The 170,303-nt window shown below is 68.8% G+C and carries 170 protein-coding genes, 1 tRNA gene and 1 rRNA gene; 102 read left to right on the top strand and 70 right to left on the bottom strand.

Annotation, left to right across the window (positions count from 1 at the left end):
- A 5S ribosomal RNA gene (gene rrf, locus ACPCHZ_RS27060) occupies positions 1–93 on the top strand; the annotation flags it as partial.
- A gap of 103 nt (positions 94–196) precedes the next feature.
- Here rrf and ACPCHZ_RS27055 read toward each other — a convergent pair.
- The 7 genes from ACPCHZ_RS27055 to ACPCHZ_RS27025 form a co-directional block, all read right to left on the bottom strand.
- A complete protein-coding gene (locus ACPCHZ_RS27055; RefSeq protein WP_423487559.1) occupies positions 197–691 on the bottom strand; it encodes a methylated-DNA--[protein]-cysteine S-methyltransferase in 495 nt (164 codons plus the stop codon).
- On the bottom strand, positions 688–2,178 hold the full coding sequence (locus ACPCHZ_RS27050; protein WP_423487558.1) for an AlkA N-terminal domain-containing protein: 1,491 nt from the start codon (positions 2,176–2,178) through the stop codon (positions 688–690). Before ACPCHZ_RS27050 ends, ACPCHZ_RS27055 begins: the two co-directional genes overlap by 4 nt.
- Before the next feature lie 91 nt (positions 2,179–2,269).
- Positions 2,270–2,578 carry a hypothetical protein gene (locus ACPCHZ_RS27045; protein WP_423487557.1) on the bottom strand — a complete coding sequence of 103 codons (309 nt, stop codon included), beginning with the start codon at positions 2,576–2,578 and terminating at the stop codon, positions 2,270–2,272.
- Positions 2,579–2,580: 2 nt separating this feature from the next.
- Positions 2,581–3,237: a DJ-1/PfpI family protein gene (locus tag ACPCHZ_RS27040; protein WP_364984248.1), complete on the bottom strand. Its 657-nt coding sequence runs from the start codon at positions 3,235–3,237 to the stop codon at positions 2,581–2,583.
- Positions 3,238–3,379: 142 nt separating this feature from the next.
- The gene (locus ACPCHZ_RS27035; RefSeq protein ID WP_423487556.1) at positions 3,380–4,441 is read right to left on the bottom strand and encodes a M48 family metallopeptidase; all 1,062 of its coding nucleotides are present in this window, start codon (positions 4,439–4,441) and stop codon (positions 3,380–3,382) included.
- A gap of 91 nt (positions 4,442–4,532) precedes the next feature.
- A complete protein-coding gene (locus ACPCHZ_RS27030) occupies positions 4,533–6,356 on the bottom strand; it encodes a fatty acyl-AMP ligase (RefSeq protein ID WP_423487555.1) in 1,824 nt (607 codons plus the stop codon).
- A gap of 60 nt (positions 6,357–6,416) precedes the next feature.
- Entirely contained in the window at positions 6,417–8,021 is a 1,605-nt protein-coding gene (locus ACPCHZ_RS27025) for an adenylate/guanylate cyclase domain-containing protein (RefSeq protein ID WP_423487554.1), read from the bottom strand.
- A 49-nt stretch (positions 8,022–8,070) separates the two neighbouring features.
- On the opposite strand from ACPCHZ_RS27025, the gene nucS reads away from it, so the two are divergent.
- The gene (nucS, locus tag ACPCHZ_RS27020; protein WP_264013357.1) at positions 8,071–8,742 is read left to right on the top strand and encodes an endonuclease NucS; all 672 of its coding nucleotides are present in this window, start codon (positions 8,071–8,073) and stop codon (positions 8,740–8,742) included.
- Positions 8,743–8,760: 18 nt separating this feature from the next.
- Positions 8,761–9,057, top strand: coding sequence for a hypothetical protein (locus ACPCHZ_RS27015; protein WP_423487553.1), 297 nt, complete (start codon positions 8,761–8,763; stop codon positions 9,055–9,057).
- Between the two features lie 6 nt (positions 9,058–9,063).
- Here ACPCHZ_RS27015 and mce read toward each other — a convergent pair whose 3' ends face one another.
- The gene (gene mce / locus ACPCHZ_RS27010) at positions 9,064–9,540 is read right to left on the bottom strand and encodes a methylmalonyl-CoA epimerase (RefSeq protein ID WP_423487552.1); all 477 of its coding nucleotides are present in this window, start codon (positions 9,538–9,540) and stop codon (positions 9,064–9,066) included.
- 92 nt (positions 9,541–9,632) lie between these two features.
- On the opposite strand from mce, the gene ACPCHZ_RS27005 reads away from it, so the two are divergent.
- From ACPCHZ_RS27005 to ACPCHZ_RS26995, 3 genes are all read left to right on the top strand, one after another.
- Positions 9,633–10,811, top strand: coding sequence for an acetyl-CoA C-acetyltransferase (locus ACPCHZ_RS27005; protein WP_364984267.1), 1,179 nt, complete (start codon positions 9,633–9,635; stop codon positions 10,809–10,811).
- A gap of 68 nt (positions 10,812–10,879) precedes the next feature.
- Positions 10,880–11,275: a DUF3817 domain-containing protein gene (locus ACPCHZ_RS27000; protein ID WP_423487551.1), complete on the top strand. Its 396-nt coding sequence runs from the start codon at positions 10,880–10,882 to the stop codon at positions 11,273–11,275.
- 13 nt (positions 11,276–11,288) lie between these two features.
- Positions 11,289–12,194 carry a tetratricopeptide repeat protein gene (locus tag ACPCHZ_RS26995; RefSeq protein WP_423487550.1) on the top strand — a complete coding sequence of 302 codons (906 nt, stop codon included), beginning with the start codon at positions 11,289–11,291 and terminating at the stop codon, positions 12,192–12,194.
- On the opposite strand, the gene glgB is transcribed toward ACPCHZ_RS26995, so the two are convergent.
- The gene (glgB, locus tag ACPCHZ_RS26990; RefSeq protein WP_423487549.1) at positions 12,188–14,437 is read right to left on the bottom strand and encodes a 1,4-alpha-glucan branching protein GlgB; all 2,250 of its coding nucleotides are present in this window, start codon (positions 14,435–14,437) and stop codon (positions 12,188–12,190) included. The genes ACPCHZ_RS26995 and glgB overlap by 7 nt on opposite strands.
- 8 nt (positions 14,438–14,445) lie before the next feature.
- A complete protein-coding gene (locus tag ACPCHZ_RS26985) occupies positions 14,446–16,533 on the bottom strand; it encodes an alpha-1,4-glucan--maltose-1-phosphate maltosyltransferase (RefSeq protein WP_423487548.1) in 2,088 nt (695 codons plus the stop codon).
- A gap of 215 nt (positions 16,534–16,748) precedes the next feature.
- Between ACPCHZ_RS26985 and ACPCHZ_RS26980 the strand changes: the two genes are divergently transcribed.
- The 4 genes from ACPCHZ_RS26980 (at position 16,749) to ACPCHZ_RS26965 (ending at position 21,789) form a co-directional block, all read left to right on the top strand.
- Entirely contained in the window at positions 16,749–19,358 is a 2,610-nt protein-coding gene (locus tag ACPCHZ_RS26980) for a glycosyltransferase family 1 protein (protein WP_423487547.1), read from the top strand.
- Positions 19,355–20,212, top strand: coding sequence for a virginiamycin B lyase family protein (locus ACPCHZ_RS26975; RefSeq protein WP_423487546.1), 858 nt, complete (start codon positions 19,355–19,357; stop codon positions 20,210–20,212). Before ACPCHZ_RS26980 ends, ACPCHZ_RS26975 begins: the two co-directional genes overlap by 4 nt.
- Before the next feature lie 120 nt (positions 20,213–20,332).
- A complete protein-coding gene (locus tag ACPCHZ_RS26970; protein WP_423487570.1) occupies positions 20,333–21,040 on the top strand; it encodes an MspA family porin in 708 nt (235 codons plus the stop codon).
- Positions 21,041–21,102: 62 nt separating this feature from the next.
- Positions 21,103–21,789, top strand: a complete 687-nt coding sequence (locus ACPCHZ_RS26965; RefSeq protein WP_423487545.1) for a class I SAM-dependent methyltransferase — start codon at positions 21,103–21,105, stop codon at positions 21,787–21,789.
- Here ACPCHZ_RS26965 and ACPCHZ_RS26960 read toward each other — a convergent pair.
- Both ACPCHZ_RS26960 and ACPCHZ_RS26955 read right to left on the bottom strand, forming a co-directional pair.
- Positions 21,780–23,798 (bottom strand): ATP-dependent DNA helicase, encoded by a 2,019-nt coding sequence (locus ACPCHZ_RS26960; protein ID WP_423487569.1) that lies wholly within the window; start codon positions 23,796–23,798, stop codon positions 21,780–21,782. The genes ACPCHZ_RS26965 and ACPCHZ_RS26960 overlap by 10 nt on opposite strands.
- Before the next feature lie 5 nt (positions 23,799–23,803).
- The gene (locus ACPCHZ_RS26955) at positions 23,804–25,090 is read right to left on the bottom strand and encodes a nicotinate phosphoribosyltransferase (protein WP_423487544.1); all 1,287 of its coding nucleotides are present in this window, start codon (positions 25,088–25,090) and stop codon (positions 23,804–23,806) included.
- A 56-nt stretch (positions 25,091–25,146) separates the two neighbouring features.
- Here ACPCHZ_RS26955 and clpS point away from each other — a divergent pair, with 56 nt between their 5' ends.
- From clpS to ACPCHZ_RS26885, 14 genes are all read left to right on the top strand, one after another.
- On the top strand, positions 25,147–25,449 hold the full coding sequence (clpS, locus tag ACPCHZ_RS26950; protein ID WP_364984285.1) for an ATP-dependent Clp protease adapter ClpS: 303 nt from the start codon (positions 25,147–25,149) through the stop codon (positions 25,447–25,449).
- A 6-nt stretch (positions 25,450–25,455) separates the two neighbouring features.
- Entirely contained in the window at positions 25,456–26,040 is a 585-nt protein-coding gene (locus ACPCHZ_RS26945; RefSeq protein WP_364984287.1) for a DUF2017 domain-containing protein, read from the top strand.
- Positions 26,037–27,059 (top strand): P1 family peptidase, encoded by a 1,023-nt coding sequence (locus ACPCHZ_RS26940; protein WP_423487543.1) that lies wholly within the window; start codon positions 26,037–26,039, stop codon positions 27,057–27,059. Before ACPCHZ_RS26945 ends, ACPCHZ_RS26940 begins: the two co-directional genes overlap by 4 nt.
- Positions 27,060–27,084: 25 nt before the next feature.
- On the top strand, positions 27,085–27,498 hold the full coding sequence (locus tag ACPCHZ_RS26935) for a Mov34/MPN/PAD-1 family protein (RefSeq protein WP_423487542.1): 414 nt from the start codon (positions 27,085–27,087) through the stop codon (positions 27,496–27,498).
- 15 nt (positions 27,499–27,513) lie between these two features.
- Entirely contained in the window at positions 27,514–27,795 is a 282-nt protein-coding gene (locus ACPCHZ_RS26930; RefSeq protein WP_364984292.1) for a MoaD/ThiS family protein, read from the top strand.
- Positions 27,792–28,760, top strand: a complete 969-nt coding sequence (locus ACPCHZ_RS26925) for a cysteine synthase (protein WP_423487541.1) — start codon at positions 27,792–27,794, stop codon at positions 28,758–28,760. The genes ACPCHZ_RS26930 and ACPCHZ_RS26925 overlap by 4 nt, the downstream gene beginning before the upstream one ends.
- Positions 28,751–29,449, top strand: a complete 699-nt coding sequence (locus ACPCHZ_RS26920; protein WP_423487540.1) for a rhomboid family intramembrane serine protease — start codon at positions 28,751–28,753, stop codon at positions 29,447–29,449. Before ACPCHZ_RS26925 ends, ACPCHZ_RS26920 begins: the two co-directional genes overlap by 10 nt.
- A complete protein-coding gene (gene murI / locus ACPCHZ_RS26915; protein ID WP_423487539.1) occupies positions 29,446–30,282 on the top strand; it encodes a glutamate racemase in 837 nt (278 codons plus the stop codon). Before ACPCHZ_RS26920 ends, murI begins: the two co-directional genes overlap by 4 nt.
- 68 nt (positions 30,283–30,350) lie before the next feature.
- Positions 30,351–31,124, top strand: coding sequence for a cyclic nucleotide-degrading phosphodiesterase (locus ACPCHZ_RS26910; RefSeq protein WP_364984300.1), 774 nt, complete (start codon positions 30,351–30,353; stop codon positions 31,122–31,124).
- A 30-nt stretch (positions 31,125–31,154) separates the two neighbouring features.
- Positions 31,155–31,937 carry a ribonuclease PH gene (gene rph / locus ACPCHZ_RS26905; protein ID WP_423487538.1) on the top strand — a complete coding sequence of 261 codons (783 nt, stop codon included), beginning with the start codon at positions 31,155–31,157 and terminating at the stop codon, positions 31,935–31,937.
- A 5-nt stretch (positions 31,938–31,942) separates the two neighbouring features.
- Positions 31,943–32,557 carry an RdgB/HAM1 family non-canonical purine NTP pyrophosphatase gene (gene rdgB, locus ACPCHZ_RS26900; RefSeq protein WP_423487537.1) on the top strand — a complete coding sequence of 205 codons (615 nt, stop codon included), beginning with the start codon at positions 31,943–31,945 and terminating at the stop codon, positions 32,555–32,557.
- A gap of 70 nt (positions 32,558–32,627) precedes the next feature.
- Entirely contained in the window at positions 32,628–34,676 is a 2,049-nt protein-coding gene (locus tag ACPCHZ_RS26895; RefSeq protein ID WP_423487536.1) for a TRAP transporter permease, read from the top strand.
- The gene (locus tag ACPCHZ_RS26890; protein ID WP_364984308.1) at positions 34,673–35,683 is read left to right on the top strand and encodes a TAXI family TRAP transporter solute-binding subunit; all 1,011 of its coding nucleotides are present in this window, start codon (positions 34,673–34,675) and stop codon (positions 35,681–35,683) included. Before ACPCHZ_RS26895 ends, ACPCHZ_RS26890 begins: the two co-directional genes overlap by 4 nt.
- A 52-nt stretch (positions 35,684–35,735) precedes the next feature.
- Entirely contained in the window at positions 35,736–37,169 is a 1,434-nt protein-coding gene (locus ACPCHZ_RS26885; RefSeq protein ID WP_423487535.1) for an MFS transporter, read from the top strand.
- Here ACPCHZ_RS26885 and ACPCHZ_RS26880 read toward each other — a convergent pair.
- Positions 37,147–37,503: a DUF3817 domain-containing protein gene (locus tag ACPCHZ_RS26880; RefSeq protein ID WP_423487534.1), complete on the bottom strand. Its 357-nt coding sequence runs from the start codon at positions 37,501–37,503 to the stop codon at positions 37,147–37,149. The genes ACPCHZ_RS26885 and ACPCHZ_RS26880 overlap by 23 nt on opposite strands.
- Complete coding sequence (locus tag ACPCHZ_RS26875) at positions 37,500–37,877, bottom strand: hypothetical protein (protein ID WP_423487533.1); 378 nt, start codon at positions 37,875–37,877, stop codon at positions 37,500–37,502. The genes ACPCHZ_RS26880 and ACPCHZ_RS26875 overlap by 4 nt, the downstream gene beginning before the upstream one ends.
- Positions 37,878–37,940: 63 nt before the next feature.
- On the opposite strand from ACPCHZ_RS26875, the gene ACPCHZ_RS26870 reads away from it, so the two are divergent.
- Positions 37,941–38,024, top strand: a tRNA-Leu gene (locus ACPCHZ_RS26870).
- A gap of 111 nt (positions 38,025–38,135) precedes the next feature.
- On the opposite strand, the gene ACPCHZ_RS26865 is transcribed toward ACPCHZ_RS26870, so the two are convergent.
- From ACPCHZ_RS26865 to ACPCHZ_RS26855, 3 genes are all read right to left on the bottom strand, one after another.
- A complete protein-coding gene (locus ACPCHZ_RS26865; RefSeq protein ID WP_423487532.1) occupies positions 38,136–39,725 on the bottom strand; it encodes a diflavin oxidoreductase in 1,590 nt (529 codons plus the stop codon).
- 96 nt (positions 39,726–39,821) lie between these two features.
- On the bottom strand, positions 39,822–40,958 hold the full coding sequence (locus tag ACPCHZ_RS26860) for a TDT family transporter (protein ID WP_423487531.1): 1,137 nt from the start codon (positions 40,956–40,958) through the stop codon (positions 39,822–39,824).
- Positions 40,955–42,124, bottom strand: a complete 1,170-nt coding sequence (locus ACPCHZ_RS26855) for a zinc-binding dehydrogenase (protein WP_423487530.1) — start codon at positions 42,122–42,124, stop codon at positions 40,955–40,957. The genes ACPCHZ_RS26860 and ACPCHZ_RS26855 overlap by 4 nt, the downstream gene beginning before the upstream one ends.
- Before the next feature lie 195 nt (positions 42,125–42,319).
- Here ACPCHZ_RS26855 and ACPCHZ_RS26850 point away from each other — a divergent pair, with 195 nt between their 5' ends.
- From ACPCHZ_RS26850 to ACPCHZ_RS26830, 5 genes are all read left to right on the top strand, one after another.
- The gene (locus ACPCHZ_RS26850; RefSeq protein WP_423487529.1) at positions 42,320–42,448 is read left to right on the top strand and encodes a hypothetical protein; all 129 of its coding nucleotides are present in this window, start codon (positions 42,320–42,322) and stop codon (positions 42,446–42,448) included.
- A gap of 69 nt (positions 42,449–42,517) precedes the next feature.
- The gene (locus ACPCHZ_RS26845) at positions 42,518–43,849 is read left to right on the top strand and encodes an MFS transporter (protein ID WP_423487528.1); all 1,332 of its coding nucleotides are present in this window, start codon (positions 42,518–42,520) and stop codon (positions 43,847–43,849) included.
- A 17-nt stretch (positions 43,850–43,866) separates the two neighbouring features.
- The gene (locus ACPCHZ_RS26840) at positions 43,867–44,856 is read left to right on the top strand and encodes a LacI family DNA-binding transcriptional regulator (RefSeq protein ID WP_423487527.1); all 990 of its coding nucleotides are present in this window, start codon (positions 43,867–43,869) and stop codon (positions 44,854–44,856) included.
- Between the two features lie 88 nt (positions 44,857–44,944).
- Entirely contained in the window at positions 44,945–46,147 is a 1,203-nt protein-coding gene (locus ACPCHZ_RS26835; protein ID WP_423487526.1) for a cytochrome P450, read from the top strand.
- Positions 46,144–47,214 (top strand): phosphotransferase, encoded by a 1,071-nt coding sequence (locus ACPCHZ_RS26830; RefSeq protein WP_423487525.1) that lies wholly within the window; start codon positions 46,144–46,146, stop codon positions 47,212–47,214. The genes ACPCHZ_RS26835 and ACPCHZ_RS26830 overlap by 4 nt, the downstream gene beginning before the upstream one ends.
- A 7-nt stretch (positions 47,215–47,221) precedes the next feature.
- On the opposite strand, the gene ACPCHZ_RS26825 is transcribed toward ACPCHZ_RS26830, so the two are convergent.
- From ACPCHZ_RS26825 to ACPCHZ_RS26800, 6 genes are all read right to left on the bottom strand, one after another.
- Positions 47,222–48,517 (bottom strand): MFS transporter, encoded by a 1,296-nt coding sequence (locus ACPCHZ_RS26825; RefSeq protein ID WP_423487524.1) that lies wholly within the window; start codon positions 48,515–48,517, stop codon positions 47,222–47,224.
- 36 nt (positions 48,518–48,553) lie between these two features.
- A complete protein-coding gene (locus tag ACPCHZ_RS26820) occupies positions 48,554–49,855 on the bottom strand; it encodes an MFS transporter (protein WP_364984334.1) in 1,302 nt (433 codons plus the stop codon).
- Positions 49,856–49,906: 51 nt separating this feature from the next.
- A complete protein-coding gene (locus ACPCHZ_RS26815; RefSeq protein ID WP_423487568.1) occupies positions 49,907–51,325 on the bottom strand; it encodes an adenylate/guanylate cyclase domain-containing protein in 1,419 nt (472 codons plus the stop codon).
- An 83-nt stretch (positions 51,326–51,408) separates the two neighbouring features.
- The gene (locus tag ACPCHZ_RS26810; protein ID WP_364984336.1) at positions 51,409–51,711 is read right to left on the bottom strand and encodes a hypothetical protein; all 303 of its coding nucleotides are present in this window, start codon (positions 51,709–51,711) and stop codon (positions 51,409–51,411) included.
- Entirely contained in the window at positions 51,708–53,210 is a 1,503-nt protein-coding gene (locus ACPCHZ_RS26805; protein WP_423487523.1) for a class I adenylate-forming enzyme family protein, read from the bottom strand. Before ACPCHZ_RS26805 ends, ACPCHZ_RS26810 begins: the two co-directional genes overlap by 4 nt.
- Positions 53,207–54,043 carry an SDR family oxidoreductase gene (locus ACPCHZ_RS26800; protein WP_364984340.1) on the bottom strand — a complete coding sequence of 279 codons (837 nt, stop codon included), beginning with the start codon at positions 54,041–54,043 and terminating at the stop codon, positions 53,207–53,209. Before ACPCHZ_RS26800 ends, ACPCHZ_RS26805 begins: the two co-directional genes overlap by 4 nt.
- A 212-nt stretch (positions 54,044–54,255) precedes the next feature.
- Between ACPCHZ_RS26800 and ACPCHZ_RS26795 the strand changes: the two genes are divergently transcribed.
- The 4 genes from ACPCHZ_RS26795 (at position 54,256) to ACPCHZ_RS26780 (ending at position 58,360) form a co-directional block, all read left to right on the top strand.
- Positions 54,256–55,833 (top strand): methylmalonyl-CoA mutase family protein, encoded by a 1,578-nt coding sequence (locus tag ACPCHZ_RS26795; protein ID WP_364984342.1) that lies wholly within the window; start codon positions 54,256–54,258, stop codon positions 55,831–55,833.
- Entirely contained in the window at positions 55,834–56,244 is a 411-nt protein-coding gene (locus ACPCHZ_RS26790; protein ID WP_423487522.1) for a cobalamin B12-binding domain-containing protein, read from the top strand.
- A gap of 75 nt (positions 56,245–56,319) precedes the next feature.
- Complete coding sequence (locus ACPCHZ_RS26785) at positions 56,320–57,276, top strand: LLM class F420-dependent oxidoreductase (protein ID WP_423487521.1); 957 nt, start codon at positions 56,320–56,322, stop codon at positions 57,274–57,276.
- 28 nt (positions 57,277–57,304) lie between these two features.
- Complete coding sequence (locus tag ACPCHZ_RS26780; protein WP_423487520.1) at positions 57,305–58,360, top strand: CaiB/BaiF CoA transferase family protein; 1,056 nt, start codon at positions 57,305–57,307, stop codon at positions 58,358–58,360.
- On the opposite strand, the gene ACPCHZ_RS26775 is transcribed toward ACPCHZ_RS26780, so the two are convergent.
- The gene (locus ACPCHZ_RS26775; RefSeq protein ID WP_423487519.1) at positions 58,345–58,659 is read right to left on the bottom strand and encodes a 2Fe-2S iron-sulfur cluster-binding protein; all 315 of its coding nucleotides are present in this window, start codon (positions 58,657–58,659) and stop codon (positions 58,345–58,347) included. The two genes, ACPCHZ_RS26780 and ACPCHZ_RS26775, sit on opposite strands and share 16 nt — an antisense overlap.
- A 141-nt stretch (positions 58,660–58,800) precedes the next feature.
- Between ACPCHZ_RS26775 and ACPCHZ_RS26770 the strand changes: the two genes are divergently transcribed.
- The 10 genes from ACPCHZ_RS26770 (at position 58,801) to ACPCHZ_RS26725 (ending at position 68,653) form a co-directional block, all read left to right on the top strand.
- Positions 58,801–60,204 carry a class I adenylate-forming enzyme family protein gene (locus ACPCHZ_RS26770; protein WP_423487518.1) on the top strand — a complete coding sequence of 468 codons (1,404 nt, stop codon included), beginning with the start codon at positions 58,801–58,803 and terminating at the stop codon, positions 60,202–60,204.
- Positions 60,182–60,997: an acyl-CoA dehydrogenase family protein gene (locus ACPCHZ_RS26765; RefSeq protein ID WP_423487517.1), complete on the top strand. Its 816-nt coding sequence runs from the start codon at positions 60,182–60,184 to the stop codon at positions 60,995–60,997. Before ACPCHZ_RS26770 ends, ACPCHZ_RS26765 begins: the two co-directional genes overlap by 23 nt.
- Positions 60,984–62,066, top strand: coding sequence for an acyl-CoA dehydrogenase family protein (locus ACPCHZ_RS26760; RefSeq protein ID WP_423487516.1), 1,083 nt, complete (start codon positions 60,984–60,986; stop codon positions 62,064–62,066). The genes ACPCHZ_RS26765 and ACPCHZ_RS26760 overlap by 14 nt, the downstream gene beginning before the upstream one ends.
- A 15-nt stretch (positions 62,067–62,081) precedes the next feature.
- Complete coding sequence (locus ACPCHZ_RS26755) at positions 62,082–62,849, top strand: enoyl-CoA hydratase/isomerase family protein (protein WP_423487515.1); 768 nt, start codon at positions 62,082–62,084, stop codon at positions 62,847–62,849.
- A 178-nt stretch (positions 62,850–63,027) separates the two neighbouring features.
- Complete coding sequence (locus ACPCHZ_RS26750; RefSeq protein WP_423487514.1) at positions 63,028–63,915, top strand: DUF559 domain-containing protein; 888 nt, start codon at positions 63,028–63,030, stop codon at positions 63,913–63,915.
- Between the two features lie 165 nt (positions 63,916–64,080).
- Complete coding sequence (locus ACPCHZ_RS26745; protein ID WP_423487513.1) at positions 64,081–65,019, top strand: TauD/TfdA dioxygenase family protein; 939 nt, start codon at positions 64,081–64,083, stop codon at positions 65,017–65,019.
- Entirely contained in the window at positions 64,997–65,881 is an 885-nt protein-coding gene (locus ACPCHZ_RS26740) for an ABC transporter permease (RefSeq protein ID WP_423487512.1), read from the top strand. Before ACPCHZ_RS26745 ends, ACPCHZ_RS26740 begins: the two co-directional genes overlap by 23 nt.
- Positions 65,882–65,885: 4 nt before the next feature.
- Positions 65,886–66,593: an ABC transporter ATP-binding protein gene (locus ACPCHZ_RS26735; protein ID WP_423487567.1), complete on the top strand. Its 708-nt coding sequence runs from the start codon at positions 65,886–65,888 to the stop codon at positions 66,591–66,593.
- Positions 66,594–66,621: 28 nt separating this feature from the next.
- Positions 66,622–67,683 carry a PhnD/SsuA/transferrin family substrate-binding protein gene (locus ACPCHZ_RS26730; RefSeq protein ID WP_423487511.1) on the top strand — a complete coding sequence of 354 codons (1,062 nt, stop codon included), beginning with the start codon at positions 66,622–66,624 and terminating at the stop codon, positions 67,681–67,683.
- Positions 67,684–67,735: 52 nt separating this feature from the next.
- A complete protein-coding gene (locus tag ACPCHZ_RS26725; RefSeq protein WP_423487510.1) occupies positions 67,736–68,653 on the top strand; it encodes a TauD/TfdA dioxygenase family protein in 918 nt (305 codons plus the stop codon).
- Between the two features lie 16 nt (positions 68,654–68,669).
- On the opposite strand, the gene ACPCHZ_RS26720 is transcribed toward ACPCHZ_RS26725, so the two are convergent.
- The gene (locus ACPCHZ_RS26720; protein ID WP_423487509.1) at positions 68,670–69,413 is read right to left on the bottom strand and encodes an SDR family NAD(P)-dependent oxidoreductase; all 744 of its coding nucleotides are present in this window, start codon (positions 69,411–69,413) and stop codon (positions 68,670–68,672) included.
- The gene (locus tag ACPCHZ_RS26715; RefSeq protein WP_364984369.1) at positions 69,410–70,174 is read right to left on the bottom strand and encodes an SDR family NAD(P)-dependent oxidoreductase; all 765 of its coding nucleotides are present in this window, start codon (positions 70,172–70,174) and stop codon (positions 69,410–69,412) included. Before ACPCHZ_RS26715 ends, ACPCHZ_RS26720 begins: the two co-directional genes overlap by 4 nt.
- 75 nt (positions 70,175–70,249) lie before the next feature.
- Between ACPCHZ_RS26715 and ACPCHZ_RS26710 the strand changes: the two genes are divergently transcribed.
- Both ACPCHZ_RS26710 and meaB read left to right on the top strand, forming a co-directional pair.
- Positions 70,250–71,401 carry a thiolase family protein gene (locus tag ACPCHZ_RS26710; RefSeq protein WP_423487508.1) on the top strand — a complete coding sequence of 384 codons (1,152 nt, stop codon included), beginning with the start codon at positions 70,250–70,252 and terminating at the stop codon, positions 71,399–71,401.
- A gap of 36 nt (positions 71,402–71,437) precedes the next feature.
- Positions 71,438–72,316 (top strand): methylmalonyl Co-A mutase-associated GTPase MeaB, encoded by an 879-nt coding sequence (gene meaB / locus ACPCHZ_RS26705; protein WP_423487566.1) that lies wholly within the window; start codon positions 71,438–71,440, stop codon positions 72,314–72,316.
- Here the strand turns inward: meaB and ACPCHZ_RS26700 are convergent.
- Genes ACPCHZ_RS26700 through ACPCHZ_RS26690 form a run of 3 tightly spaced genes read right to left on the bottom strand, consistent with a single transcriptional unit; the run spans position 72,305 to position 75,277 of the window.
- Positions 72,305–72,892: a TetR/AcrR family transcriptional regulator gene (locus ACPCHZ_RS26700; protein ID WP_423487507.1), complete on the bottom strand. Its 588-nt coding sequence runs from the start codon at positions 72,890–72,892 to the stop codon at positions 72,305–72,307. The genes meaB and ACPCHZ_RS26700 overlap by 12 nt on opposite strands.
- Positions 72,893–72,924: 32 nt before the next feature.
- Entirely contained in the window at positions 72,925–74,538 is a 1,614-nt protein-coding gene (locus tag ACPCHZ_RS26695; RefSeq protein ID WP_423487506.1) for an FAD-dependent oxidoreductase, read from the bottom strand.
- Between the two features lie 28 nt (positions 74,539–74,566).
- Positions 74,567–75,277 (bottom strand): IclR family transcriptional regulator, encoded by a 711-nt coding sequence (locus ACPCHZ_RS26690; RefSeq protein ID WP_423487505.1) that lies wholly within the window; start codon positions 75,275–75,277, stop codon positions 74,567–74,569.
- A gap of 119 nt (positions 75,278–75,396) precedes the next feature.
- Here ACPCHZ_RS26690 and ACPCHZ_RS26685 point away from each other — a divergent pair, with 119 nt between their 5' ends.
- The 20 genes from ACPCHZ_RS26685 to ACPCHZ_RS26590 all read left to right on the top strand — a co-directional run bounded on the left by ACPCHZ_RS26685 (position 75,397) and on the right by ACPCHZ_RS26590 (position 97,408).
- Positions 75,397–76,263 (top strand): alpha/beta fold hydrolase, encoded by an 867-nt coding sequence (locus tag ACPCHZ_RS26685; protein WP_423487504.1) that lies wholly within the window; start codon positions 75,397–75,399, stop codon positions 76,261–76,263.
- Positions 76,263–77,957: a bifunctional 3-(3-hydroxy-phenyl)propionate/3-hydroxycinnamic acid hydroxylase gene (locus tag ACPCHZ_RS26680; RefSeq protein WP_423487503.1), complete on the top strand. Its 1,695-nt coding sequence runs from the start codon at positions 76,263–76,265 to the stop codon at positions 77,955–77,957. The genes ACPCHZ_RS26685 and ACPCHZ_RS26680 overlap by 1 nt, the downstream gene beginning before the upstream one ends.
- Positions 77,905–78,825, top strand: coding sequence for a 3-carboxyethylcatechol 2,3-dioxygenase (locus ACPCHZ_RS26675; RefSeq protein ID WP_423487502.1), 921 nt, complete (start codon positions 77,905–77,907; stop codon positions 78,823–78,825). Before ACPCHZ_RS26680 ends, ACPCHZ_RS26675 begins: the two co-directional genes overlap by 53 nt.
- A complete protein-coding gene (locus tag ACPCHZ_RS26670; RefSeq protein ID WP_423487501.1) occupies positions 78,822–80,594 on the top strand; it encodes an FAD-binding protein in 1,773 nt (590 codons plus the stop codon). The genes ACPCHZ_RS26675 and ACPCHZ_RS26670 overlap by 4 nt, the downstream gene beginning before the upstream one ends.
- A gap of 2 nt (positions 80,595–80,596) precedes the next feature.
- On the top strand, positions 80,597–81,907 hold the full coding sequence (locus ACPCHZ_RS26665) for an LLM class flavin-dependent oxidoreductase (protein WP_364984387.1): 1,311 nt from the start codon (positions 80,597–80,599) through the stop codon (positions 81,905–81,907).
- Between the two features lie 5 nt (positions 81,908–81,912).
- A complete protein-coding gene (locus ACPCHZ_RS26660; RefSeq protein ID WP_423487500.1) occupies positions 81,913–82,752 on the top strand; it encodes a coniferyl-alcohol dehydrogenase in 840 nt (279 codons plus the stop codon).
- 4 nt (positions 82,753–82,756) lie between these two features.
- On the top strand, positions 82,757–83,746 hold the full coding sequence (locus ACPCHZ_RS26655) for a cyclase family protein (RefSeq protein ID WP_364984391.1): 990 nt from the start codon (positions 82,757–82,759) through the stop codon (positions 83,744–83,746).
- A 10-nt stretch (positions 83,747–83,756) separates the two neighbouring features.
- A complete protein-coding gene (locus ACPCHZ_RS26650) occupies positions 83,757–84,365 on the top strand; it encodes an NADPH-dependent FMN reductase (RefSeq protein WP_423487499.1) in 609 nt (202 codons plus the stop codon).
- Entirely contained in the window at positions 84,362–85,207 is an 846-nt protein-coding gene (locus ACPCHZ_RS26645) for an alpha/beta fold hydrolase (protein ID WP_423487498.1), read from the top strand. The genes ACPCHZ_RS26650 and ACPCHZ_RS26645 overlap by 4 nt, the downstream gene beginning before the upstream one ends.
- Positions 85,204–86,022, top strand: a complete 819-nt coding sequence (locus ACPCHZ_RS26640) for an SDR family NAD(P)-dependent oxidoreductase (protein WP_423487497.1) — start codon at positions 85,204–85,206, stop codon at positions 86,020–86,022. Before ACPCHZ_RS26645 ends, ACPCHZ_RS26640 begins: the two co-directional genes overlap by 4 nt.
- Before the next feature lie 54 nt (positions 86,023–86,076).
- Positions 86,077–86,736 carry a TetR/AcrR family transcriptional regulator gene (locus tag ACPCHZ_RS26635; protein WP_423487565.1) on the top strand — a complete coding sequence of 220 codons (660 nt, stop codon included), beginning with the start codon at positions 86,077–86,079 and terminating at the stop codon, positions 86,734–86,736.
- Positions 86,736–86,930, top strand: a complete 195-nt coding sequence (locus tag ACPCHZ_RS26630) for a ferredoxin (RefSeq protein WP_269893559.1) — start codon at positions 86,736–86,738, stop codon at positions 86,928–86,930. Before ACPCHZ_RS26635 ends, ACPCHZ_RS26630 begins: the two co-directional genes overlap by 1 nt.
- A gap of 10 nt (positions 86,931–86,940) precedes the next feature.
- On the top strand, positions 86,941–88,182 hold the full coding sequence (locus ACPCHZ_RS26625) for a cytochrome P450 (protein WP_423487496.1): 1,242 nt from the start codon (positions 86,941–86,943) through the stop codon (positions 88,180–88,182).
- A 43-nt stretch (positions 88,183–88,225) separates the two neighbouring features.
- Positions 88,226–89,404 (top strand): amidohydrolase family protein, encoded by a 1,179-nt coding sequence (locus ACPCHZ_RS26620; protein WP_364984402.1) that lies wholly within the window; start codon positions 88,226–88,228, stop codon positions 89,402–89,404.
- A complete protein-coding gene (locus tag ACPCHZ_RS26615) occupies positions 89,404–90,669 on the top strand; it encodes a M24 family metallopeptidase (protein WP_423487495.1) in 1,266 nt (421 codons plus the stop codon). Before ACPCHZ_RS26620 ends, ACPCHZ_RS26615 begins: the two co-directional genes overlap by 1 nt.
- Entirely contained in the window at positions 90,666–91,808 is a 1,143-nt protein-coding gene (locus ACPCHZ_RS26610; protein ID WP_423487494.1) for a M24 family metallopeptidase, read from the top strand. The genes ACPCHZ_RS26615 and ACPCHZ_RS26610 overlap by 4 nt, the downstream gene beginning before the upstream one ends.
- The gene (locus ACPCHZ_RS26605; protein WP_364984408.1) at positions 91,801–92,760 is read left to right on the top strand and encodes an enoyl-CoA hydratase/isomerase family protein; all 960 of its coding nucleotides are present in this window, start codon (positions 91,801–91,803) and stop codon (positions 92,758–92,760) included. The genes ACPCHZ_RS26610 and ACPCHZ_RS26605 overlap by 8 nt, the downstream gene beginning before the upstream one ends.
- Before the next feature lie 2 nt (positions 92,761–92,762).
- The gene (locus ACPCHZ_RS26600; RefSeq protein ID WP_423487493.1) at positions 92,763–95,210 is read left to right on the top strand and encodes a CoA transferase; all 2,448 of its coding nucleotides are present in this window, start codon (positions 92,763–92,765) and stop codon (positions 95,208–95,210) included.
- A 22-nt stretch (positions 95,211–95,232) separates the two neighbouring features.
- Positions 95,233–96,039 carry an SDR family NAD(P)-dependent oxidoreductase gene (locus tag ACPCHZ_RS26595; RefSeq protein WP_423487492.1) on the top strand — a complete coding sequence of 269 codons (807 nt, stop codon included), beginning with the start codon at positions 95,233–95,235 and terminating at the stop codon, positions 96,037–96,039.
- Positions 96,040–96,133: 94 nt separating this feature from the next.
- The gene (locus ACPCHZ_RS26590) at positions 96,134–97,408 is read left to right on the top strand and encodes an HNH endonuclease signature motif containing protein (RefSeq protein ID WP_423487491.1); all 1,275 of its coding nucleotides are present in this window, start codon (positions 96,134–96,136) and stop codon (positions 97,406–97,408) included.
- A gap of 27 nt (positions 97,409–97,435) precedes the next feature.
- On the opposite strand, the gene ACPCHZ_RS26585 is transcribed toward ACPCHZ_RS26590, so the two are convergent.
- Entirely contained in the window at positions 97,436–98,500 is a 1,065-nt protein-coding gene (locus tag ACPCHZ_RS26585; RefSeq protein WP_423487490.1) for an NAD-dependent epimerase/dehydratase family protein, read from the bottom strand.
- Positions 98,501–98,608: 108 nt separating this feature from the next.
- Between ACPCHZ_RS26585 and ACPCHZ_RS26580 the strand changes: the two genes are divergently transcribed.
- Positions 98,609–99,424: a lysophospholipid acyltransferase family protein gene (locus ACPCHZ_RS26580; RefSeq protein WP_423487489.1), complete on the top strand. Its 816-nt coding sequence runs from the start codon at positions 98,609–98,611 to the stop codon at positions 99,422–99,424.
- Positions 99,425–99,467: 43 nt separating this feature from the next.
- Positions 99,468–101,090, top strand: a complete 1,623-nt coding sequence (fadD12, locus tag ACPCHZ_RS26575; RefSeq protein ID WP_423487488.1) for an acyl-CoA ligase FadD12 — start codon at positions 99,468–99,470, stop codon at positions 101,088–101,090.
- On the opposite strand, the gene ACPCHZ_RS26570 is transcribed toward fadD12, so the two are convergent.
- The 3 genes from ACPCHZ_RS26570 to ACPCHZ_RS26560 all read right to left on the bottom strand — a co-directional run bounded on the left by ACPCHZ_RS26570 (position 101,087) and on the right by ACPCHZ_RS26560 (position 104,475).
- On the bottom strand, positions 101,087–102,544 hold the full coding sequence (locus ACPCHZ_RS26570) for a WS/DGAT/MGAT family O-acyltransferase (protein WP_423487487.1): 1,458 nt from the start codon (positions 102,542–102,544) through the stop codon (positions 101,087–101,089). The two genes, fadD12 and ACPCHZ_RS26570, sit on opposite strands and share 4 nt — an antisense overlap.
- 167 nt (positions 102,545–102,711) lie before the next feature.
- Positions 102,712–103,548 carry a mycofactocin-coupled SDR family oxidoreductase gene (locus ACPCHZ_RS26565; protein WP_264013272.1) on the bottom strand — a complete coding sequence of 279 codons (837 nt, stop codon included), beginning with the start codon at positions 103,546–103,548 and terminating at the stop codon, positions 102,712–102,714.
- A 273-nt stretch (positions 103,549–103,821) separates the two neighbouring features.
- Complete coding sequence (locus ACPCHZ_RS26560; RefSeq protein ID WP_364984423.1) at positions 103,822–104,475, bottom strand: TetR/AcrR family transcriptional regulator; 654 nt, start codon at positions 104,473–104,475, stop codon at positions 103,822–103,824.
- Between the two features lie 189 nt (positions 104,476–104,664).
- On the opposite strand from ACPCHZ_RS26560, the gene ACPCHZ_RS26555 reads away from it, so the two are divergent.
- Positions 104,665–105,852 carry an acyl-CoA dehydrogenase family protein gene (locus tag ACPCHZ_RS26555; protein WP_423487486.1) on the top strand — a complete coding sequence of 396 codons (1,188 nt, stop codon included), beginning with the start codon at positions 104,665–104,667 and terminating at the stop codon, positions 105,850–105,852.
- Positions 105,853–105,879: 27 nt separating this feature from the next.
- The gene (locus tag ACPCHZ_RS26550; protein ID WP_423487485.1) at positions 105,880–106,662 is read left to right on the top strand and encodes an enoyl-CoA hydratase; all 783 of its coding nucleotides are present in this window, start codon (positions 105,880–105,882) and stop codon (positions 106,660–106,662) included.
- 9 nt (positions 106,663–106,671) lie between these two features.
- Here the strand turns inward: ACPCHZ_RS26550 and ACPCHZ_RS26545 are convergent, their stop codons facing one another.
- The 7 genes from ACPCHZ_RS26545 to ACPCHZ_RS26515 are packed head-to-tail and all read right to left on the bottom strand — an operon-like array spanning position 106,672 to position 112,482.
- Positions 106,672–107,484: an acyl-CoA dehydrogenase family protein gene (locus tag ACPCHZ_RS26545; RefSeq protein WP_364984429.1), complete on the bottom strand. Its 813-nt coding sequence runs from the start codon at positions 107,482–107,484 to the stop codon at positions 106,672–106,674.
- Positions 107,485–107,486: 2 nt separating this feature from the next.
- Complete coding sequence (locus ACPCHZ_RS26540) at positions 107,487–108,623, bottom strand: acyl-CoA dehydrogenase family protein (RefSeq protein WP_423487484.1); 1,137 nt, start codon at positions 108,621–108,623, stop codon at positions 107,487–107,489.
- On the bottom strand, positions 108,620–109,060 hold the full coding sequence (locus ACPCHZ_RS26535; protein ID WP_364984433.1) for a nuclear transport factor 2 family protein: 441 nt from the start codon (positions 109,058–109,060) through the stop codon (positions 108,620–108,622). The genes ACPCHZ_RS26540 and ACPCHZ_RS26535 overlap by 4 nt, the downstream gene beginning before the upstream one ends.
- Positions 109,044–110,264, bottom strand: coding sequence for an amidohydrolase family protein (locus tag ACPCHZ_RS26530; RefSeq protein ID WP_423487483.1), 1,221 nt, complete (start codon positions 110,262–110,264; stop codon positions 109,044–109,046). Before ACPCHZ_RS26530 ends, ACPCHZ_RS26535 begins: the two co-directional genes overlap by 17 nt.
- A 2-nt stretch (positions 110,265–110,266) precedes the next feature.
- Positions 110,267–110,596 (bottom strand): hypothetical protein, encoded by a 330-nt coding sequence (locus ACPCHZ_RS26525; protein ID WP_364984437.1) that lies wholly within the window; start codon positions 110,594–110,596, stop codon positions 110,267–110,269.
- Positions 110,589–111,941, bottom strand: coding sequence for an aromatic ring-hydroxylating oxygenase subunit alpha (locus ACPCHZ_RS26520; RefSeq protein WP_264013263.1), 1,353 nt, complete (start codon positions 111,939–111,941; stop codon positions 110,589–110,591). The genes ACPCHZ_RS26525 and ACPCHZ_RS26520 overlap by 8 nt, the downstream gene beginning before the upstream one ends.
- Positions 111,942–111,948: 7 nt before the next feature.
- Positions 111,949–112,482, bottom strand: a complete 534-nt coding sequence (locus ACPCHZ_RS26515; RefSeq protein WP_423487482.1) for a carboxymuconolactone decarboxylase family protein — start codon at positions 112,480–112,482, stop codon at positions 111,949–111,951.
- Positions 112,483–112,740: 258 nt separating this feature from the next.
- Between ACPCHZ_RS26515 and ACPCHZ_RS26510 the strand changes: the two genes are divergently transcribed.
- The 6 genes from ACPCHZ_RS26510 (at position 112,741) to ACPCHZ_RS26485 (ending at position 119,611) form a co-directional block, all read left to right on the top strand.
- Positions 112,741–114,036: an amidohydrolase family protein gene (locus tag ACPCHZ_RS26510; protein WP_423487481.1), complete on the top strand. Its 1,296-nt coding sequence runs from the start codon at positions 112,741–112,743 to the stop codon at positions 114,034–114,036.
- A 93-nt stretch (positions 114,037–114,129) separates the two neighbouring features.
- Complete coding sequence (locus ACPCHZ_RS26505; protein WP_423487564.1) at positions 114,130–115,296, top strand: acyl-CoA dehydrogenase family protein; 1,167 nt, start codon at positions 114,130–114,132, stop codon at positions 115,294–115,296.
- Positions 115,296–116,054: an SDR family NAD(P)-dependent oxidoreductase gene (locus ACPCHZ_RS26500; RefSeq protein WP_423487480.1), complete on the top strand. Its 759-nt coding sequence runs from the start codon at positions 115,296–115,298 to the stop codon at positions 116,052–116,054. Before ACPCHZ_RS26505 ends, ACPCHZ_RS26500 begins: the two co-directional genes overlap by 1 nt.
- Positions 116,055–116,066: 12 nt before the next feature.
- On the top strand, positions 116,067–117,275 hold the full coding sequence (locus ACPCHZ_RS26495) for a CaiB/BaiF CoA transferase family protein (protein WP_423487479.1): 1,209 nt from the start codon (positions 116,067–116,069) through the stop codon (positions 117,273–117,275).
- Between the two features lie 25 nt (positions 117,276–117,300).
- Positions 117,301–118,449, top strand: a complete 1,149-nt coding sequence (locus ACPCHZ_RS26490) for a thiolase family protein (protein WP_423487478.1) — start codon at positions 117,301–117,303, stop codon at positions 118,447–118,449.
- Between the two features lie 13 nt (positions 118,450–118,462).
- The gene (locus ACPCHZ_RS26485) at positions 118,463–119,611 is read left to right on the top strand and encodes an acyl-CoA dehydrogenase family protein (protein ID WP_423487477.1); all 1,149 of its coding nucleotides are present in this window, start codon (positions 118,463–118,465) and stop codon (positions 119,609–119,611) included.
- Between the two features lie 11 nt (positions 119,612–119,622).
- Here the strand turns inward: ACPCHZ_RS26485 and ACPCHZ_RS26480 are convergent, their stop codons facing one another.
- Positions 119,623–120,450, bottom strand: coding sequence for a class I SAM-dependent methyltransferase (locus tag ACPCHZ_RS26480; protein ID WP_423487476.1), 828 nt, complete (start codon positions 120,448–120,450; stop codon positions 119,623–119,625).
- Positions 120,451–120,655: 205 nt separating this feature from the next.
- On the opposite strand from ACPCHZ_RS26480, the gene ACPCHZ_RS26475 reads away from it, so the two are divergent.
- Both ACPCHZ_RS26475 and ACPCHZ_RS26470 read left to right on the top strand, forming a co-directional pair.
- Positions 120,656–121,288 carry a TetR/AcrR family transcriptional regulator gene (locus ACPCHZ_RS26475; RefSeq protein WP_364984456.1) on the top strand — a complete coding sequence of 211 codons (633 nt, stop codon included), beginning with the start codon at positions 120,656–120,658 and terminating at the stop codon, positions 121,286–121,288.
- Positions 121,289–121,302: 14 nt separating this feature from the next.
- Positions 121,303–121,809, top strand: coding sequence for a hypothetical protein (locus tag ACPCHZ_RS26470; protein WP_423487563.1), 507 nt, complete (start codon positions 121,303–121,305; stop codon positions 121,807–121,809).
- Positions 121,810–121,815: 6 nt separating this feature from the next.
- Here ACPCHZ_RS26470 and ACPCHZ_RS26465 read toward each other — a convergent pair whose 3' ends face one another.
- From ACPCHZ_RS26465 to ACPCHZ_RS26450, 4 genes are read right to left on the bottom strand one after another with little or no spacing between them, the layout of a single operon-like run.
- The gene (locus ACPCHZ_RS26465) at positions 121,816–122,781 is read right to left on the bottom strand and encodes an NADPH:quinone oxidoreductase family protein (protein WP_423487562.1); all 966 of its coding nucleotides are present in this window, start codon (positions 122,779–122,781) and stop codon (positions 121,816–121,818) included.
- Between the two features lie 5 nt (positions 122,782–122,786).
- Positions 122,787–123,773 carry a phosphotransferase family protein gene (locus tag ACPCHZ_RS26460; RefSeq protein ID WP_423487561.1) on the bottom strand — a complete coding sequence of 329 codons (987 nt, stop codon included), beginning with the start codon at positions 123,771–123,773 and terminating at the stop codon, positions 122,787–122,789.
- Positions 123,774–123,817: 44 nt separating this feature from the next.
- The gene (locus ACPCHZ_RS26455) at positions 123,818–125,119 is read right to left on the bottom strand and encodes an acyl-CoA dehydrogenase family protein (protein WP_423487475.1); all 1,302 of its coding nucleotides are present in this window, start codon (positions 125,117–125,119) and stop codon (positions 123,818–123,820) included.
- 14 nt (positions 125,120–125,133) lie between these two features.
- Entirely contained in the window at positions 125,134–125,790 is a 657-nt protein-coding gene (locus ACPCHZ_RS26450) for a TetR/AcrR family transcriptional regulator (RefSeq protein WP_423487474.1), read from the bottom strand.
- A 75-nt stretch (positions 125,791–125,865) separates the two neighbouring features.
- Here ACPCHZ_RS26450 and ACPCHZ_RS26445 point away from each other — a divergent pair, with 75 nt between their 5' ends.
- Positions 125,866–126,390, top strand: coding sequence for a VOC family protein (locus ACPCHZ_RS26445; protein ID WP_423487473.1), 525 nt, complete (start codon positions 125,866–125,868; stop codon positions 126,388–126,390).
- A gap of 29 nt (positions 126,391–126,419) precedes the next feature.
- On the opposite strand, the gene ACPCHZ_RS26440 is transcribed toward ACPCHZ_RS26445, so the two are convergent.
- The 3 genes from ACPCHZ_RS26440 to ACPCHZ_RS26430 are packed head-to-tail and all read right to left on the bottom strand — an operon-like array spanning position 126,420 to position 129,061.
- Positions 126,420–127,379, bottom strand: a complete 960-nt coding sequence (locus ACPCHZ_RS26440; protein WP_423487472.1) for a TIGR03564 family F420-dependent LLM class oxidoreductase — start codon at positions 127,377–127,379, stop codon at positions 126,420–126,422.
- A gap of 9 nt (positions 127,380–127,388) precedes the next feature.
- Entirely contained in the window at positions 127,389–128,132 is a 744-nt protein-coding gene (locus ACPCHZ_RS26435) for a hypothetical protein (protein WP_423487471.1), read from the bottom strand.
- Positions 128,129–129,061, bottom strand: a complete 933-nt coding sequence (locus ACPCHZ_RS26430; protein ID WP_423487470.1) for an NAD-dependent epimerase/dehydratase family protein — start codon at positions 129,059–129,061, stop codon at positions 128,129–128,131. Before ACPCHZ_RS26430 ends, ACPCHZ_RS26435 begins: the two co-directional genes overlap by 4 nt.
- Before the next feature lie 100 nt (positions 129,062–129,161).
- Between ACPCHZ_RS26430 and ACPCHZ_RS26425 the strand changes: the two genes are divergently transcribed.
- Positions 129,162–129,911, top strand: coding sequence for an alpha/beta fold hydrolase (locus ACPCHZ_RS26425; protein ID WP_423487469.1), 750 nt, complete (start codon positions 129,162–129,164; stop codon positions 129,909–129,911).
- A gap of 17 nt (positions 129,912–129,928) precedes the next feature.
- On the opposite strand, the gene ACPCHZ_RS26420 is transcribed toward ACPCHZ_RS26425, so the two are convergent.
- From ACPCHZ_RS26420 to ACPCHZ_RS26410, 3 genes are read right to left on the bottom strand one after another with little or no spacing between them, the layout of a single operon-like run.
- Complete coding sequence (locus tag ACPCHZ_RS26420) at positions 129,929–131,641, bottom strand: nitric oxide reductase activation protein NorD (protein ID WP_423487468.1); 1,713 nt, start codon at positions 131,639–131,641, stop codon at positions 129,929–129,931.
- Complete coding sequence (locus tag ACPCHZ_RS26415) at positions 131,638–132,456, bottom strand: CbbQ/NirQ/NorQ/GpvN family protein (protein ID WP_423487467.1); 819 nt, start codon at positions 132,454–132,456, stop codon at positions 131,638–131,640. The genes ACPCHZ_RS26420 and ACPCHZ_RS26415 overlap by 4 nt, the downstream gene beginning before the upstream one ends.
- Positions 132,457–133,620: a spirocyclase AveC family protein gene (locus ACPCHZ_RS26410; RefSeq protein WP_423487466.1), complete on the bottom strand. Its 1,164-nt coding sequence runs from the start codon at positions 133,618–133,620 to the stop codon at positions 132,457–132,459.
- A 134-nt stretch (positions 133,621–133,754) separates the two neighbouring features.
- Here ACPCHZ_RS26410 and ACPCHZ_RS26405 point away from each other — a divergent pair, with 134 nt between their 5' ends.
- Positions 133,755–134,357: a TetR/AcrR family transcriptional regulator gene (locus tag ACPCHZ_RS26405; RefSeq protein ID WP_423487465.1), complete on the top strand. Its 603-nt coding sequence runs from the start codon at positions 133,755–133,757 to the stop codon at positions 134,355–134,357.
- Between the two features lie 4 nt (positions 134,358–134,361).
- Here ACPCHZ_RS26405 and ACPCHZ_RS26400 read toward each other — a convergent pair whose 3' ends face one another.
- Positions 134,362–135,528, bottom strand: coding sequence for a spirocyclase AveC family protein (locus ACPCHZ_RS26400; RefSeq protein ID WP_423487464.1), 1,167 nt, complete (start codon positions 135,526–135,528; stop codon positions 134,362–134,364).
- Positions 135,529–135,634: 106 nt separating this feature from the next.
- Between ACPCHZ_RS26400 and ACPCHZ_RS26395 the strand changes: the two genes are divergently transcribed.
- The gene (locus ACPCHZ_RS26395; protein ID WP_423487463.1) at positions 135,635–136,237 is read left to right on the top strand and encodes a TetR/AcrR family transcriptional regulator; all 603 of its coding nucleotides are present in this window, start codon (positions 135,635–135,637) and stop codon (positions 136,235–136,237) included.
- Positions 136,238–136,250: 13 nt separating this feature from the next.
- On the opposite strand, the gene ACPCHZ_RS26390 is transcribed toward ACPCHZ_RS26395, so the two are convergent.
- Positions 136,251–137,168, bottom strand: a complete 918-nt coding sequence (locus ACPCHZ_RS26390; RefSeq protein WP_423487462.1) for a LysR family transcriptional regulator — start codon at positions 137,166–137,168, stop codon at positions 136,251–136,253.
- Positions 137,169–137,306: 138 nt separating this feature from the next.
- On the opposite strand from ACPCHZ_RS26390, the gene ACPCHZ_RS26385 reads away from it, so the two are divergent.
- The 4 genes from ACPCHZ_RS26385 to ACPCHZ_RS26370 are packed head-to-tail and all read left to right on the top strand — an operon-like array spanning position 137,307 to position 140,636.
- Positions 137,307–138,593 carry an aromatic ring-hydroxylating oxygenase subunit alpha gene (locus ACPCHZ_RS26385; protein ID WP_423487461.1) on the top strand — a complete coding sequence of 429 codons (1,287 nt, stop codon included), beginning with the start codon at positions 137,307–137,309 and terminating at the stop codon, positions 138,591–138,593.
- Positions 138,590–138,943, top strand: a complete 354-nt coding sequence (locus tag ACPCHZ_RS26380) for a hypothetical protein (RefSeq protein WP_423487460.1) — start codon at positions 138,590–138,592, stop codon at positions 138,941–138,943. The genes ACPCHZ_RS26385 and ACPCHZ_RS26380 overlap by 4 nt, the downstream gene beginning before the upstream one ends.
- 5 nt (positions 138,944–138,948) lie before the next feature.
- The gene (locus tag ACPCHZ_RS26375; RefSeq protein WP_423487459.1) at positions 138,949–139,779 is read left to right on the top strand and encodes a TauD/TfdA dioxygenase family protein; all 831 of its coding nucleotides are present in this window, start codon (positions 138,949–138,951) and stop codon (positions 139,777–139,779) included.
- Entirely contained in the window at positions 139,776–140,636 is an 861-nt protein-coding gene (locus tag ACPCHZ_RS26370) for a TIGR03619 family F420-dependent LLM class oxidoreductase (RefSeq protein WP_423487458.1), read from the top strand. The genes ACPCHZ_RS26375 and ACPCHZ_RS26370 overlap by 4 nt, the downstream gene beginning before the upstream one ends.
- A gap of 21 nt (positions 140,637–140,657) precedes the next feature.
- Here ACPCHZ_RS26370 and ACPCHZ_RS26365 read toward each other — a convergent pair whose 3' ends face one another.
- Entirely contained in the window at positions 140,658–141,437 is a 780-nt protein-coding gene (locus ACPCHZ_RS26365) for an emopamil-binding protein (protein ID WP_423487457.1), read from the bottom strand.
- Between the two features lies 1 nt (position 141,438).
- A complete protein-coding gene (locus ACPCHZ_RS26360; RefSeq protein ID WP_423487456.1) occupies positions 141,439–142,896 on the bottom strand; it encodes an aldehyde dehydrogenase in 1,458 nt (485 codons plus the stop codon).
- Positions 142,897–143,086: 190 nt separating this feature from the next.
- Between ACPCHZ_RS26360 and ACPCHZ_RS26355 the strand changes: the two genes are divergently transcribed.
- The 13 genes from ACPCHZ_RS26355 to ACPCHZ_RS26295 all read left to right on the top strand — a co-directional run bounded on the left by ACPCHZ_RS26355 (position 143,087) and on the right by ACPCHZ_RS26295 (position 153,266).
- A complete protein-coding gene (locus ACPCHZ_RS26355) occupies positions 143,087–144,352 on the top strand; it encodes an aromatic ring-hydroxylating oxygenase subunit alpha (protein WP_423487455.1) in 1,266 nt (421 codons plus the stop codon).
- Positions 144,353–144,374: 22 nt separating this feature from the next.
- Complete coding sequence (locus ACPCHZ_RS26350; protein ID WP_364984824.1) at positions 144,375–144,704, top strand: hypothetical protein; 330 nt, start codon at positions 144,375–144,377, stop codon at positions 144,702–144,704.
- Positions 144,704–145,981, top strand: coding sequence for an amidohydrolase family protein (locus tag ACPCHZ_RS26345; protein WP_423487560.1), 1,278 nt, complete (start codon positions 144,704–144,706; stop codon positions 145,979–145,981). The genes ACPCHZ_RS26350 and ACPCHZ_RS26345 overlap by 1 nt, the downstream gene beginning before the upstream one ends.
- Positions 145,982–146,017: 36 nt before the next feature.
- A complete protein-coding gene (locus ACPCHZ_RS26340; protein WP_423487454.1) occupies positions 146,018–146,470 on the top strand; it encodes a MarR family winged helix-turn-helix transcriptional regulator in 453 nt (150 codons plus the stop codon).
- Between the two features lie 55 nt (positions 146,471–146,525).
- Positions 146,526–147,560, top strand: a complete 1,035-nt coding sequence (locus tag ACPCHZ_RS26335; RefSeq protein WP_423487453.1) for a 2Fe-2S iron-sulfur cluster-binding protein — start codon at positions 146,526–146,528, stop codon at positions 147,558–147,560.
- 14 nt (positions 147,561–147,574) lie between these two features.
- Positions 147,575–148,318 (top strand): SDR family NAD(P)-dependent oxidoreductase, encoded by a 744-nt coding sequence (locus tag ACPCHZ_RS26330; RefSeq protein WP_302912887.1) that lies wholly within the window; start codon positions 147,575–147,577, stop codon positions 148,316–148,318.
- A 63-nt stretch (positions 148,319–148,381) separates the two neighbouring features.
- Positions 148,382–149,641 carry an aromatic ring-hydroxylating oxygenase subunit alpha gene (locus ACPCHZ_RS26325; protein ID WP_423487452.1) on the top strand — a complete coding sequence of 420 codons (1,260 nt, stop codon included), beginning with the start codon at positions 148,382–148,384 and terminating at the stop codon, positions 149,639–149,641.
- A gap of 2 nt (positions 149,642–149,643) precedes the next feature.
- Positions 149,644–149,979, top strand: a complete 336-nt coding sequence (locus tag ACPCHZ_RS26320; protein WP_364984509.1) for a hypothetical protein — start codon at positions 149,644–149,646, stop codon at positions 149,977–149,979.
- A 14-nt stretch (positions 149,980–149,993) separates the two neighbouring features.
- Positions 149,994–150,839 carry a TauD/TfdA dioxygenase family protein gene (locus ACPCHZ_RS26315; RefSeq protein WP_364984511.1) on the top strand — a complete coding sequence of 282 codons (846 nt, stop codon included), beginning with the start codon at positions 149,994–149,996 and terminating at the stop codon, positions 150,837–150,839.
- A complete protein-coding gene (locus tag ACPCHZ_RS26310) occupies positions 150,836–151,402 on the top strand; it encodes a carboxymuconolactone decarboxylase family protein (protein ID WP_423487451.1) in 567 nt (188 codons plus the stop codon). Before ACPCHZ_RS26315 ends, ACPCHZ_RS26310 begins: the two co-directional genes overlap by 4 nt.
- Before the next feature lie 76 nt (positions 151,403–151,478).
- Positions 151,479–152,759, top strand: coding sequence for a cytochrome P450 (locus tag ACPCHZ_RS26305; RefSeq protein WP_423487450.1), 1,281 nt, complete (start codon positions 151,479–151,481; stop codon positions 152,757–152,759).
- Entirely contained in the window at positions 152,759–152,950 is a 192-nt protein-coding gene (locus ACPCHZ_RS26300; RefSeq protein WP_364984518.1) for a ferredoxin, read from the top strand. Before ACPCHZ_RS26305 ends, ACPCHZ_RS26300 begins: the two co-directional genes overlap by 1 nt.
- 31 nt (positions 152,951–152,981) lie before the next feature.
- Positions 152,982–153,266: a DUF1330 domain-containing protein gene (locus tag ACPCHZ_RS26295; RefSeq protein WP_364984520.1), complete on the top strand. Its 285-nt coding sequence runs from the start codon at positions 152,982–152,984 to the stop codon at positions 153,264–153,266.
- Between the two features lie 7 nt (positions 153,267–153,273).
- Here ACPCHZ_RS26295 and ACPCHZ_RS26290 read toward each other — a convergent pair whose 3' ends face one another.
- The 11 genes from ACPCHZ_RS26290 to ACPCHZ_RS26240 form a co-directional block, all read right to left on the bottom strand.
- Positions 153,274–153,891 carry a TetR/AcrR family transcriptional regulator gene (locus tag ACPCHZ_RS26290; protein ID WP_423487449.1) on the bottom strand — a complete coding sequence of 206 codons (618 nt, stop codon included), beginning with the start codon at positions 153,889–153,891 and terminating at the stop codon, positions 153,274–153,276.
- 44 nt (positions 153,892–153,935) lie between these two features.
- A complete protein-coding gene (locus ACPCHZ_RS26285; RefSeq protein WP_423487448.1) occupies positions 153,936–154,844 on the bottom strand; it encodes an alpha/beta fold hydrolase in 909 nt (302 codons plus the stop codon).
- A gap of 131 nt (positions 154,845–154,975) precedes the next feature.
- A complete protein-coding gene (locus tag ACPCHZ_RS26280) occupies positions 154,976–156,181 on the bottom strand; it encodes a cytochrome P450 (RefSeq protein ID WP_423487447.1) in 1,206 nt (401 codons plus the stop codon).
- Between the two features lie 40 nt (positions 156,182–156,221).
- On the bottom strand, positions 156,222–156,422 hold the full coding sequence (locus ACPCHZ_RS26275) for a ferredoxin (RefSeq protein WP_423487446.1): 201 nt from the start codon (positions 156,420–156,422) through the stop codon (positions 156,222–156,224).
- Positions 156,423–156,450: 28 nt separating this feature from the next.
- Positions 156,451–157,653: a cytochrome P450 gene (locus ACPCHZ_RS26270; protein ID WP_423487445.1), complete on the bottom strand. Its 1,203-nt coding sequence runs from the start codon at positions 157,651–157,653 to the stop codon at positions 156,451–156,453.
- A 120-nt stretch (positions 157,654–157,773) separates the two neighbouring features.
- A complete protein-coding gene (locus tag ACPCHZ_RS26265; RefSeq protein ID WP_423487444.1) occupies positions 157,774–158,568 on the bottom strand; it encodes an NAD(P)-dependent oxidoreductase in 795 nt (264 codons plus the stop codon).
- Positions 158,565–159,383 carry an NAD(P)-dependent oxidoreductase gene (locus ACPCHZ_RS26260; RefSeq protein WP_423487443.1) on the bottom strand — a complete coding sequence of 273 codons (819 nt, stop codon included), beginning with the start codon at positions 159,381–159,383 and terminating at the stop codon, positions 158,565–158,567. Before ACPCHZ_RS26260 ends, ACPCHZ_RS26265 begins: the two co-directional genes overlap by 4 nt.
- Positions 159,383–160,306 (bottom strand): alpha/beta hydrolase, encoded by a 924-nt coding sequence (locus tag ACPCHZ_RS26255; RefSeq protein WP_423487442.1) that lies wholly within the window; start codon positions 160,304–160,306, stop codon positions 159,383–159,385. The genes ACPCHZ_RS26260 and ACPCHZ_RS26255 overlap by 1 nt, the downstream gene beginning before the upstream one ends.
- Positions 160,306–161,964: a thiolase C-terminal domain-containing protein gene (locus ACPCHZ_RS26250; RefSeq protein ID WP_423487441.1), complete on the bottom strand. Its 1,659-nt coding sequence runs from the start codon at positions 161,962–161,964 to the stop codon at positions 160,306–160,308. Before ACPCHZ_RS26250 ends, ACPCHZ_RS26255 begins: the two co-directional genes overlap by 1 nt.
- A 1-nt stretch (position 161,965) precedes the next feature.
- Positions 161,966–162,274: a ferredoxin gene (locus ACPCHZ_RS26245; protein WP_423487440.1), complete on the bottom strand. Its 309-nt coding sequence runs from the start codon at positions 162,272–162,274 to the stop codon at positions 161,966–161,968.
- Positions 162,271–163,578 carry an NADH-ubiquinone oxidoreductase-F iron-sulfur binding region domain-containing protein gene (locus ACPCHZ_RS26240; RefSeq protein ID WP_423487439.1) on the bottom strand — a complete coding sequence of 436 codons (1,308 nt, stop codon included), beginning with the start codon at positions 163,576–163,578 and terminating at the stop codon, positions 162,271–162,273. The genes ACPCHZ_RS26245 and ACPCHZ_RS26240 overlap by 4 nt, the downstream gene beginning before the upstream one ends.
- A 39-nt stretch (positions 163,579–163,617) precedes the next feature.
- On the opposite strand from ACPCHZ_RS26240, the gene ACPCHZ_RS26235 reads away from it, so the two are divergent.
- Entirely contained in the window at positions 163,618–164,091 is a 474-nt protein-coding gene (locus ACPCHZ_RS26235) for a hypothetical protein (protein ID WP_423487438.1), read from the top strand.
- Between the two features lie 7 nt (positions 164,092–164,098).
- Here ACPCHZ_RS26235 and ACPCHZ_RS26230 read toward each other — a convergent pair whose 3' ends face one another.
- The 4 genes from ACPCHZ_RS26230 to ACPCHZ_RS26215 are packed head-to-tail and all read right to left on the bottom strand — an operon-like array spanning position 164,099 to position 167,713.
- Complete coding sequence (locus ACPCHZ_RS26230) at positions 164,099–164,989, bottom strand: alpha/beta fold hydrolase (RefSeq protein WP_423487437.1); 891 nt, start codon at positions 164,987–164,989, stop codon at positions 164,099–164,101.
- 32 nt (positions 164,990–165,021) lie between these two features.
- On the bottom strand, positions 165,022–165,438 hold the full coding sequence (locus ACPCHZ_RS26225; protein WP_423487436.1) for a Rieske (2Fe-2S) protein: 417 nt from the start codon (positions 165,436–165,438) through the stop codon (positions 165,022–165,024).
- A 3-nt stretch (positions 165,439–165,441) separates the two neighbouring features.
- On the bottom strand, positions 165,442–166,596 hold the full coding sequence (locus ACPCHZ_RS26220; protein WP_364984558.1) for an amidohydrolase family protein: 1,155 nt from the start codon (positions 166,594–166,596) through the stop codon (positions 165,442–165,444).
- A gap of 19 nt (positions 166,597–166,615) precedes the next feature.
- On the bottom strand, positions 166,616–167,713 hold the full coding sequence (locus ACPCHZ_RS26215; RefSeq protein WP_423487435.1) for an amidohydrolase family protein: 1,098 nt from the start codon (positions 167,711–167,713) through the stop codon (positions 166,616–166,618).
- Between the two features lie 283 nt (positions 167,714–167,996).
- Between ACPCHZ_RS26215 and ACPCHZ_RS26210 the strand changes: the two genes are divergently transcribed.
- Both ACPCHZ_RS26210 and ACPCHZ_RS26205 read left to right on the top strand, forming a co-directional pair.
- On the top strand, positions 167,997–169,001 hold the full coding sequence (locus ACPCHZ_RS26210; protein ID WP_423487434.1) for an acyl-CoA dehydrogenase family protein: 1,005 nt from the start codon (positions 167,997–167,999) through the stop codon (positions 168,999–169,001).
- Positions 169,002–170,177 (top strand): acyl-CoA dehydrogenase family protein, encoded by a 1,176-nt coding sequence (locus tag ACPCHZ_RS26205; protein ID WP_423487433.1) that lies wholly within the window; start codon positions 169,002–169,004, stop codon positions 170,175–170,177. It abuts the gene before it with no gap.
- Positions 170,178–170,303 lie beyond the last annotated feature (126 nt).

Below are 170,303 nucleotides of genomic sequence, written 5' to 3'. Positions count from 1 at the left end.
GGAAACGCCCGGACCCATCCCGAACCCGGAAGCTAAGCCTGCCAGCGCCGATGATACTACCCATACGGGTGGAAAAGTAGGACACCGCCGAACACACATTAAGTCCCCGGCCCTCCGATTTCGATCGGAGGGCCGGGGCATTTGTATTTGGAGACGCTTAAGCTGGTCGGCAATCGCTTTCGCAATTGCGACCGCGTTATTCGAACAATGCCGGCGCGGCGCGACGCTTTTCCAAATCGAGTAGAGCCCTTTTCTTCGCCAGCCCGCCGCCATAGCCGGTGAGGCTCCCATTCGATCCGATGACTCGGTGACAGGGCACGATGATGCCGACCGGATTGTGTCCGTTGGCCAGGCCTACCGCCCTGAATGCGCCAGGTGAGCCGATCTCGCGTGCGATCTCTCCGTAGGTCCTGGTCTCGCCATACGGAATGGTCAGCAGCGCTTCCCAGACCCGCCTCTGAAAGGCGGTCCCGAGCAGATCGAGTTCGAGGTCGAAATCGATGCGGTCGCCGGCGAAGTACGCCTCAAGTTGGCCGACCGCATCGGGAAAGGCATCGTCGTCGGGTTCCCAGCCGTTCCGGTCGGGTTCGTAGGTCTGATCGACCATGCGCAGGTGCTGGAGTCGTCCGTTCACGCCGGCCAGGGTGAGCAGGCCAACGGGACTGTCCACGGTGCGGAACAGGACGGTCATGATGCCTTCTCCTTCGGTGGCCACTGATTGACGGCGTGGTCGAGAGAGGTCCACAGATGCTGGGTGGCGTACGCCCGCCACGGTCGCCAGCGGCTGCTGTACTCGGTGAGGCGCCTCGGGTCCCCGGGCAGACCGAGCTTCTCGGCAGCCAGCCGGACACCGAGGTCGCTGGCGGGGAAGGCATCGGGGTCCCCGAGGCCGCGCATGGCGATCACCTCGGCGGTCCACGGGCCGATCCCCGGGAGGGCGAGCAGTTCCTCGCGGGCCCGGATCCAGTCACAGCCTGCGTCGAGTGTGACGGCGCCATCGGCGAGGGCGTTGACCATTCCGACCAGCGACCGGCGGCGTGCGGTCGGGAACGCCATGTGCGCCGGGTCGAGGTCGGCCAGTTGATCGACACCGGGGAAGACGTGGGTCAGGCCGCCGCCCGGGTCGTCCACCGTCGCCCCGTGTCTGACGACGATGCGGGCGGCGTGCGTGCGCGCGGCCTTCACCGACACCTGCTGACCGAGCACCACCCGGATCGCCAGCTCGACCTCGTCCACGGTGCGGGGTATGCGCTGTCCGGGCGCCTTCGCGACGAGGGCACGGAGCCGGTCGTCGGCGCTCAACGCGTCGATCACGGCTTCGGGATCGGCGTCGAGGTCGAGCAGTCGCCTGCAGCGGGCGATCGCCGTGGCCAGGTCGCGCAGGTCGTCGAGCACGAGGTCGCAACGGACGTGGTCGGGATGTGGTGTGAGCGCGACGATCCCGCAGCCCGATGGCAGCCGCAGGGTGCGACGATAGACGCCGTTGCGCACCTCCTCGACACCCGGGATCGCGCTGGCCGCGAGATGCCCGAACAGGCCCTCGAAGGCGAACGGCGTGCGCACCGGCAGCCGCAGGGACATCGCGCCGGGCGCCGCGGGCGATTGGCCGAATCGTGCGCCTGCCCGTAGGCGCAGCGCCGTGGGCGTGAGGTCGCAGACGGCGCGGACGGTGTCGTTGAACTGGCGGATGCTGGAGAAGCCGGCGGCGAAGGCCACGTCGCTGAACGGCAGGTCCGTGGTCTCGATCAGGATTCGGGCGGTCTGGGCCCGCTGCGCTCGGGCAAGGGCCAGCGGGTTGGCCCCGACCTCGGCCTGCAGGATGCGCTGCAACTGACGGGTGGTGTAGCCGAGCCGTGCGGCAAGCCCGGTGACGCCGTCACGGTCGACGGTGCCGTCGGCGATCAGCCGCATCGCCCGTGCCACCACGTCGCCGCGGATGTTCCACTCCGGTGACCCCGGTGAGGCGTCCGGACGGCACCGCTTGCAGGCGCGGAAGCCGGCGGCCTGCGCGGCGGCCGCGGTGGGGTAGAACCGCATGTTGCGGGCGAACGGCGGACGCACAGGACAGCTCGGCCGGCAGTAGATCCCGGTGGTCAGCACGGCGGTCACGAACCAGCCGTCGAAGCGGGCGTCCTTGGACTGCACCGCCCTCAGACACCGCTCGAAATCCTCGTGCACACCTCGACTCTTACACGTCGCCTCCGACATCACTGGCGGAAAACCGACATGGTCGTGGTGAGCCGCCGCACTGGATCGGAGCGGCGGCTCCTCAGCGGCGGCGCACGCCGGACACCGCCGAGCGAGGTAATCGGCCGGCGCGCGAATGCCCGGTGAATCGGTCGCCGTCGACCGAGACCTCGAAGGCGAGGTTGAGTCGCATCGGTCTGGTCACCGTCTGCCGCCAGCTGATCTGTCGGCCGCCGTCGCCGTCGACGACGATGTCGGTCAACTCGACGGTCTCGTGCTTGCCTGCGGCGCTGCCGGTGAGCACGCCGTCCTGGTCGGCGAAGCTGTACACGACCTGCAGCGATCCCACCGGCGTCTTGATGGTGACGTCCCAGTCGCCCACGATGCCCACGCTCAGAAGGCCTTCGGTTCGCGGCCGGTGTCGGTCCACACTGTGCCTCGGCGCTCATAGGCGAACATCTGCTCCACCGCCAGTGCGATGCGGGGTCCGTAACCGCGATCGAGCAGGTGCAGCGCCAGGTCCAGACCAGAGGTCACCCCGCCCGCGGTGACGAGGTCACCGTCGTCGACCACGCGGGCCTGCACCGGTATCGCGCCGGTGGCCTCCAGCACGTCGACACCGAGATGGTGGGTGTTCGCGTGGCGGCCGTCGATCAGGCCGGCCATGGCGAGTGCGAGCGATCCGCCGCAGACCGTCGCGACGGTGATGTCGGGATTGGCCATCGCCTGCCGCATCAACGGCACCGCTGCGGTCTCGCCGAACCGGGCGAGGAGGACGGGAATCGTCTCGGCGCCCTCGTCGGGATCGCCTTCCAGCGGTCCCGACGCGCCGGGCACGATCACGTAGCCGGGCTTGGCGGGATCGAGCTGGGCGGTGGCCTGCAATGTCAGACCGCGCGATCCGCTGACCACCGGCCGCGGGCCCTCGGCGGACACCAGTACTACGTCCAGATCCCCACCGGCATAGTCGCTTCCAGCCACCAGTACCTCGTAGGGCGCGATGGCATCGAGGGGGTCGAATCCGTCGAACAACACGATCTGTGCATGCATGCAGTCATGGTCGAGGAGTACAGAACACCCGGAAAGGGACCGCGAGGCCACGACACGCCGGAAAATTGCCAGCAGCCGGCGATGCCGTGGCGCGATCGAATTGCGCAGTGGCGTCATCGCTCACTGTGCAGGGCGTCGCGCGTCAGCTCTCGGCGGGCCCGCCGTTCGCCCGGCGCCACTCGGAGACCTTGCGGCCGAACGAGTCCGCGGCGTTGGTGGCGACCCGCCCCACCCCGTCGACGACGCCGGACAGCCCGTCGCGAAGGCCACGGACGAGCGGATCGTCGGACTGGTCGAACCCGTCCCGGTAGGTGCGCGCCGCGGCCCCGAGATCGCCGCTCCACGAGGCCGACTCGTCATCGGAGCGCAGCGGGTAGTCACCGCCGAGCACTGCGCCGTAGCCGCCGGAATCCACCCACTGGGTCAACGCCGCCGCCCGCAGTACCGAGAAGGGATGGGTCTGCAACTCCAGGTTGAGCAACTTGAGCAGGCCGTCGCGCATGTCGCCGGTGCGGTCGTACTCGCGGGCCTGGGCGAGGAACGCCTGCGAGTCCATCCTGTCGAGCCGGCCGCCACCGGCCAACTTCAACTGGACCCGGATGGCGGCATCGAAATCCTGGCTGCACAGCAGGCCTGCCCGGTCCCCCGACAACTCCGACTTGCGCTGCCACTCCAAGAGTGCCGCCACGATCGCCCGCAACGCCCAGCCGCCGATCGGGATGAACCCGAACGACGACGCCAGCCGCATCAGGTGCATCAGCATGGTGCGGTAGACGGCGTGCCCGCTCAGTGCGTGGCCGAGCTCATGGCCGATGACGAAGCGCATCTCCTCGGCGCTCATCAGCTCGTACATTCCCGAGGTGATCACGATGAACGGCTGGTCCATGCCGATCGTGTAGGCATTCACCGTCGGTGACTGCAGCACGAAGAGTTCCGGTTCGACCGGTGCGTCCAGCACGGCGACGCAGTCCTCGAGCAGCGCGTCGAGGTCGGCGAACTGACGGGGACCCACCCGGGCGGCGCTGGCCAGGTACAGCAGCCGGTGCTGGCGCTCACGAAGCATGCCGGACAACAACTTCAGGACCTGGTCGAAACCCTTGAGCCGGCGCAGCGCGGTGAGTGCGATCCGGTCTGCGGGGTGTTCCCAGGCGCGCGAGCTGATGCCCGGGAACGGGCGCCGCGTCAGCGCAGGTGTCTCGGTCATCAGCCGCCCTTCCTCGTCCGTCAGTTCACGCTAGGACATCCGGCGAAGGGTTCGGCGCACCAAATTCGGCGCACGGTAGGCGCACTCGAGCTCAGCCGGTGGACCTGGTGGTGAAGCCACCCGAGAGGTATGCGCTGCGGCAGGCGCGGCGGGCCAGCTTTCCGCTCGTGGTGCGGGGGATGACGCCGGCCTGCACGAATCGCACGTCGGCGACGGGCAGTCCGTGGCGGCTCGCGACCGCGTCACCGATCGCGGCGATCTCCGGCGCCGGGTCGGCACGCCGCGTGCCCGACGCGCGTTCGGCGACGATCACCAGGCGGTCACCAGGCGCGCGGAATGCCGCGGCGTAACCCCGTCGCACCATGGAAGATGCCTCTGCGGCAGTGTGTTCGACGTCCTGGGGGTAGTGCTGTCTGCCGTCGATGACGATCAGGTCGGCCAGCCGACCGGTGACGTACAACTCCCCGTCGAGGTGCACCCCGAGATCCCCGGTGCGCAGCCATCCGGCCTCGGCCGGGACACCGTCGGCATGGCTGCCGGATCCGAGCCGTGACGCCAGCGTCGCGCCGAAGGCGTGGCTGGACTCCTCCGGGCGTTTCCAGTAGCGCCGGGCGATGTTGTGGCCGTGCAGCCATATCTCGCCGACGTGCCCGTCGGCCATTTCGGCACCCGTGCCGGGATCGGCGATCACCGCCCACTGGCTGCGCGCCACCTGGCCGCAGGACACCTGCGGGACAGCGGCATCGGCGTCGGTGTCGGCGTCCACCGCCGTGCGCACCGCCCTGCCCTCGGCCAGCAGCTTGCGGTCGAAGTGCACCACCTCGGCGCGCGCCGACGGTGCGATGGTCGACACGAACAGCGTCGCCTCGGCGATGCCGTACGACGGCTTGATCGCCTGCGGCGGTAGCCCGTACGGCGCGAAGGTCACCTCGAAGGCACGGATCGCCTCGATGCTCACCGGCTCGGAGCCGATGATCATCACGACATTGCTCAAATCGATGTCCTCGCCGGCGTCGGGCAGGCCGCGCTGCGCGGTGTACTCGTAAGCGATGTTGTGCGCGGCGGTGACGACCCGGCCGCGCCGCGATCCGTCCGAGAGTGCCCGGATCCACCGCTGCGGCCTGCGGATGAAGGCGGCGGGCGACAGCAGCGTCGAGTGGCCGCCGTACACGGCCGGGAAGCCGATCATCGACAGACCCATGTCGTGGTAGAGCGGCAGCCAGCTGACCCCGTGGGTGTTGCGGTCCAGCAGGTCGATGGACAGGATCATCTGCAGCAGGTTGGTGCCGACGTTGCGGTGGGTGATCTCGATGCCGACGGGCGACCGCGTCGATCCGGAGCTGTACTGCAGGTGCGACACGTCATCGACGTCGAGCGTAACCGGGGTGAAGGCGGTGCCCGCGGAGTCGGGTACCTCGTCGACGACCACGATTTCCACCGCCCGCCCGAAGTCCCGTTGCGCGAGATAGTCCCGAACACCTGCGGCGGCTGCAGTCGTGGTGAGCACCACCGACGGACGGGCGTCGCGCATGGCGACGTCCAAGCGCTCGGCGTGACCCTGCATCTCCGGGGCGAACAGCGGCACCGCGATCATCCCTGCCTTGACCGCAGCGAAGAAGGCGGCGATGTAGTCGAGACCCTGCGGGGCGAGCACCGCCACCCGGTCGCCGCGCGCGGCGATGCGCTGCAGGGTGGCGCCGATCGCCCGCAGCCTGCGGCCGAGTTGCGACCACGTCAGCTCCACGGCGTGCCCGTCGGCCGCGCCGGTGTAATCGAGGTAGCGGTACGCGACGTCGTCGCCGACGTTGGCGATGTTGCGGTCGATCAGCGAGATCAGATTCACCCCGGGTGGCAGCACGATGCGGCCTTCGGCGCCCAGGCAGTCCTCGATCTGCAGCAACCCGTCGGTCGTCATGCCACCGAGTGTAGTAAGCGTTACGCGCAGTATCACTAACCTGCGGGACGGTGTGACGGATCAGACGGGCAGGGCCAGCCGGGTGGGCTCGTCATGGCCGCGCAGGGTCACCGTGTCACCCAGCGACCAGTGCTCCCGCTCGTCGTCGGTGGCGTTGGACACCGCGTCCGAGGACGCCACCAGGCGGGCGTCGGTGTCCTTCGCGAGCTCACACAAGCGTGCGGCCTCATTGACCGGTTCGCCGATCACGGTGTACTCGAAGCGCTCCTTGGCTCCGACATTGCCTGCCACCACCTCGCCCGCCGCCACGCCGATCCCGGCCTGGCATTCCGGCACCTCGTCACACAGCCGCCGCGCGATCGCGCGCGCGGCCGCCAGCGCCTCGGCCTCCGCGTTCTCGAGGGCGACCGGAACGCCGAACACCGCGAGCGCCGCGTCGCCCTCGAACTTGTTGACGAAGCCGTGGTGGCGGTCCACTTCTTCGACGATCACCGCGAAGAACCGGTTCAGCAGTTCGACGACCTCGACGGCCGGACGGGCGGTGACCAGTTGCGTCGAGCCGATGATGTCGACGAACACGACTGCAGCATGGCGTTCTTCGCCGCCCAGCTTGATCTTCTGCTGCTCGGCGGCCAGCGCCACCTCGCGGCCGACGTGCCTGCCGAACAGGTCGCGCACCCGTTCGCGCTCGCGCAACCCGTGCACCATCGAGTTGAAGCCGCGCTGCAGTTCGCCGAGCTCGGTGCCGTCGAACACCACCAGCTCACAGTCGTAGTCGCCTTCTTCGACGTGTTTGAGCGCCGAGCGCACCACCCGCACCGGCGTCGCCGTCAGCCATGCCAGCAGCCACATCAGGATCCAGCCGAACACCAGCGCGAAGACGGCGAGGATCATCACCGCGACCGCGAACTGTGTCGGCGTGAGGTTCTGCATCGACAGCGTGATCATCGCCGCCAGCAGAATGCCGAGCACCGGTACGCCGGAACCGACGGCCCAGACCATCATGGTGCGGCCCACGAGGCCGTGTGCCAGCCGCCGGGGCGGCCGGCCCGCTTCCAACGCCTGGGCCGCCACGGGGCGCAACGCGAACTCGGTGAACAGATAACAGCTCGCTGACACCACAGCACCCGGAAAGCTGATGCCGAGGACCACCTTCGGTATGTAGCTGGTGTCCACGAGGCCGTACAGCGTGGTGAGCAACACGGTGCCCCCGCCCCACAGCACCAACAGCACGCGCGTCAGGCGCCACGGAGCGAAGAACGTGTTGCGCTGATCATCCCGGGTGGGCGGCCGTTCCTCGATGGCCCACCGCACGTTGTTGATCACCCGCCACGTCGCCCAGAAGACGCCGACGACCAGTGCCGCGGCGATGTAGGCCGGGGCGACGATCGCGGTGATCCAGAGGACCTTCGTGTCGAAGACGCTCGGCGCCGGGAACGTGACGGTCTGCACGAGGACGGCGATCCCGATGCCGATCAGGTTCGCCACCACCACGAACGCGGTGAGTATGGTCTGGATGCGCAGACGCCTGCGGTGCTGACTGTCCGACACCTTGCCCAGGAGCCAGGACCCGTAATCGGGGGTGTTGGTGATCCGCCCGCTCTGCCGGGTGACCGCTTCCAGCACCCTGCCCATCCGCTGTGGCACGCTCATCTTGGTGCTCATCGTCAGGTCAGACTAATTCGCGCCCGCCCGAGACCCTAAGGTTGTCGACGTGCGACTCGTGATCGCCCAGTGCACCGTCGACTACGTCGGCCGTCTCACCGCCCACCTACCGTCGGCCCGCCGGCTGCTGCTGGTCAAGGCCGACGGTTCGGTGAGCGTGCACGCCGACGACCGGGCCTACAAGCCGTTGAACTGGATGAGCCCGCCGTGCCGTCTGGTCGAGGACACCGACGGACCGCTGCCCGTGTGGGTGGTGGAGAACAAGGCGGGCGAGCAACTGCGCATCACCGTCGAGGCGGTGGAGCACGACTCCAGCCATGACCTCGGCATCGACCCCGGGCTGGTCAAGGACGGGGTGGAGGCACATCTGCAGAAGCTGCTGGCCGAGCACGTCGAACTGCTCGGCGTGGGCTACACCCTGGTGCGGCGCGAGTACATGACCGCCATCGGCCCGGTCGACCTGCTTTGCCGCGACGAGACCGGCCGCTCGGTCGCCGTCGAGATCAAACGGCGCGGCGAGATCGACGGCGTCGAGCAGCTCACCCGCTACCTCGACCTGCTGAACCGCGACTCGCTGCTGGCACCGGTCAGCGGGGTGTTTGCCGCCCAGCAGATCAAGCCGCAGGCCCGGACGCTCGCTGTCGACCGCGGAATCCGCTGTGTGACACTGGATTACGACCAGATGCGGGGGATGGACAGCGACGAGTACCGGCTGTTCTGAGCCCGTAGACTCGGCGGCATGCCCAGGCGCCGGACTCCGCCGAGGCGGCCGCGTCCGTTGCCGCCGTCACTCGCCGCGCGGCGGATCGAGACGGGCACGGACGGCCTGGACTACGAGGTGCGGCCGATCGCGGGATCACGCGCCTCGAAGGTCTACCGGTGTCCCGGCTGTGATCACGAGATCCGGGTCGGCACAGCGCACCTGGTGGTGTGGCCGGCGGACGCGGGCGAGTCGGCGGTCGACGACCGTAGGCACTGGCACACGCCGTGCTGGACGAATCGCGCCCGAAGGGGTCCGACGCGACGTTGGTCGTGACCGACGTCAGTGCGTGGTGTCCGCCGCGGGCTCGACGAGCTCGATCAGCACCCCGCCGCCGTCCTTGGGGTGAATGAAGTTGATCCGCGAGTTCGAGGTACCCCGGCGCGGCACGTCGTAGAGCAACCGGATGCCCTGCTCGCGCAGGCGCTCGGTGAGTGCGTCGATGTCGCTGACGCGGTAGGCGAACTGCTGCAGGCCGGGGCCGCGCTTGTCGATGAACTTCGCGATGGTCGACGTCTCGTCGAGTGCCGCCATCAGCTGAACCTGGGAGCTGCCCTTGGGGGCACCGCGCACCGCGAGCATGGCCTCGCGAATCCCCTGGTCTTCGTTGACCTCTTCGTGCAGCACGATCATGCCGAGATGGTCGTGGTACCACTTGATTGCGGCGTCCAGATCCGGCACCGCGATGCCCACATGGTCGATAGCCGTGACCAGGGCCGTGGCGAGGACGGGACGGGCGTCAACTTGATCGGCGGTCATAACGCAAAGGTAACCTAAGGGCCTCGGTTTCGATACTGACGGTCTAGTGGATAGCCTCGTCGGAGCCGCTCTAAACCGTGATGGAGGTTGGTATGACGACGTCGGTGATCGTTGCTGGAGCCCGCACACCGGTGGGCAAGCTGATGGGTTCGCTGAAGGACTTCTCGGGCAGTGATCTGGGGGCCGTCGCCATCAAGGCCGCCCTCGAGAAGGCGGGCGTCGCGCCGTCGGCCGTCGAGTACGTGATCATGGGCCAGGTGCTGACCGCAGGCGCCGGGCAGATGCCGGCCCGTCAGGCCGCGGTGGCGGCTGGTATCCCCTGGGACGTGCCTGCGCTGACGATCAACAAGATGTGCCTGTCGGGCATCGACGCGATCGCGCTGGCCGACCAGCTGATCCGCGCGGGGGAGTTCGACGTGGTGGTGGCCGGCGGCCAGGAGTCGATGAGCCAGGCGCCGCACCTCCTGGTGAACAGCCGGGCGGGATACAAGTACGGCGACGTCACCGCGGTCGACCACATGGCCTACGACGGCCTGCACGACGTGTTCACCGATCAGCCGATGGGCGCGCTCACCGAGCAGCGCAACGACGTCGACCAGTTCACCCGCGCCCAGCAGGACGAGTACGCGGCGCAGTCTCATCAGCGGGCGGCAGCGGCGTGGAAGGACGGGGTGTACGCCGACGAGGTGGTGCCGGTGTCGATCCCGCAGCGCAAGGGCGACCCGCTCGAGTTCACCGAGGACGAGGGCATCCGGGCCAACACCACCGCCGAGTCCCTGGCCGGGCTCAAGCCGGCGTTCCGCAAGGACGGCACCATCACCGCGGGGTCGGCGTCGCAGATCTCCGACGGCGCCTGCGCCGTCGTCGTGATGAACAAGGCCAAGGCCGAGGAGCTGGGCCTGACCTGGCTCGCCGAGATCGGAGCCCACGGCGTGGTCGCCGGCCCCGACTCCACGCTGCAGAGCCAGCCGGCCAACGCCGTCAAGAAGGCGATCGCCAAGGAGGGCATCACCGCCGACCAACTCGACGTGATCGAACTGAACGAGGCATTCGCGGCAGTCGCGCTGGCCTCCACCCAGGAGCTCGGCGTCGACCAGGAGAAGGTGAACACCAACGGTGGTGCGATCGCGATCGGCCATCCGATCGGGATGTCCGGCGCCCGCATCACCCTGCACGCCGCGCTGGAACTCCAGCGCACCGGCGGCAAGTATGCGGTGGCCGCGCTGTGCGGTGCGGGCGGTCAGGGTGACGCCCTGATCCTGCGCCGCTGAGGTTGCGCGGCCGCTCGGCGGCACCGCGCTACGACGGGGTGTAGTAGCTGGCTCCCCGATCGGGCACAATGGCGCCCATGACACGTGCTCTCGATCTGCGCTCGGTGGCCGGATGGCTGCGTCTGGTGGGTCTGCTGGAGGCGGTGAGTTGGGTCGGTCTGCTGGTCGGGATGTACTTCAAGTACGTCGGCAGCCCGAGCACCGAGATCGGCGTCAAGATCTTCGGGCCCATCCACGGCGGCATCTTCATCGGGTTCGTCGTGGCGGCGGTGGCGGCGGGCGTGACGTTCCGCTGGGGTGTCACGACGTGGTTGCTGGCGTTGCTGGCCAGCGTCGTGCCGCTGGCCACTGTGATCTTCCTCATATGGGCCGATCGCACCGGCCGGATGGGGTCCGTCACCGCGTCCGCGGCGGGGTCGGCGCCGATCCCGCAACCGGGCCGGACGGCGTCGGAAACGACGTGACAGACTTGGACACGTGACTCGTCCACGACCTTCCGTCGGGCCCGCACTGGCCGGTGCGGTTGACCTTTCGGCGCTCAAGCAGCGCGCCGCCGCACCCACCGAAGCCGCCCCGTCCGGTGGCCCCGGTGGCGCGCACGTCTCCGAGGTCACCGAGGCCAACCTCGAAGCCGAGGTGCTGGTCCGGTCCGGCCAGGTGCCCGTGGTGGTGCTGCTGTGGACGCCGCGCAGCGACGCCAGCGTCGCGCTCGGCGAGGCCCTCGCGGCGCTCGCGGCCGACGACGGCGGCACGTGGTCGCTGGCCCTGGTGAACGTCGACACCACCCCGCGGGTGGCGCAGATGTTCGGTGTGCAGGCGGTGCCCACGGTCGTCGCGCTGGCAGGCGGGCAGCCGATCTCGAGCTTCCAGGGTGCTCAGCCCGCAGAGCAGTTGCGCGGCTGGATCGACTCACTGCTCGAGGCGACCACCGGAAAGCTCTCCGGCACAGGCGATCCCGATCAGCCCGAACAGGTCGACCCCGCGGTAGCGCAGGCCCGCGAGCACCTCGACGCCGGAGACTTCGACGCCGCCCTCTCGGCGTATCAGGCCATCCTGGCCGCCACCCCGAATCACCCGGAGGCCAAGGGTGCGGTGCGCCAGATCGTGTTCCTGCAGCGCGCCACCGCCCACGATCCCGACGCGGTGACGGCGGCCGACGCCGCCCCCGACGACATCGACGCGGCATTCGCCGCGGCCGACGTTCAGATCATGCAGCAGCAGGTCGAGCCCGCATTCGACCGGCTGATCGCGCTGGTCAAGCGCACCGCCGGCGACGACCGCACCAAGGTCCGCACGCGGCTGATCGAACTGTTCGACCTGTTCGACGCCGCCGACCCCGAGGTCATCGCCGGCCGGCGCAAGCTGGCCAACGCGCTCTACTGAACGTCGCCGGAACCGAGTTCGGGTTGCTCGTATTCGAACCACAGCGCGGCCAGCGGCGGCAGCACCATCACCGCCGATGCCGGACGTCCGTGCCAGGGATCGTCGGTGGCCTCGACCGCGCCGAAGTTGCCGATGCCTGAGCCGTGGTACACGTCGGCGTCGGTGTTGAGCACCTCGCGCCAGGTCCCGGTCTGCGGCAGGCCGAGGCGGTACCTCGAGTGCTCGGCTCCGGAGAAGTTGAACACGCAGGCCATCACCGAGCCGTCGTCGCCGTAGCGCAGGAAGCTCAGCACGTTGTTGGCCGAGTCGTTGGCGTCGATCCAGGAGTAGCCCTCCGGCGTGGTGTCGCGCGACCACAGCGCCCGGCGGCTGCCGTAGATGCCGTTCATGTCGCGCATCATCCGCAGGATGCCGTCGGAGAAGCCCTGCTCGTCGAGCTGCCACCAGTCCACGCCGCGCTCTTCGGACCACTCGGCACGCTGGCCGAACTCCTGACCCATGAACAGCAACTGCTTACCCGGATGCGCCCACTGGTAGGCCAGCAGGCCGCGGATCCCCGCCGCCTTGGCGTGGTCGTCGCCGGGCATCCGGCCCCACAGCGTCCCCTTGCCGTGCACCACTTCGTCGTGGCTGATCGGCAGGACGAAGTTCTCACTGAACGCGTAGATCATCGAGAAGGTGATCTCGTGGTGGTGGTAGCTGCGGTGGATCGGGTCGCGGCTGATGAACGCCAGCGTGTCGTTCATCCAGCCCATGTTCCACTTCATCGAGAAGCCCAGGCCGCCGAGATTCGTCGGTCGCGTGACGCCGGGCCATGAGGTGGACTCCTCGGCGATCGTGACGATGCCGGGTGCGACCTTGTGCACCGTGGCGTTCATCTCCTGCAGGAACTGCACCGCCTCGAGATTCTCCCGGCCGCCGTAGATGTTGGGCGTCCAGCCGCCCTCGGGGCGCGAGTAGTCCAGGTAGAGCATCGACGCCACGGCGTCCACCCGCAGCCCGTCGATGTGGTACTCCTGCAGCCAGTACAGCGCGTTGGCCACCAGGAAGTTGCGCACCTCGGACCGGCCGAAGTCGAAAACGTAGGTGCCCCAGTCCAACTGCTCACCACGGCGCGGGTCGGCATGCTCGTAGAGCGCGGTGCCGTCGAACCGGCCGAGCGCCCACGCGTCCTTCGGGAAGTGGGCGGGCACCCAGTCCACGATCACGCCGATCCCGGCCCGGTGCAGCGAGTCGACCAGGTGCCGGAACTCGTCGGGACTGCCGAACCGCGACGACGGCGCGTAGTACGACGTGACCTGATATCCCCAGGAGCCGCCGAACGGATGCTCGGCGACCGGCAGCATCTCGACGTGGGTGAAGCCCTGCTCGACGACGTACTGCGTGAGCTGGTCGGCGAGTTCGGTGTAACTCAGGCCCGGCCGCCACGAGCCGAGGTGCACCTCGTAGGTGCTCATCGGCTCGAACACCGGATTGCGCAGCGCCCGACGGGCCATCCAGTCCTCGTCGCTCCATGTGTAATGGCTCTGCGTGACACGCGAAGCCCGCTGCGGTGGCACCTCGGTGGCGAAGGCCATCGGGTCGGCCCGCTCGGTGACCACGCCGTCGGCGCCGTGCACCCGGAACTTGTACAGCCCGTCGGCGGGGAAGTCGGGCCAGAACAGCTCCCACACGCCCGTCGAACCCAGCACCCGCAGCTGCGCCTCGGTGCCGTTCCAGTGGTTGAAATCGCCGATCAGGCTGACGCCCTTGGCATTCGGCGCCCACACCGCGAACGAGACACCCTCGACCACGCCGTCGGCGGTGGTGAAGCTGCGCGGATGCGCGCCGAGCACCTCCCACAGCCGCTCGTGGCGGCCCTCGGAGAACAGGTGCAGATCCACCTCGCCGAGGGTCGGCAGGAACCGGTAGGGGTCGGCCGTGTGGTGCACGTGCGGGGTTTCGCCGCCGTGGTCATAGCTGACCTCGAGCCGGTAGTCGACCAGCCCGGTGAAGGGCAGCGCCACCGCGAAGAGGCCGGCCTCGATGTGGGTGAACACGTGTCGTTCGCCGCCGACGACTGCGACCACCTCGAGGGCGTGCGGCCGGAAGGCGCGCAGCACCGTGTGATCGTCGTACTCGTGCGCGCCGAGCACCGAGTGCGGGTCGTGGTGTTCGCCGGACAGCAGGCGGTTCAGGTCCGCGGTGTGGGGCCGCAGATGCGGACTGGTGACCTCGTTGGTCACGTCGGGGGCCTTAGCCATGGTGTCGATCACTCCCTACGAAGCAGGTTGGGACGTTGTTCGGCCGGTATCTGGGGCATGTTGAACACATGTGCCACCGCCTTGGCGGGATCGAGCCGCACGTAGTTCGACTGACCCCACTGGTACTCCTCGCCGCTGATCTCGTCGCGCACCCAGAAGCGGTCGTAAGGTTGCATTCCCAATGCGGCCATGTCCAACCACACGGTGGCCTCCTCGGGCCCGAACGGGTTGAGCGTCACCACCACCAGCACCTGGTCACCGGTGACCGGGTCGAACTTGCTGTAGGCCATGACCGCGTCGTTGTCCGGGTAATGGAACGCGATGGTGCGCAACTCGTGCAGCGCCGGGTGCACACGGCGGATCTCGTTGAGCCGGGTGATGAACGGCTCCAGCGACTCGCCGTCGGCGAGGGCCGCCTCGAAGTCGCGGGGACGCAGCTCGTACTTCTCCGAGTTCAGGTACTCCTCGCTGCCCTCCCGGACCGCGCGGTGTTCGAAGAGCTCGAAGCCCGAATACACGCCCCAGGTGGAGCTCATCGTCGCCGCCAGCACCGCGCGGATGGCGAACATGCCTGGCCCGCCGTGCTGCAGGCTCTCGTGCAGGATGTCGGGGGTGTTCACCCACAGGCTCTGCCTGCAGTAGTCGGCGTGCTCGGCGATCTGCTGGCCGAACTCGGTGAGCTCCCATTTCGCGGTGCGCCAGGTGAAGTACGTGTAGGACTGCGTGAAGCCCAGCTTGGCCAGGCCGAGCAGCCGCGCCGGCCGGGTGAAGGCCTCCGCGAGGAACAATACGTCGGGATCCTCGCGCTTGACCTCGCCGATCAGCCACGCCCAGAAGTTCGGCGGCTTGGTGTGCGGGTTGTCGACGCGGAACACCTTGACGCCGTGCGACACCCAGTACCGCACCACCCGGAGCACTTCCTCGTACAGCCCGGCCGGGTCGTTGTCGAAGTTCAGCGGATAGATGTCCTGGTACTTCTTCGGCGGGTTCTCCGCGTAGGCGATGGTTCCGTCGGGCAGCACGGTGAACCACTCCGGGTGGTCGCGGGCCCAGGGGTGGTCGGGGGCGCACTGCAGGGCGAGGTCGAGTGCCACCTCGAGGCCCTCGTCGCGCGCGGCGGCGACGAACCCGTCGAAGTCCTCGATCGTGCCGAGGTCCGGATGGACGGCGTCGTGGCCGCCCTCGTCGCTGCCGATCGCCCACGGCGAGCCCACGTCATCGGGGGCCGCCGTCACGCTGTTGTTGCGGCCCTTGCGGTGCACCTTGCCGATCGGGTGGATGGGCGGCAGGTAGACGATGTCGAAGCCCATTCTGGCCACCCGGGGAAGTGCCTTGGTGGCGGTGGCGAACGTCCCGTGCACCGGATGGCCCTGGTTGTCCCAGCCGCCGGTGGACCGCGGGAACAACTCATACCAGGAGCTGAACCGGGCCAGCGGCCGGTCCACCCACACGCCGTATTGCTCACCGCGGGTGACCAATTCGCGCAGCGGGTACTCCGCGAGCATGTCCATCAGGTCCGGGGCGAGGGCCGCGCCCGCGCGGGTGAACGGATCACCCGGCTCGCGCAGCCGGGCCGCCGCCTCGGCCAGCGGGAACCGATCCTGGCGCGGCACACCCGTTGCCGCGCGGTCCAGCAGCTTGGCGCCGATCAACAGATCGTTGTTCAGCTCGGCCTCGCTCTGGCCGGCGTCGAGCTTGGCGGTGACCGCTTTTCGCCACGTCGCGATCGGGTCGCCCCAGCCGTCCACCCGGTATGTCCACAACCCCACCCGGTCGGGCACGAACTGCCCGTGGAAGACGTCGGGTGTGCGCCCCGGCGCCATCGGCAGGGCCTGTGGCCGCACCTTCGCCTGCGGGTTGACGACCTCCTGGATCGGCACGGGTTCGCTCGGGCTGGCCCGGACCGCCGGTGCCTCGGCGAGGTCGGGGTAGTTGGTGCCGTGATAGCGCACCACCAGGGTCGCCGCCACCGCGTCGTGGCCCTCGCGCCACACCGTGGCCCGGACCGGAACCACCTCGCCGACGACCGCCTTGGCCGGATACCTGCCGTTTGACACGACGGGCGCGACGTCATCGATACCGATACGACCGGCCACCCACCTGCTCCTCACACTGGCGCGGCCACCGGGACCGCGGATGTTCGAGATCGAGGTACGAGAAAGCTCGTACGAACGCCGCGGTGGTCTGATGCCGACACCGCGAAGTCCCTGAGCGCCCTATACCCACCGTAGTGTCCGGCCCAATCAAACGAACACGATCGGATGTGGGCAGCGGACTGCGCCGCCCGGATTTGTCAGTAAGGTTGAGTCACGTGAAAGCCCTGAGAAGGTTCACTGTCCGCGCCCATCTCCCTGACCGGTTGTCGGCGCTGGAACGGCTGTCCATCAACCTGCGCTGGTCCTGGGACAAGCCCACACAGGACCTGTTCGAGGCCATCGACCCGGACCTGTGGCGACAGCTCGGCTGCGATCCGGTCGCGCTGCTCGGCGGGGTCAGCCCGAAACGTCTCGACGCCCTCGCCGTCGACGAATCCTTCCTGCGCCGGCTCGACGGGCTGGCCGCCGATCTGGACGACTACCTGACCCGCCCGCTGTGGTACCAGCAGCAGATCTCCGCGGGCACCGCCCTGCCCAACGGCATCGCCTATTTCTCGATGGAGTTCGGTGTGGCCGAGGTGCTGCCGAACTACTCCGGCGGCCTGGGCATCCTCGCCGGCGATCACCTCAAGTCGGCCTCCGACCTCGGCCTGCCGCTCATCGCGGTCGGCCTGTACTACCGGTCCGGCTACTTCCGGCAGTCGCTGACCGCCGACGGGTGGCAGCGCGAGAACTATCCGTCGCTGGACCCGCAGGGCCTGCCGCTGCGGCTGCTGACCGACGCGGCAGGCGACCCGGTGCTGGTGGAGCTGGCGCTGCCCGATGACAACCCGCTGCGGGCCCGGGTGTGGATCGCGCAGGTTGGCCGGATCCCGTTGCTGCTGCTCGATTCCGACATCCCGGAGAACGACCACGACCTGCGTGGCACCACCGACCGGCTCTACGGCGGCGACCAGGAGCACCGCATCAAGCAGGAGATCCTGGCCGGCATCGGCGGGGTGCGGGCGATCCGGGCGTACACCGAGGTCGAGGGGCTGCCCTCGCCGGAGGTCTTCCACATGAACGAAGGCCACGCGGGATTCCTCGGCGTCGAACGCATCCGCGAGTTGATCGACGCCGGGCTGGACTTCGACACCGCGCTCACCGTGGTGCGCTCCTCCACCGTGTTCACCACCCACACGCCGGTGCCCGCGGGCATCGACCGGTTCCCCGTCGAGATGGTCAAGCGCTACTTCGGCAGCGCGCCGGGCACCCCGGCGGGTGCGAACTCCCGGCTGCTGCCTGGGGTTCCGCTGGACCGGGTGATCGCGTTCGGGGAAGAGGACGATCCGGCGAAGTTCAACATGGCCCACATGGGGTTGCGATTGGCCCAGCGCGCCAACGGGGTGTCGCTGCTGCACGGACGGGTCAGCCGCGAGATGTTCAACGAGCTGTGGCCGGGGTTCGACCCGAACGAGGTCCCGATCGGATCGATCACCAACGGTGTGCACGCGCCGACCTGGGCGGCGCCCGAGTGGATCGAACTGGGTCGGGAGATGCTCGGCGCGGACAACCTCGACTCGCTGCGCGAGCCCGACACCTGGCAGCGGTTGCAGGAGGTCGACTCCAGCCACCTGTGGTGGATCCGGTCGAAGCTGCGACGCGCTCTGGTTGAGGACGTCCGGGCGCGGGTGCGCCGCTCGTGGCTGGAACGCGGTGCCTCCGACGCCGAACTCGGTTGGATTGCATCGGCTTTCGATCCGGATGTGCTCACCATCGGCTTTGCTCGCCGGGTGCCGACCTACAAGCGGCTGACGTTGATGCTGCGTGACTCGGACCGGCTCGAGCGGCTGCTGCTCGACACCGAGCGGCCGATCCAGCTGATCGTGGCGGGCAAGTCACACCCCGCCGACGACGGCGGCAAGGCGTTGATCCAGCAGATCGTGAAATTCGCCGACCGGCCCGAGGTGCGGCACCGCATCGCGTTCCTGCCCGACTACGACATGTCGATGGCGCGACAGCTGTACTGGGGCTGCGATGTCTGGCTCAACAACCCGCTGCGGCCGCTTGAGGCGTGTGGCACGTCGGGGATGAAGAGCGCGCTCAACGGCGGACTCAACCTGTCGATCCGCGACGGGTGGTGGGACGAGTGGTATGACGGCGAGAACGGTTGGGAGATCCCGACTGCCGACGGGCTGGCCGACGAGACCCGTCGGGACGACCTCGAGGCCGCCGCCCTCTACGACCTGCTCGAGAAGTCGGTGACGCGGAAGTTCTACGACCGCGACGAGCACGGGGTGCCGGCCAGGTGGGTGGAGATGGTCCGGCACACCCTGCAGGCGCTGGGGCCGAAGGTGCTCGCGTCGCGGATGGTGCGCGACTACACCGAGAAGTACTACGCGCCCGCGGCCCGGTCGCTGCGCAAGACCGTCGAGCCGGTGAACGGGACGACCTTCGGTGCGGCCGGGGAGCTGGCCGACTACCGGCGGCGTGCCGCCCATGCGTGGCCGAAGATCCAGATCACCGACGTGGACAGCTACGGCCTGCCGGACACACCGCTGCTGGGCTCCGAGCTCACGCTGACCGCCAACGTCCAGCTGGCCGGCCTGCGACCCGACGAGGTCACCGTGCAGGCGGTGCTGGGCCGCGTCGACGACAGCGATGCGCTGAAGGACCCGGCGACGGTGGCGATGGCGCACACCGGAACCGCCGACGGCGGCACCGAGGTGTTCTCCACCACCACCCCGCTGCCGGTGGCGGGGCCGGTGGGCTACACGGTGCGGGTACTGCCGCACCACCCGCTGCTGGCCGCCGACAACGAGCTCGGCCTCGTCACGCTGGCGTGAGCGCCCTCAAGGTAGCGCTCGAGGGCGGACCCTACGCCCTGGCAGCCGGTCCGGACCGGGCGATCTGGGTGACGCTCGTGCACGGCGGCGCCGTCGCCCGGATCGGCGGGGACGGCCGGCCGGACGACGACGTGACGGTGTATCCCGTCGCACCCGGGTCGAGACCGTCACTGATCACCGCCGGCCCGGACGGCGCGATGTGGTTCACCCGCACCGGGGACGACCGGATCGGCCGGATCACCACCGACGGGGAGCAGACCTCCTACCCGGTGGCCGACGACAGCGGACCGTACGGCATCACCGCGGGCCCCGACGGTGCACTGTGGTTCACCGGGACCACGTCCGGGGAGATCGGTCGCATCTCCACCGACGGCCAGGTGACCCGCGAGGCCGGGCTGGGCGGCTTCCCCGCGATGATCACCGCCGGTCCGGACGGTGCGCTGTGGTTCACGCTCAACCAGGGCAATGCCGTCGGGCGGCTCGAACCGGCAGGGGATCTGACGGTGCGCGAGGTGCCGACCAGCGGCGCAGGTCCGGTCGGCATCGCCGCCACCCACGACGACGCGGTGTGGTTCACTGAGATCCTCGCCGAGAAACTGGGCCGCATCCCGATGGACGGGCCGATCGAGGAACTCGAGCTGCCCGGCAAGCCGCACGCGGTGATCGCCGACCCCTCCGACGGGGTGTGGGTGAGCCTGTGGGGGTCCAGCCAGATCGCCAGGGTGAGCGGCGACGGCGAGGTGGTCACCATCGATCTGCCGCCCGGCAGCGAGCCGCACGGGCTGGCGATCGGACCGGACGGGGCGCCGTGGATTGCGCTGGAGACCGGGTTCGTGCTGCGGCTGCCGATCTGACGTTGCGGACGATCTGGCGACTATCCGTAAACCCGTGACGTCGGTCGCGGTAGGTTCGGCGCTGTGACGGATCGGGGACGGTGGTGGCGGGCACTCACAGCGGTGGCCGCGGCGGGATGGATGTGCGCGACGCTGGGCGGAATGACGCCGACCGCGGTCGCCGAACCGGAACCGCAGCCGGTCGCCGCCGACGCGCCGCCGCCGGAGGGTGCGCCGCCCCCCGAGGGCGCGCCGCCGCCCGACCCGGGCCGTGTCGAGTCGACCCCGCCGGCCACCGTCACCACCCCCGACGACTGGGTGCTGACTTTGTCGGCGCGCGACGAGACGCAGGCGATCATCCCGCCGCTCACCACGGCGTTGTCCTCGCGTGAGTACGTCGTGGGCGGCACCTACGACGGCGAGCTGTCCGGACCCGATGAGGGCGAGCCGCCACACGGCACGCTCGAGGTGGGCTACGAGATCGGCTGCGGCATCGACATGAGCACCTCCAACGGCGTCTCGCTGACCGCGACGGCGGGCCTCAACCCGTCGATCGGCCTGATCGGCACCGACCTCATCTCACCGATCCCGGACGGCATCGTCCCCGGGCTGGGCAACAATCTCGGCGGCGGTGTCACGGTCGGCCTCAAGCCCGGCATCATCAACATCGTGCCGGTCACCAAGAAGGAGTTCACCGGCGCCGACCCATGGGTGATGATCAGCAACTTCCGGGTGAAGATCGACGGTTGCGTCGGTGAGTCGTTCATCCGTTCCTACGCGTTCCTGACCCGCTCGACCGATCAGTCCGACGCTGTGCTGGCCTGGTACGGCACCACCAAGAAGGTCTGACGGCGTTTGCCTGAACGGCAACTTTCGTTGCCGTGCTTGCGGTTCCTGCCGAGACTGGCCGGATGAGCGACAACACGAGCGTGTTCCACGAGTTGCAGTTCGCCGACGACTACGCCGACAACCCGCCGCGATTCGTGCCGGGGTACCGGGAGATCCACCGTCTCGCGGCGATCCTCATCTCCGAACGGGCGCCCGAGCGGGCGCGGGTGCTGGTGCTCGGAGCGGGCGGCGGCCTGGAGATCAAGGCGCTGGCCGAGGCGCGCCAGGGGTGGACCTTCGACGGTGTCGACCCGGCGCGGCCGATGCTCGAGCTGGCCGAGAAGACGCTGGGGCCGTTGGCATCCCGCGCCCGGCTGCACGAGGGCTACATCGACGACGCGCCGGACGGGCCCTTCGACGCCGCGACGAGCTTCCTGACGCTGCACTTCCTCGAGGCCGACGAACGCCGCCGCACCGCCGCGGAGGTGCGCCGCCGGCTGGCTCCCGGGGCGCCCTTCGTCGTGGCTCACATGAGCCTCCCGCAGCGGGACGCCGACGAACGCGCGATGTGGTTGTCCCGCTACGCCGAATATGCGCACGACTCGGGCATCAGCCGGGAGATCACCGAACGCGCCCGCGCCACAGTCGATTCCGACGTTCCGATACTGGCGCCGGAACAGGACGAGGCCATTCTGCGGGACGCAGGCTTCACCGACGTCGTGCAGTTCTACTCGGCGTTCACCTTCCGCGGCTGGGTCGGCTACGCCTGATCCCGCAGCCGTTCCAGCGCACCGCGCACCCGTGCGCTGTCGGTGGTCGCCCAGAACGGCGGCAGCGACGCCCGCAGATAGCCGCTGTAGCGCGCCGTCGCCATCCGCGAGTCCAGCACCGCCACCACACCGCGGTCGTCGGTGCCGCGCAGCAACCGGCCGGCGCCCTGGGCCAGCAGCAGCGCGGCGTGGCTGGCCGACACCGCCATGAACCCGTTGCCGCCGTGGGCGGTGACGGCCCGCTGGCGGGCGGTCAGCAGAGGGTCGTCGGGCCGGGGGAACGGGATGCGGTCGATGAGCACCAATGACAGCGACGGCCCGGGCACGTCGACGCCCTGCCACAGTGACAGCGTGCCGAACAGCGACGTGGCCGCGTCCGCAGCGAAGCGCTCCACCAGCGCCGACGTGGTGTCCTCGCCCTGGCACAACACCGGTGTGTCGAGCCGGTCGCGCATGATCTCCGCCGCGGCGCGGGCGGCACGCATCGACGAGAACAGTCCGAGGGTGCGCCCGCCCGCCGCGGTGATGAGTCCCGCGATCTCGTCGAGCTGTTCGGCCGAGCCGGTGCCGTCGCGGCCCGGTGCGGGCAGATGCGCTGCGACGTAGAGGATCCCGGTCTTGGCGTGTTGGAACGGCGATCCGACGTCAATGCCGCGCCAGGCGGCGTCTTTTTCGCCGCCCTTGAGTCCCCATGCGCCTGCCATGGCCTCGAAGTTGCCACCGACGGTCAGCGTGGCCGACGTCAGGACGGCCGTCGAATGCTCGAACAGCCTCAGGCGCAGCAGGCCGGCGACCGACAGCGGCGCCACCCGCAGCACCGCCCGCACGTTGCCGCGGTTGTCCTCGTGATCGAGCCACACCACGTCGGTGCGGTCGGGGATCGCCGGGCCGAAGGAGTCGAGGATGCGCGACGCGGTGTCGCCGACGTCGGTCAGTGCGGTGGCCGCCTCGGATCGCGCCGCGGCCGCCTTCGGATCGGCGGGGGAGGTGTCGATCGCCGAGCGGGCGCGGTGTGCGGCGTCGCGCAGCGCGGTGAGATGGGTGGCCAGTTCGTCGTCGAGCCGGTCCATCCGGCCCGGGGAGGTGTCGTGGATGACCGAGGCGAACGTGGTGGCCGCGGCCTCCAGGCGTTGTGCGAGTTCCGCGTCGATCAACCGCGCGGCCCGCCGGTGGGCGATGCCCAGCGACGTCGCGGACAGCTCCGCGGTCGCCACCGACGTCACCCGGTCCACCAGGTCGTGGGCCTCGTCGACGATCAGCAGCCGGTGCTCGGGCAGCACTGCCGCGTCGGAGATGGCGTCGATGGCGAGCAGCGCATGGTTGGTGACCACCACATCGGAGTGTCCGGCCTTGTCACGGGCCCGTTCGGCGAAGCAGTCGGTGCCGAACGGACACCGCGCCACCCCGATGCACTCGCGCGCAGAGACGCTGACCTGGCTCCACGAGCGGTCCGGGACACCGGGTTTCAGCTCGTCCCGGTCACCGGTCTCGGTGTCCGACGACCATGCGGTGAGCCGCTTGACGTCCCGGCCCAGTGCGGTGGCGGCCACGGCGTCGAACAGCTCGTCCTGCGGCCGATCCTCCGGTTCGGCCGACCCCGTCGACCCGTTGTGGATCTTGTTCAGGCACAGGTAGTTTCCCCGCCCCTTGAGGAGGGCGAACGTGGGCCTGCGGGGGAGTGCGCCCACGAGTGCGTCCGCCAGCCGGGGCAGGTCGCGGTCCACCAGCTGGCGCTGCAGCGCGATCGTCGCCGTCGACACGACCACCGGCTCCTCCGCCGCGACCGCCCTGGCGATCGCCGGCACCAGATAGGCCAGCGACTTGCCGGTACCGGTACCCGCCTGCACGGCAAGGTGCTCGCCGGTCTCGAAGGCCCGCGCCACGGCCTGCGCCATCTCGACCTGCCCGTCGCGGCGAGCGCCGCCAACGGCGGCCACCGCGGCGTCCAGCAGAGCCGTGACGTCGTCGACGGCTCGTGTGCCGGTGGCGTGTGCGTCGGCGCCCGTGATTCCTCCTAGGCCATGCGGGTCGGGATCGCGGGCTCGCCCCGGGAGAGCTTCAGGCCGTCCCACGGCAGGCTGCCGAGACCGGCGGCCACCCGGCTGCGCCCCGCATCCAGCCCGGGGTCGCCGACGGGCTGCCCGGCGCGTACCAGCTCGACGGTCAGCGGGCGGGACTCCAGGCCGTCGGGATCCGCGGGCGGCCTGCCCGCCGGGTGCACCACTTCCTCGACGATGGTGCCCGACGGCTTGGCGAGCCGTAGCGCCTGCTTGCGTCCGCCGTGGGACTCCTTGTGGCTGCTGCGTTTCGCCACCGGCAGACCGTCGACCTCGACCAGCTTGTAGACCATGCCGGCCGTGGGTGCGCCCGACCCGGTCACCACCGACGTGCCGACGCCGTAGCTGTCGACCGGCTCGGCGCGCAGCGCGGCGATGGCGAACTCGTCGAGGTCGCTGGAGACCACGATCCTGGTTCCGGTGGCGCCGAGTCCGTCGAGCTGTTCGCGGACCTGGCGGACCAGCACGCCGAGCTCGCCGGAGTCGATGCGCACCCCGCCCAGCGCCGTGCCGGCCACCTCGACGGCGGTGGCCACCCCGGCGGTGATGTCGTAGGTGTCGACCAGCAGCGTGGTGTCCACGCCGAGCGCGTCGACCTGCGCCCGGAAGGCGGCCGCCTCGTCGGGCCCGTCCGCGGTGGTGTGCAGCAGGGTGAAGGCGTGTGCGCTGGTGCCGAGGGCGGGCACACCGTGGCGGCGCTGCGCCTCCAGGTTCGACGTGCCACTGAAGCCGGCGAGGTACGCGGCGCGCGCCGCGGCGACGGCCGCCTGCTCGTGGGTGCGCCGCGAGCCCATCTCGATCAGCGGGCGGCCCTCTGCGGCGCTGACCATCCGGGCCGCGGCCGAGGCGATGGCGCTGTCGTGGTTGAACACCGAAAGCGCCAGCGTCTCGAGGATCACGCACTCGGCGAAGGTGCCGTGCACCGACAGCACGGGAGAGCCGGGGAAGTACAGCTCGCCCTCGGCATAGCCCTCGACGTCGCCGCCGAAGCGGTAGGACGACAGATAGGACAGCGTGTCGGCGTCGAGGAACTCCGACACCGACTCCAACGCCGCGTCGTCGAAGGTGAACTGCGCCAGCAATTCCACGAACCGTGCGGTGCCGGCCACCACCCCGTAGCGGCGGCCTTCGGGCAGCCGCCGGGCGAAGACCTCGAACGTGGTGCGCCGGTGTGCGGTGCCGTCGCGCAGCGCGGCGGCCAGCATCGTCAACTCGTACTTGTCGGTCAGCAGCGCGGCCGTCACAGCTGCCACGGTAGTGGTCGGCGAGGCGGATCCACCACATCGGTATCCTTGCGGGCATGGTGACGCCGGCGAAGGCCCGACCGGGAACTCGCGAGGAGCGTGACGTCGCGACCGGAGCGGCCACCGACACCCCGTGGGTGACCATCGTGTGGGACGACCCCGTCAACCTGATGACGTACGTGACCTACGTTCTGCAGAAGCTGTTCGGCTACGACGAGCCGCACGCCACCAAGTTGATGCTGCAGGTGCACAACGAGGGCAAGGCGGTGGTGTCGGCGGGCAGTCGCGAGTCGATGGAGGTCGACGTGTCCAAACTCCACGCCGCGGGCCTGTGGGCCACGATGCAGCAGGACCGCTGATCCGCGGTGCGCAAATGGAAGCGGATCGACGGCGCAGGCGGCCCGCGGTTCCGGTCGGCGCTCGCCGAGCACGAGGCGGCGCTGCTGCAGAACCTGGTGACGTCCCTGCTGGGGATGCTCGAGGAGCGTGAATCCTCCTCACCCGCAGACGAACTCGAGGCGATCACCGGTATGCGCACCGGCAACTCTCAGCCGCCGCAGGACGAGACGATGAAGCGGCTGCTGCCCGACTTCTTCAAGCCGCACAACGACCACCCGGCGGGCTCCGGCACGGCCGAGAGCCTCAACAGTGCGCTGCGCAGCCTGCACGAGCCGACCATCCTCGACGCCAAAAAACAAGCGGGACAACGTCTGCTGGACACCCTGCCGGGTGGTGGCGGCAAGTTCGAACTGTCCGAGGACGACGCCGAGTCCTGGGTCGCGGCCGTCAACGACGTGCGCCTCGCGCTGGGCACCATGCTCGACATCGGTGCCGGCGGGCCCGACGAACTGCCGCCGGACCACCCCATGGCCGGCCACCTCGACGTGTACCAGTGGCTCACGGTGCTGCAGGAGTACCTGGTGCTGGCGCTGATCGGCAAGGCCAGATGAGCGGTTCGATCACCGACGTCGGCGGGATCCTGGTCGGCCATCACCACCGCATCGACGACGACGCCACGCTGGGCTCCGGCTGGGCCACCGGCACCACCGTCGTGCTCACCCCGCCCGGCACCGTCGGCGCGGTCGACGGCAGGGGCGGCGCACCCGGCACGCGGGAGACCGACCTCCTGGACCCGATGAACTCGGTGCGTCACGTGGACGCGGTGGTGCTCACCGGTGGCAGCGCCTTCGGCCTCGCCGCCGCCGACGGCGTGATGACGTGGCTGGAGCAGCAGGGCCGCGGGGTGGCGCTCGACGGCGGCGTGGTGCCCATCGTGCCCGGCGCGGTCATCTTCGACCTGCCGGTCGGCGGCTGGGGCTGCAGGCCGACGGCCGACTTCGGCCTTGCCGCCGCGGCCGCCGCGGGCACCGAGGTGGCGCTCGGCACCGTCGGCGCGGGCGTCGGCGCCCGCGTGGGGGTGCTCAAGGGTGGCGTCGGCACCGCGTCGACGATGCTCGATTCCGGTGTCACCGTCGGGGCGCTGGTGGTGGTCAACGCCGCAGGCGACGCCGTCGACACCGCGACGGGGCTGCCGTGGACGGCGTACCTGATCGAGGAGTTCGGGCTGCGCAGACCGCCGGCCGAGCAGATCGGTGCGTACCTCGACCGGCACGCCGAGCACAGTCCGCTCAACACCACCATCGCGGTCGTGGCCACCGACGCCGCGCTGAGCCCGGCCGGCTGCCGCCGCGTCGCCCTCGCCGCCCACGACGGGCTGGCCCGCACCCTGCGGCCGTCCCACACCCCGCACGACGGCGATACCGTGTTCGCGTTGGCCACCGGCGCCATCGAGGTCGCCCCGCCGCCGGACACCCCGGCATCGATGACGCCCGAGATGGCGTTGATCACCAGTGTCGGCGCCGCGGCGGCCGACTGTTTGGCCCGGGCGGTGCTGGTCGGCGTGCTGGCCGCCGAACCGGTGGCCGGAATACCGACATACCGGAGCCTGTTGCCGGGAGCGTTCGGATGAGCAGGAGTGCGACGAGGAGGGTCCCGTGCTGACGATTCGCGCTGACCTGGTCGACGCCATGGTGGCCCACGCCCGCGCCGACCATCCCGACGAGGCGTGCGGCATCATCGCGGGCCCCGAGGGCTCGGACCGTCCGGAACGATTCGTCGCGATGCTCAACGCCGAGCGCTCGCCGACCTTCTACCGGTTCGACTCCCAGGAGCAGCTGCGGGTGTGGCGGGCGATGGACGACGCCGACGAGGTGCCCGTCGTCATCTATCACTCGCACACCGCCACCGAGGCCTACCCGAGCCGCACCGACATCTCGTACGCGTCCGAGCCGGACGCGCACTACGTCCTGGTGTCCACCCGCGACCCCGACGAACACGAGCTGCGCAGCTACCGCATCGTGGACGGCGTCGTCACCGAGGAACCCGTCACCGTCGTCGAGCAGTACTGAGAGAAAGAAACCCCGATGTCTGTCACCGTCTCGATTCCCACGATCCTGCGCACGCACACCGGCGGCGAGAAGCGCGTCACCGCGTCCGGCGCCACGCTGGCCGCCGTGATCAGCGACCTGGAGTCGAACTACTCCGGGATCTCCGACCGGCTCATCGACCCCGACAAGCCGGGCAAGCTGCACCGCTTCGTCAACATCTACGTCAACGACGAGGACGTGCGGTTCTCCGGCGGACTCGACACCAGTGTCGCAGACGGCGACTCGGTCACGATCCTGCCCGCGGTGGCCGGCGGGTGAGATACGACTCCCCGCTGGAGGCGCTCGGCAACACGCCTCTGGTCGGTCTGCAACGGCTGTCGCCGAGGTGGCACGACGAGGACCAGTCCCCGCACGTGCGGCTGTGGGCCAAGCTCGAGGACCGCAACCCCACCGGCTCGATCAAGGACCGCCCCGCGCTGCGGATGATCGAGCAGGCCGAACGCGACGGCCTGCTCGCCCCCGGCGCCACCATCCTGGAACCCACCAGCGGCAACACCGGCATCTCGCTGGCGATGGCGGCGCTGCTCAAGGGCTACACGATGATCTGCGTGATGCCGGAGAACACCTCGATCGAGCGCAGGCAGCTGCTCGAGCTGTACGGCGCCCGCATCATCGACTCACCCGCCGAAGGCGGCTCGAACACGGCCGTCGCACACGCCAAGGAGCTGGCCGCCCAGAACCCGGACTGGGTGATGCTCTACCAGTACGGCAACCCGGCGAACTCGGCCGCGCACTACGAGGGCACCGGCCCGGAGCTGCTGGCCGACCTGCCCGAGATCACCCACTTCGTGGCGGGGCTCGGCACCACCGGCACGCTCATGGGCACCGGCCGCTACCTGCGCGAGCAGGTGCCCGACATCGCCATCGTGGCCGCCGAACCCCGTTACGGCGAGGGCGTGTACGCGCTGCGCAACATCGATGAGGGCTTCATCCCCGAGCTCTACGACCCCGAGGTGCTCACCAGCCGGTTCTCCGTCGGGTCCTTCGACGCGATCCGGCGGACCCGTGAGCTGGTGCAGATCGAGGGCATCTTCGCCGGCATCTCGACCGGGGCGATCCTGCACGCCGCCCTGGGGGTGGCGGCCAAGGCGGTGGCCGCCGGACAGCGCGCCGACATCGCGTTCGTGGTGTGCGACGCCGGCTGGAAGTATCTGTCCACCGGCGCATACGCCGGTAGCCTTGATGACGCCGAGGACGCGCTGGAAGGGCAGCTATGGGCATGAGCGGGTACGGCGGTGCCAAGGGATACGCCGCCGGGCAACCGCCGAAGCCGAAGAAGCGGCCGGCGTGGCTCGTCGGCGCCGTCACGGTGCTCAGCTTCGTGGCGCTGCTCTACGTCATCGAGATCTGGGACAACATCACCGGGCACCGCCTGGACGACAACGGGATCCGGCCGCTCGAGTCCGACGGGCTCTGGGGCATCGTGTTCGCGCCGATGCTGCACTCGAACTGGGACCACCTGATCGCCAACACCGTTCCGGCGCTCGTGCTCGGTTTCCTGATGACGCTCGCCGGGCTGTCGCGGTTCATCTACGCGACGGCGATCGTGTGGATCCTCGGCGGCTTCGGCACCTGGCTGATCGGCAACATCGGCGCGCACTGCCCGTATGTCGGCGTGCGCTGCGAGACCAATCACATCGGCGCGTCCGGCCTGATCTTCGGGTGGCTGGCGTTCCTCATCGTGTTCGGCTTCTTCACCCGCAAGGTGTGGGAGATCGTGGTCGGCGTCATCGTGCTGTTCGTCTACGGCGGCGTGCTGCTCGGGGTGCTGCCCGGCACCCCGGGAGTCTCGTGGCAGGGCCATCTGTGCGGTGCCGTGGCAGGCGTCGTCGCGGCGTACCTGCTGTCGAAACCGGAACGCACGGCGCGCGAGCGTCGCAAGACCCCGGCGAACCCCTACCTCACGTCGTGACGGATGTCAGCGCTCCCGTCGGCATCTTCGACTCCGGCGTCGGCGGTCTCACCGTCGCGCGGGCGATCATCGACCAGTTGCCCGACGAGAACATCGTCTACGTCGGCGACACCGGCAACGGTCCCTACGGCCCGCTGACCGTTCCCGAGATCCGGGCGCACGCGCTCGCCATCGGCGACGACCTCGTCGCCCGCGGCGTCAAGGCGCTCGTGATCGCCTGCAACACCGCGTCGTCGGCGTGCCTGGCCGACGCCCGCGAACGCTACGCACCCGTGCCCGTCGTCGAGGTGATCCGGCCCGCGGTGCGGCGTGCGGCGGCCGCGACCCGCAACGGCCACATCGGGGTGATCGGCACCGCGGCGACCGTCGCCTCCGGCGCCTACCAGGACGCGTTCGCCGCCGCCCGCGACACCGTCGTCACCGCCGTCGCCTGCCCCCGGTTCGTCGACTTCGTCGAGCGCGGGGTGACCAGTGGCCGACAGGTGCTGGGCCTGGCAGAGGGATACCTCGAGCCGCTGCAGCGCGCCGGGGTGGACACCCTGGTGCTGGGCTGCACGCACTACCCGATGCTGTCCGGGCTCATCCAGCTCGCGATGGGCGACGAGGTGACGCTGGTGTCCAGCGCCGAGGAGACCGCCAAGGATCTTCTGCGCGTGCTCACCGAACGCGATCTGCTGCGCCCGCACCCGGATGACCCCGTCGCCGAACCGCCGGTGCGCAGCTTCGAGGCGACCGGAGATCCCGACGCGTTCACCGCCCTCGCGGCCCGTTTTCTGGGGCCCGGACTCGACGGTGTGCGGCCCGTTCGTCGTCACGCCGACGCGAGGATGTGACGGATGATGATCGGCCGGAGCGAAAGCGGTGATGTTTTCGTCCTCGGCGTATCGGGCATGGCAAGCTAGTGGGCGTGCGAATCACCGTGCTCGGTTGCTCCGGTAGCGTTACCGGGCCTGATTCGCCGGCGTCCGGGTACCTTCTGACCGCGCCCGACACCCCGCCACTGGTGATCGACTTCGGCGGTGGCGTGCTGGGCGCCCTGCAGCGCTACGCCGACCCCAACGACGTTCAGGTGTTGCTGTCGCACCTGCACGCCGACCACTGTCTCGACCTGCCCGGGCTGTTCGTGTGGCGCCGGTACGGCCCGACGCCCGCCCCCGCCCGCGGGGTGATGTACGGCCCGGCCAACACCTGGGCCCGGCTCGGCGCCGCGTCGTCTCCCGAGGGCGGCGAGATCGACGACTTCTCCGACATCTTCGACGTCCGTCCGTGGGTCGACGGCCAGGCCGTGAACATCGGCTCCCTGAACGTCCTGCCCCGGCTGGTGTGCCACCCGACGGAGTCCTACGGCATGCGGTTCACCGACCCGTCCGGCGCCTCGTTCGTCTACAGCGGGGACACCGGCGTGTGCGATGCGCTGGTCGATCTGGCGCGCGGCGCGGACGTGTTCCTGTGCGAGGCGTCGTGGACACATTCGCCCGACCGGCCGCCGAAACTGCACCTGTCCGGAACCGAGGCCGGTCAGATGGCGGCCGCGGCCGGGGTGTCGGAACTGCTGCTCACCCACATCCCGCCGTGGACCTCGCGGGAGGACGTGATCAGCGAAGCCAAGGCGGAGTTCGACGGCCCGGTGCACGCGGTGGTCTGCGGCGAGACGTTCGACGTCCCGCGCCGCTGAATCGCCCCGCCCACCGGTTAGGGTTGGCGCGTGTCCAGACGAGAAGACGGCCGCCTCGACGACGAACTGCGGCCCGTCGTGATCACCCGCGGTTTCACCACCCATCCGGCGGGCTCGGTACTGGTGGAGTTCGGCCAGACCCGGGTCATGTGCACCGCCAGCGTCACCGAGGGCGTGCCGCGGTGGCGCAAGGGCTCCGGCCAGGGCTGGCTCACCGCCGAGTACGCGATGCTGCCCGCCGCGACCCATGACCGCTCGGATCGCGAGTCGGTCAAGGGCCGGGTAGGCGGACGGACGCAGGAGATCAGCAGGCTCATCGGCCGGTCGCTGCGAGCCTGCATCGACCTCAACGCCCTCGGCGAGAACACCATCGCCATCGACTGCGACGTGCTGCAGGCCGACGGCGGCACCCGCACGGCGGCGATCACCGGCGCCTACGTCGCGCTCGCCGACGCGGTGACCTACCTCGCGGCCGCCGACAAACTCTCCGACCCGCGCCCGCTGTCGTGCGCGATCGCCGCGGTCAGCGTCGGCGTCGTCGACGGCCGGGTGCGCGTCGACCTGCCCTACACCGAGGACTCCCGCGCCGAGGTGGACATGAACGTCGTCGCCACCGACACCGGCACGCTGGTCGAGGTCCAGGGCACGGGGGAGGGCGCGACCTTCCCGCGCTCGACGCTGGACAAGCTCCTCGACGTCGCGCTCGCCGCCTGCGAGCAGTTGTTCGTCGTGCAGCGCGAGGCGCTCGAGCTGCCCTACCCGGGCGTGCTGCCGGAGCCGTCGTCGCCGCCGAAGAAGGCGTTCGGCAGCTGATCGCCGTGGTCGACGTCCTGGTCGCCACGCGCAACCCCAAGAAGCTGGCCGAACTCCGTCGCGTCCTCGACACCGCAGGGGTGTCGGGTCTGGAGCTGCGCTCACTCGACGACGTGGCGCCCTTCGACGAGGCGCCCGAAACCGGCGCCACGTTCGAGGAGAACGCCGTCGCCAAGGCCCGCGACGCGTGGCGGGCCAGCGGACTGCCCGCGGTCGCCGACGATTCCGGCCTGGCGGTGGACGCCTTGAACGGCATGCCCGGGGTGTTGTCGGCGCGCTGGTCGGGCACCCACGGCGAGGACGACAAGAACACCGCACTGCTGCTGGCCCAGATCCACGACGTACCCGACGAGCGGCGCGGCGCGGCATTCGTGTCGGCGTGCGCGCTCGTCACCGGACCGGACCGGGAGCACACCACCGTCGTACGCGGAGAGTGGCGGGGTCGCATCGTCCGGGCACCTCGCGGTGACGGCGGATTCGGCTACGACCCGGTGTTCCTCCCGGACGGAAACGACCGCACCGCAGCAGAACTCAGCCCCGCCGAGAAGGACGCGGCCTCGCACCGCGGCCGCGCTCTGGCGCAGCTGATCCCGGCGCTACGGGCGCTCACCGGGGGCTGACCCCGAACAATCGCGCCGACTCACCGCAATCAGCCACGAACGCAGGCGCTGCGGCATAACGTCTCTCTCGATGGAGAGGTCAACGCCGCCAGAGCCCGGCCCCTCGACGTCGGTTGCCACGGCGCCGTCGACCGCACCGCCGTCGGCGGCCCTCACCGACATCCCGCAGACCGACGACCAGGAGCGCCCGGGTCGTCAGCTCAGCGGCTGGGTGGACCGCGCCGTCACGGTGATCGCCTTCGCGGTGGCGATCCTGACGATCTGGCAGGTGTTCCGTCCGCTGCCCCAGGGCAGCCAGTACTACCTGATCATCTTCCTGGCCGGCACCCTGCCGCTGGTGTATCTGGTCTACCGGTCGGGGCTGCCCCGCATTGATCCCGAGGACCGGCCCGGTGTCCTCGACTGGGTGCTGGCCGTGCTCACCCTGCTCGTGTGTCTCTACCCCGTGCTGCCGATGGCGCTGGGCTCGGGCGGTGGCGGATACAACGCGTTCCTGGACCGGCAGGGCCTGCTCGAACCCACCGATGTGGTGATGGGCGCGCTGCTCCTGGTGCTCATCCTCGAGGCCTGCAGGCGCACCACGGGGTGGGCGTTGCCGATCGTGTGCGCGGTGTTCCTCGCCTACGGCTACTACGGCGGACTGCTGCCGCAGGGCTGGGACATCGCGCACGCCGGACTGGATTTCGACCAGATCATCGACGCGCTGTACAACTCGGGCAGCGGGTTCTTCGGCACCCCGCTGGACGTGGCCGCCACCTACATCGTGCTGTTCACCATCTACGGCGCGGTGCTCGAACGGTCCGGTGCGGCGCGGTTCTTCGTCGACCTGTCGGTGGCCGCGTTCCGCCGCTCGCGCAGCGCGGCGGGCCGCACGACCGTCGCGTCGGGCTTCCTGCTCGGCACGGTCTCCGGATCGGGCACCGCGACGGCCGTCAGCACCGGCGCGGTCACGTGGCCCATCATGAAGCAGGCCGGTTACACCCCCGAGCGCGCGGGCGGCGTGCTCGCGGCGGCCGGCGTCGGAGCGCTGCTGTCGCCGCCGACGCTCGGCGCGGCGGCGTTCATCGTCGCCGAGTATCTCGAGGTCTCCTACCTCACGGTGCTGGGCTGGGCCACCATCCCGACGCTGCTGTACTACCTCGGCATCCTGCTGGCCGTCGAGATGGACGCCCGCCGGTTCGGCGTGCGGCCCGCCGAGTTCGAAGCGCAGTCGGCGTGGAAGTTGCTGCTGCGCTTCGGCTATCACTTCTCGTCCCTGATCGCGATCGTCGTGCTGCTGGCGCTGGGGGTGAGCGCCACCCGGGCCGTGGTGTACGCCACGCTGCTGGCCTTCGCACTGTCGTTCCTCGACCGCAGGCACCGTCTGACGCCGCACCGGACGTTCGACGCACTGGCGTCCGGCGTGCGCGGTGTGCTGCCCGTCGTTGCGGTCTGCGCGGCGGCCGGGGTGATCACCGCGATGACGACCAAGACCGGACTCGGCGCCCAGTTCTCGTCGGTGCTGGTGCGCGGTGTCGATGCGATCACCGACAACCGCACCCTGATGCTCGCGTTGACGGCGGTGTTCGCCGCGGTCGCGCTGGCCGTACTGGGCCTGGCGATCCCGGTGACGGCGTCCTTCGTGATCGGCTGGGTGATCATCGGGCCCGCGCTGCTCGAACTCGACGTGCCCGCACCCGCGGCGGCGATGTTCGTCTTCTACTACTCGGTGCTCTCGGAGATCACCCCGCCCACGGCCCTTGCGGCGGTGGGCGCGTCGGCGGTGACGGGCGGCAAGGCCATCCCGACGATGTGGCACACGCTGCGCTACGGCCTGCCCGCGTTCCTGGTGCCGATCGCCTTCGTGGTGACCGGTCCGGGTGAGCACCTGCTGGGTCGCGGTTCGGTCATCGGTGTGCTGTGGGTGACCGCGGCGGCGTGCGCCGGCATCGCGGCGCTGTCGATCGCCGTCGGCGGGTGGGTGTTCGGCGTCGGGGAGGCCAACCGCGTCTCCCGGGTGTTCGCCGCCGTATCGGCCCTGCTGTTGCTGTTCCTCGATCCCGTCACCATCGTGGCGGGTCTGGCGTGCCTGCTCGTGGCGGTCGCGCTGGCCATCATCGACAAGAGGAGACGAGAATGAGACGTGCGATCGCGGTGGGCGCGGGACTGCTCATGGTCGGTGCGGCGATCACCGGATGTGGTGGCCGCCAAGACAAACCGGCCGCCGACACCGGCGGTGAGGTGACCTGCGAGGTGTCCGGTGACACCCGGATCGCGATCGCGACCGGCAACGCGACCGGCGTCTACTTCTCGTTGGGAAACGCCTACGCAGAACAGATCTCGTCGGCCACCGACGGCAAGGTCAAGGCCACCGCGGCCGAGACCGGCGCCTCGGTGCAGAACATCCAGCAGCTCGTCGGCGGCGCGTACCAGGTGGCGTTCTCTCTCGCCGACACCGCATCGGACGCCGTCGAGGGCAAGGGCGGCTTCGACGGTGAGAAGCAGCCCATCCAGGCGATCTCGCGGCTCTACCCGAATTACACGCAGGTGGTGGTCCGGTCCGATGCGGGCATCAAGTCCATCGCCGACATGCGCGGCAAGCGCGTCTCGACGGGCTCGCCCGGTTCGGGCACCGAGGTGATCGCCAACAGGCTGATCGAGTCGGCCGGGCTCAATCCGCAGAGTGACGTCGCCGCGCAACGACTCGACCTGACCAAGACCGTCGACGGCATGAAGGACGGTTCGATCGACGCGATGTTCTGGTCGGGCGGACTGCCGACGCCGGGCATCACCGACCTGTTCACCACGCGGCGCGACGCCGTGACGTTCCTCGACATCACCCCGCAGCTGTCCAAGATGCAGGAGATCAGCCCGGTCTACGAGGAGGGCGTCATCCCCTCGGCGACCTACGGCACCCCGGCCGATGCGAAGACCATCGTGGTGCCCAACCTGCTGCTGGTCCGCGACGACATCGACGCCAACCTCGCGTGCGTGCTGACCAAGACTCTGTTCGACCGCAAGCCGCAGCTGGAGCAGGCGGTCGGCGCCGCGAAGGGCATCAAGGTCGAGTCGGCACGTGACACGAGCCCGGTGCCGCTGAACCGCGGGGCGGAGAAGGCGCTGGGGGAGCTCGCTCCGTCGCAGTGAGACGGACACCGCCGGGGTTTGCATAGATGACCTAAGGGGTAGCATCCCCGGCGTGCGTCGTCATCCCGGGATCATCGTCGCGGTGCTGGCGGCCGCGGGGATCAGCGTGTCGCTGATGCAGACACTCGTCATCCCGCTGATCCCCGAACTGCCCACGCTGCTGGACACCAGCGCGGCCAACGCGTCGTGGGCGATCACCGCCACCCTGCTGACGGCGGCGGTCGCCACCCCGGTGTTCGGCCGGCTCGGCGACATGCACGGGCCCAAGCCGATTCTCATCATCTGCACGGTGCTGCTGACCATCGGCTCGCTGATCGCCGCCCTGAGCAGTTCGCTGCTGCTGATGGTGGTGGGCCGCGCCCTGCAGGGGTTCGGCATGCCCATCATCCCGCTGGGCATCAGCGTGCTGCGGGCGTCGGTGCCCGCGCACCGCGTCGGCACCGCCATGGGACTGATGAGCGCCTCCCTGGGCGTCGGTGGCGCTCTGGGGTTGCCGCTGTCGGCCGTCATCGCCGACAGCTTCGACTGGCACGCGCTGTTCTGGTTCGCCGCGGCGCTGGGCACCCTGTCCGGGCTGCTGTTCGCGGCGCTGGTGCCGCGCATCCCGTCGGCGTCGGCCGACCGCTTCGACGGACCCGGCGCGCTGGGACTGGCGGCCGGCCTGGTGCTGCTGCTGCTCGGCATCTCCAAGGGTGGCGGCTGGGGCTGGACGAGCGTGACGACGCTGGGCATGTTCGCCGGGTCGGCGGTGGTGCTCGCGGTGTTCGGCTGGTGGCAGTTGCGCACCCCGATGCCGCTCGTGGACCTGCGGACCACGGTGCGCAGGCCGGTGCTGACCACCAACCTGGCGTCGGTCGCGGTGGGGTTCGCGCTGTTCGCCATGTCGCTGATCGGGCCGCAGGTGCTCGAACTGCCCGCGTCGACCGGCTACGGCCTCGGCCAGAGCATGCTGCACACCGGATTGTGGTTGGCGCCAGGCGGTCTGGCGATGATGGTGTCGGCGCCCGTCGCCGCGCGGATCGCGGCGGTGCGCGGCCCCAGGTTCACCCTGGTGATCGGCGGAGCGGTGGTGTCGGCGTCGTACCTGGCCGGGCTCGCGCTGATCCAGAGTCCGTGGCAGGTCATGGTGTTCAACGTGCTGGTCAGTATCGGGGTTGGACTGGCGTTCGCGAGCCTGCCCGCGTTGATCAACGCCGCGGTGCCGATGTCGGAGACCGCGGCGGCCAACGGCATCAACGCCTTGGCCCGCGCGCTCGGCACGTCGATCTCGAGCGCCGTGATCGGCGCGATTCTCGCCGGGATGTCGGTGACGGTCGGCGGTGCGGTCTTCCCGACACTGAACGCGCTGCGGATCGCGCTGGTGGTGGCCGCGGGTGCGGCGGCCCTGGCGACGGCGATGGCGCTGTTGATCCCGGCCCGCGAGGACGCCATCGCGGACGACGCCGAGACGGCGCCCGCCGGGGCTACAGCCCGAACCGCGCCCTGATGTCGCGGGTCTGGAAGTGCTCGACGACGATGCCGAGCAGGGGAATGGTGCCTGCCAGCAGCACGCCGATGGTCTTGCCGATCGGCCAGCGCACCTTGACCGCGAGGTTGGCGGCGAACAGCAGGTAGACGAAGTAGACCCAGCCGTGCACGACGGCTATCCAGCTCAGCGAGTCGTTGTCGAACGCGTACTTCATCACCATCTCGTAGCAGAGCGCGATCAGCCAGATGCCGGTCGTCCAGGCCAGCACGCGGTAGCCGAGCAGCGCCTTGCGGATCGTCTCGGTGCTCACGCCGACGGGCGTGGGGGCCTGCGGTGTCTCGGGCGCGGTCATGGCTTGATCCTGCCTTCGTGATCGTTCTGGGCGAGTTCGGCCAGATAGGCGTTGTACTCGCGCAGCGTCGGATCGTCGTCGTCGGGGGCGGCGGCCGCCGTGGGCCGTTCGGGGAGCAGGCCGGCGGGGATCTCGGTGACGTCGTCGCCGCGGGTCGGTTCGGGTGGGGCGTCCTCGTAGCGGACGAACTTGTAGTAGGCGTAGACGCAGAAGCCGGCGAACATCGGCCACTGCAGCGCATAGCCGAGGTTCTGGAACGAGCCGGACGCCGACTCGTAGCGGGTCCACTGCCACCACGCCAGGGCGAGGCAGCCGGCGGCGCCGAGGACCACCAGCGCGACAAGCGCCGGTCTCCTACGCCGTGTAGTGGACATGGTCCAACGGTACCGCGCGGCCGTCGCCGAACCGACCCGCCGTCCGACTACGATTGACGAGTCGCGGGCGTGGCGCAATTGGCTGACGCGCCGGCTTTAGGTGCCGGTGTTCGAAAGAACGTGTGGGTTCGAGTCCCACCGCCCGCACTCGCATCTCCAGCAGTCCACGGGTGGCACCCCCGTCCCCTCGCGTCAACATATGTTGACGCGTGCGGGTGTGCACACGCCCAAGGGCGCGCAACCCGCCACCGCCCGCACTCAGTACACGTCGCGCACGTAGCGGTGGCTGCGGATCAGCTCGTTGACATAGGCGTGGGCGTCGTCGGCCGACTTGCCGCCCGCTGTCGCGACGACGTCGTGCAGTGCGCGATCGACGTCGCGGGCCATGTGGTCGGCATCGCCGCAGACGTAGAAGTACGCGCCGTCCTCCAGCCACGCGTACAGATCCGCGGCGCCGGCCAGCATGTGGTGCTGCACATAATCCTTGGGGCGGCCTTCGTCGCCTCCGTCCCGGGAGAACGCCAGATCCAGCCGGCTCAGCACGCCCGCATCGAGGAAGCCCTGCAGTTCGTCGCGGTAGAGGAAGTCGGTCGCGCGCCTGCGGTCACCGAAGAAAAGCCACGACTTCCCGCTCGCCCCGGTGGCGCGGCGCTCCTGCAGGAAGGCGCGGAACGGTGCGATGCCGGTGCCCGGCCCGACCATGATGATCGGCACGTCGGGAGCGGGCAACCGGAAGTGGTGGTTGGGCCGCGGGTGCACCCGGACGGTGTGGCACCGGTCGGCCAGGTAGGTCGACGCGACGCCGCCGCGGCGACGGTCGCGTACCGCGTGCCGCACGGTGGCCACCGTGAGGTGCACTCGGTTCGGGTGCTCCAGCGGACTGGACGCGATCGAATAGTCGCGGAACTGCAACGGCCGCAACGTGTCCAGCACCTCGTCGACGTCCAGGTCCGCCATGTCGATCAGGTCGAGCACGTCGACGTCGGCCGGCGTGTCCCCGATGCGCGACGCGACGAGATCGCGCAGTGCCCGCGACGGTGTCCGGATCTCGAAGTGCTCGCCGAGCAGTTCGTCGAGTGTCAGGTCGTGGCCGTCGACCTCGTGATCCACCCCGACTCCGAGCCGGCTGAGCATCGCCTGCACCAGCGCCGGATCGTTGACGGGATGTACGGCGATCGAATCGCCGGCCGCGTAGGTGATCCCCGAGTCGCCGAGGTCGATCTCGAAGTGGCACACCTCCTTGTCGGAGGCGACGGCGTTGAGCCTGCGGTTGACGACCAGTTGGGCGGCATACGGATTGTGGTGGGTCCACGGGCACGGTGCGGGTGCGTCGGGCGCCTCCGTCGCGACGGCGACGACGCTCGGCGCGACGCCTCCGGTCGCCGCACGGGCCGCCTCCAGCAGCTTGACCATGTCCGGGATCCACGCCTCGGACTCCGACTCGTAGTAGCCGTCGCAGTCGACACGGTCGGCGACGCGAGTCGCGCCCAGTTCGGCCAGCCGCTCGTCGATGATCTTGCCTGCGTTGCAGAACAAGTCGTAGCCGCTGTCGCCGAGGGCGAACACCGCGAAATCGAGGTGGCCGAGCCGTTCGGCGTCCTGCGCGCTCAGCATCTCCCAGAACAGGGTGCCGTTGTCCGGCAGCTCGCCGTCACCCCACGTCGATGCGACGACGACGAAATGGGTGGCGCCGCGCAGGTCGCCGTAGCCGATGTCGTTCAGCTCGGTTTCGGTCACGTCGATGCCGACCTCTTTGAGCGCCGTGGCGAGCTGGTAGGCGACGTACTCGGCCGACCCCATGTCACTGGCGTAGCCGATCACCAGTGAGAACTCCGATCGGTCGGACACCGGTTGTCTCCCCTCGCTTCCCCGCAGCGCACGCGGGCGATCCAAATTAGGGTCACCTTACTTGGCTTCGGGGATCTGTTGGGACTGCCCTGTCGCTCAGCGGGGGGGCTCCTTGCGGGCTCGTATCGGGCCGGGGTTCAGTGGCGGGTGCAGCAGGTCGCCGCGTGCGCTGCCCAGCGCGGTCCGCACCGCCACCAGCAGCCAGGTGCACAGCAGGCCCGCATAGGCGAGCGCCGCCGCGACGCGCAGCGCCGGCAGGCCCGTGTGCAGGGCCAGCTGCGAGGTGCCGGTGACGAAGGTGCCGACGGGGAACGTCAGGCTCCACCACGTCAGGGCGAACGGCATCCCGCGCCGCAGTGTCCGCACGGTCAGCGACGTGGCCAGGGCCACCCACAGCAGCCCGAATCCCCACATCGGCACGCCGTACAGGATCGCCAGCACGTTGAACGCCTGCGCGATCGGCGCGTCCACCGCGAGGTGGGCCTGCGCGCCGAGCGTGCCTGCCGCGGTGATGGACTGGCCGACCGGGCCGAGCACGATCCACAGCGTCGGCACCCGTGCGGTGCCCGACGTGCCGTAGTGGGTGAGCCTGCTCCAGATCATCGTGATGATGATCAGCGCGGCCACCAGCGACATGCCGAACATCGCGTAACAGGCGTAGAGCATGGTGGCCCGTCCGGCGCCGGGCGCCATGTGCGGGATGAGCAGCGCACCGGTCGCCGCCGACACCATCGGCGGGACCACCGGCATCAGCCACCCGCCGAATGCGGCGTCCGGTTCCACCTCGTGCTGGGTGAACATCAGGAACGGGATCGTGACGGCGGTGTACAGCCCGCCCGCGGTGCCGACGGACCACAGCAGCCAGTCGATGTCGACCGCCAGGTCAGTGCCGATCAGCTCGGCGCCGACGAGCAGAGTGCCTGCGCCCACGGTGAGGAAGGCCATCGGTGCGGCGCCGTAGAAGTGGATCATCTGCGGGTTGCGGGCATGACCGCGCGCGATGGTCGGGTGCCGTGCCCAGTTCAGCGACACCGCGACCACGAGCACCAGCAGCAGCGCGGCGGCGAACACCCAGACGCCCTGGGCGAAGGCACGGAGCCCCAGGAGATGCACGGGCAGTGTCGCCGCGGCCGTCGCGACGATGCCGGTGCCCATCACCGACGCGAACCAATTCGGGCCGAGGCTGCCGACCACCTCGCCGGCGACCCCGGTGGGCGCCGGTGTGCCGGTCACTCGGTGGCCACCGGCGCCGTCGCGCTGCTGGCGGGGTCGATGAGGATCTTCGCGTGCGCCTCGGGATCACCTAGTGCGTCGAACGCGGCGGCCACGCCGTCGAGGCCCACGGTGCCGGTCACCAGGGCCGACGCGTCGACCTTGCCGTCGGCGAGCAGATGCAGGGTGTCGTGGAACTCCAGCGGGGTGTAACCGAAGACGAAGCGCAGGTCGATCTCCTTGGCGTTGCCCAACGCGGGCCGCAGATGGTCCTCGCCCATGCAGACCCCGACGACGATCACCCGCGACTGCAACGGCGCGCCGCCGAGGGCGCCGTCGATCATGCCGGGGACGCCCACACATTCGAAGACGACCGGCCGCTTGGGCCCGGCGGCGCCCAGCGCGTCGGCCGCCCGGTACAGGTGCGACCAGCCCGGCAGCCTGCGCAGCTTCTCCATCGACGACATCCCGAGTTCGTAGAGGGCAGGGGCTTCGGTGATGGCGCCCTTCTGGGAGGCGGCGGAGTATGGCGAGTCGACTGCGGGGTCCACCACCACGTCGGCGCCACAGCGGGTGGCGAGCGCCCGGCGACCGGGGGAGAAGTCGCTGGCCACGATCGTGTGCACGCCGCGCGCCTTGAGGTGGCAGATGACCGCGAGCCCCACCGGCCCGCAGCCCAGCACGATCGCGGTGTCGCGCTTGGCGATCTCACTGCGCCGCACGGCGTGCAGCGCGATGGCCATCGGCTCGGTGAGTGCGGCGACGTCAGGAGTGAGTCCGTTCGGCACGACGAAGCTCATCGCCGCCCCGACCACCACCTGTTCGGCATAGCCGCCCGGCGCCTTGGGCGACAGACCAGTCAGGTGGACGCCGCCCTGGGCGCGCAGCAACGGGAAGGACACCACGGCGGTGCCTGCTTTGAACTCCTTCGCGGCGCGACGGCCGCGTTCGGCGACGGTGCCGCAGAACTCGTGGCCCATCACCACAGGGGTGTCGCTGCGCATGAAGTCGGGGTAGCCGACGTCGGCCATCACCCCGACCAGCTCATCGGCGTGGTGGCGGGCATGCAGATCGGAACCGCAGATGCCGCAGCGCGTCACGTCGAGCACCAACTGGCCGTCGGCGGGCCGCGGGTCGGCCAACTCGACGACCTCCAGCACGCCGGCCCGGCAACTCACGGCTTTCATCGCGCACCTGACATGTGAGCAGTATGCAACCCGACGGGCCCGATGTGACGCGATCGTGTGGCCTGCAACCAGATCGGTTGCCGCGGTGTGCAACGTCACCGCCGCCGTGATCGACCTCACCGCGTTCCGCGACGTCAGCGCAGGTGCATCGACGTTGGATGGAGTGATGAACCAACGGGAGACAGGGAGAGGCCGATGAAGCGGCAACTGATGCGACTGCGGTCGTACGTGGAGATGGTGTCCGACGTGAAGGCGATCAGCGAGGCCCTGGACAAGCGCCGGATCACGGCATCCGAGGCGTCGGAGTCGATCAGCCGGCTCTGACCGGTGACCCCGCTCAGGGGCTGAACCACGACTTATGCGGGTAAGTGCGGTGTAGGCTCGCGTCTCGCCATGGACAGCCAGCCCGCCCCCGTCCGTCAGGCCGACGCCGCCGCGGTGCGCAAGGCCGTCACCGGCGCGTCGATCGGCAATGCCGTCGAGTGGTTCGACTTCGCGATCTACGGCTTCCTGGCGACGTTCATCGCGGCGAACTTCTTCCCGTCCGGCGACGACACCGCCGCACTGCTGAAGACGTTCGCGATCTTCGCGGCGGCCTTCTTCATGCGGCCGCTCGGCGGATTCGTGTTCGGGCCGCTGGGGGACCGCATCGGCAGGCAACGCGTGCTTGCCCTGGTGATCCTGTTGATGTCGGCCGCCACACTCGGGATCGGCCTGCTGCCCACCTACTCGGCGATCGGCGTGGCCGCCCCGCTGCTGCTCCTCGTCCTGCGCTGTCTGCAGGGCTTCTCCGCCGGTGGCGAATACGGCGGTGGCGCAGTCTATCTCGCCGAGTACGCCCGCGATCGCCGGCGCGGGCTGACCGTGACGTTCATCGCCTGGTCGGGTGTGTTGGGCTTCCTGCTCGGTTCGATCACCGTCACCGTCCTGCAGGCGACGCTGTCCACCGCGGCGATGGAGGGCTACGGCTGGCGCATCCCGTTCCTGATCGCCGCACCACTCGGCCTGGTCGGCCTGTACATCCGGCTCAAGCTGGACGACACCCCGCAGTTCGAGGCGCTCAGCGCATCCGACGACGTCGCCGCCTCACCTCTTCGCGAGGCCGCCACCACGGCGTTGCGGCCCATCCTGCAGGTGATCGGGCTGTTCGTCGTCTTCAACATCGGCTACTACGTGGTGTTCACGGTCCTGCCGACCTACATGATCGGCACCTTGCAGCTCAGCAGGACCGTGTCGTTCGTCTCGGTCACGCTCGCCAGCCTGGTGGCGCTGGTGCTGATCCTTCCGCTGGCCGCGCTCTCGGACCGGATCGGCCGCAGGCCGCTGCTGATCGCAGGCGCGGTGGCGTTCGCGGTGGGGGCGTATCCGCTGTTCCTGCTGCTGAACTCGGGCTCGGTGGTCGCCGCCGTCGTCGCGCACTGCCTGCTCGCAGCGATCGAGTCGGTGTACGTCGCCGCGGCGGTGACCGCGGGGGTCGAACTGTTCGCGACGCGGGTCCGCTACAGCGGCTTCTCGATCGGCTACAACATCTCGGTCGCCGTGTTCGGCGGCACCACGCCCTACGTCGTCACCTGGCTGATCAGTGAGACCGGGAACAACCTCACCCCGGCGATCTACCTGGTCGTCGCGGCGGTGGTGTCGGTGGCGACCCTGTTCACGCTGCGTGAGTCCGCCGGCCGCCCGCTGGCCGGCGGCCTGCCCGAGGCCCGTCAGTCCGCGGCCTGACGTGCGACGATGACGCGGTGGCAGTGAGGGGGGCGGCGAGGCCGACCAAGGCCGACGTGGCGCGGCTCGCGAACGTCTCGACGGCCACGGTCAGCTACGTGCTCAACAACGTGGAGGGTCAGCGCATCTCGCCGCAGACCCGCGCCGCCGTCCGCGACGCGGCCGACCGACTGGGCTACCGGCCCAATCTCGCGGCCCGCAACCTCGCCGTCGGTGGCAGCGGTGTGGTGCTCTACATCGTCCCGCGCATCGCGCTCGGCGAACTGCCCATGGAGGTCGGCAGCCGGTTGACCACCGCGTTGGCACGGCACGGCATCGTGTTGTCACTGCAGTTCGAGACCGACGATGACCACAACGTGATCGACGCCGTCAACGATCTCAATCCTGCAGCCGTCACCAGCGTGTTCCCGCTCACCGGTGCGGCGCTCGCGACGGTCAGCGCCCGCGGCATACCCCAGATCCACCTCGGCAGCGCCCAACTGCGCGCGATGGGCGCGCTGCACCTGTCCATCGGCGAGCTGCGGATCAGCCACCTCACCGAGCGCGGGCACCGCCGGATCGCCTTCGCCTACTCCGACATCGACCGCCTGCGTCCGCTGGGGGACTACTGGCTGGAGGGGTTGCGCGTCGCGGCCCGTGCCCGAGCCGTGCCCGACCTCGAGGTCGCGACGTTTGCCACCGACGGCTCCGGCGCGGCCGATCTGGTGCGCACGCTGGTCGACGACGGAGTCACCGCGGTCTGCGCCCAGAGCGACGAGACGGCCTTCGTGGTGCTGCACGGGCTGCGCCAGGCCGGCCTGCGCTGCCCGGAGGACCTGGCCGTGATGGGCGTCGACGCCCGCCCGCTCGGCGCGGTGAGCGGACCGCCGCTGACCTCGGTGGGTTTCGACGCCCGGGTGATCGTCGAGGTGTCCGTCGCCGCGATGATGGCCGAGCTCGGGTACCCCACCGAACACGACCCGGGCATCGAACACGTGGCCACGCTGATTCAACGCGAATCGACCTGATCACTAAGCCGACCGCTTAACACATCGGGGGTTACGTGTAACACTTACGCGTGTAAGCTCCCTCTCGCGTAAAGAGAGGCGGATTTCCGTGACCGTGAGTGCCAGCCCCGGCGTCTACTTCGACCCCTACGACGTCGAACTGAACGCCGACCCGTATCCCATGTTCAAGCGCCTCCGTGACGAGGCGCCGCTCTACTACAACGCCCAGCACGACTTCTACGCGGTGAGCCGGTTCGAGGACGTCTGCAAGTCGCTCGTCGACCACGGCACGTTCAGCTCCGCCCGCGGCGCGATCGTCGAACTCATCAAGGCCAACATCGACATCCCGCCGGGCACGGTGATCTTCGAGGACCCGCCGATCCACGACATCCACCGCAAGCTGCTCGCCAGGATGTTCACCCCGCGCAAGGTCAACGCGCTGGAACCCAAGATCCGCGAATTCTGCGCCCAGAGCCTCGACCCGGCGATGGAGTCGGGACGATTCGACTTCATCACCGACTTCGGCGCCATCATGCCGATGCGGGTGATCAGCGCACTGCTCGGCATTCCCGAGGAGGACCAGGAGAAGATCCGTGATCACGGCAACGCGCAACTGCGCACCGAGGCGGGCAAGCCGATGGCGGCCGCGCAGGACGGCCTGGTGGACGGTTCGATCTTCGAGGCCTACATCGACTGGCGCACGGAGAACCCCTCCGACGACATCATGACCGAACTGCTCAATGTCGAGTTCACCGACGAGCACGGGGTCGAGCGTCACCTCACCCGCGAGGAACTGCTGATCTACATCAACGTCGTCGCCGGCGCGGGCAACGAGACCACCACCCGGCTCATCGGCTGGGCGGCCAAGGTGCTCGCCGAACACCCCGACCAGCGCCGCGAACTCGTGGAGAACCCGGCGCTCATCCCGCAGGCGATCGAGGAGCTGCTGCGTTTCGAGCCGCCCGCGCCGCACGTCGCGCGCTACGTCACCCGGGACGTGGAGATTTACGGCCAGACCGTGCCGGAAGGCAGCGTGATGATGATGCTGATCGGCGCGGCGGTACGCGATCACCGGCAGTACCCGCCCGACGGCGACGTGTTCGACATCCACCGCGAGCCGCGCCAGCACCTCGCGTTCAGCGTCGGCACCCACTACTGCCTCGGCTCGGCACTGGCCCGGCTGGAGGGCCGCATCGCGCTCGAGGAGATCCTCAAACGCTTCCCGGAATGGGACGTCGACATGGCCAACGCCGCCCTGTCGCCGACATCGACTGTGCGCGGCTGGGATTCGATGCCCGCCATCGTCCGATGACCAGCGTCGAGTTGACGGTACCCAACGACTGGGAGGACATCACCCCGGTCTGGATGACCGCGGCGCTCGGTGATCGCCATCCCGACGCAGTGGTCGGCTCGGTCAGTGTCGACCTGCGCGACGACGGCACCAACCGGCGGGCCCGGCTGCGGCTCGGCTACACCTCGGGTTCGGGTCCGGAGACGGTGTTCGTCAAGGCGGTCGACCCCGGCCACCGGGATCTGGTGCGGCTCACCAGTGGACTCTTCCACGAGCCCCGGTTGTTCAACTCGGGCGTCGACCTGCCGCTGGAGCACCCGACCGTGTACGCGGCCGTGATCGACGAGCCCCGCGAGGATTTCATCCTGGTCATGGAGGACCTGACCGTGCGTGGGGCCGACCCGCGCGACGCCACCCGGCCGCTGACCGTGGAGCAGGCGGCGACGGGGGTGCGGGGCCTGGCCCGGATGCACGGAAAGTACTGGGGCGCACGGTCGCAGACACCCGAGCTGGAATGGCTGGAACCGTTCGTGCCGTGGGAGGGCATGGGCGCGGCGCCGCTGCAGGCCGCGCTCGACCGATTGGGTGACGACGCGCCCGACGAGGTGATGTCACTCACCATCGGCGAACTCATCGACGACATCTGGGCGCCCTACATCCGCAGCCTCACGAAGTCGCCGCAGACACTGCTGCACGGCGATCCGCACATCGGCAACACCTACCTGCTGCCCACCGGCGAGATCGGATTCCTGGACTGGCAGGTCGCCCGGCGCGGCAACTGGTCGCTGGACCTGGGGTACTTCCTGCAGGGCGCGCTGACCACAGCGGACCGCCGCAGCAGCGAACGGGATCTCCTCGAGGAGTACCGCGGCGCCCTCGGGCTGCCCGCCGACGAGGCGCCGTCGCCCGACGAGGTCTGGCTGCGCTACCGGGCGTCGGTGGCACACGGTCTGACGCTGTGGCTGTGCACCGCCAGCGCGGGCGAACTGTGGCAGCGCCCCGACATCGCTCTGGCCCTGGCGCAACGCTATTCGTTCGCCTACGCCGACCTGCGCACCGCCGAGGCGATCGCCGAGATCGACACCTGACGCGCGGTCACGCCGCCGGATTGCCCCGCCAGGGGCCGGGCATCAGACTCACCGCGACCGCCGAGACCACCGACACCCCGATCAGGTAGGCCCCGATCGAATCGCTGGTCCCGGTGGCGGCGTAGAGAGCGGTGGCGATGGTCGGTGCGAACGCCGAACCGACCACCTGCGAGAGGGTGTAGCCGACCGACACCCCGCTGTAGCGCACATCGGGATCGAACACCAGGCTGAACAGCGACCCGGTCACGCCCGCCGCAGGCGCCATAGCGATGCCGAACACCAGCACGAGGGCAAGCAGGAACAACCCCGGATCGCCGGTGTCGATGAGCGCGAACACCGGCAGCACGGCCACGCCCATCGCGACGACGCCGGCCAGGAACACCGGCTTGCGCCCCACCTGGTCCGACAGCGCGCCGAACATCGGATAGAGCACCACCGCAACCAGTGCGGCGACGAACACACCGAAAAGCGCCTGCGCCCGGGTGATCCCGGCGACCGTGGTGCCGTACGACACCAGGTACGCCACGCAGATGTAGGCGAACACACCCTGAGACAGGTACGCGCCTGCCACCAGAAGGATCTCGCGCCAGTGCCTGCGGAACGCCGCCACGATCGGCATCCGCACCACGGCGGCGCGCTCGCGCACCGCGGCGAAATCCGGACTCTCGGCGATGGACAACCGGATCACCAGCCCGATGACGATCAACAGCGCGCTGGCCAGGAACGGAATGCGCCAACCCCAGGACAGGAACCGGTCGTCGGGCAGCAGCGACACCGCATAGAAGGCGAGGGTGGCCGTCGCGGTACCCGCTGGTGCACCCATCTGCGGAAAGGCACCGTAGAGGCCTTTTCTGGCCGAAGGCGCGTGTTCGACCGCCATCAGTGTCGCGCCGCCCCACTCGCCGCCGACCGCGAAACCCTGTATCAGCCGCAGCAGTGTCAGCAGGATCGGCGCGACCCACCCGATCTGCGCGTAGGTCGGCAGCAGCCCCATCAACACCGTCGACAGGCCCATCAGCAGCAGTGAGTACACCAGCATCCGCTTGCGCCCGATGCGATCGCCGAAGTGCCCGAACACCATTCCGCCCAGTGGCCGCGCGAAGAACCCGACCCCGAAGGTCGCGAACGACAGCAGCAGCCCCATCGCCGGCGAGGCATCGGGGAAGAACAGCTTCGGGAACACCAGCGCGGCCGCGGTGCCGTAGATCAGGAAGTCGTAGTACTCGACGGTGGTGCCGATGAAGCTGGCCAGCGCGACCCGCGGACCCGAGGTGCGCGGCGGCACGCCCGCGGGGTTGACCATGGATCACACTAGCGCGTGATCGCCCGTCCGGCAGAGCTATTCGACGGTTTGGCGCAGCGGCCGGCCCGCCGACTCGCGCATCGTCATGATGGTGGCGAGCGTGATGACGGCGGCGACGATGAGATAGATCGCGGGGGCGAGTTCGTTGCCGGTCCGGTCGGTGAGCCAGGTGGCGATGTACGGGGTGGTGCCGCCGAACAGGGCGACCGACGTGTTGTAGCCGATCGAGTAGCCACTGGAGCGCACCTTGGTGGCGAAGAGCTCGGCGCCCGCGGCCAGCGAGGCCGAGACGAACACCGCCTCCAGCGCGGCCAGGCCGGCGTGGGCGGCGACGGCCGCCGCCAGCGATCCGGAGTTCAGCAGCCAGAACAGCGGATAACTGAACACCGCGAACCCGACCGCCCCGGCGATCAGCAGCGGCTTGCGGCCGATCCGGTCCGACAGCGCGCCCAACGGGAGGATTAGCACGAGCGCCACGATGCTCGCCACCGTGATGGAGACGAACGCGTCGGTCTTGGTGAACCCCAGCGTCTCGGTGAAGTAGCTCGGGAGGAAGGTGAACACCACGTAGAAGCCCACGTTGTGGATGATCACCAGTCCGACGATCTGCAGGATGGGCCGCCACGACGTCGTAACCGCCTCGCGCAGCGGCGATTCGGAGACCTCGCCGGACTCCCTGAGTCGCTCGAATTCCGGTGTGTCGCCCAGGCGGAGCCGGATGTAGAGGCCGACGGCGCCGAGCACACCGGCGATCAGGAACGGGATCCGCCACCCGTAGCTCTCCATCGCCTGCTCGCTCAGCGCGGCCTCGAGCACGGTGACGGTGATGGACCCGAGCAGGAAGCCGATCACCACCGACCAGACGAGGAACGCCACCACGAAACCGCGGTGACGGTCCGGTGCGTACTCGGCGAGGAAGCAGGCGCCGCTGCCGTATTCACCGCCGGCGGAGAAGCCCTGCAGGCACCGCAACAGGAGCAGCAGCACCGGCGCGAAGACGCCGATCGAGTCGTAGCTCGGAACGAGGCCGATGGCGAACGTGGATGCCGACATGAGCAGGATCACCAGGGCGAGCACGCGTTGTCGGCCGATCCGGTCCGCCAGGGGACCGAAGAACAATCCGCCGAGTGGTCGCATGAAGAACGCGGCGGCGAAGATCGCGAACGTGTTGAGCAGGGCGGCGGTCTCGTCGCCAGGCGGGAAGAACTTCGCGGCGATGTAGGTGGCGAGGAAGCCGTAGACGGCGAAGTCGAACCACTCGACGGTGTTGCCGATCGCCGCACCGCGTACGGCCTGACGCACCGCCGCCGGTTCGGCGGCCCTGACATCTGAGGTCATGTCCGGGGGTTCCCGGTGATATTCGGGAACTAACCTGCCGATCGCGCCGGGTCAGCGCGGTGCGGTCGGCGCCCACATGTCGGTGGGGTCGGCCCGGCCGCGCAGCACCTCACGGCTGTGCTCGGCCCAGCGCACGCGTTCGGTGTCGTCTGCTTCGCGCAGTGCGCTGCCCGAGCACAGCACCCGGGCCTCGACGCCCTTGGCGCGGTCGGCCAGCCGTGCGGCCTCGTTGACGGCGTCGCCGACGACGGTGTACTCGTAGCGGTTCTCTGCGCCGATGTTGCCGGCGAACACCGGGCCTGCGGACACGCCGATGCCGAAATCCACTGACAGACGGGCCAACTGGATACTGAGGGTTCTCGCGGTGGTCAGCGCGGCGGTCGCCGGCCGTTCGATGGGCAGCGGCGCGCCGAACACCGCGAGCGCGGCGTCGCCCTGGAACTTGTTGACCAGGCCGTGGTTGTCGTCGACGGCGGCGACCACGATGCGGAAGAACTCGTTGAGAATGTCGGCCACCTGCTGGGGTTCGCGGTGGGTGGCCAGTTCGGTGGACCCGACGAGGTCGATGAACAGCACCGCGGCGGCGCGCACGTCACCGGCGACGGCTTCGGTGCCCTCGATCGCACGGCGGACCACCTCGGGACCGACGTGGCGGCCGAACAGGTCGCGCAACCGGTCCCGCTCCCGCAGCCCGATCACCATCCGGTTGAAGCCGCTCTGCAGGCGGCCGATCTCGGACCGTTCGTAGACGTCGACGAGACGGCCGATCTCGCCGCGCTCGACCTCGGCCATCGCCGCCACCACGTCGCGCACCGGGTCGGAGATCGACCGCGAGACGACGATCATCGCGCGCAGGCCGAGCATGACCGCGACGATGGCGAGCACCAGCACCGGGACCTCCACCGACGCGTCCTGGGAGATCAGCCAGCCGTTGCGGCGCAGCATGGTCAGGGCGACGATGCCGGCGCCGGGCAGGGCGGTGCACACGGTCCACATCAGGATCAGCCGCGCGCGGACACCCGGGACGGCCTCGGCGTGCGCGAGGTCACCGGCCGTCACGGTCATCACCGGGCGCAGCGTGCGCTGCGTGAACAGGAAGGCGGTGGCCACCGTCGCGGTCGTCCCGAACATCACCGCGAAGGCGATCACCGCCAAGACGCCGCCGCCCTTGTCGGCGTTGAGAGAAAGCATCACCGCGGCGGCGACGACCCACGGCGTCAACAGGATCGCCGACTGCCAGTGGGTCAGGTTGCGGACCGTCCGCAGGCTGCCCAGATCCCGATCGCCGCTCTCCAGCAGGCGGACGGCTGGCTCGATCAGCAGGACGCCGCCGACCGAGACGGCTGCGGTGCCGACGGCGACCAGCGCCACGGTGGCGATCAGATTCTCCCTGCTGAGCAGGGCCTGGGCGTCGGTCACGCTCTGCGCGCTCAGCGAGACGGCGATCGCGACCACCTCGGCGGCGGTCATCAGGTAGGCCAGCGCGAGTCCGGCGCCGTATCGGGCGCGCAGTCGGCCGGGCGGCGGCACGGCCCCCTCGCCCCGGACCCTCGTCAGTCGCTGGCGGGCAGCGGCTTGGCCTCCTTGAGGCTGAGCGGTGTGTCGCCGACGGCCAGAGTGCCCTGACCGGCCTTGGTCACCAGCACCTCGGCGCCGTTGTCGTCGACGTAGCGCTTGCCCATCACATTGCCGTCGGACAGCGCCGGGTCGAGGGTGGCGTCGGCGGACTTCTCGCCGTCCAGCGGCACCATCGGTGCGCCGCCTGCCCGCAGGTCGTCGAGGCTGTCGGCGCTGCGCACCACGATCACCTGGGTGTCGCAGACCTGGCTCTGCAGGCGGGTGCCGTTCTTGATCATGCTGGCTCCTTCGTGGCCGTCTGGAATTCGTGGATCAGCTCGCGGCGCAGCACCTTGCCGGTGGCGTTGGTGGGTAGTTCGGCGCGGAAGATCACGCGGTCGGGGGTGCGCGAGCCGCGCAGGTGGCTGCGGACGTGTTCGCGCAGCAGGTCCGGGTCGGGGTCGGTACCCGCGGCAGGGACGACGACGGCGACGATGATCTGGCCCCACTGCGGGTCCTCGGGCCCGATGACCGCGACGTCGTGAACGTCGGGGTGTTCCACGAGCACGTCCTCGATCTCGGCGGGTGCGATGTTCTCGCCGCCGCGGATGATGGTGTCGTCGGACCGGCCGCCGATGAACAGGTAGCCCTGCTCGTCGAGCATCGCGACATCTTTGGTGGGGAACCAGCCTTCGGCGTCGAGCACTGAACCGATCTCGGCGTAGCGGCCGGACACCTGGTCGCCGCGCACGTAGAGCTCACCGGTCTCACCAGGGCCGAGCACCGTGCCGTCGTCGGCGCGGATCTGCACCTCGATGCCGGGCACCACCTGTCCGACCGAGCCGAGACGCCGCGCCGCGACCGGATCGTCGGCGCCGAAGGCCGCGCGGTGATCGTCGGGTCCGAGCACCGCGATCGTCGAACTGGTCTCGGTGAGGCCGTAGGCGTTGACGAAGCCGACGTCGGGCAGCAGTTCGAGCGCGGTGCGCACCAGCGGCAGCGCCACCTTCGACCCGCCGTAGGCGAGATTGCGCAGCGTCGGCAACTCGACCGGCTCGCTCTGCAGTGCCGTCACGATGCGGTCGAGCATGGTGGGCACCACGGTCGCGGTGGTGACGTGCTCGTCGCGGATCAGCCGGATCCATTCGCGGGCGTCGAAGATGGGCAGGTACACCATCTTGCGGCCGGCGTAGAGGTTGGACATCGCCGCGCCGACACCGGCGATGTGGTACGGCGGCACGCAGATCAGTGAGGCATCTTCTTCTGCGGCGGAACCGAACTCGACGGTGCCGGTGACGTAACTCGTCAGGTTGTTGTGGGTGAGCTCGACGGCCTTGGGCCGCGACGTGGTGCCGGAGGTGAAGAGCACCACCGCGACGGCATCGGGGTCGGCGAACTCGGCGACCGGTTCGGCGGTGCGGGCGGCCGCCAGGAAGTCGTCGGAGGTGACCGTCTGCCTGCCGGCGTCACCGACGGCGTCGTGGTAGTCGGCGTCGGCGATCACCAGCGCGTCGGGGAGCCGCTCGATCAGCTCGCGTAACCCGTCGCGGCTGAGCCGGTAGTTCAGCGGGGTGAACGGCACGGCGGCGCGCGCCGACGCGAACAGCAGCAGCGGCAACATCGCCCCGCCGGTACCCACATAGGCGACGTGCGAGGCGCCGGAGGCGGTGATCACGCCCGCGCCGCCGTCGGCCAGGGCGCTGAGCTCGCCCGCACTCAGCCGAAGATCGTTGGAGACGACGGCGGTGCGGTCGGGATCGCTGGACGAGGCCATCTCCAACAGCAGCGAGATGCTCATGGCCGGTCCGCCTCGTCGACGAAGATGTCCAGGGTGGGGTTGTCTCCGCCACCGTAGCGGGTCAGGTCGGTGATTCCCGCCGAAGCCAGCACCTCGGAGTCGATGTAGCAGTTGCCGGTGGCCTCGCGCGCCGGGCGGGACAGCACCTCGACGGCGGCATCGGCCATGATCTCCGGGCTGCGGGCGGATTCGAGCGCCTTCTCACCGATGTGAGCGACCGCGGCGGTGGCGATGTAGGTCTGCGGCCACAGGCAGTTGAACGCGATGCCGGCGTCCGCGTACTCGGCGGCCCAGCCCTGCGACAGCAGGGTCATCCCGTACTTCGAGAGCGTGTACGACGGGTGGGCGCCCAGCCAGTGCGGGCTGAGGTTCAGCGGTGGCGCGAGTGTGAGGACATGGGCGTTGGCCGAGCGGCGCAGGTGCGGCAGCGCGGCCTTGGTCAGCAGGAACGTGCCGCGCAGGTTGATGTCCATCATCAGGTCGAACTTCTTGGCGGCCAGTGCCTCGGTCGGCTCGGTGGCGATCGCGCTGGCGTTGTTCACCACGATGTCGATCCCGCCGAAGTGCTCGACGGCGGCCTCGACCGCGCGCGCGACGTCCTCTTCCTTGCGCACGTCGCCCACCACGGGCACGGCCTTGCCGCCCGCGGCCTCGATGTCGGCGACCGCGGTGTGCACGGTGCCGGGCAGCTTGGGGTGCGGTTCGGCGGTCTTGGCCAGCAGCACGACGTTGGCCCCGTGCCGGGCGGCGCCGATCGCGATCGCCAGGCCGATGCCCCGGCTGCCGCCGGAGACCACCATGGTGCGGTCGGTGAACGCTTGCTCGCTGGACATGGGCCTCCTCGGACTTGCCCTCGATGGTATTGGCATTCTCTTTTGACGCAAGTGCCGTAATCATCGATTGTCTCTCACGACCCGCCGAGGTCGGCGCGGGGGTGCCCGGTGTCGACAGGTGGTCCTCACGCGCCGGCAGGACGTGGACGTCGGCGCTCATTTCCGACAAGTGGTATTGGCATTCTCATTTTTTGCAAGTACGTTATCCATCGATGACAGACTCCGTGCAGACCTCCTCGGGCATCCCGCTCGAGCCCGTCTACGGGCCCGCTGACCGGGATGCCGACCCGCCGCCGCCCGGCGGCTATCCCTTCACCCGGGGCAACTTCGCGTCCGGGTATCGCGGGAAGCTGTGGACGTTCCGGCAGTATTCCGGATTCGGCACCGCCGAGGAGTCGAACCGCCGCTACCGGTACCTGCTCGACCAGGGCGGCACCGGGCTGTCGGTGGCGCTGGACCTGCCCACCCAGTGCGGCTACGACTCCGACGATCCCGAGTACGGCGAAGAGGTGGGCCGCGTCGGCGTCGCGGTCGACACCCTCGCCGACGCGGAGATCCTGTTCGACTCGATCCCGTTGGACAAGATCAGCACCAGCTTCACGATCAACGGCACCGCGGCGATCCTGCTCGCCTTCTACGTGGCGGCGGCGGAGAAGGCCGGGGTGCCGCGCGAGAAGCTCACCGGCACGATCCAGAACGACATCCTCAAGGAGTACGCGTCGCGCGGGACGTGGATCTGGCCGCCTGAGCCGTCGTTGCGGCTGATCGCCGACACCATCGAGTTCTGCGCCGCCGAGGTGCCGCGGTTCAATGCGATCTCGGTGGCGGGCGCGCACTTCCGCGACGCAGGCGCCAACGCGGTGCAGGAGATGGCGTTCACCCTGGCCGACGGCGTGACCTACTGCGACACCGTCGTCGAGCGCGGCCGGATGAGCATCGACAAGTTCGCGCCGCAGATCTCGTTCTTCTTCTACACCCACGGTGACTTCTTCGAGGAGATCGCCAAATACCGTGCCGGCCGGCGGCGCTGGGCGACCATCGTGCGCGAGCGCTACGGCTCGACCAGTGATAAGGCGTCGATGTTCCGGTTCGGTTGCGTGTCCGGCGGCGCGTCGCTGTACGCCCCGCAGGCGCAGAACAACGTGGTGCGCATCGCCTACGAGGCGATGGCCTCGGTCCTGGGCGGCGTGCAGTCGATGTTCACCGCCGCATGGGACGAGCCGTTCGCGCTGCCCAGTGAGGAGTCGGCGACGCTCGCGCTGCGCACCCAGCAGATCCTGGCCTACGAGACCGGGGTGACCCGGGTGGCCGACCCGCTGGGCGGGTCGTACTTCGTCGAGGCGCTCACCGACGCCACCGAGGAGAAGATCGTCGAGATCATGCACGATCTCGAGGCGCACGGCGGGATGGTGCGCTGCATCGAGGACGGCTACCTCCAGGGCCTGATCGCCGACGAGGCCTACAAGATCCACAAGGAGGTCGAGTCGGGGGAGCGGCCGGTGGTGGGGGTCAACAAGTTCGTCACCGCCGAACCGCCGCCGGACATCGACACCTACGAACTCGACGCCCAGGGGCGCGATCTGCAGCTCAAGCGGCTGGCGAAGGTCAAGGCCGAGCGGGACAATGTCGCGGTCAAGGAAGCGCTGGCCGCCCTCGCGCGGTCGGCCGAGGGAGACGACAACCTGATGCACAAGCTGGTCGACTGCGCCAACGCGTACTGCACGGTCGGCGAGATGGTGTCCACGCTGAAGTCGGTGTGGGGCGAGTTCCAGCAGCCGGTGGTGTTCTAGATGACCGCGTCGACTCCCGCGCGCGTGCTCGTGGCCAAACCCGGCCTCGACGGACACGATCGCGGCGCCAAGATCGTCGCGCGCACCCTGCGCGACGCCGGGTTCGAGGTCATCTACACCGGCATCCGCCAGCGCATCGAGGACATCGTGTCGATCGCGCTGCAGGAGGACGTCTCGCTGGTCGGACTGTCGATCCTGTCCGGGGCGCATGTGGCGCTCACCGCGCGCACCGTCGATGCGCTGCGGGCCGCCGATGCGGGGGACATCGCCGTCGTCGTCGGTGGCACGATCCCGCAGAGCGACGTGCCGAAACTGCTGGAAGCCGGTGCGGCCGCGGTCTTCCCGACCGGCGCCTCGCTGGAGGATCTGGTGCGTGACGTGCGGGCGCTGACCGACAAGGCGACTCAGTGACGAGTGTGAAACGTCGGCGGTTTTCGGTCCTGAATCCCGCCGAGGATTCACACTCGGCGAAGGAAGTGCGGTGACATGAGACTCGGTGTGATGATCGGGGCCGAGCGCGGCGACATGGCCCGCAAGGTCAAGAAGCTGGTGTCCGACATCGAGTGGGCGGAGGCCGCGGGCCTGGACACCGCGTGGATGCCGCAGGTCCCCGACGACTTCGACTGCCTGTCGATGGTCGCGCTGATGGCCGCGCACACCTCGCGCATCGAACTGGGCACCGCGGTGGTGCCGCTGCAGGCGCAGCATCCGATCGCGCTTGCGCGTCAGGCTCTTTCGGTGCACGCGATGGCCGGGGGACGGCTCGCGCTGGGCGTCGGTCCGTCGCACCACTGGATCGTCCGCGACATGCTGGGCCTGCCGTACGAGAAGCCGGCCGGCTACACCCGCGACTACCTCGAGGTGCTGAGCGCCGCGGTGTCCGGTCCCGGCCCGGTGGACGTGGAGAACGGCAACTTCACCGTGCACAACCCGACCGCTCTGGCTGCGGAGGCACCGCTGCCGGTGCTGGTCGCCGCGCTCGGTCCGGTGATGCTGCAGCTCGCGGGTGAGCACGCCGACGGCACCGTGCTGTGGATGGCCGACGAGAAGGCCATCGGTGACCACATCGCACCGAAGATCACCAAGGCCGCCGCCGACGCGGGCAGGCCCGCGCCGCGCATCGTCGCAGGCATCCCGGTGTGCCTGTGTGCGAACTCCGAGATCGACGCCGCCAAGGAACGGGCGAATCGCATCCTCTCCGAGGCCGAGACGTCGCCGAACTACCAGAAGTTGCTCGACCGCGGCGACGCCCGCAGCGTCGGCGACCTCTGCGCGGCGGGGGACGAGGACTCGATCCTGGCGCGGTTCAAGCAGTTCGCCGACGCCGGGGTGACCGATCTGTCGGTGCGGCTGCTGCCGATCGGCGACACCCGCGACGAGCTGATCGCGTCGAAGTACCGCACGCGTGAGGTGATCGCCGAGCTCGCCAAGGCCGTGCGATGAGCGCTCGCGCGAAGAGCCGAGGGCTGCGATGAACGCTCCGGCTCCGGGGCCGCTCGCGGGCATCCGCGTCCTTGAGGTCGGCGTGATGCTGGCCGGCCCGTACGCCACGATGATGCTGGCCGACCTCGGCGCCGAAATCCTCAAGATCGAGCCGCCCGGCGGCGAGATCTCCCGGCAGGTCAGCGACAGCTACTTCGCCAGCCTGAACCGCAACAAGGCCAACATCTGCCTGGACCTGCAGTCGCCCGACGGGCAGCGCCGGCTCGGGGAGCTGGTCGCGGAATCGCATGCGCTGCTGGTCAACATGAAGCCCTCGGTGATCCGCAAGCTCGGCCTCACCTATGAGGATCTGCGGCGCTACAACGAGAAGATCGTGTGCGTCGCGATGACGGGCTTCGGCCTCGACGGCGGCGACGACCCCGCGTTCGACTACGTGATCCAGGCCGCCACCGGCGTCGCGGCGATGACCGGCGATCCGGACGGACCGCCGACGCTGCCCGGATATTCCTCGGCGGACAACTCCACCGGGCTGACCGCGGCTCTCGGCCTGCTGGCGATGATCGTGTCGGGTCGCGGCGGTCAGGTGGACGTCTCACTGCGCGACGTGATGCTCTCTCAGCTCAACTACCGCGCGGCGGCCTACCTCAACGACGGCGTCGAGCCGCGCCGTTTCCCGAACGGCGCGCATTCGTACTACGTTCCCGCGCAGCTGTTTCCCACCGCAGCAGGGTTCCTCGCGCTGTTCATCACCCATGACGGATTCTGGCGGCTGTTCGCGGCGGAGGCAGGCATCGACGGCTTCCCGACGATGGCCGAGCGTGCGGCCCGCCGCGAGGAGGTGCTGGCGGTCGTCACGGCGGCGCTGCGCACCGACACCGCCGACGGGTGGGAGGCGCGGTTGCGCCCGCTGGGCATCCCCGCCGCAGCGGTGCGCAGCCTGCCGCAGGCGCTCGACGCGACGCCGGAGGCGCTGGTGGACGCGGGACCGTACCGTCTGGTCGGCAGTCCGGTGCGGGTGTCGGGGTACACCCCCGACTACCGGCCGCCGCCGCCCCTGCCGGTGCAGGCTCAGACGTCGTCGTAGTCCACGACGACGACGGCGGTGTCGGGCACCGCCTGGCACGTGAGCACGTAGCCGTCCTCGACCTCGTCGTCGTCGAGGGCGTCGTTGACCCGCATGGTGGCGGTGCCCTCGGTCAGCTTGGCCATGCACGTTCCGCAGTTGCCCGCCTCGCAGGAGAACGGCGGCGTCATCCCGCCGCGGCGGGCGCTCTCCAGCAGCGTCTCTCCGGGGCGTCCGGCCACCGAAACCCGTGCCCGATCGAAGATGAAGGTGATCTCACCCGGTACCGCGGAAGCGTCGGTCATCGGTTCGGCCGTCATCAGACTCCTCTGGGCATCGTCATTCTGGTTATAAGAGAACTCTATTCTCTTCTAATGATAGGCTCTTCTCAAGACGGGTCAGGCACCGGCTCGGTGCGGCACGAGGAGGGCGTAAGCGGCGGTGTGCGAGGAGGCCGACACGTGACTGACCCGGTCGCTCTCGCCTTCGAAGACCGCGAGTTCACCCTGGCACAACTCGACGCGATGGCCAATGGCATGGCCACCACCCTGGAACACCGCGGCGTGCGCGCCGGTGACCGGGTGGCGCTGATGTCGTCCAACCGCCCGGAGTTCGTCGTCGCGCTGCGGGCGATCTGGCGGCTGGGCGCGGCCGTGGTCCTCATCAGCCCGGCGTGGAAGCGCCTCGAGGTCCAGAACGCCCTCACGCTGACCGGTGCGTCGCACGCCGTCGGCGACCAGGCGCTGCTGGCCGAACTGGTACCGATGCTGCATCTCGACGAACCGATCGCGCCGGGCATGCGGACGTTCCCCGCGCCGCCGCCCGGGTCCGACGCACTTCTGGTCTTCAGCTCCGGCACCACCGGGATGCCCAAGGCGGTCCGTCACACCCACCGCGCATTCGCCGTCGCCGTGCGGCAGTGGCGGGATGCACTCAAACTGTCGGCGTCGGACCGGATGCAGATCATGACGCCCCCGTCGCACATCCTCGGTCTGCTCAACATCGCGATGGCATTGGACACCCAGGCGTGGATCCGGCTTCACCGCCGGTTCGACGTCGACGCCATGCTGCGTCACATCGCCGCCGACCGGATCACCATCGAGATGTCGGTGGCGCCGATCGCCCTGGCCATCGCCGGGCATCCGGCGCTCGAGAGCTACGACCTGTCCTCACTGCGCTACATCATGTGGTGCGCCACCCCGGTCACCGGGAGCGTCGCCGACAGTGTCACGCGGCGCGTCGGTGTGCGGTGGGTCGCCGCATACGGCACGAGCGAGGTCCCGGTGATTGCGGCCAATCCCGTCGACGGCGCCCGGCTCGACACCGTCGGCCGGCCCGTACCGGGGGTGAGCGTGCGCATCGTCGACCCCGAATCGGCGGCGGTGCTGCCGGCCGGGCAGACAGGCGAGATCCAGGTCCGCTCCGATGCCGTGATGGCCGGCTACCTGCCCGCCGAGGTGACCGCAGAGTCCTTCAGCGACGGCTGGTACCGCACAGGCGATGTCGGCGTGCTCGACGCGGACGGCTGGCTGCGGATCACCGACCGGCTCAAGGAGATGATCAAGGTGCGCGGCTTCCAGGTCGCGCCCGCCGAGGTCGAGGCGGTGCTGCACGGACACCCGGCCGTCGAGGACTGCGCCGTGTTCGGCGTGCCCGACGCCGCGGACGGCGAGGCCGTGATCGCGGCTGTCACCACCAGCGCGCCGGTGTCGTCGGAGGAACTCGTGGAACTGGTCGGCGACCGGCTCGCTCGCTACAAGCGGCCCCGCCGGGTGGTGTTCGTGCCGGAAATCCCCCGCCTACCGTCCGGAAAGGCGTTGCGCCGCGTGCTCAAGGAGGCTCATGGACGTCCGACTGACCAGTGAACAACAGCAGCTGCGGGACGCTGCGGCCAAGCTCGCCGACGATCTCGGTCCCGGGTCGGTGGCCGACCTCGACGACGACGGCCGCGCCGCCCGGCTGGAGAAGACCGTCGCGTCGACCGGGTGGCGGTCGCTGCGCTCGGACGAGGCATCCGGGGTGGAGGTGGCGATCGTCGCCGAGGAGTTCGGACGCGGCCTGGTCGACGTCCCGTTCCTCGGTCCGGTGCTCGCCGACGACCTGCAGCGCAGGCTCGGCCGCGAACTCGCGTTGCCCGATGTCCGGCCGGCGTCGGTGGACCTGACCGGAAGCCTTGCCGGCGTTGAGCAGTCGCCCGCCGAGCTGAGCGAGCTGTCCGATGACGACCGGGGACGCTGGTATGCGTTGGCGCTCGCGGCGACGACCGCGGACATCGTCGGCGCGGCCCGCGGCGCCCATGCGCTGGCATGTGAGTACGCCAAGGTCCGCGAGCAGTACGGCTCGACGATCGGGTCGTATCAGGCGGTCGCGCACCTGCTGGCCGAGAGCCTGGCGCTGATCGAGGGGTCGATCAGCGTGTCCCGGCACGCGGCGTGGGCGGTCGACGAACTTCCGGTCACCGAAGCTGTCGAGGCCGGCCGGGTGGCCAAGGTCTACTGTGCGCGTTCGGCATTGACCGTGTGCGAGACGTCGATCCAGGTACACGGCGGCATCGGCAACACCTGGGAGTGCTTGGCCCACATCTATCTGCGTCGGGTGCTGGCCGCCACGGAGGCCTGGCCCGTCAAGTTGGAGGAGCTGACCATTGGACTTTCGTGACGGACCCGACGAGGCCGCGTTCCGGGATCGGCTGCGCGCGTGGTTGATCGACCAGAGGGGCAAGTTCCCGACCTCGGGCGATGAGTACTGGGCCAAGGCGGGCGAATGGCACCAGGCGCTCTTCCAGGCCGGATTCTTCGGCACGTCATGGCCGAAGGCCTACGGCGGCCAGGATCTGCCACCGGTCTACGACGTCATCGTCGACGAGGAGATCGCGAAGGCCGGCGCGCCGGCGCGGCCGAGTCTGGGCTACCTCGTCGTCGGCCTGAGCCATCACGGCAGCGAGGAACTGCGGCAACGTTTCCTGCCCGGCATGATCAACGGCACCGAGCGGTGGTGCCAGGGCTTCTCGGAACCGGGTGCCGGGTCGGACCTCGCATCGTTGACCACGACGGCGGTCCGTGACGGTGACGAGTACGTCATCCACGGTCACAAGATCTGGACCAGTTACTCCGATGTCGCCGACTGGTGTCTGGTGCTCGCCCGCACGGAGAAGGATGTGCCGAAGCACAAGGGCATCTCGGCGTTCATCGTGTCGATGCACCAGGACGGTATCGAGCAGCGCCCGCTGAAGATGATCAGCGGAGTCACCCGGGAGTTCGGTCAGGTCGAATTCGACGGGGCGCGGGTGCCCGTCGACAACATGGTGGGCGCCCCGGGCGAGGGCTGGAAACTCGCGATGACGGTGGTCAGCCATGAGCGTGAACCGTCGACGCTGGGCTTCTCGGCACGATACGGAAAGACTGTGCGTCAGTTGGCCTCCCGGGTCGACGGTCCGGCACCCGACGAGCTGTCCTGGGCCTGGGTGCAGACCGAGATGCTGCGGCTGCATGTGCGCCGGCGACTCTCCGAGCAGCTCGACGGCATCAAGCACGGACCGGACGGGTCGCTGGACAAGCTGCTCATGACGTGGGTCGAGCAGTCGGTCGGGCATGCCGCGCTCGCCACGGTGGGCACCGGCGACGAGGATCTCTTCGGCGCCTACATGTACAGCCGCGCGCAGAGCGTGATGGGCGGCACGTCGCAGATCCAGAAGAACATCATCGCGCAACGCATCCTGGGATTGTGAGCGAGAGGAACTGACATGTACGACATGCCCGACGAGATCGACGTCCGCGCCGACGGTGGCCTGCGCATCATCACGCTCAACCGGCCCGACGAGCTCAACGCGGTCAACGACCCGCTGCACGTGGGGCTGGCCCGGATCTGGGAGGCGCTCAACGAGGACGCCGACGCGCGAGCGGCGGTGATCACCGGTGCGGGACGGGCGTTCTCGGCCGGCGGCGACTTCAACTACCTCGACGAACTGCGCAAGAACGAGGCGCTGCGCCAGAAGACGATCAAGCACGGCCGCGACCTCGTCATCGGCATGGTGCGATGCCGCATCCCGGTGGTCGCCGCGGTGAACGGTCCGGCCGTCGGGCTCGGCTGCAGCCTGGCCGCGCTGTCCGACATCGTCTACATGGCCGAGACGGCGTTCTTCGCCGATCCGCACGTGTCGATCGGCCTGGTCGCCGCCGACGGCGGGCCACTGGTGTGGCCGTCGCAGATCAGTCTGTTGCAGGCCAAGGAGTACGCGTTCACCGGTGTCCGGATCAAGGCCGCCCGCGCCCTCGAACTCGGGATGGCCAACCATGTGGTGGCCGACCCGCTGACCGAGGCGATCGCGTGCGCGCAGAAGATCATGGAGTTGCCGCAGCAGGCGCTCGAAGCCACCAAGCGGCTGATGAACATCCAACTCGAGAAGTCGGTGATGGCGTCGCTGGACTACGCCAACCTGTCGGAGTACGTCTCGTTCGGGACCGATGACTTCAACCGGATCGTCGACGGTCTGATCGCCAAGAACACGTAGCCCCGAATGCGTTGACTCGCCGTTCCTGCGAGCGTGCGTGTCTGTTGCCCGACACACCGATAACGGGCAGCAGTCCGCGCACGCTCGCGCCGCATCGGCTGTTCACAGTCGCCGATTCATCCACAACCTGCCGTCACGCACTTCCGCGACGGGTCGGCGCTGTCGAGCATCGGTTTTCATGGACACCGATCTCAGCCGGCTACTGCACGAGCAGGGCGGCGTAGCCACAAGCGGGCAGATCCTCGATCGCATCACCCGGCACGCCTTCGATCGTTTGGTCGGCGACGGCAGCTTGGAGCGGATGTGGCAGGGAATCTACTGCCTCGGCGAACCGACACAAGGCATGCGGCTGCGCGGACTCGACCTGTCGTCGGGTGCCACAGTCGCCGTGTGCCTCGGCACCGCGGCGGCGTGGTACGCCTTCGACACCGAGGACACCGCTGCGTTGCACGTCGTGAACCCGGCGTCACGTCAGCTGCGACCTGCCGAAGGACTGGTGGTGCACCGGCGTGACGGTGCACCGTTGCGCATCGTCAACGGCCGGCCCGCAACAACCCCGACGTGGACTGCGGTCGAGGTCGCGCGGTCGCTGCGCCGCCCGCGGGCACTGGCCACTCTCGATGCCGCGCTGCGAAGCGAAACCTGTACGCGCGCCGGGCTCTGGTGCGCTGCGACCGAACAGGCAGGGAGACGGGGGATCATCGCCGTGCGTGATCTGCTGTCGCTGGCCGATCCCCGGGCCGAGTCGCCGATGGAGAGCGAACTTCGGCTCGTCGTGCTCGACGGCGGCTTGCCCGCTCCGGAACTCCAGTACGAGGTGCACGATTTCGATGGTCGGCTGTGGCGACTCGATCTGGCGTGGCCGGATCAGCGCCTGGCCGTCGAGTACGACGGCATGGAATGGCATGAGGGCGCCGACGCGCTCCGTCGCGACCGCGTCCGGCAAGAGGCGCTGCGCGACATCGGGTGGATCGTGTTGCGAGTCGTCTGGGACGACGTGCGGTACCGCCCGTTCGACATCGTCGGACGCATCGGTCGCGAACTCACGCACGCTCGCGCGGCGTGACCGTGCGTGGTGGTCGGCTCGAGACGGCGTGTCGGCCCGCAGACACGCACACTCGCGGAAATGGGAGCTCGAGAAATTCAGGGCGATTCAAACCGGTAGCGCCCCGGAGTCTTGCCGTTAGCGTTCGAATCGCTGACGTCGGTATGACTTCGAGGGGACGAGACGATGACCGTTGCTACCAAGACCGCATTGCAGGTGACACCGCTGTCCGGATGGACCGGTGCCTTGATCACGGGTGTCGACCTGTCGGTGCCGCTGTCGGACGAGGAGACGGCGGTCATCCGCGCGGCGCTGCACAAGTGGAAGGTGGTGTTCTTCCGCGACCAGACGCTCGACCACGCGGCGCAGATCGCGTTCGGCGCCCGCTTCGGCGACGTGACGCCGGGCCACCCGTACGAAGGCGACTCGGCGCCACCGGAATTCCCGCAGATCCACACGGTCTCACCGGCCGCCTACGACCACCGCTACGGGACCCGGTACCGCAAGAAGCAGAGCCCCAACGGACCGCAATGGCATGCCGACGTCACCCCGCTGATCAACCCCCCGTCGCATTCGATCCTGCGCGCCGAGACGGTCCCGCCGTACGGCGGCGACACCCAGTTCACCAATGTCGCAGCGGTTTACCAGGGGCTGGCGCCCTCGGTGCGGGCGTTCATCGACGGCCTGCGCGCCGAACACCGCTTCGGCGCGACCTTTTCGGCCGATCGGAGCAGCGAGAAGATCGGCGACCTGGTGCGTACCAACCCGCTTGCGTCGATCCATCCGGTCGTCCGTGTGCACCCCGAGACCAGAGAGCGTGTGGTGTACGTGAACCCGTCGTTCACCCGGGAGATCGTCGACCTGTCGCCGCGGGAGAGCCGGCATGTGCTGGACCTGCTGTTCGAGCAGATCGGCCGGCCCGAGTACACCGTGCGCTTCAAGTGGGAGCCGGGCAGCGTGGCCTTCTGGGACAACCGCGCCGCACTGCATCTGGCGCCGCGCGATTTCGAGCACGTCGAGGGTGACCGGGTGCTGCATCGCATCACGCTGGTCGGCGACGTGCCCGTCGGGCCCGACGGCCTGCCGTCCGAGTCGATCTCCGGTGAGTTCTTCGGGGCCGCCTGAGATGGCGACGGTGCTGACCCCGCGGGTGCCCGGCGGCGGCGGGGCCGCGGCCAGGCTCGTCGATCCGCGGGCGGCACACGCCGGCAGCCGTCCCAAACGCCGCGTCCCGCGCCAACTGCAGCGCCTGCTCGGGCCGGTGCTGCTCGTCGGTCTGTGGCAGCTGCTCTCCTCGAGCGGCGCCTTCGACTCCCGCACGGTGCCACCCCCGACGCGGGTGGTGCGCGCCGGGTACCAACTCATCCTGGACGGCTCGCTGCAGGAGCATCTGTCGACCAGCCTGCTGCGGGTCGGGTACGGGCTGGTGTTCGGCATCGCGCTCGGGCTGGGACTGGCGCTGATCGCCGGGCTGTCGCGGATCGGCGAGAACTTCGTCGACGCGAACATGGAAGTGCTGAACGCCATCCCGAACTTCGCCCTGGTTCCGCTGCTGATCGTCTGGTTCGGCATCAGCGAGGTGCCCAAGATCACGCTCATCACCATCGCGGTGGCGGTCTCCATCTACATCAACACGTTCAGCGCCATCCGCAGCGTGGACGCCGGTCTCGTCGAGGCGGCACGGTCGTTCGGCGCCGGCCGCACGGAGCTGATCCACCGCGTCGTCCTGCCCGGGTCACTGCCCGGATTCCTGGTCGGCCTGCGCCTCGGCCTCACCGCTTCGTGGCTGGCACTGATCTTCGCCGAGACCATCAACGCCAAGAAGGGTCTCGGCCGGATGATGACCGACGCGCGGGAGTACTTCCAGGTCGACGTCGTCTTCGTGCTGATCGCCGTCTACGCCGCGCTCGGGCTGTCGTCGATCCTGATCGTGCGCTTCCTGGAAAGCAGGCTGCTCACCTGGAGACGGGCCTATGACGGAGACTGACACGCTGACCGAGACGGTGGTCCTGGTCCGCAATCTGCGAAAACAGTTCGGCGACAGCACCGTTCTCGACGGCCTCGACCTGCAGATCCGCGCCGGTGAGTTCGTCGCACTGCTCGGCCGCAGCGGCTCGGGCAAGAGCACGTTCCTGCGCGCACTGGGCGCGCTCGACGGCGAGGTCGACGGCTTCGTGCGGGTGCCGGAGCGACGGGCCATCGTGTTCCAGGATCCGCGGCTGCTGCCGTGGCAACGGGTGCAGACCAACGTGACCGTCGGCCTGCCGTCGAACGGCGCGGTGCGCCGGCAGGCTCTTGCCGCACTGGCCGAGGTCAACCTGGCCGACAAGGCCAAGGCGTGGCCGCGCACGCTGTCCGGCGGCGAGGCGCAACGCGTCGCGCTGGCCCGCGCACTGGTGCGCGAACCCGAACTGCTGTTGCTCGACGAGCCGTTCGGCGCTCTCGACGCGCTCACCCGCATCAAGATGCACGGCCTGCTGCAGGACCTGTGCCGCAGGCACACGCCCGCCGTGCTCCTGGTCACCCATGACGTCGACGAGGCCATCCTGCTGGCCGATCGCGTCGTGGTGCTGACCGACGGCACCATCTCGCTCGACACCGAGGTGACGGTGCCCAAACCGCGCAAGCGCGCGTCGGCGGAGTTCGCCGGCCTGCGGACCCGGCTGCTGACCGAGCTCGGCGTCACCGACGACCAATGATCTGCCGCACACAGAATAGGAACAACGCATGCCCAGTTCCGGGTGGAAACTCACTGTCGCACTGACGGTCTCTTTGCTGGCCGCCGCCTGCGGCCTCTCCGACGACGAAGCGGGCGAAGCGATCGACTCGGTTCAGATCGCCACCAAGGGGGAGGTGCCGGCAGGCACGAAACTCGTCGTCGCCGAGCAGAATGCGACACAGTCGCTGCCGTGGGACCTCGCCGGCGCGGGCAAGGACACGCCCTACTCGGTCGAGTTCGCCGACTTCAGCGGCGGCGCGGCGGTGATCGAGGCGCTGCGATCCGGCGCCGCCGACATCGGCTCCATCGGCGAGGCGCCGGTTCCCATCGCCGTCGACAGCGGCGTCACCGACCTGGTGACCATTGGGCTGCAGGCCAATCCCGGCACCTCGGGCGGCTACTACCTGGTGGCCCGGCCGAACAGCGGCGTCACCACGATCGAGGACCTACGCGGCAAGCGGGTGGCCTACCCGCCGGGATCTGGCCGCCACATGGTCACCGCCGCCCTGCTCAAGCAACACGGACTGGACCTGCGCACCGATGTGCAGCCGGTCGAACTCGCGGGGGCCGAGGTGGTTCCGACGTTCGCCGCGGGTGCGGTGGAGGCGGCGATCGTGCTGGGGAACCAGTACTACCAACTCGGCGAACCGCCGATCCTCGGCGACGGCAAGGGCATCAACACCGGGATCCAGAGCCTGATCGTGCGGAAGGACATCCTCGACGATCCCGCGAAGGTGGCGGCGATCGGCGACTACGTCGGCCGGGCGGTGGCGGCCAACAACTGGAAGGACACCCACGCCGACCAGTGGATCGACGAGTACTACGTCAAGCAGCAGGGCATCACGTTCGACCAGGGCAAGAAGCTCTACGAGGAGGACGGCATCGCGTCCTACTACCCGATCGACGCCTCGTCGACCGCGCTGTTCCAGACCGTCGCCGACGGACTCTTCGACACCGGCACCACCAAGACCCGCGTCGACGTCACGCCCTACGTCGACGGCCGCTACAACGACATCGTCACGGCGCAGAACGAACTCGACGGTGTACAGCCCCGCCCCATCGAACAGTGATCGACGCCGAGAAGTCCCAGAAATCCGAAAGTTTCGAGAGAAGGAGTCCCGAGTGACACAGGTAGCCCAGGCACTCGACGTGAGGCCGCAGTCCGGCTGGACCGGCGCCGAGATCCACGGCGTCGACCTCACCGCACCGCTGAGCGACGCGCACGTCGCCGACATCCGCGCGGCACTGCTGAAGTGGAAGGTGGTGTTCTTCCGTGACCAGTTCATCGGACACGACGACCACCTGCGCTTCGCGTCGGCATTCGGCGATCCCACGCCGGCGCACCCGCTGTTCGATGCGATCCCGGACCCCCAGTACCCCACGATCTATCCGATCTTCCGCGACCGTTTCAAGTCCCGGTACGGCGCCAGCCGCGGCTTCGACCGGGCGAACTGGCACGCCGACGTGACCGCCGCGGTCAATCCGCCCGCGGCGTCGATTCTGCGGGCGGAGGTGATCCCGCCCTACGGGGGTGACACGCAGTGGTCGAACACCGTTGCCGCGTATGAGGGATTGTCTGAGCCGGTGCGGCGGCTCGCCGACGGTCTGCGTGCGGTGCACCGGTTCTCACCACCCGACGGCACCACCGCGACGGACGACTACCGGCAACGGGTCAGCCGGCGGCCGCTGCTCACCGAACATCCGGTGGTGCGCGTGCATCCGGAGACGGGGGAGCGCGCGCTGTACGTCAACCCGGGTTTCACCAGCCACATCGTCGGGGTGTCGCCGCACGAGAGCCGTCGTCTGCTCGGGCTGTTCTACGACGAGCTGGCGCGTCCGGAGCACACCGTCCGGTTCAAGTGGGAGCCGGGCAGTATCGCGTTCTGGGACAACCGATCGACGGTGCACCTCGCGCCGTCGGACCTCACCACCGACGACGACCGCAGGCTCTACCGCGTCACGCTGGTCGGCGACGTGCCGGTCGGGCCGGATGGCCTGCCGTCGGTCGCGCTGGACGGCGAGCCCTTCGACGCGATCTGACGCTGCGTTCGCCGGCTCAGGTGAGTTCTTCCGAGCGCTGGACCGTGCCGGTGATTCCGCCTGCGGTCTGGCAGGCCAGCAGCACCGCCGCGCGGCCCATCGCCTCGGGCGGCTCGACCATCTCGGGCGGGATCTCCATGCCTGCGCCGCCGGCCTGCCAGCCCTCGGTGAGCACCACGCGCGACGGGCTCAGACAGTTGACGGCGATGCCGTCACCCTTCAGGTCGGAGGCCAGCCCGAGGTACAGCCGTTCGACCGCCGCCTTGGACACCCAGTAGGCGTTCGACCCGGCGTCGACCATGCCGACGCCGGTGGTGGTCACCGCGATCAGCGAGCCGCCGCCGCGTGCCCGCACGTGTGGGATGACGGCCTTGGTCACGAGGAACACGCCGGTCAGATTCACGTCGAGGCAGAGCTGCCAGCGTTTGAGCGGGGTGGATTCGACCGGTCCCAGCCACAGCACGCCCGCGTTGGCGACCAGTACGTCGATCCCACCGAACTCCGAAACAGTGGCGGCCACAGCGGCTTCCACCGATTCCTCGTTGGTGACGTCACACGGGACGGGAAGCGCGCGCCCGCCCGCCGCGGTGATCGCGTCGGCGACGGAGCCGATGGTGCCGGGCAGCTTGCCCTGCTCCTCGGAGCGGGCGGCCACCGCGACGGCCGCGCCCTCGGCGGCCAGCGCCTTGGCGACGGTCGCGCCGATGCCGCGGCTGGCGCCCGCGACGAACGCGACCTTGCCCGCCAGCGACGAATTCACCTGGGCGGGAACCGCAGAGCTCCGTCGAGGCGGATGACCTCGCCGTTGAGGTAGTCGTTCTCGATGATGCTCTGCGCGAGCTGGGCGTACTCGGTGGAGCGGCCCATGCGCTTGGGGAACGGCACCTGCGGCGCCCAGTACTGCTCGAGCTGGTCGGCTGCCTTGCCGTAGGCAGGCGTGTTGATGGTGCCGGGCGCGATGCTGACCACGCGGATGCCCAGCGGCGAGAGGTCGCGGGCGGCGACGAGGGTCATGCCGAGCACACCGCCCTTGGCGGCGGCGTAGGGCAGCTGGCCGACCTGGCCCTCGTATCCCGCGATCGACGCGGTGTTGATGATGACGCCGCGGGCGCCCTCGTCGAGCGGCTCGCTCGTGGCGATCGCCGCCGCCGACAGCCGCATCACGTTGAACACCGCCGTCAGGTAGAACTCGATGGTCCGCTTGAACCCGTCGAGGTCCAGCGGCGAGCCGTCCTTGCCGATCAGCCGGCCACCGCTGGCGGGGCCGCCGTGGGTGTCGACCGAGATGCGCAGCGGGCCGAGCGACTGCGCCTCGGCGATCGCGGCGTTCACCGACTCCTCGGACGTCGCATCGGTGTGCACGTACCGCACGCCCAGCTCGGATTCCAGCTCGCGGCCCTTGTCGTCGGCGACATCGGCGACCACGACCTTGGCGCCCGCGCCGTGCAGGCGGCGGACCGTCGCCTCACCGAGTCCGCCGGTACCACCGACGACGATCGCCGCGCTTCCCGCGATCTGCATGCGATTCCCCTTCTTGCAACTGACACTCTCAGACTGAGAGAATAACATTCTCACCCCAGTCAAGAGGAGTCCGCGATGCCCGAGGCCGTGATCGTCAACGCACTGCGCATCCCCATCGGCACCGCGATGAAGGGCACGCTGCGCGACACCGACGCCTACACGATGGCCGACCATGTGGTGTCCGCCGCCGCGGCCGACATCGACCGGTCGCGCGTCGACGACGTGATCCTCGGCGAGGGTCTCTACGGCGGCGGCGTCATCGCCCGGCACGCCGCCATCACCGCCGGCCTGCAGTCGGTGCCCGGGCTGTCGAACAACCGGCACTGCGCGGCCGGTCAGGCCGCGGTGCAGAGCGCCGCGGCGAGCATCCGCGCCGGCATGGACGAGCTCATCATCGCCGGCGGGGTGAACTCGGCGTCGACGTCACCGCGCTTCAAGCGGCGGGTGAGCAGCGCAAAGGACGCGGAACTGGTCGACTGGTTCCCGCCCACGCACCCGAACCGCCCCGACGCACCGAACATGGACATGTCGATCACCGTCGGCTGGAACGCGGCGGTGCGGGCCGGGGTGAGCCGCGAGGAGATGGACGAGTGGGCCTTCGGCTCGCATCGCAAGGCCATCGCGGCGATCGACGAGGGCCGCTTCAAAGAGGAGATCATCGCGATCGACACGCCGCACGGCGTCTTCGATACCGACGAGCACCCGCGCCGCGACACCAGCCTCGAGAAATTGGCGGGCCTCAAGCCGCTGCACCCCGAGATCGACGGCTTCTCGATCACCGCGGGCAACGCGTGCGGCGCCAACGACGGCGCGGCCGTGCTCACCATCGCCAGCGACCGGTTCGGCCTGCCCGCGCTGGCGACCGTCCGGTCATGGGCGTCGGTCGGTGTCGACCCGGCATTCACCGGCCTGGCGCCCGTCGAGGCGATCCCCAAGGCGCTCAAGCGGGCCGGACTCGCCGTGTCCGACGTCGACCTCTTCGAGATCAACGAGGCCTTCGCCGCCATGTGCGTGGCCACCATCAAGCTGCTCGGCATCGACCCCGAGAAGGTCAACGTCAGCGGCAGCGGGTGCTCGCTCGGCCACCCCGTCGCCGCGACCGGGGCGCGGATGCTGGTGACGCTCGTGCACGAACTGCGCCGCCGCGGGGGTGGCGTCGGTGTCGCGGCCATGTGCGCGGGCGGCGGAATGGGCTCGGCGACCGTGATCGAGGTGGCGGCCCCCTAGGCTCCGCTGATGTCGCAAAGCCGGATACACCCCGGAATGGATGTCGACGCGCTCGTCGCCGCGGCCCGCGGCGGATCGGCCCGCGCGGCCGGCCGCCTGCTGAGCCTCGTCGAGAGCTCGCGCCGCGAGGAGGTGCTCGCGGCGGTCGGTGTGCACGACGCGCGCGTCGTCGGATTCACCGGTCCGCCGGGTGCAGGCAAGTCGACGACGGTCGCCGCGCTGGTCGGGGTCTACCGGAGCCGCGGCCTGCGGGTGGCGGTGCTGGCCGTGGACCCGTCGTCGCCGTACAGCGGTGGCGCGCTGCTCGGTGACCGGATCCGGATGGCGGCCCACATCAACGACCCCGACGTGCTGATCCGGTCGGTGGCCACCCGCGGCCACCTGGGCGGACTCGCCGCCGCGGTGCCGGCCGCGATCCGGCTGCTGGCCGCCCTGTCCTACGACCTGATCGTGCTCGAGACGGTCGGCGTCGGCCAGTCCGAAATCGAGATCGCCGCGATCGCCGACCCGACGGTGGTGGTGCTCAACCCGGGCGCCGGCGACGCCGTCCAGGCCGCCAAGGCCGGCCTGCTCGAGGTCGCCGACCTGGTGGTGGTGAACAAGGCCGACCGGGACGGCGCCGACCAGACCGCCCGCGACCTGCGCGGCGAGGTGAGCGTCCCGATCCTCAAACTGGTCGCCGCGCAGGGCGACGGCATCACCGAACTCGCCGAGGCGATCGACGCCCATCACCGGTCGGACACCGCCGAGCGGCGCGCCGCCCGCGCCCGCACACAGATCCTGTCGCTGGCGCAGACGCTGCTGCGCACACATCCGGCGCTGAACGAGCTGGCCGAACGCGTCGCCGCGGGCAGTGTCGACCCGTACACCGCCGCCGAGCGGCTGTTCGCCGCACCGGGGGAGTCAGCCGGGTAGGTCGACGATCCGGCGCATCGTCTGCAGCAGTTCGGCGCGCAGGGTGTCGTCGTCGATGTCCACCACGAGCGGGTGCATCACCGCGACGCTGATCACGCCGGACAGCATCGCCGCATGCAGCCGGGCCCGGCTGCCGGTCTCGTCGCCGAGCATCGCTGTGTAGAGCCGGTCGATGAACCGTTGGAACGGCTGGTGCTCGGCCAGCAGCCGCACGATGACCGGATCGAACTGCAGCACGCTGACCGCGGTGCGGCGCTCGATCGCGAGGTCGACGACCCGGCGCAGCAGTAGCTCGCGGGCCTGCACCCGATCGGTCTCGGCCTCCGCGGCCTCCAGCACGTCCTCGAGCCCGCCGAGTTCGCGCTCGGTCAGTGCGATGACGATCTCGTCCTTGGTGCGGAACTGGTGGTAGACAGCGGCTTTGGTGACCCCGATGCGGTCGGCGATCATCTGCAGCGACGTCGCGCTCACCCCGCGCTCGGAGATCAACGCCAGCGCGGCGTCCAGCACGCGCAGCTGTGCCGCCGAACGCGGGATCGCGGCGAACCGGCCGTCGGTGGCGGAATCTGCGAGCACCCCGTCAGGGTAGCCGGGCGGCTACGGAACGGTCAGTCCAGCGATTCGCCGGTGGCCGCGGCGTGCCCGGCGCGCAGCCCGAAGACCATGGCCGGACCGAGGGTGCCGCCCGCGCCGCCGTAGGCCTTGCCGGTGGCACCCGCCATCGCGTTGCCCGCGGCGAACAAGCCGGCGATCGGCGTGCCGCTGACGTGCAGTACCCGGCCGTCGCGATCGGTGCGCGGGCCGCCCTTGGTGCCCATCGCGCCGATCGACACCGGCACCGCGTAGAACGGCGCGGTGTCGATGGGTCCCAGCGTCTGCAGGGCCGGCGAGCCCGCGCCCTGGTCGCCCCAGTAGCCGTCGTAGACACTCGAGCCGCGGCCGAAGTCGGGGTCGACCTCGTCGGCGACGTGCTGGTTCCACGCCTCGAGGGTGCGGGTCAGCCCGTCGGCGGCGATGCCGGTCTTCTCCTGCAGTTCGGCCAGGTCTGCGGACTTGTTGAACCAGTCCGGCGCAGGCCCGTCGGGCTCTATACCGAGGAAGCCGTACTTCTTCAGGTGCAGCGAGTCGAACACGATCCACGCCGGGTCGTTGACGTACCCGCCCTTGGGATCGAGGTACTGGAACGGGCCTGCCATCGAGTTGTACTCGCCCGCCTCGTTGACGAACCGCCGCCCGGCGCGGTTGACGATGATGCTGCGCGGGCGCGTGCGTTCGAGGCGCACACTGCGGCTGCGCGGATGGCCGTCGATGGTGTCGCCGGGGATCTGCACGATCGGCACCCACCACGCTTCGCCCATGTTGGCCAGGTCGGCGCCGTGCGCCATCGCCATCCGCAGGGCGTCGCCGGTGTTGTTGGGCGGTGAGACGGGGCCGCGCATCGGGCCCCGCAGGAAGGCCTCGACCAGCGCGGGGTCCCACTCGAACCCGCCGCTGGCCAGGACGACGCCGCGGCGGGCCCGGACCCGGATGTCGCTGTCGCCGTGCTCGATGCGCACCCCGGCGATGCGACCCTGTTCGGCGATCAGCTCGACCGCCCGCGCCTGCGTGGTCGGTGCGACGCCGGCGTCGAGCAGCCCCTTGAGCAGTCCGGCGATCAACGCGGTACCCGCCACACACGGTTCGGTCAGGGACTCGTCGGCCGTCGCGTGGATGCGGGCCCGGGTCTCGGCGTCGATGCCCACGTTGCTGAAGTCGGCCGGGAACGCGGTGATCCGGTCGTGCCAGTCGCCCAGCTTGGCCAGGTCGAACGGCTTGGCGTTCAGCGAGCGGCCGCCCGCCGGCCGCCCGCCGGGCAGTTCGGGTTTGTAGTCGGGGAAGCCCTCCGCGACGACGAATCGAAGGTCGCTGTGCGCCTCGACGAAGTCGAGCATCGCCGGGCCGGTCCGCACGAACGTCTCGACCAGGTCGTCGTCCATGTAGCCCAGTGACTGGGCCCGCAGGTAGCTCAGCGCATCCTCGGCGGTCAACGCGCCGTCGGGCGCCCGATCGTGCGCGGGGATCCACACGATGCCGCCGGACACCGCGGTGGTGCCGCCGACGGTGGCGGCCTTCTCGTACACCTCGACCGCTGCGCCCTCGGCGGCCGCGGTCAGTGCCGCGGTCAGCCCGGCGCCACCGCTGCCCAGCACCACCACGTCGGTCGCGTGGTTCCACTCGGTCACCGCAGTCGTCTCCTTCCGGGGCGATCCTCTAGGACAGGATCGTGGACAGTTTGGCGGCGGCCTCGATGACCGCCGTCCGGCCTTCTCGCACCACGTCTTCGCGGTGCGAGATGAGATTGATGCAGGTGGGCGGGGACGGGGGCCGCCGGCGTACCGGCACGGCCAGGCCGAAGGTGTTGGGCTCGACCTCGCCGTGGGTGATCACCCAGCCCTGCTCGCGGGTCTGCGGCACCAGGTCCCGCTCGCCCGGTCGCGGCGGCATGCTCGACAGCAGGGCGATGCCCGCGGCGCCCCGGTCGAGCGGATAGCGGCTGCCCTCATGGAAGGACAGCTGATAGTAGACGTGGGTGGGGGCGATCACCGCGATCGCGACCTGCTGGTCGCCTTCGGCGATGAGCAGCGACACCGTGGCGCCGAGTTCGTCGGCCAGCCCGCGCAGCACCGGCACGCTGAGCTGACGCACGTTGTTGTCGAACGACGCTCCGAGCAGCGCGAGGCCCGACGCCGGCCGGTAGCGCCCGTCCTCGCCCTTGGTGATGTAGCGGAACTGCGCCAGGGTGCCGAGCAGCCGGTAGGCGATCGTGCGGTGCACGCCGACGAAGTCGGCGACCTGCTGCACGGTCAGCCCGGTCGGCGACGTGGCGACCGCCTGCAGCGCCGAGAGCCCGCGCGCGAGGGTCTGGGACCCGGCGGCGAGCTTGTCCGGCGGATTGGGGCCGTCTCCCTTGACAGACGTCATTGCGAGAGTGATGCTCTTAACATAGTGCACATAACGGTGCGATATTAGCACATATTGTTCGCACTGAACGAGAACGTCATTTCCGCCATCCGACGCGACAGTACGCCGGGAAGGGGACCATGTCCGAGCACGAGAGCGTGTGGAGCGACCTTCAGGGCGTCCCGTTCTCGCAGGGGTACATCGATGCGGGCGGCGTGCGGACCCGTTACCTGCACGCCGGCGATCCGGCCCTGCCGACGCTGATCCTGCTGCACGGTTCCGGCGGCCACGCCGAGGCCTACGTGCGCAATCTCGAGTCGCACGCGGAGCACTTCTCGACGTGGTCCGTCGACATGCTGGGCCACGGATACACCGACCGGCCGGGCCATCCGCTCGAGGTGCGCCACTACGTCGACCACCTGCGGGCCTTCCTCGACGCGATCGGCGTGCAGCGGGCGCACATCAGCGGCGAGTCGCTGGGCGGCTGGGTGGCGTCGCGGTTCGCGGTCGACCACGCCGACCGCCTCGAGCGGCTGGTGCTCAACACCGCGGGCGGCTCACAGGCCGATCCGGAGGTGATGAAGCGGATCATCACCCTGTCGATGGCCGCCGCCGAGAACCCCACGTGGGAGACCGTGCAGGCCCGCATCAAGTGGCTGATGGCCGACAAGTCGAAGGGCTACGACGACATCGTCGCGAGCCGGCAGCGGGTGTACCGGCAGCCCGGCTTCGTCGACGCGATGCGCGACATCATGGCCCTGCAGGACCCCGACATCCGTGCGCGCAATCTGATGAGACCCGATGACTACGGCGCGATCACCGCGCCCACCCTGGTGCTGTGGACCAGCGATGATCCGACGGCCGATGTCAGCGAGGGCAGGCGCATCGCGGAGATGATCCCCGGCGCGCGCTTCGAGGTGATGCCCGACTGCGGACACTGGCCGCAGTACGAGGACCCGAAGACGTTCAACCGGTTGCACCTCGAGTTCCTCCTGGGGCGGCCGTGATGAACGAGGCCGAGGTCGTCATCGTCGGCGGCGGTCCGGTCGGTCTCACGCTGGCCAACATCCTCGGCCTGCAGGGCGTGCGCACGCTGGTCGTCGACGAGCGCGACAGCCTGATCGACTACCCGCGTGGCGTCGGCCTCGACGACGAGGCGCTGCGCACCTTCCAGGCGATCGGCCTGGTCGACAGGGTGTTGCCGCACACCGTGCCGAACCAGATCCTGCGCTTCTTCGACCGCAACCGGCGGCTGCTGGCCGAGATGGCCCCGCCCGACGCGCGTTTCGGCTGGCCCAAGCGCAACGGATTCGTGCAGCCGATGGTCGACGCCGAACTCCTGGCCGGCCTGGACCGCTTCGACCATGTGCAGGTCGCCTGGGGCAGCCGGATGGAGGATTGCGCCGAGACAGCCGACGGCGTCACGGTTCGGCTGTCGAGCGACCAGAACCCCGTCACCGCGAGGTATCTCGTGGGTTGCGACGGCGGTCGCAGTGCCACCCGCCGGCTGATGGGAGTGTCATTCGAGGGCACCACCTCGGCCACCCGGTGGCTGGTCGTCGACGTGGCCAATGATCCGCTGGGCCACCCCAACAGCGAGGTCGGCGCCGACCCGGAGCGGCCGTACGCCTCGATCTCGATCGCGCACGGAATCCGCCGGTTCGAGTTCATGATCCACGCCGACGAGTCCGACGAGCAGGTCGAGGAGCCGGCGTTCATCGAGCGGATGCTCGGACGTTTCGTCCCGGACCCGCAGCGGGTCGACGTGATCCGGCACCGGGTCTACACCCACCACTCCCGCATCGCGGGCGCCTTCCGCGCCGGCAGGATGTTCCTGGCCGGCGACGCCGCGCACCTGATGCCGGTGTGGCAGGGACAGGGATACAACAGCGGCATCCGCGACGCGGCCAACCTCGGCTGGAAGCTGGCCGCGGTGATCAAGGGCCAGGCCGGCGATGCGCTGCTCGACACCTACGACGTCGAGCGCCGCAAGCACGCCAGGGCGATGATCGACCTGTCCACGATGGTCGGCCGCGTCATCTCGCCGACCGACCGCCGCGTCGCCGCGCTGCGGGACAGGCTGATTCGCGGCGCTAGCATCGTGCCGACACTCAAGCGCTACGTGCTCGAGATGCGGTTCAAGCCGATGCCGCGCTACGAGCAGGGCGCGGTGCACCACGACCATGCACCGACGCCGACGTCGCCGGCCGGCACGCTGTTCATCCAGCCCCGCGTCGATACCCGCGAGCAGTCGGGTGTGCTGCTCGACGACGTCCTCGGCACCGGATTCGCGGTGCTGTGCTGGAACAACAACCCGCGCGCCCTGCTCGGTGAGCGGATCTTCGGTCGCTGGAAGGCGTTGGGCGCCACGTTCGTCGCCGCGCGGCCGGTGACCCAGCTGCACTGGACCGGACACGACGACCCCGACGTCGTGATCGTCGGCGACCCGACAGGCGCGGTGAAGGCGTGGTTCGACGCGCACACCGAGTCGGTGCTGTTCCTGCGGCCCGACCGCTGCATCGCCGGTGCCTGCATCGCCCAGCGCGCACCCGAGACGAGCGAAGCGCTCTTCGCGGTGCTGCATGTGACCCAGAGAGGAGGCAACGAATCAGATGGGAACCTCCACAACGGAAGTGGCGCTGTGCTGCATGTCGCACAGTCCGCTGTTGAATCTTCCGGGACCGTCGCAGGAACTCCTTGACGACATCGGGGCGGCCATCGCGGACGCCCGCGACTTCGTCACCGCCTTCGACCCGGAACTCGTGGTGATCTTCTCGCCGGATCACTACAACGGCTTCTTCTACCGGCTGATGCCGCCGTTCTGCATCGGCACCTCCGCCCGCGGTGTCGGTGACTTCGGCACGCACGCCGGGCCGCTCGACGTGCCGGAGGCGATGGCCAACGACTGCGCGACCGCGGTGTGGGAGGCCGGTGTCGACGTGGCCATCTCGGCCAGCATGGATGTCGACCACGGCACCGTCCAACCGCTCGAGAAGCTTTTCGGCGATCCGACATCGCGTCCGGTGCTGCCGATCTTCATCAACTCCGTCGCCACGCCGCTCGGCCCGCTCAAGCGGTCCCGGATGCTCGGCGCGGCGGTGGGCGGCTTCCTCGCCGGTCTGGGCAAGCGGGTGCTGGTGATCGGCTCGGGCGGGTTGTCGCACGACCCGCCGGTGCCGACGCTGGCGACGGCGCCGCCCGCCGCGTTGGACCGCATCGTGCACGGCGCGCCGATCAGCACGGAGGCGCGGATGGCCAGGCAGGCCGCGGTGATCGACGCCGCGCAGCAGTTCGCCCATGGCGAGAGCCGCCTGCAGCCGTTGAACCCGGTGTGGGACCAGACCCTGCTGGAGATCCTCGACGAAGGCTGGCTCACCGACCTGGACGGCTGGTCCAATACGTTCATCGCCCGCGAAGGCGGGAACTCCGGCCATGAGATCCGCACCTGGGTGGCGGCGTTCGCGGCACTGCAGGCCGCAACCGGGGAGTACCGGACCGAACAGCGGTTCTACCGGGCGGCACCGGACCTGATCGCCGGCTTCGCGATCCGCACGGCGGTGCAGGCATGACGTCTGCAGCGGCGGGCACAGCGGGGTTCGACACCGAGGTCGACGTGCTGGTGATCGGTTCCGGCGGTGGCGGGATGACCGCCGCGCTGACCGCCGACGCGGCGGGACTCGACACGCTGGTGGTCGAGAAGGCGTCGCAGTACGGCGGGTCCACGGCGCTGTCGGGCGGCGGCATCTGGGTGCCGGGCGCACCGTCGCAGCGCCGCGCGGGTTACGTCCCCGATCCCGACGAGGTCTTCACCTACCTGCGCACCATCACCGGCGGACTGGTCAGCGACGCGCGGTTGCGCGCCTACGTCGACCGCGCGCCCGAGATGATGGAGTTCCTCGAGCAGCGCAGCCCGTGGTTCGAATTCGTCTGGAAGCCCGGCTACGCCGACTACTACCCGGAACTGCCCGGCGGTTCGGCGCTCGGCAGCACCATCAACGTGCCTGCCATTGACCTGCGGGTGCTGGGCGACGAGGAGCAGCAGCTGCTTGCGCCGCTCGCCCTGGCGCCGAAGGGCATCTGGTTCGCACCGAAGGATCTTCGGCTGTTCTACCAGGTCCGGCAGAACTGGCGCGGCAAAGCCGTGCTGCTCAAACTCATCTGGCGGATGGTCCGGGCCCGGGTGTTCGGCGACCGGATGGCGGCGATCGGCCAGTCGCTGGCCGCGCGGCTGCGGCTGGCGATGAAGCAGCAGGACATCCCGCTGTGGCTGGACGCACCGATGAGCGAGCTCGTCGCCGACGACGAGGGAGCGGTGATCGGGGCCGTCGTCGAGAAGGACGGCCGGTCGGTGCGCATCCACGCGCGCCGCGGGGTGATCATCGCCGCCGGTGGCTTCGACCACGACATGAGCTGGCGCCGCGAATATCTGCCGGAGCTGGAGAAGGACTGGAGCTTCGGTAATCCGGCCGCCACGGGAGACGGTATCCGGGCCGGACAGAAGGTCGGCGCGGCCGCCGAGCTGCTCGACGAGGCCTGGTGGTTCCCGGCGATGTGCTGGCCGGACGGACGGCTGCAGTTCATGCTGAACGAGCGGATGATGCCCGCGCAGTTCGTCGTCAACGGGGCAGGGGAGCGCTTCATCAACGAGGCGGCGCCCTACATGGACTTCGCCCACGCGATGATCGAGGGGCAGCGCACCGGTGTCGACCACATCCCGTGCTGGCTGGTCACCGACATCCGCTCGTTCCACCGCTACGTCGTCGGTGGGCATCTGCCGCTGCCGAAGATCCCGTTCGCCCCGGTCCCCACCGGATGGAAGGTCCCGAAGGCCTGGCTCGAGTCGGGTATCGTCAAGGCGGGCAACAGCTTCGAGGAGCTCGCCACCGAGATCGGCGTGCCACCGGCGCAGCTGCGCCGGACGGCCGAGCGGTTCAACGAGCTGGCGCGCGGCGGCCACGACGACGACTTCAACCGCGGTGACAGTGCCTACGACAACTACTACGGCGACCCGACACTGCCCAACCCGAATCTTCATCCACTGGGCAAGCCGCCGTACTACGCGTTCCAGATCATCCTCGGGGACCTCGGCACCTCAGGCGGTCTGCGCACCGACGAGTTCGCCAGGGTGCTGCGCGAGGACGACACGGCGATCGCCGGCCTCTACGCGGTCGGCAACGCATCGGCCGCGGTGATGGGCCGCAGCTACGCCGGGGCAGGCGCGACCATCGGCCCCGCCATGACGTTCGGCTATGTCGCCGCCCGGCACATCGCCGGCGGCGACACCGCCGACATCCCCTCGACCCCCCACCACTCGACCCTCGACAGTCCACGGAGGTAACCATGAAGATCTCACTGTTCTACGAATTCCCGCTGCCGCGGCCGTGGTCAGACGACGACGAGCACCAGCTCTTCCAGCACGGCCTCGACGAGGTGGAGGCCGCCGACAAGGCCGGCTTCTCCACCGTCTGGCTCACCGAGCACCACTTCCTGGAGGAGTACTGTCACTCGACCGCTCCGGAGATGTTCCTGGCCGCGGCGAGCCAGCGCACCAAGGACATCCGGCTGGGCTTCGGTGTCATGCACCTGCCGCCGCCGATCAACCATCCCGCCCGCATCGCCGAGCGTGTCGCGACGCTCGACCACCTGTCCAACGGCCGCGTCGAGTTCGGCACCGGCGAGGGCTCGTCGGTGGCCGAGCTCGGTGGCTTCAACATCGACCCGGCCGACAAGCGGGCGCAGTGGGAGGAGGCGCTGGAGGTCGCGATCCGGTGCATGACCGAGGCGCCGTTCTCCGGTTTCAAGGGTGAGCACGTGGAGATGCCCGCCCGCAACGTGATCCCCAAGCCGCTGCAGCAGCCCCACCCGCCGGTCTGGGTGGCGTGCACCCGACCGTCGTCGGTGCAGATGGCCGCCCAGAAGGCCATCGGCGCACTCAGCTTCGCCTACACCGGACCCGAGGCGCTCAAGGAGCGGGTGGACGGTTACTACCGGGAGTTCGAGGAGAAGGGCACCCCGATCACCCCGGCGATCAACCCGAACCTGCTGGCCATCGGTGGCGACCTGTCGATGATGGTCGCCAAGAGCGACGACGAGGCGCTGAAGAAGCTCGGGATCGGCGGCGGCTTCTTCTCGTTCGGGATCATGCACTACTACATGACCGGGATGCACACCCCCGGCCGCACCGGCGTGTGGGAGCTCTACGAGCAGGCGGTCAAGGAAGACCCGACGCTGGCCTACGGACCCGGCCGTGGCGCGATCGGTTCGCCGGACACGGTGCGGGAGTTCCTGCGCGGCTACGAGGCGAGCGGTGTCGACGAGATCATCCTGCTGCTCAACCCGCGCAGCCACGAGGGCACCATGGAGTCGATCGAGATCATGGGCAGGGAGATCCTGCCCGAGTTCATCGAGCGCGACCAGAAGGCAGTGGCGGACAAGGCGAAACGCCTCGCGCCCGTGATCGAGAAGGTGGAGTCGCGCCGCGAGGCGTCCGACGCGCCGCTCTTCGACGAGACCTACTCCTTCGGCGGCCTGCCGACCGGCCGCGGCGGCAAGTTCACCGCCGGTGAGATCCCCGAGGCGATGGCCGAGATCAACGAAGGCCGCGTCAAGGCGGCGCAGGCGGAGAAGGCAGCGCGCGAGCAGGCGGTCTGACGGCGGTGAGCGAGGACGGCGAACGGTGGCGCTACGACGGCAAGCGGGTGGTCGTCACCGGCGTCGCGTCGGGGATCGGCGCGCATGTGGCCCAGCAGGTCACGTCGCTCGGCGGTGAGGTGATCGGGCTCGACCTCCGGCCGCCCGCGGTGCAGATCGCGTCGTTCATCGACCTCGACCTGTCCAGCGAGCCGTCGATCGACCACGCCGCCGCATCGATCGGTGGCAGGGTCGACGCGCTGTTCAACGTCGCAGGAGTGTCGTCCGGCATCGGTGATCCGCTCCGGGTGGTCACCATCAACTTCCTCGGCACCAGGCGATTCACCGAGGCGATCGTCCCGGCCATGCCACCCGGGTCGGCGATCGCCAACGTCTCCTCGCTCGCTGCGTCCGCGTACCGCGAGAATGCCCCTGTGACAGCGGGTCTGCTGGACACGGCGACGATCGACGAGGGCATCGAGTGGTGCACGGCCAACCCGGAGGCCCTCGCCGACGGCGGCGGGTACCGGCTGGCCAAGGAGGCCATCATCCTCTACGGGATGGCCCAGGTGTGCGCGCTGGGCGCCAAGGGGATCCGCATCAACTGCACCGCGCCGGGGGTCACCGACACCCCGATCCTCGACCAGCTGCGCGCCGCCTACGGCCAGGACTTTCTCGACGCCTTCCGCACGCCGCTGGGCCGGGTGTCGACGCCCGACGAACAGGCCGGCGTGCTGGTCTTCCTCAACAGCGCCGCCGCGAGCTACATCACCGGCCAGGTGATCTGGGTGGACGGCGGCATCATCGGCGAGAGCGACCTCGCCGGATCGGTCCCGCGCCGTACCGTCGACAGCGCACAGGGGTGAAGTGATGGCGAGCCTGAACGACTTTCGCAGACTCGGCGACGACGTCCGCAACTGGGGCCGCTGGGGTGACGACGACGAACTGGGCACGTTGAACTTCATCACCGCCGAGAAGGTGGCCCAGGCCGCCGGTTTGGTGCGACACGGCAAGGTCTTCCCGCTGGGGGTGGACTTCGGCTCGTCGGGCCCGCAGGGCGCATTCCAGTACCGGCCGAACCCGATCCACGTGATGACCGTTGACGGCGGCGACGCCGAGACGCTGGTCAAGTACGGGCCGGACTGGTTCAAGAACACGGTGGCCCAGCAGCTCTCCGGATATTTCGTCGACAACCCGTTCCGGTTCAACGACGACATGGTCATCATGCCGCTGCAGGCCGCCACCCAGTGGGATGCGTTGTCGCACGTCTACTACGACGACAAGCTGTACAACGGCTTTCCGGCGAATTCGGTGACCAGCCTCGGCGCCTTCCACTGCGGTATCGACAAGGTGGACCCGAAGGGCATCACCAGCCGCGGGGTGCTGCTCGACCTGGTCCGGCACCGTGGCGCACAGACCTTCCTCGAGCACGGCAATCCGATCACGCCCGAGGAACTCGACGACGTCGCCCGCGCCCAGGGCGTCACGGTCGGACGCGGCGACGTCGTGCTGATCCACACCGGCTGGTGGGCCCGGTTCCTGGAGAACCGCGACGGCACCGAGCCGTACTCCGGTCTGGACTGGCGGTGCGCCTCGTGGCTGCACGACCACGAGATCGCCGCGATCGCCGCGGACAACCTGATGGTCGAGGACCCGGTGTCGGGCATCGAGGGCACGATCCTGCCGCTGCACATGCTGTGCCTGCGCGACATGGGCCTGATGCTCGGCGAGTACTGGGACCTGACCGCGCTGTCGGCCGACTGTGCCGCCGACGGCGTCTACGAATTCCAGCTCATCGCACCGCCACTGCGCTTCACCGGCGCGGTGGGCTCACCGGTGAATCCGATCGCCATCAAATGAGGGGGAGGACATGACCGTGACGGATTCGGCTGCGGCGCAGACTGACAGCACGCAGCGACCGCTGGTGGTGGGGCTCGGCGGGACGCTGCGGGAGAACTCGTCGACCGAACGCGCGGTGCGGCACTGCCTGGAATCCGTCGAGCGTGAAGGCGGGCGCATCCGCATGTTCGCCGGGCCGGACCTCGACCTGCCGATGTATGCCCCGCATCGACTCGAGCGCACCCCGAGAGCACTCGAACTCGTCGGGGCGTTGCGCGATGCCGACGCCGTCGTGGTGGGGTCGCCGGGCTACCACGGCGCCGTGTCCGGGCTGGTGAAGAACGCGCTGGACTACATCGAGGACCTGCGCGAGGACGCGCGGGTGTATCTGGACGACACGCCGTGGGGTTGCATCAGTTGCGCCTACGGCTGGCAGGCCGCCGTCGGCACCCTGGGCCAGCTGCGGTCGATCGGCCACGCGCTGCGGGCCTGGCCGACGCCGCTGGGCGTGGCGATCAACTCGGCCGACCGGATCTGGGACGAGGCGGGCGTCCTCGTCGACGAGTCGGTGCGCAATCAGCTCGACATGCTGGCGAGCCAGGTGCTCACCTTCGCCCGCGCGCACAGGAACACGGCGTGAGTTTCGAGCGGCGATCGACGACGGTCGACGGTCTCGTCACCGCATACCTGGAAGCCGGCGACGGAGACCCGGTGGTGCTGCTGCACGGCGGCGAGTTCGGTGTCACCGCTGAGATCGGTTGGGAGCGCCTGATTCCCGCGCTCGCGACGAAGTACCGGGTGCTCGCCCCCGACATGCTGGGGTTCGGCGGCTCGGCCAAGGTGGTCGACTTCACCGACGGCCGCGGGATGCGGATCCGTCACATCGCCCGCTTCTGCGAGACCCTCGGCGTCCCGGCCGCCCACTTCGTCGGGAACTCGATGGGGGCGATCAACCTGCTGGTGGACGCCACGTCGGAAGCGCCGGTGCTGCCGGTGCGCAGCCTGACGATCATCTGCGGAGGCGGCGAGATCCGGCGCAACGAACATTCGGCGGCGCTGTACGACTACGACGCCACCCTGCCGGGTATGCGGCGCATCGTCGAAGCGTTGTTCGCCGATCCCGCCTATCCCGCGGACGACGACTACGTGCGGCGTCGCTACGAGTCGAGCATTGCGCCAGGAGCATGGGAAGCGCTCGCCGCAGCGCGTTTTCGCCGGCCGGGCTTGGAGCCGCCGCCACTGCCGTCGAGTAGCCGCGCCTATCACCGGATCACCGTGCCGACGCTGATCGTCGAGGGCGGCGGCGACAAGCTGCTCCCTGTCGGCTGGGCGGCCGAGATCGCCGGCCAGATCGCAGGCGCCCGCTCCGCGGTGGTCGACGACGCCGGGCACTGCCCACAGATCGAGCAACCCGCGGCGGTCGACGCCCTGCTGTCGGACTTCCTGGCCGACGTCGCCCACAGAGAGGTGCCCGCAACATGACCACCGGTGAACTCGAGGGCAAGGTCGCCGTGATCACGGGCGGAGCGTCGGGCCTCGGCGAAGGTCTGGTCCGGCGCTTCCACGCCGAGGGTGCCACCGTGGTGTTCGGTGACATCGACAGCGGGCTGGGCAAGGCGCTGGCCGGCGAACTCGGTGCGCGCGCGACGTTCATCGAGACCGACGTCGCCGACATCGACCAGGTGGGCGCGCTGATCTCCACGGCCGTCGCGGATTTCGGCGGCCTGCACGTGATGATCAACAACGCAGGGGTCTCGGGGAAGATGTTCCCGAAGTTCCTCGACGACGACCTGGCCGACTTCCACCAGGTGATGGCGGTCAACGTGCTGGCGGTGATGGCGGGCACCCGCGACGCCGCGCGGCACATGTCCGAACACGGCGGCGGCTCGATCATCAACCTGACGTCGATCGGCGGCATCCAGGCCGGCGGCGGCGTCATGACCTACCGGGCGTCGAAGGCCGCCGTCATCCAATTCACCAAGTGTGCCGCAATCGACCTGGCACACTGGGAGGTCCGGGTCAACGCCATCGCGCCGGGGAACATCCGCACCGCGATCGTGCGGAAGTCGGCGACGGGCGAGGACGCTGCGCGACTCGAGGAGTTCGAGGCGAGGATCCGTGCGCAGATGCGCAACGACCGCCCGCTCAAGCGGGAAGGCACCGTCGACGACGTCGCGGAGGCGGCGCTGTACCTGGCGGGGCACCGGTCCCGCTACGTCACCGGAACCATCCTTCCGATCGACGGTGGAACGGTGGCGGGCAAGGTCATCGCGCGTAAGGAGAAGCCGTCCTCGTGACGGCGGCGTCCCATAAATCAGTCGCTTGACTTAAAGGCTGTGACCGGGTTCACTATGAACGTGACCACTGCGAGAGTTGCCCGCGCCGACCGGGCCAGCGGTACCCAGGAGGCGATCCTCAAGGCGGCCGAGCGGCTCTACGCCGAACACGGGGTCTTCGCGGTGTCGAACCGGCAGGTCAGCGAGGCCGCCGGGCAGGGCAACAACGCCGCCGTCGGCTACCACTTCGGCACCAAGGCCGACCTGGTCCGCGCGATCGAGGAGAAGCACCGCGGACCCATCGAGCGGTTGCGCGAGAAGATGGTCGCCGACCTCGGGCCCGCGCCGGACATGCGGGACTGGGTCAGCTGCCTGGTGCGCCCGCTCACCGACCATCTCGAGGCGCTCGGCAACCCGACCTGGTACGCGCGGTTCGCCGCACAGGTGATGACCGACCCGGCCTACCACAGCATGATCGTCAGGGACGCCCTGTCGTCCGCGTCACTCGTCGAGGTCATCAACGGCATCGCCGCCTGCCTGCCGGAACTGCCCGCCGATGTGCGTGCGGAACGAAACGTCATGGGCCGCAACCTGTTGATGCACAGCTGCGCCGACCGGGAACGCGGAATGGCGCAGGGCACCGGGGTGCCACGGTCGTCCTGGTCCGGGGCGGCGTCCGGCCTGATCGACGCGATCGTCGGGCTGTGGCTGGCCCCGGTCTCCGAGGAACCCTGATGAAGATCACCGTCGACCAGGACAAGTGCGTGTCGTCCGGCCAGTGCGTGCTGAACGCCGCGGACGTCTTCGACCAGCGAGACGAGGACGGCGTCGTCGTCCTGCTCGTCGACAGCCCGCCGGCCGACCTGGCCGGACCGACCCGCGACGCGGCGGCAGCCTGCCCGGCGCTGGCCATCCACATCGAGGAGTGAAGCACCCACCATGTCGGACACCCTGACCGGAACCGAGGCCGACGTCGCGGCCGAGATCCCCGATTACCCGATGGAACGCGACGCCCGCTGCCCGTTCGCGCCGCCATCGCTGATGCGCCAGATGAACGAGTCCACCCCGCTGTCGCGGGTGCGGATCTGGAACGGCAGCACGCCGTGGCTGATCACCGGTCACGCCGTCGCGCGTGAACTGTTCGCCGATGCCCGCGTCAGCGTCGACGACCGACGTGAGGGCTTTCCGCACTGGAACGAGCACATGCTCTCCACGGTGAACAAGCGGCCGCGCTCGGTGTTCACCTCGGATGCCGAGGAGCACACCCGATTCCGGCGGATGCTGTCCAAGCCCTTCACCTTCAAGCGGGTCGAGGCGCTCCGCGCGACCATCCAGGAGGTCACCGACGAGTGCATCGACGCGATCCTGGCCGGCCCACAGCCCGCCGACATCGTCGCGAAGCTCGCGCTCCCGGTGCCGACCAAGGTGATCAGCGACATGCTCGGCGTGCCCTACGAGGACCACGAGTTCTTCCAGGAGCACGCGAACGCCGGGCTGGCCCGCTACGCTGCCGCGGACGCCATGCAGAAGGGCGCGATGAGCCTGCATCAGTACCTCATCGACCTCGTCGAGGAGAAGCAGGCCAACCCGGCCGAGGACGCGGTGTCCGACCTCGCCGAACGGGTGACCGCGGGCGAGATCAGCGTCAAGGAGGCCGCCCAGCTGGGCACCGGCCTGCTCATCGCCGGACACGAGACCACCGCCAACATGATCGGCATCGGTGTGCTCGCTCTGCTCGAGAACCCCGAACAAGCGGCGCTGCTGCGTGATTCGGACGACCCGAAGTTCATCGCGAACGCCGCCGAGGAACTGATGCGGTACCTGTCCATCATCCAGAACGGCCAGCGCCGCGTCGCCATCGAGGACATCGAGATCGGCGGCGAGACGATCCGCGCAGGCGAAGGCATCATCATCGACCTGGCACCGGCGAACTGGGACGCGAACGCCTATCCCGAGCCGGACAGGCTGGACTTCACCCGCAGCGCCGGACAGCAGCTGGGCTTCGGCTACGGCCGCCATCAGTGCGTCGGAGGGCAGTTGGCGCGCGCCGAGCTGCAGATCGTCTTCCACACGCTGCTGCGCCGCATCCCCACGCTGAAGCCGGCCATCCCGCTCGAGGAAGTGCCGTTCAAGCACGACCGGCTCGCCTACGGCGTCTACGAACTGCCCGTCACCTGGTGACCGGCCGCTAAACCCCTCGACCACAGCCCGATTGGAGACAACGATGTCCACGCCGACAGTTCCCTCACCAGCCACCCTCTACCCGCCCGAAGGCTTCGGCGCACCCAAGAACCGGCAGGGCCACTCGACCGGCAGCATCGTCGGTCTCCCCGCAGGCACCGAGATCTTCTCCGCCGACAACCACATCTCGGTGGCCGACGACATCTTCTACGAACGCTTCCCCGAGGAACTCAAGGGCGCCGCACCGCGCATCTGGTACGAGGACGGCGCCTACATGGTGGGGATGAAGGGCAAGGCCTGGACCGGTGGCGACTTCGGCCGCGTCCTGATGCAGTACGACGACCTGGCCGGAGCCGCGTCGAACAACATCGAGGCCCGCATCCGGGAACTCAAAGAGGACGGCATCGACAAGGAACTCGCGTTTCCCAACGCGGTGCTCGCCCTGTTCCACTATCCCGACAAGTCGTTGCGGGAGCGGGTCTTCCGGATCTACAACGAGCACATCGCCGACCTGCAGGAGCGCAGCAACGGCCACTTCTACGGCGTCGGCCTGATCAACTGGTGGGACCCCAAGGGCACCCGCAGCACGCTCGAAGAACTGAAGTCGTTGGGCCTCAAGACGTTCCTGCTGCCGCTGAACCCCGGCAAGGACGACGAGGGCAACATCTACGACTACGGCAGCACCGACATGGACGCCGTCTGGGACGAGATCGAGGCGGCCGGACTGCCGGTGGCCCACCACATCGGCGAGACCCCGCCGAAGACACCGTGCCAGCACAACAGCGTCGTCGTCGGCATGATGGTCAACGTCGACTCGTTCCGCGAGCAGTTTGCCAAGTACGTGTTCTCCGGCATCCTGGACCGGCACCCGTCGCTGAAGATCGGCTGGTTCGAGGGCGGGATCGCCTGGGTGCCCACCGCACTGCAGGATGCCGAGCACATGCTGGCCTCCTACCGGCACATGTTCAATCACGAACTCGAGCACGACGTGCGCCACTACTGGAACGACCACATGAGCGCGTCGTTCATGGTCGACCCGCTCGGTTTGGCACTCATCGACCGGATCGGCGTCGAGAACGTGATGTGGTCGTCGGACTACCCGCACAACGAGAGCACGTTCGGCTATTCGGAGAAGTCGCTGGCGACAGTGGTCGACGCGGTCGGGCCGGAGAACGCCGCGAAGATCATCAGCTCGAACATCAAGAACTTCCTGGGAGTCTGATGACCGCCACCTTCGCCACGTCGAGCGGACTCGCGCAGCTCGACATCCCCGACCTGCCCGACCGCGAGCGGATGTACCGCGAATGTGGTGCGCGACTACGGGACTCCATGAAGGCCAAAGGCGTCGGCGCGCTGGTTCTGCTGGGCAACGGCAACGTCGTCTACGCGACCGGCGCCAGCTGGCCGCTACTGGATGCGGGTCTGTCCCATGTCGAGCGGCCGGTGGCCATCGTGCTGGCCGACGATGAGCACCCACACCTGTTCATGCCCTTCAAGGAAGGCAGCGCGTTCGACACCGAGGTGCCGACCGATCACGTCCACGGGCCGCTGTACCTCGAATTCGACGAGGGCGTCGAGCACTTCGGCCGGGTGTTGGCGGCGCTGGCACCACCGGGAACCACCATCGCGGTCGACGAACTCACCGGTGCGATGCGCCGCGCCGCGGACCGCCTGTTTCCTGCCGGCCCGCCCTCGGACGCGGCGCAGGTGATCGGCCCGGCCAAGCTGGTCAAGACGGTCGACCAGATCGCGGCCGTCCGGAAGGCCTGCCGCATCACCGAAGAGGCGGTCGCCGATGTGCAGGGGTCACTTGCCGCCGGTGTGCGCCAGATGGACCTCTCCGCGCACTTCGTCCGCCGCGCCTTCGAGCTCGGCGCCACCACGAACATGATCGAAGCCATCTGGCAGGTGATGCCGACGACGCGGGACAGTGGCGCGGTGTGGACCACCACGGGCGATCTGGCACTGCCGCTGTTGCCGACGCAGCAGGAACTGGCCGACGGTGACGTGCTGTGGACCGACATCAGCATCACCTACGAGGGGTACTGCTCGGACTGGGGACGTACCTGGGTCGTGGGGCGAGAACCCACGCCCCGCCAGCAGGACCAGTTCGCCAAGTGGCGCCACATCCTCGACGCCGTGCTCGCGGTGACGAAGGCCGGCGCCACCTCCGGTGACCTCGCTCGCGCGGCGATCGAGGCCAACGGCGGAACCAAACCCTGGCTGCCGCACTTCTACCTCGGCCACGGTATCGGCACGAACGCCGCCGAAATGCCGATGATCGGAACGGATCTCGGCCAGGAATTCGACGACAACTTCGTGTTCCCCGCCGGTATGTTGCTGGTGCTCGAACCCGTCATCTGGGAGGACGGCACCGGGGGCTACCGCAGTGAGGAGATCGTGGTGATCACCGAGGACGGGTGTCAATCGATCACGGACTACCCCTACGCGCCGTACGGGCAGACACTGATAGGCCTACAAAAATGAGTGAAGAGATCGTTCCCGACGACCTGGCCCTGCGGACCGGCCGTCGCCAGCGGGTGCTTGCGCAGATGGCGGCGCAGGACCTCGACATCCTGGTGCTCGGCCGGCAGGCCAACGTCCGCTATGTCACCGGCGCCCCACAGCTCTGGGTCGCCGGCACCCGGCCGTTCGCGCCGATCTGCGTACTGGTCCGAGCCACCGGAGACATCCACCTCAACAGCAGCTGGGACGAGGGCATACCGGAGGAGATCGGCCACGACCACCTCTACGGCCTGGCGTGGAATCCGATGACGCTGATCGAGGTGCTCAAGACCATCGACGGAGCGGCCGAGGCCCGCCGCGTGGGTACCGACGCCATGTCCCCGACGTTCGCGCAGCTGCTGCCCCTGTCGTTCCCGAACGCCGAATTCGTGGACGGCGAGATCGCGATGAAGGCAGCGCGGCGGGGCAAGACCGTCGACGAGCTCCTGGTGCTGCGCCGGGCGCTCGCGGTTGCCGAACGTGGCCTTGCCGCAGCGGTGTCCGGGCTCGCCGACGGCATCACCGAGCAGGCACTGAACGGTGTGCTCATGGAGGCGATGGCGGCCGGCGGGTTCAGCACCTCGGCCACCCAGGACGGGGTGTGGGTCACTTCGCGCGAGCATGCGTGGCGGGTCGGACGCCGCGACGGCCGGATCGCCGAGGGTGATCTGGTGGCGCTCGCCGCCGGTGCACTGGCCGACGGCTATGTCGGCGAGGTGGGGCGCACCTACCCCGTCGGCGAGGTCAAGGGCGCCGACACGCTGTACCGCCGCTCGAATGACCTGTGGGAGCGGCTACTCGACGCGTGCCGCCCCGGTGCACCCGCCAGCGCTCTGTTGGACGCATACGAAGCTGCCGGGGAGGCGTTGCCACCCATTCCGGTGGCTCACGGCCTCGGGCTGGGTTTCGACCCTCCGGTGGTTTCGCCCGATCTGCCGGCCACCTCTGCCGCCGAACGGCTCGACCCCGGGACGGTGCTCGCCGTCACGTCGTACGTGTGGGAGCCGGGCGTCGGCGCCGTCTTCCAGCGGGATGCCGTGCTGGTCACCGACTCCGGTCCGGAGGTGCTGACCACCAGTTCGACCTACACGGGTGCGACGGTCGGCGTCTCGCATGGCTGAACGGCCCTCGCCGGAGGAGATCATCCTCTACGAGAAGGACCCGAAGACCAAGATCGCGACGATCACGTTCAATCGGCCGGAGTTCCTCAACGCTCCGACGTCGGCGGCCCGGTTGCGGTACGCCGACCTCTGCCGCGCGGCCACCGTCGACAACGACGTCAAGGTGGTGGTGATCCGCGGCGTCGGGGACAACCTGGGCAGCGGCGCCGACCTCCCGGAGTTCATGGAGGGCAACGACAATCCCGAACTGCGGTTGGCCGAGCTGCGCCTCGAGGACGACGGCGTCGGTGACGTGACGTATCCACCGAAGGGCACCTTCCGCAACGGCGCGACGATCAGCGCCTGGTACGCCAACGTGCAGGCGGGCAACCGGCCGCTGCAGGAGCTGAAGAAGATCAGCATCGTCGAGGCCAAGGGGTACTGCTACGGCTGGCACTTCTATCAGTGCGCCGACGCCGATCTGGTGATCTCCAGCGACGACGCGCTCTTCGGGCATCCGTCGTTCCGGTACTACGGCTGGGGACCGCGAATGTGGACCTGGATCCAGATGATGGGGCTGCGCAAGTTCCAGGAGATGGTGTTCACCGGGCGGCCGTTCACGGCTGCGGAGATGTACGACTGCAACTTCCTCAACCGCGTGGTCGCGCGCGAGGACCTGGAGGCCGAGACCGCCAAGTACGCCCGGGCATGTGCCCGTAACCGGCCGGTGGACACGGTGTTCCAGCAGAAGCTGTTCTTCGAGGTGTTCAAGCAGCACCAGGGGGAGTACATGGGCAGCCTGCTGTCGGCGTTCTTCGAGTCGATGGGCAGCGGCGTGGCCAACGACGACGCCGACGACCTCGACATGCACGAGGCCATCGGCAGCGGCCTGGCCGGCGCGGTGAACGACAATGACAGCAAGTTCCCGCCCGACTTCCGGCTGAGCAAGTCGAACCGCGCGAAGAAGGAGTGAGCGTGCCGCCGCTGGCCGGCTACCGCGTCATCGACCTGTCCACCGGTATCGCCGGCGCCTACTGCACGAAGTTGCTGGCCGACGGCGGCGCCGAGGTCGTCAAAGTCGAACCGCCGCAGGGTGACCCGCTGCGTCGATGGTCGGCCTCGGGCGCCGATATCGCCGCCGGGGCGGACGGCGCGCTGTTCACCTTCCTCGCCAGCTCCAAGCACAGCGTGGTGGCCGATCCCACGGACGGGTCAGACGCGGAGTTCGTCCACGAGCTGCTCGCGGGCGCGGACGCCGTGGTCTGGTCGCGCGGCTCCGAGCTGGCCGAGCACCCCGCCTTCGCGCCGGCCGACGTGCACCGCCGCCATTCCGGGCTCGCCGTCACGGCGATCACGCCGTTCGGACTGACCGGACCCTGGCGCGACCGGGCGGCCACCGAGTTCACCCTGCAGGCCTGGTCGGGCGGGATCGTCGGACTCGGCCGGGGAGCCGCCGACCGCGCGCCGGTGTACGTCGGCGGGCAGGTCGGCGAGTACCTCGCCGGCGCCTACGCCGCCGCCGCCACCCTGGCCGCGCGGCACCGCGGCGGCGCCCTTATTGACCTGTCCATGCTGGAGACGCAGATCCTCGGGCTCACCTACTACCCGGTGACGTTCCACGAGATGCTCGGCCGACCGTGGCGCGACGCCCGCCGCCTCACCGTCCCGGGCATCGCGCAGGCCGCCGACGGACTCGTGGACATCGGCTGCGGCACCGCGCAGCAGTGGTTCGACCTGTGTGCGATGACCGGACACGACGACTGGATCGACGAGGACTCGCCGCTGTCCATCACCCAGCAGGCCAACGAGAAGGCCGAGGAGCTGTACGCCTGGGTGCGCAGCCAGGCCGTCGACGACATCCGCGACCTCGCCACCGCGTTCCGCATCCCCAACGCGCCGGTGGCCAACGGCGCCAACATCACCGGACTCGACCACTTCCGCGAGCGTGGTTCCTTCACCACCGATCCACGCGACGGGTTCGACCGCCCGGGCCCGCCGTACCGGACGTCGCCGCCGCTGGTCGGTGCGCCCCGGCCCGCCCCGCGACTCGGCGAACACACCGAGACCTATCGCCGGAACGGCATTTCCGGCGCTCAAGAGCGTGGCTCGAGCACCGGGAACGGCCCCCGCAATCGGGAGGTACCCCCGGTTCCGGCGCAGTTGCCGTTCGAGGGCATGCGGGTGGTGGACATGACGACGTTCTGGGCCGGGCCGTCGTGCACGCACATGCTCGCGCTGCTGGGCGCCGAGGTGATCCACGTGGAGTCCACCCGCCATCCGGACGGCACGCGCCTGATCGCCGGCATCCCGGCGACCGAACCGCAGTGGTGGGAGCGCTCGCCCATCTTCTCGGGGCTGAACACCAACAAGAAGGGCCTCACCCTCGACCTGCAGTCCGAGCGGGGCCGCGCCCTGCTCGACCGGCTGATCCCGACCTGCGACGTGATCGTCGAGAACTTCACCCCTCGGGTGCTCGACCAGATCGGACTGGACTTCGCGAAGGTGCAGTCGCTGCGGCCCGACGCGATCATGGTGCGGATGCCCGGCTTCGGGCTGGACGGGCCGTGGCGCGACAACCCGGCATTCGCCTACGTCATCGAGGCCGCCGCCGGGATCAGCTGGCTCACCGGCTATGCCGATCGCAACCCGAACGAGCCGTACTCGGTCGGCGACCCGAACGCCGGGATCCACGCGCTCAACGGTCTGCTGCTCGCCCTCGAGCACCGCCGCCGCACCGGCGAGGGCGTGCTGGTGGAGGCCGCCATGGTGGACGCCGCCCTCAACGTGGCCGCCGAACAGGTCATCGAGTACTCGGCGTACGGCGCGGTGCTGCAGCGGGCGGGCAACCGCGGCCCCACCGCCGCACCACAGAACCTGTACCGCACCAGCGGGATCGACGAGTTCGGCCGCGAGGACTGCTGGGTGGCCGTCGCCGTCGCCACCGACGAACAGTGGGCTGCGCTGGTCGACGCACTCGGCCGTCCGGAGTGGGCGACGGCCGCGGAGTTGGGCACCGTCGCGGGCAGGCGGGCACACCACGACCTCATCGACGATCGGCTCGGTGAGTGGACGGCGCAGCGGAGCGGCGACGACGTCGTCGAAACACTCTGGTCCGCCGGGGTTCCGGTAGCGAAGGTGATGCAGCCGCACCGACAGACCGAGCTGCCGCAGCTGGCTGCACGCGGCTTCTTCGAGGACGTCGGTCACCCCGTCAACGACCCGACGCCGCACAGTGCGCTGCCGTTCCGGCTCTCACCGGGGCCGCAGCGGTTCCATCGCCATCCCGCGCCGCTGCTCGGCGAGCACAACGTCGAACTGCTCACCGAGCTCGGGCTGTCCGCGGCGGAGATCGCCGAGCTGGAGGCCGACGACGTGATCGGGCACGCACCGCCGTCGCACCGGCCCCGCAAGGTCACGCGCTGAGCTGTTTGGTTAGCTCACAGACATGACCATCGACCCATCGCAGATCCTGCTCACCGGCCGCACGGCCGTGGTGACCGGCGGGGGAGCGGGCATCGGCCGCGGGATCGCCGCGGGCCTGGCGGCTTTCGGCGCCCGAGTCGCGATCTGGGAGCGTGATCCGGACACCTGCGCGGCTGCAGCGGACGCGATCGGCGCGCTGGGCGTCGTCACCGACGTGCGCGACGCCGCACAGGTCGACGCGGCGCTCGAGCGCACCGCCGCGGCACTCGGCACGGTGCGGATCCTGGTCAACAACGCCGGCGGCGTGTTCCCGTCCCCGCTGCTCGACACCAGCGAAAACGGCTGGGACGCACTGTACAAGGCGAATCTGCGGCACGTGTTGCTGTGCACGCAGCGGGTGTCGCGGCAACTGGCGGCGGCGGGCCTGCCGGGCAGCGTCATCAACGTCACGTCGATCGAGGGGGTGCGTGCCGCTCCCGGGTACGCCGCCTACGCGGCGGCGAAAGCGGGTGTCATCAACTACACGCAGACCGCGTCCTTCGAGCTGGCGCCGCACGGCATTCGGGTCAACGCGCTGGCGCCCGACATCACCGTCACCGAGGGCCTGCTGGCGATGTCTCCCGGCGGTCTGCCCGACAAGCTGAACCACACGGTGCCGCTCGGCCGGCCCGGCCACGTCGACGAGATGGCCTCGGCGGCGGTCTTCCTGGCGTCCGACATGTCGAGCTACATCACCGGCCAGACCATCCACGTCGACGGCGGAACCCATGCCGCGGGCGGTTGGTACCGCCATCCGCAGACGGGCGCCGCGACGCTGGGCCCGGCTTAGCCGCGGAACGGCATTGCGGATCATCGGCGAGCGCGCGGTGCAACGGAAGTTGCTGCAGCAGTTACTTGTCGGACCCTTCTGCGATGATGGGGTCATGTCCTCGAGCGCAACGTCTTTCGCTCCTTCGGTGAGGCCGAAGGACCGGTTGGCGGTGTTGTTCGAGGAGATCGCGGAGTTGTGCGGTCAACGCAATGCGATCGACGGGCGGCTGGTGGAGATCGTCGCCGAGATCGACCGCGACGGGTTGTGGGGCATGACGGGCGCGCGGTCGGTGGCGGCGATGGTGGCGTGGAAGACCGGCTCGTCACCGAGGAACGCTGAAATCGTCACCGCCGTCGCGCAGCGGTGGGAGGAATTGCCGCGCTGCACCCAACTCTTGCGCGAGGGTCGGGTGTCACTCGATCAGGTCGGGGTGATCGCCGAGAAGGCCGGGCCGGGTTCGGATGCGCATTACGCCCAGTTGGTCACCGCAGCGACGGTGAACCAGTTGCGCACCGCGATCAGGCTCGAACCCCCACCCCAACCGCAACCGCAACCCGACCCCAGGCCTGAACCCGCACCGTCATACAGCAAGTCCACCGACGACAAGGGCACCTGCTACCGGATCTGGCTGCCGCACCTGGAGGCGGCGAAGCTCGACGCCGCCGTGCGGTCACATCTCGACGGGATGGTCGCCGACTGGAAACGCGACCACACCGACGGCGACGGCGACCCCGCTGGCGCATCCGAGCAGGCGCCGCCGATGCCCACGACGGTCGATGCGTTCATGAGCCTCGTCGAGGCCGGCTGGGACGCCGAGGTGGCGCGGCGCCCGCATGGGCAGCGCACCACTGTGATCGCCCACGTGAACGTCATGGAACAGGTGGCGTCTTTGCATCTGGGTCCGGTGTTGACTGACGCTGATCGCCGCTTCCTGTTGTGCGACGCCACCTTCGAGGTGTGGTTGGAACGCCACGGGCAACCCATCGGCTCCGGACGGGACACCCGCCAGATCAGCCGCCGGCTGCGCCGGGCCCTGGAGCACCGGGACCGCTGCTGCGTGGTGCCGGGATGCGGAGCCACCCGCGGATTGCACGCCCACCACATCCTGCATTGGGAGGACGGCGGCTCCACCGAGCTGGACAACCTGGTCCTGGTCTGCCCGTATCACCACCGGATGCATCACCGTGGCGGCATCACCATCACCGGACCTGCGCAGCACCTCGTCGTGACCGACAGGGACGGAAAGCAATTGAATTCGGCGTCATTGGCCCGACCCCCGACAACACCCCCACCCGATGTACCACCCTGTCCCGGGCCCACCGGCGAACGAGCTGACTGGTGGTGGTACTCACCGTTCGAACCGCAGCCGCCACCGGCAGCCGCCTGAGTCAGGCACCGGCGAAACCGGCGAGTTCTAGGGGCGGTCGAGGCCGGGCTCGCCGAGCTTCTGCCGGATGGCCGCCCACGGATCGGAGTAGCGGCCCGGCACGACGCGGGCGGCCGAGTGGCGCTTGATGTACACCCGGGCCAACGGCGCCAGCACCGGCAGCACGTAGCGTGTCCACCCCGCCTGGCTGCGCATCTCGGCGAGCATGTCCGGCCACGAGTGGTGCTGGAAGCCCAGCGCTTCCTGCGCCCGCGTGGTGTCCATCCAGTCGGTGACGAACCACGCCTCGTCTTTGTCCGGGTCGCCGGGACGACCGGGCGGCAACGCGCCCGCCATGCCGCGGGCGCCGGCAAGCGCCCGGCCCACATCGCCGTAGCGGACCTTGTGGGAGTCGTCGCCGGCGATCAACAGGATCTCGCCCACCACGTCGGCGGTGGTCGCGGCGGCGAACGCCCACGCCACATCTCGCACGTCGACACTGTGCATCCGGTTGTCGGTCGGCAGTGCGCTCTCGAAGAACAACGCGTCGGTGGTGAACGGCATGGCCTTCGGGTCGGTGCTCAGCACACCGCCGAGGCGAAGCACCACCCACGGCAGCGTCGAGGCCCGCACCAGTTCCTCGGCCTCCAGCTTGTGGCCGCCGTACAGGTCGGTCGGATGTGGCGGATCCTCCGCGCGCACCGGCTCGGTGTACCGGTGCGGGTTGCGTGCGCCGTAGACGGCATTACTCGACGCCTGCACGAAACGGGGTGGCGAGGCCAGCTTCTCCGCGGCGCGGACCAGGGTCGCGGTGGCGTCGACGTTGACCTTGCGGGCGATCTTCGGGTTGCGGTAGATCGGCGGCGGAATGACCGCGGCGAGATGGATGATCGCCGCGGGCGCCACCTCGCTCAGCAGCTTGTCGACCTCACCCGGGTCGGTCAGGTCTGCCCAGCGGGCCTCGGCGCCGTCGGGCAGGGCGGCCGCGGCGTTGCGATTGGCGTCTGTCCCGAGGTCGGTGGCCACCACCCGCCGCCCGAGCGCCGCGAGGCGCCGGACCGTCTGCGATCCCACCAGCCCAAAACCACCGGTCACCAACACCGGATCTGACATTGTTCTCCTATGACGACGGGGAGGCGGCCGTGATCGGGTCACCTGAGTATGTCGTTCTCTTTTCAGGAGAGTAACGTAACCGCTGATCAACGGCCATCAGGGGGAGCGATGAGCGACGACCAGGAGTGGGTACCCGCGGAGCGTCCCGAAGTTGCGAAATGGGACCCGGAATTCACGGCGACGATCGCGAAGACGGCGGGCGCCGCCATCAGGCGCTATTTCCGCTCGGAGGTGCGCGGGCTGGACAGCATCCCGAGCACCGGTGGCGCGCTGGTGGTATCGAACCACTCCGGCGGCATGCTGACGCCGGACGTGCTGATCTTCGCGCCTGCCTTCTACGACAAGTTCGGATTCGACCGGCCGGTGTACACACTGGCCCACTACGGCGTGTTCGTGCCGCCCATCGGCAGCCTGCTGCGCCGCCTCGGGGTCATCGGAGCCAGCCGCGAGAACGCCGGCAAGGCACTGCGCGACGGCGCGGTGGTGTTGGTGTTCCCCGGTGGTGACTACGACTCGTACCGGCCGACGTTCGAGAACAAGATCGACTTCGCCGGGCGTACCGGTTACGTCAGGACCGCAATAGACGCCGGCGTGCCGATCGTGCCCGTGGTGTCGATCGGTGGACAGGAGACGCAGCTGTTCTTGGCCCGCGGCGACTCGCTGGCCAGAAAGCTGGGACTCAAGAAGATCCGGTTGGAGATCCTGCCGGTCACGTTCGGCTTCCCCTTCGGCCTCTCGGCGATCTTCCCACCCAATCTGCCGCTGCCGTCGAAGGTCGTCGCCCGCGTGCTCGAACCGATCGACGTGGTGGCGGAGTTCGGTGAGGATGCCGACGTCAACGTCGTCGACGCGCATGTGCGGTCGGTCATGCAGGACGCGCTCGACGAACTGGCCCGCGAACGCCGCTTCCCGATACTGGGCTGAGCCGACCCCACCGATCCAGTCCAAGACCGGCTAGGAAGGAACGATGGCCGACATCCTCGGGTTCGTGCAGACCCTGTACCGAGCACGGTTGATCGCACCGATGCGACCGGACCGCTACGTGCGGATGGCGCTGGCGGGACGGCGGGTGGGCCTGACCGCGACCATGGGCGTGGCCGCCGCCGCCCAGCGCTGCCCTGACCGGGCCGGGCTCATCGACGAGATCGGCACGCTGACCTGGCGGGAACTCGACGACCGGTGCGACGCGCTTGCGGTCGCCCTGCAGCGGCTTCCGGGCGGCACCCCGAAATCCGTTGCCATCATGTGTCGCAACCACCGGGGGTTCGTCGAGGCACTGGTGGCGACCAACCGCGTCGGCGCTGACATCCTGCTGCTGAACACCTCCTTCGCCGGTCCCGCACTGGCCGACGTCGTCGAGCGTGAAGGCGCCGACGTGGTGATCTACGACGAGGAGTTCACCGCGGTGGTGGACACCGCACTCGCGGCCGTGCCCGATGCCGTGCGGATCCTGGGCTGGACCGACGCACCGGTCGACGACGGCATCCGCTCGGTCGAAGGTCTGGTCGAGGCGAACGCCGGGAAGCGGCCCGCGCAGGCGACGAGCAAGAGCCGGATGATCCTGTTGACGTCCGGCACCACCGGCGCCCCGAAGGGGGCACGGCGCGCCGAGGGTGGCGGCGGCGCGGGGGATCTGAAGGCGATCCTCGACCGCACGCCGTGGCGTGCCGAGGAGACCACCGTCATCGCCGCACCGATGTTCCACGCCTGGGGGTTCTCGCAGCTGCTGTTCTCCGCGCTGATGGCGTGCACCATCGTCACCCGGCGGAAGTTCGACCCCGAGGCCACGCTCGCCCTCGTCGACGAGCACCGTGCCACCGGGCTGATCGTGGTGCCGGTGATGTTCGACCGGATCATGGACCTGCCCGACGAGGTGCGGAACCGATACAGCGGCAAGACGTTACGGTTCGCCGCTGCGTCCGGATCGCGCATGCACCCCGACGTGGTGATCCGGTTCATGGACCAGTTCGGTGACGTCATCTACAACAACTACAACGCCACCGAGGCCGGCATGATCGCCACCGCGACCCCGGCCGACCTCCGTGCCGCACCGGACACCGCCGGAAAACCGGCGCCGGGCACCGAGATCCGCATCCTCGACGCCGAGTTCCGCCCGCTTCCCGCCGGGGAGACCGGAGGGATCTACGTACGCAGCGGCACGCTGTTCGACGGCTACACCTCGGGGGCCACCAAGGACTTCCACGAGGACTTCATGGCCTCGGGCGACCTCGGCTACCTCGACGACGCAGGCCGGTTGTTCGTCGTCGGGCGCGACGACGAGATGATCGTGTCCGGCGGTGAGAACGTGTATCCGATCGAGGTGGAGAAGGCGCTGATGAAGCACCCCGACGTGGCCGAGGCCGCGGTGATCGGGGTGGACGACGCCGAGTACGGCCAGCGCCTTGCGGCATTCGTGGTGCTCTCGGGCGACGCCGACAGCGGCGCCACCACACCGGACACCCTCAAGCAGCACGTCCGCGAGAACCTGGCGAACTACAAGGTGCCGCGCGAGATCGCCGTGCTCGACGAGCTACCGCGGGGCAGTACGGGCAAGGTGCTGCGCAACGATCTGCGCGCGCATCTGGACTAGCCGGCCGCCGGGGCCGGTTTCATCGCGGTGGTGACCTCGGTGAGTCCCGGCAGCCCTGCGGCGCGGCGGATCTCGGCCAGTTCGTGCACCATCGCGTCGGTGGCCTCGTGCACGTCGTCGAAGGTCCGGTCGTCGGACAGCACCGAGATGTCGACCTGGTCGACATAGCTCCACACGGTCATGTTGAACGCACTGGCGGGTGACAGCACGCCGACGGAGTAGATCTCGGTCACCGGGGCGCCGCCGATGTGGCCGCGTTCCCGGGGTCCCGGCACGTTCGAGACGGCGACGTTCATGATGCGGTTGTGCGCGGCGCGTTGGGACTGCCAGCGAAAGGCGCCCGGTGCGACTGCGGTCGGCAGGAATTCCATCATCCTGCCCTGCAGGCCAGGGCCGAGCAGCTCGTTGAACTCCTTGGCGCTGCGGGCGGCCTGCGACGTGAGCCGCACCCGTTCCAGCGGATCGTCGACGTGCACCGGCAGCGACACCGCAAGCCCGCTGATCTCGTTGCCGGTGACCCGGTCGGCGGAGCGGTTGGTGCTCACCGGGACCGAGGCCAGGATCGGCCGGTCGGCGCGACCGTCGTAGCGCAGCAACAGTTCTCGCAGACCCCCGGCGGCCATCGCCAGCACGATGTCGTTGAAGGTGACCCCGAGGTGTTTGGCGGTCTCCTTCACCTCGGTCAGCGCCACCGACGCGGTCGCGAAGGTCCGCACCGGTGACACCACGTGGTTGAGGAAGGTCGGCGGGGTGTCGAACATCTTCGCCATGCCGGTGTCGTCGTGCTTCTCGCGCGAACGCCGCCGCACCCGGGCGATGCCGCGGGCCGCGTCGCGCACCAGGCCCGGAATCTCCGAGATCTGGTGCATGTGGTCGCGGGCCGCCTCCCGCACCAGCTCTGCCGTCGTCGGCAGCTCGCAGGTGGCGTACTCGTCCTGCTCCGTGCGCGGCGCGCCCGCGAGATCCATAAGGCGCGCCAGCAGATTCGCCGAGGCGACCCCGTCGGCCAGGGTGTGGTGCACCTTGCCGATCAGGGCGTACCGGTCGTCGGCCATGCCCTCGGCGAAGTAGAACTCCCACAGCGGACGGCTGCGGTCGAGCGGTGTGCCTGCGATCTCGCCGATCACCCGGTCGAGTTCGCGCCGCCCCCCCGGCGCCGGGACGCGCACCCTGCGCACGTGGTAGTCCAGGTCGACCGGGCAGTTCTCCAGCCACATGGGATGGTGCAGGCGGAACGGGATGTCGATCAGCCGGTAGCGCAGCGGGTCGAGCATGTACAGCCGGCGACCAATGGTGCTGCGGAACACGTCGAACGAGAATTCCGCATCGCCGTCGTCGGCAGGGTCGGGCACGTACTCGGCGGCGTTGATGACCGCCACCTTCATGGTGTGGGTGTGCAGGTTCGGGGTCTCGCTGTACAGCAGCATGGCGTCCATGCCGTTGAGCCGCTTCACGCCCCACCTCGTTTCTGCCCCACACATCGCGCCGCGCTCCTGCGGTGGGGTTCCCCGCGGCCCCAGGAAACCATGCAACCATCCCGGCGCGGACGGCCGAGGGGTTTAGGCCGAAGTGCCGAATGCCCGGGTGCGGACGGCGTCCGCACCCGGGCATTCGTGAGGAACTACTTGAGGCAGCTGCCGCCGTCGACCGGCAGCGTGACGCCGGTGATGTAGCGGGCCTCGTCGGAGGCCAGGAACAGCACGGCGTTGGCGATGTCCTCGGGCTCGACCCAGCCGATGGGCAGCGTGTGCATGAACTCGCCGACCACCTTCATGTCATCGGGGCCCGGGTTCTCCAGGTCGGGGCGGAACAGCTTCATCGTGCCCTCGTTCATGAACAGCGGCGTGTTCACGTTCGTCGGGTGCACCGAGTTGACCCGGATGTTCTTGGCGCCCAGTTCGACGGCGAACGTGCGCATCAGGCCGACGACGCCGTGCTTGGCGGCGACGTAGTGGCCGGTGTGCGGGTAGGCCTTCAGGCCACCGACGGAGCTGGTGAGGATGATCGAGCCGCCGCGCTCGCCCGCGAGGATGTGGGGGACACCGGCCTTGACGGTCTTCCACACGCCGCCGAGGTTGACGTCGATCATGTCCGTCCAGTCACCCTCGCTGGTCTTGTCCAGCGTCTCGCCGCCGTTGCCGATGCCTGCGTTGGCCACGATGATGTCGAGGCGGCCGAACTCCTCGACGCCCGCGTCGACGGCCGCCTTGAGGGTGTCGTAGTCGCGGGTGTCGGCCTCAGCGGTGTAGATGCGGGCGCCGGCGTTCTTGACCAGATCCGCGGTCTCGGCCAGATCCTCGGGCGTGGACAGCGGGATCCGGACACTGTCGATCTGCTTGCAGATGTCGACGGCGATGATGTCCGCGCCCTCCTGGGCGAGTCGCACCGCATGTGCGCGACCCTGTCCGCGTGCGGCGCCGGTGATGAAGGCGACCTTGCCCTCTACGCGTCCGGTCATTGATTCCTCGATTCTTCACAGGTGACTTCGTGGTGTGGTCGTGGCGCCGACGGTCGCGCCTGTCGCAGTGGCTGGTGTCGGCGGCATGTTGGGCGATTGCACAGCACTTCTCACGGGCACTCTGTCATCGGTGTCCGATTGTGTCAATGAGGCGCTCATTCGGCGCAATTTGTACTCTCCGCTTACGAGAATCGGATTCTCAATAAGAGGCGGCTCCGGCGGTGGTGCTCACGGTGTGAACGCCCTCTCGGCAGCCGAGAACTTGGTTCTCCGCTAGCTGGCGGCGAACCCGTGGGAGCAGAAGTCCCACACCTCGTCCGCGCCGATGGGGTGGATGGTGGCGTCGTCGTTTCCGCCGCTGGACTGGGCGACGAACATGACGGTCTGCATCGTCATCGCCGCCATCCGCTTGGGGTTGATCCCGTCCCGCAGCCGGCCGGCCTCGCTGGCGTCTTCCATCAGCTCGGTGAGCAGGGCCAGCAACGGCGCATGAGCGATCTTCACCTCGGCCGGATGGGACACCAGCAACCGTGGTGCGAAGTCGGTGAACAGCGGCCGCTTGGCGCCGGGATCGGGCCTCGACGACTCGAACAGCAGCTGGATGGCCACTTTCAGGCGTTCGATCGGATCGGAGTGGCTGGCCGTCGCGGCGCGGATCTGCTCGGCCGACCGGCTCAGCGCGTCTTCGAAGAGCGCCAGCAGCAGCTCGTGTTTGCCGTCGAATTGCAGATAGAAACTGCGCAGCGACTGTCGTGAACGGTCGACGACCTCTTGCACGGTGAAGTCGGTGCTGCCTTTTTCGATGATGATCGCCTGGGCGGCGTCCAGGAAGCGCTGGACCCGCTGTGCGGCGCGCAGCTTGGCGGTCTTGATGGACCGCTCGACCGCGCGCTGCTTCCAGGCCGGCTCTTCGCTGGGGGTGCTCACCGGCTGCTCAGACGCTTGCCGACTGGGGAGAACATGGATGAACTGTACCGGAGAACGCCTTGGCATTGTGGTCCTGGACCCCCTCGCGACCGACGTGCCTGAGATTGTAACTTTCTCACGATGAGAATAGTATTCTCATTCTGAGGAATAGAGAAGGCTTTCCACATTTGCGAGCGCCCCGGGAGTGCCGTGCAGCTGTCGTTTGACGCCGATGTCGAGGCGTTCCGGGCGGAATTCGCCACCTTTCTCGACGGACATCTTCCCCCGCACGCGGAGGCCGTCGAGCGGCCGCGGTCCACCGCGCACATCCCCGACTGGGCGCGGGCGTGGCAGCGCAAGCTGTTCGACCACGGCTGGCTGCTACCCGGACACGCACCGGAGTTCGGCGGCCGCAACGCCACCCTGCTGCAGCAGTACGTCCATCAGCTCGAGCTGTCCCGGCGGCGGATCTACCTGAGCTTCAACCCGCAGGGCGTCGGCATCATCGCGGCATCGCTGATCTCGTTCGGAACACCCGAGCAACAGCAGCAGTGGGCGGTGCCGATCCTCAAGGCGGAGAAGACCGCCGCGCTCGGCATGAGCGAGCCGGGCGCGGGCTCCGACCTCGCATCGCTGCGTACCCGGGCGGTTCGGGAGGGCAGCGGCGACGACGCGGTGTTCGTCGTCAACGGACAGAAGGTGTGGACCTCGGGCGCCCACGACGCCGACATGGTGCTGACGTTCGTCCGCACCGACCCGGACGCGTCGAAGCACCGGGGGATCAGCGTGCTGATGATCCCGACCGACCTCCCCGGTGTGGTGCGCAGACCGTTCGCGTCCGTGTGCGACCGCGACGACCTCGACTTCAACGAGGTGTTCTTCAACGACGTGCGGGTGCCCGCCGCCAACCTGATCGGACCCGAGAACGACGGCTGGCGGGTGGCCAACGGTTCGCTCGGCCACGAGCGGAACATGCTGTGGCTGAGCTACGCCGACCGGTTGACCGACCTGATCGACGATTTTCGGCCGAGCACCGCTCTCGAGCGTGACCGCTACGCGACGCTGGCGATGGACACCGAGGCGCTGCGCCTGCTCGGCTCCATCGCGCTCGCCCGCGCCGCACATGGCGACGAGGACCCCGCCGCGCTGTCGGTGCTCAAGCTGCTCGGATCGGAGGCCAACCAGACGGCCACCGAGCACGCGCTGGCCGCCGCGGGCGCCGACGGTCTGGCGCATCCGACCACCATCGGCCCGTACACGCCGCTGAACATCGAGGGCCACTCGTGCGGGTGGTTCGAGCGGTACACACGGAGCTTCGCCGGCACCATCGCCGGCGGCACCTCCGAGATCCAGCGCAACATCATCGCCCAGCGGGCGCTCGGCCTGCCCCGGACCTGATCGACCACCGAAACAGAGGACGCCACCGTGTACATCGACTACGACGTCGCCGACAAGATCGCCACCATCACGCTCAACCGGCCCGAGGCGGCCAACGCCCAGAACCCGGAACTGCTCGACGAACTCGACGCGGCCTGGACCAGGGCCGCCGAGGACCCCGAGGTGGTGGTGATCGTGTTGCGCGCCAACGGGAAACACTTCTCGGCCGGTCACGACCTGCGCGGTGGCGGCCCGGTGCCCGACAAGATCACGCTCGAATTCATCATCAGCCACGAACACCGGCGCTACCTCGAGTACACCCTCAAGTGGCGCAACACGACCAAGCCGTCGATCGCGGCGGTCCAGGGCCGCTGCATCTCCGGGGGACTGATGCTGTGCTGGCCGTGCGACCTGATCGTGGCAGCCGACGACGCACTGTTCTCCGACCCGGTGGCGCTGATGGGCATCGGCGGTGTCGAATACCACGGCCACACCTGGGAACTCGGGCCGCGCAAGGCCAAGGAGATCCTGTTCACCGGTCGGCCGCTGACCGCCGAGGAGGCGGAGAAGACCGGCATGGTCAACAAGGTGGTGCCACGGGCCGACCTCGACGCGGAGACCAGGGCGCTGGCCGAGCAGATCGCCACGATGCCGCCGTTCGCGCTGCGCCAGGCCAAGCGCGCGGTCAACCAGACTCTCGACGTGCAGGGCTTCTACGCCGCCATCCAGTCGGTGTTCGACATCCACCAGACCGGCCACGGCAATGCGCTCAGCGTCAGCGGGTGGCCGGTGCTGGTGAACCTCGACGACATGAAGTCGAACGTCAAGTAGCGCAGCGGCCTAGAGCTGTGCGAGCCGCGGCGCCGAGCCGCGGGCCCGCAGCCCCGCCCCGGCCTTGCGGGTGAGTTCCTTCGAGCTGCCGAGCAGCCCGTCGAGCACCAGTGCGCGCTTCACGTGGTGGTGCAGTTCGTGCTCCTCGGTGAAGCCGATACCGCCGAGCACCTGCTGGCAGTGCCGGGCCGCGGTCAGCGCGGCCTGTCCAGCTGCGGCCTTGGCCAGCATCGCGGTCAGGTCGGGGCTCTCGTTGCCGTGCAGGCCCAGTGTCGCCTCGGCGCCCTCGATGGCCACCAGCGTCTCGGCCAACCGGTGCCGCACGGCCTGGAAGCCCGCGATCGGCCGGCCGAACTGCACCCGGTCCAGCGCGTGCTGCCGGGCCAGCGCGAGCATCGCCCGAGCCGTGCCGCACAGCCACCAGCCGACCGCCTTGCGGGCCTCGCCCAGGCGCATCGTCTCGCCGTCGGGGATCACGCGCAGCGGCAGCCCGCCCAGCGTCTCGTTCCCGCTCGCCTCGCCGCGCTCCCAGATCACCCAGGCGCCGCCGGCGTACGGCAGCGGCGGGGTGCCGCCGGGAAGGCCACCGATCGTCTCCAGCAGCACATCATTGAGAATCGACGCGTGCGTACCGGTTTCCCCCAGCAGGCGGAACACCAGCGGGATCGCCACGTCCGGCAGGTCGGCGAGCATCTCGGCCCAGCCCAGTTCGGCCAGCGCGGCGTCGAGGTCGGCGCCCGAGCGCGACAGCATCGACTTGCGCAGGCCGTCCTCGAGCAGGCCCAGGTCGACGTCGGTCTCCGTATCGGATGGCGAGGTCATCGTCATTCCTTCCCCAGGTCGAGCAGGCGGCGGGCGATGATGTTGCGCTGCACCTCGGCGGTGCCGCCGTAGATGGTGGCCGCACGCGAGTACAGGTACTCGGTGCGCCACTCGCTGTCCTCGAGTTCGATGACGCCGGGCAGCAATTCGCGCGCCGTGTCGTAGAGCCGCTGTTCTGCGCCGGACAACAACACCTTGTCGATCGAGGTCTCCGGGCCCAGCTTGTGACCGTCGGCGAGCCGGTACTGGGTGGCGCGGGACCGGCACCGCAGGGTGTGCAGGGCCAGATAGGCCTCGCCGAGATCGGAGTCGGTGACCTGCCCGAGGTTCTTGACCTCGCCGATCAGAGCGTCGAACCGTGAGTACAGGTAGGCGATGCGCTGCCAGAAGCAGGTGGACCGTTCGTAGGGGAGCAGATCCATCGCCAGCCGCCAGCCGTCACCTGGCTTGCCCAGCATCCGGCTCGCGTCGACCGCGACGTCGTCGAAGTACACCTCGCAGAACTCGTCGACGTCGTGCATGGTCCGCAACGGGCGCACAGTGATGCCGGGGGTGTCGAGGTCGACGAAGAAGGCGGTGATCGCCTCGTGATTGGGGGTGTCGGCGTCACCGGTACGGGTGAGCAGCACGCACCGGTGCGAGTACTGGGCGAAGCTGGTCCACACCTTCTGCCCGTTGATGATGTAGCGGTCGCCCCCGGATTCGGGATCGAGCACCGCGCGGGTGGTCAGCGACGCCAGGTCACTGCCCGAGCCCGGTTCGGAGAACCCCTGGCACCACTGCTCCTCGCCGCTGAGCAGTTTCGGCACCATCTCGGCGGCGAGTTCGGCTGGGGCGTAGTCGATCATCGTCGGCGCCAGCACCTCGAGCATGGAGTAGGGTCCGGGCTCGGCCAGCCGCCGGCCCACCACCTCTTCACCCACGATGGCCCGCAGCATCGCGGGGCCGCCGAGCCCACCGGCGTGCTCTGGCCAGCCGTAGCGGCTCCAGCCGGCGTCGTACAGCGCCCGCTGCACCCGCGCGAACTGACGGACGTGTCCCTGCAGGGAGTGGTCGTCGGAGGGGGCCAGGTCGGGGTTGTCGGCGAGCCAGGTCCGCAGTGCCGTGCGGAACGTAGCGGGCTCGAAGAGATCGGTCACGCGCTCGGCCTGCCGATCGCATGCGGCCGGCCGTGGTCGTGGTCGCCGCTGCGTCGGATGAACGTCATGGCACGCGTCTTGATCCGCCAGCCACCGTCGGTGCGGACGTAGGTGTCGTTGTAGTAGCCGATGCGCATGTCGTGCTTGGAGTGCTCGATGAAGCACAGCGGCTGGGTGCCGCTCGCGGTGTCCGCCCCGTCGACGAGGTCGACCAGTGCGGTACCGGTCATGAAGAGCCCCTTGGGGGCCGCATCGACGAGGACGGGGAACCGGTCGAGTGTGTACGTCTCACCGAACGCGCTGTAGGTGCCGTCCGGCGTGAACACGCTGACCAGCCCGTCGATGTCGCCCTGGGTGATGGTGACGGCGTACTTGGCCAGTACCTGTTGGATCTCGACCAGGTCGGATATCCGCTTGTCGTCAGTTGGCGCTGTCATTCTTGAAGACCTTACCGCCCTTCATTACGAAGTTGACACGTCGTGTAACGGTGATGTCGGCGATCGGGTCGCCCGGCACCGCGATGATGTCGGCGAGATAACCTTCGGCGATCCGGCCGAGCCTCGTCGAGTTGATCAGTTCGGCGGCCACCACCGTGGCGGCCTTGAGCACCGCGGCGGGTGGCATCCCCCAGTCGACGAGCGTGACCAGTTCGTCGGCGTTCTTGCCGTGCGGGATGGCCGGTGCGTCGGTGCCGACGGCGATCTTCACACCGGCCTCGTAGGCCGCCTTGATCGATGTGCGGGCCTTCGGGAACATCTCGGCGGCCTTGTCCTGCAGCTCCTTCGGAGCGCGTGAGACGTCCATCGCCTCGGCCAGTCGCCGGGTGGTGACCAGGAACCGGTCGTTGTCGACCAGCATCTGGATCGCCTCGTCGTCCATCAGGAAGCCGTGTTCGATGCAGTCGATGCCGCACGCCACCGCGTGCTTCACCGCCTCGGCGCCGTGCGTGTGGGCCGCGACCCGCAGCCCGCGCCGGTGCGCCTCGTCGACGATGGCGCGCAGCTCCTCGTCCGAATAGTGCTGTGCCCCGGCCTCTCCCGTCAACGACATGACGCCGCCCGAGACGCAGACCTTGATCAGCTGCGCGCCGTGCTTGATCTGGTAGCGGACCGCCTTGCGGATCTCGTCGACGCCGTTGGCGATGCCCTCCTCGACGGTGAGCTCGAGGGCGCCGGGCATGAACGCGGCGAACATCGTGGGGTCGAGGTGCCCACCCGTGGGGGTGATCGCGTGCCCGGCCGGGATGACCCGCGGCCCCTCGATCCACCCCGCGTCGATGGCCTTGCTCAGCGCGACATCCAGGAGATAGCCACCGGTCTTGACGAACAGCCCGAGGTTGCGCACCGTGGTGAAGCCCGCGCGCAGGGTGCGGCGTGCGTTGCCCACTGAGCGCAGCACGCGCGTCGCGGGATCGTCCTGCACCTGGGATAGCCCAGGGTTCTCACCCCGGCCGCCCATGAGCAGGTTGACCTCCATGTCCATCAGGCCCGGCAGCAGGATCGAGTCGCCGAGATCGAGGATCTCCCCTTCGGGTTCGCCCCCGACTCCGACGATCGTGTCGTCTTCGATCCTGACGATTCCCGGCCGGACGATCTCACCGGTGTCGACGTCGACCAGACCCGCCGCTCTGAGGGTCAGCACGACTAGACCACCGGCTCCTTGATGAGCTTGATGTAGGCCGCGCCGCTGTCGAGCACGCGCGGCTGCTTCCACACCTCGATCGGGAAACTCACCATGACGATCGACTGGCCAAGGTGCACCAGTGCTTTGGCGTCGTCCGGCATGCCCTCGAGCGGGAACCGGGCGTCGACGTAGACCATGATGTCCTCGAGGCGGGCGATGCCCGCGTCGTACAGTTCCTGCATCTCGGCCATGGTCGAGTTCAGCCGCTTCGCGTACCGCTCCTCCTCGGTGGGCAGGCACCAGTCGGCGAACCGCTCGAGATCGGCGAACTCCTCGGGCAACTTAGACATTCACTGAATCCTTCGCTGAGTCCTCCGACGTGGTGGCGGCGTGCTTCCCGTTGGGGGAACCGTTCCCCTTCGCCAGCGACTCCTTGTACCTGTCAACGTACTGGTGAGCCGTCATGTGCAGGTGGCGAAGCAGGATCTCCTGGTCGCACAGGGGGAAGTCCGTCACCACCCGGGTGCCGATCTGGGTCTGGGTGGCCTCGAGGGTGTTGGCGTCCTGGAACGCGTACTCCTTGAACGTCACCGCGGCCAGTTCCTGGGAGAGCCGCTCGCGGAGGTTCTTCGGCGGCACGAAGTAGAGATCTGCCTCGAAGATGTGCTTGTCCACCGCGGTGGGCCAGTAGTTGTAGGTGAGGTACCACCCCGGGGCCCAGAACAGCAGGGTGAAGTTCGGGAAGAACTCGAACGAGTCCGTGCCCCAGGACTTGTGCCGCCCGGGGTTGATGGCCGGCGGCAGTTCCTCGGGCAGGATGCCCTTGATGTCGGGACGATCCCACGGCCCGAACAGGCCGCTGTGCAGGATCCGCTCGATCGGCTTGACCATGCTGAGGTCCTTCGGCGGCGACATGCCGCCCCACGACGACACCATCGAGTGGTCGCCCTTGATGTCGTAGGCCAGTGCCTCGAAGCCGAACTTGGCCAGCTTCTCGGCCTCCTCCTTCTCCGCCTGCTTCATGTGCAGGATCGGCGCGTGGTAGAACTCGGTGAACGCGTCGATGAAGAGCTTCCAGTTCGCGTTGATCTCCGAGCGGTAGCTGTAGTGCTCGGTCATCTCGTGGAACGGATAGCCCTCGAGCCCTTCGGCGAACTCACCGAGGTACTCCCGCAGCGGCGCGGCGTCGTCGTCGTAGTTGACGAAGATGAAGCCCTCCCACACCTCGCAGCGGACCGGCACCAGGCCGTAGTCGGACTTGTCGAGGTCGAAGAACTCACCCTCCTGCTGCACGAAGGTGAGGTCGCCGTTCAGCGCGTAGCGCCAGGCGTGGTACTTGCAGGTGAACTGCCTGCAGACGCCGGACACCTCTTCGCCGGGGAAGTCGCTCCACACCAGCTTGTTTCCGCGGTGCCGGCACAGGTTGTGGAAGGCGCGGACGACTTCCTCTTTGTCCTTGACGATGATCACCGAGGTACCTGGACCCACCGAAGGCAGCTCACGGGTGAAGTAGCTGCCCTTCTTGGGCAACTGCTCGACGCGGCCGATCTTGAGCCAGGTCTTCTTGAAGATGGCCTGCTGTTCGAGCAGCCAGTGCTCCGGATCGATCGAGTCCTCGTAATTGACCGGCGCGGTGCCGAGTTCGGGCCAGTTCTCGGTCCAGCTGCCTGCTGCCGGTTTCTGGAAGAACGCCATCAGTGTGTTACCTCTCCTGCTTGTCGAGCTGGACGCCGAACGTGTTGAAGGCCATGGCCAGCATGTTGTAGGTGCCGACGGTGAAGATGAGATCCATCCGCTGACGCTCGTCGAGACGCTCGCCGAGCGCGGTCCAGGTCTCGTCGGTCAGTCCGTTGTTGTCGTCGAGTTCGTCGACCGCGGCGAGCACGAGCCGGTCGAAGTCGTCGTCGGCCTCGCCGCGACGCACCGACTCGATCTCGTCGTCGGTGACGCCGAGCATCTTGGCCATCGACGTGTGGTGCGCCCACTCATAGGGGGATTCGCGCCGGTGTGCCACCCGCAGGATGGCGAGTTCGCGCAGCCGCGGGTCCAGCGTGGAGCTGAACAGCAGGTGCAGGTTCAGCGGCATGAACGCCTTGGTCAGCGCGGGGTGGTGGACCATGGTCGACATCGCGTTGCCTGCCCCATCGGGGTTCTGGCGGGCGCGCGGGAGGAAGCCGCGCAGCGATCCGACGACCTCGTCGTCCCATTGTTCTGCCGGCAACGGGGCCAGGCGCACGGTCTCTCCCTTCGTATGCGACCAGCGAGCGACTCTCACTTAGGAGAATCCGGTTCTCATTTCTGACTAAGAGGTTTCCATCTTTCGCCCCGATGGTCAATAGCAGACGTGTGACCAGCGGCGCAGCCGCCGGTGAAACCTGTGGTCGATCATGGTCTACGTTGATTCTCGCCGGGCGAGAAGCTAGTTTTCTCAGTAGGAGAACACAGTCGGGCAACACGTCACCGGCCCGCGCGGCCGGTATCGGAAGGAACCGCGATGAACTACGACGACATGATCCTGATCAGCGTGGACGATCACATCATCGAGCCGCCGGACATGTTCAAGAACCATCTGCCCGCGAAGTACCGGGACGAGGCGCCGCGACTGGTGCACAACCCGGACGGCTCGGACACCTGGCAGTTCCGCGACACGGTGATCCCGAACGTCGCCCTCAACGCGGTCGCGGGCCGGCCCAAGGAGGAGTACGGCCTGGAACCCCAGGGCCTCGACGAGATCCGCAAGGGCTGCTGGGACCCGAACGAGCGGGTCAAGGACATGAACGCCGGCGGCGTGCTGGCCACCATGAACTTCCCGTCGTTCCCCGGCTTCGCGGCACGGTTGTTCGCCACCGAGGATGCGGAGTTCTCGCTGGCGCTGGTGCAGGCCTACAACGACTGGCACATCGACGAGTGGTGCGGGTCCAACCCCGGGCGGTTCATCCCGATGGCGATCCCGGCGATCTGGGATCCGCAGCTGTGCGCCGACGAGGTGCGCCGGGTGTCGAAGAAGGGCGTGCACTCGCTGACGTTCACCGAGAACCCCTCGACCCTGGGCTACCCCTCCTTCCACGATCTCGAGCACTGGAAGCCGTTGTGGGAGGCGCTGGTCGAGACCGAGACCATCATGAACGTCCACATCGGCTCGTCGGGGAAGCTGGCGATCACCGCCCCGGATGCGCCGATGGACGTGATGATCACGCTGCAGCCGATGAACATCGTGCAGGCCGCGGCGGATCTGTTGTGGTCCAAGCCGATCAAGGAGTACCCCGACCTGAGGATCGCGCTGAGCGAGGGCGGCACCGGGTGGATCCCGTACTTCCTCGACAGGGTGGACCGCACCTACGACATGCACTCGACGTGGACCCATCAGGACTTCGGCGGCAAGCTGCCCTCGGAGGTGTTCCGCGAGCACTTCCTGACGTGTTTCATCTCCGACCCGGTCGGAGTGAAGAACCGCCACGAGATCGGCATCGACAACATCTGCTGGGAGATGGACTACCCGCACAGCGACTCGATGTGGCCCGGCGCGCCCGAAGAACTCGGCAAGGTGTTCGACACCTACGACGTGCCGGACGACGAGATCAACAAGATCACCCACGAGAACGCGATGCGCTGGTACCACTTCGAACCCTTCAAGCACATCCCGAAGGAGCAGGCCAATGTCGGGGCGCTGCGCAAGGCGGCCGAGGGACATGACGTGTCGATCCAGGCGCTGTCGAAGAAGGAGAAGACGGGCGCCAACTTCGCCGACTTCGCGGCCAATGCGAAAGCCGTCAGCGGCGCCAGGGACTGAGGCCGGCGGCGCACCACCGGCGCGGCGACACGATCCGGTCGCGCCGGTGCACAGAGTTCGATGACGAGGACGGAGATTGCAGTGTCGGGCGGAATGAGCTTCGAGCTCACCGAGGACCAGGAACTGATCCGCAAGTCGGTACGGGAACTGGCCTCGAAGTTCGATGACAGTTACTGGATGGATAAGGACCTCGCGCACGAGTTCCCGCGCGAGTTCTACGACGCCATCGCCAGTGGCGGCTGGCTGGGGATGACAATCCCCGAGGAGTACGGCGGGCACGGCCTCGGCATCACCGAGGCGACCATCCTGGCAGAGGAGGTGGCCCGCTCCGGCGGTGCGATGAACGCCGCCAGCGCCATCCACCTGTCGATCTTCGGCATGCAGCCGGTGGTGGTGTTCGGCTCCGACGAGATGAAGGCCGCCACGCTGCCCCGGATCGTCGACGGGTCGCTGCACGTGTGCTTCGGCGTCACCGAACCCGGTGCGGGACTCGACACCTCGCGCATCACCACGTTCGCCAAGCGGGACGGCGGCGATTACGTCATCAACGGCCGCAAGGTGTGGATCTCCAAGGCGCTCGAGTCGGAGAAGATCCTGCTGCTGGCCCGCACCACGCCCTACGACGACGTCACGAAGAAGACCGACGGCCTGTCGCTGTTCCTCACCGACCTCGACCGCGACCACGTCGACATCCGGCCGATCAAGAAGATGGGCCGCAACGCCGTCAGCTCCAACGAGTTGTTCATCGACGATCTGCGCGTGCCGGTCGAGGACCGGATCGGCGACGAGGGCAAGGGATTCCAGTACATCCTGCACGGGCTCAACCCCGAGCGGATGCTGATCGCCGCCGAGGCGCTCGGCATCGGACGCGTGGCGCTGGACCGTGCGGTGAAATACGCCAACGAACGGGTGGTGTTCGGCCGGCAGATCGGCATGAACCAGGGCATCCAGTTCCCACTCGCCGATTCGCTGGCCCGCCTCGACGCCGCGGAACTGATCCTGCGCAAGTCGACCTGGCTCTACGACAACGGCAAGCCGTGCGGCCGCGAGGCCAACATGGCCAAGTACCTCTGCGCCGACGCGGGATTCGGCGCCGCCGACCGTGCCCTCCAGACGCACGGCGGCATGGGGTACTCGGAGGAGTACAACATCTCCCGCTACTTCCGCGAGTCGCGGCTGATGAAGATCGCCCCGGTGAGCCAGGAGATGATCCTGAACTTCCTGGCGGCGAATGTGCTCGGCCTGCCCAAGAGTTACTGATGAGCGGGTATTTCGATCTGACCGGCCGCGCGGCGCTGGTCACCGGAGCCGCGGGCGGCATCGGCTCGGCGGTCGCCACCGCGCTGGCCGAGGCCGGCGCGGCGGTGCTGGTCACCGACCTCGACAAGGACGCGGCGGCCGCGGTCGCCGAGCGCATCGCGAACGCGGGCGGCACGGCGCAGGCCGCGGCGCTCGACGTGTCGGATCCCGACTCGGCTGCGGCCGCCACCCAGCAGGCGGCCGCCCTGGCCGACGGCGCGCTGCACATCGTGGTCAACAACGCCGGGGTGACCAGGCCGTCGATGTTCGGCAAGACGACCCAGGACTCGATGCGGCTGCTGTTCGACGTGCACGTGCTCGGGGCGTTCACCGTCACCCAGGCGGCGCTGCCGTACGTGCCGACCGACGGCACCGGGCGGATCATCAACGTGACGTCCGCGGCAGGCCTGACCGGCACGCTGGGCCAGGTGAACTACTCGGCCGCCAAGGCGGCGATCATCGGTTTCACCAAGTCACTGGCCCGCGAACTGGCCATCAAGAACATCATGGTCAACGCGCTGGCACCGCTGGCGGCCACGCCGATGACCGAGACCATCCGCACCAACGAGAAGTTCGCGGCCAACATGATGAACCGCATCCCGCTGAAGCGGTGGGCCGAACCATCCGAGGTGGCCGGCGCGTTCGTCTTCATGGCCTCCGACGCCGCGTCCTACGTCACCGGCCAGGTGCTGCCGGTCGACGGCGGCATGGTCATGTGATGATCGGACACGATGACTGATCAGGCGCCGCTCGCCGGCATCACCGTGGTGACGCTGGAGCAGGCGGTGTCGGCGCCGATGTGCACCCGGGTCCTCGCCGACTTCGGCGCCCGGGTGATCAAGGTGGAGAACCCCAACGGTGGCGACTTCGCCCGCCACTACGACGACGTCGTCAAGGGCCAGGCCGCCCACTTCGTGTGGTGCAACCGCGGCAAGGAGTCGGTCACGCTCGACCTCAAGGCCGCAGGCGGCATGGAGGTGCTGCACCGGCTGCTCGACGGCGCCGACGTGCTGGTGTCCAACCTGGCGCCGGGTGCGATGGCGCGGATGGGCCTGGCCGCCGCGGACCTGGAAATCCGTCACCCGCAGGTGATTCCGGTCGAGATCGACGGTTACGGACCCGGTGGTCCGATCTCGGAGAAGCGGGCGTACGACCTGCTCATCCAGGCCGAATCCGGAGCGTGCGCGGTCACCGGGTATCCCGGCATGCCGGCCAAACCCGGTCCGCCGGTGGCCGACATCTCGACCGGGCTCTACGCGGCGCTGTCGATCGTGACGCTGCTCTACGCCCGCGGGCACCGCAGCGGCGGCACGGCCCCGTCGGTGGCCGTCAGTCTCTTCGACACCATGACCGACATCATGGGCTATCAGCTGACCTACACCCAGCACTCCGGCATCGACCAGGAGCCGCTCGGCATGAGTTCGCCCGCGGTGGCGCCCTACGGTTCGTTCCCCACCGGTGACGGCCAGACCGTGGTGCTCGGCACCACGAACGACCGTGAGTGGCAACGGCTCGCCCGCGAGATCATCGACCGGCCCGATCTGGCCGACGACGCGGCGTACGCCACCAACTCCGACCGCGTCCGGCGCCGCGACGCGCTCAACGACGCGATCGGAACGTGGTGTGCGCAACACGATCTGGCGCACATCCAGAAGAAGGCCGACGCCGCCGGGATCGGCAACTCCCGCTACAACCTGCCCAGCGAGGTCGTCGCACACCCGCACCTGGCCGCCCGCGACCGGTGGCGGCCGGTGGACACCCCGGGAGGCGAGATCATGGCGCTGCGCCCGCCGCCGGTGATCTCGGACTTCGAGCAGCCGATGGGCGCGGTGCCGGGGCTGGGGCAGCACACCGACGACGTGCTCAGCGGGATCGGCCTGACCGCCGAGGAGATCGCCGCGCTGCGCGAGCAGCGGGCGATCGGCCCGGCCTACCAGTAGTTCTCGAGTGGATCGGAGCAGTCTCATGCGCGAAACGGTGATCGTCGAGGCGGTGCGCACGCCGGTCGGCAAGCGCAACGGCGGCCTGTCAGGGATGCACGCGGCGGACCTGTCCGCGATCGTCCTCAACGAACTCGTCGAACGCGCCGGTGTCGACCCCGAGGTGATCGACGACGTGGTGTGGGGCTGCGTCTCGCAGGTCGGCGACCAGTCGAGCAACATCGGCCGGTATTCGGTGCTGGCCGCGGGCTGGCCCGAACACATCCCCGGCACGACGGTGAACCGCGCGTGCGGGTCCAGCCAGCAGGCGCTGGACTTCGCTGTGCAGGCGGTGATGTCGGGTCAGCAGGACATCGTGGTGGCCGGCGGTGTCGAGGTGATGAGCCGGGTGCCGCTCGGCGCCGCGAGGTCGACCGGAATGCCCTACGGCCCGAAAGTGCTTGCGCGCTACCCGGACTTCGGATTCAACCAGGGCATCTCGGCCGAGCTGATCGCCGAGAAGTGGGGCTTCTCCCGCACCCGGCTCGACGAGTACTCGGTGCGCTCGCACGAACTGGCCGCCGCCGCGCAGGACGACAAGGCGTTCGACGCGCAGATCGTGCCGGTGTTCCCGGACGGTGCCGAGCCATTGGTCTCCGACGAAGGTGTCCGGCGGGGCAGCACGGTCGAGAGACTCGCCGGGCTCAAGCCGGCGTTCGCCGAGGACGGCGTCATCCATGCCGGCAACTCGTCACAGATCTCCGACGGCGCCGCGGCGCTGCTGGTGATGTCCGAGGACAACGCGATCGCCCTCGGCCTGACCCCGCTCGTGCGCTACCGCGCCGGCGCGGTCACCGGTGCCGATCCGGTGCTGATGCTCACCGGGCCGATCCCGGCCACCGAGAAGGTGCTGCACAAGGCGGGCGTCGGGATCGACGAGATCGGTGTGTACGAGGTCAACGAGGCGTTCGCACCGGTTCCGCTGGCGTGGCTTGCCGACACCGGCGCAGACGAGGCCAGGCTCAACCCGCTCGGCGGGGCGATCGCGCTGGGCCACCCGCTCGGCGCATCCGGCGCGGTGCTGATGACCCGGATGATCCATCACATGCAGCACAACGGAATTCGCTACGGGTTGCAGACCATGTGCGAGGGCGGCGGCACCGCCAACGCCACGCTGGTCGAACTCGTCGCCTGACGCTAGGAGACCCATGCAGCGGAACCTGTTCACCGAGGACCACGAGGCGTTCCGGCAGCTCGCCCGCGACTTCGTCGAGAAGGAGGTGGTGCCGAGCTACCCGGAGTGGGAGAAGGCCGGCCGGATGCCTCGCGACGTCTTCAAACAGATGGGCGCGCTCGGCATGCTCGGCATGGCGATCCCGGAGGAGTACGGCGGTTCGGGCATCCCCGATTACCGCTACAACGTGGTGTTGCAGGAGGAGGCGGCGCGGGCGCTGGTGACGCTGTCGACAGTGCGCACGCAGCTCGAGGTGATCCTGCCGTACTTCCTGCACTACGCGAACGACGAACAGCGCAGTCGCTGGTTCCCCGGTCTGGCCGACGGGACCCTGCTGTCCGCCGTCGCGATGACCGAGCCCGGAACGGGTTCGGACCTCGCCGGGGTGCGCACCACCGCGGTGCGGGACGGTGACGACTGGATCGTCAACGGCGCCAAGACGTTCATCACCGGCGGGATCCAGGCCGACCTGGTCGTGGTGGTGGCCCGCACGTCGACCGACCCGGACAACCGGCGCAAGGGGTTGTCGCTGCTGGTGGTCGAGGACGGTATGGCCGGCTTCACCCGAGGCCGCGAGCTCGAGAAGATGGGCTGCAAGGTGCAGGACACCGCCGAGCTGTCCTTCGCCGACGTCCGGGTGCCCGCGGCGAACCTGCTGGGGGAGGAGGGCGAGGCGTTCTCCTACCTCGGCCACAACCTGCCGCAGGAGCGGCTGACGGTGGCGGTCGGTTCGGTCGCCCAGGCCCGTTCGGCCATCACCGCGGCCATCGGGTACACCCGTGACCGCAAGGCGTTCGGCACGCCGGTGGCGTCCTTCCAGAACACGAAGTTCGAGTTGGCCTCCTGCTCGACGGAGGTGGAGGCGGCCCAGGCGATGCTCGACCGCGCGGTGGCGCTGCACGTCGACGGCGAACTGTCGCCCGCCGACGCGGCACGGGTCAAGTTGTTCTGCACCGAGATGCAGGCCCGCGTGGTGGACCGCTGCCTGCAGTTGTTCGGCGGCTACGGGTACATGATGGAGTACCCGATCGCCCGGCTGTACACGGACGCGCGGGTGGCCCGCATCTACGCGGGCACCAGCGAGGTGATGAAGGTGATCATCGCCAAGTCGCTCGGCCTGTAGAGCCGCGTCCGTCAGGCCTTGACCGCGGTCAGCAGCAGGTACTCCCAGTCCATGCTCTTCGACGCGTCCAGCACGCTGTCACCCACCTCGGCGATCTCCGCGTCGAGCGCCGCCACCCGGTCCGGGTCGCCTTCGATGTTGCGGTAGACCGCGATCGTCGGCCCGTAGGTGGCCTTGAAGTAGTCGCGGAACTCCGCGCCGTCGGCGAAGTGGTCGACCTTCAGCATCCTGCGCTCGGTGACGACGTCGGTGACGCGGTCGCCCAGGAGGGCGCGGACGTGATCCTCCCGGCCCCACAGCGGCGGGGGCTGCGCACCCTCGGGGGGTGGCGGAGCGTACGGCTTCATCGCCGCCCACAACTTGCCGATGTGCCCCTCGGGTGTCCAGGAGATCAGCCCGATCCTGCCGCCCGGCTTGCAGACTCGCACCATCTCGTCAGCAGCCTGCTGGTGGAACGGTGCGAACATCACGCCGATGGACGACATCACCACGTCGAATTCGTCGTCGCCGAACGGCAGTTCGTGCGCGTTCGCCTCGCGCCACTCGAGGTCGACGCCGCGCTCGGCGGCCGACCGGGCGCCGGCCTCCAACAGATCCGGGCACAGATCGCTGGCGACGACACTCGCCCCGGTCTGCGCGGCGGGGATCGATGCGTTGCCGGTGCCGGCCGCCACGTCCAGCACGCGGTCGCCCTTCGCTATCCCGGTTGCGGCCACCAGCACGGGCCCGAGAGGCGACACCAGCTCCGCCGCGAGCCTCGGATAGTCACCGGTGGCCCACATGGCGCGGTGTTTGGTCGCCACCGCTTGATGGTCGACGGTCGATGATGGGTTGGTCATGGTGGCCTCCTCGGTGTGTCTGCGCCCCCACATCGTGCGCTCGCCAGCGCGGGCTCGGGGCGGGTTCTGCCACCTTGGTCGCGGCACCCGCCGCACGTGACCAGCGTGTGATCGGCTCCCGAAACCTTTGTCTGATGAGACTCTTGTCACACCGGTCAAACCAACCTACTGTGTGTTCAGTCGGTTGGTTGAACGAAGGAGTTCGGTGTCCGCGCTGCAGTCGCCACGGCCCTACGCCACATTGCTCGCCAAGGGTGAGGACCGTCGTCAGCGCATCCTCGGAGTCGCCGAACGGCTGCTGGCCCGCAACGGCTGGCGCAACACCTCGCTGGCCCAGATCGCTCGCGAGGCGGGCGTCACGCCCGCCGGGCTGCTGCACCACTTCGAATCCAAGGAACAGCTGCTCAACGCGGTGCTCGACGCCCGCGACTTCGACGATGACACCCACGCGGACCGCTCCGGCGACCTGTTCCAGGAGATCGCGCGGGTGGCCGAACGCTTCCAGCGGGCGCCCGAACTGGTGGGCACGTTCACCGTGCTGCTGGTGGAGAACATCGCGCCCGACGCGCCGCTGCACGACCGGCTCGTCACACGGCACCGAGCCGCGGTGGACATCGTGGCCGAGATCATCCGACGCGGTCAGCTCGCCGGTCGGTATCGCCAGGGGATCGACGCGGCCACCAAGGCCGTCGAGATCCTCGCCTTCGTCAACGGAATGGAGACCTCATGGTTACTCGATCCTTCGATACCCCTGACCGAGGCGTTCAAGGGGTACGCCGAGATGCTGGCCCGCGAGTTCACCCCCGTGGCGGACCACAGCGTGGTGATGGCGAAGTGAGCGTGGAATTCGACATGAGGTACCGGCTCGACGTCGTCGCCCCCTCGGTGTGCGACGCCGTGAAGTTCGCCGGCGGCTGGCTCTACGACCGCGCGATGGCGGGCTGGGACGTCACCGTGCTGCTCGATTGCGACGGCGAGGACGTGCGGCCGCTGGAGATCCTCGGCGCGGTCGTGATGGATCTCGAATCGGTGCTGCAGTCATGGGCCCAGCGGCCTCATCCGCAGACCGTCGCGGTGTCGGCCGACATGTTCGCCGCCGACCCCCGGGTGCGCATGCATGTGCTCACCGCGCTGAACCAGGGCATGACCGAGGTCACCCTGTGGGGTGAGCAGTGGCCGGCCGAGCTGGAGAGCAACGTCGACGCGGTACGGCACGAACTCAGCGCGGCAGCCCGGGCGTTCAAGGCCCAGGCGCTGACCGCCGTGGGCGACCCGGACGGCGTGGGCTACATCGAGACCTTCCGCTGCGGCGAGATGGCGTGTCCCTCGGTGGCCGCGGATCTGATCCCGGCCGGCTGACGCGGATCACCGGAGGTCGATGACCACCTTGCCGACGGCCTGACCGTCGGCCACCCGACGCAGCGCCGACGCCGCGTCGGCAAGCGGGTAGACCGCGCCGATGTGCGGGGCCACGCGTCCCGACTCGAACAGCGCCCGCAATTCGCTCTCGTTGCGGGTGTATTCGCCGGGGTCGACGTCACCGAACTGGAATCCGACGATCTGCACGCCCTTCACGAGCACCAGGTTGAGCGGGATGCGCGGGATCTCACCGGAGGCGAAGCCGACCGTGACGAAGCGGCCACCGCGGCGCAGCGACCGCAGGGCGGGCTCGGACAGGGACCCGCCCACCGGGTCGACGACCGCGGCCGCGCCGTCGGGAACCACGGCGCGCAACGCTTGGCGCAGCCCGCCGGCACGGTGGTCGACGACGTGGCGGGCCCCGTGTTCGGTGGCGGCGGCCAGCTTCTCCGCGGAGGAGGCGACCGCGACGACCTCGGCGCCCAGTGCCGCGCCGAGCGTCACCGCGGCCAGCCCGACACCGCCACCGGCGCCCAGCACGATCAGCGGGTCGCCTGCGCCGATCCGCGCCGTCGAACGCAACGCGTGGTGGGCCGTCCGATAGGCCACCCCGAACGCCGCCGCGGTCGGCATGTCCACACCGTCGGGGATGCGCTGCACGCCGTCGGCGGCCACCGCGACCTCCTCGGCGAACGCCCCGTACATCCCGGTGCCGCTCACCCGGTCGCCGACCGCGACATCCGTTGTATGCGGACCGCATTCGACGACCGTGCCGGCGAACTCGCTGCCCGGCACGAACGGTGGCGCGACGCTGAGCTGGTAGTCGTCGGCGATCAGCAGCACATCGGGGAAGTTCACCGCGGCGGCCTCGACCCGCACCCGCACCTGCCCGGCCGCCGGAACCGGCGCAGGCATCCGTTCGATGCGCACCACCTCCGGCGGCCCGTACCGCGGGCAGACGGCGGCTCTGATCGTCGTCACCGGTAGTCGGTGGATTCGGCGAGATCGGCGGCCGAGGCCATCAGCGCGGGCACGATCGGACCGAACGCCTGCAGCTTCTCGTCGTCACCCGCACGCTGGTAGCCCTGTTCGAGCACGATCGCGAGCTTCCACCGGGCCAGCACCAGGTAGTAGTCCAGATCGTCGACCTGCCGTCCGGAGACCTCGGCCCAGTGCGCGACGACCTGGTCGCGCGACGGCATCCCGCGCATGTCGACGTAATCCATCTCCGACGGTTGGGGATCGGCCGTGTCGACAGGCCAGCTCTGCACCATCCACGCCAGGTCGAGCTTCGGGTCGCCGACGGTGCCCATCTCCCAGTCGACGATCGCCGCCATCCGAGCCGGTGCGCCGTGCCGGTACATGACGTTGGCGAACTGGTAGTCGCCGTGCATCAGGCCGGGGACGAAGTCGATCGGCCGATGGGCACGCAGCCACGCGGTGGCGGTGTCGAGGCCGTCGATGTCGCGGCCTCTGATGCGGTCGAAGAATCCGGTCCAGCGGTCTACCTGTCTCTCGTGGAATCCGTCGGGCCTACCCAGATCGGCGAGCCCGCGACCACGCCAGTCGACCTTCGACAGCAGCCCGATGCCCTCGGCGAGCTGGTAGGCAAGGCCGGGCCGGGCGGCGGGGTCGGAACCGAACGGCTCGGGCCAGTGCCGTTGATCCATCGGCGACCAGCCGTCCACGAATCCCATCAGGTAGAACGGCCGGCCCAGCACCGCCGGGTCGGCGCACACCCCGATCGCGGCGGTGTGCGGCACCTCGGTGCCGTCGAGCGCCTCGATGATGCGCCACTCCCGCAGGATGCCCCTGTCCCGGTCGGGCGGGGCGCCGGGCGGGGGCATGCGCAGCACGCAATTCGTTGCGCCGCGGCGGATCTCGTAGATCACGTTCTGCGTTCCGCCGGACAGGAAGCGGGTCTCGAGCGGCTCTCCCGCACCGGGCAGCGAGGCCTCGTCCATCCATGCGGTGAGTCGCGCGGTGTCCAAGCCGCTGTCCGAGTCGCTCACAGGTTGCCGACCTCGTTCTCCAGGAAGTCGGCGTACTTCGCCCGGGCCGCCTCGCGCTTGCGCGGAATCCACTCGGTGGGCCAGACGTCGTCGGTGGGCCGGTAGTCGCGCAGTACCTGCTTGGCCACCGTGGTCTTGTGCACCTCTGTCGGCCCGTCGGCCAGGCCCATCACCGCGGCGCCGGTCACCATGCCGAGGAACGGCATCTCGTTGGTCACCCCGAGCGCGCCGTGAACCTGCATGGCGCGCCAGGCGATGTCGTGCAGCACGGTCGGCATCGCCACCTTGACCGCGGCGATGTCCTTGCGGACCTTCTTGTAGTCGTTGTACCTGTCGATCTCCCACGCCGTGTAGAGCACCATCAGCCGGAACTGCAGCAGCTGTGCGTAGGAGTCGGCGATGTAGCCCTGCACGAACTGCTTGTCGGAGAGCCGGCTGCCCTGGGTCTCCCGGCTGAGCGCCCGTTCGCACATCATGTCGATCGCTCTGCGGGCCAGGCCGATCGTGCGCATGGCGTGGTGGATCCGACCGCCGCCGAGCCGGGTCTGCGCGATGACGAACGCCTGACCCTCACCGCCGAGCAGCGCCTCCGCGGGCACCCGGACGTTGTCGTAGTGAATCAGGGCGTGGCTGCCCTCGTTCTCACGCTCGCCGTACAGCCCGATGTTGCGCACGATGTCGACGCCGGGGGTGTCGGTGGGCACCAGGAACATCGACATTCCCTGGTAGGCGCTGACATCCGGGTTGGTCACCACCATCACGATGAGGAAGGACGCGGTCGCGGCATTCGACGAGAAGAACTTCTGGCCGTTGATCACCCAGTCGTCGCCGTCGCGCACCGCGCTCGTGCGGAACAGCGTCGGGTCGGCACCGGCATGCGGCTCGGTCATCGAGTAGCAGGAGAACATCTCACCGTCCAGCAGCGGGCGCAGATAGCGCTCCTTCTGGGCGTCGGTGCCGTAGTGCGCGATGATCTCGGCGTTGCCGGTGTCGGGCGCCTGGCAGCCGAAAACGATGGGAGCCCACTGCGAACGGCCGAGGATCTCGTTGAGCAGCGCCAGCTTCAACTGCCCATAGCCCTGACCGCCGAGGTCGGCGCCCAGGTGCGTGGCCCACAGCCCGCGGCGGCGCACCTCCTCCTTGAGCGGGCCGATGACCTTGCGCCGGTTCTCGTCCAGCGGCGTGAACTGCTGGTGTGGGAAGGCGAGGTCGAGTGGTTCGACCTCCTCGCGGACGAACTCGTCGGCCCAGTCCAGCACCTTCTGGTACTCGGGGTCGGTCTCGAAATCCCACGCCATCGTGGTCTCCTTCGTTATCGGGATTCGGCCCGGTTGTGACCGGTGATCAGTGCCGTGATGTCCGCGCCGACGACGGCGGCGAACGAGCGGTCGCCGAAGGCGCCTGCGGCCCAGTGCCGGGCGCCCTCACTGACGAGGGTGTGGGCCAGGTACGCCAGGTGGGTGACGTCGACGTGGTCCGCCAATGCGCCGTTCTGCTGGGCCTTCTCGAACAGTTCGGTGAACATCCCCGCCTCGTCGGCGACCGGTTCCTCGCCCGCGAGGATCCGGTGCTCGTGCCGATAGCCCTCGAGGATGGCGGCGATGACGAGTTCGGGGGGGTTGCGCCCCATCGACTTCTCCAGATCCGCGAGCGCGGCGGCGATCGCCTGGCTCAGCTCGAACGGCCTGTCGATCATCGCGAGCACCGTCCGCCGAGCAGACTGCGTCGACATCACGCCGACTTCGAACAGCACGTCCTCTTTGCGGGGGAAGTAGAAGTAGAACAGCGCCTTGGAGACGCCTGCGGCCCTGCAGATGTCGGCGACGGTGGTCCCGGCGTAGCCGTTGGTGCGCCACAACGCCATCGCTGCCTGCACCAGCATGCGCTTGGTCTCCCGCGACCGGGCCTGTTGTAGCGACGCTCGGCGCTGACCACGGTCAACCATCGACCGACCGCCCGTCACCGCCATGAACGCCGAATCTAGCAGTATTCTCGCATTTCACAAGAGTTGACCGATGACCAACTTCAGCCGTACCGTCGACGTGTGCCCGAGTCGCCGTTCGCCGGTCCGGTCCGCCAGTTCGGCTACGTGGTGGACGACTTCGATCGAGCACTGGACGGGTGGCTGGCCGCCGGGGTGGGTCCATGGTTCGTGCTGCGCGGACTGCGGCAGGCGGGGCTGTACCGCGGTGAGCCGTGTGAGGTGACGCTGTCGATCGGGATGACCAACATCGGCGACATGCAGATCGAGGTGATCCAGCAGGAGGACGACGCGCCGTCGGTCTACTCGGAGTTCCTGGCCTCCGGCCGCCACGGGTTCCATCAATTGGCATGGTGGGTCGACGATGTCGACGCGGCGCTGCGCAGCGCCGCGGACCGGGGATGGCCGGTGGTGTGGTCCGGCGGCCAGGACGTCGGTGTCCGGTTCGCCTACGTGGAGCCGCAGGCGGGTCCGGCGGAGATCTACGAGATCACCGAACGCAGCGACGCGATCGTCGGCCTGGACGCGATGATCCGCGCCGCCGTCACCGGCTGGGACGGCAGCGATCCGGTGCGCAGACTGAACTGACTGTCGCGCACACTCGCGGCGAAGTGGTGCTAGGTGAGGTCGGCCGCGAGCGAGGCCACGAATTCCTCGGTGCGACGGCGCGATTCCCGCCGTGCCGCGGTGTCGGCGCCGAGGGGAACCACCCGGGCGGCGAGGTCGGTGACACCGGCGTCGCGGTAGCGGCGCAACCGGGCGACCACCGCCGACTCGTCACCGGCCGCCATGGTGTCGCCGACATCCTGTGCGTCGCCGTGCTCGAGCAGGCGGACGTAGTTGGGGGAGAAGTCGGCGTGGCCGAGCACCTCGCTGGCGTACGCGCGGGCGTCGTCCACCTCGCTCGCGGCGCACAGCGCGACCGGGACGCCGGCGACGATCCGGGGCGCCGGGCGGCCCGCGCCGTCGGCCGCGGCGGTGATCCGGGGGGCGATGTGGCTGTCGATCGTGCGCTCGTCGGCCATCCACAGGATGGTGCCGCCGGCCCGCTCACCGGCCAGGCGCAGCATCACCGGTCCCAGCGCGGCGATCAGCATCGGGGTGGTGAAAGTGTCGGTGACGTCGATGGTTCCGTGAACGCGATGGCCGCCGTTCTCCACGTCGACCGCCCCGGGACCGGACAATGCGGCACCGAGCACGTCGAGGTACTCGGCCACCTGCCGGGCCGGCCGATCGTAGGACAGGCCGAGCTGTCCGTCGATGATCCAGTAGTGCGAGGGCCCGATGCCGAGTGCGAACCGTCCGCCGCACGCCACCTGGGTCGTCAAGGCCTGCTGCGCCATGATCAGTGGGTGCCGGGTCTGGATGGGCACGACGGCCGTGCCGAGTTCGATGCGCTCGGTGACCCGGCCGAGCAGCGCGACCGCTGTCATCGCATCGAGATAGCCGGGCACCTGGGGGAACCAGAACGACGCGAATCCGGCGTTCTCTGCGGCTGTTCCGTCGGCGAGTAGGCCGTCGAGCCGTTGCGCGCGCGGGCGTTCCCGGTCGGAACCGACCATCAGACCGATTCTCATCGCGACTCGCTACGGCACATGGCGATCCCATTCATGCGGCACGACGGTGTGGAAGGGCGCGACCAGCAGAGGCTCCGCATCACCGTCGGCCCAGCGCTGTTCCAGCGCGGGAGCCAACCGCCCGGCGACCGTCACCGGGTCGTCGTCGGTGAAGCAGTACGTCAGCAGCTGGCCGTCGTCCGCACTGGCGAGACTCGCGTCCACCCGGTGTGAGGTGGCGGACCAGGTTCCTGCCACCCCCTCGACATCGGTGAGTCCGGTCGGCGTCCGGTCCCCGGTCTCCAGGATGAGCACCACCCCACGAAAAGGCCACCACGGCAGCACATCGGCGCCCACCTTGATCCGTGCGGCCGCCTGCTTGTCGGTCACGGTGTAGACGCCGCGCTGAACCGGTGGCAGCAGCGCCAGTTTGCGACCCCCGTCGCCGAGCGCTGTGGACAGTTCGTTGAACGCCGTCAGGCCGGTCCGGTCGGTGAAGAAATACGTCATCACGTGATCGATCGCCTCGAAGCGCTCGTCGCCTGCCGGGCGCGCCGCGCGGCACTGCGGGGTCGAGACCAACCGCACCGACGCCCGCACACCCGGCAACCGGTGCTGCTCGGGCCGGTGGTCGAGGGTGTGCCAGCGCAGGTACTCGGCGTCGCGGCCGTCCGGGTGGCGGCGCGCCATCGAGACGAACAGGGTGCCGATGTCGCCCCGTCCGGCGGCGAGTACGCCGTCCAGTTGATCCGACGGTGTTCCCGGCAGTGTCACTGCGCGCCTCCAGCGGTGGGGGGTTGGGACTCGGCGAGTGCGAGCTCTGGGTGTCGCGCCGCGACCATGCGCCGGAAGCCCTCGCGCCATGGCACTTTCGTCCGGCCGAGAATCTGGTGCATGCGCGTCACATCGGGCCACAGCGGCGTGTGCGCGTCGGCACGGTAGTCGAACACCGGCTCGACACCGACCAGCGACCCGAGGTAGGCGCAGTAGTCCTCGACGCTGACGGTCTCACTGCCCGCCCAGTTCACCACCACCGGCGGCGTGCCTGCGACCTCCATCGCGCGGATGCCGAACTCGACGTAGTCGTCCTCGTAGATGGGGTTGTAGTTGTTCGGACGGTCCGGATGCAACCGAATCGTCTTGCCGGCCAGCATCATCTCCAGCCGATCGGCGGGTGCCCCACCTTCGGGCCCGTATGTCGAGCAGATGCGGATGATCGTGAGTGGGATGTCGAACCGCTTCGCGATCCAGGTGCAGACCGATTCGGCGGCGACCTTGGAGAAGCTGTAGTTCGCACGCAGCGGAACCCCCGGCGGGTCGTCCTCTCGCAGCGGCCGCCGGCCCTGGTAGCCGTAGATGGAACCGGTCGAGCAGAACACGAAGCCCTTGACGCCGCGGCAGTGGTGCAGCAGATCGCCGGAGTGCTGGGCGTTCGTGGTGAGGCAGCCGGCCCAGTCGTCGGTGCCGGTGTCGACGGCGGCGTGGAAGACGTACGTGAAATCGTCGGGCAGCGCGGAGAAGTCGCCGGTGCTCATGTCGAGCGCCAGGGGAGTGATCCCGGCGGCGGACAGCTTCTCCCGGTCCGCGGGGTCCCGCAGGCGGGCGGCGCCCCACACCTCGTTGCGTCCGGCCAGGGCACGGGCGATCGGGAAGGCGATCTTGCCGGTGGCGCCGGTGACGAGGATCTTCTCCGAGTCGAGCATTCCTTCAGTCTTAGCGCACCTCGACCAAAATGTTAAGTACTTGATACGTTGCGGTGGTGCAGCTGTGTGGGGCGCGCTTCGGCCATGGGAGGATCGTGACGTGACGGTGGTTCTGGTGCACGGCAATCCGGAGACCGACGCCGTCTGGGGTCCGCTCGTCGCCGCGCTCGGGCGTACGGATGTGGTGCGGTTGTCGCCGCCGGGATTCGGCGCTCCCCTCCCGGACGGGTTCCCGGCGACCTACCTCGCCTACCGTGACTGGCTCGTCGAGGAGCTGGAGCGGATGGATCAACCCGTCGACCTGGTCGGACACGACTGGGGTGGAGGCCACGTCGTCAACGCCGTGATGCATCGGCCCGAGCTCGTGCGCAGCTGGGCGAGTGACGTCGTCGGCCTGTTCGATCCCGAGTACGTGTGGCACGACATGGCCCAGGGGTTCCAGACGCCGGGGGATGGCGAGCAGTTGGTCGCGATGATGCAGGACGGATCGGTGGAGGACCGGGCGCAGCAGCTGGCCGCGTTCGGCGTTCCGCACGACGTGGCGACGTCGTTCGCCCGAGCGCAGGGCCCGGAGATGGGCCGGGCCATCCTGGCGGTCTACCGGTCCGCGCGCCAGCCGGTGCTGGCCGACGCCGGGAAGGCACTGGAGAACGCCGCGGCCCGGCCGGGACTGTCGCTGCTGGCCACCGAGGATCCCTTCGTCGGCACCGAGGAGATGCGGCGCCGGGCGGCCGACCGGGCCGGCGCCCGCACCGAGGTGCTCGACGGCTTGGGCCACTGGTGGATGGTGCAGGATCCCGCCGCGGGCGCCGCGGCCCTCACCCGGTTCTGGGACTCGCTCGACGGGTGACCGGCCGGGGCCGGTCCTCACACCCTCGCTGGTTTCGGAGCGGCGAGCTCTGCGAGTGCGGACATGAACAGTTCGTCCATCTGCGGGCTGAGTTCGGCCAGGACCGGCGCGCTGGCGTAGCTCGCGGAGCCGAAGACGCGTTCGAGCACATCGGTTCCCGTGGACGCGCCGATGGAAAGGCACAGACACGCAACGCCTTCGGTGCGCAGCTCCTCGAGGGCCTTGCTCGCGTCGGCTTCCGCGTAACGACCTTCGTATCCGTCGTCGTAGGGAAAGCCGTCCGAGAGCACCAGCAGCAGCCGGTTCGGCGTGCCCGCGTTGTTCTTGAGGACCTCTCCCGCGCCGCGGATCCCGGCGCCGAGACGGGTGTAGCTCGCCGGCTCGAGCTGGTTGAGCCGGGCCCGACCGACGGCGCCGAAATTCTGGTCGAACGTCTTGATGGCCGGCAGGTGCACGGCGTGGCGGCCCTGGGATCGGAACGCGTAGACGGCCACGCGGTCACCGAGTTCCTCCAGTGTCACGGCCAGCGTGGCGGCCGCCCGTCGCTGGTGGTCGTGCACGGCGAGGCCGTCCGCGTCGGCGTCGACGGCGGACCCCGAGGCGTCGATCAGGATGAGCACACCGAGATTGCGGGCGAGTTTGCGGCGCTCCAGGTAGACGTGTTCGGCTCCGGAGAAGCCCGACTGCAGGTCGACGAACAGGTCGATGAGAGCCTCGATGTCGAGGTCGTCACCGTCGGCGCGGCCGCGCAGGACCTTGGGGCCGAGTCCGACCCGGGCCAGGCGGCGCCGCAGCACGTCGTCGTGCGCGACGCCGGCATCGGAGACGTCGGCGGTGACGGTCAGGGGGAAGTCGATCACCCGGCACCAGTCGGGCTTGTACCGGTCGTTGAAGACGTCCCACTCCGGGTACAGGGCGCCGCCGACGCCCACCGCGGCGCCGGGTTTGCCGTCGTCGGTGAACTGGATCCGGGTGGGGAGCGGACGGGCGTTCGCGCCGATCTCGTGCACCCGACGGGTGGAGCGGACCGTCATCTCCGCGCCCGCGGCGCCCTCGCCGGGGGAGCGTGATCCGCCGAACATCTTGCGCATGTAGTCCGACATGGACTGGTTGTTGAAGATAGGGCTCTCGAAGAGCTTGAGGATCTTGCTGTCCCCGGCCTTGCCCCCGTCCTCGTCCTCGTCTTCGTCGCCCTCCTCCGATTCGGGCATGTCGATGGGATCGAACTTCAGCTGGAGGTCTTTGTTGGTGGCCTGACCACCGGGTCCGGCGGGCACCGCGAGCAAGCGGGAGGGTTTGATGGCGCCGAACCACTCCGGTGGGTCGGCGACCTCGGCACGGCTCCTGGCCACCCGGAGTGACTCGTCGGAGGTCGCGGTGCTCGGTTGCCCCGAACTCAGGAGCGCGGGATCGAGTGCAATCCGTTGCGCCAGTTCGGCGAGTGTGCGTCGACCTTCGAGCGCCAGGTAGCGACGAGCGAGGGTGGCGCGGGCACGCAGCCCCTTCACCATCCGCGGATCGAGGCTGCCTGCGCCGAGAAGCGCTGCCTGGAGCAGCATCTCGCGGCGCTGCTCCTCGACCGAACCCCCGGCCGAGACGAAGATGAACTGGCCGTTGGTGTGCGCTGGCTGGCCGGCGGGCGCCTCTGTGACGTCGACGGACCGCCCCGCGATGTAGGTCGCGAGGAAGCGGAACCGGTCCGGGCTCTCCGGACCCGGGGCGTCGGTCACGTCGGGGGTAGGACCGTGTTGACGAGTTCGTCGAGGGCCCGGATGACATCGGCATCGTCGGAGAGCACCTGCACGACAGCCGCGTGGACGGCACTGCGCAGATTCAGCCCTTCGGCGGCAAGGCCGCCGGCGAGGATCAACATGCGGGTGGACGACACTTCGCGCAACGGCGAACCGTCCAGATTCCGGATGGCGTACGCGAGTTTGACCAGAGCGCGGGCGGTCTCGGTGTCGATGCCGGCTTCATAGGCGACCACCTCGGTCTCGACCTCGGGGGAGGGGTAGCCCAGCTCGATGGCGATGAAGCGCTGACGCGTCGACTCCTTGAGGTTCTTCAGCACGCTCTGGTAGCCGGGGTTGTAGGAGATGACCAACTGGAATCCGGGCGCCGCCTGCAGGGTGGTGCCGAGGCGGTCGACGGGTAGCTCACGGCGGTGATCGGCGAGCGGATGGATCACCACCGTGGTGTCCTGGCGGGCCTCGACCACCTCGTCGAGGTAGAAGATGGCGCCCTCGCGCACGGCGCGGGTCAACGGGCCGTCCACCCAGACCGTCTCCCCGCCCTTCAGCAGGAACCGGCCCACCAGATCCGCCGACGTCATGTCCTCGTGGCCGGCGACCGTGATCAGTTCCCGGCCCAGCTGATAGGCCATCGCCTCGACGAATCGTGTCTTCCCGCAACCGGTGGGGCCTTTCAGCAGCACCGGTAGACCTCGGCGGGCCGCGGCCTGGAAGACCTGCACCTCGTCGCCGACCGCACGGTAGAACGGCGCGTTCGGCACGGGGGCGATCACCGCAGAAGTACTGTTGCGCATCTACTCTCCTCGCTCGATCGGAACGTTCACGGGCAGCTTGACGCCGTCGGGGAGGACGAGCTCACCGTCGTGGTTGATGTAGCCGGAATTCGTCAGCGGCATCGGTAGCGCCGGGTCGGGGCACGGCCGGTCGGTGTCCTCACCGCAGATGCCCATCAGGAAGTACGAACGCTTCAAGATGTCGTCCGGCCACGGGTCCTGGTGCATGGCGAAGAACTGCGCCGGGATGTTGTAGAAGACGAAGAAGAACGCGCTGCAGGCGGCGAAGATCGCCAGGAATCGGGTGAGCTGCTGCCTGACGAAACCGCCTCGTACCTGGTCGAGTCCACGCTCGACGAAGGTGCGGCCACGGTCGTCGGTGAAGTAGCGCATGCAGCACAGGCCGGCCTGGACGCCGCCCCACATGAGCCCTTCGTACAGCGGCCACTGGTAGTAGGTGCCGGCGTTGACCGACAGCGCCTGGATGGCGCCCGGATAGGTGAACAGGCCCATCGGCATCAGGAACAGGCCCTCGATGACGAAGTCGAAGAAGAACGTCCAGGCGATCACCACACCGATCAGGCCGAAGGTGTTGATGTTGGGGAATCGCCTCTTGGCCAGGCGCATCACGGCACAGCCCAGCATCGTGCACAGCAGGACGAAGAAGTAACCCGGGGCGTTCATCAGGACGGGCTCGGCCATCATGGCGCCCGGTTCGCCGTACGACACCCATCCCGGAATGTCCTGGACCCAGGAGCCCATGTTCCACATCCAGGTGTTGTACGTGCTCCAGGTGCTGAAGTAGTTCAGCAGCGGATCCTGGAACCACAGCAGGCCGCAGGAGACGAACAGCATGCCGTCGAGGGTGATTCGCCGCTCCCTGCGCCACGGCCGGATGAGGAACCACCAGATGGCGACCGGTAGCCCCACCACGATCACGGCTGTCCAGGTGAACAGGATCGCCTTCATGAACGTCGGCGGATCGCTCGGGCCCGCGGGCACCCGCTCGAAGTTGGGCCCGCTGATCCAGCGGATCCACACATAGAGCTGGAAGGCGAGGATCACCCCGCCGACGGCGGCCCACACCCGCACCGGCGTGATCTTCTTCTGTGGCTGCGCACCGAGTGCCGCTTCGCTGAGCGATTCGGTGAGAACGGGTTTCCTCTTGCTGGACAGATCGCTCACGACACCGTCTCCTCCGCACTTGTCGATCCCATGGACCCCACAGCTCCCCTCTGAAGTGGCCGATGCGTCGAAAATATACCAGTGAGTATCTCAATGACCAAGGGTTCGAAAAAATTCTGTGGAAGAATTGCCGCATGGTCGAGCCGATGACGCGCGAGCGACGCCTCGAGCGCACGCGCTCGCTGCTGCTGGATGCCGCGGAGCAGGTGTTCGCCGAAAGAGGTTTCATTCCGGCGACTCTCGATGACATCGCCAAGGCGGCCGGCTACTCCAAGGGTGCGATCTACAAGTACTTCGCCACCAAGGAGGAGCTGTTCCTGGCCGCGAGCGACCGGTACTGGCGGCGGTACTTCGACAACTTCGCCGAGATCATGTCGTCGTCGGACCACATCGGGCCACGTGAGCTCGAAGACATCGGCGAGCGGTGGCGCCAGTTGAGCCGTGACCGCGGCGCCGAGCATGCGGCATTGGGCGTCGAGTTCAACCTGTACCTGCTGCGCAACCCCGAGGCGCGGGAACGCGTGGCCGCCAAGCGATCCGAGGTCGTCGACCAGCTCGCCCGCTACATCGTGGAGGGTATCGAGAGTCTCGGCGCGACGCTGTTGATCCCGGCGACGACGTTCGCCCACATCATCATCGCCACCACCGACGCGGTCGAGCTGGGCAGCCACCTCGATGACATCGACCTCTATCAGCCGATCGTGGAGATGTACGTCTCCGCCGTCAAGATGCCCTGACGGGTCACTCGCCTCGTTCGATGGGCACGGTCTTGGGAACCTCGGCGCCCTCGGGGAGCACGAGTTCACCGTCGTTGTTGATGTAGCCGGACCATCTGCTCGGCAGCGGCAGAGTCGGGTCCGGGCACGGCATCTCGGTTCCTTCGCCGCAGACGCCGCCATTGAAGTACGACCGCTTCAGATGGTCCTCGGGCCAGGGGTCGGCATGCATGGCGAACCACTGCACGGGAATGTTGTAGAGAACGAAGAAGCATGCGCTGACCGCGGCGAAGATCGCCAGGAACCGGACGAACTGCTGGCGGACGAACCCGCCGCGGACCCGGTCCAACCCGCGCTCGGCGATCGTGCGGCCGCGATCATCGGTGAAGAAGCGCAGACAGCACAGGGCCGTCTGGACGCCGCCCCACATCAGCCCCTCGTACACCGGCCACTGGTAATACGTGCCGGCATTGAAGGACACCGCACGAATCGCGCCGGGATAGGTGTAGAGCCCGGTCGGCAACAGGACCAGCGCCTCCATCACGAAGTCGAAGACAAAGGCGATCGCGAAGGTCGCCAGGATCAAACGCAAGTTGGTGATGTTGGGCCAGCGCGACTTGATCTTGCGCATCACCGCGCATCCGATGATCGTGATCAGCAGGACTCCGTACGCGTACCCCACCGAGTTCGTCAGCAGCGGTTCGGGCACCATGCGCCCTGGTTCGTCGGGTGAAAACCATCCGGGGATATGCGGTGTCCAGGCGCCGCGGTTGAACAGCCAGGTGTTGTAGGTGCACCACGTGTTGAAGTAGTTCAGGAACGGGTCCTGGAAGAACATCAGGCCCATCGACAGCACCAGCATGCCGTCCAACGTGATCCTTCGCTCGCGGCGCCACGGCCGGATGAAGAAGTAGTAGACGGCAAACGGCAAGGCGACCCAGAGAATGACCGCGTTCGCGATGAGCGGGATCTTCATGTGCAACGGCAGTGGGGTCGGCCCGGCCGGCACCTGCTCGAAATATGGTCCGGTGACCCATTTGGTCCACACGTACACCTGCAGGAGCAGGATCGCGCCGCCGAATGCCGCCCAGATCTGGACGGGCTTGCTCTTGGCCTGCACCTGGGCGCCGAGTTCGGCCGTTCCGCCGAGTGACTCGGTCACTGCGGGCTTCTTGTTCGACAGATTGCTCACGACGCCTCCCTGGACCCCCGCGACCCCACGCGGCTCATGGCGAAAGATACCAGTCAGTATCTCGGCGGCCAACAAGTTTCTCAGATTCTGTGGCACACTTTTTTTCATGGTCGAGCGCTGGACGCGGGAACGACGGCTCGAGCACACGCGTTCCCTGCTGCTGGATGCGGCCGAAGACGTCTTCGCTGAAAAAGGTTTCACGCCGGCCACTCTCGACGACATCGCGCACGCGGCGGGGTACACCAAGGGCGCGATCTACAAGCACTTCGCTACGAAGGAAGACCTTTTTCTGGCCGTCAGCGACCGGTACTGGCGGCGCTATTTCGACAACTTCGCGGATGTCATGTCATCGGCGGAGCAGATCGGGTCGCGCGAACTCGACGAGATCGCAGCGCGGTGGCGCCAACTCAGCCGCGACCGGGGTGCCGAGCATGCCGCGCTAGGGCACGAGTTCACCCTGTACCTCCTGCGCAACCCCGACGTCCGCGAGCGGGTGGCCGAGAAAAGGTCAGAGGTCGTCGAGGCACTCGCGAAGTTCATCGTCGAGGGCATCGACAGGCTCGGCGGGACGTTGCTGATCCCGCCGTTGACCTTCGCTCAGGTGCTGGTCGCCACCAGCGACTCCGTCGTTCTGAGCAGCGAACTCGACGACGTCGACCTCTACCGGCCGATGGTGGCGATGTACACGTCGGCGATCAAGCTGCCCTGACGGATCCGACCCCTCAGGCGCGAGCGGTGTTCTCGACGATGATCTCACGGGCCGTGTCGTAGAAGGCGCTGATCAACGTCGAGAACGACAGCTCGAACGGATAGATCATGTGCACGGCCAGCGGGTCGGGCCGCCACTCCGGCAGGACGGGCACGATGGTGCCCTCACGCAGTTCGGTCGTGCAGATGATCTGGGTGGGCATGGCGCCCACGCCGAGCCCCTCGAGGATGTACTGCTTGCACACCTGGAAGTTGTTGGCCCGCGCCCGCACCTGCGGCGCCACCTCGCACCGCATGTCGTCCCTGCTGATCGTCAGCTTGCGTGCGCCGCCGAATCCGAAGTCGATGAACGGCAGGCCGTCCAGGTGTGCCGGCATGGTGAGTGGCGCGCCCAGTTGCGCCACGAAGCGCGCGGAGGCGCAGAGGAACAGGTCGAGGTCGAACACCTTGCGGGCGATCAACGTCGAATCCTGAAGCGGCCCGGTGCCGAACACGACGTCGAACCCGTCCTTGACGGGATCGACCAAGTTGTCGACGAGCCGGATGTCCAGCCGGGTGTGCGGATACCGCCGCAGGAATGTGGCGCCGACACGGGACGCGTAATCGGTGCCGACGAACACCGGAATGGCGACCCGCAGCTCGCCCTGTGGCTCATGCCTGCTGCCCTCGACCAGTGCGCGGACGCCGTTGGCCTCGGTCAGGATGCTGACCGCGTGACCGTAGATCTGTTCACCGAGGTCGGTGACGGTGAGCTGATGTGTGTTCTTGCGCAACAGCTTGATCCCGAGATCGGCCTCCAGCTTCGCCAGCTTGCGGCTCACCGTGGACTTGGGCATGCCGAGCAATGTCGCGGCTTTCGACAGACTGCGGGCCTCCACCACTTTCCCGAACACCAGCAGCGCGCCGAGGTCGAAGGACAGGTGCTGTTCCATTCGGGCTCCTGACGGCGGCGGGTCGTCCCAAATATGCAACAGCATGTTGCGGTTTCGCACCTGTTTCACCGATGTGCCCGGCGGTAGCTTCGGCACATCGTCGCGCCACCGGCGACGCGTTCAGTGCAGGAGGATCACATGAGCTCCGAAGCCCTGGTGAGCAAACCCGAGAGCGGTCACTGGACCGACGCGTACCCCGACCTCGGCCGCGGTCCGGTGTCCCTCGAGGACTGCGTGTCCGAGGAGTTCTACAAGAAGGAACGCGAACACGTCTTCAGGAAGACCTGGCTGTACATGGGGCGCGTCGAGCAGGTGCCGCGCTCGGGGTGCTACTTCACCCGCGAGCTCACGTTCCTCAACACCTCGATCATCGTCGTGCGGGGCAAGGACGGCGTGATCCGCGCGATGCACAACATCTGCCCGCACCGCGGCAACAAGATGCTGTGGGAGGACGACCCGTTCCAGGAGGTGAGCGGACGGGCGCCACTGCTCTACTGCCGCTTTCACGGCTGGCGCTACCACCTCGACGGGTCACTGCATTCGGCCACCCGCCAGGACCTGCTGCTGGACTTCGACGCCGACAGCTGCCGCGTACCCGCCATCCAGTGCGATGTGTGGGAGGGCTTCATCTTCGTCAACCTCGACCCGAACAACACCGATCCGCTGCGCTCGTTCCTCGGCGACCTCGCGCACGGCATCGAGGGGTACCCGTTCGACGGGCCGCACCAGGTCTACCGCTTCAAGGCCGAATTGCAGTGCAATTGGAAGATATTCGTCGACGGCTTCGCCGAGAGCTACCACGGCCCGTACCTGCACGCTTCGTCGTTCGGCAGCGTCACCGCAGAAGCCCGGGAAGCGCTCAACAAGCCGAATCCGTTCACCGACGCCCTGGCCTACCGGCTCAGCGATCCGCACCGGATGTACTCGTTCTCCGGAGAACCCTCCCGGCGGACGCCGTACTCGAAGCCGATCGAATGTGTCATGGAGGCCAGCGCGGCCGGCCCCTGGACCAAGCGCACCGAGCGCGGACCCCTGCCGCCTGGGATGAATCCGACCCGCTCGGAGAAATACGGCTTCGATTCGTTCCAGTTCTTCCCGAACTTCGTGCTGATCTTCGGGGCGTCCGGCTTCACCGTGCACACCCATTGGCCGACCGGGCCGCACTCGCACATCTTCGAGACCGAGATGTTCTACCAGCCACCGAGAACACACAAAGAGCGGCTGGGTCAGGAACTCACGGTCACCTACCTCAACGACATCATCCTGGAGGACGCCAGCCCCTCGGAAGGACTGCAGGCGATGCTGAACAGCGGTGCGCTGACGCACTTCACCATGAACGACGAGGAGATCCTGCTGCGACACCTGCACAAGATGGTCGGCGACCACGTCGAGGCGGGCGAACGCGCGAAGGGGAACCGCCGATGAGCACGGGCACGACGAGTCCGCGCCCGGTGACCACCGCACTGCCCGAGGGCTTCTCGCACCTCGAGCACCTGGTCGCGGACTGGGCGATCGAGGACGGCCACCAGCGTTACGTCAAGCGGGTGAACACCTCGATGGACGAGATACGGGCCTTCTACGACCAGGTCTTCCCGGTTGCCGAGGACGCGGTGGCCTACGTCGACAAGTTCGACTACGCCGAGCCGCTCCCGGACGACGTCGCGAACCTGCGGAACCTGTTGTACTCCTTGATCACCGTCTCCCTGGCGGTGGAGCTGTGGAACCAGCCGCGGGTGAAGCACTCGGCCACCACGATCCTGACGAGGTCGAGTTGAGTGACATGAGCACCGCCGCCGATCAGTTGCAGATCCGCGACCTCACCCCGCGGATCGGCAGTGAGATCACCACCGATGTCGAGACATTGCTCAGTGGCCGGGCGGCAGCGCAGATTCGCGCCACGCTCGAACAGCGCGGAGTGATCTTCTTCCGGGGCCTGGAGATCACCGACGAGCAGCAGGTGGCGATCGCCGCAACGCTGGGCACCGTGGTGGCAGGAGAGGGCCAGGACGGCATCTACAAGATCTCGCTGGACGACACGGTGAACCAGCGCGCGAAATATCTGAAGGGCTCGTTGTTCTGGCACTTCGACGGCTCGCTGCAGCCCTACCCGAACCTGGCGACACTGCTGCGGGGAGTGACGCTCTCGGACACCGGCGGACAAACCGAGTTCTGCAACACCTACGCCGCCTACGACGACCTTCCGCAGCCGGAGAAGGACCGGATCGCCGACCTGCGGGTGGTGCACAGCGCGGAACGGTCGCAGTACTACGTGACACCCGAGATGAGCTACGACGAGATCGCGTTCTGGCAGGAATCGGCGACGAAGGAATGTCCGGTCGTCTGGACACACCGGTCCGGACGCAAATCGCTGCTGTTGGGTGCCACGGCCGATTACGTGCAGGGCATGCCGGTGGAGCAGAGTCGCGCACTGCTTGCCCGACTTCGTGATTGGGCGACGCAGCCGCAGTACGTCTACCGGCACGACTGGCAGGTGGGGGACCTGCTGATCTGGGACAACACCGGCACCATGCACCGGGCCCTGCCGTACGCCGCGGACAGCGGCCGCCTCATGCACCGCACGATCCTGGCGGGGGAGGAGCCGCTGCGGTGAAGCTCGGCATCGCCACGCCTGTGGTCACCAATGTCGCGGGCGCCCGGCTGGGGTGGGAGCGGGATGCCGGGATCGAGGCGATCGGGCGGGTCGCCGAGGCCGCGGATCAGCTGGGCTACCACCACATGACGTGCAGCGAGCACATCGGACTTCCCGCCACCGAGACCGGTCGCCGTGGCGCCCGCTACTGGGACCCGCTCGCCACCTTCGGTTACGCGGCGGCGCGCACGCACCGGATCCGGTTCGCCACCATGACCCTGGTGCTGGGCTACCACCATCCGCTGGCCGTCGTGAAGCGTTACGGCACATTGGATCATGTCAGTGGCGGGAGGTTGATACTCGGCGTCGGCGTGGGCTCGCTGAAGGAAGAGTTCGATCTGCTCGGCGCGCCATTCGACGATCGCGGCGCCCGTGCCGACGATGCCCTGCGGGCGTTGCGGGCGGCGCTGCCGAGTAACGAACCGGCCTATGACGGTGAGTTCTACTCGTTCGGTGGGCTGACCGTCGACCCGTGCGCGCTTCAGCCGCAGGTGCCGATCTGGGTGGGAGGCCGCACCAAGCGGTCCCTGCGGCGGGCGGTCACGCTCGCCGACGGATGGTGTCCCTACTACGTCTCCGCCGCGCAGGCCGCCGAGTGGCTGGACGACGTGGAGTTACCGCCGGATTTCGAGATCGTCATGCCCGCCGAACGCGCGCTCGACCCGGTGGGGGAGCCTGATGCGACGCGACAGTCGCTGGATGCCCTGGCCGCCTGCGGCACGACGACCCTCTCCGCGCGCTTCGTCCACCGCTCACTCGAGCACTACCTCGAGCAGCTGCACGCGCTCACCGAGCTGAACCGCACGGAGACGACCTGAGCCGCGCACACCGGATTCGGTTCAGGCGGAGCGGGTTCGGGCGCCGGCCCGACGCGTCAGGTAGTCGATCTGCAGATGGATCGAGTAGAGCACCAGCGGCGGAAGCACGATGAACGGCACGTTCTCGGCGATGAACTTGAACCCGAGGCCGTAGGCGCCCTGGCCGATGTTCTCGAAGCCGGCGCCCACCTCCGCCAGGAAGTAGACGGCGGTGCTGCTCATCAGGATCGCGCACCCCACGAAGGCGAACCACAGGCAGCGGATCCGCGCTTCGTCGGACAGGGTGGTCCGGACGAGTCGGGTCCACATCACGAAGACCATGGTGCCGGTGAGCACCCCGACCACCTCGAGGGCGAAGATCCAGGTATTGCCGCTGACATAGCGGGTGTCGGCCAGCGCGTACTGCCACCACAGCCACTTCCACCCCGGATCGTCGGTAGGTGTCCAGAGGCCGAGCGGATGCCCGATGAGGAACATCAACTCGTAACCGATCTGGCTGCACGCGGTGTAGGGCAGGTAGAACAACGTCAGTTCGGCGGCCTTGTCGAGACGGGTCCGCCGTTCACCCGGTGCATCCCAGAGCAGGACGAAGGGCAGCAGGATCACCGGGATGCCGAACAACATGTTGGCGATGACGTCCACCGCGAAACTCGGCGGGATCAGGCCGACGCCGACGCCGATCGTCATCCCGACGAACATCACCGTGGTGAAGATCGCTGTGGCCGAATATATCCGGAGCCGGTGCGGCGCCCATGGCTTTGCGAAATTCGTTTCGTGGCCGGTGATCGCGTCGGTGGACAACTCAGGCTCCCTTGCTCGCCGCTGCCACGGCGATGGATTTCGTGTCGGTGTAGCCGTCGATCCCCTCGCGGCCGAGTTCGCGGCCGTAGCCACTGGCCTTCACGCCACCGAACGGGGCGAACGGGTCCATCGGGTACCCCTGGTTGACGCCGAACGTGCCGGTGCGGATGCGTGCGGCGATGTCGACGCCGGCGTCGGTGTCGTCGGTCCACACCGAGCCGGCCAGGCCGTAGTCCGAGTCGTTGGCGATCGCCACGGCCTGCTCGACACCCGAGTAGGGCAGCACCGTCAGCACCGGGCCGAAGATCTCCTCGCGGGCGATGCGCATCGAGTTGTCGGCGTCGGCGAACAGCGTCGGCCGGACGTACCAGCCGCGGTCCACGCCGTCGGGCATCGAGGCGCCGCCGACCACGAGGCGGGCGCCGTCACGGGTTCCGGCCTCGATGTATCCGCGCACCCGTTCCTGCTGGCGCTGCGCCACGAGCGGACCCACCTGCGTCGCGCTGTCGGAGGGGTCGCCGACCACCAGTGCGCTCATCTCGGCGGCGAGTGCGTCGGTGTATTCCGCGGCGCGCGCGGCGGGCACCAGGACGCGGGTGAGCGCGTTGCAGATCTGTCCGCTGTTGGACAGGCTGGCCGAGCGCACACCCGCCGCGACCGCACCCGGGTCGGCGTCGTCGAGCACGATCGCCGCCGACTTGCCGCCCAGTTCGAGGCTGACCCGACGCAGATCTCCGGCGCACGCGGCGGCGACGGCCCGGCCCGCCGGGGTCGACCCGGTGAACGACACCTTGTCCACCCCGCGGTGGCGCACCAGGTGCTCGCCCACGGTTCCGTCGCCGGGCAGGATGCCGACGACACCGGGAGGCAGGTCGGACTCGGCGATGATCTCGGCGAGCAGCAGGGCGTTGAGCGGCGACTCCGGTGCGGGTTTGACCACGACGGTGCACCCCGCGAGCAGCGCCGGGATCAGCTTGGTGACGATGAGGAACTGGGGCATGTTCCACGGCACGATCGCGGCGACGACGCCCACCGGCTCACGCCGGATGTGGATGTCGGAGCCGTAGCGGCCCGGCCTGTCCTCCCGCCACGGGTACGTCTCGGCGAGGTCGGCGAACGCGCCGATCATCGACCACGGCAGCGCGACCTGCGCGCGCTGGGAGAAGCTGATCGGGGCGCCGATCTCGGTGGTGATGAGCTCGGCCATCTCGGCGCGGCGCTGCTCGTAGGTCTTGGCGAGCCGGCGCACCGCCTCGATGCGCTCGGCGGGCTCGGTGGTCGGCCACGGGCCGCTGTCGAACGCCTCGCGTGCCGCGGTGACCGCGAGGTCGACGTCGGCGGGCGCCGCGGCGGCGACGCTCGTGACGACCTGCTCGGTGTGCGGTGAGACGACCTCGATCCGCCCGTCGGTGCTGGGCGTGTGCCAGGTCCCGCCGATGAACAGTTCGTCATACCGCACGCCGCGCGCTCCATTCCGTGGTCGGCAATATCAACTACTTGCGATTGCCCGGCCGAGCATATACCGTCGGCACTGTCGGTTCCTAGAAATCGCCCAAAAAGCCGCTGTGCGTGGCGGTTTGCCTACACAATCAAGTCGGCGCTCGAAGGCGGGCGGCCTGGGGCGGATCGACAACCGAGGAGGAGACGATATGGCCCGGTTTCCGAAGCCGCCGGAAGGCAGCTGGACACAGCACTATCCGCAGCTGGGCACCGGGCCGGTGTCCTACGAGGATTCGATCGATCCGCAGTTCTACGAGATCGAGCGCAAGGCGGTGTTCAAGCGCGCCTGGCTGAACGTCGGCCGGGTGGAGCAGGTGCCGCGCAAGGGCAGCTACTTCACCAAGGAGCTCAAGGTCGTCAACACGTCGATCATCGTCGTGCGGACCGGCAAGGGCGAGGTGAAGGCGTATCACAACATCTGCAGGCACCGGGGCAACAAGCTGGTGTGGAACGACATGCCGCTCGAGGAGACCAGCGGGGTCTGCCGCCAGTTCACCTGCAAGTACCACGCCTGGCGCTACGACCTCGAGGGCAACCTGACCTTCGTGCAGCAGGAGGGGGAGTTCTTCGACCTCGACAAGAGTCGCTACGGATTGGTGCCGGTGCACTGCGACGTCTGGGAAGGCTTCATCTTCGTCAACTTCGCGAAGGAACCCGAGCAGCCGCTGCGGGACTTCCTCGGACCGATGATCACCGATCTCGGAGGCTATCCGTTCGACAAGATGACCTCCCGCTTCCAGTACCGCTCAGAGGTCAAGGCGAACTGGAAGCTCTACATGGATGCGTTCCAGGAGTTCTATCACGCACCCGTACTGCATGCGAACCAGTCGCCCACCGCCTACTCGAAGGCCGCGGCCGAGGCGGGATTCGAGGCGCCGCACTACCGGATCGAAGGTCCGCACCGGCTCGTGAGCACGTCCGGTGTCCGGGCCTGGGAGATGGCCGACGAGATGCGCAAGCCGATCGAGGACATTTGCCAGAGCGGGCTTTTCGGGCCATGGGACGCGCAGGATCTGGGTCAGATGCCGCCGGGGCTCAACCCGGCGAAGTGCGATCCGTGGGGACTGGACTCGTTCCAGCTCTTCCCCAATTTCGTGATCCTGTTCTGGGGGCAGGGCTGGTACCTGACCTACCACTACTGGCCGACGTCGCACAACACCCACATCTTCGAGGGCACCGTGTACTTCCCGCAGCCGCGCACCCCCCGCGAGCGCATCGCCCAGGAGCTGGCCGCGGTGTCCTTCAAGGAGTACGGCCTGCAGGACGCCAACACCCTGGAGGCCACCCAGACCATGGTCGAGTCCCGCGTGCTCGACGACTTCCTGCTCTGTGACCAGGAGGTGCTGATCCGCCACCTGCACACCGAGACGGCGGCCTGGGTCGAGGACTACCAGCGCAAGACAGCGGAGGTGTGAGGTGACGACAGCCGAAGCGGGCGTGACGAGCAAACTACCGCCCGAATTCGCCGACCTGGAGCCGTATTCCGATTGGTGCCTGGGCACCGAGGCGGAGCGCTACGACAAGCGGTTGAGCAGTTCAATGCGTGACATGCAGGCGTTCTACGACGCGGTCACCGCGCGTGCGGAGGAGGCGATCGCCTACTGCGACAAGTTCAGCCTCGACGATCTGCCCGAGGACGTGCTCAACCTGATGCATCTGCTGTACTCGATGATCCAGGTGTCGTTCCCGGTCGAGTGCTGGAAGCAGCCGAAGGTGCCCGACACGGGGGCCACCAGTCTCGACTGCGTCGTCGAACCGGTGCCGTGATCGACGGGCCATCCGGCGCCGGTCCGACCGTCCTTCGGGCGGCGCGCTGGGCCGACGTCGCGGCCGGCGAGGTGCGCTCACCGGCCGTCGTCGTCGTCGACGGGAACCGGATCCAGGCGGTGAATCCCGAGCGGGTTCCTCAGGACACGGCCCAGGACATCGACCTCGGGGACGTCACCCTGCTCCCCGGTCTGATGGACATGGAGCTCAACCTGCTGATCGGCGGCCCAGGCGGTCCGGAAGGCCTGCCCAGCCCGATGCACGGGGTGCAGGACGACCCCGCCTACCGCACGCTGCGCGGCGCGGTGAACGCCCGCACCACGCTGGACGCCGGCTTCACCACCGTCCGCAATCTCGGGCTGATGGTGAAGACCGGCGGCTACCTGCTCGACGTGGCACTGCAGCGCGCCATCGAGCAGGGGTGGCACCCGGGCCCCCGCATCTATCCGGCCGGGCATGCCGTGACGCCCTACGGCGGGCACCTCGACCCGACCGTGTTCCAGCGCCTCGCGCCCGGGATCATGCCGCTCTCGGTGGCCGAGGGCATCGCGAACGGCGTGGACGAGGTGCGCGCCTGCGTTCGGTATCAGATCCGCCACGGCGCCAAGCTGATCAAGGTGTCGGCGTCGGGCGGCGTGATGTCGCACAGCACCGCGCCCGGCGCACAGCAGTACTCCGACGACGAGTTCGCCGCGATCGCCGACGAGGCACATCGCGCAGGGGTCCGGGTGGCCGCACATGCGGTGGGGGACACCGCCGTTCGCGCGTGCATCCGGGCCGGCATCGACTGCATCGAACACGGCTTCCTGGCCTCCGACGAGACGATTCAGATGATGGTGGACCACGGGACCTTCCTGGTGTCCACGACCTACCTGACCGAGGCGATGGCCGTCGACCGCATCGCGCCGGAACTGCGGCGCAAGGCCGAGGAGGTGTTCCCGCGGGCGCAGGCCATGCTCCCGAAGGCGATCGCGGCCGGGGTGCGCATCGCCTGCGGCACCGACGCGCCCGCGGTCCCGCACGGCCAGAACGCCAAGGAACTGCGCGCGTTGGTCGCGCGCGGGATGACGCCCATGCAGGCCCTGCGCGCGGCGACGATCACCAGTGCCGAGCTCATCGACGCCGACGACGAACTCGGCCGCATCGCCCCGGGCTACCTCGCCGATCTCATCGCCGTACCCGGTGACCCGTCGGTGGACATCTCCACCACGCTCGATGTGCGCTTCGTGATGAAGGACGGCCGCGTCCACAAGCGCGCCGGATCGTCTGAGAGCTAACGTCGAGCGCACCGCAGAGCGACTGGAGAGGCTGGCATGGAGCAGACCGACAACATCCTGTGGCTGCTCAAACAGGCCTGGTACTTCTCGCTGACGTCGGTGAACGACGCGGTCAGCGAGCACGGGGTGAGCACCGCCCAGATCGGCGTGCTGCGCCAGCTGTCCGACGAACCCGGCCTGTCCGGCGCGGAGCTGGCCCGGCGGTTGCTCATCAGTCCCCAGGGCGTGCAGCTGGCGCTGACCGCGCTCGAGAAGCGGGGGCTGGTGCAACGCAAACAGGACCCGCAGCACGGCAGGATCCTGCAGGCGTTCCTCACCGACCAGGGCCGCAAGGTCGCCGCAGCCGTGGTGAACGACGCCATCGCCGCGCATGACCGGGTGTTCGGCGTGCTGACCAAGGCCGAGCAGGAGACGTTGCGCCAGCTGCTGAGCCGCGTCGTCGAACAGGGCACGGGCCACGAGATGCGCATCGATCACGTGGACGAGTAGTGGCATGTATCAGGTACTTGAGATTAATGACAAGTACTTGATATCATTGGCGACGATGAGCGAGCACACCGATTCGGACGGCTTTGCCGCACTGCGCATCAAGCGGATCGTGCGTGAGACCTCCGACGCCGTGTCACTGGTACTCGACGTGCCGGAGCACTGCTCTTCGAGCTTCCGGTACCAGGCCGGCCAGTTCCTGACGCTGCGGGTCACCGTCGACGGCCGTGAACTGCGTCGCTGCTACTCCATGTCGTCGGCGCCGGTCGAGGACGATCTGCAGATCACCGTCAAGCGCGACCCCGGCGGGCTGGTGTCGAACTGGCTCAACGACACCGCGGCCGAGGGCGCGGAGATCCACGCCGCCCCGCCCGAGGGGCGCTTCCTGTTGCGCGAGAACGGCGATGCCATCGTGGCCTTCGCGGGCGGCAGCGGGATCACCCCGATCATGTCGCTGATCCGCACGGCACTGGCGACGACGTCGCGACCGATCCGGCTGTTCTACGCCAACCGCAGCCGCGACGCCGTCATCTTCGCGGACGCGCTGAACCGCCTGGCCGAGGAGCATGCCGACCGGTTGTCGGTGACCCATCATTTCGACGACGAACGCGGTGTCGTCACGAAATCCGCCATCGAGACCTTCCTCGACGGCCTCGTCGACGGTGCCGACCACTACATCTGCGGGCCTGGGCCGTTCATGGACGCCGTCGAGGCGACGGTGCTCGGGACCGGTGCGCCACATGACCGGGTGCACCTCGAGCGGTTCACCGTGGCGGTGGACGAGGCGGAGGCGGCCGGTGCGGCGGAATCGTCCCAGGGCACCGAACAGGTGGTCATCGAACTCGACCGGCAGACCACCACGGCGGACTACCGGGCGGGAAACACCCTGTTGCAGACCGCGCGGACGGCGGGACTGCGCGCACCGGCGTCCTGTGAGACGGGCTCGTGCGGAACCTGCATGGCGCGAATCGTCGACGGGAGCGCGCGGATGCTCAACAACGACGCGCTCGACGACGACGAGGTGGCCGAGGGCTGGGTGCTGACCTGCCAGTCGCTGCCCACCAGCCGCACAGTCCACGTGGTCTACGAGTAGGAACGAGGTATCACATGGCACGGGTGGCGGTGGTGACCGGCGGTGCGTCGGGCATGGGGGAGTCGACGTGTCACGAACTCGGGAGGCGTGGCCACCGGGTGGCCGTGCTCGACCTCGACGGCGATGCGGCGCAACGGGTCGCCGAAGAACTGCGCGCCGAGGGGGTGACCGCACTCGGTGTGGCTGCGGACGTCTCGGACCGAGCCGCAGTCGAGGAGGCGTTCGCCAAGGTTCGCAGCGAGCTGGGGCCGGTGCACATCCTGGTCACCAGCGCGGGCCTGGTGGACTGGGCGCCGTTCGTCGAGATGACGGTCGAGGCGTGGCAGCGGCTCATCGACGTCAACCTCACCGGTACGTTCCACTGCTGTCAGGTGGCCATACCGGACATGCTCGAGGCGGGGTGGGGCCGCATCGTGATGATCTCCTCGTCGAGTGCGCAGCGCGGATCGCCGGGGATGGCGCACTACGCCTCGTCCAAGGGCGCCCTGCTTTCGCTGACCCGGTCGCTGGCCCGCGAATTCGGCGCGCTGGGCATCACCGTCAACAACGTCCCGCCGTCGGGCATCGAGACACCGATGCAGCACAAATCCCAGGCCGCCGGCCTCTTGCCGCCCAACGAGCAGATGGCCGCGAGCATCCCGGTCGGTCATCTCGGCACAGGTGACGACATCGCCGCCGCGGTCGGCTTCCTGTGCTCGGAGGAGGCCGGGTTCATCACCGGCCAGACCCTCGGTGTCAACGGCGGATCGGTGATGTGATGCACCGGGCGATCGGCGACCGGACGGTAGACACGGAAACGCAACGACGACAGGGAGGTTCGCATGGCTAAGTGGCCGAAGCCCGCCGAAGGCAGCTGGACCGAGCACTATCCGGAACTGGGCACCGGACCGGTGTCGTTCCGCGATTCCACCTCGCCGGAGTTCTACGAACTCGAGCGCGAGGCGATCTTCAAGCGCGCCTGGCTGAACGTCGCGCGCGTCGAGGAGCTGCCGCGGGTGGGCAGCTACCTCACCAAGGAGATCCACGCGGCGAACACGTCGGTGATCGTGGTCAAGGGCCGCGACGAGCAGATCCGGGCCTTCTACAACATCTGCCGCCATCGCGGGAACAAGCTGGTGTGGAACGACTTTCCCAGCGAGGAGGTCAAGGGCGCGTGCCGGCAGTTCACCTGCAAGTACCACGGCTGGCGCTACGGTCTGGACGGCGAGCTGAAGTTCGTGCAGCAGCCCGGCGAGTTCTTCGACCTCGACACCACGAAGTACGGTCTGGCACCGGTGCACTGCGATGTGTGGAACGGCTTCGTGTTCATCAACCTCGACCCCGAGCCGCGCCAGAGCCTGCGCGAGTTCCTCGGGCCGATGATCACCGCGCTGGACGACTACCCGTTCGAATTGATGACCGAGCGGTACGACTTCGTCGCGCACAACAACAGCAACTGGAAGATCTTCGCCGACGCCTTCCAGGAGTACTACCACGTGCCGTCGCTGCACAGCCAGCAGGTGCCCACGGAGGTGCGCCAACCCAACCAGACCTTCGAGTGCGGTCACTTCCAGATCGACGGGCCGCACCGGCTGGTGTCCACGGCGGGCACCCGGCGCTGGCTGCTCGCCCCGGAATACATGTATCCGGTGGAGCGCGCCACCCGCAGCGGTCTGGTGGGCCCCTGGCGCACACCGGAGACGCACTTCTCGGCGGGGCTCAATCCCGGCGGCATCGAACCGTGGGGCATCACCAACTTCCAGATCTTCCCCAACCTCGAGATCCTGATCTACCACGGCTGGTACCTGCTGTACCGCTACTGGCCGACGTCGCACAACACGCACAAGTTCGAGGCCTACAACGCCTTTCACCCGGCCCGCACCGTGCGCGAACGCATCGAGCACGAGGTCGCCTCGGTGGTGCTCAAGGAGTTCGCGCTGCAGGACGCCGGCATGCTCGGCGGCACGCAGGCGGCCCTGGAGTACGACGTGGTCGAGGACTATCCGCTCAACGACCAGGAGATCCTCGTGCGCCACCTGCACAAGGTCGCCGTGGACTGGGTCGAGGACTACAAGAGCGAGCGCTCGCCGGTGGGGGTGTGAGCATGGCCGGATCGCGGCTGCCCAGTGCGTTCGCCGAATTCGAACCATTCGCCGAGAAGTGGTGCCTGGCCACCGAACCCGAGCGCTGGGAGGCCCGGCTGAGCACCCCGATGCCGGAGATCCGCAGGTTCTACGACGCATTCTCCCCGCGGTTCGAGGAGGCGATCGACTTCTGCGACAAGTTCCCGCTCGACGACGTCCCCGACGACGTGCTGAACCTGCTGCACCTCATCTATTCGATGGTCATGGTCTCGATGGCCGTCGAGGTCTTCGGTACCCAGAAACCCGCCGACTCCGCCGACGCTGTGATCGACCGCGTCAGCGCGCCGGTGCCCTGACAGACAGGACACGCATGACCCTTCTGACGATCAACAAGCTGACCGAATCGGTGGGCGCCGAGGTGACCGGTGTCGATCCGGACCGGTTGGCCGGTGACGACTCGCTGGGCGAGGCGGTGCTCGAGGCGCTCGAGGACAACGGCGTACTGGTGTTCCCCGGTCTCGGGTTGCAGCCCGAGGTGCAGGTCGAATTCTGCCGGCGTCTCGGCGGGATCGACCACTCCTCGGACGGGCACCATCCGGTGCCCGGCATCTACCCGGTGACGCTGGACAAGTCGAAGAACTCGTCGGCCGCCTATCTTCGCGCGACCTTCGACTGGCACATCGACGGCTGCACGCCGCTGAACGACGAGTGCCCGCAGAAGGCGACCGTGCTGTCGGCCAAGCAGGTGGCCGCGCGCGGCGGTGAGACGGAGTTCGCGAATTCCTACGCCGCGTACGAGGCGTTCACCGACGAGGAGAAGGACCGCTTCGGGGCACTGCGGGTGGTGCACTCGCTGGAGGCCTCGCAGCGCCGGATCACTCCCGATCCCTCACCGGAACAGGTCGCGAAGTGGCGGAGCCGTCCCACCCACGAGCACCCCCTGGTCTGGACGCACCGCAGCGGCCGGCGGTCACTGGTGCTCGGCGCCTCGGCGGACCACGTCGTCGGCATGGATCTCGACGAGGGCCGCGCCCTGCTGGCCGAACTGCTCGACCGGGCGACGCAGCCCGGCCTGGTGTACAGCCACCGCTGGTCGGTCGGCGACACCGTGATCTGGGACAACAACGGTGTCCTGCACCGCGCGGCGCCGTACGACCCCGATTCCCCCCGGGAGATGTTGCGCACCACGGTGCTCGGCGACGAACCGATCCAGTGACCCGCCTTCCTCCGCTGCCCGACGGCGACTGGACCGAGGAGAGCCGTGCGGCGTTGCGGTCACTGTTGCCTGCCGAGCGTCGCAACGCCCGCGACGCGGGCAACGTGCTCTCGACGATGCTGCACCACCCCGGGCTCACCCACGCCTATCTCACGTTCAACGCCCATGTGCTGCGCGAGTCCACCCTCTCGGACCGGGTGCGCGAGATCGCGGTGCTGCGGGCGGTGCAGCGCCGTGGGTGCGACTACCTGTGGCACCACCACGTCCCGATCGCCCACCGCGCCGGCCTGACCGACGCCGAGATCGACGGTGTCCACGCCGGCGCGCCCGCGGACGAGACCGATCGGCTGGTGGTGACCGCGGTCGACGAACTGCACGACCGCGACGCCGTCACCGACGCCACATGGCACGCGCTGGGACGGGTCTTCGACGACCGTCAACGGATGGACCTCGTTTTCACCGTCGGCTGCTACGACCTGCTGGCGACCGCGGTCAACACCTTCGAGATCCAGGATGAGGACGAACCGGCGAACCGGGACGGGGCCGCGCACTCCCCTCGTTGACGGCGCGCAACCGGTGTGAAAACCTGATACGCAAAGATGAGAATCACATTCTCGCTAGATCTGAACGGAGTCACACATGGCGGAAGACCTCACGGCGGTCGACTTCTTCCGGGACGCGCGTGTGCTGGACGATCCCTACCCGTTCTACGACGCGCTGCGCAACAAGTGCCCGGTCAGCCGCGAGGACAAGTACGGCGTCACGATGGTGACCGGGTGGCAGGAGGCCGTCGACGTCTACAACGACGCGGACAGCTTCTCGTCCTGCATCTCGGTCACCGGACCGTTCCCCGGCTTTCCGGTGCCCCTCGACGGGCTGGAGAACTCCGATCTGACCGACCTCATCGTCGAGCACCGCGACGAGATCCCGTTCAGCGACCAGTTGCCGACGCTGGACCCGCCGACGCACACGAATCACCGCGCGCTCCTGATGCGGCTCATCACGCCCAAGCGTCTCAAGGAGAACGAAGACGCGATGTGGCAGCTCGCCGACGACATCCTCGACGACTTCCTCGCGCCGGGTGAAGGTGAGTTCATCAAGGGCTTCGCCGCGCCCTTCACGCTGCGCGTGATCGCCGACCTGCTCGGTGTGCCGGAAGAGGACCGCGGCGAGTTGATCGAGCGGCTTGCCAGGGGCACCCATGGCAGCGGGCTCGGCAACGCGGACAAGACGCTGACCAAGACACCGCTGGAGTACCTCTACGACGTGTTCGCGACCTACGTCGAGGACCGTCGCCGCGAACCGCGCGACGACGTGCTCACGGGACTGGCGACGGCGGCGTTCCCGGACGGGACGATGCCGGAGGTCGGCGACGTCGTGCGGGTGGCGACGAACGTCTTCTCGGCCGGCCAGGAGACCACGGTGCGGCTGCTGAGCACCGCGCTCAAGGTGATCGGCGATCAACCCGACGTCCAGCGCAAGCTGCGCGAGGATCGCAGCCTGCTGGGCAATTTCATCGAGGAGTGCCTGCGCATCGAGAGTCCGGTCAAGGGCGACTTCCGGATGTCGCGGGTGCCGACCACGGTGGGCGAGGAGGCCCTCGGCGCCGGGTGCACCGTGATGGTGATCAACGGTGCGGCCAACCGCGATCCGCGCCGTTTCGAGGATCCCGACAGCTTCGACCCCGAACGCAAGAACGCCCGCCAGCACCTGGCGTTCGGCCGTGGCATCCACAGCTGCCCGGGCGCACCGCTGGCGCGTGCGGAGACCAGGGTGGGGCTCGAACGGCTGCTCGACCGCACGACCGACATCCGGATCTCAGAGGAGAAACACGGTCCGATGGGGCAGCGGCGGTATTCCTACATCCCGACCTACATTCTTCGCGGCCTGACCGAACTGCACCTGGAGTTCGACCTCTGATGCGCGTCGCCGTCGACGAGGACCGCTGTGCCGGGCACGGGATGTGCCTGACGCTGTGCCCCGAGGTGTTCGACCTGACCGACGACGGGTGGGCGGCGGCGGATCCCCCCGATGTACCGGCCGGGCTGGAGAAGGCGGCGCAGGAAGCGATCGACAACTGCCCGGAACGCGCCATCCACCTGATCGACTGACCGAAAACCCCCAAGAGACAAGGACCCCGGCATGCCCAAGGGCTATGTGATCATCACCGAAGACGTCAAGGACGCGGCAGGCATGGCCGAGTACGGCAAGCTGGCCAGTCAGACGATGGCCAATGCGAAGGTGTTGGCCTTCGGACCTGCGACGGATGTCATCGAGGGGCAGTGGCACGGCACGCAGACGGTGCTCCTGGAGTTCGAATCGGTGGACGCCGCGAAGGAGTGGTACTACTCCGACCAGTACCAGGAGGCGCTCAAGTTGCGCCAGGCTGCGGCCGACTGCAACGGTGCCGTCTTCTCCGGATTCTGAGCCGTCGCTACGCCTTCTCGGCGGCCACCACAGCCCGGTAACCCCGGCGGGCCAACGTGTTCCACAGCGCAGTGCCTATGCTGCTGTCGGAGACACCGACCTCCAGCGACGCGCCGACCAGCGCGCCGGTGCGCACCATCATCATCGCGCGCGCGGTGGGGTCGGCGTCGCCGTGTCCCATGTCGCGCAGCACGGCGGCCAGGAAATCGGTCACCCATTGGCGGTGACTGACCGCGAGCTGATGGGCCGGATGGCTGGGATCGGCGAATTCCGCAGCGGCATTGATGAATTCACAGCCTCGGAAGCCGGGTATGTCGCGGTAATCGTCGACGACATCGGCGATCGCGGCCAGTACCCGGGACGGCTCGTCGCGGAATTCGTCGCGCAGGGCCGACAGCGTCGCGCGAGACCGCTCCGCGCGGCGCCCCAGGTATGCCGCGATGAGGTGGTCCTTGGTCGGGAAGTGCTTGAAGAACGTTGCGCGGGCAACGCCGGCCTCCGACACCATTCTGTCGACTCCCACCGCGCGCACGCCGACGGAGAAGAACAGCGAGTCGGCGACGTCCAGTATCCGATCGCGAGGGCTTCGCGCATCGGTGACCGTGCTGTGAGGCGGTGTCGTCACCCTTCCGAGACTAGTTGTCGGGGCAGCGCCTGCCATTGACGCGTTCACCCGGGGGAGTCGAGGAATTCGAGCAGCACCTGCCTCATCTCCTCGGGCTGTTCTTCGTAGATCCAGTGCCCCGACCCTGCGATGACCTTGGCAGTGACGTTGGACGCGTACTGCCGCACCTGGGTGGGGACGAAATCGCCGAGACTGCCGTCTGCGCCGATGGCCAGAACAGGCATGTCCAGCTTGGTCTTCCGGTACTCGGCGGTGTCGGCCATGTCCTGCGGCAGTGTGCGGAACCACGCGAGGTTGGCGTTCAGATGCGCCGGATCGCTGAGGTATCGGGCGTAGATCGCGATGTCCTCGGGTGTCACGGCACCCTTCTTCGTCGCGATCGCGTCGACGAACTTCGAGATCCACAGCTCCTCTCTGCCGGCGATGAGGTCCTCGGGGAACCCGTTCGGCAGTGTGAAGAACCCGAAGTGCCAGGCGCCGGGGCCCTGCGGTGTCAGTGAGGGGAACGAGTAGATGCTGGGATCGGGAATCGGTGCTTCGCTGAGCACCAGCTTCGTCACCTCGTCCCGGTGGGTGGCCGCGTATGCGTAGGCGACCATGGTCCCGATGTCGTGACCGACGACTCTGACGTCCTTCTCGAGGCCCAGTTCGACGAGGAGACCGTGGATGTCGGCTGCGAGCGTCTTCTTGTCATATCCACCTGGCGGCGCGTCACTGCCTCCCGCACCGCGAAGGCTGGGCGCCACCACGGTGTAGCGCACTGCAAGGGCGGGCAGGACGTGGCGCCACTCGTACCACGTCTGTGGATAGCCGTGCAGCAGAACCACTGTCGGGCCACTTCCGCCGATCACGTAGTCGATACCCACCTCGCCGACAGAGATCTTGTCCCGGGTGAACCCGTCGGGGACCTGCTCGTGCGACGACGCTGATTCGAGCGCGGACGATGACGACATGCTGACTCCCGTCGTGGGTAGACAGACCGATCTGTCTACCCCGGACGGTAGTGCGGCTGCGCGTCTTCCACAACTGCAGTTTCACGAAGCCGGGCTGCCGGTCGCGGTGACTGCTCGCGACGGAGTCCGGATCAGCGCAGGACGCGCACCGGGACGTGGGACCAGCCCGCGACGTTCTGCATCGCCACCCGTCGGCAGTCGTCCCAGATCACCTCGTAGCGGGGCATGAAGTCCAGCAGCCGTTCGAGGGCGATCGCGCTCTCCATCCGGGCGAGCGCCGCACCGAGGCAGCTGTGCACCCCGTACCCGAAGCCGAGATTCTGCGCCTCGGTCCGGTCGCGGTCGATGTCGAAGGTGTCGGCGTCGGTGAAGGCCTCGGGGTCGCGGTTGGCCGACCCGCCGAGCAGGAAGACCGGCTTGCCCTCGGGGATCGTGACCCCGTGCAGTGTCACCTCTTTCATCGAGCGGCGCACGTTGTACTGGGCGGGCGCCTCGTAGCGCAGCAGTTCCTCGACCGCGGCGGAGATCTTGCTGCGGTCGTCGAGCAACTTCTGCCACTGGTCGGGATTCTGCGCGAACGTCACAGCGGCGTTGCCGATCAACTTGGTGACGGTCTCCGCGCCCGCGCCGCCCAGAAGTGTGGCGAATCCGGCGATCTCGAAGTCGTCGAGGCTCTCCATCTGACCGTCTTCGCGCTGGATCTCAGCCTGCACCAGCCGGGTGAACATGTCGTCCTGCGGTTCGGCCCGCCGCTGCTGGATCAGCTCGTAGTACAGGCCCATCGCCTCGGCGATGGCCTGCATGCCCTCCTGGGACATCTCGACCTGGCCGGGCTCCCGGTGCAGCGACGTGTCCACCCACTGGCGCACCTGCTGCCGGCGGTCCTCGGGAACGCCGAGCATCCGGGTGATGACCTCCACCGGGAAGAACGCCGAGAACTCCTGCACGACGTCGAAGTGCCCGGGATCGGCGGCGCGGAAGCACTGATCGATCGTCTCGATCACCATCGGCTTGAGGTTCGCGATCGCGCGTGGCGTGAACACCTTGTTGACCAGGCTGCGCATCTGACGGTGCTCGGGCGGGTCCATCAGGATGATCATCTTCATCGGAAGCGGTTCGCCGGACTTCACCATCGCCAGGTCGAGGCCGTACGCCGAGGAGAACGTCTCCCAATCCTTGAACGCCGCCGCCACATCCGCGTGCCGGGACAACGCGTAGAAGTCCTGTTCCTCGTTGTAGTAGACCGGCGCCTCCTCACGCATGCGCCGGTAGATCTCCCAGGGACTGTTGAAGTACTCCTCGGAGAAGGGGTCGAACACGAGCTTCGATGTGGTCATTCACTCTCTCATTTCGCCGCGGTGGGTGCCGGTGAGTCGGTCACTCGTCGCGGATGGCGATGGCCTGTCGCGGGCACTGCCGCACGGCCTCCTTGATCTGCTCTTCGTTCTCGGGCGTCACGTCCTCCTGCAGCACGTGCAGGTAGTCCTCGTCGTCGAGGTCGAAGACCTCCGGGATGATGCCCATGCATACCCCGTTGCTCTCGCAGAGGCCGAAGTCGACCTCGATCTTCTGGGTCATGCGCGGTCCCGCTCCGCTTCTCGCTTGGTCACCGCACCACCCGCACAGGCACGTGGTGATAGCCGGCGACGTTCTGCATCGTGACGCGCTGCAGGCCGTCGAAATCGACCTCGAAGCGCGGCATGAAGTCGAGCAGGTGCTCCAGCGCGATGACGGTCTCCAGCCGGGCCAGCGCGGCGCCGAGGCAGCTGTGGATGCCGTAGCCGAGACCGAGATTCTGCGCCTGCGCGCGGTCGCGGGTGATGTCGAACGTCTCGCCGTCGTCGAATGCCCTCGGGTCGCGGTTGGCGGCGGCCTTCATCAGGAACACCGGCTTGTGCGCGGGGATCGTGCCGCTGGGCACTTCGGTCTCCTTGAGCGTGTAGCGCACGTTGTACTGCACCGGGCCCACGTAGCGCAGCAACTCCTCGACGGCGGCCGGCACCAGGCTGCGGTCGTCGAGCAGCATCTGCCACTGCTCGGGATGGCGCGCGAACTCGACCACGGCGCTGCCGACCAGCTTGGTGACGGTCTCGGCGCCTGCGCCGCCCAGCAGCGCGACGAAGCCGGTGATCTCGACGTCGTCGAGCCTGCGCATCTCGCCGTTCTCGCCGGGGATCTCCGCGGCGATCAGGCGGCTGATCATGTCGCCCTGCGGGTTCTGCCGCCGCTCCTGCACCAGGCCGTAGTAGTAGACCCCGGCGTCGATGTTGGCCTGCATGTTCTCGTCGGACAGATAGAGCTGTCCCGGCTTGACCTCGAGACCCTTGTCGATCCAGTGCCGCACCTGCTGGCGGAATTCCTCGGGAACGCCGGCCATCCGGGTGATCACCTCGACCGGGAAGGGGCCGGAGAAGTCCTGCACCACGTCGAAGCCGTCGGGATCCACCTTGGACAGGTAATGCGCCACGAGGTCGACGACCGTCTCACGCTGAGACTGGATGGCCCGGGGGGTGAACGCCTTGTTGAGCAGGCTGCGCATGAAGCGGTGCTCCGGCGGGTCCATGAAGATGATCGACTTCTGGAACCCCTGGCCGGACTTGATCATGGACAGGTGACACCCGCGGGTGGACGAGAACGACTCGTGGTCCTTGAGTGCCGCCGCCACGTCCGCGTGCCGGGTCAGCGCGTAGAAGTCGTCGTCTTCGTCGTAGTAGATCGGGGTCTCGTCGCGCATCCGGCGGTAGATCTCGTAGGGGTCGTCGAAGTACTCCTGCGAGTAGGGGCTGAACACCAATTTGGGCTTGGTCATGGAATCCTCCTCGGCGGCGAGATCAGGGCCGGCACGTTACGGAAATCTGAGAGACTGTAAGTCTCAAAATTATCATCGAAGTATGCGCCTATTTCCGGCGAATCGCCCGAACCGGCGGCCTCACGCACGAGTTCCCGCGTCCACCAGTGCGTCCAGCAACCCGAGGTCGCCACCGAGCTCGGCGACGGTGTCGCGGACGACGGCGATGTCCTTGCCGACGAATTCCCCGACCGCGGACGCGAACGCCCCGGTGGAACCGGCGGCGGCGATCATGCTCAGCACCCGGCTCTGAGAACTGCCGTGGGTCAGCGCGGTCAACAGCGGACCCTCGCCGACACCCAGCCGGGCGCCCAGCCTGGTGCCTTCCCGGACGAGCCCGATCTGCGCGGCGAACAAGGTGTTGTTGACCAGCTTGACGAGCTGCCCGGCGCCCGTGCCTCCCGCGTGCAGGATCGGGTCGCCGTAGGCGGACAGCAGCGGAGTCAGTCGGGCCACTGCGTCGTCTGGCCCCCCGACGAACAGCGTCACCGAGCCCGCGGCGATGTCGTGCGGGCCGCCGCTGACCGGTGCGTCGACGACCTCGACGTGGGAGAAGCGCTCCGCGATGGCCTGTGCCGTGCGGGGGCTGCCGGTGGTGTGGAGGACCAGCGTTGCGCCCGACCGCATCCCCTTGACCAGATCGCCGTCCAGGCACAGCTGCCTGACCTGTTCGTCGGTGAACACACAGACGACGACGACGTCGGCGCCGTCGGCCGCACCCGCCGGATCGTCGACCGGTGTGGCGCCCAACGCCTGCACCGCAGAACGCTTCTCGGCCGTCCGGCCGACCGCGCGCACGGTGTGGCCCGCGGCGACCAGACGAGCCACCATCGGTGCGCCCATCCGGCCTGCGCCGACGAAACCGACGTCGGTCATCGCGGGTGATCCATGTGTTGCAGGGCGGTGTCGGCCGCGGTGAACACCGATCCCTCGGCCGCCTTGGAGGCGGCGGCGAGGCTTGCCGCGTGGCGGACGTCTTTCTGCAGCAGCGCCCCGGCGATGGGCGCCAGTCCCTCCACCGTGCCGCCGAACATCGAGATGCTGTTGACCGCCTTGCTGGTCGCCGAGCCGCGGACCAGCACCTCGCACAGCTTGTCGCGGGCCACGCCCAGTGAGTCGCCGAGTTCCAGCGCGCTCAGGGCGCTGCCCAGGTTGGCGCTGAACAGCAAATTGTTGAGGATCTTGGCGACCTGACCGCTGCCGAGCGGGCCGAGGTGCACGACGGGGTCGGCGTACGTCGCGAACACCGGCCGAGCCTTCTCGACGTCGGCCTCGGCGCCACCGACCATCACCAGCAGCGTGCCGTCGGCGGCGGCAGGGCCACCCCCGCTGACCGGTGCGTCCAGCACCGAGACATCCTGTTGCGCGGCGAGTTCGGCGATCTCGGAGCAGGTGTCGGGGTGCACGGTGCTGTGGATGGCGATGACGGCGCCCGGCGCCAGTCCGGCCAGCACCCCGGTCTCGCCGGTGAGCACCTGACGCACGTCGTCGTCGCCGACCACGCAGAGACAGACCAGGTCGCTGGCCGCGGCCAGTTCGGCCGGGGTTTCCGCGACCTTGGCGGCGGTGTCGGCGAACGGCTCCACCGACGCGGGCCTGCGGGCCCACAGCGTGAGTTCGTATCCCCCCTCGACGATCCGCCGTGCCATCGGCGCGCCCTGGCTTCCCAGCCCGATGAATCCAACTCGCATCAGCCGGCCTCCACTTCGATTCCTGCCGACCGGCTTTCGCGGGCGACCTCGACATTGACGACGCACTGTTCGACGAACGACAGCACCCTGAGGTGATAGGCCGCGGCGCGAAGGCCGAGGCTCAGATTGTGGCCCGCGTCGACGACTTCGCTGGTGGCGAATCGCGGGGCCGCAGTGAACGCCGCACCGATCTCGGCCAGCGCACCGGGATCGGACCGCCAGACGCGTTCGTGATCGGCATGGCTGAACTGCACCGGCACCCGCACCTGCGCGGCCAGCGCGGGGAAGTCCCGGTGCGGCCAGTCCCGCACCATGTCGGCTTCGTAGGGCGCGCCGGTCGACGAGTTCGTGATGCCGCTGAGCACGTCCGCGGGATACAGCTCGGCGGGTTCCCACAGCAGTGCCCGCAGCCCGGGCGGACGGTGGGTCGCCGACGCGTTCCGCAGGATGTCGAGAGCCGCGTCGTGATAACGCAATCCGGTGCCCGCGAGCTCCAGCCCGAGCAGTGCGGCGGCGCGCGGGTCGTCACTCGCGGCCATCCGCAGGGCGAGTTCGCAGCCGTTGGAGTGGGCGAGGACGAACAGCCCCGCTCCCCGCGGGCGGGCGCCGAGCACCTTGTCGACCGCGCCGTAGGCCAGCGCCACCCGCTGCTCCGGCCTGGCGATCGCGTCGGGGTAGGCCGCCGAACTGCCGTAGCCCGGGCGGTCGAGGGCCACCATGGTGAAGCCCAGTGCGGCGCCGAGGCGCAACAGTGACAACCGGGGATGGCCGGGGCAGTCGAAGTACGCCGCGGTGCTCGCACCTCCGTGCAGTGCGACGACGACGGCCCGCGGATCCTGTTCCGGTTCGGCGACCAGCGCCGACATCGGGACCAGGTCGCCGAGGCTGTCGACCATCACCACCCGCGGCCGCGGCGTCGTCATCACGCGTCGGTCCGCAGCAGCAGCACCCCGCTGGGCGTGAGGCCACCGCTGCTGGTGACCGCCACCCGGGCGCCGGACACCTGCCGCTCGCCGGCCTCACCGCGCAGCTGGGTGACCGCCTCGTGGAGCAGGCCCATGCCGTGGGTGCGTCCGTGAGAGAGCTGCCCGCCGTGGGTGTTCAACGGGATCACGCCGTCGCGGGCGATGTTGTGGCCGCCGTCGAGGAAGTCCTTCGCCTCGCCGATCCCGCAGAAGCCGAGCGCCTCCAACCACGACAGGCAGTTGAAGCTGAAACCGTCGTACAGTTCGGCGACGTCGACGTCGCTGGGCCGCAACGACGTCCGGGTCCACAGGTGGGCGGCCTGACCGAGTACCTGCGGCTCATGGGTCAGTGTGGTCTGATCCCAGTCGGTGCGTTCGACGATCTGCGTGCCCACCGCCTCGATGTACACCGGCGGCTTCGCCAGGTCGCGGGCCGCGTCGACAGCCGAGACCACCACGGCGACCGCGCCGTCACACGGCACGTCGCAGTCGTAGAGCCCGAACGGTGTGGTGATCATCCGCGCCGACAGGTAGTCGTCCATGGTCATCGGATCGCGGTAGATCGCGGTCGGGTTCAGGCCGGCGTTCGCCCGCTGGTTCAGGGCGATCCAGCCGAGCGTCTCGCGGGTGGTGCCGAAGCGGTCGAAGTGCCGATGTGCGTTCTGCGCCAACGTGTGTGCCGCTGACGTCGCTCCGAAGGGCATCTGCCAACTGGTGGTGCGGGCGCCCCCGGGCGGGGACATCCTGCCCTCCTTAATCAGCTGACCAAACGTCGCTTCCCACAGTGTCCGGAAGCACAGCACGTGGCGCGCCATGCCGGTGGCGACGGCCATCATCGCCGCGATCACCGAGCCGCCGGGGCCGAACGTGTCCATTCCGCCGTTGATCCATGTGGGCCGCAAACCGAGTGCGCCCTCCAGCGCGTTGACGCCACCCTCGCCCATCCCCGCGATGTCCAGACCGGGATAGGTGGACAGCCCGTCGATGTCGTCGAAGGTCAGGCCGGCGTCGGCGACGGCTGCTTCACAGGCGTCGATCGTCAGCGACAGCGGGGGCACCATCAGCCGGCGGCCCAGCCGGGAGGCCCCAACGCCGGTGATCGCCGAGTGCTCCTCGAACTTGTCGCTGCGCAACATCGGACGCACGTGCTTGCCGAAATCCGTTGGCGCGATCTCGTCCGTCGGCAGCACCGGCTGCTGTCCCGCATCGGCCGCAGGCCTGAAGACCGGCAGCCACACGTCGGCCACCTGCTGGAACGTCACGTCGACCGGTTGGCCGATCGCCACCGTCTCGGGATCGGCGTCGACGATGTTGGTGGTCAGCCGGACGCGCGGATCCTCCAGGATCGCGACCTCGGCGACGACGTAGGGCGGCGGCAGGTCCGGGAAGCCGAAGCGGTGGTTGACGGTGAACCCGGCGATCGTGCCCTTCCCCGACACCGCGCTCGGCTCGAGCTTGCGGCTGCGGCAGTAACGGCAGATCGGTTGCGGCGGATGGATGTAGGACTCGCAGTCCTGGCACTGCTGCAGACGCAGCACGCCGTCGGCGCCCGAGGTCCAGAAGAACTCGTTCTGCGCCGTCAGCTGGGGTACCGGCCGTCCCGGGATGTCCGTCATCTCACATCCCCGGCATCATCTGTGCTTCGCGCACCACGTCGGCGTGGTCGGGGTCGGACTCCTCGACACGTGGCATCCCCTCGCCTGCCGGAGGCAGCGGCGAGCGCTCATCGGTCACAGCCATCTCGATGATGGCGTGCACCGGGCAGTCCAGCAGTGCCCGTTTGACGGCGGGCTGATCGTCCGCCGGCACGGTGCCGTTTCCCACCAGCGACGCATAACCCCAGTCGTCGAGCGAGAAGTACTCCGGGGCATGCTTCGCGCAGGCGCCGAAACCGTCGCACATCGTCCGGTCGAGACGCACTCTCACGGTGTCATCACCGCCTCCACCTCGTAGGGCCGCATCGCGTTGTACACCGTGGAACCACATGAGCTGCAGGAATTCTCGAGGTGACGGGCGACCTCCTGCGGGAAGCTGCGCAACAACGTGGCCGCCACGTTCGTCGCGGCGTCCAGGGTCGCGCAGGCGCCGCGTCCGCGCAGCACCACCGACCAGCGTTCCAGGCGCGCCAGGTCTTCCGTGGTCGCCGCGCCGTCGCGCAGCGCACCGGTGACGGCGGCCATCGCCGCGGTCCCGTTGAAGCACGAGCCGCACTGACCGGCGTTCTCCCGGTCGAAGTACGACATGACCGAGGCCGCGACCGCGATCGGGCACTCGTCGGTGATCAACGACACCGCGCCGCAGCCCAGGCCGCTGCCCACCCGCTGCATCGTCTCGTGGTCGAGCGTGGTGTCGAGCACGTCACGGTTCATCAGGCCGGTGAAGTAGCCGCCCATCAGCACGCCACGCACGTCGTCCGCGGGCACGCCGTACACGTCGAGCAGGTCGGTGAACGCTGTGCCGTGCGGCAATTCGTACAACGCCGCCGGCCTGCCGCCACCGGTGACCGTCGCCAGGAAGGTGCCGGGCGAGGTGGACGTCCCCGCGGACCGGAACGCCTCCGAACCGTGCCGCAGCAGGAATGGCAGATTGGCCAGGGTCTCGACATTGCTGACGGCCGTCGGCAGCCCGGCCACTCCCTGTTCGAACGGCCGAGGCGGCTTGTCGCTCGGTTTGGCGGGCCCGCCGTTGAGGACGCGCACCGCGGCGGTCTCCTCGCCGGCCACATAGCCCGCCGCCACGGTCACGACGGAGACGGGCGGTCCGTCGGAGCGATCGCCGAGTTCGGCCAGCGCGCCTGCGGCGACCTCGGCGGCGCGACCGTCCGAGATGTACAGATAGGCCCGGTCGGCGCCGACGATCCGGGCGGCCAACCGCAGGCCGTCGAGCACCAGGTGTGGCCGGTGCCGCAGCAGCCAGCGGTCCTTGACCGACGCGGGCTCGCCCTCTTCGCCGTTGGCGATGATGATGGCGCCGCCTGCGCGGCGGCCGTTGTCGCGCACGGTGCGGAGCTTGACCGCGAGCGGGAACGCGGCGCCGCCGCGGCCCAGCAGACCGGACAGGTCGATGACGTCGAGCAGGCCGTCGGGGTCCGCCAATGGCTGATACCCGCCCAGGGCCGTATAGGCCGCGAGATCCTCGGTGCCGGAACCCACGTCGTCGCGCAGCAGCCGGGCGACGGTGCCGGGCCAGCCCGCGACGGTGAGTTCGGGTGTCGCGGCGGTGGTGTTCATGACTGCCTCCCGTCACTGCCCGTGGATAGGCTGGCGGACATGAGAACCGCGGTGGTGCGTGTCGGTGTCGACCCGTCCGGGGAGCTCGGTGCCGAGCAACTGCGCGACGGGGTGACGGAGCTGCGCAGGCTGGCGGCCGACGTCGGCGCGGAGGTGCTGGCCGACGACCTCGCGGCGCTGCCGCCTGCCCGCCGTGAGGTCGAGGTGCTGATGCTCGCCAGTGCTGCCGAAGAAGTGATGCGCACGGCGGTGGGCCTGTGCGTCACCGCGTTCGGCACGGAACCGACACCCGGCGTGGTGACGTTCATCAGCCGGGGCACCGATGACGACGCCGTCGGTGTGCTCGCCGGCTTCGGCTTGACCGGGGCGATCGAGCGCACGCCGGGGGACGAGGGGTGGGACGTCGTGCAGGTGACTCTGGCCAAGGGGGACCTCGAGCGGGTGCCGGAGAGCCGGGTCCACACGGCGCTCGAGGCCTCGCTCAACTGCGAGGTGCGCATCGTCACGCGCTGACGAGTGGTCATCTCCGGCCGACCGGAGATGAACTCAGGAAGTCCAGGATCGCCGGAGCCGCCTGCACCCACGTGTCGAACATGTTGAAGCGCTTCACCTTCCCCTGTGCCCGCTTCTCGCTCGCGCGCTCCCAGGCGTCCTCCGGCCACGGCGGATCGATCAGGGTCGAGCCCTTGATCAGGCAGCTCACCTCCAGTGACGTCCGCTTGGGATGGTCGAGGTCGTTCTCGCCGCCGCGGATGATCAGTGTGGGCACCGTGATGTTGTCGAACATCTCGTCCTCCACGCCGGGGATCGTCTGGCCGGGCTTGGGCACGAAGGCGTTGAGCCAGCGCAGCATCAGCTTGAGGAACTGGTCCGGGTCCAGGGCGAGCAGGCGGTCGTGGTTGTCGGGGTTCTCCGCGATGCGTTCCCGCCACTCCGACACTCCGGCGACACCGGCCATCCCGGTGCCGCGGACGGCGAGGATGCTCGGCACGATGTAGTAGGAGCCGAGCACGAAGGAGCCGTAGACACCGCCGACGATGTTCCACACCACCAGCTTCTTCACCAGTTCGGGGTAGAGCATCGTGGTCAGCATCGAGTCGCGCGCACCGCCGGAACCGCCTGCGAGGATGCACGGCCCGATCTCCAGCGCGTCGATCAGCGCTCGCAGTGTGTCGGCCCGCATGTGCGATTCGCTCTGACCGTAGAACTGCACGTCGGACTTGCCGCAGTTGGGCCTGTCCCACAGCAGCACCCGGTAGCCGCCCTCGACCAGTTTCTTGGCCAGCGGCTTGAGGCCGGGGATGTCCTTGCTGAACCGGCCGCCGGGGGTGAGGACGATGAATTCGCCCTCCTTGCCCAGGATTTCGTACACGACGTTACCGCCGTTGATCTCGATCTTCTTGTTGGGCAACTTCTCTCCGATTTCTGGGCGTGAGGACCGCGTCAGGCCTGCACGAGGACGTCGTTGCCGACGACCCGGACCGGGTAGGTGCGGATGCTCCACTCCGGCTTGACCGCGGTGGTACCGGTGGCGAGCTCGAAACCCCACTGGTGCCAGGGACAGAAGATGAACTCCTTGTCGCGCACCATCACCGCGTCACCGGGGACACTGTCGTCGGCGACGTTCAGCCCGCGCGCCCGCCCCGAACACAACGGACCGCCCTCATGTGGACAGTAGTTCGCGATGGCATAGAAGGTGCCGTTGACGTTGTACACCCCGACACCGTGCCTGCCGATGGGTACCAGTTTGTGTGTGCCCGAGGGGATCTCGTCGACCGTGGCGACGACGTGTTCACGCCCCTGTGCGAGCCGGGGTTCGCGCCCCGCCGGCGGGCGGGGCGCCTCGCTCTGCTCGGTCATAGGTCAGAAGACCCGGACCTGTCCCTCGAGCGCCGGGACGGTCTCGGGGAGGTGGTATGTCGCGATGCCGTTGCGGAACATGATCGCCTCACGGGCGTGCTCGGGCAGGTGCTTGACCAGCCAGCGCGGGTCGTCGAACGTCCAGTGCGGGTAGTCACTGGAGAACAGCAGGATCTTCTCGCATTCCATCCACTCGAAGGCCCGGGTGAGTTCCGTCTTGTCCTCGGGATAATCCAGCGGCTGGGTGGTGAACTTGATGTGGTCCTTGACGTACTCGCTCGGCTTGCGCTTGATGTCCAGCCAGGACTTGCGGGCCTCGTAAATCGCGTCCATCCGCCACATCAGCGGCAGGATCCAGGTGAATGCGTGCTCGACGAAGACGATCCGGAGGTTGGGATGCCGGTCGAACGTGCCGTCGAAGATCAGGCTCATCACCTGGTTCGCCGCCAGCAGCGAGTAGGTGACCATGAAGTCGTGGTTGTAGCTGGGAAGTCCGACCGGCGGCATGGGCAACTCGTCGTAGTGGCTGCGCGACAGGTGGCAGCTCACGGTGATGTCGTGTTTGGTGGCCGCGGCCCAGATCGGGTCGTACTTCGGGTTGCCCCATGACGGGCGCGGCTCGGCCTTGATCAGGATCTGCGCCATGAAGGGATGGCCGGCCCAGCGCTCGATCTCCTCGACGCTGCGCTCGGGCTCCTCGATGGCCAGGCAGATCGACCCGCGCCAGCGTTCGTGCCAGTTGTTGTGGCTGTCGAGCCAGTGCTTGTCCTGCCAGTCGTTGAGCGCGCAGTTCATCGCGTGGTTCGCCTCGGGGATCCGCGCAGGATATGCGGCGGGCTCCAGGATCGCGATGTCCGCGCCCGCCTCCATGATCAGCTGCTTGAACGCGAGATCCGGATCGCTGCAGGGGAATTCACCATCGGCGGGGAAGGCGTCGACGCGCATCGCGTAGGAGTGCGCGTAGTCGGGGGCGTCGTAGTAGATCTGGTCGCCGACCTTGTGGGAGCCGAAGTAGCGGCTGCGCCACGGCTCGGGGATGTACTGACCCAGCTCGCCGGTACGGGGTGCGGGGTGGACGTCGGAGTCGACGCACCGGACCGCGATGCGTTCGGCAGCGGGAATCCTCGGATTGGCTGTGACGGACGGGATCGTTGTCATGATCGCTCCTCTTCTACCTCTACTGTGCAGCACTTGCGGATGCGATGACAGGAATTTCGATGCCGTACAGCTCCGCGGCATTGCGCCAGCACAACTTGTCGCGCTGCTCGGCGCTGTATGCGCTGGGCACCGACAGGTCGTTGAGCTGCCAGTGCGGATAGCTCGACCCGTACATCACCATGTCGTCCTTGCCGGTGAAGCCCGCCCACTCACCGGCGAAGCCGACGTCGCCCGGGCCGTCGAGCGCACCCTGGATGAAGTAGGTGTGGCCGGGCAGGTAGTCGCTCGGCATCCTCGGCGCCCACGGCGTCTGCTCGAGGTGGGGCCTGCCGAAACAGTCCATCCGCCACATGAACGGCGTCAGCATGTCCGCGGCGCCGTCGGCCCAGACGAACTTCAGCGCGGGCATGCGCTCGAACACCCCCTCGGCGATCATGTTCATCAGGTGATAGAGGAAGTTCAGCGCCGTGAAGCCGACGAACTGCTCGTAGGTCCGGGTGATGCCGTTCGGGGTGGGCGGCAGCATCACCCCCGAGCCGACCTCGAAGTGCACGGCTACCGGCAGTCCGGCGTCGACGGCCGCCTCCCACAGCGGCCAGAACTGCGGCTTGCCGTACAACTCGCGTGACTGCAGCGGCACGCCGATCTGCACCACCCGAGGGTGGTCCTTGTACTTGGCGATCTCGCGCAGCGCACCGGTGATGTCGTCGGGATTGACCCGGATGGTGCCCCGGAATCGCTCGCCGTGTGCGCTGTCGTCCAGCCAGCGCGTCACCATCATCTCGTTGTGCCCGGCGGCCAGCGCGGACCCGAGGTGGCGGTCCGGCATGATGCCGCGGCCCATCGGGTGCAGGATCGCCACGTCGACGCCACGCTCGTCGAACAGGTGCCGCGCGACGATGTCCGGGTCCGAGCCGGGGTACTGCTTGTCGGGACCCGTGGTGCCCTTGGCGTATTCGCCACCGGGAGCGCCGTACCAATCCATCTCGTAGTCGGGAAAACCCCGGCTGCGGAACGGCTCCCGCAGGAAGTTCTGCCGCAGGTCCTTGTTCGACTTGCAGAAGATGTGCACGCTCGCATCGATGACGGGTGTACGGCTCCCGTCGGGGTGCTCCATGACCAAGGCTGACCTCCGTGTTCGTCCGGTTCGCGCGGGCTGCGCAGCCGTCGAAGACGGCGCGCGGCAGAGCCGGACCTGCCCCCAGTGTAAATGCTAGTTCTTCAAAGGCAAGAATTCTGTTCTCTTGCCGGATACCCGTATCTGTGCAGGTGAGCGTGCCTGCTGGTCAGTCGCCCAGCAGACTGCTTAGGTAATCTCATGACCGTTACGGGAGAACCCGGCGACACGTTACGAGAATGCTATTCTCCTAAGGTCGTGACATCGCACCAGGAGGCGCCGGATGCTACTCGAGTTCGATGCCGATCAGCGGCTGTGGCAGGAGACCGTGCGCGACGCGGTGACCAAACAGTGCCCACCCTCGTTGGTCCGCAGCGTGGCCGAAGACCCTGACTCACCCGAGGGTGATCCCACCCCGCTGTGGAAGCTCTACGTCGACGCGGGCTGGACCGAGCTGACGGACCAGGAGAACACCGTCGAACTCGCCATCGTCTGCGAGGAGCTGGGCCGCGCCACCGACCCGACGCCTTTTCTCGCGACGCTGACGCAGTACGCGCCGTTGGCCGCCGACCGGTACGACCCACAGCAGGCGGGCGCCGCGGTCTACTCCGGAGTGAGCGCCCACCGCGACGCCGAGGGCTGGGTGCTCGACGGCATCGCCCGCAACGTCGTCGACGGTGACCGCGCCGACCGCCTGGCCGTGGTCACCGAGGCGGGCGTGTTCCTCGTCGACGCCGCAGAGGTGTCGTCGCGCCGGAGCCCGGTGTTCGACCCGGTGTTGCACGTGGCCGAGGTGTCGTTTCCCGGAGTGCGGGTCTCCGACGCCGCCCGGGTGCACGTCGACGCGGAGAAGGCGCACCACCTCGCGCTGACCGGCATGGCGATCACGATGGTCGGCGCCTGTCAGCGGATCCTGGACCTGGCGCTCGACCACGCCAAGCAGCGTCACCAGTTCGGGGTGCCCATCGGTTCGTTCCAAGCCGTTCAGCACAAGGCGGTCGACATGCACGTCGCCATCGAACGTGCCCGGGCGCTGTCGTATTTCGCCGCGCTGACCATCGCGGCCGACGACCCGCGCCGCCGGATGGCGGCGGCGATGGCCAAGGCCTCAGCGGGTGAGTGTCAGTCAATCGTGTTCCGGCATGGCCTGCAACTGTTCGGCGCCATGGGCTTCACCTGGGAGAACGACCTGCAGTTCGCGCTGAAGCGGGCGAAGGCCGGTGAGCTGCTGCTCGGCGGCGCCGCCGAGCACCGGGCCCGGATCGCCGAGGAGTACAGGGGTTTCTAGATGCAGCTGACATTCGACGCCGATGTCGAGGAGTTCCGGGCCGAGTTCTCGGCCTTCCTCGACGAGCACCTGCCCGACGAGGCCGACACGCTCGAGCGGCCGCGCTCGGTGTCGCACATGCCGCAGTGGGCCCGCGACTGGCAGCGGTTGCTGTTCGACAACGGATGGCTGCTGCCCGCGCAGCCGCCGGAGTTCGGCGGCCGCAATGCGTCGGTGCTGCAGACGTTCGTCCATCTCGACGAGCTCTGCCGGCGCCGCATCTACCACAGCTTCAACCCGCAGGGCGTGAACATCGTTGCGGCGTCGCTGATCTCGTTCGGATCCGACGAGCACAAGCAGCGCTGGGCGGTGCCGGTGCTCAAGGGTGAGATCACCGCGTCGCTCGGGATGAGCGAGCCCAGCGCGGGCTCGGACCTGGCGTCGCTGCGCACCCGGGCCGTGCGCGACGGCGACGACTTCGTGGTCAACGGACAGAAGGTGTGGACCTCCGGCGCCCACGACGCCGACTTCCTGCTCACCTTCGTGCGCACCGACCCCGACGCGCCCAAGCACAAGGGGATCAGCGTGCTGATCATCCCGACCGACCTGCCCGGCGTCGTCTGCCGGCCGTTCGCCGACCTGTGCGGGGAGGAGAACAAGGACTTCAACGAGGTGTTCTTCACCGATGTGCGGGTGCCCGCGGAGAACCTCGTCGGACCCCTGAACGGCGGCTGGAAGGTGGCCAACGGATCACTCGGCCACGAGCGCACCATGATGTGGCTCGGCTTCGCCGACCGGATCGACAACATGATCGCCGACTTCCAACCGCACACCGAGATCGAGCGCGACCAGTACGCGTCGATGATCATGGACTATCAGGCGCTGCGGGCGATGGGGTCGGCCGGCCTGGCCCGTGCCGCCCGCGGGGAGTCGGACACCGCATCGGTGTCGGTGCTCAAGCTGTTCGGATCGGAGGCCGAGATGCGGGCCGCCGACATCGCGCTGACCGCCGCCGGGGCCGACGGGCTGGTGCATCCCTCGACCACCGGCCGCTACGAGCACATGAATCTCGACCACTACTTCGCGAGCTGGTTCGAGCGCTTCTCCCGCAGCTTCTCGGGGACGATCGCGGGCGGCACGTCGGAGATCCAGCGCAACATCATCGCCACGCAGGTGCTCGGACTGCCCCGCGGCTGAAACGACGTCGGGGGGGGGGGGGGGGGCCCCCCCCCCCCCCCCCCCCCCCACAACCCCAGGTAACATTCGGCAAGCGAGAAACAAGCAAGGTGGCCGCGGCAGGGGGCTTCCCGCGGCGGCGCCGGC

It is taken from the genome of Mycobacterium sp. NPDC050041 (genome assembly GCF_049541695.1).
Taxonomy (GTDB): domain Bacteria; phylum Actinomycetota; class Actinomycetes; order Mycobacteriales; family Mycobacteriaceae; genus Mycobacterium.
The sequence above is the reverse complement of the archived record's forward strand: the minus strand, read 5'-3'. Positions and strand labels throughout refer to the sequence as shown.

Excerpts from the sequence above, each read along its gene's own strand:
- ACPCHZ_RS27055 (WP_423487559.1), bottom strand. The coding sequence starts at position 691 with ATGACCGTCCTGTTCCGCACCGTGGACAGTCCCGTTGGCCTGCTCACC.
- ACPCHZ_RS27040 (WP_364984248.1), bottom strand. The coding sequence starts at position 3,237 with ATGCATGCACAGATCGTGTTGTTCGACGGATTCGACCCCCTCGATGCC.
- ACPCHZ_RS27035 (WP_423487556.1), bottom strand. The coding sequence starts at position 4,441 with ATGACCGAGACACCTGCGCTGACGCGGCGCCCGTTCCCGGGCATCAGC.
- ACPCHZ_RS27030 (WP_423487555.1), bottom strand. The coding sequence starts at position 6,356 with ATGACGACCGACGGGTTGCTGCAGATCGAGGACTGCCTGGGCGCCGAA.
- ACPCHZ_RS27025 (WP_423487554.1), bottom strand. The coding sequence starts at position 8,021 with ATGAGCACCAAGATGAGCGTGCCACAGCGGATGGGCAGGGTGCTGGAA.
- ACPCHZ_RS27015 (WP_423487553.1), top strand. The coding sequence starts at position 8,761 with ATGCCCAGGCGCCGGACTCCGCCGAGGCGGCCGCGTCCGTTGCCGCCG.
- mce (WP_423487552.1), bottom strand. The coding sequence starts at position 9,540 with ATGACCGCCGATCAAGTTGACGCCCGTCCCGTCCTCGCCACGGCCCTG.
- ACPCHZ_RS27005 (WP_364984267.1), top strand. The coding sequence starts at position 9,633 with ATGACGACGTCGGTGATCGTTGCTGGAGCCCGCACACCGGTGGGCAAG.
- ACPCHZ_RS27000 (WP_423487551.1), top strand. The coding sequence starts at position 10,880 with ATGGCGCCCATGACACGTGCTCTCGATCTGCGCTCGGTGGCCGGATGG.
- glgB (WP_423487549.1), bottom strand. The coding sequence starts at position 14,437 with ATGGCTAAGGCCCCCGACGTGACCAACGAGGTCACCAGTCCGCATCTG.
- ACPCHZ_RS26970 (WP_423487570.1), top strand. The coding sequence starts at position 20,333 with ATGTGCGCGACGCTGGGCGGAATGACGCCGACCGCGGTCGCCGAACCG.
- ACPCHZ_RS26965 (WP_423487545.1), top strand. The coding sequence starts at position 21,103 with ATGAGCGACAACACGAGCGTGTTCCACGAGTTGCAGTTCGCCGACGAC.
- clpS (WP_364984285.1), top strand. The coding sequence starts at position 25,147 with ATGGTGACGCCGGCGAAGGCCCGACCGGGAACTCGCGAGGAGCGTGAC.
- ACPCHZ_RS26940 (WP_423487543.1), top strand. The coding sequence starts at position 26,037 with ATGAGCGGTTCGATCACCGACGTCGGCGGGATCCTGGTCGGCCATCAC.
- ACPCHZ_RS26930 (WP_364984292.1), top strand. The coding sequence starts at position 27,514 with ATGTCTGTCACCGTCTCGATTCCCACGATCCTGCGCACGCACACCGGC.
- ACPCHZ_RS26920 (WP_423487540.1), top strand. The coding sequence starts at position 28,751 with ATGGGCATGAGCGGGTACGGCGGTGCCAAGGGATACGCCGCCGGGCAA.
- ACPCHZ_RS26895 (WP_423487536.1), top strand. The coding sequence starts at position 32,628 with ATGGAGAGGTCAACGCCGCCAGAGCCCGGCCCCTCGACGTCGGTTGCC.
- ACPCHZ_RS26890 (WP_364984308.1), top strand. The coding sequence starts at position 34,673 with ATGAGACGTGCGATCGCGGTGGGCGCGGGACTGCTCATGGTCGGTGCG.
- ACPCHZ_RS26880 (WP_423487534.1), bottom strand. The coding sequence starts at position 37,503 with ATGACCGCGCCCGAGACACCGCAGGCCCCCACGCCCGTCGGCGTGAGC.
- ACPCHZ_RS26875 (WP_423487533.1), bottom strand. The coding sequence starts at position 37,877 with ATGTCCACTACACGGCGTAGGAGACCGGCGCTTGTCGCGCTGGTGGTC.
- ACPCHZ_RS26855 (WP_423487530.1), bottom strand. The coding sequence starts at position 42,124 with ATGAAAGCCGTGAGTTGCCGGGCCGGCGTGCTGGAGGTCGTCGAGTTG.
- ACPCHZ_RS26850 (WP_423487529.1), top strand. The coding sequence starts at position 42,320 with ATGAAGCGGCAACTGATGCGACTGCGGTCGTACGTGGAGATGGTGTCC.
- ACPCHZ_RS26845 (WP_423487528.1), top strand. The coding sequence starts at position 42,518 with ATGGACAGCCAGCCCGCCCCCGTCCGTCAGGCCGACGCCGCCGCGGTG.
- ACPCHZ_RS26830 (WP_423487525.1), top strand. The coding sequence starts at position 46,144 with ATGACCAGCGTCGAGTTGACGGTACCCAACGACTGGGAGGACATCACC.
- ACPCHZ_RS26825 (WP_423487524.1), bottom strand. The coding sequence starts at position 48,517 with ATGGTCAACCCCGCGGGCGTGCCGCCGCGCACCTCGGGTCCGCGGGTC.
- ACPCHZ_RS26820 (WP_364984334.1), bottom strand. The coding sequence starts at position 49,855 with ATGACCTCAGATGTCAGGGCCGCCGAACCGGCGGCGGTGCGTCAGGCC.
- ACPCHZ_RS26815 (WP_423487568.1), bottom strand. The coding sequence starts at position 51,325 with ATGACCGCCGCCGAGGTGGTCGCGATCGCCGTCTCGCTGAGCGCGCAG.
- ACPCHZ_RS26810 (WP_364984336.1), bottom strand. The coding sequence starts at position 51,711 with ATGATCAAGAACGGCACCCGCCTGCAGAGCCAGGTCTGCGACACCCAG.
- ACPCHZ_RS26805 (WP_423487523.1), bottom strand. The coding sequence starts at position 53,210 with ATGAGCATCTCGCTGCTGTTGGAGATGGCCTCGTCCAGCGATCCCGAC.
- ACPCHZ_RS26800 (WP_364984340.1), bottom strand. The coding sequence starts at position 54,043 with ATGTCCAGCGAGCAAGCGTTCACCGACCGCACCATGGTGGTCTCCGGC.
- ACPCHZ_RS26795 (WP_364984342.1), top strand. The coding sequence starts at position 54,256 with ATGACAGACTCCGTGCAGACCTCCTCGGGCATCCCGCTCGAGCCCGTC.
- ACPCHZ_RS26790 (WP_423487522.1), top strand. The coding sequence starts at position 55,834 with ATGACCGCGTCGACTCCCGCGCGCGTGCTCGTGGCCAAACCCGGCCTC.
- ACPCHZ_RS26785 (WP_423487521.1), top strand. The coding sequence starts at position 56,320 with ATGAGACTCGGTGTGATGATCGGGGCCGAGCGCGGCGACATGGCCCGC.
- ACPCHZ_RS26780 (WP_423487520.1), top strand. The coding sequence starts at position 57,305 with ATGAACGCTCCGGCTCCGGGGCCGCTCGCGGGCATCCGCGTCCTTGAG.
- ACPCHZ_RS26775 (WP_423487519.1), bottom strand. The coding sequence starts at position 58,659 with ATGACGGCCGAACCGATGACCGACGCTTCCGCGGTACCGGGTGAGATC.
- ACPCHZ_RS26765 (WP_423487517.1), top strand. The coding sequence starts at position 60,182 with ATGGACGTCCGACTGACCAGTGAACAACAGCAGCTGCGGGACGCTGCG.
- ACPCHZ_RS26755 (WP_423487515.1), top strand. The coding sequence starts at position 62,082 with ATGTACGACATGCCCGACGAGATCGACGTCCGCGCCGACGGTGGCCTG.
- ACPCHZ_RS26750 (WP_423487514.1), top strand. The coding sequence starts at position 63,028 with ATGGACACCGATCTCAGCCGGCTACTGCACGAGCAGGGCGGCGTAGCC.
- ACPCHZ_RS26745 (WP_423487513.1), top strand. The coding sequence starts at position 64,081 with ATGACCGTTGCTACCAAGACCGCATTGCAGGTGACACCGCTGTCCGGA.
- ACPCHZ_RS26730 (WP_423487511.1), top strand. The coding sequence starts at position 66,622 with ATGCCCAGTTCCGGGTGGAAACTCACTGTCGCACTGACGGTCTCTTTG.
- ACPCHZ_RS26715 (WP_364984369.1), bottom strand. The coding sequence starts at position 70,174 with ATGCAGATCGCGGGAAGCGCGGCGATCGTCGTCGGTGGTACCGGCGGA.
- ACPCHZ_RS26710 (WP_423487508.1), top strand. The coding sequence starts at position 70,250 with ATGCCCGAGGCCGTGATCGTCAACGCACTGCGCATCCCCATCGGCACC.
- meaB (WP_423487566.1), top strand. The coding sequence starts at position 71,438 with ATGGATGTCGACGCGCTCGTCGCCGCGGCCCGCGGCGGATCGGCCCGC.
- ACPCHZ_RS26690 (WP_423487505.1), bottom strand. The coding sequence starts at position 75,277 with ATGACGTCTGTCAAGGGAGACGGCCCCAATCCGCCGGACAAGCTCGCC.
- ACPCHZ_RS26685 (WP_423487504.1), top strand. The coding sequence starts at position 75,397 with ATGTCCGAGCACGAGAGCGTGTGGAGCGACCTTCAGGGCGTCCCGTTC.
- ACPCHZ_RS26680 (WP_423487503.1), top strand. The coding sequence starts at position 76,263 with ATGAACGAGGCCGAGGTCGTCATCGTCGGCGGCGGTCCGGTCGGTCTC.
- ACPCHZ_RS26675 (WP_423487502.1), top strand. The coding sequence starts at position 77,905 with ATGTCGCACAGTCCGCTGTTGAATCTTCCGGGACCGTCGCAGGAACTC.
- ACPCHZ_RS26670 (WP_423487501.1), top strand. The coding sequence starts at position 78,822 with ATGACGTCTGCAGCGGCGGGCACAGCGGGGTTCGACACCGAGGTCGAC.
- ACPCHZ_RS26665 (WP_364984387.1), top strand. The coding sequence starts at position 80,597 with ATGAAGATCTCACTGTTCTACGAATTCCCGCTGCCGCGGCCGTGGTCA.
- ACPCHZ_RS26655 (WP_364984391.1), top strand. The coding sequence starts at position 82,757 with ATGGCGAGCCTGAACGACTTTCGCAGACTCGGCGACGACGTCCGCAAC.
- ACPCHZ_RS26650 (WP_423487499.1), top strand. The coding sequence starts at position 83,757 with ATGACCGTGACGGATTCGGCTGCGGCGCAGACTGACAGCACGCAGCGA.
- ACPCHZ_RS26640 (WP_423487497.1), top strand. The coding sequence starts at position 85,204 with ATGACCACCGGTGAACTCGAGGGCAAGGTCGCCGTGATCACGGGCGGA.
- ACPCHZ_RS26635 (WP_423487565.1), top strand. The coding sequence starts at position 86,077 with ATGAACGTGACCACTGCGAGAGTTGCCCGCGCCGACCGGGCCAGCGGT.
- ACPCHZ_RS26630 (WP_269893559.1), top strand. The coding sequence starts at position 86,736 with ATGAAGATCACCGTCGACCAGGACAAGTGCGTGTCGTCCGGCCAGTGC.
- ACPCHZ_RS26625 (WP_423487496.1), top strand. The coding sequence starts at position 86,941 with ATGTCGGACACCCTGACCGGAACCGAGGCCGACGTCGCGGCCGAGATC.
- ACPCHZ_RS26620 (WP_364984402.1), top strand. The coding sequence starts at position 88,226 with ATGTCCACGCCGACAGTTCCCTCACCAGCCACCCTCTACCCGCCCGAA.
- ACPCHZ_RS26615 (WP_423487495.1), top strand. The coding sequence starts at position 89,404 with ATGACCGCCACCTTCGCCACGTCGAGCGGACTCGCGCAGCTCGACATC.
- ACPCHZ_RS26610 (WP_423487494.1), top strand. The coding sequence starts at position 90,666 with ATGAGTGAAGAGATCGTTCCCGACGACCTGGCCCTGCGGACCGGCCGT.
- ACPCHZ_RS26605 (WP_364984408.1), top strand. The coding sequence starts at position 91,801 with ATGGCTGAACGGCCCTCGCCGGAGGAGATCATCCTCTACGAGAAGGAC.
- ACPCHZ_RS26595 (WP_423487492.1), top strand. The coding sequence starts at position 95,233 with ATGACCATCGACCCATCGCAGATCCTGCTCACCGGCCGCACGGCCGTG.
- ACPCHZ_RS26590 (WP_423487491.1), top strand. The coding sequence starts at position 96,134 with ATGTCCTCGAGCGCAACGTCTTTCGCTCCTTCGGTGAGGCCGAAGGAC.
- ACPCHZ_RS26585 (WP_423487490.1), bottom strand. The coding sequence starts at position 98,500 with ATGTCAGATCCGGTGTTGGTGACCGGTGGTTTTGGGCTGGTGGGATCG.
- ACPCHZ_RS26580 (WP_423487489.1), top strand. The coding sequence starts at position 98,609 with ATGAGCGACGACCAGGAGTGGGTACCCGCGGAGCGTCCCGAAGTTGCG.
- fadD12 (WP_423487488.1), top strand. The coding sequence starts at position 99,468 with ATGGCCGACATCCTCGGGTTCGTGCAGACCCTGTACCGAGCACGGTTG.
- ACPCHZ_RS26565 (WP_264013272.1), bottom strand. The coding sequence starts at position 103,548 with ATGACCGGACGCGTAGAGGGCAAGGTCGCCTTCATCACCGGCGCCGCA.
- ACPCHZ_RS26545 (WP_364984429.1), bottom strand. The coding sequence starts at position 107,484 with ATGACCTCGCCATCCGATACGGAGACCGACGTCGACCTGGGCCTGCTC.
- ACPCHZ_RS26535 (WP_364984433.1), bottom strand. The coding sequence starts at position 109,060 with ATGACAGCGCCAACTGACGACAAGCGGATATCCGACCTGGTCGAGATC.
- ACPCHZ_RS26525 (WP_364984437.1), bottom strand. The coding sequence starts at position 110,596 with ATGTCTAAGTTGCCCGAGGAGTTCGCCGATCTCGAGCGGTTCGCCGAC.
- ACPCHZ_RS26520 (WP_264013263.1), bottom strand. The coding sequence starts at position 111,941 with ATGGCGTTCTTCCAGAAACCGGCAGCAGGCAGCTGGACCGAGAACTGG.
- ACPCHZ_RS26510 (WP_423487481.1), top strand. The coding sequence starts at position 112,741 with ATGAACTACGACGACATGATCCTGATCAGCGTGGACGATCACATCATC.
- ACPCHZ_RS26505 (WP_423487564.1), top strand. The coding sequence starts at position 114,130 with ATGAGCTTCGAGCTCACCGAGGACCAGGAACTGATCCGCAAGTCGGTA.
- ACPCHZ_RS26500 (WP_423487480.1), top strand. The coding sequence starts at position 115,296 with ATGAGCGGGTATTTCGATCTGACCGGCCGCGCGGCGCTGGTCACCGGA.
- ACPCHZ_RS26495 (WP_423487479.1), top strand. The coding sequence starts at position 116,067 with ATGACTGATCAGGCGCCGCTCGCCGGCATCACCGTGGTGACGCTGGAG.
- ACPCHZ_RS26490 (WP_423487478.1), top strand. The coding sequence starts at position 117,301 with ATGCGCGAAACGGTGATCGTCGAGGCGGTGCGCACGCCGGTCGGCAAG.
- ACPCHZ_RS26485 (WP_423487477.1), top strand. The coding sequence starts at position 118,463 with ATGCAGCGGAACCTGTTCACCGAGGACCACGAGGCGTTCCGGCAGCTC.
- ACPCHZ_RS26480 (WP_423487476.1), bottom strand. The coding sequence starts at position 120,450 with ATGACCAACCCATCATCGACCGTCGACCATCAAGCGGTGGCGACCAAA.
- ACPCHZ_RS26470 (WP_423487563.1), top strand. The coding sequence starts at position 121,303 with ATGAGGTACCGGCTCGACGTCGTCGCCCCCTCGGTGTGCGACGCCGTG.
- ACPCHZ_RS26460 (WP_423487561.1), bottom strand. The coding sequence starts at position 123,773 with ATGGACGAGGCCTCGCTGCCCGGTGCGGGAGAGCCGCTCGAGACCCGC.
- ACPCHZ_RS26455 (WP_423487475.1), bottom strand. The coding sequence starts at position 125,119 with ATGGCGTGGGATTTCGAGACCGACCCCGAGTACCAGAAGGTGCTGGAC.
- ACPCHZ_RS26450 (WP_423487474.1), bottom strand. The coding sequence starts at position 125,790 with ATGGCGGTGACGGGCGGTCGGTCGATGGTTGACCGTGGTCAGCGCCGA.
- ACPCHZ_RS26440 (WP_423487472.1), bottom strand. The coding sequence starts at position 127,379 with ATGAGAATCGGTCTGATGGTCGGTTCCGACCGGGAACGCCCGCGCGCG.
- ACPCHZ_RS26430 (WP_423487470.1), bottom strand. The coding sequence starts at position 129,061 with ATGCTCGACTCGGAGAAGATCCTCGTCACCGGCGCCACCGGCAAGATC.
- ACPCHZ_RS26415 (WP_423487467.1), bottom strand. The coding sequence starts at position 132,456 with ATGCGCAACAGTACTTCTGCGGTGATCGCCCCCGTGCCGAACGCGCCG.
- ACPCHZ_RS26405 (WP_423487465.1), top strand. The coding sequence starts at position 133,755 with ATGGTCGAGCCGATGACGCGCGAGCGACGCCTCGAGCGCACGCGCTCG.
- ACPCHZ_RS26395 (WP_423487463.1), top strand. The coding sequence starts at position 135,635 with ATGGTCGAGCGCTGGACGCGGGAACGACGGCTCGAGCACACGCGTTCC.
- ACPCHZ_RS26390 (WP_423487462.1), bottom strand. The coding sequence starts at position 137,168 with ATGGAACAGCACCTGTCCTTCGACCTCGGCGCGCTGCTGGTGTTCGGG.
- ACPCHZ_RS26385 (WP_423487461.1), top strand. The coding sequence starts at position 137,307 with ATGAGCTCCGAAGCCCTGGTGAGCAAACCCGAGAGCGGTCACTGGACC.
- ACPCHZ_RS26380 (WP_423487460.1), top strand. The coding sequence starts at position 138,590 with ATGAGCACGGGCACGACGAGTCCGCGCCCGGTGACCACCGCACTGCCC.
- ACPCHZ_RS26375 (WP_423487459.1), top strand. The coding sequence starts at position 138,949 with ATGAGCACCGCCGCCGATCAGTTGCAGATCCGCGACCTCACCCCGCGG.
- ACPCHZ_RS26355 (WP_423487455.1), top strand. The coding sequence starts at position 143,087 with ATGGCCCGGTTTCCGAAGCCGCCGGAAGGCAGCTGGACACAGCACTAT.
- ACPCHZ_RS26340 (WP_423487454.1), top strand. The coding sequence starts at position 146,018 with ATGGAGCAGACCGACAACATCCTGTGGCTGCTCAAACAGGCCTGGTAC.
- ACPCHZ_RS26335 (WP_423487453.1), top strand. The coding sequence starts at position 146,526 with ATGAGCGAGCACACCGATTCGGACGGCTTTGCCGCACTGCGCATCAAG.
- ACPCHZ_RS26330 (WP_302912887.1), top strand. The coding sequence starts at position 147,575 with ATGGCACGGGTGGCGGTGGTGACCGGCGGTGCGTCGGGCATGGGGGAG.
- ACPCHZ_RS26325 (WP_423487452.1), top strand. The coding sequence starts at position 148,382 with ATGGCTAAGTGGCCGAAGCCCGCCGAAGGCAGCTGGACCGAGCACTAT.
- ACPCHZ_RS26320 (WP_364984509.1), top strand. The coding sequence starts at position 149,644 with ATGGCCGGATCGCGGCTGCCCAGTGCGTTCGCCGAATTCGAACCATTC.
- ACPCHZ_RS26315 (WP_364984511.1), top strand. The coding sequence starts at position 149,994 with ATGACCCTTCTGACGATCAACAAGCTGACCGAATCGGTGGGCGCCGAG.
- ACPCHZ_RS26305 (WP_423487450.1), top strand. The coding sequence starts at position 151,479 with ATGGCGGAAGACCTCACGGCGGTCGACTTCTTCCGGGACGCGCGTGTG.
- ACPCHZ_RS26300 (WP_364984518.1), top strand. The coding sequence starts at position 152,759 with ATGCGCGTCGCCGTCGACGAGGACCGCTGTGCCGGGCACGGGATGTGC.
- ACPCHZ_RS26295 (WP_364984520.1), top strand. The coding sequence starts at position 152,982 with ATGCCCAAGGGCTATGTGATCATCACCGAAGACGTCAAGGACGCGGCA.
- ACPCHZ_RS26285 (WP_423487448.1), bottom strand. The coding sequence starts at position 154,844 with ATGTCGTCATCGTCCGCGCTCGAATCAGCGTCGTCGCACGAGCAGGTC.
- ACPCHZ_RS26280 (WP_423487447.1), bottom strand. The coding sequence starts at position 156,181 with ATGACCACATCGAAGCTCGTGTTCGACCCCTTCTCCGAGGAGTACTTC.
- ACPCHZ_RS26275 (WP_423487446.1), bottom strand. The coding sequence starts at position 156,422 with ATGACCCAGAAGATCGAGGTCGACTTCGGCCTCTGCGAGAGCAACGGG.
- ACPCHZ_RS26270 (WP_423487445.1), bottom strand. The coding sequence starts at position 157,653 with ATGACCAAGCCCAAATTGGTGTTCAGCCCCTACTCGCAGGAGTACTTC.
- ACPCHZ_RS26265 (WP_423487444.1), bottom strand. The coding sequence starts at position 158,568 with ATGACCGACGTCGGTTTCGTCGGCGCAGGCCGGATGGGCGCACCGATG.
- ACPCHZ_RS26260 (WP_423487443.1), bottom strand. The coding sequence starts at position 159,383 with ATGCGAGTTGGATTCATCGGGCTGGGAAGCCAGGGCGCGCCGATGGCA.
- ACPCHZ_RS26255 (WP_423487442.1), bottom strand. The coding sequence starts at position 160,306 with ATGACGACGCCGCGGCCGCGGGTGGTGATGGTCGACAGCCTCGGCGAC.
- ACPCHZ_RS26250 (WP_423487441.1), bottom strand. The coding sequence starts at position 161,964 with ATGACGGACATCCCGGGACGGCCGGTACCCCAGCTGACGGCGCAGAAC.
- ACPCHZ_RS26240 (WP_423487439.1), bottom strand. The coding sequence starts at position 163,578 with ATGAACACCACCGCCGCGACACCCGAACTCACCGTCGCGGGCTGGCCC.
- ACPCHZ_RS26235 (WP_423487438.1), top strand. The coding sequence starts at position 163,618 with ATGAGAACCGCGGTGGTGCGTGTCGGTGTCGACCCGTCCGGGGAGCTC.
- ACPCHZ_RS26225 (WP_423487436.1), bottom strand. The coding sequence starts at position 165,438 with ATGACCGAGCAGAGCGAGGCGCCCCGCCCGCCGGCGGGGCGCGAACCC.
- ACPCHZ_RS26220 (WP_364984558.1), bottom strand. The coding sequence starts at position 166,596 with ATGACAACGATCCCGTCCGTCACAGCCAATCCGAGGATTCCCGCTGCC.
- ACPCHZ_RS26215 (WP_423487435.1), bottom strand. The coding sequence starts at position 167,713 with ATGGAGCACCCCGACGGGAGCCGTACACCCGTCATCGATGCGAGCGTG.
- ACPCHZ_RS26210 (WP_423487434.1), top strand. The coding sequence starts at position 167,997 with ATGCTACTCGAGTTCGATGCCGATCAGCGGCTGTGGCAGGAGACCGTG.
- ACPCHZ_RS26205 (WP_423487433.1), top strand. The coding sequence starts at position 169,002 with ATGCAGCTGACATTCGACGCCGATGTCGAGGAGTTCCGGGCCGAGTTC.